Origin of the sequence: Chryseobacterium lathyri (assembly GCF_003290185.1) — a bacterium.
In the GTDB taxonomy this organism is placed as follows: domain Bacteria; phylum Bacteroidota; class Bacteroidia; order Flavobacteriales; family Weeksellaceae; genus Chryseobacterium; species Chryseobacterium lathyri.
In genome coordinates, this window is record NZ_QNFY01000004.1 from 173,015 (window position 1) to 353,167 (window position 180,153).

Below are 180,153 nucleotides of genomic sequence, written 5' to 3' on the forward strand. Positions count from 1 at the left end.
ACTCCGCCGTCTGCAGAATAGAAGATACTGGTAAGATTATAGTTGGATAATGTTACAATAATTTCGTTTTCATTGGCTCCAAATTCGATATCAGAAATCGTTCCTACCGCTGGTGTTGTTATTGCTGTTGTAACATATGAAGTTGTATTAGCATTTGTTATTTTAAAGATTCTTCCCAGGTTAGTCCCAACAAACAAGGTTGTAGAAGCAGTTGTGTAAGGAGAAACCTTCAGCCAGGAAATTTGCTCGTTTGTTTGTGCCGTTCCTACTGTAACAGTGTTATTGGTAAATGTTGTTGCTGTAGCAGATAATCCACTTGTTCTGAATAAAGTCAATCCTGAACGGTAAGAATAGAAAACATTATTTATCCTGTCTAAAGCAATCTCATTTACAAAGTGCCCGTAAGCATTTCTGTTAGCACTTGAGATAAGATAATAGGCATTGTTTGTCAATAAATAATGATTATTGTAAACATAACTTGCAATTTCATAATTATCCTGATCGTCATATTCTGTGTACATTCCGTCTCCGGAAGTTGCAAGCTGGCTCGTTAAGAAATTGTTCGCCTGCGGAACGCCATACAACCACCAAGAACCATTGTCCTGAGCACCAGCCAAAATTTCTTCATTAGAAGGAGTTTTAATAGGATTCAACGTTGCACTATAAAACTGTGTAACATTGTATCTTGTATTTCTAGCAGAAAAACCTCCTATTGTTCCAATCGTATTTTTATTACCAGCAAAATAAATTCCGCCGTCATTTCCAAACAACATCTGGTTGGTAGAATAGTTATTAAAAGGATTAAAAACTATTTCATGCTGGTCTGCATGTACCTGAGAAACCTGCAGGGCTGCCATATTGTTATTATTCGACCATTTTGAAATCTGTGTCCAGCTCACACCTCCGTTTGTAGATTTAAACAGATCAATTCCTCCGATATAAACGGTATTGTCATCTAAAGGATCAGCAGCAATCACAAGGTCATAGAACGACTGTCCTCTTGTAAAATCGTTTGCAGCAATACTTGTGTCCGCGGCTGTAGGAAGTGTAATAACCGGTGTTGCATCGTTAGTAGCCTGCCAAGTTGTACCACCATCCATAGATCTTGCAATACGAATTGGCTCCGAGGTATTGTTTACTCCCTGCATGAATGCATAAATCTTATTTGCATCGGTTCTGGAAAGTGTGAAATTTACTCTTGAACCCGTATTTCCTACATTATAAATTTCGCTAAAAGTATTTCCGTCTGTAGATTTGAAAATTCGCCCTCCTGAATCTATATTTGTGAATCGGGAAGATCTGGTAGAAATCCACACTGAATTATCCGCTCCTATTTCTATTTGCTGGATAGAGTATCCTGTTGTACTGGTTGTACCGGTAGTTGTATTAAGGGCAAGCAAGTTGCTGTTCTTGGTAAATGTTGTACCACCATCTGTAGACTTGTATAATCCGGCCTGGCTTAGTCCCTGCCATCCGTCATTAAAAGAAATCCCTACATAAGCACCACTTACTCCGGCATATACTTCCGAAACACCATTATTATTTCTTACTTTAATATCATTAATATAGAAATTACCATTTCTTACTCCTGAAGAGGAATAGGTAACCGGAATGGTGAAGATCTGCGTCCATGTCGTTCCTCCATTAGTCGATTTCCATATTCCCGAGCCTACCGCATCAGTAGTTGAAGATTCTCCAGTTCCAACATAGAAGGTTTGTGGATCATTTGGATCAGAAGCCATACAGGCAATGGAAGTATTTGCCCAAAATGTACTTAACGGCGTCCATTCATTGGTACTTACAGAAGGGTCCTGGTTTACCCAAAGACCACCTGAAACACCGCCTGCAAAGACCCTTTTACCTGTTGGATCATTGGGATCAAACAGTATAGTCCGGGTTCTCCCTCCTACACTGTAGGGTCCTCTTTCTACCCATGGTTCATTTACTATTTTTGCTGTAGAAGATCCGGATCCGTCTGTAGTGATAAAAGACAGCGGTTTTGTAGGAGCATATCTTCCTTGAGCAATCTCCTGATTCAGTTTGGCAAGCTTATAAAAATTAGTTCCTCCTGTAACCGGATCCATTGTTCTTTTATAATCTTCCTCATTATAAAGATCGGGAGGAATTCCTGCTGTTTTTGAATATTTATGCTGTTTTTTTACACTTTTATCATATTTAGAATATAATTCCTGAAGGTGTTTTTGATTAGCATGAAGTGTATTATCTTGCGCATAAAGACCTCCGGATATGCACAACATAACACCAAAAATAATATATCTTTTCATTTTTTATATATTTCCTACAAATATACTCAAATACAACAACGATTGTATTAATTTGTATAAAAAATTACAAATTACACAAAATAACAGCTTTTAAAGTATAAAAAATTCATTATTATATTAAATGAAGACATAAAAAAAATGCCTCAAATAAATTTGAGGCATTCTGATTTATTTTGAAAAAAAATCTTAAGCTTGTACGTTGTTACCTCCTAATACGAAAGGCTCAACTTCTTTGATTTCTCCAAATTGCTGCTCGTAGTTAGTGATGTTTTGTTGAAGAGCAGAAAGTACTCTTTTAGCGTGAAGCGGAGCAAGAATAATTCTTGATCTTACTTTAGCCTGTTGTACACCTGGCATTAATTGGATGAAATCTACAACGAATTCAGATGGAGAGTGGTTTACCAATGCTAAGTTAGCATATACTCCAGCAGCTACCATTTCGTTTAATTCGATGTTGATGTTTCCATCTTGAGGATTTTGATTGTTGTCCATTGTTATAAATTATGTTTTTTAAATTCGAAATTTGAGATTGTGAAAATATAAAAATAAATCCAAACCTCAAATTTCAAATCATTAATTTTAGTTAAGGTCTTCAAATTCTTTTTTAGAACCTACAATTACATTCTGGTATTCTTTAAGACCTGTACCTGCAGGGATTCTGTGTCCTACAATTACATTTTCTTTAAGACCACTTAAGAAGTCTACTTTACCAGCAACAGCTGCTTCGTTCAGAACTTTAGTGGTTTCCTGGAATGATGCTGCAGACATGAATGACTTAGTCTGAAGAGCTGCTCTTGTAATACCTTGCAATACAGGCGTTGCTGTAGCAGGAAGTGCTTCTCTAACTTCAACTAAAGCTTGATCTTCACGCTTCAACTTAGAGTTCTCATCTCTTAATTCTCTTGCAGTAATCATCTGACCTGGCTTGAATTCTTTAGAATCACCAGCTTCAACTACCACTTTAAGACCAAACACTCTGTTGTTTTCTTCCAAGAAATCAAATTTATGCTCTAATGCACCTTCAAGGAACTGAGTATCACCTCCGTCTACGATAGATACTTTCGTCATCATCTGTCTTACGATAATTTCGAAGTGCTTATCATCAATTTTTACCCCCTGAAGACGGTAAACTTCCTGAATTTCGTTTACTAAATATTCCTGAACTGCAGTTGGGCCTTTAATTCTTAAGATGTCATCCGGAGTAATTGAACCGTCAGAAAGCGGCGAACCAGCTCTTACGAAGTCATTCTCCTGAACAAGGATCTGGTTGGAAAGTTTTACAAGGTAAATCTTTCTTTCTCCAGTTTTAGCCTCAACAATAAGTTCACGGTTACCTCTCTTGATTTTTCCGTAAGAAACTACCCCATCGATTTCAGTAACAACCGCCGGGTTTGAAGGGTTTCTTGCTTCGAATAATTCGGTAACTCTCGGAAGACCTCCGGTGATATCCCCTGCTTTTGCAGATTTTCTTGGGATCTTGATCAAGACTTTACCAGCCTTAATTTTTTCACCATCGTTTACCATTAAGTGGGCTCCTACCGGTAAGTTGTAACCTTTTTGCTCAACTCCTTTAGAATCTACCACTTTCAGAGTAGGTACGGCTTTCTTATTTCTGGATTCAGAGATTACTTTCTCTTCGAATCCTGTCTGTTCGTCAATTTCAAGCTGGAATGAAATACCCTGGATGATATCCTCGTATTCTACTTTACCAGCAGTTTCAGCAATAATTACCGCATTATATGGATCCCATTTCGCAATAAGATCACCTTTCTTCACTTTATCACCAGATTTAACGACTAACTGAGAACCGTAAGGTACGTTAGTAATCATTAATGGTGTTCTCTGCTCATTATCGGTAACCAATCTGAATTCTGTTGTACGGGAAACTACTACTTCCGCAGTATTACCGTTTTCATCTTCAGAAGTAATTGTTCTTACTTCATCCAATTCTACGATACCGTCTCTTCTTGCAACAATAGATGGGTTTTCTGAAACGTTCGTGGATACACCCCCTTGGTGGAAGGTTCTCAACGTAAGCTGAGTACCTGGTTCCCCAATTGATTGAGCTGCAATTACACCTACCGCTTCACCCATGTGGATCATTTTACCTGTTGCTAAGTTTCTACCGTAACATTTCGCACAGATACCTTTCTTAGTTTCACAAGTAAGCGGAGAACGAACTTCAACAAATTCTAAACCTGCTGCTTCAATTCTCTTCGCTAATGCTTCATTAATTACCTGATCTGCTTCAGTGATTAACTCATCTGTTTCAGGATCATAGATGTTGTGAAGAGAAACTCTACCTAAGATTCTTTCGGAGATCTTTTCAACGATCTCATCATTTTTCTTAAGTGCAGTCACTTCAGTACCTCTTAAAGTACCACAGTCGTCTTCTGTAACGATAACGTCCTGAGCAACGTCTACCAATCTTCTTGTTAAGTAACCGGCATCGGCTGTCTTAAGAGCGGTATCCGCAAGACCTTTACGGGCTCCGTGAGTAGAGATAAAGTACTCAAGGATGGAAAGACCTTCTTTAAAGTTTGCCAAGATCGGGTTTTCAATAATTTCCGCACCGGTAGAACCAGCTTTTTGCGGTTTTGCCATCAAACCTCTCATTCCTGATAACTGACGGATCTGTTCTTTGGAACCCCTCGCCCCGGAATCAAGCATCATATATACAGAGTTGAATCCACCTTGATCGGTTTTCATTCTACCCATGATCATTTCAGTTAATCCGGCGTTGGTATTAGTCCAAACGTCGATTACCTGGTTATAACGTTCTGTATCTGTAATCAGACCCATGTTATAGTTGGCTCTAATTTCGTCTACTGCTTCAATGGACTGAGCAATCATTTTTTTCTTCTCAACAGGAACTACAATATCTCCAAGTGAGAAGGAAAGACCTCCTTTAAATGCATTTGAATATCCTAAATCTTTCATTGCATCCAGGAACTTCACCGTTGTAGGGAAGTCGGTATCAGCAAGGATCTTACCGATAACATTTCTTAATGATTTCTTAGTCAGAAGTTCATTGATATATCCTGATTGTTTAGGAACAATCTGGTTGAATAAGATTCTACCTACGGAAGTTTCGATCAACCTTGTTACTAATTCTCCGTTTTCTTTAACAGGCAGTCTACATCTTACTTTAGCATTTAATGATACTCTTCCTTCAGCATAAGCGATTTCCGCTTCTTCCGGAGAATAGAATGCAAGGCCTTCACCTTTTACTTTCATATCTTCTGTAGAGCTCAATTCTTTGGTCATGAAATAAAGACCAAGAACCATGTCCTGAGAAGGTACAGTAATAGGAGAACCGTTTGCAGGGTTCAAGATGTTCTGAGAACCTAGCATCAATAACTGAGCTTCAAGGATCGCTTCAGGACCTAACGGTAAGTGTACCGCCATCTGGTCACCATCGAAATCGGCGTTGAATGCTGTTGTTACCAACGGGTGAAGCTGAATTGCCTTACCTTCGATCATCTTAGGCTGGAATGCCTGGATACCCAGTCTGTGAAGAGTAGGTGCTCTGTTCAGTAGAACAGGGTGACCTTTCATCACGTTTTCAAGGATATCATATACTACAGGCTCTTTTCTGTCGATGATTCTCTTTGCAGATTTCACCGTTTTTACAATACCTCTCTCGATCAGTTTTCTGATGATGAACGGTTTGTAAAGTTCTGCTGCCATATCTTTAGGAATACCACATTCGTGAAGCTGTAAGTTTGGACCTACAACAATTACGGAACGCGCAGAGTAGTCTACCCTTTTTCCTAGTAAGTTCTGACGGAAACGACCTTGTTTACCTTTCAATGAATCAGAAAGTGATTTCAATGGTCTGTTTGATTCAGATTTTACGGCAGAAGATTTTCTTGTATTATCGAATAATGAATCTACTGATTCCTGAAGCATACGCTTCTCGTTTCTCAAGATTACTTCCGGAGCTTTGATCTCCAACAGTCTTTTCAGACGGTTGTTTCTGATAATAACTCTTCTGTAAAGGTCATTTAAGTCAGAAGTTGCGAAACGTCCTCCATCCAATGGAACCAATGGTCTTAGTTCTGGTGGTATTACTGGAAGCACACGCATAATCATCCACTCCGGTCTGTTGATCATTCTTGTATTGGCACCTCTTAATGCTTCTACAACGTTCAATCTTTTAAGAGCTTCAGTTCTTCTTTGCTTGGAACCTTCATTGTGAGCTTTGTGTCTTAAATCGAAAGACAATGCATCAAGATCGATTCTTTTTAACAGATCTTCAACAGCTTCAGCACCCATTCTGGCGATGAATTTGTTTGGATCGGAATCATCAAGATATTGGTTTTCCACAGGAAGAGTGTCCATGATATCAAGGTACTCTTCTTCTGTAAGGAACTCCATATTATCGAAGTCGGAACCGTCTAATTTTTTAGCAATACCCTGCTGAATCACTACATATCTTTCGTAGTAGATGATCATGTCTAATTTCTTAGAAGGAATTCCTAAAAGGTAACCGATTTTGTTCGGTAATGAACGGAAATACCAGATGTGCGCAATAGGCACTACAAGGTTGATGTGTCCGATTCTCTCTCTTCTTACTTTTTTCTCAGTAACTTCTACTCCACAACGGTCACAAACGATCCCTTTGTAACGAATTCTCTTGTATTTACCACAAGCACATTCGTAATCCTTTACCGGACCAAAGATTTTTTCACAGAACAAACCGTCTCTTTCAGGTTTATGTGTTCTGTAGTTAATAGTTTCCGGTTTTAAAACTTCCCCTCTTGATTCCTGAAGAATCGATTCCGGTGAAGCTAAACCGATGGTTATTTTATTAAATCTACTTGATTTATTTTTATTTGACATTTTTTAGATTTTAGATTTTGGATTATAAATTTTGGATTATAAATTCTGAATTGATTCAAAATTCAACACTCAAAATTTAAAATTATTCCTCAAGTCTTACATCAAGTCCAAGTCCTTGTAATTCGTGAAGTAATACATTGAATGATTCCGGAATACCTGGTTCAGGCATCGATTCACCTTTTGCAATTGCTTCATAAGTTTTTGCTCTACCAATCACGTCATCCGACTTCACAGTCAGAATCTCTCTCAGGATATTTGATGCTCCAAATGCTTCAAGAGCCCAAACCTCCATCTCTCCGAATCTCTGACCTCCGAATTGAGCTTTACCTCCTAACGGCTGCTGAGTAATCAATGAGTAAGGACCAATAGAACGTGCGTGCATCTTATCATCAACCATGTGTCCTAGTTTCAGCATATAAATAATACCTACTGTAGCCGGCTGAGTAAATCTTTCTCCTGTACCACCATCATAAAGGTGAGTGTTACCGAATTTCGGAAGACCAGCTTTTTCTGTATATTCAGTGATCTGATCAAGGCTTGCTCCATCGAAAATTGGTGTAGCGAACTTCAGACCCAGTTTCTGACCAGCCCATCCAAGAACTGTTTCATAAATCTGTCCGATGTTCATACGGGAAGGTACCCCAAGTGGATTCAATACGATATCTACCGGTGTTCCGTCTTCAAGGAATGGCATATCTTCTTCACGAACGATTCTTGAAACGATACCTTTGTTACCGTGACGTCCTGCCATTTTATCCCCTACATTCAACTTACGTTTTTTAGCGATATACACTTTTGCCAATTTCATGATTCCTGCAGGAAGCTCATCTCCGATAGAAATAGCGAACTTCTCACGGTTTTTAACTCCTTGGATATCATTGAACTTGATTTTATAGTTGTGAATTAACTGTTTTACCAATTCATTCTTATCGTTATCTACAGTCCAGTCTGCACCGCTTACGTTTACGTAATCTTCAACTGAAGTCAATAATTTATGAGTGAACTTCACACCTTTACCGATGATTTCTTCATCAAGGTCATTGGTAACTCCCTGAGAAGTTTTACCGCCTACCAGTGTGTTTAATTTTTCAATTAAAGTGTTTCTCAACTCATCAAACTTAGCCTTGTAAGTGTTTTCAATTTCTTCAAGCTTAAGTTTTTCTTCAGTTCTTTTCTTTTTATCTTTAATATTTCTGGAGAACAATTTTTTATTGATCACAACACCTCTTAATGAAGAATCTGCTTTCAATGAAGCATCTTTCACATCACCAGCTTTGTCACCAAAGATGGCTCTAAGAAGTTTCTCTTCCGGAGTTGGGTCAGATTCACCTTTTGGCGTAATCTTACCGATCATAATATCACCAGGCTTCACTTCAGCTCCGATTCTGATCATACCGTTCTCGTCAAGATCTTTAGTCGCTTCTTCAGAAACGTTAGGAATATCTGCTGTCAGTTCTTCCATACCTAATTTGGTATCACGAACTTCAAGTGAATACTCATCAACGTGGATTGAAGTAAACCAGTCTTCACGTACCACTTTTTCGTTGATTACGATGGCATCCTCAAAGTTATATCCTTTCCAAGGCATGAAGGCTACTACTAAGTTTCTACCAAGAGCTAATTCTCCGTTTTCAGTAGCATAACCGTCGCAAAGTACCTGTCCTTTATGCACTGTTTCACCTACTCTTACGTTTGGTCTCAGTGTAATTGTTGTACTCTGGTTGGTTTTTCTGAATTTAGTAAGGTGGTAAGTTTTAGTAGCAGATTCAAACTGTACTAAATCTTCGTCAGCGCTTCTTTCATATTTGATGGTGATCTTATCAGCATCTACATATTCTACAAGACCTGTACCTTCAGCATTGATCAAGATTCTAGAATCTTTGGCAACCTGCTGTTCCAGACCTGTACCCACGATTGGAGCTTGTGGCTTCAATAGAGGAACGGCCTGACGCATCATGTTGGATCCCATCAATGCACGGTTCGCATCATCATGCTCCAGGAACGGAATCAATGAAGCTGAAATACCAGAGATCTGGTTTGGAGCTACGTCGATAAGGTTAACCTGAGATGGCTCAACTACCGGGTAGTCACCATCTAGTCTTGCGATAATCCTGTCTGTTAAGAAATCACCGTTATCAGTCAATTCTACGTTCGCCTGAGCAATTACTTTATCTTCTTCGTCTTCTGCATTCAGATAAATAGGATCTGCAGTAAGGTCTACTTTACTATTCTCTACTTTTCTGTATGGAGTTTCGATGAAACCTAAGGTATTGATTTTAGCATAGATCCCTAGAGATGAAATCAAACCGATGTTTGGTCCTTCCGGAGTTTCAATCGGGCAAATTCTTCCGTAGTGGGTATGGTGAACGTCACGAACCTCGAAACCTGCTCTTTCTCTTGATAAACCACCAGGCCCTAGTGCAGAAAGTCTACGCTTGTGCGTGATCTCTGAAAGCGGGTTGGTCTGGTCCATGAACTGAGAAAGCTGGTTGGTACCAAAGAACGAGTTAATTACTGATGTTAATGTTTTTGCATTTACAAGATCAAGTGGAGTAAAGATTTCGTTATCTCTAACGTTCATTCTTTCTTTGATCGTTCTTGCAATTCTTGAAAGACCTACACCGAACTGTCCTGCCAATTGCTCACCAACAGTTTTAATTCTTCTGTTTGATAAGTGGTCAATATCATCAACCTCAGCTTTAGAGTTAACAAGCTCGATCAAGTGTCTTACAATAGCAATGATATCTTCTTTTGTAAGAACTTCAGTGGTAGTTGGAATATTAAGACCTAACTTTTTGTTTAGCCTGTAACGTCCAACTTCACCAAGAGAATATCTTTGCTCAGAGAAGAATAATTTTTCAATGATTCCTCTTGCTGTTTCCTCATCTGGCGGATCTGCATTTCTTAACTGACGATAGATGTACTCTACCGCTTCTTTTTCAGAGTTGGTAGGGTCTTTCTGTAATGTATTCTGGATGATAGAGAATTCATTGCTGTTTTCTTTGTGAATCAGGATAGATTTCACACCAGCATCGAGAATAAGATCTAAATGTTCTTTTTCAAGAATTGTTTCTCTGTCCAGGATGATTTCGTTTCTTTCGATAGAAACTACTTCACCTGTATCTTCGTCTACGAAATCCTCGAACCAAGTGTTCAATACTCTCGCAGCCAATGTTCTTCCTTCTACTTTCTTAAGGGCCGCTTTAGAAACTTTCACTTCTTCAGCAAGGTCGAAAATCTGAAGGATATCCTTATCAGATTCGTAACCGATCGCTCTTAACAGGGTAGTTAATGGTAACTTTTTCTTACGGTCGATATACGCGTACATAACGCTGTTGATATCGGTCGTAAATTCCATCCAAGATCCTTTGAAAGGGATAATTCTTGAATAGTACAGTTTAGTTCCGTTTGCGTGGTAAGTCTGTCCGAAGAATACACCAGGTGAACGGTGAAGCTGCGTAACAATAACTCTTTCAGCACCATTGATGATGAAAGATCCACTAGGCGTCATATAAGGAACCGGGCCTAAATACACATCCTGAACCACAGTCTGGAAATCCTCGTGCTCAGGGTCTGTACAATACAATTTAAGTCTTGCTTTAAGAGGAACTGAATACGTCAATCCTCTTTCCACACACTCGTTAATTGAATAACGTGGAGAATCTACCAGATAATCAAGGAATTCCAATACGAACTGATTTCTAGAATCGGTGATCGGGAAGTTTTCCTGGAAGGTTCTGTATAAACCTTCGTCTGTTCTGTCTTCTGGAAGGGTATCAAGCTGGAAAAAATCTCTGAAAGACTCTAACTGGATATCCAGGAAGTCAGGAGTGATAATTTTTCCTTTAGCTGATGAGAAGTTAATTCTCTGATTCCCCCTTGTAGTTGCTGTTGTTTTACTCATAAAACTTTTAAGAAAGGGTTAAAAAATATTTTGATTCATTAAAAAATATCAGGAAAGAAAAAGAAAAAGAAAAAGAAAAAGAGAGAAAAGATAAAAGACTTCATAATGTTTGGCGCTATTAGAAATCGTCTTTATTCTTTGTTCTTTATTCTTACAATCTAATCCTAACTGCAACGCTGGTATATCTTTTCACAGCGTAATGCAAAATATTTTTATTTACTTTTGAGGCAGAACTAGCCGCAGTATCTATATACGAGAAATCCCTTTCATTATTTTCCATGAAAGAGTTGATTTTCAATATTTTATAGATTTACAAACAATTATTCGCGCCAAAAGAGGGACAAAGGTACGAAATTACATTCATATAGACAAATAAAATCTCTTCATTTTGAGAGCATTAAAAGTTTTCAAATAAAAAAGGCCGTCCCGAAGGACAGCCTTTCATTTTATAAAATGTGAAAATTATTTTACAATGATCTTATAAGATTTCATTGTTGATTTAGTTTCTATTTTTACAATATAAACACCTGCCGGTAGTGAAGCTGTATTAATTTCAGCATTACCAGAGAATTTATCTGATTTGATTAATTGCCCTTGAGCAGAGAATAGTGTATAAGTTCCTGCTTCTCCAGATTTAACGTTTAAGTTTTCACCTGATTTAACCGGGTTAGGATACACACTAATATCACTTGCAGTTGAAGTAACATCTGAATCAGCTATTCCTTTACCTGACTTCGCCAAAGCACTCTTTAACTGAGCAGCGTAAGGAGATAATGGAGAATCAGGTGCTCCTCTCTTTACAAGATCTGTATCCACAACAGCCTGGATACCATCTTTATCTACATCATTGATTCTGGAAATAAATCCTGAACCAAGGTCATCCAGGTTACCTTTACCAATAGCATATAAATCGAAGCTTGCACCGTTTGAGGTAAGATCTACAAAATCAAGATCAGCATCTCCATCAGTATTTTTAGTAGCATATTTCAATACACCTGAATCCGGAGAAGTTTCCAAAATATCAGCAATACCATTAGCACCTACAGCCACACCTAAATCTATAACACCATTATGATCTGCATCAATCTGATCAATTACTGATGTTGGAACACCTGATTCAAATAAATCAAGAATACCATCATTATCAGAATCTAAATCCAAATAGTCAGCAATACCATCACCTAAAGTAGGAATAACAAAAAGATCTCCTTCTACGTCATCATTCTCAAATAAGCCATCATGATTCAAATCTTCAACAGCATCCAGAATTCCATCATTATCAGAATCAAGGTCACATGCATCCACAATTCCGTCACCATCTGTATCAATAGTAGGAGATTTGTCATTGACCGCTGTACATCCTTCTGCACAATCCGGAATACCGTTACCGTTATTATCAATACTGTCATTACCGTTAGGACACTGATCGAAGCAGTTTGGCACTCCATCATTATCATCGTCTCTGCTTGCAAATGCATTATAGATATAGTAGTTTTGAGGAATACGTACCCCCGTACCACTATAGAACGTCACTTTAATACGGTTGAAAGGTTTGGTCGCCTTACCTCCTACATAAAATTTATTGGAATCTGTAGTGAAGAAATTTCCACTAATTAGGCTTCCTGTACTTGTGAAAATGTCTGTCTGAGTATTATTATTGTAAAGGGTTACCGTAATATTTTCAAGAACACTCACCCCGATCAGATTCGCAGCTTTTTCCAATGTAAATCCAGCATACGTATTAGCGGGAAGTAAGCTATTGGTACTTACAGTTGCATATGCTGAGAAAATACTTAATAATGAAGCAGCAGGAATAGTTGCTGTAGCATAATTAGATGTATTGGTATCTACAATAGCCGCTGGGTTTACCATTTTCGCTAAAATAAGACCAAAAAGTCCAGGACCGGAAGTCCAGTTAGTTCCTGATACCAGGTTTCCCTGAATTGCAGAACCACTTGTCTGGATTTTATCATTACATTCACAAGATGCAGGCTCCTCAAATGCATAATATACTTTTAAAGATCCCAGATTAACACCTAAAGTCTGCGTAACTTTCAAACGCACTTCGTTAAAAGGCTTAGTTGTTGTCACCGAAACTTTTTGTTTTCCGGTACCAAAGCCCAGAACTTTAATGTTAATTAAACCGCCACCATCAGATAATGTCCTAGAGTCCTGCAGCTGGCCATATAAATAAGTTTCCACTGTAATATTCTTTAAGAACTCTGCACTTAAAAGTTTTCCTTCATCGTCAGGAGAGATCACAAAACCTGCTTTGTTTCCTGCCGGATAAACCTGATTTTTATCCAATACTCCTACTGAGTAAGATCCAAGAAGTCCAGCCGGCAATACAATTGATCCGTAAGAATTCTTATCTCCGTCCCCTATTCTTTCTCTGTTTTGAACAAAAGAAAGCGGAGCAATGAAGCTGCTGCTTCCTGATACGTTTCCATCTACACCGCTTCCCGCAATAATATCATCACAGATTCCATTGTTATCAACAGGAACTTTAGTAGGATCAAATGCAAAGGCATAATATACATTCAGTGCACTGAATATAGACAGTACATTGGTTTGGTATAGTCTTACTTCGTCAAATTCTCTTGTCGTTTTCATATGCAGGAAAATTCTGTTTTTGCTTCCTCCGAACGCAGGAACAGACAATAAGGTACTGCTTGTAGTAGATTCCTGAAGCACTCCATTTTTGTAGGTACTGATTCTTAATGAACTTAACAGGTCTACTGTGATAAAACTTGTCCCCAAATCCACATTAAAACCTGTAATGTATCCTGCAGGATAAGTAGTATTTGTGTTTTTCACAGATATACCGTTTCCACTTACTAAAGAAGCAAAGTTCCCCATACTTACACTATTATCCAGATTCGCATCTATTACCGGATTCATACTCCCGTTATAACACGCCAAACAAATACCTGAATTATTTACAGGTTTAGCTTCTACCCCCATCCCTCGGATAGGCTCATAGCCTTTTTGAGCAGATACTGCCGCTGACATCATAAATATCATCAGCATGACTGCAAATTTCTCGAATAATTTTTTTGCCATTTTTTTTTGTTTTTGTTTTTATTAAGTTTTGTGTTTATTTTAAATTAGAATGCCTTCCAAATTGTGCCATTGCAGCCCTCATGAGCATGTATAGTAATATTATATCGAATTGCTCCTTCTTCGGCTGAAGTACAAGATGTACCCGCAGCAGCAGCAATTCCTTTCATCTGAATAGCTGCTCCGGTTGAAGATGCCGCTGTAGGAGCCATATTTATTCCTACAACCGTGTTAGTAGCTGTCGATTGCCCGAAAAAAGCATGCTGAGTATTAGCATATATAGTCTGGTTAGCTGTTGTTGCCTGCGCTCCAATACCTATCGCCATAGCCGCACCTCCTGAAGCAGTCACTGTATTACTATTTCCAAAAGCGTAATTACTACTCGTTACATTATTTGATGACCCCAAAACAAAGCCCGCGAAAGTATTATTATTCCCCAAGGCAATACCAGAAGTACTACCCGCAACAGCCGCATTGAGATTACCCATTGCGAATTGATTGGATCCATTCAGATTATTATTATTACCAATTGCTTTTGCTCCGTTAGTAGTTGTATTACCCGAACCTATAGCAACACCTGGAAAATTTGGTCCCTGTGCAGAAACCGTATTATCTTTGCCCAGGACAACACTAGAAGATAATGTTGTATCTGATATTGTATTGTTTGATCCCCATACAAGAGAAGCATATGGACCGGCAGCTGTGGTATTTCCACCACGTAAAGTACCATCAGTATATAAAATTCCTTTTATTGCACCAGCCGTAGCAATTACCAAATTCTGAGAATCTTTTGTTCCTAAAAAATTTCCGGAAGAAATTGTACTTCCCACCACACCGGCGGCGGCGGTTGTCCCTGAGTTCCCAGTAGTATGCCAGTCTGAAGGCGTAGTAAATATCCATACTGTTCCATCAAAATAATAATATCCCGGAGTTGTTACATTAATCGTTGAACCAGCAGGAGTAGCGTTAATAGATGTAACATATACCAAAGCCCCCGTCTGAGCTGCAGCGTACGTTTTAGCAGCCAATTGGCTCAATGAAAGCCTTGGCGCAATAATTCCATCAGGCTTATTGATATTTGTTGGAAACCCGACTACATCCAATGTAGCCTGGGGAAGGCCAGTATTAATTCCAACTTGTGCGTTTATAAGATATCCTGTAAAGGATAAAACAGCAAGTGTTAATAATTTGTTTTTCATTAAATTGATATTTGTTGTTTTTTTATGTTTTATGTTTTTTTTATACTATTGAACTCAAATACTGTATAGCTTAACATGTATTAATTCCAACCTGTGCGTTTATGGGGTGACACTCATAAAGGATAAAGCTATTACTACTAATATTTGTTTTCGTTAAAGCAATTGGAAGATGTACGATTAAGATAATTTATCCGGAAACTTAATGACAAAGTCAAAACCTGCCTCAATTTTAGGATCTTCAACAGAATGTATAGTGCATTTATACTGTTGTACAATTCCTGCGTCTCTGCATATGAAGCTCAGATGCCTGATACCAGCATACCGCTTACTCATTTCTATAGAAGCCTTACTAAGAACGGGAATCTTATCTTTTTGTGAATATTTTGTAAACTCACCAGTTTTATAAAGAGAGCATGATACAGTAGAATTCTGTACTGCTAAAGATGTGGTGCTGAGATTTTCTATCTGCAATGCAAACAACATATTGATACAATATGCTATAGCACAGCTATAGAAGATAAAGTAATTTATTTTCAATGATGTATGTGTTTTTTTTCGGTACAAATATAGTAAATTTTCAATTAAAACAACTTTTTAATATTAAATTTTAACAAAAAACAAACATTTAAGTAAATAATAAACATTTAATTATGTTAATTTTTACGACATACACAACAATAATCAATTATCAAAACATACATATCAATAATACTTGATTATTTTAACAAAATACATTGATTTTTAGAATGTTATAAAAACAAAAAAAGCCCGGACATTGCTGTCCGGGCTTCTTATTTTATAGTAAATTGAATTATTTCAATTCTACTTCAGCACCAGCTTCTTCTAATTGCTTCTTAAGAGCTTCAGCTTCGTCTTTAGAGATTCCTTGCTTGATAGCAGCAGGAGCTCCGTCTACGATATCTTTAGCTTCTTTAAGACCAGCACCAGTTAAATCTTTTACCAATTTAACGATAGCCAATTTAGAAGCACCTGCAGACTTAAGAATTACATCGAATTCTGTTTTTTCTTCAGCAGCTTCACCTGCACCACCTGCAGCAACTACTACAGCAGCAGCAGCTGGCTCAATTCCGTACTCATCCTTAAGGATAGTAGCTAATTCGTTTACGTCTTTTACTGTTAGGTTTACTAGCGTTTCAGCTAAATTTTTTAAATCTGACATTGTTGTAATGTTTTTGTTGATTATTTATTTAATTTTTTGAGTGTAATTATTCAGCAGCTGGCGTTTCGTCAGTGCTTTCTGCAGCTGGAGCTTCCGGAGCCTCAGCAGCAGGAGTTTCTTCTACAGCAGGTGCAGCTTCTTCAGCGGCAGTTTCTACTGTTTCAGATTTGTTTTGAAGAGCAGAAACAACTCTTTGAATTGGAGACTGAAGCAATCCGATGATTTCACCGATCATTTCTTCTCTAGACTTAATGCTTACTAAGGCATCAAGATTGTTGTCACCAACATAGAAAGTTTCCTGTACAAAAGCAGACTTTAATGCCGGCTTCTCTTCTTTTTTTCTGAAGTCTTTAATTAATTTTGCTGGAGCGTTAGCTGTATCAGCAACCATTAATGCAGAGTTACCTTTGAATGTTTGGAACATTTCAGAGAAATCTACTCCGTCAATCTGCTCCATTGCTTTTTGTAAAAGTGTATTTTTTACTACTTTCACTTTAATATTCTGCTTGAAAGCCTGTCTTCTGAAATCAGAAGATTTAGCAGCGTTCAAACCGTCTAAATCTGCTACATAAACTACTTTCGCATCCTGAAGCAAATCTTTGATCTCTTGTATTGCTACAACTTTTTGGTCTTTTGTCATTGTCTTAAGGATTATTATTAGTTAACAGATTTACTATCAATTGCAATACCCGGGCTCATTGTAGAAGACAAATAAATGCTCTTCACATAAGTACCTTTAGCAGCAGTTGGTTTCATTTTGATCAATGTAGAAATTAATTCCTGAGCATTTTCTTTGATTTTAACAGCATCGAAAGATACTTTACCAATACCAGCATGGATGATACCATACTTGTCTACTTTGAAATCAATTTTACCTGCTTTTACTTCAGTTACTGCTTTACCAATTTCCATAGTTACAGTTCCTGATTTAGGGTTAGGCATAAGACCTCTTGGACCTAATACTCTACCTAATGGACCTAATTTACCCATAACAGCTGGCATAGTAACGATAACGTCAACATCTGTCCAACCTTCTTTTATTTTTTGTAAATATTCGTCAAGACCTACATAATCAGCTCCAGCTTCTTTTGCTTCAGCTTCTTTATCTGGTGTAACCAATGCCAAAACTTTAACATCTTTACCAGTACCGTGAGGAAGAGATACAACACCTCTTACCATTTGGTTTGCTTTTCTTGGATCTACACCCAATCTTACAGCGATATCTACAGAAGCATCAAACTTTGTAGTGTTCACTTCTTTTACAAGAGCAGAACCTTCTTCAAGGTTATAGATTCTTCCTTTTTCTACTTTGCTTAAAGCTTCCTTTTGCTTTTTAGTCAATTTTGCCATTTCTATTAGTTTTAAGCGTTAAAAGTTGGTTTAGTTCCTGTTACTCTTAATCCCATAGATCTAGCAGTACCTGCAACCATAGAAACTGCAGAATCCATTGTAAAGCAGTTAAGGTCAGTCATTTTATCCTCAGCGATTTTCTTTACCTGATCCCAAGATACAGAACCTACTTTGTTTCTGTTTGGTTCTCCGGAACCTCCTTTGATCTTAGCCGCATCCATTAACTGAATTGCTGCAGGTGGAGTTTTAATAACGAATTCAAAAGATTTGTCTTCGTATACTGTAATTACTACAGGTAAAACTTGCCCTGGCTTATCTTGGGTTCTCCCGTTAAATTGCTTACAAAACTCCATGATGTTCACACCTGCAGAACCCAATGCTGGACCTACTGGTGGAGAAGGGTTAGCCGCGCCACCTTTCACCTGAAGCTTTACCATTTTAAAGACTTTCTTAGCCATTTTTAATTTTTTTAGTTTGAATAATTAATGAGTTTGGAAGCATTTATTATTCAGCAGATTACCGACTCACATACAGTAAATCTACTTTTCGGACTGCAAAATTATGAAATATTTTTGAATTAGCAAATGGAAAGTGCTGATTTTTAGAAAAGAATATGAATATTTTTTTATTTACATTTATAAAAGACAAAGCTCCATGGGACTGAAATTTTTTAGTCTTGGGTATATTTTTAGTGTTTTATTGTCTTATTAAAATCTAAAACGAGTTTATTACAATATGGAAACCAAGCAATACGAACTTACTTCCAATATTAAGCATATCCAATCAAATTCTTTTAAAGCCCCTGTGTTTCACCAATCTTTTTCATAACTGCCCTTTTAACAAAAATAAAAGAACAAAAAAAACATAATCACAAAAAAAAGACTGCCGAACAGCAGTCTTTATATATTTTAAAAGTATGAATTATACCTTTTCTACTTGCATATAGCTAAGCTCCATTGGAGTTTTTCTACCGAAGATCAGTACAGAAACTTCAATTTTCTTCTTGTCTTCAAGAATTTTTTCAACAGTTCCGTTGAATCCATTGAAAGGTCCGTCAATTACTTTAACGTTTTCACCTACAATAAACGGAATCTCAACATCGGTTGCAAATTCTGAAAGCTCATCCATTCTTCCCAGCATTCTGTTGACCTCAGATTTTCTCATCGGAACAGGATCACCTCCTTTTGTTAAGCTTAAGAAAGATATTACTCCCGGAATGTTTTTAATTGCGTGAGGAATTTCTCCCATCAGATCAGCTTCGATCATTAAGTATCCAGGATAGTAAGGTTTCTCTTTAGGAACTTTTTTTCCGTTTCTGATCTGAATAACCTTTTCCATAGGAATAACCACTTGAGTAACGTACTGCTCAAACCCTAAACGTTTGATTTCTGTCTCAATATAGTTTTTCACTTTATTTTCCTGTCCGCTGATTGCTTTCAGCACATACCATTTCAATTCGCTCATTATGGGAAAATACTTTTTTAGTTGAACACGTTAATTAGCATTCCAATTATGTTGCTGATTGCTTTTGAAAACAATTCATCAACTCCAAAGGTAAACAATGCCAAAATCACTGTAGCAATAGTTACCACAATAGTAGAAGACTGAAGATCAGCCCACTTTGGCCATTCAACTTTATGTCTGAATTCGTTATAAGAACCTTTTAAAAAATCGACAAATGAACTCATAATTAATATTTGCACGGGCACAAGGATTCGAACCCTGATCAACGGTTTTGGAGACCGGTATCCTACCATTGGACGATGCCCGTAGATAAAAAGCTTCCGAGAGTTTCCTTCCGGAAGCTTTATTTATTTTAAGATGATTAGTCTAAGATTTCAGTCACCTGACCTGAACCAACTGTTCTACCTCCTTCTCTGATCGCAAATCTAAGACCTACGTTAAGAGCGATTGGCTGTAACAATTCTACAGTGATCTCTAAGTTATCACCAGGCATTACCATTTCTACACCTTCTGGTAAGAAGATCTCACCTGTAACGTCAGTAGTTCTTACGTAGAACTGAGGACGGTACTTGTTGTGGAATGGAGTGTGACGTCCACCTTCTTCTTTAGAAAGGATATAAACTGATGCTTTGAATTTTTTGTGTGGCTTAACAGAATCTTTCTTAGCGATTACCATACCTCTCTTGATGTCAGTTTTTTCAATACCTCTCAACAATAGACCTACGTTATCACCAGCTTCACCTCTGTCAAGGATTTTTCTGAACATCTCAACTCCTGTAATAGTAGAAGTTAATTTTTCTTCACCCATACCGATGATATCAACAGGATCACCTGTATTGATAATACCAGCTTCGATTCTACCAGTTGCAACAGTACCTCTACCTGTAATAGAGAATACGTCTTCGATTGGCATCAAGAATGGCTTATCAGTATCTCTTGGTGGCTGCTCGATCCAGTTATCAACAGCATCCATTAATTCTTCAACGCTCTTGAACCACTTGTCTTCAGTATCAGGAGTAGCTGCTGTAGCTGCTGTAAGAGCACCTAATGCAGAACCTTGAATTACTGGAGAGTTATCTCCGTCAAAATCGTAAGTAGATAATAAGTCTCTAAGCTCCATTTCAACAAGCTCTAACAACTCAGCATCATCCACCATGTCAACTTTGTTCATGAAAACAACAATTCTAGGTACATTTACCTGACGGCAAAGTAGGATATGTTCTCTAGTCTGAGGCATTGGACCGTCAGTTGCAGCACATACTACGATAGCTCCGTCCATTTGAGCAGCACCAGTTACCATGTTCTTTACGTAATCCGCGTGACCTGGACAGTCAACGTGAGCATAGTGTCTTTTTTCAGTTTCGTATTCGATGTGAGCAGTATTGATAGTAATACCTCTTTCTTTTTCTTCTGGAGCAGAGTCAATTGCAGAGAAGTCTTTTTTCTCAGCAAGACCTTTGCTAGCTAGTACAGCAGAAATTGCAGCTGTAAGAGTAGTTTTACCATGGTCAACGTGACCAATAGTACCAATGTTCAAGTGTGGTTTGTTACGATTAAACGTTTCCTTTGCCATGATTTAAAATTATTTATTTTATTATTTTTCAATTTTTCGGTGTGCAAATATAATGATTTTTTAAATACTAAAATCTTTTTTATTTAAAAAAGTTTCAATATTCAATCAAAGAAGCACAAACCTTATATTTCAATGTATTGAGACTGCAAATTTACACAAATTTCCGGATTGAAAAAAATCATTATAAACGTTTTTATTTGAAAGCATAAAGTATGTGACTAATTCTGAATAATATAGGAAGTGAAAAAATATTTGCAAATAAAATTACACTATAAAAACCACCATTAATATTTCCTCGTATATATAATAGAATAAAATAATATCATGAGCATCTTTATCTTTTTTCTAGATGTTAATTATTCTAATATTTTTCCGGGCTAACAATTTTTGAAGATAATATAATACCCGAAAATACGGCCCAGGAACTTTTAACAGGATTGTGGCTTAAGAAAACACATGATTATTTTGATGCAAGAAGCACGGAAAACATAGTTTTCCGCGCTTCACATAATATAGATAGAAGAAATATTAAATCTGTTGGGACTTTTTCGTCCTGTTGAAGATCCAGAAAATAATCGGGAAGATCAACAATGTTAATATAGTTGCTGTAATTAACCCTCCGATAATCACGATCGCTAAGGGTTTCTGAGATTCCGAACCGATACCTGTGGACAATGCGGCAGGCATCAATCCTATCGAAGCCATCAGAGCTGTCATGATAACAGGGCGGGTTCTGGATTTTACACCATTTAATATGGCATTGTCTAAGCTCAATCCGTTCTTGACATTCTGATGAAACTCAGTAATAAGGATAACTCCATTTTGGATACAGATACCGAGCAAAGCAATCATTCCCACTCCGGCTGAAATTCCGAAATTCATTCTGGTAAGATGCAGGGCAATAATCCCTCCGATCAGTGCAAAAGGTACGTTCGCCAATACCAGCAATGAGTCTTTCATATTTCCAAAAAGGATGAACAGTAAGAAGAAAATCCCCAGAATGCTGATCGGAACTACCTGTGCCAATCTGTGTGAAGCTCTCTGCTGGTTTTCAAACTGACCTGTCCAGCCAATGGAATAACCGTCCGGAAGATCAATATTGGCCACTCTTTTCTGTGCATCCGCAATGGTACTTCCTAAATCACGGTCACGAATCGAAAATTTCACCCCGATGTATCTTTTAATATCATCTCTGTAAATAAATGCAGCTCCGTTATCTTTTACAATGGTACTGATTTCCTTCAGCGGAATCTTTGCCCCATCCTGTGTAGGAACCATTAAGGAAGCAATATCATTTTCATCTTTTCTGTATTCCTGGGAATACCTGAGACGAATCGGAAATTTTCTTTCGCCATCAAACATTTCCGATGCCGTTTTTCCTCCAAAAGCCATTTCCAGTACAGACTGTGCGTCGTCGGGCATTACTCCGTAAGCCGCCATTTTATCCCGGTCCAGCACGACACTTACTTCCGGCTGACCGATATTTTTAATGATCCCGGGATCTTTTACTCCGTCTACGTCTTTGATCTGTTTTAAAACCTCATCCGCCAATTTATCCAGGGTTTCCAGATTATCACCATAAATTTTGATTCCGTTCTCCGCTTTGAAACCAGCTACGGCTTCTGCCACATTATCTGAGATGGGTTGGGAATAATTAAAGGTAATTCCCTGGTAGCTTCTGAGCTTTTTATCTATTTCCTCGATCAGTTCTTCGTAGCTGATCTTGCGTTTCCATTCATCTCTAGGCTGAAGATTGACGGCAAACTGCACAAATCCAAATCCGTTCGGGTCTGTTCCGTCATTACTCCGTCCGGTTTGAGCCAAGACATCGGTAACTTCAGGAAAGCTCATAATGTCTTTCTTTAAAAGGTCTGCGGTTTTCAGAGATTCTTTTAATGATGAACTCATCGGCATTTCTGCAGTAATCCAAAGTGAGCCCTCATTCAGTTGGGGCAGGAATTCTGTTCCTAAAAATTTTCCTGAGAATAACGTCACTACCATGAAAGATATGGCAACAATTAAACTCATTCTTTTATGTTGAAAAGTATAGTTGAATCCTTTGAGTACAATTCTATCCCAGAAATTAACAAACGGGTTATTTTTTTCTTTTACATTCTTATTTAATAAAATGTGGGAAAGAACGGGAACCAATGTCAGAGTGAATACCAATGCCCCTATCAAAGCAAATCCTAAGGTAAATGCTAATGGTGAAAACATCTTCCCTTCCACTTTCTGGAAAGAGAAAATAGGGATCAGTGATGTAATGATGATTAATTTTGAAAAGAAGATGGCTTTTCCTAAACCTGTTCCAGTCTGCTTGATCCAGCCTCCTTTTGACAATTTATTGAATTTTTCTGTTCCATATTTAAGCGCTTTATGATCGAGCATGACAAAAAGCCCTTCCACCATGACGACAGCTCCGTCAATAATAATCCCAAAATCTACCGCACCCAGCGAAAGCAGGTTGGCACTCATCCCGGCAAGCTTTAAGCATAAAAATGCGAACAACAGGGACAGTGGAATAATAATGGAAACAATGAGCGTGGTTCTCCAGTCTGCCATAAAGATCAGAACAATCACCGTAACAAGAATAATTCCCTCGATTAGGTTGTGCATCACGGTGTGTGTCGTGAAGTCCATCAGGTTGTCACGGTCGTAGAAGGTTACCATTTTGACATCTTTCGGAAGAACCTTTTCATTAAGCTCTTTGATTTTGGCTTTCACTCCAACCAGAACTTCCCTTGGGTTCTCCCCTTTTCTCATTACAACAATTCCTTCAACGGTGTCTTCATGATTATTCAATCCGGCTTGTCCGACTCTCGGCATTGAACTTTCGTGAACTTCGGCAACATTTTTGACCAAAACAGGATTTCCGTTGTCATTCTGAATAGTAATATTCCCTATATCATTAATGGATTTAACCAAACCGATTCCTCTTACTACATAAGCCTGACCATTTTTCTCAATAACATCACCTCCAACATTTAAATTGCTTTTGGTAACGGCATCATACACCTGAAGCGGCGTCAGATTGTATTTATCCAAAGCTCTCGGATCAATACTTAATTCAAAAACCTTGTCCTGGCCTCCGAAAACATTGATGTCTGCAACTCCCGGAACGCCTCTCAGTGCGCGGTCGACTACCCAGTTCTGTAAAGTCAGCAGTTCTCTGGAATCTTTCGTTTTACTTTCCAGGGTATATCTGAAAATTTCCCCGGTAGGCCCGTAGGGTGGCTGAACTTCCGGATCCACCTCATCAGGAAGGCTTACGGTTCTTAATTGGTTATTCACCTGATTTCTGGCGAAAGTATCATCCACCCCATCGTCGAAAAGAATTTTAACGATAGAGAGACCAAACATCGTGGTACTTCTCACACTCGTTTTCTTCTGCACCGGGCTCATGGCCAATTCAATGGGCGTAGTCACAAAACGTTCCACTTCTTCTGCGCTCCGCCCATTCCATTGGGTTATAATAACAATCTGGGTATTGGTAACATCCGGGAAAGCTTCAATGGGCATATTTTTGAAACTGATAAAACCCGCAATGGCCAAAATAGCAACCCAGATAAAGGTAAAGGCTTTATTTTTTAGCGAGAAAGCAATTATATTTTTAATGAATTTATTCATAGTAGAAATTAGATGTTAGACTTTAGATATTAGACTAATAACTAAATGTTTAATTGTTGAGACAATTTTAAAGATGTTAATTAAAAAAATTGAAGGCTTTTGAACCATTAAGTTTTTATTTTAGGATTTAAGATTATGAAGCAGTCGCAGCCGAATTTGGGTAAGAGGAATGCTTAAGAATATCTTCAGATGTTTTTCTTAATTCAGCTTAACTTCTTCCTTCAACATGATCAATAATTCTTAATGGTTCAAAATCAATTTTAATTATTCAGAGAGCGGTAAATTAAAAGTTGATTATTAGTGATTACTTCTTCTCCTTCAGACAAACCTTCGGAAACATAAGTGATATCTCCGGTCTGCTTTAAAATCTTTATTTCTTTAACCTTAACATCTGTTCTTGATTTAAAAATCACTACAAAACTTCTGTTATCATCAAAAATCACAGCTTTGGAAGGAACTGTAAGGGCCGTATTATTTTCTGAGCTTGTCACTTTTATGGTTGCCTTACTTTCAGGAATTAATAATCCGTTTGCATTGTCTAAAACAACTCTTGCCTGCATTGCATTGGTTTGCGGATCAATAATTTTAAATATTTTATCAATTTTTCCATCAAAAACTTTGTCCGGATAAGACAGTGTGGAAACCTGGGCTTTCATTCCGAGACTTATTTTTTCGATGTCTGATTCGTTAACATTCATGATCGCCCAAACATTGGTTGTATTCGCCACATCAAAAATATTATCACTTCTGTCACTTCTCAACTGCATATCTTTATTGATATTCTTCTGAACGATATAACCGCTGATCGGAGCCACAACACTGTAAATATTTCCTTTCTTTACATTATAAACCGTACTCACCGCACTTGCTCTCTGCATTTGGTCCTGAGCCTTCTGCAATTCGCTCTTGGCTTCCAGTACATCTCTTTCAGTATTCAGTTTTCCTTCGTACATTTCCTTGGCAACACGAAGATTGTTTTGAGCAACAACCAAATCCGTTTTTGCATCGCTTACATCTTTCTGAACTTCCGCCAACTCCGTACTTCTGATGGTCGCCAAAATCTGTCCTTTCGTCACATGATCTCCCAACTCTACATTTACACTTAAAACATTTCCTCCAACCAGCGGATAAACATCTATATAGCTGTTTTTATCTGCGGATATTTTCCCGTAAAAATTATAATCGTCTTCTATATTTTTTTTCTCAACTTTTGCTAAAGAAATCGACTTCAGCATTGTGTTGCTCAGTTCAAAGCCTTTTTTTGCCTGTGGTTTAGCTTCTTCCTCTTTTTTTGAGCAAGACAGGACTGACAAAACCACCATTGTTAGGGTTATATATTTTTTCATGTTTAATAGAAGATTTTCGTTTGTACTAGTTGATTAAGCTGTTCTGCCGATTGTATAATTTCATTCTTCATATCGAAGATCTGGAGAGCCGTCTCTCTGTAACTGTCCATGAAATCTGTAAATTCTATAAGGCTGATGTTTCCTTTTCTGAAGTTTTTCAGCATTCCATCGTACACAATCTCCATATTGCTAAGGTCTGTGGTTTTAATTTCTGCAAGCTGGTCGTACTGATTTTTCCATGTTTTGTAGGCAGCCTGAACTTTAGTTTCAAGGTTCAGTTTCTGATAATCTGCATTTTTCTGGTTCTGTTGAATGGCATAATTGGCTTTTTCCACATTTCCCTGATTGGATTTCCATAGTGGCAGTGGAATCCCGATCATAAGATTAACCTCATTTTTAAAAGTCCCTCCATTCTGGTCCCATCCTGCTCCTACATTAAGGTCCGGAACATTCAGAGATTTCTGCCACTGTGCATATAATTTGCTGTTGTCAATTAATTTCAGGAAATATTGATAATCAGAATTATGTTCCAGTGCTTTTCTCTTTAGCTCATCTTCGTCTCCGAAGGGCTGGGCTGCAAGAATTTCTTTTGCATCAGCGTCAGAAAGCTGCGGCTCTATTTCATCGGAAATTCCGGTCAGCACTTTTAAATTTTGTTCAAATTCAAGGATGTTTTTATTAATTCCCAGTTTATCATTATTAAGCTGGATCACGAGACTCTGCAGCCTTACTTCGTCTTTAAGGGAAACGTTACCTTTGGCAGACTGTAGGCGGTAAGCATTTAACAGGTCATTCATATACTCCAGCTGCTTATTGGTATTGCCAAGCTTCTGTTTCTCATAATATAAATTGAAATAAGCAGCACGAAGCTGAGCTCTCAGGTCCACTAAAAGCTGCGAAAACTGAAGCTGGGCAAGTTCTTTGTTCGATTTTGCAAAAGCAATTTCATTTTTCTTTTTTCCTCCCATATAGATCAGCTGGGTGATCTCCGCTCCTTTGGCATGGCCTATATCAAAAGCTTTTTTACCTTCAGGATTGTAGGCATTGATCTGACCGCTCAGCTGTGGCAGTTCCCAAATCTTAGCCTGCAGAATATCTGCATCGGCCATATTGATGTTATATTGTTCTGCAAGAAGCTGAAGATTATTTTTCTGAAAAGCCTCTTCACAGTCCAAAAGTGACATCTGCTGCTGTCCTGCCATGAATGAGGAGATGGCAATAAACAGCCCTGCAATTTTGTTCATTCTATCTTTATTTATGATACAAAATTGCCTTTACATGATTAAAAGGGCCTTAAAGAAGCCTTAAAAAAAAATTAAATTTGGTTTAGGAATACGAAATTTATTTAAAAACTTACCCTTTTAAACCATATTAAGGTCGGGAATAGGAATAAGAATAAGTATGTGTTTTTAAACTATAGATTATAAAAAGCGCAACTAAGGCTGTTTATTAAATATGATGCTAAATTTATTTGTACTTTCAGCCGGGGAAGAATATTTGATTCTTGCGTTGTGATACTCCAGGATTCGTTTAACAATTCGAAGTCCAAGACCCGAACCGGAAATATTTTGAGAATTATTACCTCTCATAAAAGCTTCAAACAGTTTTGCCTGCTCTTCTTCAGGTATGGTATCTCCATGAGAAATAACATCAACCGTAAGCTGATCATTGGTTTCTCTTATCAAAACATCCACTTCTGCATCATCAGAATATACGGCTGCGTTTTTAAAAAGATTGATAAAGACAATGACTAAAAGAGAATGGATGCCACTAATCGTAAGCAGTCCGTTTTCCGAAGTATCTTCAGAGATCAGAAAATCCAGCTTCAAAGTGGGATAACTTTTTTCTACTGCTTCGAAGGCTTCAAAAATAACTTCATCAATCCTTACTTCTTCATAAATGCTCTGAATATTCTCTTTGTCGAATTTTGTAAGCAATAAAAGGGAATTGGTAAGATCCGACAACTGATACACATCCCGTTGAATCTGTTTTAAAGAAGCAAGGGTTTCAGGAGAGTGCTTTTCAAATTTGATCAGGTTTTCCAGCTGAAATGCCATTCTTGTAATAGGAGTCCTGATTTCATGTGATGCACTTGCCGTAAAATCTTTCTGTGACTGAAAGACATCATCCAACCTTGCAATCATGGTATTAAAGGATTTGGCTAAAACATTAATCTCATCATCAGACTCCTGGACCGGGATCTGTGTGGTAAGTTTATGAGCAGTAACTTCGGAAATTTCGGTATTCAGATCTTCCAACGGACGCAGGAACTGCCCCATGAAATAATAACTGAAAAAACCGATGAGAAGGGTACTCATTACATAAGCTGTGATCAGAAGATATTTAAGGTATTCGAGTTTCGATTTCCCATTGGTATCAAAAGCACTGGTAAGAATGTAGTAATTCTCCCCATTGATGTTTCGAAGTGCTGCATAGATCTCCGGAACAGTTTTTTCACTGTATATGATCTTCTTTTCATCCAGCTCTTTGAGAAGCGCATTATCCCAGGTTACATTCCGGTCTTTGATTGTACTGTAGACCAGTTCTTTGTCTGCATTGAAAATTAAGATTGTTTCATTGAGAAGGATATTGTCTGAATTTTCGTTAAAAAAAATAGGTGCTTCTTCTTCGAAATTCCTGGACTTTGAAATGAAGTGTGAAGTAAATTCAAGGCGCTGTCTGAATCTTTCTTTGAACTCGTCTCTTCTAAAATCATTAAAAGATAGATAGATCACCGCCATCACCATTGCAAAAAGCAGGGAAAAAGCGATACTTAATGTTAATGCTATCTTTCTTTTTAAAGACATTTATAATGGGCTTAGGTAATATCCGAAACCAGAACGGGTGTGGATAAGTTTAAGTTTAAAATCCTTATCGATCTTTTTTCTCAAAAAATTGATGTAGACTTCTACCGTATTGGTATTCGTATTAAAATTATGTTCCCACACATGTTCCGTGATCTGCTGCTTGGAAACGGTTCTTCCCTGCGCCTCTGCAAGATAGACCAGAAGCTGAAATTCCTTAAGAGTAAGGGCTATTTCATTGCCTGCTCTATAGACTTTCTGTTCAGTTTTATTGATGATAAGGTCGTCTACCCTGATGATATCCTGGTCTGCAGCATCGGACGGGGACTTTCTCCTTAGCAGCGAATTGATTCTCAGCAGCAGCTCTTCAAACTGGAAAGGCTTCACCAGGTAATCATCTGCAAGTCTGGTAAACGCATCTTTTTTATCAGAAATGTCTCCGTAAGCCGAGATAATGATGATGGGAGTATTTTTATCGAAAGAACGGATGGTCTGGCAAACGTCAAGCCCATTTATCTTGGGAACATTGATGTCGAGCAGATACAGGTCATACGTATTGTTCTTGATTTGCCGGAGAAAGGTTTCACCATCATAGATCTTATCACAGGTGAAGCTGTTCGATTCTAAAAACCGGCAAAGCTCCGCCGAAAGAATGAGGTCGTCTTCCAATAAAAGAATATTCATCAAAATCTTATTTTATACGAATTTAACGAAATTTTTATGTTCCTGTATTATCCATTGAAGGCTGATGGACAGATTTAATTAAATTTTAAGGTAAATTTTTACAAAAAAAGGAGTAATTATTGTTTTTTTGTTGCTGAAGATTTCTGGGAGGCATACTATAAACCAGACTTAAAACTAGATTTTAGGGTAAAAAAAAATCCCGAAAAGATTCGGGAAATATAGAGAGCCAACTACGGGACTTGAACCCGTGACCTCTTCCTTACCAAGGAAGCACTCTACCGCTGAGCTAAGTCGGCATTGAAGCAAAAAAATCACACTAATTAGCGTGATTTTCTTTGAGCGGAAGACGGGGGTCGAACCCGCGACATTCAGCTTGGAAGGCTGACGCTCTACCAACTGAGCTACTTCCGCAATTTTGTTTCCAAAACTATTGGTAACGCTGTGCAAATCTAGGAAAATCCTTTTAAATCTACAAAACTTTTTTTATTAATATAAATGTGGGGAGAGCAGGATTCGAACCTACGAAGCCGAAGCAACTGAGTTACAGTCAGTCCCATTTAGCCACTCTGGAATCTCCCCTCATGTTATATTAAAATTGAGCCTCCAGAGGGATTCGAACCCACGACCCCGAGATTACAAATCACGTGCTCTGGCCAACTGAGCTATGGAGGCAATTTTAAAATGTAAACTGAAGGCTTTAGAGAGAATCTACTCTATGCTTTTCAGCAGTTAAAAAAAAATCACCCTCTAGCAGAGTGATCTATTTTGAGCGGAAGACGGGGGTCGAACCCGCGACATTCAGCTTGGAAGGCTGACGCTCTACCAACTGAGCTACTTCCGCAATTTTGTTTCCAAAACTATTGGTAATGCTGTGCAAACTTAGGAAAAATCCTTTAGATACACAAATTTCCATCTAATATAAAATGTGGGGAGAGCAGGATTCGAACCTACGAAGCCGAAGCAACTGAGTTACAGTCAGTCCCATTTAGCCACTCTGGAATCTCCCCTCATGTTTATATTAAAAAGAGCCTCCAGAGGGATTCGAACCCACGACCCCGAGATTACAAATCACGTGCTCTGGCCAACTGAGCTATGGAGGCATATAAAAAAGAATTCAAAAGATCGCTGTTCCCTTTTTGCGAGTGCAAATATAGAACGGATTTTTTGAATTCTCAAACTTTTCTATAACTTTTTTAAACTTTTTTTACTACGCCATTTCTTTTTTCTTGATTAATAGCTTTTTAGCAGTATCAACACATAGGTCTAAACTTTCTTCAAAAGTTTCAGACGTCTTTTTTACAACGATATCGTCGCCTGGGACGGCTAAAATAAGCTCGGCAGTTTTGTTGTTTCTATCAGAGTTATTTTCAACTTTTAAGAACACCTTACACTCATGAATTTTATCATAAAAGGTTTCCAATTTGCTTACTTTTTTGTCAATGTGTGATTCTAATGGTTCGTGTGGAGTTAAACCAATTGATTGAACTGTGATCTTCATAATTCTTCTTTTTTAGATGCTCGAGGATGAGCCTGATTAAACACTTTTTTCAATTGTTCAATATTAGCATTCGTATAGACTTGAGTACTTGCAAGACTGGAATGCCCTAATATTTTTTTTACTTTGGAGATCTCCGCCCCATTATCCAAAACGTGTGTAGCAAAGCTATGCCGAAGGATGTGAGGACTTCTTTTTTCTTTCGTTGTTACAAGACTAAGGTACTTATTAACTACCACATAAACAAATTTTTCATTGAGTTTTTTACCCTTTTTATTGATGAAAAAATAGGTTTTATATTCGGTATTAGGTTTCCTTATTTCCAGGTAACTTCTAAGCAGATTTGAGAGGTCTGCGGAAATGGGAATAAAACGTTCTTTATTTCCTTTTCCTATTACCTTGAGCTCATTTCCTTCTAGGTTAACGTGTTCAAACATCAGGCCACAAAGCTCAGCTTTACGCATTCCAGTCTGGTATAATACCTCTATAATACATTTTTCCAGAATATCGGGTTGATCTATCAGAACACCGTCACTGAGCGCCTGCATTTCTTCCTGTGAGATAGGAATCTGTTTTTCAGCGTAAAACTTAAGGGAAGATATACTTTCCGTGGGAGAGACTTTAATTTCACCGACCTTTAAAAGGAATAAATAAAAACTTCTGAGGGATGATAATTTTCTATTGATGCTTCTTTTTGAAATATTATTTTCGCTTAATTCGACGATAAAATTTCTGATTACTTTTTTATCAGCCTTGGAAATATCTTCAGAAGCTTCTGTTTTAAGGTAGAAATGGGAAAAGTCTTCAAGATCTTTTCGGTAACTTGTAATAGTGTGAGGCGAATACCTCTTTTCGAACTGTAAATATTCTAAATACTTATCTAACATTACATAAGGTATAAAAACAAAAATTCACCTCTCAAATATACGTATTTAAGAAGTGAATTTAGTATGTGGTTAAGAAAAATCTTAAGCCTGCTCTTCCTTGCTAAGTCCTCTTTGTTTGTAAGCGGCCTTTAGTCTAGCTTGTCTTAAAGTTACAGAAGGCTTAATAAACGCTTGTCTAGATCTCAATTGACGAACTGTACCCGTTTTATCAAATTTTCTTTTATATTTTTTTAAAGCTCTGTCGATGGATTCCCCATCTTTTACTGGAATTATTAACATATTTTACATCTCATTTTGGATTGCAAAACTAGACATTTTTTATTAAACTGCAAAATTTAGCTCCACTTTCTTTAAAAAACCCATTATAAGTTATCTACAATCAGATACAATAATGTGGACAAGTATGCTATTTTTAAAATTTTGAGTCCCCTCTATTATCCGTTATATTACTAATAACAGCAATATAAACATACTGGGGATTATCTGAAAAGTATGTCATATTATGAACTATATGTAAACAAAAATCCCTATCTTTGTAGCTACTTTATTCATGGGGTTGACTGGTTTCGACAGCAAGATCAATGGGTAAGTAAGCATGCAGAGAACCGTAGCGCGATCTCTTTAATCCCTTGCTACACAACTTTAACTGGCAACGAAGAGTTCGCTCTTGCAGCTTAATATCGAAGTATAGTAGATCAAGCGTTTTCCTGAAGATAGTAAGGAAGCAAGATATCTCACAAATGCTCTGTTCTGCGGCGTTTGATTCTGGGATATAGGAATGCAGGAATAAGGTTTCAGATGCTTTGGCTGAAACTCGAAAACTTCAGAAGATAAGCTGGAAGTTGGGTGTCTTCCCTCTGCCTCCAGTCGAAAACCAATGGTAGAATAAGCATGTAGAAATCTTATGTATTGCTTGTTTGGACGAGGGTTCGAATCCCTCCAACTCCACCAGGTGAGAAACCAAATTAATCTAAAAGCCTTTAAATCCTAGTATTTAAGGGCTTTTTTGTTTTTTTGAGTTATCAAAATATACCAAAGAAATACAAATCGAACGTGAGTCATTCGGTGAGTCTTCTTTAGGCAGCATTTTGACTCACCGAATTCTCATTAAACAGCTTATTCATCAGCCTGTTCATTGATTCAACATCTTGTAGGTTTAAAGGTTCAGCAATATTATTAACCTTTAAAATTAAAATATTATGCAAACCTACAGCTTACTGTTTTATGCCAAAAAGGCAAAGAACAACCCTGAATTATCTACAATTTACATGAGAATCACTGTTGCCGGAAGACGAACAGAGATTTCAACAGGACAAACGGTAAAAACCCCTCAATGGAGTATAAAATTAGGAAAAGTATCAGGCAATAGTCCCAATGGTAAACAATTAAACTCCTTATTGGAAAGTTTCAGAGCTAAATTATTTGAATGCTATAATTCCTTGTATAACGAAGGCAAAGAGATAACTTGTGAAAATCTCCGAAACAAATATTTAGAAATTGAGGAAAGAAAAATTACTCTTATTGAACATAACTCAAAGGTAAAGGGACTTATAGATAGAGAATTTTCTAAAGGAACGTGGAAACGGTATGAAACATCATTACGACATACTCAGGCATTTCTGAAATGGAAATTTAATATCAGTGACATTGATGTCCGTCATATTAATGCCGGATTCGTTGCAGATTATGAGTTTTATTTGAGAACTGTAAGAAACTGCTCAAATAATTCTGCTGTAAAGTATATTAGAAATTTTCAAAAAATAATTAATATTTGTCTCAACAATGAATGGATTTCATGAGCGATGCCTTGTTTGATGGGAAGAGATTTAGGCTTTTGACTTTAGTTGATAATTATAGTCGAAAATGCTTGGCCATTGAGGCGGAAATTTCAATCAAGGGAGAAAACGTCACGGAAATATTAAAAAACATTACCTTTGAAGAGAAGGTTTTTCCCGAGCGTATCAAAATAGATAATGGTCCTGAATTTATCAGCAAAGAATTGGATAGATGGGCTTATGAAAAGAACATAGAATTGGAATTCTCCAGACCTGGAAAACCTACTGACAATGAATCTATAGAGAGCTTTAACGGTTCATTGAGGGATGAATGCCTAAGCGTAAATTGGGTTTTGTCGCTTCATGATGCACAGAAAAAATTAAATGCATGGAAGTTGGATTATAATGATTACAGACCGCATAGCTCATTAGGAAATCTAACCCCAAATGAGTTCATCGAAATGCAATCAAAAAAGCAAATTTCTCTATTTTAGATTGGTACTATTGACGGGTAGAAGTTAGAGCTTACAAAATCTTGCATGGAGTTTGGAAAAAATTAAAGTTCTTTTACTATATTATTTCTTTTTTTATTATTTATGATTTAAACAGTCTCTTTTTTCTTTTTATTTGATAGCTTTGTATATATCCCTTGTTTGAAATCATCTTCAATTATATAATTAAAACTTTATTCCCTTAATAATCTATATGCTAATGTTTAATTAAAAAAAGCATGGAGAATATAAAAAACCACTTGTCAAATATCGTTGACATATCAGAGAATGATTGGGAAATTTTCTCTTCAAAGTTATCGAAGGTAAACTTTCCCAAAAAAGGAATTTTATTAGAAAAGGGTAAAATCGAAAAATATTTATCTTTTATAGAATCCGGAATATTGAGATTTAACATTCCAAAAATAGAATATGATTTTACTTTTGCTTTTGCATTTGAAAATAATTTTGTTAGTGGATACGATTCATTTATAAAACAAAAACCATCATTATATAATATAGAAACAATTACAGATTGTACTTTATGGAGGGTATCTTATGACGACTTACAGAATATTTATGCTACTACAACAATAGGAAATAGGGTTGGAAGAATGATAGCAGAAGAATTATATTTAAAAAAAATGAAAAGAGAATTGTGCCTTCTTGAAAATTCGGCTAAACAAAGATATTTAGATTTATTCGAGGAACAGCCTCAATTGGTACAAAACATCCCTTTAAAATATCTAGCATCTTATATTGGTATTCGTCCACAATCACTTAGCAGAATAAGAAAACAGATTTATTAACATTTGTTCATTGATTTGAAGACATAGTTAAAATAATTTTGTGAAATAATTTTAAACAACAACGTCATGAAAAAATTATTTCAATTACCAATTCTGGCTCTTTTATTTCCTCTTCCTCTTTTTTCTCCTAAAAAATTCACTCTTTCTTTAACTATAAATAATATACAAAGCAATGGTGATATTTTTATTGGTTTATATGATAGTTCCAAAAAGTTTGGACAAATTGGAAGTACTTTTAGAACAATAAAAAAAACGCCCGTCTCCTCTTTATTAAAAGTGTCGTGGGAAGATTTGCCTAAAAATAATTATGCTATCGCCCTTTTCCAAGATGTAAATAAAAATGGAAAATTAGATAAAAATATTTTAGGAAAACCTATAGAGCCTTATGCGTTTTCAAATAATGTGAAACCATTTTTATCTGCCCCTTCCTTTGATAAATGTAGTTTTGTTTTAAATGCAAATCAAGAAATCGAAATAACCTTAATCCAACCATAATATGTATTTATTTTTAAAATTATTACATATTTTATCTGTAATTATCGCAATAGGCAGTAATTTATCTTATTTTATTTGGCTACAGAGGAGTAAGCAACAACAATATCTTTTATTTTCATTAAAAGGAATAAAATTTTTAGATGAGAAAATTGCTAATCCTGCTTATTTTATTAGTCTCTTTACCGGATTATGTATGTGCTATATCAGAGGGATTAACCCACTAAACATAGATTGGCTATTTTTTTCCTTACTTCTTTTTAGTATGATGGGAATTGTTGGTCTTGGTTTATATTCTTCAGCTCTTTCTAATCAAATAAAAATGCTTGAAAGATATGATTTAGATCCCAAATCATATTATAAAGCCGAAAAAAAACAAACAATTGTTGGGATAATTTTGATTATCATAGCCCTAATAATTGTTACTCTTATGGTTTTCAAACCAAGTAATATAATCCTTTAAATAAACTAACTAGTAACAAATTCGTTATTGATCATCTAGAAAAAAATTAAAAAAATGAAACCATTATTTATATTACTGGGAGTTTTTTCCATTTCAATTATAATTATGAAACTCATTCATAAAAACTCTAACCATTTATTGGCAGGGAGGTTGGCTTTATCTTTAATGCTACTATTTACTGCATTGGGACATTTTTTGTATGCCAAAGGGATGTCATTAATGCTGCCAGACATAATTCCTTTTAGAGAAATAATAATCTATATAACAGGTTTTATTGAAATTGCAGCAGCAATAGGAATATTCATTCCAAATATTAGAATCATTACTGCCGTTTTATTGATATCCTTTTTTATTTTAATATTGCCTTCCAATATTTATTCCTCGATCAAACATTTAAATTATCAAACGGGCACTTTTGATGGAAATGGCATTTCATATTTATGGTTTAGGATTCCATTTCAACTGTTATTGATATTTTGGACTTATTATTTTGTTTACAAAAAATAAAATGCTACATTTTTTCATCAATTTACATCCACTTTTCATAAGAAATACAAAAAAATGATGACATTATATGCTAGTTTTTAAATTGATAGTTATTCTAATTCTGCTTCCCTAGATCCTATTTTATATAGCATTTAATTTAAAATTTTATATAAATATTTAAGGCTGATAAAATCCATTTTTCATAGCAAAAACAATAAGATCAAAAGTTCGATTGACCTTAAATTTTTTCATGATATTTTTATGATAGCTTTTTACAGTATGATAACTAAGGTGCATTTCATTAGCCACTTCTTTAATTGTTTTCCCAGAGCATATAAGCTTAAGCACATCCTTTTCTCTGGGTGAAAGGTGATAAATAATCTGCTCATCATTAAAGAAAGAATTTAAAATATTTCCTCTAAGGGTTTTCCCAATATACTTTTTCCCATCTAGACAATCACTAATAGCGTCAATAAGTTCTTCTATAGAAGATTCTTTACTCATATAAGCATTAGCTCCATACCTAATGGCCATTTTTACAGTCATTGGATCCGAGATAGAGGAAAGGACAATTAGCTTATAATCTGAATGTTTTTTTAATAAAAAATATTCCTGGTATGACTTTAACAACTCTACTCCGCTGAGTTCCGGCATTAAAAGGTCTGTAATTATTAGGTCTGGAAGTTTTGAATTATTTTTTTCATTAAAAAAACTTGTTGCCTTATTATAAATACGTATTTCTGACGCTATATTCTGTGAAAGGAGGCTGTTTCTTATAGCTTCAGCAATCATCTTATGGTCATCAATAATAACGGCAAACATAAATTAAAGAATAAATATAAACAAAGCTATAAAATATTTATTTTATTCACCTCACCTTAAAGATATTATTTTATTTAACTTAATTAGATTTGTAAAAAATTCATTATGAGTGATGTAAAAATAGACAGTATCGTTCCCTATATGGCTTTTGGCGCAATTACGATTGCCGTTGTTTTCTTCACTTTTTATTATTTGTATATAAAAGATGAAGCTTTAAAAAGATATAGAAATTTTTTATGGGTGACCCTGGGTTATATTTTTTTAAAAGAATTTATCCTTATCCCCAAATATACTCAAGACCCTTTATTTTTATATATTATAAGTGAAGTTTTTTATTGGAGTAGTCTTATTTTATATGTCCGTTTTATCTATATTACTATAGATTTTAAAGAAAAAGAAGGTCTTTTTAGACAGCTAGCAATTATTACTCAGGTATTACATGGGCTTGCATTTATTATTTATATGGGCTTTCAAATCGTACTCCCTGAGTATAAAATCTTTTTTGGGTACATTTTTGCACCTATTTCAATATTCTTATTTATTGTCGTTTGTTTATTTATACAAAATCTGTATAAAAACCGTGTTTTTATATATTATAGATTTTTGTATATAGGAAGTTTCTTGTTTTTGATTTTTAATACTCTCGGTCTTTTTTTTAACTCCCCTGATAAAAATTTTTATGGGCTCACCAATTTTTCAATTCTTTGTATAGGCTGGTTCTTAGAATTGATGATGTTTATGTTAGCTTTATGCATGAAAGCAAAAAACGACTGGGATGAGAAACTGAGTACTATTGAAAAAAACACCTCTATCGAAAAAAAACTTTTGCTACAAGAAATGGAAAGACAACAAGTAATCCATGAGAGTAAACAAACGGAGAGGTTAAAAATTTCAAATGATATTCATGATGGTATAAGCAATACAATTAGTGGTCTAAAATTTTATATTAATGATAAAAGACTACAGACACAAAATCTTAAAGAGAAAGAATTCCTTAAAGATCTGGAAAGTGAAATCAATAGCATCTATATTCAGGTAAGAGATTATATTCAAAAATTATATTCTGGAGACCATGAGGATAATTATGATATCCTCTATTTTTTAGACGCTTTACAACAACATTATAAAACGTCTTCCTTACAAATATTTATTAATATCGACAGAATACATATTAATAAATATCTTACAAAATACCAAGCGAAAGAATTTTATTTCATATTAAATGAAATTATAGGAAACTCCATCAAGCATTCCAAATGTGATGAGATTTCCATTCAAATAGGTTTTGATGAAACAGTCTGTAATTTTTCTATACAAGATAATGGGAAGGGGTTTGATTATGACATATCTAGAAATAAAGGATTGGGGTTATCAATCATTCAAAACAGAATTAACAAATTGCAAGGAGAGATAAAATACTCTATTTTAAATGGAACAAAAGTACGTGGATACTTTCCTTATTCCTACCCCCCAAAAGAGGGGGGCTAAATACCCCCCCTTTTACCGGTGTTCTCACACTTGTTTATATTATAACTTTGTAAACATAAATATGAATTTATAATGAAAACAAAATTATTATCAATTAGTTTAATTTCAATCTTCAATGTCGTATATTCTCAAGTAGGAATTAATACAAGCGCCCCCAAATCTACTTTAGATGTTGTAAAAAACACTTCATCATCAACTCCTCAAGGATTACTAATTCCTCGTTTAACGGGAGATGAAGTACAAGCGATGAATGTTACACCTGATCAAAATGGATTACTCGCTTTTGTTATTTCAAAACCGACAGCCCCTATTGATAGGACAAGTCTTATTTTAGATTCTGGAGTATATTATTACTTAGCATCCGTTGATAAATGGTACAATGTTAATCAATTTAATAACTCAATTAATTCTGCTTTATATTCTGCAAGTTATTCTTCCACTAATATGGGAATTGGGAATTTTACAGGTGGCTCCGAGACAGATTACAACAATCCAAACGTTCAATCAAATATATATTTTGTAAATGGGACAGAAAGTATATTTAATAGTTCTCCATATGTGACAACCAGACCTGGAGACCCCGCTTTAAACAGAGGTGCAAAATTCTTAAAATCAGGCGTTTACAATATTATTATTCAATTTAATTTTATTTATATGAGGGATGTTGCCGGGGATGGAGCTAATAACCCAAATCTTCCAGATAGACTTGGTAGCCAGGTTTCTTATAATATGGGACTTAATTTTATGAATAGCCCAGCAGGATCTTATTCTTCTAACGTTACACATAACACTGATGTTATAAATGCCAGATTAGGCACCGGGCAACAAAGAACGAGCGGAATTGCAGTGGGAAATATTATTGTAAAAGAAGATAATGTGGTGAATTTTGTTCCGTACGTAAGCACATCCGGCTACTATGTTAGTCCTGAAGAACTTACAAATACACTTGCAGGACCTTCCGCTGCTACCGGGACACTCAGTATCCATGTTATACGAGTTTCTGACTATAATAATTAAGTGAAAGTCTTAATATAAAAATTATAAACACAAATAATTATATAGAAATATGCTATTGTTGTGTTGAATGTTCACAACAATAGCATTATTTTAAAAGCTCAACATGGACTTTAAAAACATACATATTGGAAAATTAATTCATAAGAAATTTAAAGAAAAAGATTTTTCGATTGAAAGATCTTGTAATTTTTTGAAGTGTACTGAAAAAGAAATCACTAATATGTTTGAGCAGGAAGACTTGGAAACAAGTATCCTCTTGAAATGGAGTAAATTATTGAAGTATGATTTTTTCAGAATTTATTCTCATCATCTTATACTTTATGCTCCACCTCAAAAAATAGAATTTTCTTCTAAATACAACTCAAAATCTACATTACCTTCATTTAGAAAAAATCTATATACTAAAGAAATAATAGATTTTATAGTTGAACTTATTGATACCGAGCAAAAAACTAAATTGCAAATTATGAGCGAGTATAAAATACCTAAAACGACTTTGCATAAATGGATAGAAAAATACGGCAACAAAAAATAACTCTGCCAGACTACAAAAAAATTTATTCGGATTTAATAGAATTAAAACATCCTGAAAAAAAAGAATTGTGTCGAAGAATATTATCTAAGGACTTCCTGTCAAAATTTGATGTCATTAAAATAAATAATCTCATTTTAGGAAACAATAATAAAAATACCCGTTTGAATCAGAGATATCGTTCTTATGATAAGGAAACAATTATTGAAATTCTAAAATTTCAAAAGAAAAAGAATTTAAATAATACTCAGTTGGCCAACCACTATAAATTAAGTAGGAACACTATAACAAAGTGGAAAAGAATTTTATCGGACCTAGTTAATAAGTAGATACTTAATTTATAAAAGAATTTAAATAAACAGTATGCTACTACTAAGGTAACGGCAGGACTAATTTCAAAGAGATATTTAACAAGTCTCTTTGAGAAAATTCGGTAAACCTCGGATTAAAAAGAAGAATCGTTTTGCGATTTTCGATTTACTTTTTACGAGACTTAACGTATGAACGCCGGAAGCCATTTCTAATCTTCCATAAAACTTTGATGAGGCTGTCTCAAAAGGTAAACTAATACTCTGAGAATCTTCTAAATGACAAAAGTTGTCAGACAGGAGTCCGAGAGAGGGGGTACTTTTGAGACAGCCTCATATTAAAATACAAAATAAGTTATTATCTTTGATTTGTAAAATGAATTAAAAACCTACATTTTCAAAATGAGTAATTCGGTGAGTAGACTGAGCTCAACTTAAAAAAATGTTGATAAATAAAGAGGTTTAAAGAGACGGTTCGAATCCCTCCAACTCCACTTTTAATAAAAAAGGTCCTTTTCCAAGGTCCTTTTTTTATTTTGTTATACCATATAGATATTAAAACGAAATTTTCAAAATTTCATCATCCAGTTATTGAGGTCTTCATGCGAAGGAATATCCAGTTGTTTCCTTAATCTGTTTTTTTTGGTTTCAATTCCCCGAATAGTCAGGTGATTATAATGAGCAATTTCTTTAGTAGAAAAATTGAGACGGAGCAATGCACAAAATTTAAGCTGTCCTGAAGTGAGAAAAGGATACGTTTCTGATAGTTTTTTATAAAATTCCGGATAAATCTCTTTAAATCTTAAAAGAAAAGCAGGATCATCTGATTTTGCTAATTGAACTACTTCTTCAAAAGCATCATTCATTTTATCTTCCAAATCAGAAATCACCACTTCCTTTTGTTTCTTCTCCTTTCTTTCTTTTCGGTATCTTTTAAAATATCTTACTGCATAATAGACCATGATCAATAAGACACTTAAAATAAGCCCTAAAATAATATAAAATCTACCGGATTGCTGTTTACTTGTTTCGTTATCCCGTATTGATTCTTTATTTACAGCCATTTTTTCGACATTGCGCAAGCTGTCATCAAGTTTTTTATATTTATTTCTGTAAAACAAGGAATTTTTATAATCTTTTTGTTTTTCATAAACAAGAGCAAGATTATCATAAACATCCTTCAATTGATAAGGTCTTGCACTCAATTTTGTAATAGGTAAAGCTTTCTTTAAATAGAAAAGAGCACTATCCTGTTCATCACTCTTATAATAATAAGAACCCATATTACTAAAAATAAAACCCACATTTACCGTATCTTTTCTTGAAATGGAAAGCCTCAATGCTTTGCGGCTATAGTAACGTGCAGAATCAAGTTGATGAACTTCGGAAAAATACATCCCTATATTAGAATACATTGGAATTAAGGATATTTCTTTTTTATCTTTATCCTGCATTTATTATACCACTTCAAACTTTCTTTAAGATAAACTAATGTACTTTTATCATAAGATAATCTCATTTCACTTTTGAGGATAACCAGATCACTAAATAATGATCCTTTTCCCGCAAACATCTCATCTCCTTTTAGTTTTGAGGCTTTTTCAAGGGCTTGCTTCAACAAACTTTCCGATTTATTATAAACTCCCAACTTCATATAAGATATTGCCCTCATACGAATAGCCAGCATTTCAAAAAACGGATAACCAAGTTTATGAGCATAATCTTCCAGTCTTAGAGAATATTCTATTAGTTTTTCGTATTCTGCCATATCATAATAAACAGTTAAAGCACGATACATTGCATACATTTCTTCCTTCTCATACCCACTTTCACCAGCAATATCAACGTATTTAAAAAGCAGTTGTAAAGCTTCCTTTTTATTGGTCATACTAAAAGCTGCTATTTTACCAAGACTATCTATTTCTTTTGGGGTATATTTTTGTCCTAAAAGATGTACAGAAACAGAAATTGTGAAAAGCAGAAAAAGTATTTTTTTCAACATAGTATTAATGCATATTTATGATGTAAGTAAAGTTAAAAAAAAGACTTCACTTTAATTAAATAAAACCATATCATTTAATTTGCATTCTAAATAATGTATAGTAAATCATTATAATGAATCTTTCAGAGATTTATTGATTGTATGTAAATTACCCTCTGTCATATACTGTAATACAAAAATTTGGATTACCACTTTTTCGGCGGCTTTACTATTAATAAAAATCAAAAGTTTTTTTGTTGCAAAATCCACTTTGGCAGAATGAATTTCAGTTAAAGGGATTTCTACCTGCCTATAAAACATCAACAGGGATCCTATACGTATTGGATAAAATTCTTTTATACTGAATACTGCTTCAGAATTTTCTATTTCAATATATCTCAGATTAAGCAGCAGAAACAGAAAAAAAATGATTAATAAACAGATAACAATCTGAATACAATATAAGTATAAGAAACTTACACAAAGTAAATAGGACATTATCAATATAAAGAATTCTAATAAAATACTGAAAAAATAAAAATACATCCAGCGATCAACCTTTTTTTTATTATTTATTCTGATCATAGTTTTGTTTAGAATTTAAAATAGTGGCTGCTGTAGCAGCCACTATTCAAATACACATATGTAAAAAATGAAAAAAAAAATCTAGAATTAGTGTACCACTTTTAGAAAATCACCTGTTCTGTACAACGCCCCAATAGGTAACCCAGCTGCAATGGCTGCTGCGTTATCTGGAAGGTCACTACATCCCTCAATAATTGCAGGCGTAAGATCTGAAGCCTGCTTTACTACATGAAGTGGTGCAGCGGGAGCATTAACCCCGATACCTACTCTTCCTTCGAAATAGTTTTTGGTACTCACTCCTTTAGAATATAAGTTGTAACTAGTCGCAGCTGTTCCTCCGGAAAAAGTAAAGTCGTCAATATAAATACCATATGCATTAGCAGGAGTAGCATTCCTAGAAGCTCTATTGATGTGAAGCCCATAAAGATTGGTAAACTTATTATTGGCCGCAGTACCCGTCAAATTAATCTGGCTTCTCAATCCTGCTCCATAAGTAATATTTCTGACTCCTGCATCCTGAGTATACAAAGCTCCATCAAGACCAATAGCTTCAAAAGAGGTTATATTACCCGCTCCTGCAAGAGTTACGCGCAATTGTGCACCTTTTATATCTCCGCTTACAGTAAGTGATTTTCCAGCAGAAGCACTTGCAATTAAAATGGTATTATAAGATCTTAAATACGATGCTGTAACATCATTAGTGTTTGCAGTAATAGTTGGCCAAGTACTAAAAGCATACATTTGAGATATATTCCTATCACTAAGGTTAATCGAGTTATTCACACCATAATAAGAAGAAGACCCTGAAGATGCCGGTGATGCAGTAATAGAGTTATTCAATCCATAGGTTGAAAATGATCCGGATGTAGAGCTGTCATAGATTTGATTATTGAATCCAAACTTAAATCCTAACTTGTTACTAATTAATGTATTGTCAACACCTGTTGAATTTCCCGTATCTCCTGAGCTTGTAGTTTCCATAATCTGAAGATTAGCAGCCGGAGAAGTTCCGGGATTAACCCCAATTCCTACTTTGCCCATCTGATAAATGTCTTGGGTATTGGCAGAAGCCTGGGTATTGGTTCCAGAAATGTTCCAGGGCTCTTGACCTCCGCTTGTTAAGGCTTTCCATAAACTACCATCAAAATAATAATAACCAACAGCAGTCACATTGGCTGTTTTTGTTGTTGTATCAATAGGGAGTAATGCTTGGGTAACATAAATAATGGTTCCGGTTTGTGGAACATCATAATTGGCATCTTTTGCTTTCAGTTCAGTTCCTGTTAATCTTGGAGCAATAAAACCATCAGTTTTTGTAAGATCTGCAGGCGTGGATGTTACATCCAGCGTTGCTTTGGGAGTTGCGGTATTGATTCCGACCTGTCCATACGCAATAGAGGAGACAGCAATAGTTGCTGCTAATAATAATTTTTTCGTCATAGTGTTTGAAATTAAAAGTTATTAATTAAACTTTTTTGTTTGAATAATTTTTGGCAAAGTAAATTTCAAATCCGGACAACATGCAAAAAAAGCGCTACTTCAAATCTACGCCAGTTTTACAACTATCTGGAAATCAAAACAATTATTCACTAACACACAACATTGACCAACTCATTCAAAATGAGAAACTTTTCTTATTATTATTAAAATTGAACTTTAAAAATCTAGAATATAAGATTATTTCAGAAGCTTATATTTTCATTAAAAATGGATTTTTTAAATTAAAAAGCAGATTTACACTACTGCATAAGAAACAGAATAGTATCTTGAATAGTATATAAGTTTTATGGTAAAACAATGCAAGCTTTAGAATTACTGAATAATTTCAATTTAATAAGATGCTGATAAGTAAGGAAAATAGGAGCTTAAAAAATGAATGGAATTATTTTAATCAATGACTTTTCAATTTCGCATCAGCAGACACCCTAACATAACCATCTGAAAACTAAAAGACTAAAACCAAACAAACTAAAATGAAAGCTTCTAGTCCACAAAAAAGACTAAAAAAATGTTTTATCGTGAAGAATTTTATATATTTGCACCATCTAACAATTAAAAAAATAATTTACTATGTCAGACATTGCATCAAGAGTAAAAGCTATCATCGCTGATAAGCTTGACGTTGAAGAAACAGAAGTAACTCCTGAAGCTAGCTTCACTAACGATTTAGGAGCTGACTCATTGGATACAGTTGAGTTAATCATGGAATTTGAAAAAGAATTCAATATTCAAATCCCTGATGACCAGGCTGAAAAAATTACTACTGTAGGGCACGCTATCGCTTACATCGAAGAAGTAGTAAATAAATAATATTCTTCAACAAAAAAGAAAATTTTAAAAGTTTATGGAATTAAAAAGAGTAGTTGTAACCGGTTTTGGCGCAATAACACCGATTGGAAATAATGCAAAAGAATACTGGGAAAATCTTCTTAAAGGTGAGAGCGGTGCTGCTCCGATTACTCTTTTTGATGCCAAAAACTTTAAAACTAAATTCGCTTGCGAGGTGAAAGGCTTCGATCCATTACAGCATTTTGATAAGAAAGAAGCTAAAAAAATGGACCGGAATACCCAGCTTGGGCTGGTAGCTGCAAGAGAAGCGGTAGCACACTCCAGGATTATGGAAGACAATGTAGATAAAAACAGAGTCGGTGTAATCTGGGGGTCAGGAATCGGAGGTTTAGAAACTTTCGAAACTGAGGTTTTAGGATGGGCGAACACGGAAATTCCAAGATTCAACCCATTCTTTATTCCTAAGATGATCGCGGATATCACTCCTGGACATATTTCAATAGAGTATGGCTTTCACGGGCCGAATTATACTACGGTATCTGCCTGTGCATCTTCAGCCAACGCTTTAATTGATTCCAAGATGATTATCCAGCTTGGAAAAGCAGATGTTATTGTATGCGGAGGCTCTGAAGCAGCCGTAACAGCAAGTGGTGTCGGTGGATTTAATGCGATGATGGCACTTTCTACAAGAAATGACGATCCTAAAACAGCTTCAAGACCTTTTGACAAAGACAGAGATGGCTTTGTGTTGGGCGAAGGAGCAGGATGTATCATCCTTGAGGAATATGAGCACGCAGTAAAACGTGGTGCTACAATTTATGCAGAATTACAAGGTGGCGGGATGAGTGCAGATGCACATCACATGACTGCCCCGCATCCTGAAGGACTGGGAGCTTATCTGGTAATGAAAAACTGTTTGGAAGACGCAGGCTTAACTGCTGATGAAGTAGACCATATCAACATGCATGGTACCTCTACTCCATTAGGAGATATTGCAGAATCCAACGCAATTTCAAAATTACTGGGCGAGCACGCTTTTGATATTCAGATTAATTCTACAAAATCAATGACCGGACACCTTCTGGGAGCTGCCGGAGTAATTGAAGCTATCGCTGCATTAGGAACTATTATTCATGGTATTGTTCCGCCTACCATCAACCATTTTACTGATGATGAAAATATTGACAGCAGACTGAATTTCACATTCAACAACGCTGTTAAGAAAGATGTAAAAGTAGCCATGAGCAATACTTTTGGATTTGGCGGGCATAACGCTTGCGTTCTATTTAAGAAAATCTAAATTCAATGAATGGAGTTACAGAAATACTTTTCTAAATTCCTTCTCAAACAAAGAAAAAGAAAATTAACGGAGAGAGACTATTTCCTTAGTACCGAGCTGAAAAAAATGCTGGGTGCGGAGGTTCAGAATATTGCTCTTTACCGTGAAGCTTTTTCTTTAAAAAGTTCTTCTAAAAATCAAGACTGCAATTACGAGAGGCTTGAATTTTTGGGAGATTCTGTTTTGGGTACAATTATTTCCTGTCATCTGTTCCAGACCTATCCTCAGGCTAATGAAGGATATCTGACACAGATGAAATCTAAAATTGTTAATAGGAAGAATCTTAATAAATTAGGAGAAGACCTGAAGCTTATCGATCTTTTGCAGAAGCAGGGATCCGCAGCATTGGGAGAAAACATTTCCGGAAATTTATTTGAGGCACTTATTGGTGCTGTTTATCTGGACTTTCATTATGATGCCTGTAAGAGGATCATCTTGGAAAGATTATTGACTCCTAGTGAAATTAACAAGCTTGAGAATAAAATTGTAAGCTATAAAGGTCTTCTGCTTGAATGGAGCCAGAAGAAAAAAGTAAATATAAAATACGAGACCTGTGAAGAGGTCCAGGCCAATAAAGCGGTGGTATTCAGGTGCCACGTCTGGCTGGGAGAAGAAAAGATCGCCAATGCGACGGAAACTTCCAAAAAGAAAGCGGAAGAAAAGGCAGCACAAAGAGCATTTTATATTTTAAACAAAAAAGAAAACATACTTGGAAATTCAAAAACTTTATGATCTGGATGATATAGAATTTGAAGATATTGCCATAGGATTGGTAAGATTAGCAAAAGATATACCTGCTCATGAGTTTTTCTACAAAATAAATCAAATCAACGGCCTTACCTTTTCCAGAAAGAAAGATGTGATTATTCACGGGGCTTATTATGATTATTATTTCCCGAGATTTGAGGCTTATCATAAGTTTACAAAGACATGTTTTACATTTATTTCGAACCGATCCTCGGAAAGTACGCAAAAAAAACTGCAGACCGAGCTCTTTACAGGAGAAGAAAACATTAAATTTTTATTAAATAATCAGGTAGATGTAGAATATATTCTGCATACTTCGGAACAAATTCCTGATTTTTCCGTAATTTTGCTCCCGGAAAATCTTGTATTTCCGATACAAGACTATACACTAGGTTCTGAAGAAGAACTTTATCAAATTATCCAGTATTATGAATAAGTATTTAAAGAAGACAAAAATTATTGCAACACTAGGGCCTGCTTCATCGTCGAAGGAGGTAATGTTAGGACTCATGAAAGCAGGTGTTGATATTTTCAGAATAAATTTTTCACATGCAGATTACGAATTAGTTCGAAACAATATTGAAATTATCAGAGAGCTTAATCAGGAATACGGTTTTTCTGTGGGTATCCTTGGAGACCTTCAGGGCCCGAAACTGAGAGTAGGTGTCGTAAAAGAAGGTTCTTACCTGAACCCCGGCGATATTCTTACTTTTACGAATGAGAAAATAGAAGGTGATTCCACTAAGGTTTACATGACGTATCAGCAGTTTCCTCAGGATGTAAAAGTTGGGGAGAGAATCCTTATTGATGACGGAAAGCTGATGTTGGAGGTTATTGAAACCAACGAAATAGATACGGTAAAAGCAAAGACTATTCAAGGGGGACCTTTGAGCTCTAAAAAGGGAGTGAACCTGCCGAATACCAATGTATCTCTTCCTGCTCTTACGGAAAAAGACGTGCAGGATGCCAATTTCATGCTTGACATGGAGGTTGACTGGATTGCACTTTCTTTCGTACGACACGCACAGGACATTATCGACCTGAAAAAGCTGATCGACAGCCATCCAAACGGAAAATTCAAAACTCCGATTATTGCTAAGATCGAAAAGCCTGAAGGTGTTAAAAATATTGACGAAATCTTATTGGAATGTGACGGACTTATGGTTGCCCGTGGTGACCTTGGGGTGGAAGTTCCGATGGAAGAAGTTCCAGCTATCCAGAAAAACCTGGTAGAGAAAGCAAGATTTTACTCAAAACCGGTAATTATTGCTACACAGATGATGGAAACAATGATCAACAGCCTTACGCCGACAAGAGCAGAGGTAAATGATGTTGCCAACTCTGTATTGGACGGCGCGGACGCAGTAATGCTTTCCGGAGAAACTTCTGTAGGAAGATATCCGGTTCAGGTAGTTGAAAACATGTCAAAAATTGTACAGAACATTGAGAAGACGCATTTTTATCAGCATAAAAATGAACCTATCGAAAAAGACTATAACTGTATTGATGAGAGATTCATTACCAACAGGGTATGTCTTGCAGCAGTAAGAATTGCTAAAACTACCAATGTTTCTGCTATTGTTACCCTGACGCATTCAGGATATACAGCATTTCAGCTGGCAGCACACAGACCGAATTCCCATATCATTGTATACAGCGGAAACCGAAGAGTGATCACAATGCTAAACCTTCTTTGGGGAGTTCATGCCTTTTATTATGACATGAAAAAATCTACCGATGAAACAATTATCCAGGTAAATATGCTGACACACAACCATGGTTATATTGAAAGCGGAGATTTTGTAATCAACATCAATGCTACGCCATCTTATGAAGGTGGAAAAACGAATACATTGAGACTGACAACAGTTTAGACAATAAGCAATAAGCAATAAGCAATAAGCAATAAGCAAAATTACTTTAGCTACTATATAAAAAATCCCGGAAATAGATGTTTCCGGGATTTTATTTTTTATATTGTTAACGTAGGTTTACACAAATACATTATACATTATACTTTGTACATCATACAAATCAATTTCCTACAATTGTTCTTGCTGTTACAAACTCTTTTAAAGCCAATAATGATAACTCCGTTCCATATCCTGAAGCCTTGCTTCCACCGAATGGAAAACGCGGGTCAGAGCTTGTCATTCTGTTGATATTTACCGTTCCTGATTCCAGGTTTTCGATGAAAAACAGCTGACGTTCTTTATTTGCAGTCCAAACAGAGTTTGAAAGCCCAAAAGGAATATCATTGGCCATTTGTAAAGCCTCTTCATCACTTTTAGCGATCATGATCATCCCAAGAGGTCCGAAAAGTTCTTCTTTTAAAATAGGGTTTCCTTCCTGAACACGAATTAAACCGGGTTTAAATTCATTTTCAGAAATTCTTTCCAAAGGAATAATAATTTCAGCCCCATTTTCCAATGCTCTGTTGAATTGAGCTTCCAGCTCATCGGCCAGGTCCGGTCTTGCCATTCCCGCTAATTTAGTTTCCTTATTTAAAGGATCTCCAACTTCATAAGTTTTATATTCTTCAATGAACTTCGGCAAAAATTCATCTTCAATTTTTTCATCAATAATAAATCTTTTAGCGGCAGTACAGGTTTGTCCGCAATTTTGAAGTCTGGATTTTACTCCTGCTTTTGCCGCATCATCTAAATCTGCATCATCGAAAATAATGAAAGCATCACTTCCACCTAATTCCAATAAAGATTTTTTGATATTCAAACCAGCAATTGAAGCTACTTCTCCACCAGCTTTTCCACTTCCTGTAAGACTTACTCCTTTTACAGCATCATGCTCAAGAATTTCTTTTACGGCTTTATGTCCCACTTCCAGATTCTGAAATACACCTTCCGGAAAACCTGCCTCTAAAAGGACCTCTACAATTGCATTTCCACTTCCAAAACAAATTGAAGCGTGTTTCAGAACTACTGTATTTCCGGCTAAAATGGCTGGAACAGCAAACCTCAATACCTGCCAGAAGGGAAAATTCCAGGGCATTACTCCTAAAATTACCCCTTTCGGAACATAATGAACTTCAGAATAAGCAAATTCAGATTCAACTTTTTCAGGTTTTAAAATATTTTCAGCAACTGCATAGTAATTCATCATTAAAGCACACTTTTCAACCTCAGCAATCGACTCTGAAATCGGTTTATTCATTTCAGCAGTAATAATTCTTCCGAATTTTTCTGAATTGTTCTTTAAAATTCCTGCCGCTTTTGCGATCAGCTTCTGCTTTTCTTCAAACGGTACTTTTCTCCATTCTGAAAATGTCTTATCTGCTTGAATAAGCTTATTTTCAATTAACTGTTCCATAATATAATTTCTGTTTTAAATTCACAAAATGAATTTATTAATGCCTTTATTCTAAAAGCAGTGTGAAAGTAACAAATTCTATTCCTTAAGGCTAAATAAAGTAATGATTTTTCTCTATAGAAATAATATAATTTATTCTCAGACCATAAACCATTCATTCACAAGACATGCGGCCAGCCTGGCTGTTCTGTCCTGAATATCAAGGGAAGGATTGACTTCTGCAACATCAAGTGCTATCAGTTTTTTATTTTTTAAAATATGTCTGTAAAAATGCATAAAAGGGGTATCTGCAAAGATCCCATTATAGGCGGAAGCGGAAACTCCGGGAGCAATGGATGCATTGAAAACGTCCATGCAGATGGTAAGATAAGCAAAATCTACAGTCTCCATCAGCTCATCGATACGCTGGTAGATGGAAGGAAGATTTTCAAAAAAGAGTTCATCAGCAAGGATATATTTCATCCCGTACTGATGGGCTGTATCAAAAAGCTTCAGAGTATTTGAGTTTCTCTGGATTCCGATATGAAGTGAGTTGATCTGCCCTTCCTGTGCAATTTGCCAGAACCCTGTTCCGGAGCTTGCCCCTACTCCTTTTTCCGGCTGCCTGTTGTCAAAATGGGCGTCTATATTGATGATCCCAATTTTCTGTTCCGGAAAAGCCGTTTTCACGCCTAAATAATGCGCATAGGTTACTTCATGGCCTCCTCCTAAAACAAGTGACTTTCCTCCTTTCAGCAAAACTTTTGAAACATTTTTCGCAAGGCTGTTCTGGGCACCTTCAAGATCGCCGTCTTCACAGGTTATATTTCCAAAATCAAGAAGGGAGAAATCCGGACGGATCACAGGGAAATTAGACATATTTTTTCGGATTACATCAGGGGCATCTTTGGCACCCTGCCGTCCTTTATTTCTTCTGACTCCTTCATCTACGGCAAAGCCATGCAGAACAAAATCATCTGCTTTAATATTGTCGTAATTATGTTCTTCCTTAACTCTTTGAAATATTCTGTGGAAAAGAGGTTCTTCTCCGTCTAATCTGCCTTGCCAAGTGTCCTGAAACATAGATCTAAATTAAATTTTAATTACTGCGTTTTATCCAGTAAATCTAAATAATATTGTTTAGATATTAAAACGCTCCTGTGTTCAATTTCAAAAATGCTCCATGACTTCTGTCATTCCTGTAATATGCTGATCTTAAATTATTTTTTTTTCTGATTGGCGTTACTGCTTATGAACATTTCATTTCGCTCTTCTGAAACAATTTCTAGGAATCGTTCATAATGCTTGAGTACATCAGAAATCAGTTCATTCTTTGTAAAGTACTGCACATCATACCCTTCTCTTCCATCTCCGAAATAGGATCTCGGATAGTGGGTTTTATTGTCATCGAGATCGGGAAGATTCTCTTCAGTGATCATGTATTCTGAAACGGTTTTCACTCTATTTTCAATTCCATAAATAAAATTATTGACGATTCCCTGGTGAATCTCTATTTCTATTCTGGCAGGATTTTCATAATGATTTATTTTGGCTTCAATTCCGTTCGCTGCAAATTCCTGCCGCAGATCTGTAAAGGCTTCTTTTGTTTTGATCTGAATAAAATGATCTACCGAAGAGTTATCTTTAAAGGAAACAATATTTTTTAAACGCTCTTTCCAAAACTCGCCTGACCATGGAACGGTTGAAGCAGAAAAGTTAGTCTCATAATATTTCTGGTCAATGATCAGTCCCTTCATCAAACTTACTATAAATAAAAGTATGATGACTGAAAAGGGTAATGCCGTAATTAAAGTCATACTTTGAAGCGCTTTTAATCCCCCGGCGTTTAATAGCAAAAGGGAAAGCACAGCGAGTAAAATACCCCAGAATACAATCTGCCATTTGGGAGATTTTTTAGCATTTTTGGTAGCGATACTGTTCATCACAAATATTCCCGAATCAGCGGAGGTCACAAAGAAAATAATAATGATGGCAATAACGAAAAACCCGGTCAGTGTTGATAAGGGCATATATTCTAAAAACCGGAACATCAATGCATCAGGATCGGACGCCAGTTGACTCAATTTTCCATTTGCAATATTTAAATCAAACCAGATAGCACTGTTTCCAAACACGGACATCCAGATAAAATTGAATAACGTAGGAAGTACTAAAACTGCCAGAATAAATTCTCTGATGGTTCTTCCCTTGGAAATCCGGGCGATAAATAATCCTACATAAGGCGACCATGAAATCCACCACGCCCAATATAAAATAGTCCAGTCATAGAACCATGGCAATGCATTCTTTTCGTAGACATGGGTATTGAAAGTAAGATTGAAAAAATTATTGATATAGTTTCCCAATCCATCTGTAAAGCTTCCTATCAGATAGACCGTCGGGCCCAATATTAGTACAAAAAGTAAGAGTACAATGACGCTCATTACATTGATATTGCTTAAAATCTTTACCCCTTTATCCACTCCGCTAATCGCTGAAAATACAGAAAGAGTAATAAGACTGATCACAATAATCACCTGATTGGTAAAACTGTTTTCCGCGGTAATATGAAGTATATTTAATCCTGAACTGATCTGTACCACTCCAAATCCTAAAGTAGTAGTCAATCCGAAGAAAGTGCAACATAATGCAAATACATCAATTGCATTCCCCCATTTACCATTAATCTTATCTTTCAGCAATGGATAAAAACAGCTTCGTAATGAAAGCGGCAGCCTGTACCGGTAAGCAAAGTACGATAAAGAAAGTCCTACCACTCCGTAAATAGCCCAGGCATGAACTCCCCAGTGAAAAAAGGTATACAATTGTGCCTGCTTGGCTCTGCTAACGTAATGATTATCGGCAAAAACTTCGGAAGAATAATGCTGCATAGGTTCTGCCACACTAAAATAAATCAGCCCGATTCCCATTCCTGCTGCAAACAGCATTGAGATCCATGAGAAAAAGGAGTATTCAGGTTTGCTGTCGTTAGCTCCCAGCTTTATATTCGCATATTTACTGAACAGCAGGTAAACTAAAAAGATCACAAACAGAGTGACCGCCCATACATACACCCAGTTCAGATTAATAAATATAAATTGTTTAATCTCGTTTAAAATATTTTCCGTCGGCTTAGGATAAAGAGCCGAAAGAAAACATGTTCCGATAATAAAAATGAGACTTGGAATAGTAACACCTTTGTTGAAAGTAGACTTTAGATTTTCAAATTTCATCAAGTTTATTTTTTCGTATTAATATTGACAGACACCTGGCATAGCCCTGGCAGAAGTACTCAAAGAATAATATGACTGCGTTATTTTCCTTATCAAGGAGTGTACTTAAGAACTATAGAAAATTACTGTTTTATACAATGAATCAACAGTAATGGGGTGACAATATAAGAAAACTTAAATAAAAAATAAAAGTCTGAGGCTGTATTCCGCCTAATTTGCCTTGTAAAAAAAATGTATTTTCTTTAATTTACATTGTAGTGTTCAAAGCTCTGCCAGTACTTATCTTTATAAATTTCAAGTGAAATTTTATACTGAGGATTGTCTTTTATGATCCGATCAAAAACTTTAGAAGGCTGCCTGAAGTCCTTGCTTGCAAAGTAAATGCTTTTGGAATTGTCTGCGGTTTCCCTGCCGATATACAAATGACCATCTTTTTGGCCAAGAAGTTCTATTGCATAGTCTTCAATGACATTCATTGTATTGTAATCCGCTTCTTCCGGAAAACCATTATTGTTCTTTCCATCGTAAGAAATTTTCAGGGCAGAAATCCACGGATAAGAGGCTTTTGCATCATATTTTAACAGAGAAGCATTGACTGTGGCCATAAGCGGCATTCCGTTTTCCAGAGTGGCTTCAAGAAGAGAAAACTGATCTTCACTTTCCAAAACCTGCCGGTCTTTATACTTTTCTGTAAATTCTCTTTCTCTCCACAGAAGAAATTCTTTTAGTTTTTCTATGGGAATAAGTTCCTGCTCCGCTTCACTTTTACCTATAATGCTGAAAGTATCAATTTGGGTGGCAAAATTCAACTCGCCCAGGAAATTATCCAGAAAAATACAGATTCCCGTCGTGGCCGATTGTCTGTTTTCTTCGTTTAAGTTTTCATAAACAAACGCCAGATCAATCTCATCCGGATAACCTTGTATTTCATTGGAGTAAAAATAGATATTGTTTTTTGTAAATTCTAAGTCCCCCATTCTCAATCCAATATTTTCAATATTCGTTTCGGGTTTGAGGGCTGTAAATTTCCAATGATCAATCTTAGGAGCAGCAGCAATAAGTTCTTCTGCAAAAATTATTTTTTTTACATCACCTTCTACCGTAATGATAAGTTCGGCCGTATCTTCATCACACATTCCTGAGAGGAAATAGTAACCGTCATTTATCTTAGTAAGTTCAGGAGATATGATATCAAAAAACTGTTCTTCAATATGTTCTCTGCTTTTTACAACTTCAAAAAAAGTTTTCTCTTTTATTAAAAACCAGTCCCAAAAGTCCTTATAGGTTTTGGTTTCTTTCTCCGGCTGTTTTTTGCCTAAGATCTTATCAAAAATACCCATTTTCTATTGAATTTGAGTTCCGCTGATATACACATGTTCTGCATTCAGGCTTCCCTGATTGTAAAGAACGTTCTGAAAATTATCGGTTTCAAACGTTACAAAATCTGCTTTTTTACCCGTTTCCAGTTTTCCTATATCTTCAAGACCTAATGCATAAGCAGCACGGAATGTTATTCCCGCTAACACTTCAGCAGTTGTTAATTTTTCAAATGTAGCCAAAATAGAAGCTTGGGTAATTAAGTTTCCCATCGGTGCAGATCCCGGATTCCAGTCGCTGGCAATGGCTACAATAGCTCCGGCATCCAGTAATTTTCTGGCCGGAGTAAATTTTTCACCTAATCCTAAGCTTGCTCCCGGCAATGCAGTAGCAACAGTATGCGACTGTGCTAAAAACTCAATATCTTCGTCAATGGTGGCTTCCAGGTGATCTGCAGATTTTGCTCCTACTTCCACTGCGATCCTTGAACTTCCCGGTGTAAACTGGTCTGCATGAACTGTTATATCAAAACCTAAATTTTTAGTTTTAAGAAGGAAATCTTTACTTTCTTCAGGCTGAAATGCGGATTTTTCTATAAATATATCTACACGCTGTGCTAGTTCTTCTTCTTTTACTTTTGGCAAAATCTCTGTAAGAATATATTCTAAATATTCCTGATTGGTTCCGTCAAAATCTCTGGGTTTCAAATGAGCAGAAAGACATGTAGGAACCAGTCTGGCTTTTGTCTGTCCCTGTGCTTTTTTAATGATTCTGAGCATTTTCAGTTCATTTTCCACATCTAATCCATAGCCACTTTTTATTTCAATGGTCGTAATTCCTAATGAAACTAAAAAACTGATCCTTTCTACCAATGTTTTTAATAATTCTTCTTCTGAAGCATTTCTCGTGTGCTGTACGGAGCTCCAGATTCCTCCGCCGCTTTCTGCTATTTCAAGATAGGTTTTTCCTGCATTACGCATGGCAAAGTCATTGGCGCGGTTTCCACCGAAACAGATGTGGGTATGGGAATCTACAAATCCGGGAAGAGCAATCTGCTCTCCTTCAATAGATTCCGTTTCTGTATCCGGATTTTCAGTCTTTAGCATCTTAAAGTTCCCAACTTTCTTAATCAAGCCATTATCAACCAAAATTCCTCCGTCTGTAATAATATCAATTTGCTCATCAGATATTTTTCCTCTTAACGGAAGATCTGCCAACGTAATGATCTGCTTGAAAGGTCCTATTAATTTCATTTGTTTAAGATTAAAGCTACAGCTTGTTTGCAATTAAATTTTCTTCTCAAAAATACTTAAAATATCTCAATATACTAAATTCAAATTGGCTTCAACCTCAGCTATTGTAGTTATCTTTGCCTTTACCTCTGCCTTACAACTCTCCTTTTTGAATCCCTGAATTTTCTCAATCTAAACCTCAACCTTAGTCTAAATTTCCTATCTTTGAAGTAAATGAAATGAATTAATGCCAGACTTTTTACATCCAGATAAGGAAAACTACTCACATGAAGAACTTATGCAGGAGGAGCAGATCCGTCCGCAGAGTTTTAAGGATTTTGCCGGACAGAGAAAAACTTTGGAAAACCTGGAAGTTTTTGTCAGTGCTGCCAAAAGACGTGGTGGTGCTCTTGATCATGTTCTTCTGCATGGTCCGCCGGGTCTGGGTAAAACAACTTTAGCCAATATTATTGCCAATGAGCTTGGTGTTAACTGTAAGATTACTTCTGGTCCTGTGTTGGATAAGCCGGGAAGTTTAGCCGGCCTGCTGACGAATCTGGAAGAAAACGATGTTCTTTTTATTGATGAGATCCACCGGCTGTCGCCTGTTGTGGAAGAATATCTGTATTCTGCCATGGAGGATTATAAGATAGATATTATGCTGGAAAGCGGTCCTAATGCGAGAAGTGTCCAGATCAGTCTGAATCCTTTCACGCTGGTAGGAGCAACCACAAGAAGCGGAATGCTTACAAAGCCAATGCTGGCAAGGTTCGGGATTCAAAGCAGGCTTGAATATTATTCGGTTGAGCTTTTATCGATGATCATTCAGCGAAGCTCAAGGGTTTTGGGAAGTAAGATTTATGAAGATGCAGCGATAGAAATTGCCAGAAGAAGCCGCGGAACACCAAGGATTGCCAATGCTTTGCTAAGAAGAGTACGTGATTTTGCCGAGATCAAAGGAAACGGAGAAATTGAGATCAATATCACAAAGTATGCATTGAATTCTCTTAATGTTGATGAGTTTGGCCTGGATGAAATGGATAATAAGATCATGCGGGTCATGATTGAAAACTTCAAAGGAAAACCGGTAGGGATTTCCGCCCTTGCTACCTCAATTGCTGAAAACCCTGAGACCCTGGAAGAGGTGTATGAGCCTTTTCTGATTCAGGAAGGATTTATCATCAGAACACCAAGGGGAAGAGAAGTTACCGACAAAGCTTACCAGCATTTAAAAATATCCCGTCCAAAAAATCCGGGAGAATTATTTTAACAGTCTATGTTTATTCCAAAATTATACAGAAGTGAAGATCTTGATCTGATGAAAGAAATCATCAGAGACAATGCATTTGCCCTGCTTATTTCCTCCGTTGAAAAAATAAGAGCTACGCATTCCATGATGATGCTTAATGATAATGATCCTGAGAATGTCTATGTGGAAACTCATATTTCCAGAGCCAATCCTCAGGCAAAAACATTAAAGGACGGGGATGAAGTCCTTTGCGATTTTCTGGGAGCCCATACTTATATTTCGAGCAGCTGGTATGATCATCTCAATGTTTCGACCTGGAATTATGAAGCTGTTCAGGTGTATGGGAAAGTACAGCTTATGAATCATGACGAACTTTATCAGCATCTTGATAAATTAACTTCAAAATATGAAAGTTTCCAGAAGTGTCCTGTCATGGTAAAAGATATGGAAAGGGAATTTGTGGAAAAAGAAATGAAAGGTGCTTTCGGGCTGAAAATAATCCCAACAGAAATATTCATCAAGCAAAAGCTTTCTCAGAACAGAAAAGATCATGATTATCAGAACATTATCTCTGAGCTTGAAAATTCGGATGAGAATGGAAGAAAAATTGCTGAGAAAATGAAATTAATAAAGAAATAATAATCAAAATATATATGAAGCTATATCCGATACAATGTGGAAAATTTAAACTGGACGGCGGTGCCATGTTTGGAGTCGTCCCAAAGAGTCTGTGGGAAAAAACCAATCCTGCAGACGAAAGAAACCTGATTGAACTGGGAACGCGTTCCCTGCTTATAGAAGACGGCAAGAAACTGATTCTTATAGACTGCGGTCTTGGAAATAAACAAGATGATAAATTCTTCGGGCATTATTCGCTTTGGGGAGATGATAATCTTGATAAGAATTTAAAGAAATTCGGTTTTGTAAAAGAGGATATTACGGATGTATTCCTTACTCACCTTCACTTTGATCATTGCGGAGGTGCTATTGAATGGAATGATGACCGAACGGGATACAGACCGGCTTTTAAAAACGCTCAGTTCTGGACGAACGAAAACCACTGGCAATGGGCCACAGAACCTAATGCAAGAGAAAAAGCCAGCTTTCTGAAAGAGAATATCCTTCCAATGCAGGAAAGCGGACAGCTTAACTTTTTGCCTCTTCCTACTACGGGAAATTACGGTTTTGCTCCAGACTTAAAAATGGATGTGATATTTGTAGACGGACATACGGAAAAACAGATGCTTCCGGTGATTCAATATCAGGAAAAGACGATTGTTTTCGCTGCGGATCTTATTCCTACTGCAGGACATATTAACCAGGTTTATGTAATGGGATATGATACAAGACCTCTTCTGACATTGGAAGAGAAAGGAAAATTCCTGAAACAGTGTGTAGACAATGAATATCTTCTGTTCTTTGAACATGATGCCCACAATGAACTGGCAAGTCTTAAAATGACTGAAAAAGGGGTAAGATTAGACGAGATTCACAGTTTTAATGATGTTTTTGGATATTAATTTTTGATTATGGAAGATTTACATTCAGAAACACAGAAAGCAGAACCGGAACCGGCACCCAAGGTGATCGGACTTACCGGTGGTATAGGTTCAGGAAAGACTACTGTAGCTCATTTTATAGAAGACTTTGGATTTCCTGTTTATTATTCCGATGACAGGGCGAAAGCCATTGTGAATGAAAGTGAGGATTTAAAGGTAAAAATAATAGATTTACTAGGCAATGAAGCTTATGATGCGAACGGACTGTATGACAGAAAATTTGTTGCAGAAAAGGTTTTCAGCAATAAGGAACTGCTTCACGAGTTAAATGAGATTATTCATCCTGCGGTACGTATTGATTTTGAAGAATGGCTTAAAAAACAGACAAAGTATTTGGTCTTTAAAGAGACGGCCTTATTATTCGAATTAAAGCTGAACCGACAATGTTATAAATCTCTACTGGTTACTGCTGAAGATAATATCAGAGCCAAAAGAGTAATGGACAGGGATGGAAAAACCTACCGAGAAGTAGAATCTGTCATGGAAAAGCAAATGCCTGAAAAGGATAAGATAAAACTTGCAGACTGCATTATCTATAATAATACCAACCTAGAAGATCTTAAGGAACAGACCGAACAGATCATCTTTGCTATTGAATAAAAAAAACCTCGTTAGAAAAATTCTAACGAGGTTTTTCAATATAGATTTTCTAAACGAAAAACTTTCAACAATAAATAAGCCCTCATTTCTGAGGGCTTATTTATTGTTGAAATTTAAATATTATTCTTTAATAAATTTCTTTTGAACCGTTACGCCATTGTCATCGATATCTATTACATAAATACCATTGATCAATTTACCAACGTTGATCTGGTTGTTAAGCAGAATACCGTCAGCGATAACCTGTCCTGCAGAATTGTAGATCTTATATTTAGCTTTTTTGCTGATATTCTTCACATACAATACTGAGCTTACCGGGTTAGGGTAAATCATGATCTCGGTCTGGTTAAGAGAGTTTGGTACTCCCGGTTTAGAGATTCTTACTGAGTAATCCTCTACCTCACCATTTGCAAAATTAGTACAGTTCACAGGAATTCCGTCTCTCATCATTGCCACTCTCATTACTACATACTTATAATTCGTCATGCTTATATAAGCATCTACAGGTACGTTGAATGTTCCTGTAACAGGACTTGTAGTGTTCGGAGGTGATGTAAATACTCTCTCATCAAGATCAAAGTATCCGTTTCTGTTGAAATCTATCCATACTGCGATTCCTTCATCATGGTTTGTTCCGTTCCATTTTTTCTCAATCGTGATCTGATTTCCTGTAGATCCCTGAACCATTTCTATGAATGTATCAGGTACTCCTGTATAATTTGTATAGCTAGAAGGTCCTGAAGCATTTTCCATTTTAGGTCTTCCATTTGGAACTACCGTAACTTTGGAAATATGTTCATTAACAGCATTTTGAGAACTCATCTGGCAGTACGTCACTGTAGGTGTTGTGAAATAGTATGGAGGTGTGTATGTACCCGGCGTACCGCTACAAATGTTTACAACCTGCATTTCATATTTCGTTTCTTCCAGTAATCCTGTTATAGTATAAGTATTCGTTGTTAAAGGAACATTTGTCCAGCTCGGAATACCTACTTTTCTATATCTCAGAACATAAGTTGCCCCAGGGAAACCTTCCCATGTAACTTCAGCCGATGTAGGAGTAAGCTGAGTTATAGTTAATCCTGGAGGAGGAAGTTCACATGTTCTTTCCGTAGTAAATACTTTCGGATTTGAGTACGGGTTAAGAGTATTTTCTCCAACACATTTATTTGCAACTCTTACTTCATATTTTGTATACGGATCTAAACCTCCTAATAAATAAGTATTGGTAGGAGGAGCAATGTTAGGAACCTGATTCCAGGTAGGAGCTCCTACTTTTCTCCATTCCAGTGTATACGTAGAGCTCGCTGCAAGCGGTGCCCAAGTAATCAGTGCGGAGTTAGTTGTAATATTACTTACTGTAACATTCGGAGGCGTAGGATCACATCTTGTTACGAATGTTTTGATCGGTGTAAATGTACCTGCAACATCTCCACAAACAGCAGCTACCTGCACTTCATAGATTGTAGCCGGAGTTAAACCGTTCAATACAAGTGGAATATTATTTAGCAATGTTGAAGCATATACTTCTGTCCACGCTCCTGGAGGAGGTCCCTGAGTTCTATATCTTACAAGATAAGTAACGGTATTCGGTACTCCTGAGAAAGTAAGTGTAGCAGAATTATGAGTCGCTGTAATTCCAGGCTGGTTAGGTATACCATTACTACATGGTCTGATTCTTACCGCATAATCTTCAACCTCTCCATTGACTGCATTCTGACACAATACTGGAGCACTGGTACGTTTAAGCACGACTCTCATTGTGGTTGTAAGCGGACCTGTATAAGCTGCTCCCGGAACAGCAAAGGTTGCAGTAACAGGAGTTGCAGTATTCGCTGCTGTATTTAAGATCTGTTCTGAAGTTTCAAAAACTCCGTTTCTGTTGTAGTCTATCCAAACAGATACTGCATCATTACTCGTTGAACCTGTCCATCCCTTTGCTATAGAGATTTTATTATTTGCAGATCCTGCATCAAGAGTGATTAATGTTGCAGGTGTTGTATAGCTTGTATAGTTATTCTGTACAGTAGTATTGCTCATCACCGGAACTCCAGGGTTGGAAGATGTAACGGTTACATTTGAAATGTGGTCGTTAGTTCCTGTACCTGTCATTGGACAGTATGAAAGCGGCGGTGTTGTAAACTGTACTGTTGTAGAATATGGTCCTGTAGAACCTCCACATGTAGTAGAAACCTGTACATCGTATTTAGTCTGCTCAGCAAGCCCAGGAATAGTATAATTATTTACTCCCGGTGCCAAAGTCACAGGTGGGATTGTAAATGTTCCAGCAGTAGCTAACTTCCATCTAATGGTGTAAGTAGCATTCGCAGCACCCATCCAATAAACCGTAGCTGTAGAAGCTGTAAGGTTTGTAACGGTGATATTTGTAGGCGGCGCAGTAGTACAAGCAGGCTGATCAATCAGTTTCACTGCATAATCTTCTACTTCCCCCCAGGTGAAAGTTCCACAAGGAGCCGCTGTAGCGCTTTCTCTTAATGCTACACGCATACGTGTATTCAGATTTCCCGTATACACTCCCCCAGCAACGTTCGGTACGCTGAAAGTTGCAGTAACAGGAGTTGTAGTATTACTTGGTGAATTCAATACCTGTTCAAAAGTTTCAAAAACTCCGTTTCTGTTAAAGTCAATCCATACTCCTGTTCCGAATGACCATTGTGTTCCTGGCCAGGTTTTTTCAATAGTAACAGTATTAGCTCCTAAACCTCTTACTAAAGTAATAAGTCTTGCAGGATCTGTAGTATAATCTGTATAATTACTGAAATCTGAAGTACTGGTCATTGGTATTGCAGCATTCGGAGTTACAACAACTTTACTGATATAACCATCAATAGTGGTACTTGTAGAATTGGAACTACAATAAGAAATAGCAGGAGTCGTAAAGGTAGTGCTTGTAGAGAACGGTCCTTGTGTTCCGCCACAGATTGTAGCAATCTGAACTTCATACTGCGTTTGCTCCGTAAGGTTGTTTATTGTATAACTGCTCGCAAGAGGAGTGGTAATATTTACTGTATTCCACGTTGGTGCAGTTACAGCTTTATATCTCAGTACATAAGTAGCACCTATTGAAGGCATCCAGCTCACAAGAGCTGTAGTCGGTGTAATATTGGACACTGCAATATTACTTGGAGGCGAAGTAGTACATGGTTGTAAAGCGATAACATTTAATGTAAAGTCAACAAAATTACCCCATGCTGCAGGTCCACATGAAGTATTGGCTCCAATAAAGGATGTCGATGTTCTTACTCTGTAATTACCAGGTGCCTGTGTTCCAGGGATGACAATTGTTGCTGTTCCGTTTGTAACATAACCAGGAGTTGCCAAAATGGTTTCACCCGGATCATTAAAACTCATGTTATTATTCCAGTCAACCCAAACATAATAATTATAAGTGCTGGTTCCACTGTTCAAATTCATGGTTATCGTATTGGTTGGTAACCCTGAAAAAACTGTGGCTGAATTATTAACATATGCCGTATAGGAATTAGCTGAATAATTTAAATTGGTAATTCCTCCTGTTGTGGTTATCGTTTTCAGATAATACGAAGTTGAGCTGGAACCTCCCGTAGGTGTACAATATCCTGTAAACACATTCACAGGTCCTATCCATGTACTCTGATTCGTTCCACTGCATTTTGATCTTACCCAAACATAATAAGCAGTATTGGCCGTCAATGGAGAAAGTGTTACACTTGTTCCTGTAGTAACTGTCTGTGAAGGTACGGTTGCAGATGTTGGTGCTGTAGCAGATGTACTGTAATATACATCATAACCTCCTGCAGGCACAGATGAAGGAGCAGTCCAGCTGATTGCCGCACTCGTTGGTGTTACCGTTCCTAACGTTAATCCGGAAGGAGGCAAACACGAAGGAGCAGCTCCAAAAGTCAACTGAACATTGGGTCTGTTGGAGGTAATTGTTCCAGTAGCTGTTGCTGAAGCTGAATTATCTTCTTCGATATACATATGTCTCGATGCAGCATTAGAGTAAGTAAAAGCACTTCCACTTGTACTTCCCGTCCCGGTACCACCATAGCTTACCTCGACTAACACCACTAGATTTTCTGTCCCGTTATAATAAAAAGGGCTTTGCAGGGTGATTGTATTCCATCCTGTAGTTATATTATTGATCGTTCCGGTATACACTAAGCTGGCTCCGGCAGTTGCTGTAGGCCAGTCTTGTGATGTAAGAGTAGTTGTTGCAGCTGGAACAGATTTCAAATAAACCTTTACCGGAGTAGCTGCACTTGTAGCTGTTGTTGCATTCCATGCCACTGACAGTACACTTCCGCCGGCAGGCAGATTGATTTCTGCTGCAGTATAAAGTGATGCATCTCTTTGATATCCATAGTAAACTCCCAAAGGATATCTCTGAGTAGCTGTTCCTGCACCAATAGTAATTGTTTGTGCCTGTGAAAACAGTCCGAAGACCATACAAAGCAATGTTATGAGCACCCTAAAGGGCCTGCTCATTTTACAGAGTAAAAATCCACTCATATTTTTTAAATTTAGTTATAATAACAATAGTAATAAGTATAGTATTTCGTATTTGTTGGTGTTCAAATGGATTCTTGAACATCCATTCTACAGATAATCTGTATTGAAAAAAATAGTTTTTTAATTCATACGCTCATATTTTAATAATTACACAAATCTAATAATTTTTTCACTATTAATGTATTCATTCAAATATTTTTTTGTAAAAATTTCACAATAATAACACATTCTATACATTAAAACACAAAATCCTCAGGAGAGCCTGAGGATTTTATATTATTATTAATTACTGTTATTTCTTGATAAATTTGGATCTGAACTGATCTTTTCCTTTTTCATCAATCGTGATGACGTATCCGCCTTTCACAAGAGAGGAAACATTGATCTTTCCGTCATTAATATTTCCATTTCCTACCAGCTGACCGGCAGTATTGTAAATTTTATAAGCCGCTTTATCTGAAACTTTAGTTACATTCAGAATGTCGCTTGCAGGGTTAGGATATAATTGAATTCCGTCCTGAGGATTAGCGATATCTTTTGTTCCTAAAGCAGCTGTAACTACAACATTATAATCTTCAAACTCTCCATAGGTGCCATATGCGCCACAAGCATTTCCAATATATTGATTAGCAGTGGTGGTATACAACATTCCCACACGCATTCTAAGGCCTAAACCTGTAACTGCGGTTGCAGGCACCGTAAATGTAGCCGTAACAGGACTTGCAGTAGTGGTTGTAGAAGTCAGAATTCTTTCTGAATCTTCAAAATTTCCATTTCTGTTAAAGTCAATCCAGGCTGAAGTTGCCCCAGAATATGGTCCAGTTCCGCTTAACCATCCTTTTCCAACTGACAGAGTATATTGAGTACCTGCTACTAAGTTTACCTGTAATGCCGGATTGGTAGAATAATCCGTGTATAAACTAGCAGAAGAAGTATTATTTAAGTTTGCCAGGGTAACGTTTGCAATATGATCGTCAGTGTCATCATCAGAAGATACTGTACAATAAGTAAGCCCAGGTGTTGTAAAGTTTGAAGAAGCAGAATAAGCTCCAGGAGTTCCTGAACAAACAGCAGCTACCTGAACTTCATAAGCCGTACCATCAGTAAGATTCGGTAATGTGATATTGCTGCTTGGCGTAGTAATTTGTTGCCAAGTAGCTTCTGATACTTTTTTATAACGGACAATATAGGTTGCGCCAGTAATAGGAGCCCAGCTTACACTTGCACTACTTGTCGTCACATTACTAACAGCGACTCCAGTTGGAGCAGAGCCGTCACATGCAGCAAAAGTAGTAACCAAAACAGATTTAATGGCATAGAATACATTCCCGATAGAAGAGATTCTTAATTTAATTGTCTGTCCGTTCAATGAAGAAGGGAAAGTTATACTTTCAGAGCCATCATTAGCAGTAGTAGCCAATAATGTTGTCCACGTTGCACCATTAGGATCTGTAGTGTAATCAATTTTCACATTTGCTACACTGTATGGCGCAGCTGTAGTATTTGCTACATCCCATTCAACTGTAGTAGCTGCATTAGATGCGGCATATTGAGTATTGATTTTAAACGGTCCGTCATTACCTACAACAATAGTTTGTTCAGCAAACTGAGTTTGCTGTTGAGCCGGATCAGGATTATTATCTCTTACCGTTACAGCATATTTACTATTTCTAGGAACCATAGAAACCGACTCCCATCCATTATTTGAGTTATTTAAAACTCCTGCTAATACGGAAGATAATTTAGGGAAATATCTTGTTGGGTTTGTTGTTGGTGCTAAAGACCTGAATGAAGCCCCAGCAGTGGTAGTTCCCAAATTAGTTTTATTAATTGTAGTAGTTGCATTATCAACTTGCTCCCATGTATAAGTCATAGGATTGTTTTCCGCATCTGTAGCTGAAGCTGTTAATACGAATGCAGTTCCTTTAGGAATGTTGTATGTAGGTAAGGCAGCAATTACCGGTGCATTGTTTGCAATAGACGTTTCTATATCACAAGTTTTACTGATCAGATTTGCCTGAACCTGCTTGATACTTGCAATATGGAAATAGGCATCAGAGTGTAGCTGAACATCTGTATTTGCCCCTGTAATACCTGCATATCCCATAATGGTGGATCCTGACCCTGGCTCAACATTTACGCCAGACCCTTCAAGAGCATGAGAGAATGTATGGTTAGCTCCTAATTGATGACCCATCTCGTGAGCTACATAATCAATATCGAAATTATCACCTTGAGGAATACCATCTGCAGGTGACGTATATCCTGAACCTTTAGCTTTAGTAGTATTTGTTGCAGGGTTTACACAAACGCAACCAATACAACCTGCATTACCACCACCACCAGAAGCTCCGAATAAGTGTCCGATATCATAGGCAGCATTTCCTACGTTTGCTGTTAATGTTTGCTGTAATTCCAAATTCCAGGCCCCACCGGCTCCAGTTGATGCTGCCGAATAAGGGTCCGTAGCCGCATCAGTATAAATTACATTCGGAAATTCCTGTAAAATCAGATGTAGTGCAAAATCTTTTTCAAACACACCATTCACTCTCGTTAATGTTGCATTAATAGCTGTAAGTGCACCAGCAACAGTTCCTCCGTGAAAAGCAGTATACTCACCGGTCACTGACATTACCAGCCTCATAGTTCTGTACTTCTTATCAGACATTTTTGAGAAATCAGTTGGCTGATTGGTAAATGTTTTACCATTTTCATACATCTGGTTGATTTGATTTACAGCAGCTGGGCCCTCTTCAGTACTACAAACAAAGCTCTTTCCTGCTGTTGGTTTTGTCTTAGGATGAACCCCATATACAGTTTTATCTGCATTTTGCGGCTCTATAAACTCATAATTTCCGTCTTTTATAATCATCGACTGGAAGTCATTGTTTGATAAAGAGAATCTCAGGTATTTAGAAGGATCATTAATTCCAACTCCCACATAAGATCCCAGTTGATATTTATCAGCTAGTGATTGTACAACAACCGGGGAGCTGTATACTGCAAATTTTTCAATTTTGCCATTCAGTGTTGGTAAAGAAATTTCAACAGGTTTTGCGTTTGGACCTGTCTCCTGAGCGCTTTTAAGTTGTTCCTTAATCTTATTAAGATCTAACTTATAATAATTACGTACCAGAGAGAACTTTTCTTTTCCTCTCTCATAGCTAGTGGGCGTCCACTGTGCCAAAGCAGACCCTCCTATCAAGCTACAAAATAAAGCAGTAATGATTTTTTTCATAAAAAAGATTATTTTTTAAATTTCTCAAAAATAACCATACATTAACAAATAAACCAAAAAATAATTGATTTATTTTATTTTTTTAACAATCAGTTTAAAAATATGATCTGTAAAATATAAAAATGAACAAAAAAAATATTAGAGATATCTCTAATATTTTTTACAATTTCATAGGGATTACAGCCAATTCCCTGTATTTTTATGAGATTTAAAACCTTCTTAAAATCCCATTTGATCAGTTCTCTACAAGGTATTGATAAAGCTTCTTATATTTTAAAATTTATAGGCAATATTCCAGGCAAAGCCCATGTTGAACTTAGCTGAACTTTTACCAAATCCGGGAACAATCATCGGCGTAATATCATCCTGTTTGGAAGTATATACTAAATATCTTGGCTGAAGATTAACATCTATATAAAAATTGGATTCAAACAGCTGTACCCTTCCTCCTAAAGTTCCTTCTACCCAGGCAGAGGTTTGTGATGAAGACGGAAATGCCACAGACGAAGTGCTGCCTCCAAATCCGCGGACCGGAACAGCCATATACTCCTGATTATAGAATGCACCTCCTATTTTACCTCCTGCATAAAAACCATTGAATTCATTTTCAAGGTCTTTTGCCAGCATATAAAAAGCACCAAGCTTTACAAAGGGGCCGCTTGCCTTGGCATCGTAACCGTTTTTTTGATATACATTTTTCTCAAAACCGGCTTCTGCAATGGCATGAACATTTCCTTTCACTTTTGATGAAATAAAGCCCTGGTAAAGCATTCTATCCGAGAAAAAGGAAATACCTGTATTAAGAACATCAAAACCTACCATAAAATTAGGTTTGTATTTCTCCTGAACTTTTTTGGCTTCCTGGGTTTCTTTTTTTTCCTGGGCGAACCCGGTTATTCCTATTATGCTAAAAAAGAAGGAAAAGATTAGTCTTGTCTTCATTCTCAATTTGGTTTTGTCCTGCTTCGAGCTGTTGTACAGGATTTGATTGTATTAATTCTGAGCTTAAATTATCGTACGTTTTCTTAATCCCGCATCCTGGCGAAACGTATGTACTCTTCGTTGTATAATTAATGCGAACGTGAGATTCTGCTCCTTTATCTGCAAGTCTGAAATAAACATCTGTATAAGGTGAACCATCCACTCTTAAGGGGATAAGTCTTGAATCTATTTTCTCAGCTTTCCCCAGCTGTACTTTCCCAGCCCCGTAATCTACGGCTACATATAATGAATCCAAAGTAGTTGCTTTTCCGGATGCCAGAGATTTGAATGCTACTTTTATTCTGGGTGTCCCTTCGCCACTTTCGCAGATATCGTCATCTCCTCCACAGGAAAAAAGCATTCCAACGAAACAGATCATGACGAGAAATTTAAAATATTTCATCTGCATATTTTGATTTTTTATTTTGATCAGATGGAACTTACGTTTCATATTAAGATTTGAAATTCAAATTTAAATAAATTTATTTTTTAATCAGCAATGCTATATTTTCCACGTGGTGGGTTTGCGGGAACATATCTACCGGCAGAATTTTCACCAACGTATAATGTTCTTTCATCAGGGCAAGGTCTCTTGCCTGTGTTGCTGAATTACAGCTTACATAGACTACTTTTTCCGGAGCAAGCTTCAATATCTGTTCTACCACTTTCTGGTGCATTCCATCTCTTGGCGGATCGGTAATCAGTACATCTGCTTTCGGATGATTTTCTAAGAATTCATCGTTAAAGACATTTTTCATATCTCCACAATAGAATGTTGTGTTGGTAAGACCATTTAATTCAGCATGTTCAATAGCTGCATCAATGGCTTCCTGAACAGATTCTATGCCTATAACCTGTTTTGCATTTCTGGCAACATACTGGGCAATAGTTCCTGTTCCTGTATAAAGGTCATATACTACTTCATCACCTTTTAAATCAGCAAATTCCAATGTTTTTCTGTAAAGCTCCAAAGCCTGTTTGTAGTTGGTCTGAAAGAATGATTTTGGGCCAATTTTAAACTTCAGCCCATCCATTTCTTCCATCAGGAAGCCTTCTCCGAAATAAATATTGATATCCAGATCGTAAATAGAATCATTCTGCTTCGGATTGATAGCGTAAACCAATGTTTTGATCTGTGGGAATTTCTCTAGTAAGAACTGGAAAAGCTTTTCTCTGTTTTCTTTTTCTTCTCTGTAAAGCTGGAATAGTACCATCCATTCGCCTTTAGAGTTCTGTCTCATCATTAAAGTTCTCAAAAACCCTTCCTGATTTCTGACATCAAAGAAATCCAACCCATTGTCTACACCATAGTTTTTTACAGCTAAACGTATAGCATTGGAGGGATCTTCCTGCAGGAAACATTCTTTCAGGTCCAGGATCTTGCTCCACATTCCGGGAATATGGAAACCCAAGGCGTCTTTACTCCCAAAATTCTCTTCAGAGCTTATTTCGTATTGGGTAAGCCATCTCGCATTGGAAAAGGAAAACTCCATTTTATTTCTGTAGAAATACTGTTCTTCGGCGCCTAAGATCGGAACGGTTTCAAAATCATCAATCCCACCGATTCTTTTAATATTATTATAGACCTCTTCCTGTTTGAAATTGAGCTGTTTTTCGTAGCTCATGTTCTGCCATTTGCATCCACCACATGTTCCAAAATGAATACATTTGGGATCTACTCTGAATGGCGATTTTTCCACTATTTCTATGGTTTCTGCCTCATAGTATTTGGATTTGGATTTTTTTACTCTGGCATTAACCACATCTCCGGGAACTGCTCCGGAAATCAGTACGGTTTTTCCTTCTTCGGTTTTCCCTATGGCCACGCCTTTTGCACCTGCACCAAACAGTTTAATATTTTCAAGAATTATATCTTTCTTCTTTCTCATCCCTAAAACTCAATTTCTTTTATGGTCGGACGAACCCTCCGACTCATCCTAAATTCTATTTCTATTTTATAATACACCGAAAACAATCTTCCGGTTTGATTCCGCAAAAATACAATAAAAAAAACCTTATCCGAAGATAAGGTTTCCATCTATATAAAAGTTTATTATTTTGTTGGGGCAGGCTGAGGATTTACAGGCTGTGCTGAAGGATCCATCGCTCCCGGCTGCATCTGAATATTAGGCTGTACTTTAGGTGCAGAAAGACCTGTAAGTTTATCCAGGATTGTTACCACTTCCTGTTCACCAAGGTTCACAAAAGATCTGCTAGCAATTTTACCGTCTTTATCCACGATCACAAAGCAAGGCAGTTTGAATCCGTAAACGCCATATTTTTTAACAATATCTGATTCTAAACCTTTTTCTCCGTACACATTTGCTCCCGGAATTCCTTTTAACAATGAACTGCTGGTTTTTACAAACTGATCTTTGGTATCATCTACATTTACAAAAACAAAGTTCATTTTAGATTTATAGAAATTTACAACTTCTTTCAATACAGGAACTGTAGCTTCGCTGATGTAAGGATTCCAAGATGCATAGAAGAACAGCATGTATGGTTTTCCTTTATTTTCAGAAAGCTGGTAAGATTTTCCGTCTGCTTTTACCAGTGAGACTTCCGGAGCAGCCTCTCCTACTTTAAGTCCATTGATTGCCAACTGCATTTTAACTAAATCTGCCTTGATACCTGCGTCTGTAATATCTGTATCAATGATTTTTTTAACCTTTTCAGTATTTTTTGCAGGAGCACCCGGATGAATATCCTGAGCTACCACGAACGCCAATAGATAATCTTTAGCAGTTTGTGAAACTTCTTTTCTGTCTTTCAGGAACTGTGCAAATACTTCAGAAGTAATCATATCTGTTTTTCCTTTGGTTTTTGCTTCGGCATATTTCTGAAAGTCAGGGCTCATTTTTACAAGAAGATACTGTCTGTATAATGGAATAGTCTTAACCATTACATCTTTATTACCTTCCAGTTTTGTTTCGTAATCCTGGAATGCTTTTGATACTTTAAATGATGGATTTCCCGACATCTGGCGCTGTGACATTTCATAGTTGGCAAGAAGGTTAAGGATAGTTACTTTCACATCATTCTTTTTCCATTCCAAGATTCCTTTGCTTGGATTATTTTTCTGAGCAAGCTCTTCTACATTTTTATTGATGTCGGCTTCAATTTTCTGAGCTCCTTTTAAGAATGTTTTTTCGTCTCCAGACATTAACTGCTGGATATTGATTTTGCTTCCATACTCACCCAAGAACTTTTGGCTGGCCTGAAGGAAATCATTATTTTTCTTAGCATCTCCTGTAACGACGAACTCATTTGGAAAGGTCATTGCATTTCCGGAAATATTCAGGTTCTGTCCGCCCTCAAGATAGATCAGGTTTTGTCTTCCTGCATAGTTGATTACGTACATCCCATCTTTAGGAGCTTCGAAGCTTCCTGTAAAGTTTCCATTTTTATCTAAACCAATATTGACAAGTGGAAGTGTTGCCACACCAGAAGCTTCAACAAATTCAATTCTTTCGAGTGGTGAACTTCCGGTTATTTTTCCTTTAACTTCAACTTTTTTTGAACAAGACATCACAAAAGCTGTGATGATAAACAATAAAAGATATTTTTTCATTTCGATTTTAATATTACGCAAAAATACGTTTTTTACGGCTTGTTAATTAACACTATTTATTTTTTTTGAAAATTTTATGAGAACCTGTAAAATAGGGACTTTAAGGCCTATCCGTTCTATAAACTTCTTCACCAGAAAAGAGTCTCAAAAAATGCAATTCTTTTCTTACACATCCAAGTGCTCACCAAATATAGACTTATTAAATTAAAGAATATCTTATCTGATCAACACCTTAACAAATTTTAACAGCTAAATTACAGGTATAAAAAAATCGTCTCCATAATGAAGACGATTTTTTATGTATTTGAATAGGTTTATCCCTGATCTACCATAGCAGCCATATATTCTCTGTTCATTCTGGCGATGTTTTCAAGTGAAATTCCTTTCGGACATTCAACTTCGCAAGCTCCAGTATTCGAACAGTTTCCAAATCCTTCTTCATCCATAGCTTTCACCATGTTCAGAACTCTTCTTTTGGCTTCCACTCTACCTTGAGGAAGTAAAGCAAACTGAGAAACCTTAGCTCCAACGAATAGCATTGCAGATCCGTTTTTACAAGTAGCCACACACGCACCGCATCCGATACATGCTGCAGCATCCATTGCTTTGTCTGCATCTTCTTTAGGAACCGGAATAGCATTGGCATCTAATGTATTACCTGAAGTGTTCACAGAAATGAATCCTCCGGCAGCCATTACTCTGTCGAATGCGCTTCTGTCCACCATTAAATCTTTGATAACCGGGAAAGCTGCACTTCTCCAAGGCTCAATAACGATGGTTTCACCGTCTTTGAACATTCTCATGTGAAGCTGGCAAGTCGTGATCCCTGTATCCGGACCATGCGCTCTACCGTTGATATAAAGGGAACACATTCCGCAGATCCCTTCACGACAATCGTGATCGAAAGCAATTGGTTCTTTTCCTTCGTTAATAAGATTTTCGTTCAAAATGTCCAGCATTTCTAAGAATGAGGAATCTGTAGAAACATCTGATATCTTGTAGGTCTCAAACTGACCTTTAGTTTTGCTATTTTTTTGTCTCCAAATTTTTAGGGTAAGATGAAGGCCTTTTTTTGCACTCATAATTATGTATTTATAGGTTGGAGATTATTTGTAACTTCTTGCTTTAACTTCAATGTTTTCATAGATCAGATCTTCTTTATGCAGCACTTCCGTTGTGATATCATCTGTTTGATATTCCCAAGCTGCTACATATTTGAAGTTAACATCATCTCTTTCAGCTTCACCTTCAGGAGTAGCATGGTCTTCTCTGAAATGTCCTCCACAAGATTCGTTTCTGTGTAATGCATCGATGGCCATTAGTTGTCCTAATTCGATGAAATCTGCCACTCTGAAAGCTTTTTCAAGCTCAGTGTTCATTCCATCTGCATCACCAGGAACTTTCACATCGCTCCAGAATTCTTTTTTCACCTGAGCAATTTCAGCAATAGCTTCTCTCAAACCTTCAGGAGTTCTTCCCATTCCTACTTTATTCCACATGATGTGTCCTAATTTTTTGTGGAAATGATCTACTGAGTGAGTTCCTTTATTATTTAAGAAGAAATTTACTTTGTCTTTAATTTCTTTTTCAGCCTGATCGAATTCACCAGAAGTTGTAGGAATTGCTCCCGTTCTGATGTCCGCTGAAAGGTAATCTGCAATCGTGTAAGGAAGAACGAAATATCCGTCTGCCAACCCCTGCATCAAAGCAGAAGCTCCCAATCTGTTAGCTCCGTGATCTGAGAAATTGGCTTCACCGATTACGAAACACCCAGGAATGGTAGACTGCAGGTTGTAATCTACCCAAACACCACCCATTGTGTAGTGAACTGCAGGATAGATCTTCATTGGTGTTTTGTAAGGATCATCAGCCGTAATTTTTTCGTACATCACGAATAAGTTACCGTATTTTTCCTCAATCCAAGCTTTTCCTAAATCATAGATCTGCTGATCTGTTGGATTATGGATATGTTTTTCGATAGCGGCTTCTTTACCCTTTTTAATAATCTCTGTAGAGAAATCTAAGTAAACACCTTCTTTAGTATCATTATTTTCGATTCCGTAACCAGCATCACATCTTTCTTTACCAGCTCTCGACGCAACGTCTCTAGGCACTAAGTTTCCGAATGCAGGATATCTTCTTTCTAAATAATAATCTCTATCTTCTTCTTTAATATTTTCAGGTCTAAGCTTTCCTTCTCTGATCGCTACAGAATCTTCAATTTTCTTAGGAACCCAGATTCTTCCTGAGTTTCTTAATGATTCTGACATCAAAGTCAGTTTAGACTGCTGTGTTCCATGAACCGGAATACAAGTCGGGTGAATCTGTACATAACAAGGGTTTGCAAAGTACGCTCCTTTTTTATGGATTTTCCAAGCCGCAGAAACGTTCGATCCCATTGCATTTGTAGAAAGGAAATATACGTTTCCGTAACCTCCTGATGCAATAACAACCGCGTGAGCAGAATGTCTTTCGATTTCACCTGTTACCAGGTTTCTTGCGATGATTCCTCTTGCTTTTCCGTCTACAATTACCAATTCCATCATTTCATGACGGTTGTACATTTTAATTCTTCCTTTACCAATCTGACGGCTCATCGAAGAATAGGCACCTAATAATAACTGTTGACCAGTTTGTCCTTTTGCGTAGAAAGTTCTTTTTACCTGAACCCCACCAAATGAACGGTTATCTAACTGACCGCCGTAATCTCTACCAAAAGGAACACCCTGAGAGACACATTGGTCGATAATATTGGCAGAAACTTCAGCTAATCTGTAAACGTTGGCCTCTCTTGCTCTATAGTCACCACCTTTGATGGTATCATAGAATAATCTGTATGTAGAGTCACCATCACCCTGATAGTTTTTAGCAGCATTAATACCTCCTTGTGCAGCAATTGAGTGTGCTCTTCTTGGAGAATCCTGGTAGCAGAACGCTTTTACGTTATATCCCTGCTCTGCTAAAGTAGCAGCTGCAGAACCACCTGCCAAACCTGTTCCAACAACAATAATATCAATCTTATCTCTGTTGTTTGGTGCAACAAGGTTCATATGGTCTTTATGATTTTTCCATTTATCCTTTAAAGGACCTGCCGGAATTTTTGAATCTAATTTACTCATACTATTATACTGATATTATGATTGAGTTACAAAGTGAAAAATTGCGATAAAAATAAACCCTGCAGGAATAAGGATTGAATACCATTTTCCGAAAGCCTTGATTACCGGAGTATATTTTGGATGTCTCGCCCCAATTGACTGGAATGAAGACTGGAAACCGTGCGCAAGGTGTAATCCCAATAATACAAAAGCAATTACATACAAAGCTACTCTCCAGATATCCGCAAACTTCTCGTGAAGCTCCGGCCAGAAACGTTCTGCATCAGGAGCAATCCCTTCCACATACTTGTAATCGATCTCATGCCACCAAAAATCGTAAAAGTGAAGCGCTAAGAAAGCCAACACCACTGCTCCGGAAATAATCATATTTCTGGACATCCATGATGAGTTCACAGAAGGATTGTTTGCTGCGTACTTTACAGGACGCGCATTTCTATTCTTAATCTCCAGTACAAATCCCATAATGAAATGGAAAAAAACCGCAAAACCAAGAATAGGCTGCATTAAGAACTGCACAAAAGGATTATAGCCCATAAAATCAGATGCTGTATTGAACGCATCACGGTTCAGGACTGATAACAAATTGGTCGTCAAATGCAGTATAAGAAAGATCAGCAAAAATAGAGCTGATAATGCCATCGCATATTTTCTACCTATCGTAGAACTCGTTAAACCTGCCATATAAGTTTAAATTTGAATTTCCCACAAAATTAAGAAATGTTAACTATATCAAAAAGTGAGAAATCTCACAATTAGACAGTTTGTAATCTTTCTAAATAAGAATCTAGCACATTATTTAAAGGGAAAAATGAAAAGTACTGTTTATTTTTTCAAATCATAAATTTTGCCATTATAAACTACCTTTTCTGCTATTCCGGGAAAGGTTTTTATTTCCATAGTCTGAATACGTCTTGAAGAGCAGTAAGGGCCAGCTATAAATTTTAAAATTTTCTTTTTATCCGAATTTTTTGTCATCCAAAAGCAAGCCCTACTTCCTTTCTTCACTGATAATACTTTAGTTTTATTAAAATCATGAAGCAGTATTTCCTCTTTCTGATTATAAAAAACAGTAAACCCAGTTCTGATTATAAAAAAAGCTAAAATCATCCCTGCCACCCTGATTAAATTTTTAAGATTGATATTTAAAAATAATGGTCTCAACACATAAACGATCAAGGATAAGGATACTACTTCAGCAATATTCATCGCTATATTGGAATAAAATAGCATATCCCTTTCTGAAAACCAGTGGATAAGGTTCAATAAAAGCTGGATAGATCCATCATATACAAAATTGATCCAAGTAAAATCGATCTTTAATCCCACGAGAACCGTCATTAAAAAAGAAAATATGATCAATATTTCTGAAAACGGAACGATCACAATATTAGCAGGAACAGAAACCAACGAAAATTGGTGAAAGTAATAGAGAACCAGCGGAAGTGTCGCCAGTTGTGCGGAAAGAGAAATGGTAATGGTATTGTAGATTAATTTTTTAAAATAACCATTTTGCCGGGGAAAATATTTCAATAGTGGCTGGTTCAGCCAAAAAATCCCCAACACAGCCAGAAAGCTGAGCTGAAAACCTACGTCGAAAAGCTGCTGTGTATCAACAACTAAAATAATCATTGCTGATAAAGAAAGGGAGTGAAGCAGATCCGGTTTTCTCTGGAGAAGGACATAGACAAAATATACCGTCAGCATAATGCACGACCGTATTACAGAATTTCCGAAACCGATAAATGCAGCAAACAACCAAATAAAAAAGATACTGGAAATCACTGCATATTTTCTGAATCGTAAAGGACTGAACCGTGTCAATAAAAAATAGATCATCCCAAAAATAACGACAATATGTGTTCCTGAAATAGCCAATAAATGAACCATTCCGGACCTGTTGAAATCCTCTACTGTCCCGGAATCCATTTCTGTTCTGTCTGCAAGGATAATCCCTTTTAGAAATTCCCGGGTTCTGGAAGACATTTCAACGCTGTCGATCTTCTGGAGTATTTCTAATCTGCGCTGCTGAATTCGTTCATTTGGATTTAAATCTGATCTCTCTGCCGAAGAAATATTTTTGGAAATATAACACTGATACTCAATATTTTTCCTTTTTAAATACTTTGCATAATCAAACTGAAAATCATGCTTTGGCGGCTTTGGTTTCGATAGGTAAGCATCGGCCTTATAATAGTGCTCAAAATCAAGTTCTTTACTTATTTTCGGGATATAGACAACGGCATTAAAATTTTCTTTTCCAGCACGAATAACAGCTTCATATTTTTTATTTTTATCTGTAGAATTCAGTTTTTTGGAGATCTTAAAGGATACTGTTGTGTTTTGAGGAACAGAAAGATCATCGGACGAAAAGGTATTGAAAAAATGAAGAATTATTCCGGTTCCGAAAAATATCAATCCCAGCAGTATCGCTCTTGTTTTATGCAGAAAATAAGAATTCAAAAAACACAAAAGGAAAATTGATAAACAGCATGCTGAAACTATATAAATTATAGTTTTATCCAACAGTACTTTATCCTGAAAAAAAATTCCGAGGATAAAACAGATAGACAAAATGAGAAGTGGCTGCTTATTCAAACCGTGTATATTTACAATCAAAAAAGTAATTAATTTATTTGATTATTAAATAACACAGATTTTGCAGAACTGAATGATTACTTCCCATTAAATGAATAATATACGGCTTGATTATTTATTATAAAATCTGGTTTTAAATGAAAAAGTAAAAGCCATCTGTTAAAGATAGCTTTGTATTAAAAAACTGCATACTGTAGCAATTTATTAAAATTTTTAACGCAATATTTTCTTTGGTAAATAAAATAGTCTTATAAAAGGTTATTCACCGAATTATTTACCGCTTAAAAACCGGTCTGTCAAGCGTTTAGTTTCTTTTATATAGAACAAGGAATCTTTTCCATAATCTTCATATTTGAAATCTCCAGATTTTTTAGGAATTGCAGGTTCTATCTGTGTTCCTTCATGCCATTCGTTGAAAGAAGTGATCCCGATAAAGTCCGGATTTACTTTGGCAGCTGCATCAAACATCCTTTCATAATACTTTCCGCTTTCTCTGCTTTTGAAATTAGCTTCATTCCATGGTCTTATTCTGGTATCGGAATACCCCGGACCTACGCACGGAATAAAAATAAGATGGTGGTCTTTTGCAAATTGGGAAAGATAGCTCCAATTGGATGTTGTGCTTCCGAAAACAAAACCGTCGCTGGCAAAATAGGTATAAAAACCATCAAAACCGGATTCTTCAAAAAAATCTGAATGTTCTTTTTCAACCCATAACCCTATGTAAAGTCCATCCAATTCTGTTTTCCGAACTGTTTTACTTCCGTTTTCAGACAGGAGCTCGGACCATTCTGACGGTGAAATTTTATAGCTATCGTAAACATAGTACAATGGCTTTCCATCTTTTTTATAAAAGGCATGATGGTGGGAATAGGTCTCCACCAGATAAGAAAGCTGTTCTCTAAGTTCTGTTATATTTTTGTAAAACGGCTCTATGTGAAAAGCAACCTTTAAGTTAAATTGGTCTGCTATATCCAGATATTGGGTAATACTTTTATCAACAAATGAATCTTTCCCCAGCCAGCTTAAAACAACCATCCCAACTCCGGCTTCCCGGATCATTTTCATGTGCTTTTTAATGATTGCCGGATCATTGGAACTGTAATTACCCAGGGCAGGATAGAAATTAGCACCAATATCGTCTCCTCCTTTGTGATTTTCCAGGTTGTTCCATTTTGGATTGTTCCAGTGGGGCAAGATATCATGATTCCAATGAGAATACTTTCCATCCACTTCAGGATTTCCGTACCATCCATAATAGAAGATCTGGACCTTATCCCGGGATTTGCTGTTTTGAGCAAAACTTTTCAGTGAAATGCAAGTCAATAAAATGAATACCAGAAAGTTTTTAAAAAAATTCATTGATAAAAATTTAAATCTAAAAATTATTCAGCACAGATGATCTTAGAAGCCTTGATCATTCAGAAAGAGTAAATTAAATGCTTAAAATTACCTCAGCAGCTTTTTCACTGGCTCCTTTTCCGCCAAGTTTTTTTCTTAAAAGACTGTAATCTGCCAGAACCTGGTTTCTTTTTTCACCTTCTATCATTTTATTGAGCTCTTCCACAAGGTTTTTGGTATTCAGGTCGGTTTGGATCAGTTCTTTTACAACTTCTCTATCCATGATCAGATTGACCAGGGAAATATATTTAATGTTTTTAACGAGTCTTTTGGCAATGGCGTAAGAAATTTTACTTCCACGATAGCAGACCACCTCCGGAACATTAAGCAAAGCTGTTTCTAAAGTAGCCGTTCCCGAAGTTACCAAAGCAGCTTTCGAGCATCTCAGCAGATCATATGTCCTGTTGGAAACAAAATGAACATTATCATCCACATATTTTTGATAGAATTCTTTCGGAAGGCTTGGTGCACCGGCAATGACAAACTGGTAATTTTTGAAATACGGTCTCACGGAAAGCATAATTTCAAGCATTTTTTCCACTTCCTGTTTCCTGGAACCGGGAAGGAGTGCAATGATTTCTTTTTCGTTAAGCCCGTTTTCCTTTTTAAATTCTTCAACACTGATATCATTCAGGCCAGCTATTGCATCAAGGAGCGGATGTCCTACAAAGTGGGAATGAACACCATGCCCTTTATAAAAATCCTCTTCAAAAGGGAGAATGACCATCATTTCGTCTACATATTTTTTAATGATCTCTACCCTGCCTTCTTTCCAGGCCCAGAGTTGCGGAGAAATATAATAGACCACTTTTATCCCGAGCTCCTTTGCAAATTTTGCAATTCTTAAATTAAATCCCGGATAATCAACCAAAATAAGAATATCGGGTTTGTTTTTTCTGATATCTTCTTTACAGAATTTGATATTGTTGAGGATGGTTCTTAAATTCATCGCGACTTCCAGAAAACCCATAAATGCCAGATCACGGTAATGTTTTACCAATGTTCCTCCCTGAGCTTTCATAAGATTGCCACCCCAGAAACGTATTTCTGCCTGCGGATCTTTCTGTTTAAGGGCTTTCATTAAGTTGCTTCCATGCAGATCACCGGACGCTTCTCCTGCAATAATATAATACTTCATTTCTATAGTAAGGATAGAGAACAAATTAAGGTTTGCTTGATCTTAATTTGTAAATTTGTCCAAAGATAATGATAAAAAATGTCAGAAGAATTTGAAATCCGAAATAAAGTTGCTGAAAGCGGCCTTGTGAATTTCGACCTATCTACTCTGGTTCCTAAGGGAATAAGAAAGGGTATTGACCTTAAAGATTTCCTTTTCCAGGAACTGATTCTGAAGGAAAAAGATTTCAGGGAAAAGGTAGAGGCCATCAATACTGATGAGTATAAAGATGCTTATATATATATTTACAATTCTGTGGATACTATTGTTCCGCTGTGGGCTTATTTTGTATTAACCGCCAAGCTTACAGATGTTGCTAAAAAAATCGTCTTCGGAGACCGTGAAGATCTGGAAGTGATCCTGATGCACAATGCTATCCAGACTTATGATTTTGAAGATATGAGAGGTAAAAGAGTGCTTGTAAAAGGTTGCTCTGATAAAGAAATCCCTGAAAATGCATATATAGAGCTGGTTGAACAACTGAAACCAATGGTTAAATCCCTCATGTTCGGTGAAGCCTGTTCCAATGTTCCTATTGTAAAGAATTAACATGAGGAAATATTTATCCGCCTTATTTTTGTTCTTTATTTTTCTGGTAATTTATTATTCCGGGAGTTTTACAAAAATTCCTTTTGCAGACTGTGTTGGTTTTGTTCTGGATGCCGAAAAAGGTAAATTCATGACAACTGCTACGGCTACTACTCATTTTTTATATATTAATACGGTCATTTTAATTAAAAATATCACCGGTCTTAATGCAATCGAGGCAAGCCGTTTATTGGTAGTTTTTTCCGGAGCCGCAACCGTTTCCGTGATCTATCTTACTGTTAAAAGTATTACGAAAACAGAATGGGTTTCTCTCACAGCAGCTTTTGTTTTTGGTTTCAGCTTCTCATTCTGGCGAAATGCAGAGATTGTAGAAGTATATACGTACAACACCTTATGGATAAGTCTTTTTTTCTTCTCGATGATTAAGACTTTTATAGAAAACAAAAAACAATATATTGTATGGGCAGGTATATTTCTCGGCATCAGTCTTTGGGTACATATCCAGAATATTTTACTGATTCCTGCTTTTCTGCTTTTCCTTTTTTATTTTAAAGGTGAAAAAAAATACTTCTATTCTTCACTGCTGGCGTTTGTACTGCTGTTTGCTTCATTATTTATTCTGAATATGTCTCAAGGGCTTTCTTTCAAATCGCCATATAGTTCGGATCAGGGAAACTGGGTAGAAGAATCTTTCAGCAAAACCTCTTTGCAGTATGTTAAAGATTTTTTCCAGTCTTTCGCTTACCTCATCTACAATTTCAATCTATTCACTTTTTTCGGAGTAATGGGTGCTGTATTTCTATACAAATCTAACAGAAAAATGTTCTTTGTCTTTTTTGCAGGATCTGTATGTGTGTATGGCTTTTCTACTTTTTATGCAGTTTCGGATAATTATGTTTTCTTTCTTCCTTTCAATATTATTTTTGCCCTGTCTGTCGGATATGGACTGTCGCACCCGAAATATGCTGCTCTCAAAAAAGTATCATGGGTCTGCCTGCTTATTCCTATAGGATATCTGCTTACTTATAAAGCTGTTTTCCAGACAGAAAAAGGAAAGGCATTCCATAGCTTCAAAAAGTATAAAGGCGGCCTGGATTATTATATACTTCCCTGGATGAATGACAATGCCGGTATTCTGGAATTTACTATTGATAAAAAGACAGCTCCGGAACCTATTAATTGGATGACCCTGAGTGCTATGGAATATATAGAACTGCTAAAAAGTAAAGGATATACGGAAGAGGAGATCAAAAAACTTTAACAATAATTGTGAGGCAAAAAATTTCGTGAATCACATTTTTTGATATCTTTGATTTACTTAATATTTAAAATAAACACAAACATGAGTTTAATCGACCTACTTACAGGCAGCACCAGCAATCAGGTTGCTGAACAGGCAGAAAACAAATTCGGAATCAGCAAAAATCAGATTATTGCCCTATTGGCAGTAGCTGCACCTTTGGTTATTTCTTACCTTAGAAACAAATCGCAGGACGCTAACGAAGCAGAAGCTTTAAATAGTGCATTAGATAAAGACCACGACGGAAGTATTCTTGACGATGCTTCACAAGCAGAAGCCAGACAGGCTGAAGGAGGATCTATCCTTGATCATGTTTTTGGCGGACAAAAAAGCACTGTAGAAAACCAGCTTTCTCAGAATACAGGGATCTCAATTGATAAAATCGGACCTATCTTAGCGATGCTTGCTCCGGTAATTATGGGATATATCGGTAAAGAGAAACAGCAAAACAATGTAGGAGCCGGAGGTTTAGGAGACCTTTTAGGCGGAATTCTTGGGAATGCATCTAATCAGGCTCAGGCACAGCAATCCAGCCCTTTGAATGACATTTTGGGAAGTGTTTTAGGGGGTGGTCAGGCTCAGTCCGGGGGAAACCCGCTTAACGATATCTTAGGAAGCGTACTTGGCGGTGGCGGACAGCAACAGCAAGGAGGTGGATTAGGAAATATCCTTGGGAACCTTTTAGGAGGAAAATAATTTAATTTTGTATATTGAAAAAGGCTGAAGACTAAATCTTCAGCCTTTTTATTTTCAGCTCTTTGCTTTAGCTTCAGAAGAAGCAACTGGCTTGGAAGCCTTTCTGGGTCTTCTTTTGCCATAACTTCCTGCATTGATCTTTCCTCTTCTTGATTTTTTGTCTCCTTTTCCCATAGTGATAAATATTTATTGGTAAATACTAAATTAGAAAATATGGTATACATCAAAAAATTAAGGCTGTTAAAATTTTTATAAAATCGAGACAAAAGAAAGGAAGCCTGAGGCCAGAAACGGAAATTTAAAAAACAGTTTTATTAATTTTTGCACTTGGAAATCCTTGTCAAGGTTTGAAACCTTGACAAGGATAGCAGGACTTCCGCTAAATTCCACCCTCCCTCTTCCAGCTTCATTTTCAATCACACTTTCACCATCTTCCACTTTCCTTTTTTAAACAAAATGAAAGCAACAATAGTAATCAAAGTTTCTGCAACAGGAATAGAGATGAATACTCCTTTTGGTCCCATCCCGAAATGTTTGGAAAGAAAATAGGCCAGCGGGATCTGAAACAGCCAGAAACCGAAAAAATTTACCCAAGTGGGGGTCCAGGTATCTCCTGCTCCGTTAAAAGCGTTGATAAGCACCATCCCGATTCCATAGAAGATAAACCCAACACTCATAATGTGTAATGCGTTTTTGGCAAACTCTTTAATCTCTGTTTCCTGTGTAAAAAATCCTACAAGAAAATCTCCAAGCAGGAAAAATATGAGGCTTACAGCTAGCATAAAGATCACATTATATTTTACAGTTTTCATCACGGACTGTTCTGCTCTCAGCATTTCGTTAGCTCCCATATTCTGTCCAACCAGTGTAGAAGCTGCATTGCTCAGTCCCCAGGCAGGAAGCATAAAAAACATCATCAGCCTCAAAGCCGTCTGATAGCCTGCAGAAGCATTTTCTCCTCCCGTAGTGGCAACCAGTTGGGCAAGAAAGATCCAACTGCATGAGGCAATTACAAACTGAAAAATTCCCGGAGTTGCAATCTTCACAATAGATTTGATCTGCTTAAAATCAGGGCTGAAATAAGAAAGCGAAATACGGATCTGAGTATCAGCAACCAAAAGATGATACAGCTGGTAAATTACCCCGACACTTCTGCCTATCGTAGTCGCCAAAGCAGCTCCGGTAAGTCCCATCGCAGGAACAGGCCCAAAACCTCTAATAAGAACAGGACAGAGAATAATGTTCACAATATTGGCGATCCAAAGAGACTTCATGGCAATAGCTGCATTTCCTGCTCCCCTGAAGATCCCGTTGATCAAAAACAGAAGCATAATAATTACGCTGCTGCCCATCATTATTCTTGTGAAATCTTTTCCATAAGCCGCAGCTTCAGGCTTTGAACCCATCAGAATCAGAATTTCCTCAGCATAAATGACTCCGAATAAACTAAGAATGAAAGTGATAACAAATGAAACCAATAAAACCTGTGCCGCACTTCTGGAAGCCTGCTCCGGGTTCTTCTCCCCGATTCTCCTCGCTACCAAAGCAGTGGCAGCCATACTCATTCCTATGGCAATAGAATACATTACAGAAAGTACGGATTCCGTTAAACCAACACTCTGGATGGCATAACCGCTTTCTTTCAAATGTCCCACAAAGTACAGATCAACTAAGGCAAAAACCGATTCCATAGCCATTTCCAGCATCATAGGAACAGCCAGTAAAAGCACAGCACTTCTTATCGTTATTTTCGTATAATCTACTTCTTCTCCACTAAAGGCTCTTTTCAAAAAGTCTATATATTTTGTCATTTTCTAATCAATAATTATCTGATTTCCAAAAATACAAATTCAATTCTTATAAAAAATTAGTTACCCATATCAAAAAAATAATTTAGATTTGTATATTCTTAAAATGAATCTTATGAAAAAAATAATCTCTACTGCTTTTCTACTTGTAATTTCAGCGTCTGCCAATATGCTTTCTGCTCAGACACTCAGCAAAGCTCAGATGCAGTCTATTCAATCTGATAATGTTGCTTCATTTAAAAAGAATTTCACAAAAGCAGATTACAACAAATGCTTTCCACTTAAAGATGAGACTTTCAGCGCATTAGGCTTCAGCTCGCTTTACGGTAGAAATAATATTGTCAAATTCCTTTTGGACAATCAGGCAGATATTAATAAAGAATGTAACGGAAAAACGCCTCTTGCTTTAGCTAAATTAGGAAACAAAGAAGAAACTGTACAGCTATTGATACAAAAAGGTGCTGCTAATAATTAATTAAAAAGCCCTCAAATAATATACAAGACTTCCGAAAGGAAGTTTTTTTTGTTTATAGAACCTGCAAAAATCTTATCTTTGCATCCGAAAATTATGGTAGAAAACTTCATGATCTGAAAGCCAAACCATATGTCTTAAACATTGAACCTTAAACAAATAATTATGTTTCGATCACACACGAACGGAGAATTATCTCTGAAAAATCTTAATGAAGAAGTTACACTTTCCGGATGGGTACAGACTATCCGTGACAAAGGATTTATGATTTGGATAGATCTTCGAGATCGTTACGGAATTACTCAACTGGTTTTTGATCAGGACCGATCCACAGCGGAATTGATGGAAAATGCAAAAAAATTGGGACGTGAATTCGTGATTCAGGTTACAGGAAAAGTAATTGAAAGAGTAAGCAAAAACCCCAATATTCCAACAGGAGAGATTGAAATTTTAGTTGAAAAATTAGAAGTTCTTAATGAATCCCAGCTTCCACCTTTCACTATTGAAGATGAAACAGACGGAGGAGAAGAATTAAGAATGAAATACCGTTATCTGGATATCAGAAGAGCTCCGGTAAGAGATAAACTGATCTTCCGTCACAAAATGGCACAAAAGGTAAGAAATTATCTTTCAGACGAAGGATTTATTGAAGTGGAAACCCCGGTTTTAATCAAATCTACTCCGGAGGGGGCAAGAGACTTCGTGGTTCCAAGCAGAATGAACCCGGGTCAGTTTTATGCACTTCCACAATCGCCACAGACATTCAAGCAGCTTCTGATGGTAGGTGGAATGGATAAATATTTCCAGATTGTAAAATGTTTCCGTGATGAAGATTTAAGAGCGGACAGACAGCCGGAATTTACCCAAATCGACTGCGAAATGGCTTTTGTAGAACAGGAAGATATCATGAATGTCTTTGAAGGAATGACAAAAACGCTGATTAAAGACGTTACAGGACAGGAATTCGGAGATTTCCCGAGAATGACCTTCGCAGATGCGATGAGAAAATACGGAAACGATAAACCGGACATCCGTTTCGGAATGGAATTCGTGGAACTTAACGAGCTTGTAAAAGGAAAAGATTTTAAAATATTTGATGATGCTGAATTGGTTGTAGGAATTAATGTTGAAGGATGTGCTGACTATACAAGAAAACAGATTGATGAACTTGTTGATTGGGTAAAACGTCCACAGATCGGAGCATCCGGAATGGTTTGGACCAAATTCCAGAATGATGGTGTAAAAACATCTTCTGTCAATAAGTTTTATAATGAAGAAGATCTTTCCAAAATAATCGAAAAATTTGGAGCTAAAGAAGGTGACCTAATGCTGATCTTATCCGGAAACGAGAATAAGGTAAGAGCACAGCTTTCTGCTTTGAGAATGGAGCTTGGAAACCGTTTGGGATTAAGAAAAGGAAATGTATTTGCACCACTTTGGGTTGTTGATTTCCCATTGTTGGAATTTGACGAAGAAAGTGGACGTTATCATGCGATGCACCACCCCTTCACATCTCCTAAACCGGAAGATATCCATTTACTGGAAACAGATCCGGGCAAAGCGAGAGCGAATGCTTATGATATGGTTCTTAACGGAAACGAGATCGGAGGCGGTTCTATCAGAATTTTTGACAAAGATCTTCAGTCTAAAATGTTTGATCTTTTAGGTTTCTCAAAAGAAGAAGCAGAAGCTCAGTTCGGATTCCTGATGAATGCCTTCAAATACGGAGCTCCGCCTCACGGTGGTTTGGCTTTCGGATTTGACCGTTTGGTAGCTATTCTTGACGGAAACGAAGTCATCAGAGACTATATCGCTTTCCCTAAAAATAATTCAGGACGCGACGTGATGATTGATGCACCGGCTGCGATTGCTGATGAACAGCTCGATGAATTAGAATTACAATTGAATTTAAAAGCATAAATTTAGAGCGGAGATTTTTCTCCGCTTTTTTATTAATATACACTTATGATACCAAAAATTGCTATTCTGGGAGACTTCAACCCCAATTATTTTACACTTCATGCACTCAATGACAGTACAAGAAGTGTTCAAAAAAAACTAAATCATGAAATTCAGTTTGATTGGGTTCCTACTGATATTTTAGATGCTAAAACCGTTTTTGAAAAACATAAGTACTTAGGATTATGGATTGCTCCGGGAAGCCCATACCGGGATATGGAAAATGTACTGAATGCCATACAGTTTACCCGTGAGAATAATATTCCCACTTTTGGTAATTGTGGAGGATTTCAGCATATGATTATTGAATTTGCCAGAAACGTCTGCGATATTGAAAATGCAGATCATGAAGAAACAAATCCGGATGCAAAAGACTCATTGATTAAAAAACTTTCATGTTCGTTAAAAGGAGAACAGGAAAATCTTAAAATTATTGATAAAAACAGTTTTCTTTATCGAACAATTAATCAGGATACTATTATTGGTAAATATAATTGCAGTTACGGCATTAATGAAAAATATGTTAATATTTTAAAGGACAGAGGCTTGTCTTTAACTTCAATTTCTGAAGATGGGAATTACCGTTCATTTGAAATACAATCCCATCCTTTTTTTGTAGGAACATTATTTCAACCGGCACTTACTTCTACAGAAAATGAACCCAACCCCATGATTGTAGAGTTTGTGAAAAAATCTCTGTCTCGGATTTAAATGAGTAAATAACCACTTGTAATGAGAAAAAAATGAAAATCGCAGCAGCCCAAATTAATCCTGTAAAGGGAGATATTCCTAAAAATATTGAAAATCACAAAATATTAATCAAAGCCGCATCTGATCAGAATGTTAATCTGGTCATCTTCCCTGAACTTTCAGTTACCGGCTATGAACCTGAATTGGCGGAACAGCTCTCAATTCATTATGAAGATCCTGTTTTAGACGTTTTTCAGAAAATGGCAGATGAAAATAACATCACCATTACCGTCGGAATGCCTACGAAAGCAGATGGTAAATTATTTATCAGTTCTATCATATTCCAGCCGGGAAAAACAAGAGATATTTATTCAAAACGCAATCTTTTTTCAACGGAGACAGGTGTTTTTTCACGAAGTGAAAGTTTCTGTCAGCTAAATATATTGCAGAATAAGATCTCATTAGCCATATGTTATGACTTATCTGATCCAAAATATTCCCAGGAAGCTTATGAGGCCGGATCGAATGTATATACTGCCAGCGTTCTTAATTCTGTAAATGGCATCGACGACGATCTTGTTAAACTTTCCGATATTGCTAAAAAATATCACATGCATGTTTTGATGGCAAATTTTACCGGAGAATCGGGCGGCTATGAATGTGCCGGAAAATCTTCTGTATGGAATAATAACGGAAGTTTACTCGGACAGCTTAATCGTGAGAATGAAGGACTTCTGATTTTAAACACAGAAAATAATCAGATAGAGGAAATTTACATCAATTAATATTAACAATGTGAAGAATTCTCCACATTGTTAATTTCACAAACTCTAATTCTTTTACATTCATACCTGGTCCTTGTCCGGTAGAAAGATAGGTACAGGAACATTATTTTGGAGAAATATAAGGATACAGAAACGAGCCATACAACCCGCTGACATTTGGCAACAGAGCCTGTAAAATGTACCACATCATGGTTCCACGGCATGTTAATTGATTGATTTTTAAAAACGTAAGACAATGAAAGCAATTTGGAACGGCGCCATTGGATTCGGTTTAGTCAATATTCCTGTTAAAATCTACTCCGCCACAGAAACCAGCAAACTAGATTTGGATATGCTCGATAAATCTGATTTTTCGAATATCAAATTCAAAAGAGTCAATGAAAAAACAGGCAAAGAAGTCAAGTGGGAAAACATTGTAAAAGGTTATCTTCTGGATGATCAATACATTATTCTCGAAGATGAAGATTATGAAGCAGCAAGCCCCGAAAAAAGCAAAATACTTTCTATAGATCAATTCGTAAAAGAAGTTGAAGTTGACAGCGTTTATTTTGAAAATCCTTATTTTCTTGAACCTCAAAAAAATGGGGAAAATGCTTACAGGCTTCTATTAAAAGCTTTATCACAAACAAAAATGGTGGGTGTAGGAACTTTTGTTCTTCGTGAAAGCGAAGCCATCGGAATGATCCGGCCTTATAATGATGAGGTTTTGGTTCTAAACCGCTTACGGTTCGCTCAGGAAATCAGGGATTATAAAGATTTAAAAATCCCGGCCAAAAAAGCTCCGAAACCTGCCGAATTAAAAATGGCAGTAAGTCTTATCGAGCAGCTTTCACAAGAGTTTGATCCCGAAATGTACGAGGACACTTATTCTGAATCTTTGCTGAAAATCATTAAGCAGAAAGCTAAAGGTAAAGGAGTAAAAGCTAAAAAAGCAGAACCTGCAAAAGAAGGTAAGGTAATAGACCTTATGGCCCAACTGAAAGCCAGCTTGCAAAGTTCCAAATCTAAAAACGCATCATAATGGCTCTGAAAGATTACAACGAAAAACGAAGATTCGATGAAACAAGCGAACCTAAGGGAAAAACAAAAAAGAGTAAAGACAAGCTTATTTTTGTAGTTCAAAGGCACGCCGCATCCCGCCTGCATTATGATTTCCGGTTAGAAATGGAAGGCGTTCTGAAAAGTTGGGCAGTTCCAAAAGGCCCGTCACTGGATCCAAAAGACAAACGTCTGGCCATGGAAGTTGAAGATCATCCTTACGATTACAAAGATTTTGAAGGCAACATTCCCGAAGGAAATTATGGAGCCGGACAGGTGGAGGTCTGGGACAGCGGAACGTATGAGCCGTTAGACGATACGAGCAAACTTTCCGACGAAAAAGAATTGTTGAAAGAGCTAAAAGCCGGCTCAATAAAATTTATTTTGCACGGAAAAAAACTGAAAGGCGAATTTGCCTTAGTTAAAATGAAAAATGCCGAAAATAACGCATGGCTTTTAATTAAACATAAAGATGAATTTGCAGAAGAAAATTATGATGCAGAAGAAAATACATCTAAAAACTCTGCGGTAACAAAATTTTTAGAGGAAAAAAAAAGCCTAAAAAACAGCAAAAAGAAGTCATAACTTCTGAAAGCAAACCAAAATTTCAACGGTTTAATGCTTTGGTCGACGAAAAAAAGCTAGAGAACTTTATCAGACCTATGCTGGCTAAATCGTTTGAAAATGCTTTTGATAATGAAGATTGGGTTTTTGAAATAAAATGGGACGGATACAGAGCAATTGCTGATCTCAGTGATAAATCTCCTCTGTTTTATTCCCGGAACGGAATTTCTTTCTTATCAAAGTTTGAAAAAGTTACAAAAGATTTTGAGCACCAAAAGTATCAAATGATTCTCGACGGAGAAATTGTAGCCTATGATGAACATGGAAAACCCAGTTTCCAACTCTTACAGCAAATTGGTGACAATCCCAACCTTGCTTTAACCTACCAGGTATTTGATCTTCTGTGGTTGAATGGCCATTCTACAGAAGAACTTCCGCTTTTACAGAGGAAAGAGCTTTTAAAAGAAGCTTTAGTTGAAACTGATGTTATCAAATATTGCGATCATATTCCCGAAAAAGGCATTGCTTTTTTCAACCAAATGAAGAAAATGCAGTTAGAAGGAATGATTGCAAAAAAAGCCGCCAGTTTATATACCGAAAATCACAGAACGAATGACTGGCTTAAAATAAAATTCACCAATACAGAGGAAGCCATTATTTGTGGATTTACGGAGCCAAGAGGATCCAGAAAAAGTTTCGGAGCATTGATCCTTGGAAAATACATGGATGAAAAGCTGGTGTATTGCGGACATACGGGAACAGGTTTTAATAAAGAATCCTTAAGCCAGATGCATGAAAGGTTAAAAGAATTGACTGTAAAAACTTCCCCGTTTGAAAAAAAGCCTAAAACAAATATGCCCGTAACCTGGACAAAACCAGAATTGGTCTGTGAAATCAAATTCTCTGAAATTACCAAAGACGGCATTTACCGGCATCCTGTTTTTGTCGCCCTCCGTGAGGATAAAAATCCTGAAGAAATCAGTGATTCAATCAATAAAATAAGTCCAATTCATGAAAATCCTAAAAAAATGAAAGCTAAAGCTGCCCCTAAGAAAAGTACTAAACCTACTGAAAAAGAAAAGGAGATTACTTTAAACAGACATACAGTAAAACTGACTAATCAGGATAAAATTTATTTTCCGAAAGATGGCATTACAAAAGGTGATGTTATAGAATATTACCAATCGGTCGCGGAATATATTCTTCCTTATTTGAAAAACCGCCCATTATCTCTGAATCGTTTTCCCAACGGAATTGAAGAACAGGGCTTTTATCAGAAAGATGCAGGAGACAATATGCCAGACTGGATCAAAACCACGGAAGTCTATTCAGAATCCAATGATAAGTATATTGATTATGTATACTGTAATGATAAAGCTACGTTAGCTTACCTGAATAATTTAGGTTGTATCGATTTAAATCCCTGGAACAGTGCTCTCCCCGACCTTGAACATCCTGATTATCTGGTGCTGGATCTGGATCCGTCAAAGAAAAATACATTTGATGATGTCATTGAAACAGCTCTTCAGGTAAACGAGGTTTTAAATTCAATTAAAATCAAAGGATATTGCAAAACTTCGGGAAGCACAGGAATTCACGTTTATATTCCGATGGGCGGAAAATATGATTTTGACCAGGTGAAAGATTTTGCCCATATTTTGATGAAGCAGGTTCATACACAGCTTCCGGAAATTACCACATTAGAAAGGAGCTTACAGAAAAGGGATGACAATAAAATATATCTGGATTATCTGCAAAACAGGACGGGACAGACTTTAGCAAGTCCTTACAGTTTACGTCCCAAGGAAGGAGCTTCAGTTTCGATGCCTTTGGAATGGGATGAAGTGAAGCCCGGTATGAAACCGACAGATTTTACTATTCATAATGCTTTGGATAGAATTAAGGAAAAAGGCGATTTATTTAAACCTGTTTTGGGGAAAGGAATTGATATGATGAAGGCGTTGGAATTGTTGGAGGATGTTGAATAATTTTGAATACATTTGAATATAACTAAGACTAATGAAAATCTTAACTTTAATTTTCTTTTTAATATTTTTCACAAGCTGTTCTAACAAAGAAACAGCGAAAGAAACAAATCTACAGCAAGTAAAATATTCATTTGAAAACATATTAGATTATGGTAACAAAGATACCTTATTTATAAAATCTCAATTTGAAGATTGTGGTGAATGGGGTGGACATAATGAACTTATTAAAATTTATCGTTCAGAAAGAAAAATAAAATTAGCTTATATAAAGTACAAAGTTGATAATTGTGGAGAGAGAAATAATATGGGCTCAATTATTCAAAAAAAAGATATCACTGAAAATCTCATTTTATCGCATTCACAACAGCTTGGTTTAATGAATTATATCAATGCTTTAATGAAATCCAGATTTCTTGACAAAGAAATTTCAAATTCCGGAAACTCTTTTGCTTTAAGCAATGTTAAAGGAGATTTAAGATTCTCTTATTATGGAGATCATTCTCTGCCTTTGAATAACTATAACGATTTAATGGCCATATTGAAGTTTCCAAAAGTAGTTATTCAAAATAGATAGTTACGGCAGTTTCGCCACCAAACTTTCCGGCAAGATTTTCAAAATCATATAAATCATCTTCCATTTAAAATTCGGGACGATGGTAAAAGAATTCCCAGCATTGACAATATGTTTCGCCACATAATCCGGCTTCATAATCAGAGATTCATTGAGCTGAAGACCTTCATTGATCTTAGTTCTGATATAACCGATCACCAGGGCATTAACAATAACCTTTCTTGATGCTAATTCCTGTCGTAACCCTGCTAAATATTGGGTGAAAGCAGCTTTTGTACTTCCATACACGAAGTTGCTTTTTCGGCCTCTAACTCCGGAAAGTGAAGAAAGCCCAATGATCCTTTCCAAATTTTTATTGCTTTCATCCATAGAAATGATATTCAGAATAGAAACAGCACCTATATAATTCACTTGTATCATCTGTTGGGTACCTTTGAAGTCTCTCAAAGCTTTTTCATTGTCTACCAAAAAGCCCGCTGCATAAACTACAATATGAGGTTTTATCGGCAGGTCAACATAGAATTTTTGATGGGAAGCAAAATCTACAGCATCAAAATAAAGAATGGTAATCTTTGAAGGATGAATCTGATTATCTGTAACAAATCTTTCCAGTGAAGCTATATCCCGCGAAGCTGCGATCACAGAAAAACCTTTTCCAACATACTGCTTAATACATTGCTTAGCCACATCTGAATTGGCGCCTAAAATGAGAACGGTTTTGCCTGTATTTTGATTCATGGTGCAAAGATATTTATTTGATTTTATGATCATGAATTTTGAATAGAAATACTTTTAAGCAAATTTCACGAATGAGTTCATGGATAACACTTGAGTCGGTTTTCATGTAAAGCTATTCTTAACATGTATAGGATTAACAAATTGATCTGAACGTTAGGTGAAAATCTATACAATCTGTGGATCTGTAGGAGATTTTCAACGCAAAGTTTCAAGATGATGTGTAATAGTTTTGAGGGAAGCAAAGAATGTGGCTACGCCACTGAATAAGCGTATGTTTACTGTGTTGATTATATAAAAACTCGGCGCGGTGAACTTCGTTCACCGCGCCGAGCGATATTTTCAAACTAAAAAGTTATTTCTTTTCAGTATCGATTTCTTTTTTCTCCGCCGTCTTGTCTGCAGCAGCTTTCGCTTTATCTCCAAAACGTGCTTCAGTAAATTCTCTGGAAACAGCAGCTTTTTCAAATTTCAGTTTTCCGGATAAAGTTTCGATAACGAATCCATCATCCTGAACCTGAGCAATTCTTCCGTGAAGACCTGAAGTAAGGACCACTCTGGTTCCTACTTTTAAAGTTTCCTGAAAGCTTTTCTCCTGCTTCTGTTTTCTCATCTGTGGTCTTATCATTAAGAAATAAAACCCCACAAACATCACCCCCATCATGATCAGCATCATTGATGAAGATCCTTGTGGCTGTGCCTGTAAAAAGATTGTCAACATATTTTATAATTACGGTTGAATGTTCGCTGTGAACGTTAATTTGATAGGAGCCTTATCTACGTTGGCAAATACATCCGCATGCTTCTGAACGTTTCCGTCAAAGCTTGAAGAATCAAAATGCAAAGTGATTTTTCCTTTTTTACCAGGAAGAATAGGTTCTTTTGTGAAATCAGGAGCTGTACATCCGCATCCAGGTTTTACTTCAGAGATCACCAAAGGATTTTTTCCTGTATTGGTAATTTCGTAAACGTGCTCTACTTTATCTCCTTTTTTGATTTTCCCAAAATCGAAGTTGTTTTCAGATAGGGCAACTGATGTTAATGGCTGGTTAGAAACCGGAGCTGCTTCTGCTGTATTGGCTGCTGCAGGAGCTGTCGCTGAATTGGTAGGAGCTAAATTGGTTGCACCTGCTGTAGAATCTGTAATATTAGCAGCTTCTGCACCGGCTGCAGCTTGCTGGTTTTCTTTTTTACAAGAAACCAAACCAAGGCCTATAATAGACAAGGCGATAATTGATAACGTCTTTTTCATGTTAAATTCTATTTTGATCTTTACAATATTTATCCAAAATTCCGTTAATGAAGATATTGGAACGGTCTGTTGCAAATACCTTTGCAATCTCAATATATTCATTGATAATAACTCTTGAAGGTGTAAAAGGAAAATTATCCAGTTCTGAAATAGCCGTTGACAAAATTACTTTATCCATCAAAGAAACTCTTTCCAGATCCCAGTTTTCCAGTCTTTCGCTTAGTGTTTTCTCATTAGCTTCCCAGTTGTTCAGGGTATCTCTGAGAAGTTTTCCGGCGAAAACTTTATCCTCTTCATCTTTAATCATTTTAATTAAAGTTCTGCTTTCTTCATCTTCTTTCAGGAAACCGATCGTTTTCTGTACCATTGAATTGGCGATATGAATATCATCATACCATGAAAGTTCTTTATCACTAAGGTACTCCTGGAAGTCATCATTCTCAGCAATATATCTTAAAAACAGTTTCCCGATAAACTTCTGATCTTCTTCAAAAGAATATCCTTCTTCTTTCATGAAATCCTGATAACGCTTTCCTGCCGTAATTCTCTGAAAAGTTTTTACCAATATATCATCATGCATATCCCATTTCAACTGCTTGTGCTGACCTGTGAAAAATAATCTCTCAGGATTTTCTTCCAGCTTGATCAGGACCTGGTTATTGATAAATTTTTGGTTAGGGTTAATTTCAGCATCAGTTTTAAGATATTTGTTCTTCCCAATTTCGATCTGGGTTTCTGCCAATTCTTTCAGAGCCACCAAAAAATTAAGCTGATAGATATAGAGATTATAGATTTTCTCTATTCCAGAGAACATGTTTTTCTCTAAAACATCAAATTTTAAAGGATTCTGATAGTATGAATACACTGTTTGTACTACTTTTTCACGGATTTGTCGTCTTCCTAACATTCAAAGAGCTTTTTATGGGTGCAAAGATACAAAAATTAAAATTGATGAAATTCGTAGTGTGTCTACATTTTTGTAAATTTGTAAAACTTTATGAAAGCGCTAAAAACCTTAAACCCTTACTTTTGGAAGCACAAAATATTATTGTTTTGGGGGTTGTTATTTATCATTGCCAGTAATTTCTTCAATATCTATAAAGTCCAATTTGTAGGAAAATCTGTAGATGAGCTTACAAAAGGCGGAAATCTAGGCTTCAATAAGCAGGTTCTGGTGTATGTTGCCATTATTGTCGGCTGCTCTCTTTTGACTGGATTTTTCACCTTCATGATGCGCCAGACAATTATTGTCGCCTCAAGAAGAATTGAATATGAACTGAAAAATAAGATTTACAGACATTATCAGGATCTTTCTCTTACGGATTACAAACAGACTACCATCGGGGATCTTATGAACAGGTTAAGTGAAGACGTTGTTGCGGTAAGAATGTATCTTGGTCCGGGAGTAATGTATGTGGTGAATCTCGTGATTCTTCTTTTAATCACCAGCATTTATATGGTTAAAACGGATGCTTCCATGACCTTATGGACGTTATTGCCGCTTCCTATTTTATCCTATATTATATTTAAGGTAAGCTCGATTATCAATCAGAAGTCGAAGATTATGCAGAAAAGCCAGTCTGCGATTTCCACTTTCGTACAGGATAGCTTTTCAGGAATCCGCGTTGTAAAGTTTTTTGCTAAAGAAAACTACATTAAAAAGAACTACGGAATAAAAGTAACGGACTATCAGAATAAAGCACTCGACTTAGCAAAAACAGAAGCCTATTTCTTTACCATAATTTTATTTGTAATCGGACTGTTGAATGTTGCCGTTATTTTAATTGGTGGACAGAAATATATTGCAGGGCAGTTAAGTGTTGGTAAAATTGCTGATTTCTTTATGTACATCAATATCCTGATCTGGCCATTCTCAATGGTGGGTTGGGTTACTTCCGTCAACCAGAGAGCTGAAGCTTCGATGCAGAGAATTAATGAATTTCTGGATAAAAAATCTGAAGTCATCAATACCAACTTTGAGGACTATCCTATTAAAGGGGATATTGAATTCAGAAATGTTTCTTATGTGTATCCGAATACAGGAATTAAAGCATTAGATAACTTAAGCTTTAAGATTAAAGCCGGAGAATCTCTTGCTATTATGGGTAAAACAGGAAGCGGAAAATCTACCATCGCCCTTCTGCTTTGCCGACTTATTGATCCTACAGAAGGTGAAATCTTAATTGACGGTAAAAACCTGAAGGAGCATAATCTTACCAATTACAGAAACTTTATCGGATATATTCCCCAGGAAAGCTATTTATTCTCTGATTCAATCGAAAACAATATCGGTTTCGCCATTGACCATCCATCCCACGAAAAAGTGGTGGAATATGCTAAAATTGCAGACGTTGATAAAAATATTGTTGGATTTAAAGAACAGTATAAAACACTTGTAGGTGAACGGGGTGTGATGCTTTCGGGAGGACAGAAGCAAAGAATATGTATCGCCAGAGCCTTAATTAAGGACCCAAATATCATTATTTTTGATGATTCTCTGTCTGCTCTGGATACGGAAACCGAGCAGAATATCCTTGAAAATATTGATCAGAAAATCAGCAACGCTACATCCATAATTATCACACACAGAGAGTCTAGCGCTCAGAGAGCAGATAAAATCATCAACCTCACCGAAATTACCAATTCTGTAACTGCTTAGCGGTTTCGTTCTCAATTGTTAAATAAATCATAAAAAAAATTTTGTGATTAAAAGAATTCTTTTATATTTGTTCTTAACAAGATTAAAAAATATCTAACAATGAGTGAATACAAGGAACGCCATGAAAATGAAATTTTCACGAAGGTGTTAAAAGCAGGAAGAAGAACTTATTTCTTTGATGTGCGCGAGACGAAAGCAGGAGATTATTATCTTACGATTACCGAAAGTAAAAAGAATTTCGGAGAGAATGGTGAAGCTACATTCGAGAAACACAAAATTTATCTTTACAAAGAGGATTTTAAAAGTTTCCAGGAGATGTTTAATGAGTCCACAGATTTCATCATTAATGAAAAGGGTGAGGATGTAATATCAGAAAAGCATGACAAAGACTTCAAAAGCAAATCATTCACAATTGATTCTGACGACGAAGTTTAAAAAAAAGAATATTCTAAAAACACAAGCATCTGAAAAAGATGCTTTTTTTATGCTCTGAAACCATATTTGCATAAAAAACGGGCTAAAGCCCGTTCCTATTAAAGTATGATGAATATTTTACATTTTATTTCGTCATTAAGGATTTTCTTACTTTACCAATACTATTTCTTTCAATTCCTGCTTAATGAAAGACGGAGATTTCATTAAACTGAATAGTTCACTTGGGATGTCATTCTGGCAAGGATCTGCTATTTTACTTGGATTAAAATTAGAAGTACTATTAATAACTTTTGCTGCAGAAAACATTACAATCCCTCCATCTTTTCTAAGGGTAACCAGTTCTTCATTTTTTGAAGCAGGATCAAAATTTCCAAAACACATTATATTATCTTTGGTTTGTAATATAGGAAACCTTTCAACATCCACACTAGCCAGGGCATTTCCATTCAATTTATATAATACATACTCTCCATCATAATTTTTATGAACAAAAATCTCATCTACTCCGTTTGCATCGATATCCCCTACAGCCAGTCCTCTCCATTCTGAAGCCGAGCCCCACCCTGTAGATTGGGTTATTTTTGTCATTACACCATTATCATCTATATCATAAACATGTATTCCGTTATATGCTATGTTTGGAGAATTTACAAGTAATACGATCTCATCTTTATCATCATTATCCAGATTACCTGATGCTACTGCTGCAATTTTAGAATCCGCGGGTAGATTAAGAGCATTAGTATGAACTAGCTCAGGAGTGGTCCCATTAAATTTAAAAACAATTACTTCTTTATTTAAATTCTTGACAGCAATAAAATCATCCTTATCTCCGGTAATAAAGTTTCCAGCTGCGGCTCCTACCCAATCAGATTGTACATCCCATCCTATAGATTTTGTCTGTTCAACAATATTATTGTTTTCAATTTTTAAAATATAAGCTCCATTATTGCCGGGATCGGAATGATTACTTAAAGCTATTATCTCACTTTTGCTATCTCCAAAAAAATCTCCGGCTGCTATACCTCTCCAATTGTACTGTCCACTATAATATTTGTCATTTGTAACGGAATGAAATTTTTTACCACAAGGTTCCATAGTTCCTATCATCCCATCATAATTTCTGATGACAACAAATTCATTAGCACTATCTCTATCAAAATTACCGCTCGCAATTCCTCTCCAATCGGAACCAGATCCCCATCCATGTTCCGTATTGACAGGTACAATTAAGTTTTCATAATAAGCCAAATAAGCAACTACTAAAGGAAAATTTTCAGGTGTCAAAGGTGTATAATAATTTTCTGCCGTTTGCATTTCAGCAAGTAACTGATATATTTTTTCATCATATTCAGATAAGCTCGCCCATTGGAAACATGTATAGGTACTTACGTCTTCGCCAACAGGATGTGGATACTTAAGATCCCAGGGTGAATTAGGATAACTCACTCCATTATTTATATACAAAGGAGCCTTATAGATATCTTTCGTTAAGGTATTAGCATAGGCTTGTATATCGGAATCCGTATAAATAAGCGTTCCACCTCTGGAAATATTATATTTGCGGCATTCATGAGGAAAAGATATGGTTAAACCACCGTGAGAAATATCTTCCCGCAAAGTACTTGTTTTCCAATATGTCCAGCTATTGGACCCCAGATTTGTATTAAAAGAGGTATTTGCTTTTATAAAATTGGCTATCTGGTTAAGTTGTGTAAGATAATCCGGATTATCTGTTGCCAAATACATCTGTACCAATACTCTTCCCATTGCACTTTGCATATTAAACGGTAAAATTTCACCAGCGTTATTTATTGGCGGATTATCATTTCGCTCTTTATAATAACCTATACTATTATTTGTATTAGAATTTGGTTCAGTATACCATTGACCCCCATGATAATCAATAGTTTCTTTTACCTTTTGTTTAAGATCGTCAGAAATAGCTTTAAAACTCATATCATTATAACGCCCTCCCCCAATATATTTTAAATGATGAAGAGTAGAGTCATTCTTAACTATTGTGGCAAACTTAGCCATAGGATAAGTTATGTTAGCACTGTGTACCACATGAGCATAAGTTTTTCCATCATTTGGTATTGTGTTATACTCATCAGTTGACCATGCAGCACCAGAAATATGACGGTAATCATAAATTGTATCCAGACCAGGAACCTGATCTCTAAGATCATCTCTTCTGTCAATCACATTTCCGATAGTCCCTATTAAAACATTAGCATATTTCACGTCATGTGTTTTTTCATACATCATTACCAATGCTTCCATATGGGCAGATACTATCCACGAAAATTCTACTTGGTTTGAGCTGGTTGAATTAAGTGGTACTACAGCATATCCCTTACTATCAAACAGGTTTTTGTAATAGGATTGAGCATAAGACTTTATTACAAATAAGAAAGCAAGAACTGTGAAGAATTTTTTCATATTTTATTTTTGTGATTATTTCAAGTGTATTTTCGAACAACTTTAGTTATTAAAACAAGCCGGATCCAGGAAGCTAAACAATACTTCCGGCAGCTCATTCTTACATGGATCTGATTGTTTAATAGCATTATGAGGAGTTTTGACAACTTTTGCCGCAGAAAACATTACAATACCTCCATCTTTTCTAAGAGTAACCAGTTCATCATTTTGCGAGCTTGAATCAAAGTTTCCAAAGCACATTACATTATCTTTGCAATACAGGAAAACTTTCAATACCAATGTTATCTAAAAATTTAACGCCATTTGATTCCTTCAGTTTAAAAACTTTATAATCTCCATCAAAGTTTCTATGAGCGATAATTTCATCAGCTCCATCACCATCCAGATTTCCAACAGCCAATCCTTTCCAATCTGAAGCTGAACCAAAGCCTATAGACTTATCAATCAGTATCATTATCCCATTATCATCAATATCATAAGCATACACACCATTTTGCATATAATCTTCAGCATCAATCAACAATACAATTTCATCTTTTGGGGTCATCATCAAGATTACCAGCAGCAACCTCTTTAATAAATAGCGGGGTAAGGATTGTAAAGAACTTTTTCATGTTAATAGTTTTGATTTTAGATCATTTTAAGAGAATTAATTCTCATAATTTTGGCAAAACAAATATAAAAGTTTCAATCACCAAACCCTGAATTTATTTTCAAAAACTTAAATAGAACCATTTTTGTGTATTGACTTACAAATTATAAGCGCTGGATGAAAAAAACTTTTAGAAAGGATATGAAAAAAGAAGTATCTGTTATTATTGAAACAGACATAAAATAAAAAAGTACACTTGTAAAAAGTGTACTTTCTTTGGGTGAATGAGGGGTCTCGAACCCCCGACCTTCGGAACCACAATCCGACGCTCTAACCAACTGAGCTACAATCACCGTTTTGTGAGTGCAAATATAGGGAAGATTTTTTAACTACCAAACAATTCCATCAAAATTTTTCATCGCAATGAGCTTCTCAGACGTAAATCCCTCAGCATAAGCAACTCCCGATAAGCGTCCCAAATCCTGAGCACGGTAGGTCAGACTTTCAAAAAAATCTTTTGTTGCAATAGGGGTAACCGGTTCATTAGATGTTGGATCATAGAACTGGGTTTTGAAAGCCATACAGGCTTCAATTTTTTTATCCAAATGCTCTGATATGTCAATAACGAACTCCGGTTTAATGTCTTTCCACTGGATATAATGAAAAATATGTTTCGGTCTCCACACTTCCTGATTTTCTCCTTCTAAAACGGTTTCAATTTTTCTAAGTCCGGATAAAAAGCACGCATCTGACACTAATTTTGCTCCTTTTGCATGATCCGGATGTCTGTCATCAATGGCATTAGCCAAGACGATTTCAGGACGGTATTTGCGGATCATTTTTACGATCTCTATCTGATATTCTTCGGAATTCACTAAAAAGCCATCTTTCATCTTTAAATTTTCTCTGGCAGAAACACCAAGTATTCTGGCAGAATCTCCTGCTTCTACTTTTCGGGTTTCATCGGTTCCTCTGGTTCCGAGCTCGCCTCTTGTAAGATCTACAATAACGCATGTTTTACCTTCCGAAATCATTTTGGCAATAGTTCCGCCACATCCCAGCTCTACATCATCAGGATGTGCTCCAAAAGCAAGTATATCTGTTTTCATCTGTTCTTTTTATTTTTTAATTTGTCAGATGGAACGCCCAATAATTTCCCTCACATTTTCGAATTTTTAACCCCGGGCGTTTCATAGTTTCAAAGATAAGATTTAAAATAAAAACTTCCCAAACATTGAGAATGGGAAGTTTTAATATCTATAATTTAAATTTTAAATTACTTATTGATTTCTGCATTTAATTTTACAGCATCCTGGTAAGTAGGATCAAGCTGTAAAGATTTAGCTATATAATCTTTAGCTTTTGCAAGATCAGTATCTTTATTCATATAGGCTACTGCAAAGTAAGCATAGGCTAAAGTCTGCTTGTTGGCTTCCTGATCTGCAGGTTTTACTGTGCTGATGAATTTTTCATATGCAATTTTCGCAGCATCGTTATTTCCTGCCTGCTGATAGGAATACCCCTGGCTGTAATAAGCCGGAGCCCAATCAGGAAGAAGGGTACTCATTTTTTGCCATGTAAGGATTGCACCGTTCCAGTTTTTAGCATCCTGGTAAGCTGTTGCCAACTTAAACAGGGAATCTGAATCCTGTGGGTTAGCAGCCACTTTCTTTTTCAATGCTTCAATTTCCGGTGTAGATGGTCCTTTTTCTGCTTCAGCTTGAGAAGCTCCTCCTCCGGCAATGTTTGCAAGCTCCATATCCCACTTCATTGTTTCATCCTTAGCTGCTTTAGCAATAGCAATTTTTTGCTGTGCTTCTGTAGTTAAAGCTGATTTTTTAGCCGCATCTTTTTCAGTTTTTGCCAATCCAGCTGCGATAAGTCCCTGAAGACCCTGGTCAGCCGGCTGTATTCTTGTTTTTTCAGCCTGAGATACGAAAGTATCCATGTTCTGTTTTGCTTCGGCATAATTTCCGTCTGCATAAGACTGATAAGCTCTTAATTTAAATTTGATAGGATCATCAATTTTATCAAAGATTTTATCTAAAACAGTTTTAGAGTTTGCATAATCTTCGTTTGTGAAGTATAGTTTAGCAATTTCTAATTGGGTATATGGATCTTCATCAGCATATTTTGTATAGTTGATAAGGTCTTGTGTTGCTTTTGCATTTTCCTGGTATCTGATATCGTAAGAAGCTAAAGCTTTGTATGCCGGAGCATAAGTCGGATCTACACCGATCGCTTTATCAATGCTTTGCTTAGCTTGCTGCCATTGCTGTGCAGCCATCCATAACGTAGCCATTCTTGTATAAACAGAAGCTTTATTTTTAGCTAAAGGAAGTGCTTTGTCATAAGCCGACATAGCTTCTCCCGGAGCTCTTTTTATTCTGTAAGCATCTCCAAGGGTATAATAATAGTGAGCAGGAACTCCTTTTTTCTCAGCTTTTTCAATAGCCTTGGTCAGGAACTGAATAGCAGCATCAGGAGCGTTATTTTTCTCAAACAAAGTTAAAGCTTCTGCTGCTCTGAATAATACTTCAGCATCTTTCTCTCTGGAATCCGCTACAATTTTCTGAATTTCCGCAATTGCGCTTTTATCTCCTTTACCCAGCTTTACGGTAGCCAAACCGATTTTGTTAAGGTAGCTTTTGCTATCAGCAGCTAAACCTTTGTTAAAGCTTTCAATTGCTTTAGCATAATCAGGTTCTCCCTGTTTTAAGTAAGTATTTCCTAAATAGAAGTAATTTTCTGCTGTAGGTGCTTTGGCAACCATTTCTGTAAAATTGGTTTTAGCCTGCGCATATTTATCACTGTCTATACTGTTAATACCATCCTGCAATGTCTGTGCAGTGGCAAAACCGGAAAAAAATACTACGGCCGCTCCAAAAGCAATTTTCTTTACATTCATAATCATTATATCTTTCATTTTTATATTTTCTATATTTTGAGTTATATGCTCCACAATTTTCAGACCAAAATAATATTTTTACGGTGGGTATAATATTATTTAATATTATTTAACGCATCTGTACCTCTCTTTTGTATATATTATAGGGCTGCAGACCTTCTTTTTCTACAATCATCTGGCCAAGCTGTGTGCAAGAATATCTGATAAATCCGTTAGCTATATTAAAGTTACCTTCGTTTGTTAAAAAATAAAGAACACGTGTAAAAGGATATTTCATTTCACGAAGACCTGCGTTATCAGCAGTATACAGTTTTCCTTTATCCTCTATGGGAAGAATTTTCACCATATCTCTCAGCTTCTCAGAAGTCTTATCATAAGGACGACTGAAAGTGTTTAACCCAATAACTCCAATTTTATCCGGATATTTCCCTAATTCTTCTACAATATTCTGATTTCCCGGAATAATAGAAAATTTAAGGTCTTTTGGCTGTTTATTCAGTTTTTGGGCGACGAAGTTCAGGTTGCTTGAATTGGTTCCGTCAAAAATAAAATTTTTAGCATCAGATTCTAATCCACTCTTGATTTCATCCATTGAAATACTTTGTTTCGGCGAATCTTTAGGAACAATAAATACCACTGCATCTGCAGCGAATCTGGCGGGAAGAAACTTCAAATCAACCTGCTCTTCATAAGCTTTTTTCTCTTCGGGAGTCAGATCTCTTGACATGACAGTTATCCTTGCTTTATCTTTCAACAGATCAAGAAAAGCCAAATCTTCTTTTTGGGTTACTATTTTGATATGGGTTTCCGGATAATTGATCATATATCCGTCTGCCAACGCTTCAGTAACACTTTTAAAAGACTCATCCGTAAGTATGGTAAGATCTCCTTTATGATAAGAGGGGGATTTATCTTCTTTTTTGCAGCTTACTGCAATGATGCTCATTATAGAAAGCAACACAATTTTTAAACTATTCTTCATTTCCGGAATCTTTAATTCTTGTAACTGCTCTATAGATTCTAAATATTCCATAAAGAATAAGCACTGCACCCATCGCGTAGGCAATGGCAGGCTCCAAAATCGTGAAGAAAAACTTGTAGATAATAACTACAATTCCCAATACGATATAAAATAATCCTGTAACTAAGGATAACCAATTGAACATCATGTAACAAAAATACCAAAAAAAATAAAAAGAGAAGCATATGCTTCTCTTTTTATTTATAAGTTGAATAAATAAGTATTATTCAAAGTTCATAGTAAATGGTACGCTATAGTAAGATCTTACGCTCTCCCCGTTTCTTTTCGCAGGAGTCCATTTTTTAAGTTTCTTAACTACACGAATTGCTTCATTGTTGAAGTCGCTATTTGGAGATTTCTCTTCAATAGTAACTGCTGAAACTGTTCCGTCTTTTTCTACAACGAACTTAAGCTTAGCTTTAAGTGTACCTTCACCTCCTTCCATTAAAGAAGTATCAAAATTTTCCCCAAGGAATTTTCTCAATGCACCCATACCTCCAGGATATTCTGCAGACTGGTCTACATCTTTGTAGATCTCATTAGGATTATTTGTTTTTACTTCCGCTGTACTGGCTTTAGTACCAGTAGATGGCGGTGGTGGTGGTGGTGTATAAGCCGGAGCTTTTACCCCTTCCTGATTATTTAAACCTGTCGTCGTTTCTAACTGCTTAGAAATTGGTGGCGGTGGTGTTTCAATCTTAGGAGCTTTTACAGGCTCAGGAACCACGTTCTGGATCACTTCAATTTTCTCCTCTTCTTTTGGAGGTGGAGGTGGTGGAGGTGGTTCTTCTTCTTTTGGCTGGTCAATAATTTTATCTTCCTGAAGAATTTCTACCAAATCTGCCTTCACTTCTTGTTTAGGCGGAGCAGTAAGTCTCTTAATCGTAAGATAAATAAAAGGAGACAAAGCCGCAACCAGGAATAATGCCGTTCCGACAATAAAAGATTTTGTCAGAAGTCTTGGATACTGATGTCTAAGATCATAGGCACCATATTCCTTGTTTCTATTTTCAAATACAATCTCATCTAAAGTAAGATTCTGATTGTATACATTTTCATCTGCCATAGATATACAATTTTATGGTTAAATTACTTTGTAGCCGGTGCAGCCGGAGCTCCATTATTTCCAACTTTTCTATCATAAATAGCTTTCTCCCAAGGCTTCAAATCGGTTACCCCGTATTGCTCGCTTTTGGTTATCGCCATTTCGTCAAGAATATCTACAAAGTTTTTATATACAGCATCGTCAGTCGGTTTGATAATAACAGTAAACTTTGTTTTATCTGCCGCATTTGCTTTTGCCTGCTCAATTACTTTTCTGATCCCTTCTCTATCAAAAGTAGTCTCATTAAGATTCTGATCAGTTAAAGAAGTATTATCCTGCTGATGCCAAAAAATCTTATTGTTTTTACCCAATAATAAAGAAATTGAGTTAGAAAGTTTAATTTCTGTTGGAGGTGGTTTTTTATCTTTTTCTTTCGGTTTTGCCGGAAGCCCCAAATCCATTACATTCGGTTTACTGAATGTGGTTGTGAACATAAAGAAGGTAATCAATAGAAAACCCAAGTCCACCATCGGAGTCATATCTACTCTGGTATTCTGCTTCTTGGAACGTACCTTGCCGCCTTTGCCGCCTTTTTCCTGTACTTGTACTTCTGCCATTTCTAAATGATATTATTATGGTTTACCTTCTTGTGATGTAATCAACCAGAATTTAAGAAAATCAATATCTCTTAAACCTTCAAATAGGCTTTTAACTTTAGGATACTCAGTGGTAACGTCTCCTTTGATTGCTAATTTGTAATCAGGATTTACGCTCAAACTCTGTTGTACCCAGTCTACTAACTGCTTATTTGTACTATCCATAGGAATCCCGGTAGGACTCTTAAAGTTCTTTTGCTCCTCATCTGACAAATCGAGATAGCTTTTCAGTTGGCTCATTGGAACCCCAATTGCTTGTACTTTTTGAAATGCAGCTTTTTGTTTGTTGTCAAAAGTCATGTTATACTTTTGTCCCATTTTGTCTAAAAGCTGTAGTCTCTCTGATGCATTTTCTACTGGCTGGAAATAGAATTTCCCGTCCGGAGTCGCGTTGATGGTCATCAAACTTGCATCAGGAAGTAACTTCTCTGATATTGAAGATGGCGGTTTAATCTGCTCCACGTCAGGTTTTTTAAACTGAGTGGTCAATATAAAGAACGTAAGTAGTAGGAAGGCAACGTCACACATTGCCGTCATATCCGTCACTACTCCATGTCTTTTTGGTTTGACTCTCGCCATTGTTTTTGAATTATTTAAATTAAACTTCTTTTAATTGGAATACAAATTCCTTGCTACAAATTCAATTCTTAGTTGAATTCAGCGAAAGACTGCTGGATGCTCATAGCGATCTCGTCGATCTTATAAGTTAATCCGTCAATTTTAGATGTAAAGAAGTTATAAAGGATAATCGCGATAGCTGAAGTACCAATACCTAATGCCGTGTTGATCAAGGCTTCAGAGATACCTGTAGAAAGTGCAGCAGCATCTGGAGTACCACCACCTGAACCTAATGCGAAGAATGCTTTGATCATCCCGATTACAGTTCCTAAAAGTGCGATTAGCGTAGCTACAGTACCTAAAGTAGAAAGAATCATCATGTTCTTTTCAAGCATTGGCATTTCAAGAGTAGTAGCCTCTTCGATAGCTTTGTTAAGAGCTACCATTTTCTGCTCTTTATTTAAAGTAGTATCGTGAGAAAGTGCTTTGTAAGTAGTAAGACCTTCTTTCACTACGTTACCTACAGATCCTTGCTGTCTGTCACACTCTTCTAAAGCTTCATCAATTTTGTTTTGATTCAATAAGCTTCTTACTTGTACTACGAAGTTGTCTAAGTTTCCTTTTCCAGCAGCTTTACCTAGTACGAAATATCTTTCAAAAGAGAAAACGATTACTGTGATCATGAAAGTAATCAAGATTGGTACGATAACCCCTCCTTTGTAGATAATACCTAAAAACGATTCTGGGTGAATGTCTTTTCCTTCAACACTTGAGAAAGCTACAGATCCGCCACCTAGCTTTTCTGCGTCTTTAAAGTTTCCTGGGTTCCCAAGAACAAATAAATAAATACAAACTCCTATAACGAATAAAATAGGAATAATAACAGCCGGGTTTAAACCTCCTGCTTTTCTAGCAACTACTTGCTCATCATTTTTTGAAACATTCATTTCCATATTTAACTAAATTATATTGTTTTAAAATTTTACAGGGTGTAAATTAAAGGCAAAATTAATTAAAATGCAAGAGTCTTAAATAAACATTTTGCATTTTTCTGATAAAGAAAATTTAATACGATTTCGATATAATAATTATTTTAAATTATTTTATTTATTTTTCTCAATTTTAACATTTGAGTTAGAAATTTAAAAAAATAAGACCTTCATTTTTTTTAATTTGCCAATGTTAACTTTTTTTTAAATTACGATATTCACAATACGGTGATGCACGACGATGATTTTTTTAGGTGTTTTACCTTCTAAAAACGGTTGCATTCTTTCATCCGAAATCACCAAATCTTCCACTTCCTTGGCCGATAACTGAGCAGAAAGTGAAATTTTGAACTTCATTTTACCGTTTATACTTACCGGATATTCTATTTCGTCTTCAACCAGGTATTCCTCGTTCAATACAGGGAATTTCTCGAATTCCACGGATTCTTTATGTCCCAGCAGGCTCCAAAGCTCTTCACAGATGTGTGGCGCATATGGAGAGATGATAACGGCTAACGGTTCTAAAATATTGCGTTTGTTGCATTTTATTTTTTGCAGCTCGTTGACAGCAATCATAAATGAAGATACAGAGGTATTGAATGAGAAGTTCTCAATATCATATACCACCTTCTTTATTAAGGTATGTAAAACTTTGTATTCTGCTTTTGTAGGCTCTTCATCGGAAATTTCAAATGTATCACCGTTGAAATACAGGTTCCAGAATTTCTTAAGGAAACCATACACTCCGCTTAACCCTTGTGTATTCCATGGTTTAGATTGCTCCAAAGGACCTAAGAACATTTCGTACAGCCTTAATCCGTCTGCTCCGTATTCTTCACAGATATCATCAGGATTTACAACGTTGTATTTAGACTTGGACATTTTTTCCACTTCACGGTCAGTAATGTATTTTCCGTCTTCCAAAATAAATTCCGCATCCGTATAATCCGGTCTCCATGCTTTGAAAGCTTCGGTATCCAATTCATCAGAGGTTCCTTTTAATAAGGATACATCAACATGGATTTTTTGAGTCTGATAATTACCGGCCAGACTTTTTGAAACATATTGATTGGTTCCATCAATTCTGTATACAAATGCACTCATCCCCAAAATCATCCCTTGGTTGATCAATTTTTGGAAAGGTTCATCCTGATTAATATAGCCTCTGTCTTTTAGGAACATATTCCAGAATCGGGAATATAATAAGTGTCCGGTTGCGTGTTCGCTACCTCCGATGTATAAATCTACCTGTCCCCAATAATCCGCCAATTCTTTTTTAACAAAAACCTCCTGATCATTCGGATCCATATATCTAAGGAAATACCATGAGCTTCCCGCCCAACCCGGCATGGTAGACAATTCTAACGGAAATATGGTTTTATCATCAATAAGGTCTGTAGAAACCACTTTCTGATTGGCTTCATCCCAGGCAAATACTTTTGCATTTCCTAGTGGCGGATCTCCGTCTTCAGTCGGTAAATATTTTTCAACCTCCGGAAGTTCCAGCGGCAAAGCAGAAACCGGAAGTGTGTAAGGCATTCCTTCCTTATAATATATAGGAACCGGCTCGCCCCAGTAACGCTGTCTTGAGAAAATAGCATCACGCTGCCTGTAGTTCGTGGTTCCGTGACCAATTCCTTTGTTTTCTATTTCAGAAATTATTTTTGATTTGGCATCATTATAATTCAATCCGTTTAAGAAATCAGAATTCACACAGACCGAATCTTTAGCATCGAAAGATTTTTCCTGAACATCTTCATCGGTATCCACTACCTTTTTAATAGTAAGGTTAAATTTCTTCGCAAATCTGTGATCACGCTCATCATGTGCAGGAACGGCCATTACAGCTCCTGTTCCATAACCCATCAATACATAATCTGAAATATAGATTGGCATTTTTTCTCCACTGAAAGGATTGACAGCATAACTTCCCGTAAAAGCACCGCTCACGTTTTTCACGTCAGCCATTCTATCTCTTTCCGTTTTCTTGGAAGTTTCTTCAATATAAGAATCTACTTCTGCTTTTTGAGCTTCTGTAGTAATGGTATCCACTAAAGGGTTTTCAGGAGCCAGCACCATAAATGTTGTCCCGAAAATAGTGTCAGGTCTTGTTGTAAATACCTCAACGATCTCGTCATGACCTTCTATCTGAAACTTAACCTGTGCTCCCTGGGATTTCCCGATCCAGTATTCCTGGGCATCTTTAAGAGGTTGCGGCCAGTCTAATGTATTCAATCCCTGTAATAATCTTTCAGAGTAGGCAGAAATTCTCATGCTCCACTGCATCATTTTCTTTTGGAATACAGGAAATCCCCCTCTTTCAGATTTTCCGTCTTTTACCTCATCATTCGCTAATACAGTTCCCAAGGCTGGACACCAGTTTACGGTAGTTTCTGCCCTGTAAGCCAGACGATAGTTGAGTAAAATATCTTCTTTATCAAGGTCTGAGGAATCTTTCCATTCTTCTGCAGTGAAATTTAATTCATCATTTTGATTGGCATTTAATCCTTCAGTTCCTTTTTCTTCAAAATGCTGAATCAAAGTCTGGATAGGTTCTGCCTTATCAGTATTTTTATTATACCATGAATGATACAGCTCGATAAAGATCCACTGCGTCCATTTATAATAGGATGCATCTGAAGTTCTCACTTCTCTGCTCCAGTCAAATGAAAAACCGATCTTTTTCAGCTGCTCTTCATATCTGTTAATATTTTCCTCAGTTGTGATCGCAGGATGCTGCCCTGTCTGGATGGCATATTGCTCAGCAGGAAGACCGAAGCTGTCGTATCCTACCGGGTGAAGAACATTAAACCCCTGATGTCTTTTATATCTCGCATAAATATCTGATGCAATATACCCCAGCGGGTGCCCCACATGAAGTCCTGCTCCGGATGGATACGGAAACATATCGAGAACATAAAATTTAGGTTTGTCTGTGTTATTAGAGGTTTTGTAGGTCTGATTTTCCTCCCAGTACTTCTGCCACTTTTTTTCTATCTGCTGATGATCGTAAAACACTTTTTATAATAGATGTTAGATGTTAGACTTTAGATATTAGATTTAATTCTTATCATTAATTCTAAATCAAGATTCACAAAAATAATGATTTTAAAAGAAATGGAAATTTTAATTTTGATTAATTCACAAATGCCCTTCAACAAAAAATCTCATCCGGAGATGAGATCTGTATTTAGGTATAAAATGTATATTTTATTTATTGAGGAATTCTCTTCATTGTAAATGTTCTCGTTTTATATACAGTCGGATCTTGGGTCTCTTCTCTGAATGCTATATTTAAGGTAGCATCATTGAGCGTAATTATTTTACCATTGGACGGTTCTACGGTACCCTGATACTTAACTATTACCGTTTTTGCACTTTTATCATAGGTATAAGTAAAGTTTCTGTCTGACGTAATAGCACATTGTGGAGTTGTACCAATCTCTCCCCATTCAGTTCTTTTTCCCGATGCCTCAGTATTGAATCTCCATCTGCCCTCTTTCTGGCAGTCGGTATACGTAATAAGATCGGAAACAGGCTCCTCACCTACTTCTACGGTAGTAACCACTTCTTTAAGCGGCTGCCAGACACCTACAAGAGGATATTCCATCTCATTATCGCCATCATCATTACATCCTGTAGCTACAAATAATGATAAACCTGCAAATAGTAATGCTAATTTCTTCATATATAAAATTTTCAAGGGCTAAAATTATAATTTTTTTGATTTATAACCTCATTTTTTGTGAAAAATTATTTTGATAATCTATATTTCTGAAAATTTTAAAGTATTATCCTTTAAAACAGCCTTTATTTAACAAAATATTGAATCTCAGTTTTTCCCCTATCTATTAAAAAAACTATTTTTGCAGAAAGAAACAAAAATGCAGAGTATAACGAAAAATAATTTTGACTTCATCCGTGTTCTCCTTGCTTTCATTGTCTTTGTAGGACATTTGGGAGCTTTAAGTGACTCCAGCCAGCTTACTTTTTTAACACACAGTCCTGTAGAAGTTGCCGTTTTTTCGTTTTTCATTGTCAGTGGATTCCTTATTGCAAGGAGTTATGAGAGATCTTCCAGCCTGAAAAGCTACGTAAAGAAAAGAATCTCCAGAATTGTTCCCGCTTATCTCTTGGTTGTTTTACTCTGTACTGTCCTGCTGAGTCTGGTAAGTACGTTGCCTCTTTCCGATTATTTCGGAAACGTTCAGGTTTATAAATATTTCTTCTGGAATTCTATTTTCATGAATTTCATGGCTCCTTCTCTTCCCGGGGTCTTCGGGAATGAAGCAGTCAACGGTGCTCTATGGACGCTTAAGATTGAAATGTGCTTTTATTTTGTTGTTCCCTTAATCTTTTTATTATTCGGAAAAAATAATAAGTACAGGAATATCAGCCTGATCATTCTGTATTTTCTTTCTCTAGTTTTCCTTAATTATTTTGAAATGGCCGGAAAAATCTCCATATCCAAACAGTTGCCCGGCTCGCTATGTTATTTTATAGGCGGGATGCTGGGCTATTTTTATTTTGATCAGTTTATCAAATATAAAAACACGCTCTTCATCATTGCTATTATTACGGTTTGGATAGATCTGATCTTACATATCAAATTATTTTCACCTATCATGATAAGTATTATTGTTCTGTATATTGCCTATTCATTCAAATTTCTGAACAATTTTGGGAAATACGGAGATTTCACTTACGGTATTTATATCTTCCACTTTCCTATTATCAGGGTATTTGCTACGCTTGGACTGTTTGCCAACTACAATCCTTTTTTCATGAGCTTTTTGTGTATGCTGGTCGTTATCGGAGTAGGAATTGCATCTTGGCATCTTTATGAGAAAAAATTTTTATAATTTTACCCCAGTAAAAATGCAAATGAAAGACCTGGTCTCCATCATCACTCCCTGTTACAATTCTGCCGAATTCATCGAAGAAACGATACAATCTGTTCTAAACCAGACCTATGACAATTGGGAATGGCTGATCACCGATGACCTTTCCAAAGATAATACCGTAGAAATCATAAGAAAATACAATGATCCCAGGATAAAATTACAGGTCCTGGAGAAAAACGGCGGTGCCGGAAATGCCAGAAATAACAGCCTGGAAAGAGCCACTGGGCGATATATTGCTTTTCTGGATTCTGATGATTTCTGGTATCCTGAATATCTGGAAACGATGACAGATTATATGCAGGAAAATAATGCGGAACTGGTCTACTGCAATTATTCAAGATGTAATGAGCAGTTACAGCCTGTTTTAAAAGATTTCCTGGCAGATAAGATAGTAACCTTCTCCAATCTTCTGAAAACCTGCAGACTGGCTCCGGTTTCTACCATGTACGATACCAAAAGGGTGGGGAAATTCTTATTCCCTATAAAAAGCAAGCGTGAAGATCACGTGATGTGGCTAAACCTGTTAAAAGTAATTCCTGAAGGAATGCCCATCAATAAGACACTGGCAAAATACAGGATGCGTGAGAACAGTGTTTCCCGAAAGAAAAAAAATATCATTAAGGATCAGTATCTGGTCTACAAAGACTTTATGGGGTTTTCTACTGTAAAATCCTTTTATTATACGGCCAATTGGGCCATAAACGGATTTCTGAAATATTCTAAAATTTTCAATTAATGGAATATTCAAAAGAGTTTAAAGCTGCCTTAAGTGCTTTTTCCAGCATAGAAAAAGACCGGCTTATTTTCAGATTGCTGAAAAAAGATAAGCTTTTATCTAAAAAACTGTATTTTGAACTGATCGATCAGGAAACTACGGATGATAAGAGAAATGCTATGGAAGAGAATGTTGCAGAACAGGTTCTTCTGGCCTCAAAATATGTTGGAAACGCCAAATATTTTCTTACTATTATCCGAAAGCTGAGTGCAGAAATAACAGAGCACATCAAAATTACAACGGATAAATTCGGGGAAGTTTCTCTGAATCTTTTGCTGGTGAACAGAATTCTGGATTCCAACAGTGATTTCAGCAGACAGCGATTTGATAATGTGTACAAGCTCTACATTTATATCATTAATAAAGTGTTTAAGGCATTGGTATTAACAAAAAAGCTGGACGAAGATTACTGGATGGAAATTGATGAGCTCCTGAGAGAAACACGAAATAAAATCTCTGAAAATCATTATTTGCAGAAACTTTGCATCAATAATGGTCTGGATATTAACTGGCTTGAATCTGATAATATTCCGGAAAATATAGAGCAGATCATGAAAGACACCAAAAGTCAGGGATTTTTACGATAATATCTTCTGCAGGATAAGATTTGTGGCATCCGGCTTTTCTTTTATAAATTTTCTTGCATTTCCAGACATTTCCTGTAACTCTTCTTCATTATTAAGAAGAAACAATACAAAATCTGCTGCGGCATATTCTTCTGAAAAAGACTTTCCTCCGCCGGCTGCAATCAGATCGTCTGCCTCAGGATTTTTTTTATAATGATCCCCAAAAATCACAGGAGTCCCGAACGTAGCTGCTTCCAGAATATTATGCAGACCTGCATCATGAAAACCTCCGCCTACCACCGCCACATCTGCATAAGAATATAGTTTTGACAACAAACCAATGCTGTCGATGATTAAAATCTGATGTCTGGAAACGGAAAGCTCCGTATTTCGTATTTCGCTGTATAATAGGGCTTCGGGGAAAATATTCTTCAAATGCTCCACTCTTTTCAGATCATGGGGAGCAATAATCAGTTTCAAATCAGCATTCATTCTGAAAACTGTGGCAGCAATCTTTTCTTCAGCCTGCCACGAGCTTCCGAATACAACAGATTGATGCTCTCCTATAAAATCTGCAATAAATTCAACATGATTATCTCTTGCCCGGAGTTGTTTTACCCTGTCAAACCTTGTATCTCCTGCTACTGAAGAATTGACCAATCCAATACTCTTGGCTAATGCATAAGAAAAGGTGGTCTGATGAAAAAACCAGTCTACCTCTTTTTTGAGCTGCTTTACAAACCATTTTCCATAAGATGTGAAGAAAGCCTGGCTTTCATAAAACAAGGCAGAAATTACATAAATCTTAGCTCCATGCTCTTTAAGCTCTGCCAGAAGATGATACCAGTAGTCATATTTAACCGTAAAAAACAATTCTGTATCAAACCGGGAAATAAACTCTTTTACCTTACTTTTTTTATCGAAAGGCAAATAGCAGATCACATCTGCGATATGTTTCTTTTTTACAACATTTTCATAACCGGATGGAGAAAAGAAGGTGACAAGGATCTTGTGCTCCGGAAATTTTTCTTTCAACTTTTCCAAAACAGGAAGCCCCTGCTCATATTCGCCGAGACTGGCCGCATGCATCCAGATCACCTTGTCTGAGGGCGAAAATGCAGCTTTTACTTTGTGTAAAGACTGCTTTCTTCCTTCAACTCCTTTTTTAGTTTTATCATTAAACAAAGAGAAAACTTTCATTCCGAAAATGAGCAGGCTGACAAATATGTTGTATAAGAAAGACATTTAATTATTTTTCAATTTCAATTCGGTCGTTATGGGTAGATGGGCTGGAGATAACAAGAAACTCCACTTCATCCTGAGATTCGTTGGATATAAAATGTTCTGATTTAGGTTGAATGGAAATACTTTCTCCCGCCTTAACAGAAAACTTTTCATTATTGATATACAATATGGCTTCCCCTTTTAAAATATAAAAAACCTGTTCTGCCATTTCATGGAAATGCAGTTTTTCAGCAGTTCCGGCAGGCATTTTTTCCTGCTTTACGGAAAGATTGTGGGAATCATTCAGGATCCAGCTGTCACAGCCGTTTCCCCAGGTATAGTGTACTGAATTATCTTTAGAATATATCATTTGAATATCGCTACAAAAATAAAAACCACGATCAGGCTTCCTATTACCGATAAAATAGCTGTAGATAATGGAACTCTAGGCTTCACGTTTTCATCAAAGGAATAACGGAACATATAATCCTGACTATTCATAAAAATAAACATTATTAATACAAATAGCCATCTTATAAAAACTTCCATGATCAGGAATTGGGCATCCTTATTCTGGTCTGTGATTTCTACAGGAAAATTAGCGGTTTCCGGATGTCTTAAGGTATATACAAACATAAAATAGAAAGCCGTTCCCAGAATCGGTGTTAAAAAAGAAAAGGCTTTGTTTCCAAAATTATCAGCCTTTCCGTCAAAATCGAAATGTACCGGAATTCGTTTAGGAAGGGTTTTGTAATGTTTCAGGGTAAACCACCAGAAAAAAACCACCAATCCGAAATTAAAAATATCAAAAGCTGTGAAAATAATATTCTCCATTCAGACTGTATTTAAGATTAGAGTACGTTTTTGATCACTCTCAGCTTATGGGTATGCTTATTCATTTCTTTGTTAAAGATGCCGGTAGAATCCAGAATATCTATTCTCACTTTTCCCGAAGCATGAATAATCTTCTGATTCTCAAGCATAATCCCCACGTGAATAATTTTGCCTTCAGGGTTTTCAAAAAATGCTAAATCACCTGGCTGGCTTTCTTCAACGAAAGTTAAAGGGACACCTACTTCTGCCTGCTGATAAGTATCTCTAGGTAATTTAATATCATGGATCTTGTATACCAGCTGTGTAAAACCGGAACAGTCTACTGCAAAAAAACTCTTTCCGCCCCATAGGTAAGGAACGTTAAGAAATTCTCTGGCAGCTAAAGCTATACTCTCACGGAGATCGTGACTTCTTCTTGAAGCCACCGCAGGAAATTCTACTTCGGAACCCATTGACAGAAGGGTTTTTCCGTCATTCATTAACACTGAGGAAAAATCTTCAGTCACCACGGTAACCTTTCTTTTTGCCAGCTCTTCCTCTGTTACAGGTTTCAGCTGTTTGGTATCCATCCATCCTTCATAACCATCATAATGCATTTTTATTCTGGTCCAGTTTTTATTCACTTCCAGAATATCAGCGCTTTCTCCAAACAGTATTTCCGTAACAATTTCCGCTTTGTCAGAATTCTCTGCACGAACCGGTGCTACAGTAACATTACAAATTCCTTTATTCATTCATTCTAAATTAAAAGATTCAATGATTTAAAAATTAAAGAATTAGATTCCGTAAAATCTTTTATTTTTTTAATTTTTAAATCTTTTGCCTATTTTCTTCTCAGAAAATTCACTCCGTCACGCAAAGGTAAAATAAGATTTTCAAAATCATCGTCTTTTGCAATCAAATCATTGAGTTCCTTGATAACCTGCGTAGATCTCTGTTTCGGATTTTCCTCCAGCACTTTTCCGTACCATAAAACGTTATCAAACATCACTACCGAACCTGTTTTTGTTCTGGGCTTGATTAGTCTGAAGTATTCCGCATAATTTTCTTTATCAGCATCTATGAAAACAAGGTCAAAAAACTCATCAGTATCTCTTAAAAATTCTTTGGCATCCTGAAGCTTAAAATCGATCTGTCCGGCATATTCACTTTCTTCAAAATATTTTTTTGGAAGGTAAGCAAGATCTTCGTTCACATCCAGTGTGGTAATTTTCCCATCTTTGGCCAGTCCTGCTGTCAGGCATAGTGTGGCATATCCTGTAAAGGTTCCTATTTCCAGCACATTCTTAGGCTGTATCATTTGAGAAATAATAGTTAAAAGTCTTCCCTGCTGATATCCTGATATCATATGCGGCTGTGTAGTTTTCTGATAGGTCTCTCTTCTCAGTTTTTTCAGAATTTCAGGTTCCGAGGAAGCATGCGTTTCCAGATACCTGTCCATTTCAGGATTTTTTTCTTCAAAAAAGCTCATACTGCAATTCTTTTTTATGTTATTCAAAAGTACTTAAATATAAAGAAAAAATTATTATTGGTCGGCATTTTTCATCCGTTTCTCCGTAAAAAACCCATTGAAAATACCGTAAAAATACGGATATGTTTGCCTGAAAGATAGTAATACATTTGCACAGAACAAGGGGTAAAAACACTAAGACAAAACAATGAATGCAGGAGGAAAACTAATTAACACAGAGAATCAGAAGACCGCAAGGCCAAATGGCAGTGCGGATTCTTCGTCCAAAAAAACTAAGACAGAAATATCCAACTCATTTTTTCAACGAATTATTTCATTATTGAAAAAAGAAGAATTAATTTGATTAAAAAAAATCCCGAATGACTTCGGGATTTTTTTATGGGTATGTATGTTCAATTACTTCTTAGGAGCAATATCCATTAATTTCATGAATTCATCCAGCTTAGGCATAATGATGATTTCCGTTCTTCTGTTTTCCGCTCTTCCTGAAACACTCATATTGGTTGCTTTAGGATTGTATTCGGAACGTCCTCCCGCAGTAATTCTTGCTGGATCTACTCCGAACTGCGTCTGAAGAACCTTCGCAATTGCTGTACCTCTCAATACAGAAAGATCCCAGTTATCTCTTGGCAGATTAGGTGAGCTTAATGGTGCATTATCTGTATTACCTTCAATCAATACAGAATATTTATCATAATCATTAATTACCTTAGCTACTTTTCCTAATACTTCCTGAGCAGCAGGCAGTACGTTATAATCTCCTGTTTTGTATAGCATTTTATCAGAAAGCGAGATCATTACCACTCCTTTCAACACTTTCACCTGTACGTCATCATCCGCTACATTATCAAGAGATCTTTTAAGCTTGTTGGACAGTGCCATATTCAGACTGTCATTTTTAGCATTGTTTGAAATCAGCTGTTTGATATATGAATTGGAAGCATTGATCTCTCCAACCAGTTTATCAATATTAGCTGAACTTTTTCCTGTATTTGAAAGACATGCATCCAGAGATGATTTCAAAGCATCGTGCTGGCTTTTTAAAAGATTATTCTCACCTGACAATGCAGAATTCTGAGACTTTAAATCCTGGATCTCTCTTTGTCTTTCACCGATATTTTCAATACACTGCTTATAATTGGAGCTTAATGCATCATACTGTTTTTTACTGACACAAGAGGTCAATCCCAACGCCATTACAGTTACTCCTAAAATTTTAATAATCTTCATATGTAATCATTTTTAGACGAATCAAAGTTAGGAAAATTGAATTGAATTTTATGGATTATCTTTGCATAAAAGAAATCTTCAACATACCCTTTGGAAAAATTTAGTTTTAAAAATCAGCTTGAAAACCTTGTCAGAAATCCGGAAACTCACAGCTATCTTCTGGCTGTAAGCGGAGGTGCCGATTCTATGGTCCTGGCCTCTCTTTTTAAGGGTTTGGGGCTTAATTTCCAGATAGCTCATATCAACTATAAACTTCGGGGTGAAGATTCTGATCTGGATCAAAAAACGGTTCAGGATTTTTGTGAGAAAAATCATATTCGTTTTCACCTGTATGAAGTTTCGGAAAAAGATAATAAACCGGAAAATTCTATCCAGCTTTGGGCGAGAGAAATCCGTTATCGTTTTTTCAGGGAAATTCAGGAGCAGGAAAACCTTGAATTTCTTGTTACCGCTCATCATCTGAATGACCAGCTGGAAACTTTCATCATCAATCTTTCTAAAGCTTCTGGCATTAGTGGGCTGAGTGGTATTCCAGCAAATAAAAACAAAATAATCCGGCCTCTTCTTAACTTTTCAAAAAAAGAAATTTATGGGTACGCTGAGGAAAACAGAATTGACTTCCGGGAAGATCTCTCTAATAAAAAAAGTGATTATTTAAGAAACAAAATCAGAAATGAGATCGCTCCCAAGCTTTTGGAAATCAATGAGCACTTTCTGGAAAATTTCAGAAAAAGCTCTTCTTATCTGAATCAAACCAGAGATTTTGTAGAAAAACGGATCGAGGAAATCGAAAATAAACTTACGGTATTTAACTCTGAGCACAAAATCTTATCCAAAGAAAAGCTGGGTCAGGAAAGTGCTTTCGTACAGTTTGAGATTTTAAAGAAATACGGATTCGACAAGGAAGAAGAAATCTCCAAAATTTTTACAGCGGAAAACGGCAGTTCTTTTTTTTCAAAAGATTATCAGCTTATGATCAGCCGCGATGAATTAATTTTCATCAGTAAAAACCAAAGGCAAGAAACCAAAGATGAAATTATTTTGGTGGAAAATTTTGATTTTTCTGAAATCCAAATGGATATTAGTCTTGAAGATACAATTGAAAACATTGACGGAATCAATAACAGTTTTGAATGGGATTTTGATGCCGCAAAACTTCAGTTTCCATTACGTTTAAGAAAACAGCAGGATGGTGACGAGTTTTATCCGGCGGATTTTTCAGGCAAAAAGAAAGTTTCTAAGTTTTTTAGGGACGAAAAATTATCTATTTTAGCGAGGCCAAAAATTTGGATCCTGTGTGACAGTTACAATTCCGTACTTGGAATTATACCTCTCAGACAGGACAGACGATATGCAAGTGATGAGAAAACGCAAAGTATTCTCAAAATTTTTAATGAAAAGAAAAAATGAAATTTAGAAACTGGTTTTTAGCCGTACTACTGTTTTTAGCGGCAGGAATTAATGCACAGATCAAGAACCCTGTAAAGTTTAAGTTCACTGTCAACGATCTAGGGAACAACCAATATGAAGCAGTTTTAAATGCTACTATGGAAAACGGCTGGCATATCTATTCCAAAGATCTTCCTGAAGATACAGGAATTCCTACCGAGTATAAAGTTTCAGGGAAAAACATCGAACTGATCGGAAAGTTCACTGAAGTTGGTAAGAAACACGAAGAGTTTTCAGAAGCTTTTGGAGGGACGATTGTTTTTTATTCCAATTCTGCCGGTTTCAAGCAGAAATTTAAATTAAAAGACCCTACAAAACCAGCAGAGGTTATTTCTGAAATTACCTATCAGACTTGTGACGACAGAGTTTGTCTGGCTCCAAATACTTTAGAATTCAATCAAAAAGTAACTCCAAAAGGTGCTGTTGAGGAAACTGCAGAGGAAAAGACGGATGTTATAAAAGATTCTGCAAAAACTATAGAAACAGTTGCAGTAACGCCTGTAAAAGGAGAATTACCCGTTGCAGAAACATCAAAACTGGATCCAAAACAGCTAAAAATAGCAACCATTGATTTCCAGAAACCCTTGACCGATTGCGGAACAGCCGTGGAAGAAGTCGGAGAAAATTACTGGACTTATTTATTCTTAGGATTTGTAGGTGGTCTGATCGCTTTGCTGACACCTTGTGTTTTTCCTATGATCCCGCTGACGGTTTCTTTCTTTACAAAAGGGAATAAAAACAAAGCAAAGGGTAAAAGAGATGCACTGATCTATGGATTTTTCATCCTTATCATCTTTGTCCTTCTGAGCCTTCCTTTCCATCTGATCGATGGAATTGCCGGAAATATTTTCAATGAAATATCTACAAGTGTATGGCTGAATATTGCCTTCTTTATCATATTCATCTTCTTTGCAGGAAGCTTCTTCGGATACTATGATATCACGTTGCCAAGCTCCATTGCCAATAAGTCTTCGAAAGCAGAAGAAGCAGGAGGAATTATCGGTATTTTCTTCATGGCACTGACGCTGGTTATCGTTTCGTTCTCATGTACCGGACCTATTCTGGGAAGCTTACTGGGAAGCGCAGTGACAGGCTCTACCAATGTTCCTATGCTGCTGACATTCGCATTGGCAGGATTCGGACTGGCATGGGCCATCGTTTTTGGATTGCTGGCTTTATTCCCGCAGGCTTTACAGAGTCTTCCAAAATCCGGAGGATGGATGAATACCGTGAAAGTGGTTCTTGGTTTTGTAGAACTGGCTTTAGCTTTAAAATTCTTATCTAAGGCAGATTTAGTTTCTAAAACATTCTTATTAAAAAGAGAACTTTTCATTGCCATCTGGATCGTTATTGCTTTGGGACTGGCTCTTTATTTATTCGGAGTTATAAGATTTCCGCACGATGATAAAAAACCGAAGATTTCTATTACAAGAAAGATATTAGGCGCTTTGGGAATAGGTTTTGTGATCTATCTGATCCAGGGATTAATTCCGGCAGAACGTCCAAAACTACAGCTGTTAAGCGGAATTCTGCCTCCTTTGAATGTAAGTTATCTTCATGATGAAAAAGACGGAATTCTGGGAATGCATCCCGAGCATGATTTCTTTAAAGCTATTGAACTGGCTAAAAAGGAAAACAAACCAATTTTGATTGACTTCACAGGTTATGGCTGCGAAAACTGCCGAAAAATGGAGGAATTCGTATGGAGCGAGCCGGATATCCTTCCGATTTTACAGAACGATGTTGTATTGGCATCCTTATATGTAGATGATAAGGAAGAGCTTCCTGAAGATCAGAAAACAAAAATAGATCTTGGGGACGGACAGGTGAAAAAGGTAAAAACGATTGGTGACCGATGGAGCTTATTCCAGCAGGTGAATTTTAATAATAATTCCCAGCCTCACTACGTTTTGATAACACCGGACGGAAAAGTAATCAATACGCCTGTATCCGGATATATGCCGAAAGAAGATTTCAAAAAGTTCTTAGAATGCGGAGTTAATTACTATAAAACGACGAAGTAATTCTTAATTTAAACATATAAAAAGCCTTATCATTATTTTGATAGGGCTTTTTTGATATTTATAAAAATAATCATATTCTTAAAAAGTCACAAAAGCTTGCGAATATAAAATATTGTACAGTTATTTTATGTCAACCATTCTATAAATTTTAAATTTTATTGATATTTATCAATTTTAGGTACAAACTTTGTATAGATTCCATCAGATAAGTATCAATACTTTACTTTTTTAATCAAAACCGTTTAACATTTAAAAATATGAATTATGGCTGAAGTAATTGCACAAGAAAAACAGGGAGGAAGCAAACAAAGAAAAAAATTAATCCGGGTGGATATGACTCCAATGGTAGATTTAGGATTTCTATTGATCACCTTCTTTATGTTTACCACCAATTTTACAAAACCCAATGTAATGGATCTGGGACTTCCGGCAAAGGATCCTAATCCTCACCCTATTACCGATGTAATTATGGATCAGAACCAGGTTACCTTCATTCTCGGGAAAAACGACAGGGTATTTTACCACCAAAGCAATGAGAAGGATCTGAATACAGCAAATCTGAAAGAAACCGATTTCAGCGGGGTAAAAATTTCCAAGATCATTTCTGAAGCTTATAAAAACGCTCCGGTGCCTGAAAATTTCACCGTCATTGTAAAGCCCACCGATGATGCCATCTATAAAAACTTCGTAGACATCCTGGACAATATCGCGATCTCTAAAAAAGAAAGATATGGCATTACTGATATAAAACCATGGGAAAAGAAAATTTATACCGAATTAACCCAATAGAATCGAAGAGCATTTTTACAATGCTCTTTTTTATTTAAATTTGAAGAAACAACTAAGATTATGCTGAATTTTGAAAGAAAAGGAAACGGGAAAGAAACTTTGGTACTGCTTCACGGCTTTATGGAAAACATCTCCATCTGGAGTGATATGGAGCCACATCTTTCGCGAGATTTTTCACTGTTGAAAATAGATCTTCCGGGCCATGGACAATCTGATATTCTGGCCGAAGTTCACACCATGGAACTGATGGCTGATGAAGTGAAAAAAGTTTTAGATCATGAGAAGCTGGATAAAGTACATCTTTTGGGGCATTCCATGGGAGGGTACACCTCACTGGCTTTCGCAGAAAAATATCCTGAGACTCTCAAAAGCCTGACCTTATTCTTTTCCACCTATTTTCCTGACGATGAAGAAAAAAAACAGCAGCGGATTAAAAGCTATAGAATCATCAAGGATGCATTTCCCCATTATGTACGGGCTGGAATTCCGAATCTTTTCAATCCCAATGAAAGAGACATCCTGGAAGGCAAAATTGAAGCCGCGCTTGAAACTGCACTTTCCACCAACAATATGGGAGCTCTTGCCTGTGTAAAGGGTATGGTAGAAAGAACAGACAAAAAACATGTCATGGAAAGCCTGGAAGCGAAAATTTTAGTATTGGCAGGAAAGCATGACAACGCTGTAAAAACAGATATGATGATCAAACATCTTCCTGACAGAACGAATATAAAATCCTACATCCTGGACTGCGGGCATAACGGGCACTGGGAAAAGCCCGGCATCTGCGCAGAAATTATCAATACGGAACTTCTTCATAATCTTCCAAAAAAATTAGTCCTGTAATACCCGGCAATAGCTTTATTGCCCGGTCTATATCAAAATTTCTTGTATCTTAGTAAGGAATTATTACTTTCGATGGGTTTATTCTCTTTCAAAAAAAAGAAACCGCCGGTTATCGGCCTTACACTTTCCGGTGGAGGAATGCGTGGAATTGCCCATATCGCAGTACTGAAAGCACTGGAAGAATATAATCTGAGACCGCATATCATTTCAGGGACCAGCGCCGGCTCTATTGTGGGAGCATTTTATTCCTTCGGAAAATCACCGGATGAGATGATGGATATTGTAAAACAAACAACATTCTTTTCAAGATCTTATCTGAAACTTTCTAAAAACGGTATTTTCAGCTCAAATTTCATCCTGAAACTTTTTAATGATCATTTTCCTGAGAATGATTTTAAAATCTTAAAAATCCCTGTTTACGTTACTGCCACGGAAATGACCCACGGAATTGTGGATTTCTTTTCGGAAGGTGAGCTTTTCGGCCCGCTTCTGGCTTCGTCAAGCGTTCCGTTTATTTTACCTCCTGTGAGAATGGGTGAAAAAATATATGTTGATGGAGGTGTTTTAGACAATCTCCCTATAGAGCCGATCATCGACAAATGTGATTTTTTAATTGCTTCTCACGTCAATTCTATAAGTTATGATGAATTAAGGAAAATGAGCCTGATGAAGGAATTTGACCGTATTCTCCATTTAGCCATTGCAAAATCGGTTTACTCCAAAGCAAAGTCCTGTGACATTTTTTTAGACCCTCCTAAAATGACAAAATTCAGCTTATTCAGTAAGAAAAACCTTGATGTCATGTTTCAGGAAGTTTACGAGTATACCTGTGAAGAACTCGAAAGCAAGGGATATACTAAAAATTTGAGTACCGAAGTGTAAGTGTTTGAATGTATAAGCTTACTGTCTGAAAATAGTCATGTACTAATTCCTTTACAGCTCTTCCTGCTCCAGTCTTTTCTTGAATGTTTCGATGGTATCCGGAAGAGATTCATCAGATTTTCCACCCGCAGCATTGATGTGTCCGCCACCACTGAAATATTTTCTGGAAAACTGGTTCACATCCACATCATCCTTACTTCTGAAAGAGATCTTGATAAAATCATCGTACAGGTCTTCCATAAAGAAAGCTGCCATTTTTACTCCTGCAATGCTCAGTCCATAATTGACAAAACCTTCTGTATCTCCTTTCTGGAAACCAAATTCCTTCAGCTCGTTTCTTGTAAGTGACAGCACAGCTACTTTGCCATCATTCACGACTTCTATCCTTCCCAGCACGAGAGCAAGAAGGTGAAGACGGGAAACTGTGTTGGTATCCCATGTGTTCGAGGTTATAACGGAAGGATCAGCTCCTTTTTCTATCAGATTGGCAATAATCCTGTGAGTCGTTGCGCTTGTGGAACGAAAACGGAAACCGCCTGTATCCGTCATGATCCCAGTATAGAGGCATTCTGCAATATCCTGATTGACCAGCCTTTCATCTTCCATTGCTTCAATAAAATGATAAATCATCTGTGAGGTGGCTGGAATCACTGTGTCAGAATACACAAAGTCAAAATTTTCCGGTTGCTGGTGATGGTCGATAAGTATTTTTTTAGCTTTAGATTTAATCAGCCATTCTCCCAATAATCCTATTCTTGAAGGCGAGTTAAAATCAAGACAAAAAATAACATCTGCCCCACTGATCAGATCAGATGCATACTTTCTTTTATACTCCCCGATGACCACCTTTTTGGATTCCGGCATCCATTTCAGAAATTTCGGAAAATCATTGGGAACAATCACTTCTACCGGAATTCCCTTTGCCCCAAGATAATGCTTTAATCCCAGACTGGAGCCTATAGCATCGCCATCCGGATTATAATGGGTAAGGATAATTATTTTATTTTCAGGCGTAAGTAATGTGTTGATATCTAAAAGTTCTGCTGGTGTAAACATCGTGTGTTTATTTTTCTTTAAATTTGAGTTTTCAAAGATAGAGCTTTTAAATAAATCAGCTAAATATTATTTCTTTGCACAAAATTTCGTTTCTTAATGCAGTTTGTCAATATTGGTATAAAAAGCATTGTCAAATAATTTCTAAAAAAAGATAAGTAAAATTTGTAACTTTTAAAAATTTCTATATCTTTGCAACCTGAAAATTAATAGATTAATTACGATTTAAATATATAGTAATGAGTAAAAGAACATTCCAGCCATCAGAAAGAAAGAAAAGAAACAAACACGGTTTCAGAGAAAGAATGTCTACGCCAAATGGTAGAAGAGTTTTGGCAGCAAGAAGAGCTAAAGGCAGAAAGAGTTTAACTGTTAGTGCAGCCCGCGCTAAGAGATAATATCTCGAATTATCATATACAAATCATGCTTGAAAAGAAGTTTTTCAGGCATTTTTTGTTGTTAAAATTTCCTAAAGTTTAGGGTTTTTAAGCTTCTTTTCTCTATTTTTAAGATCTGAAAAAATATTTTAGAAATAGCACTATAAAATTGAATTATGCCGCATACACATATCTCCGGAGATAATATTATAAGCTTACAGCACGCAAAAATTGCGCAAAAAAACTTTACTGTTCTTTCTGACGTTAATCTTAACATCAAAAAGGGCAGATTCTGTTACCTTATCGGAAAAACAGGTTCCGGAAAAAGCTCGCTTCTGAAAACACTTTACGGACACATTCCTTTAGCATCAGGACATGGAGCTGTGGTAGGTTTTGAACTTGCCAAACTGAGACCATCTGATATTCCTAACCTGAGAAGGAAACTGGGGATTGTATTTCAGGATTTCCAGCTACTTTCTGACAGAACAGTTGAGAAAAATCTGAAATTCGTTCTTGAAGCAACAGGATGGAGTGATAAAATAAAAATGGAAGACCGCATCAATGAAGTTCTGGGAAGTGTAAACATGAAAAGCAAAAAGCACAAGATGCCGCATGAACTTTCAGGTGGGGAGCAGCAGCGTATCGCTATTGCAAGGGCTTTACTTAATCATCCGGATCTTATCCTTGCCGATGAGCCTACAGGAAACCTTGACCCGGAAACATCCAATGAAATCATGACGCTTCTGAAGCAGGTAGCCCTTGAAAACGGAGCCGCAGTAGTAATGGCGACACACGATTACCATATGATCCAGAACTTCCCTGGAGAAGCGATCAGGTGTGAAGACGGAAAAGTTTCCGTGTTGGATACTGCAGAATTATTTGAATAAGATATAAGATAAAGAATTGCAAATTGGAGGTACAGACTGAATATGACCATCTAACTTCTAACCTCTAGTTTCTAGCTTCTACTTTTAAAGACATGAAACTCCTTCGTGAGTTCAAGATATTGGTCCGAGTATTGTCTCGGACTTTTTTCTATGACAAAATCAGATTCTTCAATAGCTCTTTCTATGAACGAAAATTCCAGAACTAATCTTTTCGTTTTTGAATTCTCAATCCCTTTAATATTAACTTTTCGTTTTAAGAACAATCGGTTTTCTGATGCTATATCAATAAAAACACTGCCGGCCTCAACAGGAATAATAACCGACAAAACACCATGATCAGACAGAAGTTTTTCAGAAACAGAAATAAGCTGCTGGAAATTCAGTTCTACAGTCTGACGTGCTATTTTATCTTTATCAGATCCGGATTCTTCAAAATAAGGAGGATTTGAAACAATAAGATCAAATTTATTTTCTGTATGAAAAGTTTTAAGATCCTGATGGATATTTTTCAGCCTTGAATGAAAAGGAGATTGTTCAAAATTCTTTTTAGTCAGCAGAGCAGCGTCCGCATTGATATCAAGACCCAGAAAAGAAGCGTGATCATTTCTCTGAGCAAGCATTAACGAAATCAGGCCGGTTCCGGTTCCTATCTCCAAAACTTCCGAAGCATTCTTTACATCAGCCAGAATACCCAGCAAAACACCGTCTGTTCCTACACGAAAGACCTCTTTCGACTGTTGGATTTCAAAATATTTAAATTTAAAAGGCTTCACTATAGGTTCGTAGGTAGCGTAATAGTAAATGTAGACCCCTTCCCTACTTCTGATTTCACTGCAATCTCCCCTTTGTAGTCTTCGATCATTTTTCTTACCATAGAAAGTCCAAGTCCCATACCGCTGTTTTTAGAGGTGAAATTAGGCTCAAATATTCTTTCATACATATTTTCAGGAATCCCGATTCCGTTATCCTGTATGGAAATCATTACCCTTCTCTGATGCTGTTCCACATCTACGTTGATGATCAGCTTACGTTCATCGCTTTGGGCCTGTTTTGCATTGGTTACAAGATTAGTAATGATCCTGGAAAGGTAAATCCTGTCCATATTGATCATAATATTACCTTTATTGGAATGCATAAAAATGCTGTCATCATTGAAAACACGCAGAATATCTTCCACTTCAGTATTAAGATTGATGACTTCATTATTTTTTTCAGGAAGTTTTGCAAATTCTGAGAAAGCTGAGGCAACAGTCGCAATCAGGTCAATCTGATCTACCATCGTCTTGCTCATCTGTTTTACTCTTTCTCTGATATTCGGGTCTTCAGGATCAAATTTTCTTTCAAAATTCTGAATGGTAAGCTTCATTGGAGTAAGAGGGTTTTTAACCTCATGAGCTACCTGTTTTGCCATTTCTCTCCAGGCTTCTTCAGAGGCTTTAAACCGTAGCCTTTCTTTCTGATCCTGGATCTGCAGAATCATTCTGTTATAAGCCCTTGCCAGTGCATTAAGCTCATCATTTTTATAGTACCTGATAGGCCGCATTTCATTTTCAAACAATGTAATACGGGTGATCATATCAGAAAATTTAGTAATATTTTTCGCCAGACTGTTGGACGTTACCCAACTTATCCACACACTGAACAAAATAAGGAAAATATCTACCAGCAGAATATATTTTATATACTGATGAAGGACATCCAGATAGGCGGATTCATTATGATATAAAGGAATATATACAATTCCTATGGGTTCAAGCTCATTATTTTTTAAAAGGAGATACGATGAAGTACGTCCTGCGTCTTTGGTTTTGTCATACCCTTTAATATCAACTCTTGAATCGGTAGCCAGAATTTTATTGACAATATTGAGTGGGATGGTTTTCTGGTCAATAAGGCTTTCATCTTTATTGGAAAGAAGATAACTTCCTTTCAGATCATAAATCACAATATCATGCTGATTGATATCTGCTATTTCAAAAATCTTATTCCCCAAAACCTGTGGCAGATCCTTGGTCTCAACAAGGGTGCGGCTCACAGCATAATCCAGATATCTCATCACGGCATTGGTCTTCTCCTGCATGTCGATATTACTCTGCTGCAGGGAATTATTCCTTAAAACAAAATAGGGAACCAGCGAGGTAGCAACAACACTTAAAAAACATACGAGTAAGAACCCGAAAAACACCCGGTTCCTTAAACTGTATCCTTTATATTTACTTATTGGCATCCTACTTTTTAATTAATCTAGCAATATACTTACCAATGATGTCAAATTCTAAATTAACTTTATCTCCGATTTTAAGATGCTGCATATTCGTAAACTCCCACGTATATGGAATAATAGCTACAGAAAACTGTGTATCTTCACTTTTTGCTACCGTGAGGCTTATTCCGTTTACCGTAATGGACCCCTGCGGAACAGTTACAAAACTACCGTTGTCTTCATATTTAATGGTAATAAAATAGCTTCCGTCTTTATTTTCAATTCCTGCTACTTCACCGGTTTTGTCAACATGTCCCTGTACAATATGTCCGTCTAATCTTCCGTCCATCTTCATGCATCGCTCAAGATTTACCACAGTACCCACGTCCCATTTTCCAAGATTGGTCTTTTCCAGTGTCTCGTTGATTGCCGTTACTACATACTGATCCTCTTTAATCTCAACAACTGTAAGACAGCATCCGTTATGGGCAAGGCTTTGATCTATTTTTAGCTCGTTCGTAAAAGGGCATGTTAATGTAAAATCTATGTTGCTTCCTTTTTCTTCAATCTTTTCAATAATGCCAACTGCTTCAATAATTCCTGTGAACATATTATTTTTTGCTAAATTTGTAAATTATAATCTTCAAAGATAATCAAAATGAGCCCAAAAAACCATAAAGTACGAGTAGGAATTTCAATCGGTGATTTTAACGGCATCGGTCCGGAGATCATCATGAAATCCCTGAGTGACAAAACCATTACGGATTTTTTCACTCCGGTGATTTTTGGCTCGGGAAAGTTATTTACCTTTCAGAAAAATATTTTCAAACTGAATCTGAACTTCAACTACATTAATGAAGCATCGCAGGCTCAGGCAGGAAAACTGAATATGGTGAACCTCACCAAAGACAATGTGAATGTAGAACTAGGTGTTCCTACAGAAGAATCTACCAAAATGGCTATTGATTCCCTGGAACTGGCCACCGAAGCTTTAATGAAAGGAGAGATTGATGTGCTTGTTACAGCGCCTATCAATAAGGATGAAATGGTAAAAATGGGCTTTAAGCATGCAGGACACACAGGATATTTCGAGGAAAAATTCAGTAAAAAAGGACTGATGTTCCTGGTTACAGAAGATCTGAAAGTAGCTGTTTCTACCCATCACATCCCCATTGCCAGTGTTGCAGAAAATATTTCCAAAGAAAAAATAAAAAAACAGATCAGAGCCCTGAACCAAACATTAATAGAAGATTTCTGCATACAAAAACCAAAAATTGCAGTATTGGGGCTAAACCCTCACGCTGGAGACGGAGGTGTGATCGGAAAAGAAGAGATCGAGATTATAGAGCCAGCAATAAAAGAGCTTTCTGATAATGGAATACTAGCGTTTGGACCTTATCCTGCAGACAGTTTCTTCCAGCCTAATAAATACAAAAGCTTTGATGCTGTTTTAGCCATGTACCATGATCAGGGACTTGCCCCATTCAAAACATTAGCCTATGAAGAAGGCGTAAACTATACAGCAGGACTTCCGTTTATCAGGACGTCTCCGGACCACGGAGTGGCCTACGATATTGCAGGAAAAAACATTGCTGATGAGCAGAGTTTTACTGAAGCTATTTTCACTGCTATTAAGATTTTTAAGAACAGAAGCGAATATAATGACCTGATGAGCAATCGTATGCAGCCAAGAAAAATGGCTGTTGATAACGGAGTAGATGAAGATCTTCCTGATGAAAACGAAGGATAAATTGTTAAAACAAATTTTAAATTAATTTGTTATGTATTTTATTTGTTATTATAAAAAAATTGCATATTTTTGCACACTCATTTTATGGACAAGTTAAGAAACTATGACGTAAGCTTTTCCGGACTTAAAAACGGGAAGCACGTGTTCAAATTTGAGATAGATAAAACGTTCTTTCAATTATTTGACACTGAACAGGAATTTACAAATCCTAAAATAACAGCTGATGTTTTTCTTGAAAAGCATACTACATTTTTAGAATTTGAGATCAAAGTACATGGAACAGTAGAGCTTATTTGTGATATCACAAATGATGAATTCGACTACCCTATTGAAAACGAGATCGGAATTTTAGTGCATTTTGGCGAAGAATACGACGACAGCAATGAAGATGTCATTACCATCCCAGCCTCAGATCACGCATTCAATGTGGCACAGCTGATCTATGAAAATGTACAGCTTTCTATACCGATGAAGAAAATTTCACCGAATGTAAGCGATGAAGATCTGGAAATTCTGAACAGGTTCAGTCCAAAAGATATTGAGGAACCCGAAGAGGAAAATCATGAGAGCGATCCCAGATGGGACGCACTGAGAAAATTAAAAGACAATAATTAAATAAAATAATTTAAATATGATGAGATGATGAATCTCATCGCTCATCAATTAAAAAAGTTATTCAAAATGGCACATCCTAAGAGAAGACAGTCGTCCACAAGAAGAGATAAGAGAAGAACTCATTATAAAGCAGTAGTTCCTCAATTAGCGAAAGATGCAACAACTGGTGAACTTCACCTTTACCACAGAGCTCACTGGCATGAAGGGAAACTTTACTACAGAGGTAAAGTAGTATTGGAAAAAGAAGTAGCAACTACAGAAGAAAACTAAGAGTCGCTTTTCACTGAAAAAGCCTCATTTTAATACAAAAACCGCCCAATTTTGATAAAATTAGGCGGTTTTTTGTTGTTTTTTGTGTTTTTTTGGTATCTTTGGGACAAAATCAAATATCAAATTTATGGACATTAAAGACATACAAAATCTTATCAAGTTTGTATCTAAAGCTGAAGTTTCAGAAGTAAAATACAAAACTAAAGATTTCGAAATCACTATTAAAACTCCATTAGCCGGTAGCGATGCGGTTTATGCACAACCAGCAGTTTACCATACAGCTCCTCAGGCTGCAGCGGCTCCTGCTCCTGTAGCAGCTCAGGCAGCGGCTCCTGCTGAAAAAGCAGAAGCAGTATCTGATGACAGCAAATATGTGGCTATCAAATCTCCTATGATCGGTACTTTCTACAGAAAGCCTTCACCAGATAAAGATGTATTTGTAAATGTCGGTGACGAAGTTTCTGCAGGAAAAGTAGTTTGTGTAATCGAAGCAATGAAGTTATTCAACCAGATCGATTCTGAGATCAGCGGAAAAATCGTGAAGATCCTGGTAGACGATGCTACTCCGGTAGAATACGACCAGCCTTTATTCTTAGTAGATCCATCTTAATTTAGAAGTTAGATGTTAGACATTAGATGTTAGACTTAATTCTGCATTCAAAATAACATTACCTAATTTTCAAATTATCTAATTTTCAAATTGAAGAAGATGTTCAAAAAAATATTAATAGCCAATCGTGGCGAAATTGCAATGCGTATTTTACGTACATGCAAAGAAATGGGGATCAAAACCGTTGCAGTATATTCTACTGCCGACAAAGACAGTCTTCACGTAAGATTTGCTGATGAAGCGGTTTGTATAGGCCCTCCTATGAGTAAGGACTCTTACCTTAAAATCCCTAATATTATTGCTGCAGCAGAAATCACTAATGCTGACGCCATTCATCCAGGTTACGGATTCTTGTCTGAAAATGCTAATTTCTCAAGAATCTGCCAGAAAAATAACATCAAGTTTATTGGTGCTTCTCCTGAACAGATTGAAAAAATGGGCGATAAGGCAAACGCTAAAGCAACGATGAAAGCAGCAGGAGTACCATGTGTACCTGGTTCTGACGGATTAATTGAATCTTATGAGCATGCCGTAAAAGTGGCTGAAGAAACAGGATATCCTGTCATGATCAAAGCTACTGCAGGCGGTGGTGGAAAAGGGATGAGAGCTGTATGGAAAGCTGAAGACCTTAAAGATCACTGGGAATCTGCGATTCAGGAAGCTGTAGCGGCCTTCGGGAACGGAGGAATGTACATGGAGAAACTGATTGAAGAGCCAAGACATATCGAGATTCAGGTTGCAGGTGACCAATTTGGTAAAGCATGCCACCTTTCTGAAAGAGATTGTTCCGTACAGAGAAGAAACCAGAAGTTAACTGAAGAAACACCTTCTCCATTTATGACTGACGAACTTCGTGAGAAAATGGGTGAAGCTGCTGTAAAAGCTGCAGAATTTATTGGGTATGAAGGAGTGGGAACTATTGAATTCCTTGTAGACAAGCACAGAAATTTCTATTTCATGGAGATGAATACAAGAATCCAGGTAGAACATCCTATCACGGAGCAGGTAATTGATTACGACCTGATCAGAGAGCAGATTCTTCTTGCTGCAGGAACGCCTATCTCGGGAATCAACTACTACCCGAAATTACACTCAATTGAGTGCAGAATCAATGCTGAAGATCCATATGCAGACTTCAGACCTTCTCCGGGGAAAATCACAGGATTAAATATCCCTGGCGGACACGGAATCAGAGTAGATACTCACGTATATTCAGGATACACAATTCCTTCCAACTATGACTCAATGATCGCTAAGCTTATCACTACGGCTCAAACCCGTGAGGAAGCTATCGCTAAAATGAGACGTGCATTAGAAGAATTCTATATTGAAGGGGTAAAAACAACTATCCCGTTCCACAGACAGCTGATGGATAATGAAGATTATCTGGCCGGAAACTATACGACAAAATTCATGGAAGATTTTGTAATGGATAGAAAATATGATAATCACTAAAATTATTGATCTATAAATTTTAAACTGCCTCGTTTGAGGCAGTTTTTTTATACCCAATTTTGCAAACTTCATTTTTTGAGAAAAATATTGATCTGCATTTCAAAATCCTTCCATTCGTCCTGTCCATCGAAAGTAAACAAACCCTTAATGTAAAAAACCTATAAGCAGCTGATTACCAACAAACAAATCACCTAACAACTGTTAGTCGAAGAATTACGACACTTTTTAAAATTCTTTTAAAAAATTTTTCCTGATAATATAATTACTTCTAAATTTGGTGACATAAGATATCCAATCACACAATATTAACATTTAAAATTTACTAATCATGGCAGAAAGAAATTCAAGAGGAATTCTAAAATTCAATGGCGGTGAAGGACAGAAGTTATTAAAACTTAACTACAGTGTATCCCGTTCTACAGACGTATCAGGAAGAGTAGCATCAGATCCTTCCAATGCTCTCATCAAAATCACAGTTGAAGCTACAGAAAAATCAGATATTCTGGAAAGTCTTCTGAACGGAAAATACAAACCTACAACCGGAGAAGTAACGTTCAACAAATCTCACGAAGAAGGAACACTGACTACTCTGAAATGGGAAAACGGATATGTAATTCAGCACGAAGTAGATTTTGACGCGGTAGATGACAACAGTATGTACATCAGCTTCGTCGTGAGTGCCGAGCATATTGATCTGGGTAATTCTTCTTATAGAGCAGAATGGCCTACATCTTAAGAATATAATTTCTATATCAAAAAACAACAGACAGAATGGTAACCCGAAGTGAGGGATACTGTTCTGTCTTTTTTGTTGTATTGACGGTCACTATTTTAACCTAAAAAATATAACCAAAAAATGGTTAAGCTTATTTATAAAAACAAATAATGGTCGCTAATATTTCTTTTAAATGAGTTCCTGCAATATGATCCGAAAACTTCCCGTACTTTATTAATATGATAATAACAACATCCTAAAAATAATAGAACCCATTCCGGAAAGATATAAAACCTACACCCCTTGATCAGGAAAAGAAATATTTTCTAGAAGAGCATAACATAGCCTTAAAATACACTTTAAATCCCCAGTTGTACTGTATTACGTTTTTGTTCATGCATCTCATTAATAATGCTTAAATTTGTCAAAAACCGAAACATATGTCAACAGCAGCAACAGCAAAAAACTCACAGTATTTTATTGACCTTGAAGACAAACATGGAGCCCATAACTATCACCCTCTTCCAGTGGTTCTTGACCGCGGCGAAGGCGTTTTTGTATGGGACGTGGAAGGCAAAAAATATTATGATTTTCTTTCAGCATATTCTGCTGTGAACCAAGGACATTCCCACCCTAAAATTGTGGCAGCTTTGGTAGATCAGGCCCAGAAGCTGGCCCTGACATCAAGAGCATTTTACAATTCAAAATTAGGCGAGTATGAGCAAAAAATCACTTCCCTTTTTGGATTTGATAAGGTACTTCCTATGAATTCCGGAGCTGAAGCCGTAGAAACAGCCGTAAAATTAGCCAGAAAATGGAGTTACGAAGTAAAAGGAATTTCAGAAAATGCAGCCAAGATCATCGTATGCGAAAATAATTTCCACGGAAGAACAACTACCATTGTTTCTTTCTCCAATGATCCTGATGCCAACCAGAACTATGGACCTTTCACACCCGGATTCATAAAAATCCCTTACAATGATACTGCAGCATTAGAAGAAGTTCTGAACAGAGAAGCAGGAAATATCGCTGCATTTTTAGTGGAGCCTATCCAGGGTGAAGCCGGTGTTTACGTTCCGGATGAAGGTTTCCTGAAAAACGCTTCTGAATTATGTAAAAAACATAACGTACTGTTTATTGCAGATGAGGTGCAGACCGGTATCGCAAGAACAGGACAGCTTATTGCATGTCACCATGAAAATGTACAGCCTGATATTCTTATCTTAGGAAAGGCCCTTTCCGGAGGGATGTATCCTGTTTCTGCAGTATTGGCTAATGACAGCATTATGAATGTAATCAAGCCGGGACAGCACGGTTCTACCTTTGGAGGAAATCCTATTGCATGCGCCGTAGCCGTAGCAGCATTGGATGTGGTTGCCGATGAGAAACTGTCCGAAAGAGCCGAACAGCTGGGACAACTTTTCAGAGCCGAAATCGAAAAAATTATCGAAAAAAACAGTCTTATTACCAAAGTAAGGGGAAAAGGCCTTTTGAATGCTATTTTAATTAATGATACTCCGGACAGCTCTACAGCATGGAACCTTTGCCTACAGTTAAAAGAAAATGGACTTTTGGCCAAACCTACCCACGGAAATATCATCAGACTGGCACCACCTTTGGTTATTACAGAAGAGCAGCTTTTAGACTGTGTCAGAATCATTGAAAAAACTATTACAGAATTTCGTTAATGAAGTTATCAGTCTGTTATATTGTTTTAAATGGAGAAAGAGTCATTGAAAAAAGCATCAGCAGCGTCTACGAGATTGCTGATGAGATAATAGTCGTTGATTCTTTTTCCACAGACAAAACTGAGGAAATCTGTATGGGATTTCCGAAGGTAAAATTTATCAGAAAAAAATTTCACGGCTTCGGCTGTCAGAAAAACTATACCCTGTCTGAAGCTTCCGGAGAGTGGATCCTGTTTTTGGATTCCGATGAAGTTCCGGATAAAATGGCTGTTGATGCTATCAAAGAAATTTTAACCAGTTCCAATCCTTCCTATAACGTCTATGAGATCCATTTCAACAATATTCTGCTGAAGAAAACCATACAATATGGCGGCTGGGGTAATGTGTGGAGAGAAAGATTCTTCAGAAAAGGGCATGGAAAATATTCTGACGATTTGGTGCATGAATGCTTTATTACACAGGATAAAAAAGGAAGGCTTCCCGGAAATATTGATCACTACACCTATAAAAGCATAGCCCATCATATTGAAAAGATCAATAATTATACACAGCTGATGGCAGAAAAAAAGGTTTTGAATGGGAAATCAGTGTCTCTTTTTAAAATTATATTTTCTCCTTTTTATGACTTCATGAAAACCTATTTTTTTAAACTGGGCTTTCTGGATGGCGTCGCCGGATTTTATATCTCAATCACCGGAGCATTTTACACCTTTCTGAAGTATATAAAAATTAACGAGATCCATAAATTCAAATAATTTCTTCGGATTAAAACTAAACAGCCGGCTCAATTCTATTGCAGCCGGCTGTTCTGTTATATAATGCCATAGATTTAATCATCTAATGCAGATTGTTATAAATAGCCGGATGACCTCTATTTATCGCTTTACTGTCCTTACTTAATACTTCTTACTTAACTTTGTGATCAAGTTGTTTGTTAGCTTAAATCTTATTTTAAGCTATTTTTAAGTTAATGCGTTCAATATTTAATTAATTTTGAATCTTGTAACAGATGTCTTTTTTTGTAGACTCATACATTATTCAATCAGTTAGTCAGTAATAAACAATAGAATTATATAAACCGTAAATAATTTTATAGACAGCATTATATAAAACACGGTTTATACATTCATATAGCCATGCTCAGATTTATTAAAAGAACATTCGGATTCTCAGGAACAGAAAGTGTCCGCATTCTCATGTATCATAAAGTTTTGCCGGAGAAAAAAATTTCCGGCAAAGATTTGCTGACCGTTTCGGCAGAAGATCTGGAACAGCAGTTTAAGTACATTAAAAATAATTATAACACCTTATTTTTTAATGAACTGAAAACCAACAGCCAATTGAAAAACAAACTCATTCTCACTTTTGATGATGGCTACCTCAACAATCTTCAATACTTAGTTCCTTTGCTGGAAAAATACTGTTTGAAAGCCACTATCTTCATTCCAACCGAACTTATCCAGAAAAGCGAAGCGGATGAAAACCGCCAGCTCATGACATTTGACGAGATCAGATCGCTAAATCCTGAAATCGTTGAAATTGCGCTTCATAGCCACTCTCATAAGAACTTTTCTCAGATCTCACTTCAGGAAGCAGCAGATGATATTCATAAAAACATCCGTACCCTGGAGGAAAAAGCAATACCTTTCACCAAGGTACTCGCCTACCCTTATGGCAAATTCCCTAAGAAAGGGGAACAAAAAAAAGAATTTTTCTCCCTACTCGAAAAAGCAGGAATTATTTCTGCAGTACGCATCGGTAACAATATTGCCTATTATCCCTGGAAAAATAAATTTGAGATTAAAAGAATTGATATCAGGGGAGGTGACAGTTTCGATGTATTTAAGTGGAAATTAAGGCTCGGAAAGATTAAACTTTAATTCAGTAGTTCATGGTAAAGCTTTTCATAAGCTCCTGCCATTTCCAGGTATCCGAATTTTAGGGCTCTCTGCTTTAACTGCACAGCGTATTCATCCGTTCCGGAGCCGTAAGCCTGCATTCCGGATGCATAAACCTGCTGCATATGTTCCGCTGAAAAGTCATCAAAATAAAAAGCCAAATCTCCCCCTATCTCAGGAAGGCTTGTTAATGTGCTTAAAAAAACAGGCTTTCCAAAATACATGGCTTCCACGGGAGGAATTCCAAAACCTTCTGCCAATGAAGGATGGCAATATGATTCGCAATGCTGAAGAAGAAAATATTTTTCGTTATTATCTATATTTTCCAGGATGTGCACTTTATCTTCCAGTCCCAGAGTTTTTATTTTCTCCAAAAATTTCTCTTTATAGGCAGATTTTGCAGATGAAGTTACCAATACCAGGTCTCTGTCATTTTTTGAAATAAGATCCAGAAGCACATCCTGATTTTTTTTGGGAAAAAGCACTCCGATATTTAAAATATATTTCTTCCCGATGAAACTGTACCTGTTCTTAGAAGTGAACTCCGTGGTTTCGGGAAAAATGAGTCCGTTATAGACTACTGTTACTTTAACGTCATTTTTTAAAGTAAAAAGCTTCCTGTTCTTAAGAAAATCTTCTTTTACAAATTCTGAGATACAAACGATGGCATCTGCATTACCTATATTTTTCTGAACGAGTTTTGTGTCTTTTTTCACTTTTTGTTCCAGGCTTCCATCGTGAAGAAAATTAAGATCATGAAGCGTTACTACCTTTTTTTGCCCTTTTTTTACGGTATGAAAATATTTTGAAAGCTGATGAGCGGTATGGATCAGGGAAAAAGGCTGAGTATTTATAGAAAATTTCTTCTGCCAGAACTTCCAGTCGATAATATTAAATTTTTTTTTCGTCTCTGGAATATTTTTTTTAGGCCCGTAAAAAGTATACTCAAAATCAGAGGTTTTCTCGTCCAGACCCTTTATTAATGAAACACATACGTTGGCAATCCCCGACTTCGGGTACTTTAATCTTTCGACATCAATAAGAATTTTCTTTTGCATTCCGGTCAGGCTTTTCATCAAAAATATAAATTTAAATATGAAATTTTTATTTTTGCAGTATGAAAATTTGTTTAATCAGCTTCGATTTCTGGAATTATGATGAACACATAGTGGAAAAACTGAGTGATAAAGGCATTGAAGCATGCCACATCAACATCGGAGCCTTTACCCACAAAAATACCGGAGAGCGTATAAAAAACACGTTCAGCAAGATTTTTCTGGGCAAAAATCCAAAATATCACAAAAGACAAAGTTTCATACTGGAGTCTCTGGAAAAAATAGGACGACAGGATCAAATCCTGGTCATCAATCCTGAGGCTATTGACGAAAGCATCCATCAAAAGATCAGGGAATATACGGACCGGAACATTGCCTATCTGTATGACAGCATGGCGCGGAACCCGGCTACCCATCTTCTACATTATTTTGATACGATATTTTCTTTTGATGATGAAGATGTAAAGAATTTCGGATTCGAAAAGATTACCAATTATAATTACCTGGACCATATTCCGGCATCCAAGCAGCGTCCGAAGCTGGATCTGTTTTACATCACATCGTATGATCAAAAAAGGCTTTCTGCCCTAAATATGTTGATCAACCGTATACATCCAATGAAAATAAAATTCGAGGTCTATATGGTTGGTAAAAAGGGCTGGAAAAATAAACTGAACCAGATCATTGATAAAAAGAATATTGATATTTTAAAGTTCGGAAGAAAAAAGATACCTCATCACGTACTTCCCGCCTATTATAAGAATACTAAAGTTATCCTTGACCTGATGCGGGCCGACCAGACCGGACTCAGCTTCAGAATATTTGAAGCCATGGCTCTGGAAAAGAAAATTATTACTGATAACCCCACCATCAAAACATATGATTTTTATAATCCCAATAACATTTTGGTGTTGGATAAGAATTTCCGCAATCTGAAAAAAGATTTTTTCACTACACCATACGAAAAACTGTCTGAAGAAGTTTATTATAAGTATACTCTCGACCATTGGGTGAACACTGTATTTAAACTGAATTCATGAAAGAAATAAAAAATGTACTTATTGTAACCCGGGAATACAAATCTTCCCGAACTCCTAAAGTAGGCGGAACAGGCGTTTTTTATAAAAATTTATGCGCAGAACTTGTAAAGAGAGGGATCTCAGTACATGTTTTCCTGATTTCAAAATATGTATTTGATATAGAGGAAAACGGTGTAAAGATCCATTCAATCAAAGATATTTTCAAAGCCAATCCTCTTCTTGAACTGCTAAGGTCTTTTACCGGAAAACTGAAAATTCTTGAGCAGATTCATTTTAAAACCTATTTATACGAGAAAAAAAGCATCTCTAATCAGATCAATTCCTGGATCAGTAAGAATAATCTTCATTTTGACATTGCAGAAACCCATGACTTTGACGGTCTGGCACTTTCCATCCCTAAAGAAATTCCTTATGTGATCAGATGCCATGGCTCATGGTCTGTTCTGGAAAAATATTTTGGCTACAAAAAAGTGCATAAGGGAAGAATCTTCTGTGAAAAAGCTGCTTTTAAAAGTTCCGAAAATATTATCACGATATCCCGGTATAATGAGAAGATCAATAAGAACCTGTTCGGTATCAAAGATCCGAAACTCATTTACAACGGCATTGATGAACAGTTCTACAAACCTGTAGAAAATGTAGAAATCATTCCCAAATCTGTATTTTTTCTGGGAAATGTTTCTTTTGAAAAAGGGGCAGAAACTCTGATCAGTGCTTTTATTAAGCTCAAAAAAAAATATCCTGAAACATCGCTTCATTTCATAGGAAAGCCCAATCATTATCCGGCCTATATCACTGAAAACATCCCTGATATGGAGACCCGGAATTCAATTCATTTCTATGGCAATAAACCGGGAGAGGAAATTGTACAGCTCATCGGCAAAGCAGAGGTGGTGTGTTTCCCCTCTAAAGGTGAAAATTTTAGCTTATCTTTGCTCGAGGTAATGGCCATGCAGAAACCTATTGTATGTTCTGCGATAGATTCCTTTAAAGAAATTATAGAGGAACCTGCGAATGGGCTGATTGCCGGGGAAGGAAACTTCCACGAAAAGATAAGTCTTATTTTTGAAGACGATGAGCTGAGAAACAGGATATCAGTCAATGCACGAAAATTAATAGAATCTAAATTCGGCATTGATATGATGGTGGATGAAACCATAAGTTATTATACAGAAATTATAGAAAAATACAAACTGTAATATTTCCGGAAATAACGAACGAGCTTCTTAGTTCATCCTAAGTTTTAGAATATGAATGCGAAGGAACAAATTGAAAATTTAGAAAAGCAGCTTAAAGCACTTAGAAAAAAATATTATATCAAGTCTTTTTTCAGGAAAGCCAAAAGACTCGTAACCGATTTTTTACCGCTGGATTCCATCCCTTCTGAATACTGTACGGAAAGAATTACAATCAGTGACAAAGAAGAGTCAGAATTGTTTCTGCCTAAAACGTTTGATACTACGACTCAAGCTTCTATAAAAACACCTAAAAATGCCATAGAGATTTTTGCCCTTCAGAATGTTTTCTGTATTCCCAATTCCACTTATTTTTTGGATCTGAAAAAAGAGAAGATCTACTATGAAAAATGGCATGACGACGACAGAATCACGTATGTCTACAATACCAACAATCTTTTGCAGCATTCAATGACTCTTGCCAAGGTAAAGAACTATAAAGAGGTCTATTATGACGAGGAAGCTATTTTCATGGGTGGAACGTTTACTTTCAATTATTATCATTTCCTGGTAGATATCCTGTCCAAAGTTGAGTATTTCAAACATATTCCTGATGCAAAAAATAAGCTGATCATCATAGATGAAGATGTACAGAAGGTCGAAAATCTGAAGGACCTGCTTATGTTCTTTTTGAAGGATTATAAAATTATGTTCCTCAGCCACGAAAAAAATTATTACCGCTTTAAAAAGCTGTGGCATATCACCAGCAACAATTATGCAGTCCCGAATATTATGCCGGGTATGACCTATGAGGCCGGGTTTACAAAACTATCAAAATCGTCGCTTCAATATCTCCGAAAAACAGCCTTTGACAATCTGGATCTCGCCAAAGTCCGCATTCAGCCAGTTAAAAGAATATTTATCTCCAGAAGATCTCAGTATAGAAAATATAATGAAGAAGAAATCCTGGCTTTGGTACAAAAGCATGGGTTTGAAGAAGTCTTTTTTGAAGATCTGAACATTCATGAACAAATCTACCTGGTCAACAATGCCGAATACATTATTGGCCCCAGTGGTGCAGCCTGGACGAATGTATTATTTGCCAACCAAGGTGCTAAAGGCCTGAGCTGGTTCAGTTCCGTATGGGGAGATTTTGCAATTTTTTCTACCTTAGCTAAGCAAGTAGGCTTTGATCTTTATTTTTATATTTACCCGCAGGATTATGAAGGTTTCCATGAAGATTACAGACTGGATCCTGAGGTTTTTAGTCAGTACTTGGATAAGCTAATCAATATGCAAGAAGTCACGGATTAAACAGATCACGATTACAAAATATGAATTTAGTACCCAATTATAATAAAAATCAGATTTTCTCCTACGGAATACTATTTTTATCAGGTTTATATTTTGCGTTTATAAGTGTTTATTCTATTAATCAGGTTGACTTAGGGTTTCAGCTGTCTGCAGTAGAAAGGTTAAAAGCCGGGCAGATTATTTACAAGGATTTCGATTTTATCCGTCCTTTTTTCGGAGTCATTTTTTGGGATTACCTGCTCAAGTTTATTCCGCTGCAGTTTGATTATTTAATTCTAATTTCCCGGTTTTTTGTTATTATAGAAAGCTTTGTCATTTGTTATACCATACAGAAGCTTATTTTTGAGAGGAAGGATCTACAGACTACCGTATTTCTGGTATTATGTTTTCTTCATACCTTCCCCATTATGCCCTGGCATACTATAGACGGAATTTTCTTTGCCGTCCTTGCGTTGCTGTTTTATAAAGAAAAATGGTATCTGAGTTCACTCCTTTTTATTGTATTCGCTTCTCTTACCAAGCAATCGTTTATGATTTTCGGACTGGGAGCATCAGTAATTATCCTTTTTGATCTGTTTAAAAAATTGGTGATTACAAAAAAAGACCTGTACCTCTTTATTCCTTCTTTTTTATTTTTAATTGCAGTATTGTTTCAGTATCGGATTATTGAAAATTTCAGCTTATTTATAGATCAGGTTTTACAGTCTGCATCGCCATCTTATCTTTACGAAGGTTGTATAGCTCCTTATTTTTCTTTTGAAAAAAACTTTCACACCATACTCTATATTCTTTCATTGGCCTTGATCTATTTTATAAATATTAATAGAAAAGTATTTGAAATAGCATTAATGGCTGTATTGCCGGTCTTTATCATATATCCTTTTTTTAATGACGGACAATTCAGGGGAGCTTATGTTTTGTATGTTCTCTTATTCATCTTATTTCTAAAGTATGAACGGCAAAATAAATTTATATTTTTATTGCTGTTTCTCGGATGGTGCTCTTCTATATCGTGGGGATATAATACACCTGCTTTTTTTATTTTGATTCTTCTTTATAGGTTTATAGAAAAGCAGAACAAATTTTTTATACTTTTATGGGGAGTTATATTAACCGTCTTTTCAATATATAGAAGCAAATATCCTTATGCTTCCGAAAGTCTTGCCTCTAAACATGTCTTTATTAAAAACATCCCGGCAGTTTCAGGTCTATTGGTCTCGGAAAAAGAATATTCTTATATCCTGGAAGCACAAAGGATACATAAAGTGCATAAAAATATTATATTCTTACCCGCTTCACCTCTTTTGGATATTATTAACACCAGTTTTTTGAACCGTGCGTCATGGGAAATGGACATTGAATACCCAAGCTGGAAATCTGAGCTTCAAAAATTAAAAACAAACCCAATAGCAGTAGATAACAATCTCTTTCATTACTATAAAAAAGGCTTCTTTGTCAGTTCAATAACCCTTGAACTTATGAAACAAAAAAAGGCGATCAGGAAGACAAAATATTTTACCATTTATAGCAATTAAACTCATCCTATCTAAAATCAGTATCTTTAAACAATGAACAACCCGCCGCTTGTAAGCCTCATCATCATCACCATGAACCATGAAAAGTTCATTGAACAGGCATGCTTGTCCGCTATTTCGCAGTCCTATACCAATTATGAAATCATTCTTTTGGATAACGCTTCCAAAGACAAGACATTTGAAAATGCGGAAAAAGCTCTTTCGAAATTTGACCGGCATTACAAGATGATCCGGAATACTGAAAGTTTTGGCGTAGCAAAAAACATTAATATTGCAGTTTCTCATGCATCGGGAGAATATATCTCCCTGCTTTCGGGAGACGACTGGTATACAGAAGACCATCTTTCAGAAAAAGTATCATACATTGAGAAGAATCCTGTAGACTTTATTCTTTCGGACGGTTATAAATATTATCAGTCGGAAGAGAAAATGACAGATGCCTATACTCCGAAAGAGAAAAAACAGATCATGGACACGCTTAATAATTTTTTCCATGAAAATGTTTCGGAAAACAAAACGGCCAATGTAGGAACATTTGTAAAAAGAGAACTTCTTGTAAAATACCCATTTGATGAAAACATCAATACCGAAGACTGGGATATGAATCTGAGACTGACTTCCAAAGGCTATAAAATTGGATTCATTGATAAGAAACTATTCTATTACAGAATCCTGTCCACCAGCCTTTCCAGAAACTGGAAGCTGATGAAAGATTCTTATGAAAAAGTGACTCATAAATACATTGATTACATAAAAGCCGATCAGGAACTTTATAAAAAATACAGGCTTAAGCTCATTCATTTTAAATACGAAATCCTATTATCAGAAACAGATTCTGAATCTGAAAAAGAAAGGCTGCAAACAGAGTGGAAAAAAGAAAAATACAGAATTAAGTATAAAAATCCTGTCTTATTCTTCAAACTGCTGATGCTTAAATAAGATAGGAAGTTTGAAGACGGAAGAAAGAAGTTATATCAACCCCAACAGGAACTTCCAGCCTCCCTCTTCAAGCTTCCGGCCCTTTAATCTTAATTTTCTTCACCTGAACTCGGGTAATTTTAAGTAAATTTGCACAAAATTTTTATTGAAATGGGGAAAGTAAGAGTTCGTTTTGCTCCAAGTCCTACCGGACCTTTGCATTTGGGAGGCGTAAGAACCGCATTATATGATTATCTTTTTGCCAAAAACCAGGGTGGTGAATTTGTACTTCGAATCGAAGATACAGATACGGCTAGATATGTAGAAGGAGCTGAAGACTATATCGAAGAAGCTTTAGAATGGTGCGGAATCGTTCCTGATGAAAGTCCTAAGAAAGGAGGGAAGTTTGCCCCTTACAGACAGTCTGAAAGAAGAGACATCTACGACAGATACACAGCGCAGATCCTGAAAACAGATTATGCCTATATTGCTTTTGATACTCCTGAAGAACTGGATGCCATCCGTGCTGAATTTGAAGCCAACGGTGAGGTTTTCTCTTATGATAATAAAACCAGAAACCGTCTCAGAAACAGTGTCGCACTTTCCGAAGAGGAAGTTCAGAAATTACTGGATGAAAAAACACCTTATGTGGTAAGATTTAAAATGCCGGTTGACAGAACATTAAACCTTCAGGATATCATCCGAGGAAATTCTTCTGTGAACACCAATACACTGGATGATAAAGTCCTTGTAAAGAACGATGGAATGCCTACTTATCATTTTGCCAACATCATTGATGACCACGAAATGGAAATTTCCCACGTGATCCGTGGTGAAGAATGGCTGCCATCTTTAGGACTTCACACTTTATTATACGAAGCAATGGGATGGGAAGCACCTCAGTTTGCCCACCTTTCTTTAATCCTGAAGCCTGATGTATCAACTTTAATTAATAAAGATAATATTGACAGCATCACAAAATCTTTTGCAGAAGAATTCGTTTTGAAAAACAGCCAGTTTTCTTTTGATGAATCAGCAGAGCTTATTAAATCTTTCTTTGCAGAAGTAAAAAGCCCGAGATTTAAATCAATGCTGGGCGAAAATGATAAAGATAACCCGTTAACCGCTTCTGTAAAACAGTTTTTAAAGAAAGGACTTTCCGGGAAATTAAGCAAAAGAGATGGTGATAAGTTTGGATTCCCTGTATTTCCGCTGGACTTCAAAGATCCTGCAACGGGAGCTGTTTCTAAAGGATACAGAGAAAACGGATACCTTCCTGATGCATTTATCAATATGGTCGCTTTGTTAGGCTGGACTCCTTCAGATGATAAAGAAATCTTATCACTGGAAGAAATGGGTAAAGAATTTGATCTTCATAAAGTACATAAAGCAGGTGCCAGATTCAGCAAGGAGAAATCCGAATGGTTCAACCATCAGTATATCCAGATGAAATCGGACGACGAGCTTCTGCAGCTGTTAAAAAATACAGACATTGACCTTTCCGGTGTTTCTGATGAAAAGTTAGTAAAGATCATCGGTTTGATGAAAGAAAGAGCTACCTTTCCTAAAGATATTTATGAAAACGGAAAATTTTTCTTTAAAGCTCCGATTTCTTACGATGAAAAAGCATCAAAAAAAGCATGGAACGAGGAAACTTCAGCTGTTTTAGGGGAATTATCCGAAAATCTTACTGCCACTGAATTTAGCTCAGAAATCCTGAAGCAGGCAGTTCACGATTTCGCGGAAAACAAAGGCCTGGGGATGGGAAAAGTAATGATGCCGCTGCGTTTGGCTCTGGTAGGAGAACTGAAAGGCCCGGATGTTCCGGATATCATGGAACTGATTGGAAAAGAGGAAACTACCTCCCGAATAAACAATGCTATCAATAATTTTAAATAGTTTTTCATAATTTTTCATAAATTTGAAAGATTTAATTTACTTCAAGAAATGGAATATTTAAGTTTCGAACTTCCTATAAAAGATCTGATGGATCAACTTCAGACTTGTTCTTTAGTAGGAGAAGAAAGTGGTGTTGATGTAAAATTAGCATGCAGCCAGATTGAGGACAAGATTTTGGAAAAGAAAAAAGAAATCTACGAAAATCTTACCCCTTGGCAAAGAGTACAACTATCCCGCCATCCTGATCGTCCTTATACAATTGACTATATCAACGGAATGGTAGATAAAGGAAGTTTTCTGGAGCTTCACGGTGACAGAAATTTCGCAGATGACCCTGCAATGATCGGCGGTTTAGCAACATTGGATGGCCAGAAAATAATGATCATAGGAACCCAGAAAGGGAGAACCACTAAAGAAAGACAGTACAGAAGATTCGGAATGCCAAATCCTGAAGGATACAGAAAAGCTTTACGACTAATGAAGCTTGCTGAAAAATTCAAAATCCCTGTAGTGACTTTAGTAGATACACCGGGAGCTTATCCTGGATTAGAAGCTGAAGAAAGAGGACAGGGAGAAGCGATTGCCAGAAATATTTTTGAAATGGTTCAGCTTAAAACTCCTATTTTCACTTATATTATCGGTGAAGGAGCAAGTGGCGGAGCTTTGGGAATAGGAGTCGGAAATAAAGTATACATGCTTGAAAATACATGGTACACTGTAATCGCACCGGAAAGCTGCTCTTCTATTTTATGGAGAAACTGGGATCATAAGGAAGATGCAGCCAATGCATTAAACCTTACCCCGAAAGATGCTTTAAGAGAAAAATTCATCGACGGTATTATTGAAGAACCCCTTGGAGGTGCTCAATATGATCCTGAAGTAGCTTATCTGAACCTTAAGCATTCTATTTTACAGAATATTAAAGCTTTTTCAAAGTTCTCAGGACAGGAACTTGAAACCCAAAGGCAGGAGAAATTCATTGCAATGGGACAGTTTAAAGGATAAAATAAAAAACGGTTAAGAAAATTTCTTAACCGTTTTTACTTATAGTTTAGTTTTAATTAATCTTAATCAGCTACGTTGAGTGCAATTTCAATATCCTGAGTAACTTTCTTGATCGAAGAATATTTTGCATCACACACCATTGTAGTCAGTACATACTCCCCTTTATCTATCAGAATAAAATTCTGTCCCTTGGCGGGAACCGTTAGATTATAATATTTTTTTCCACTTATTTTTACGATCAGATTACAGCTTGATCTGTTCTTGATATTGACATAAGCCTCATTCTTATTCATATCATTATTAAAAATGTGGGTAAGCATTGCTGCCGTTTTTTTATGGGCTTCACTAGCTTCTGATTTGGCAACCCCGGCAGTTTTGGCGGAACTTGCGGAACCAACACTTGCCAGTCTCTCTTCTTTCAAAGCATTTATAGCATCATTTATCTTATCCGTGTTCTTATTTTCAACAGATGTTTTATTATTGGCCGCTATCACTTTACCGCTGTTAAGCTCATTATTCTGAACAATTTTTTCTATTTTCTCTTTACTGATCGGCTTAATCGTAGGTTTGGCTTCAGGAGAATTATCGGCCATAATCATTTCAATCAATTTTCTTTTAAAATAATCAGTTTTGGCATGTCCGGGGTTTTGTTTCAGAAAACCGGCGATCACTCTGGCCTCTTTAGAAGCTTCGGCATCCTGCTCTGTATAGATGATTACCGTTTCTTTTTCTACAACAGCCTTAGATTTCGATTTTTTCTTTTTTTGGGAGAAACCTAAGGTAAAAATGCATAGAAATATAAGTAGAAAGATTTTTTTCATTAATCAGGTCTTTAAAATAGTATTAAATATATCAATAACGTGAAAAGTCATTTTTTAGTTTATCATTAAAATCATTATCTTTGCACTGCTTTAAAATTAAGCTAAAAATTAATACTAATCTTAAATAAAAAAATAATACATATTATGTCTTATACACCAGCTGCTGCAGACGTAGCAAAATTAAGAAACCAAACAGGTGCAGGTATGATGGACTGCAAGAAAGCTTTAGTTGAAGCAGAAGGAGACTTCGAAAAAGCAGTAGATATCCTTAGAAAAAAAGGACAGAAAGTTGCTGCAAACAGAGCTGACAGAGAATCTTCTGAAGGTGCAGTAATCGCCAGAGTAAACGAGGATAACACTTTAGGAGTGATCATCTCTCTAAACTGCGAAACTGACTTCGTTGCTAAAAACGAAGCTTTCATCGAGCTTGCTTACGAATTAGCTGAAATGGCTATTTTCGCAGCTACTAAAGAAGAACTTTTAGCTACAGACTTCCACGGACTTACTGTTGCTGATAAATTAATTGAGCAGACAGGAGTTATCGGTGAGAAAATCGAGATCGGAGCATTCGAAAGAATTGAAGGACCTTACCTGGGAGCTTACATCCACGCTGGAAACAAAATCGCTGCTATCACTGCCCTTTCTGCTAAGGTAGACGGAGCTGACGAAGTGGCTAAAGCTGTTTCTATGCAGGCTGCTGCAATGAACCCAATCGCTCTTGACGAAACCAGAGTTTCTCAGGAAACTATCGACAAAGAATTGGAAATCGAAAGACATAAACTTACTGAAGAAGGTAAGCCTGCAAACATTATCGACAATATACTGAAAGGTAAAATGCAGAGATTCTACAAAGACAACACTTTGGTACACCAGGATTTCATCAAAGACAGCTCTATTTCTGTAGCTGACTATGTAAAATCTGTAAATGCAGACCTTAAAGTAACAGGTTTTGTAAGAGTAAGCTTAGCTTAATCATCTTTCAAAGAATAATACAGATCCCGGTGAAATTCACCGGGATTTTTTATGTGTTATGCCAGTCAAAACAATAGAGGAAAAAGTAAACGGAAGAAATCTTCCGCTGATATTTACCGGGATGTGATCATCTGTACAGAGGCTGATACGAAATTAGCAGTTTTATATTACGGATGGCTTTTAATTAAAAATCATGATTAATTTTTAACTTTTGTTATATTTATTTAACACTATTTCAAATATTATTTTAAATTTGTATAAATCCTAATTCCAGACACATGAAAAGATTTCTACTCAGCTTAGTATTAGTTCTTTTATCAATTAACACGCTCTTTGCACAAAGAGATACAGAGCACTGGTTTGCGCCTATGGCAGCAAAACCCTCCGCTTTGCTCAGTCCTAAACAGGCTTTATATTTTTCTACAGACTCAGTAACGCCTTTCCCTGTAGAAATTTACAGCAATGGTGCACTGCTTGGAACAGTAACCATTATGAAAGGTGATCCTAAAGTGTATGAGCTTACAACGGATAAAATGATCACTTCTGCTCCGTCTGAAATGTTCACCCCCATTGGTAAAGGAATTTACACTAAAGGGACAAAACCATATTATGTAAATTTCAGATTTAGTGTTACCAGCCATGGAGAAATATTAACCTCTAAGGGGAAAGCAGGAATCGGGAAGAAATTCTATGCTGCTTCTACTCCAATGACCGGACAGTCTATTACTTATGTAAATTTCACTGCAGGGGTTCTAGCTACTGAGGACAATACTCACGTTACAGTTTCAGGCTATAATGCAGGCCTTCAGTTTACCAACGGTACTACAGGAACCACAAATCCAACAATGACATTTACCCTTAATAAAGGGCAGGCATATATTATCGAAGGCCGGGACAATACGGGTGCTAATGCCACTGGCTTTATCGGTGCCAAAATAGAATCCGACAAACCTATATCACTTACAAACGGAAATTTTAATGGTCAGTTTGCCCTGCCTCCAAGCGCAGGATCCGGAGGTTCTGATATTATTATGGACCAATCCGTTCCTGTAGATAGGCTAGGAAATGAATTCGTTCTTGTAAAAGGAAACGGAGACAACAATGACGGGGATGAAGACGCAATGATTATCGCAACTGAAAATGATACTCAGGTTTTTCTTAACGGATCTACCACTCCTATCCAAACCCTGAATGAAGGAGAATGGGTAAGAGTAGGCCAGGGACCAAACAATACCTATGTATTCCCATACATTGATCAGGGAAGTTCCCACTTCAATATGCACATCAAAACCTCTAAAAATGCATATGTTTATCAGCTTTTGGCTGGTCTTCCAAACAGTACGGCAACAGAAGGATTCAATTACATCCCGCCTTTGAACTGTTTCCTTCCAAAAAAAATCGATGAGATAGGATTGATCAATGAACTCCCTGAAACTTTTTCCAGTGGTACAAAAAACGTGAAACTAAACATACTTACTGAGACAGGAGCAACTGTAACCGTAAATGGAGTTATCCCTCCAACTACACAGGGTCCTTTCTCTGCAACAGGAACTACAGCATGGGTATCTTATTCTATTCCTAATATTACAGGGAACGTTACTGTTATTTCAACAAAAGCAGTTACCGCAGGTATTTCTGCAGGAAGTGGTGCTGTAGGATATGGTGGATATTTTGCGGGATTCTCTTCAATTCCGGTAATTACCAAGCGTTCCGGAGAATGTGCTCCCGGTATTGTACTTGAAGTGGATGATACTTATGAAGGGTACCAGTGGTTCCTGAACGGAACAGCTATCGCGGGGGCAACGACCAATACATTTTCCCCTACAACTTCTGGAAACTATACGGTAAAAGTAACAATGGGTACATGTCCCCCTGTTACTACCCCAATCTATAAGGTATTTACCTGTTTAAAACTTACGACACAAACACTGAATGCATGTTCTACGAAGGTTATTACACCGGCATTCACATCTTCAACACAGACTCCTGTACCAGGTACACTGGTGATTATTACTCCGCCAGCACATGGTACAGCTGTAATAAATTCAAACGGAACGATTACCTACACTCCTACGGCCAACTATTATGGTGCAGATCAGATCGTTTATAAATTCTGTGGTAATGCTACTGAATTTATAGATTGTGAGCAGGTTACTTTAAATCTTACCGTAGTCCCTTTCGTAGTGAGAGATGCAATACTCAAGGCATGTCAATATGATGTAGACCCATATGCTTATTTTGATCTTACTAAAGCCAGCGTTACTGACTATAATGCAGTAGTTAAAAAATACTATCCTACATTGGCCGATCTTACTGCAGGAACTAACGAGATCACAGTCCCTCAGAACTATCCGTCTGCTGGAGGATTTGTGTATGTAAAAGTTACCACTAACGAAGGGTGTACAGCGAATGCAAAAATTCAGCTGATTGCTCTTCCTATAAAAAAATCGCCAATTCTTGTTGACCAGTATATCTGTGCGGACGGAACAACAAATCTGGATGCAGGTCCTGGATATGACTCTTATCTATGGAGTACCGGAGCAACAACGCCTTCCATTCAAAATGTAGGTATTGGAGAATATACTGTAGTTCTGGGCAAAAACGGATGCCTGCTGCCACAGATTGTAAGAGTAAAAAAAGCTGAAGATCCGGTAATTACCAAGATCGAAATTTCTAACACTACAGCAACAGTAGTTATAAACGGAGGAAAAGCCCCATATAAATTTGCGGTAGATTCGCCATCCAACTGGCAGGATTCTAATGTATTCACAGGACTAACAAGAGGCCAACATACTTTCTATGTGAAGGACGCTTACAATTGCGATCCTACATCAGTAGAAGTAACGGTTCCTAATTTATTAAACGCCATTACTCCTAATGGTGATAATAAAAATGACTTTATTGACTATAGTGATTTAGCTTATAAGGAAAACCTTTCTTTTGTAATTTATGACAGATACGGAAATATGGTATTTACCGGAAACAAATTCAATAATTACAAGTGGGATGGAAAACATTATGACAAAAAGCTGGTAACAGGAACCTATTGGTATCATATCAACTGGAATGAAACCAACAAAGAAAAAACTCCTATTCACTATACAGGATGGATTTTAGTAAAAAACATTGAATAAACCATTTTAAACAATAAATAATTAACCGCGATTTGAAATCGCGGTTTTTTTTGATCAAAAATCAATATTTTATATATATTTTATAATTCCAAATGAAATATTCTCCTATTTTTGCGACAATCCTAATTCCCATATAAATGAAAATATTTTTACTAACTTTTCTATTGCTGTTTATAACAGCTAATCCACTTTTTGCACAAAGAGATACGGAGCATTGGTTTGCTCCGATGGCGGCACGGAGCACCAATGTTGTCAATCCACAGCAGGCTTTATATTTCTCCACGGATTCTACCACTCCATTTCCTGTGGAAATTTACAGTAATAACGTCCTGCTGGGAACAGTAACGGTTTCCAAAGGGGCCCCTCAGACATTTATCATTCCTTTAGGGAGCATTATTACCAGCAATACTTCTGAACTTTTCGTTCCGGTAAGCAAAGGGATATATACAAAAGGTACAAAACCTTATTTCGCCACCTTAAGGTTTTCCGTAAGCAGTCATGGAGAAATTCTGACATCTAAAGGAAAAGCAGGGATCGGCAAGAAGTTTTATGCGGTAGTTTCGCCCATAGAAAATCCTATCGTTGCACTGAATTTTACTACCGGTGTGATGGCTACAGAGGATAATACTATCGTTACTGTTTCAGATTACTCTCCCGACGTTATATTTACCAACGGATGGACGGGTGTAAGCAATCCAACTCTGACTTTTACCCTCAATAAAGGCCAGTCTTATATCATTGAAGGGATTGGCGATAGAGCCGGAAATAAAGAAGGTTTTATCGGTGCCAAAATAGAGGCTGATAAACCGATTTCTGTAACTAACGGAAATTTTAATGGCCAATTCGCTATTATTCCGCCGGGTGGCTTTTTTGATGGAGCAGATATTGTCATGGATCAATCTGTTCCTACAGACAGACTGGGAAATGAATTCGTTCTTGTAAAAGGAAACGGAGATATCAGTGAAAGAATGGAGGATGCGTTAATTGTTGCTACAGAAGGCGGTACCCAGGTATTCATTAACAATGGTGCAACTCCGGTAATCACATTGAATGAAGGAGAAAGCTACAGAGTGAATAAGTTATCCAATACCAATTACATCAATCAGGGTAATAACCACTACAATATGTACATTAAAACAACAAAAAATGTTTACGTGTACCAGCTATTAGCAGGTGTTGCAACAAGTAACGCAACAATTGGATTCAATTATATCCCACCTTTGAACTGCTATCTTCCAAGAAGAATTGATGAAATAGGAAATATTAACATCCTTCCCCCTACAACCAACAATGTTAAATTAAATATCCTGACAGAAACAGGAGCCGCAGTTACTGTTAACGGTGCTACCCCTCCTGCTGCTCAGGGACCCTATCCTGTCTCAGGAACTTCATCATGGGTATCCTATTCTGTACCGAATGTTACAGGAAACGTAACAATAACCTCTTCAAAAGCTGTAACAGCAGGAATCTCCGGAGGAAGTGGCGTGGTAGGATATGGTGGATATTTCGCAGGATTTTCCTCCATTCCGGTTATTGCCAAACAGACCGGCGACTGTATTCCTGGAATTGTTCTGGAAGTGGATGACAGCTTTGATTCTTACCAGTGGTACAGAGATAGCACTCCCATTACCGGAGCTGTAGCCAACTCTTATATTCCGACACAATCGGGTAACTATACTGTAAAGATCACGGTAGGCTCATGTCCGCCAATAACTACTCCCGTGTATAAAGTATTTACTTGCCTTACGGAAACTACATTGAATGAAACGGTTTGCGACGGCGTTAAGCTGATTGTTCCAACATTTACAAATTCAACACAATCTGTGGTACCAGGCAGTGTAATCATCGTTACACCTCCTGTTAATGGTAATGCTGTAGTTGACCCCGTGACAGGGGTGATAAGCTATGCCCCTGCCTATACTTATGTAGGACCAGACTCATTTGTTTATAAGTTTTGTGGAAATAATCCTGACTTTACAGATTGTGAGGAGGTAACATTAAATTTAACAGTTTCTGAGAGTCCGATTGTTAATAATGCTTCTTTAAGAACCTGTTATCTGGAAGCGAATCCAGCGACAGGATTATTTAACCTTACTAACGCTTCAGTAACTGTACAGCCGGGAGTAACCAAGAAATATTATCCTTCTCCTACAGATGCGGACAACAGTACGAATGAAATCTTAAATCCAGCAACTTATATTGCCCCTACCGGAGTTGCGTATGTAAAAGTAATCAATGCAAACGGCTGCTACAGAATTGCAGAGGTTTCACTTACCGTTCTTCCCCCTGTAAAGTCTACTGTTCTTGTTGATAAGATTATTTGTATAGAAGACAAAACAACATTGGATGCCGGACCTGGTTTCAATGGCTACGAATGGAGCACAGGTGCTACAACACAGTCCATCCAGAATGTTGGTGTAGGAACTTATTGGGTAAAATTGAAAACGGGCGATTGTGTAACGCTTCAGACTGTGAAGGTATATGCTTCCGAACAGCCGGTTGTTTCCAATATTGATATTTCAAATACCACTGTTACCGTTTATGCAATAGGCGGAACTCCTCCATACCAGTACTCACTGGACAATATCCAATGGCAGGATACCAACATATTCACAGATGTGGCAAGAGGGACACCTGCAGTATATGTGAAAGACAGTTATAACTGCGATCCAATAAAAGTAGAAATTACCATTCCTAATCTGATCAATGCTATTACCCCTAATGAAGACGGGGTCAATGATGTCCTCGATTATTCATTATTATCAGGCAAAAAGAATTTGGAATTCACCATTTTTGACCGATATGGAAGCAAAATATTCCAGGGAGATAAATCAAATGGCTATAAATGGAACGGAACTTTAGGCGGAAGCAAAAGAGTTTCTACCGGAAATTACTGGTTTGAGATCCATTGGAATGAACCTGCTGGCAAACAGACTGCTGTAAAATATACAGGTTGGATTCTTGTCAAAAGCAGAGAGTAAACGCTGAAAAATACAACTTCCCAAACCGCGGTTTTATCATCGCGGTTTTTTTATTACTTTTTCGACGTATAAATCCATTTTATTATTAAATTTGTGTTAAACTCCCTCTGCTGAATGAAAAAAAATTTATCTTTTTTGTTTATATTTTGTTTTTTCGCCTTTGCCTTCGCACAGTTGGACAGGGAACATTGGTTTGCACCCATGATGGATAGAAGCATCAGTCCTAATCCATATCAGAAATTATACTTATCGACAAACAGAACAACTCCTTTCCCGGTAAATATTTATAATAACAATGTACTTATCGGTACGGTAACCATCAGTAAAAATAATCCCCAGAAATTTGATGTATTAAGGAAATATATTATCACTACCCTTCAGGCAGATTTGTTTACTCCTACAACGAAAGGACTATATCTAAAAGCAGAATTTCCTTTTTATGCCAATCTCAGGTTTTCTGTGTTCAACCACGCTGAAATTATTACTTCTAAAGGAATACCTTCTACAGGAAAAAACTTTTATGTTGCCAATGCTCCCATTACGGTCAGTAATCCTATCTTAAACTTTATGGCCAGCGTTCTTGCAACAGAGGACAATACAACAGTTACAGTAAGTGGATATAAGCCAACCGTACAGTTCTCGAACGGTACTACCGGAACCACAAACCCTACAATGACTTTTACTCTTAATAAAGGACAGTCATACATTATAGACGGGGTGGGTACAATAAACACTGATGGTTTCATTGGAGCTAAGATCACTGCCAATAAACCAGTCAATATTACCAACGGAAATTTCAACGGTCAATATGCAGGAAACTACCCTTCAAGCTCTGATATTTTAATGGATCAGGCTGTTCCTGTCGAAAGGCTTGGAACTGAGTTTGCTTTGGTAAAGGGAAACGGCAGAATTGGATCCAATATGGAAGGAGCTATTGTTATTGCTACTGAGAATAATACGCAGATCTTTGTCAATGATGAAATTCCTCCCCTTACTACTATAAATGCAGGACAATATTTTATTATTCCTGATTCAAAGTTTAAACTACAGGCAGGCGTCCATTATAACCTTTACCTTAAAACATCCAAAAATGCTTATGTCTATCAGATTCTTGCCGGAGATTCCGTTTCAGGAAGTGAAGTAGCAACCGGCGGATTCAATTTTATTCCGGCACTGAACTGCTATCTTCCCAAACAGATTAATGAATTAGGTTTTATTGATGAGAATTTTGTTCATTCAACCGCCAACCCTTCAGGAATCCTTAATATTCCAACAAAGCTGAATCTTATTACAGAAAAAGGAGCCAATGTCACGGTAAACGGCGCTGTTCCACCGGCAACAACAGGTCCATTTAATATGACAGGCACCGCCAACTGGGTTACATACGGTATTCCTAATGTTACCGGCACAATCACTATAGTTTCTGACAAAGCAATCACCGCTGGAATTAATGCAGGGAGTAATGCTGTAGGATATGGAGGTTTTTTTGCAGGCTTTCCTACACAGCCCGTTATTTTAAGCTCAGGAGGAGGCTGTGCTCCCGGCATTGTACTTACAGTAGATCCTGTTATTTACGATACTTATCAGTGGTATGTAAACGGAACTCTTATTCCCGGAGCCACAGGATCATCCATTAGCCCCACACAGTCCGGATATTACACCTGTTCCGTGACGATGGGGAAATGTGCACCTTTGGTGACAGAACAGTTCAAAGTACTTAATTGCACCAAACTGACCGCCACCACCTATAATGTCTGCAGCACAAAAACGATAACCCCTACATTCAGCAGCTCTGCACAAACTCCCGTCCCTTCTACGGTAGCCATTGTGAATGCTCCTACACTGGGAACAGCTGTAATCGATCCTGTAACCGGAATCATTACTTATACTGTTAATACTCCAGGAAGTACGGGGACAGATACTTTTACCTATACTTTCTGCGGTGATGATCCTGTTTTTACGGACTGTGAAACAGTAACCGTCACCGTTAATGTTCTGGCTCTTATCGTAACAAATGCTACATTACATGCCTGTAATATTAATGGCCAGGGAACTTTTAACCTTACTTCCGCCAATGTAACCAATAACTCACCGGTAACTATTACCTATTACCCTACCTTAGCTGATGCGCAGACAGAAAACCCGGGAGCCCTTATCACCTCGACGAATGCCTATACCGCACCAGACGGCACTATTGTATATGCTGTCGTAAAAAATAATCTGGGCTGTAAAAGTATTGCCCAAATTACCCTTTCTTTATATAACGTAGCTATTGTACCGAACAATTATAACGGTATTTTCTGTGATGACAATATGGATGGAACCGTCACCGTTACTTTATCCAGTATAACAGGCATTGTACTGAATAATCCCGGTTACTTTACCAACGTAAGATATTACGCATCTCTTGCTGATGCTAATGCAGGAAACAACAATACCCTTCCTAATAACTGGAGCTATACAGCCACAACAACCATTTACATCAGGGTTGAATCTCCTGATGGCTGTGCTGTTGTTGTGAAACCTTTACAGTTCAGCATAGGAGCCCGTATTCCTTTATTAACACATACAGCCGTAACAAGCATTTGTGATGATGATCTTGACGGAATAAAGGCGATTGATCTTGCACAGTTTATTCCACAGTTTACAGCAGATCCAAATGTAACTTATACTTTCCATGGAAGTTTAGCTGATGCCCAGAATGACACTAATCCTATATCAGCAACCGTTAATAGTACAGGTACCCAGACCTTTTATATCAGATTTGAAAAAAATGGGGTCTGTCCTGAGGTTGGTTCTATTAAAATCACCGTTAAAGCCCCTAAGAAATCTGATATTTTAAAAGACAAGATCATTTGTCTAAAAGCTACCACTACATTAGATGCAGGTCCCGGGTTTGAAAAATACCTATGGAGTACGGGAGCCACTTCTCCTTCTATTTCCAATGTTCCTGTGGGGAGCTACTGGGTGGAGCTTACATTCAATGGTTGTGTTTACAAGCAATATGTTAATGTTATAGAATCACCTCTCCCGGTTATTACCTCTCTTGAAATCAACGGATCTACAGTAACGGTGGGTGTAAGCGGCGGTGTACCTCCATATGAATATTCTCTGGACGGAGTAAGCTGGCAGAGCTCAAATGTGTTCAACAATGTGCCAAGAGGAGCTCACAAGGTCTTTGTAAGAGACTCTAAGCTGTGTGGTGAAGTAGAAAAAGCATTTGCCATCATCAATCTCATCAATACCATTACTCCTAACAGTGACGGACACAATGATGTGATAGACTATTCCGCTTTAATGAGTAATACGAACCTGGAATTCAGAATATTTGACCGCTATGGGGCAGAAATCTTCAGAGGAAGCCCAAGCAACCGGTATACCTGGGACGGAACCATGGGCGGAAGGCCTGTACCAACCGCTACCTACTGGTATTTCATATCCTGGACAGAATTTGGCACCTCTATTCCTATAAAATATACAAGCTGGCTACTGGTAAAACGTAAGTAACGAAATGATTTTAGTTCAAATTTCATGATATCGTTTTTATTTATGATTATTTATAACATTCATTAACAGTTAAGTATTAAAGTTTAATATAACTTTAACCTGTAATCACTATCTTAATAGGTATAAATTGCCGTATTTCTACGTAATTTTGCCCTAATTATATGAAGAAGCTAATTACCCTATTGATGCTGGTTTTTCTGGCAAAAATCAATGCACAGACATATTCCGGAGAGGTATTTTTAAGAGACAACTCGATCTTGTATCTTAACCAGGTTTACGTAACCAATCTGAATACCCAAAAAACGGTACTTACTGATTATAACGGTACTTATAATATACCTGCCGTTCCCGGAGATGTGATCCGTTTTACGTCTATCGTCACAGAACGAAAAGATGTAAAGCTTACTCCCCAGATGATGCAGCAGAAAAATTTAATTGAATTGAAAATTGCTTATTACGAGATACAGGAAATTGTATTGAGCAGGTTCAAGCCTACGGGAAATCTTAGGTATGACGTAAATTCTATAAGAAAAGAAGATAAAGGACTGGCTATCAAAAAAGTGATTGGACTGCCTGAGCCTAAGGGTGACGGAACCTCTCCTGAACTTCCGGTTGCGGGATTAAGAGACGGCGGACTTACTTTCAGCCTGGAAAGCATCTATGATATCCTTTCGGGAGACAGAAAGAAAAAACAACGTTATATGGCCTATGAAAGAATGAATAATTCTGTGGCCCAAATTAAGAATTATCTCGGTAAAGATTATTTTGCCAAGTTCAAAATCCCTGACAACCTTATTGATAATTTCCTTCAGTTTGTTTATACTTCAGAAAATATTGAAGCGTATGTCCTGTCCGGTAATTTTGAGGCGATAAAAATTCCTATCGAAAAGTACCTCCCGATCTATCAGAAAAGGCTTAAGACTTCAAATCTTCAGGAAGTCATTAAATAAACTTTTATATTTTAGGAAATGTATACTATTTAATAATTTATAGTATACATTTCTTTTTTTATTTAAAAATATGTTTAATTTTATCTCACAATGACGTATCTAAAATAAAAACAATTGTATTTCGTTATTGTAATAAACTAATGACCCAAAAACACAAATTAAGAAAGAACATCAGCTTTTAACTTAATATTTGTTAATGAAAAAATTACTTTTACTATTTGTTTCTGTTCTGTTTTTTAACTTATCTGCCCAAAAAAGAGGGAAAGACTACACGAATATTTTAAAAAGTAAAAACATCTATGAGATCAATGCTTTTCTCAGAGATGCCCACCCCGATGATCCCCGCCGGTCTGTATTGAAACCCAGAGTGATGGAAATGATGACGCAATACATTAAAGATGCTCATCCTGCAGACCAAAAAGTAAAAGACATGCAGGAAATGCTTGCTTTGCTGAAAAGAAGACCGTCTACAAAGATCAGTTTTGATGAAATGAACGCCATTATCAAACAGAAACAGATCGCCAAATATAAAGCAGAACTTGCTGCCAAACAATCTACGGTGGTGTATACGCCAAGTACCACTCAAAATGCTTTTGTCGTTAATACATCCGCCAATGTCGCTGTTCCGAATGCCGAAGCTGAGGAGTTTAATCTACTGATGGCTGTAAATCCGGTGGAGCACAAAAATAAAACGGTCAAAATATTAAATTCCCTGTTCGACAACGATCCAAACAGCAAAACAAGTATAGTTCTGATCAAAAACAATTCTGACTGTAATATCATTGTGAGAATGGAAGGTGTTGGAACTACCAAATACAGGCTTGCCGTTCCTGCCCATGATGACAGTACGATTGTTATAGATAAGGGCCAGTATCTTTTCACAAGTCTCGTTTGTGGCGCTCAGTATGCTTCTCAAAAAACAATCGAAAAAGCTATAATGGTTACATTGGGAAGTTCTCCAACTCAGTAAGCATTCCTAAAATCTGTCGAGACCTGCCTTTTATGTCTAAAAGGCAAGGTAATCTATGTAAAAATTGCTATTTTTGCAGGATTTTATAAATGACTCGATGGGCAAAAATAAATTAGCAAGATTCGCTGAAAACAAGATTTTACCAAATGTTATCCAACCTACGAGAGAGGATGCACTCAATGGTTTTCCGCTTAAAGGCAACTGGAGAAAGGATTTCTTTAAGAACGAAAATCCAATCGTACTTGAGTTGGGTTGCGGAAAAGGAGAATATTCTGTAGGGCTTGCTAAAACATTCCCTGAAAAAAACTTCATCGGAATAGATATTAAAGGAGCCAGATTCTGGTTCGGAGCCAAGGAAGCTGTGGATAGCGGAATGAATAATGTAGCATTTCTCAGAACACAAATTGAGCTTGTAGATCATTTTTTTGCAGAAAATGAGGTTGACGAGATATGGATCACGTTCCCTGATCCTCAGATCAAATACAAACGTACAAAGCACAGGCTTACTCATCCTGACTTTTTAGAACGATACAAAAAATTCCTGAAGCCAGGTGGAATCATCCATCTGAAAACGGATTCAGAATTTCTGCATGGCTATACATTAGGCTATTTGCAGGGTGCCGGTTATGAAATCATTACAGCCCACCACGACATTTATGGCGCTCCTGAGTACGATCCGAATACGGAACATCTCAGAGATATAAAAACCTACTATGAAGAGCTTTTCTCTGCTAAAGGAAAAACAATAACTTATATAAAATTCCGGATAAGCTAATGGAATAACACAACAAATTGATGAAAAAAATTTTAACGACCCTCCTCTTCTTTTTCCTGGTTTCGGGTTCCGCTTCGGCGCAGAAAAAACACAAGGATATCCTAAAAAGCACAAATACAAAGGAAATTGAAGACTACCTTAAGAATGCACACCCTGATGACCCTAAAAGATATGTGCTAAAACCTAAACTTATTGCCTTAAAGAATTCCAACTGGACAAAAGGGGCTAAAACCGCAAAACCAATGGAAGCCAGGCCGGTAATGACTGATATTCCGAACAGATTTTTGAGAAACTCCAACTCTAATGATGCGGAAGAGTTTAAAAGACTCATCGCCGAAACTTCTGATCAGCATAAAGATAAAACGGTAAAACTTCTGAATGCTATGTTTGATGAAGATATTACCAGTAAAGAGGCTGTGCTTCTATTTAGAAATAATTCGGACTGCAATATCATCCTGAGAATTGAAGGAAAAAATTTCTACAACCTGGCAGTTCCTGCACATGGTGAAAATTTTATCATTCTCAATAAAGGTTCTTATACCCTGAACAGTAATGTCTGTGATGTAAAATACTCCTCTCAGAAAGACATAAAAAAAAGTATATTTGTAGTGATTGAAAATCCCGGTACACCCAGGCCTGATGCCAATAAAGATGCAGCAAAAGATCAAAAGGAAACTGTACCTGTGAAACCTTCAAAAAAGAAAAGATCAAAAAAATAAACTGAATGAAAAAGCTAGCCACTTTCTCCGGAATTTCACTTATCCTTATAAGCTGCAGTGCCAGCTACAGCAGTTATCCCAGCTATCCTATAAGAACTCCTTCAAGTCCGGGAAGTACTGTGATGAGTACGGAAAGAGAATACGCAGAGCTTATTAAGACCTATAAACCTGAAACAGCAGATGTTTTAACAGACCTTCTTAATGAGGATTCTCCGAGCAATCCCAGAACTTCTATTTCGGTGGAAAATAAATCTCCCTGCAATATGGTCCTTACTGTGAGCAGCACCGGCTTCCTTAAAAAGATCCCGATAGGCTCTGGTAAAGTGGGTTATACAATGGTGCCTAAAAACCGGAACTACAGACTCTCCGGAATGCTCTGTAACTCCTCTTATGATTCTACAAAGTATATTACCACATCTTATGCTATAAAGATCAGCAATTAAAATAAACCCCTCTCAAGTTGAGAGGGGTTCTCTTATATATCAGAATATGAAAACACAAAAAACGCTGGATAGAAATCCAGCGTTTTTCATATATTAAAGAAAATCTTTAATTATTCAGCATCGAAATCAGTATCTGTTTCAGCAGATACTTTTTCTCCTTCTTCTTTAGATTTTTCTTTATCAGCTTTTCTTTGAGACTGTCCTTCTTTGATAGAATCAGAAACAATGTTCAGGATCATATCGATAGATTTAGAAGCATCATCGTTTCCTGGGATAACGAAGTCTACTTTTCTAGGATCAGAGTTTGTATCAACAATACCGAAAACTGGAATACCTAATTTCTTAGCTTCAGTTACAGCGATGTGTTCTCTCATGATATCTACAACGAAGATTGCAGAAGGAAGACGAACCATGTCAGAGATAGAACCTAAGTTTTTCTCTAGGTTAGCTCTTTGTCTGTCAACCTGTAATCTTTCTTTTTTAGATAAAGTTTCGAACGTACCGTCTTTTTTCATTTTGTCGATATGGTTCATCTTCTTTACAGCCTTTCTGATTGTAACGAAGTTCGTTAGCATACCTCCAGGCCATCTTTCTGTAATATAAGGCATATTAAGTTCAGAAGCGTGTTTTGCAACCACTTCTTTCGCTTGCTTCTTAGTAGCTACGAAAAGAACTTTTTTACCTGCAGAAGTTAATTTTTCTAAAGCACTACAAGCTTCATCTAATTTAACTGCTGTTTTATGTAAGTCTACAATGTGAATACCGTTTTTCTCCATAAAAATGTATGGAGCCATATTTGGATTCCACTTTCTGGTCATGTGACCGAAGTGTACGCCAGCCTCTAAAAGGTCTTTTACATTTGCTTTTGCCATGTTTTCTGTTTTTGTTAGTTTACTTTCCGTCTTTTAAACAATCAACAACTTCTTTAGATGGGAGAAGTGTTTGGATGCTAAACGTAACGGGCAATTTTTTTGTTTTGATAAATAGATATTAGATACAAGACCACAAACCGAATATATTCTGAAATTTGAAATCTTGAATCTGAAGTCTGAAAATTAACGTTTTGAGAATTGGAATCTCTTTCTTGCTTTTTTCTGACCTGGCTTCTTTCTTTCCACCATTCTTGCGTCTCTTGTAAGTAAACCAGCTGGCTTCAAAGCTAATCTGAATTCAGCATTGATTTCACATAAAGCTCTTGAAATACCTAATCTGATAGCTTCTGCCTGACCTGTATTACCACCACCGAAAACATTTACGGTAACGTCATACTGACCAACAGTTTCAGAAAGGATAAACGGTTGGTTCAACTTGTAAACCATCACGTCTGTAGAGAAATAAGTTGCAGCATCTTTACCGTTTACTGTAATAACACCAGAACCTGGTCTTACATAAACTCTTGCTACAGAAGTTTTTCTTCTTCCGATTTTGTGAACTATAGACATAATTAATTATTTAAATTCGTTAACATTAATTGTTTTAGGCTGTTGAGCTTCATGTTTGTGCTCAGTTCCTTCATATAGATAAAGGTTCTTCAATAAAGCAGATCCTAATCTGTTCTTTGGCAACATACCTTTTACAGACTTCTCCAATACTTTTAAAGAATCTTTCTTCTGAAGTTCAGCCGCAGTCATAGACTTCTGTCCACCAGGGTAACCTGTATGCCAGATGTAAGTCTTATCAGCCCACTTATTTCCGGAAAGCGTAATTTTCCCAGCATTCAAAACGATTACGTTATCACCACAATCTACGTGAGGTGTAAAGTTCGTTTTGTGCTTACCTCTCAAAATCTTTGCAACCGTAGAAGCTAGTCTTCCTAACGGCTGTCCTTCAGCGTCTACCACAACCCATTCTTTATTAGCAGTAGCTTTGTTCGCTGAAACAGTTTTGTAACTTAATGTATTCACACGTTTTAGTTAAAGATTAAACATAATTTTCCCCTAAAAGGGTGTGCAAAGGTACAAATTATTTTCGTAACCCAAAAACATATTTTATTTAATCTGTACTATCTCTGGATTTCAATTCCTTTTAATTGATTATCAACCATTGACTTGATATATGACTTATAAAATGATGACTAATTAAAAACATTTCAAAATTCTAAAAACACACATAAAAACACAAAGAGTTTGAATATTAAACTCGGACTTTATTAACTTTACTTTAAAGATTTCCTTTAAAGCTTATTAATGTGATTATTTTATGTGGCGAAATATTTATATTTGTGTCCAAATCATAGTCCCAAACTATCCATGAGCCACGGAAAAATAAGAGAAGATAAAACCTGCCTGAACTGCGGGCACCAGGTTGAAGAAAGATTCTGCCCGCACTGCGGACAGCAAAATATAGAAAGCCGCCATCCTTTTTACTATCTGTTCACTCACTTTTTTGAAGACTTCACACATTATGACGGCCAGTTTTGGGGAACTATGAAAAATCTGCTTTTTAAGCCTGGAAGACTTACAAAGGTGTATCTCGAAGGAAAAAGACAGCAGTTTGTCCCGCCGGTGAAGCTTTACATCTTTATCAGTTTTATAACATTTCTCTTTATTTCATTTCAGATAACAGATTTAAATTTCGGAAAGGAAAATTCCCGTCAGGCAAAAGAAATCAATAAAGAGATTCAAAAAGAAGCCGCTAAAAATAAAGCTGTAAATGAGGCTTTACAGTCTCCGGAAGCACTAAAGGCGGATTCCCTTACCGGCGGAATGCTGACTCGTGCATTAGATTCCAGCCAAGTTAAAAATACAGCTCAAGATGATGTAGATGTTGAAAATATATTTAAAGAGAATAAGAGCATTACAAAATCTTTAGGACTGCAGTCTATGAAGGATTTTGATAAGAAAGATCAAAAGAACGGACACAAATATCAGACTTTTCGCCCTTTCGTAGCTAAAATCTTTGAATTGGAAGAAAAAGGCCATTCTCCTAGTGAGATTATCAATCTTTTTATTAAGAGTTCGGTTCACAATTTACCAAAAGCTCTTTTCATATACCTTCCTCTGTTTGCTTTTCTGCTATGGATATTTCACAGTAAAAAAAAGTGGTGGTATTTTGACCATGGTGTTTTTACTCTCCATTATTTTTCCTTTTTATTATTGCTGACCCTTCTTCTTTTTGTACTGAATAAGGTGTTTAGCTATTTTGATGAAACAAGCAGCTTTGCCATTATTATGAAATGGTTGCTGACTACAGGAGCTACTGTTTATGCAGGATGTTATTTTTTTGTAGCTCATTATAAGACCTACCGCACGCACCCTGCCCTGACTATTTTAGTAGGTGCTATTCTATTCTTTATCAACACCGTTTTATTTACATTCTTATTAATGGGCTTGGGAATCGTTAGCTTTTTATTAATGCATTAACTACGCAGGGACTTGTTTGCCCTAAAACTAGCAATAAGATAATAGGCTACAAAAACCGTGGAAAACTTCAGGATAGACGGAATGGCAAGCTCCAGGTTGAATATGAATGTTCCAATGAGCACCAAAATACCCATTGCGACAAAGGAAATACCTAATTTTTGCGGCAATGTAAAATTGGGCGTATCCAGATAATAAGCAATTCCCCATGCTATCCCAAAAGACAGGGCATAATATATATCAAGACCTACATTATCAGAACTGTAAAAAAAATAATTGATCAGGAAACTAAGAACAGTTCCTAAAGCAAAGTACATCAAAGCCTTTTTCATACTCTATATATTAATGGTGCAAAAATAAAGAATTTACTTGTCATTATTAAACGAATGATTGTTAAGTTGGGAAAATAACAACCCGCCACCTGCAATCAACTATCTTAAAATCAAACCATTAAACAAAACCAAAAGGTTCTTATTTTATTATTATATTTGAAAATTCAGAAATTTTCTAGATTTTTTTATGGAAACCCAAAAATATACTCCAACCAACAAAGTGAGAATCGTAACAGCGGCGTCATTATTTGACGGACACGATGCTGCGATTAATATCATGCGCCGCGTGATCCAGGGAACAGGATGTGAAGTGATCCACCTGGGACACGACAAATCAGCTGAGGAAGTTGTTAACACAGCGATCCAGGAAGATGCCAATGCTATTGCATTAACCTCATACCAAGGCGGCCACAATGAATATTTCAAATATATCTACGACCTTTTAAGAGAAAAAAACTCCCCGCAGATCAAAATTTTTGGCGGTGGCGGCGGTGTAATTCTGCCGGAAGAAATTGAGGATATCATGTCTTACGGAATCGACAGGATTTATTCTCCGGATGACGGCCGTGAACTTGGCCTGCAGGGCATGATCGATGATTTGGTTAAAAGATCGGATTTCGCGACAGGAAAAGATATAACCGCTGGTGATCTGGATTCAATCAGTTTTGAAAATTCCACAAGCATCGCTAAAGTTATTTCCGCCGTCGAAAACTTCTCAGAAGAAAAACCTGAACTGGTAAAAGCAATTGACGAAAAATCAAAAGATCTAAATATTCCTATCATTGGTATCACAGGTACTGGTGGAGCGGGAAAATCTTCATTAACAGATGAACTGGTAAGACGTTTTATCCGTTCAAATCCTGATAAAAAAATCGCCATCATTTCCATTGACCCCTCTAAAAAGAAAACAGGAGGTGCTCTTTTGGGAGACAGAATCCGTATGAATGCGATCAATGATCCTAGAGTTTATATGCGTTCGATGGCCACAAGAGAAAACAATGTTTCCGTTTCTCCGTTTATTCATTCTGCACTGAATGTTTTGAAACTGGCTCATCCTGATGTTATCATTCTGGAAACTTCGGGTATCGGACAGTCCGGTTCTGAAGTGTCTGATTTTGCGGATGTTTCAATGTACGTCATGACTCCTGAATACGGAGCTTCTACGCAGTTGGAGAAGATTGACATGCTAGATTATGCTGATTTAGTGGCATTAAATAAATCTGATAAACGTGGGGCTCTTGATGCCCTTCAAGCCGTTAGAAAACAGTTTCAGAGAAACCATCTGTTATGGGAACAGCAGTTGGATGACATGCCTGTTTATGCAACAAAAGCATCTCAGTTCAATGATCACGGAACAACTGAATTATACAATAGATTAGTTGCAAAAGTAAATGATAAATTCTCCGGTTTAAACTTACAAGGTTTTGTTGAACAGGAAATTACAGACGAAGTAACCATCATTCCTCCAAAAAGAGTTCGTTATTTATCTGAAATCGTTGAAAACAACAGACAATATGACGCCAACGTTGAAAAGCAGGCTGAATTAGCCAGAAAAATGTATCATATTGAAGGGGTAAAAAGCTTCCTTTCGAATGAGACCCTGGACGCTGAATATCAAAAAGCAGAAAAAGATCTTCAGCAGGAAAATATCGACTTCTTAAAAACCTGGGATGATACGAAAAAAGCTTTTCACGAAGAGTTTTATTCTTATTTTGTAAGAGGAAAGGAAATTAAAGTGGAAACTTCAACGGAATCTTTATCCCACTTAAGAATTCCAAAGATTGCTTTACCAAAATACACAGACTGGGGTGATCTGATCAAATGGAAGGGTCAGGAAAATCTTCCCGGAGGATTCCCGTACACTGCAGGAATTTATCCTTTCAAAAGAACAGGAGAAGATCCGACAAGAATGTTTGCAGGAGAAGGAGGTCCTGAAAGAACCAACAGAAGATTCCATTATGTTTCTGCGGAAATGGATGCAAAACGTCTATCTACAGCGTTTGACTCTGTAACTTTATACGGACAAGATCCAGCTTTACCACCAGATATTTATGGTAAAATCGGAAATGCGGGAGTTTCTATCGCAACATTAGATGATGCAAAAAAATTGTATTCCGGATTTGATCTGGTAAATGCGATGACTTCGGTTTCTATGACCATCAACGGTCCTGCTCCAATGCTGCTGGCTTTCTTTATGAATGCAGCCATCGATCAGAATGTTGAAAAATATATTGCCGAACATAATCTTGAGGCGAATGTTGAAAAAGCTCTAAAAGCAAAATTTGATGATAGAGGCTTAGAAAGACCAAAATACAACGGTGAACTTCCTCCTTCCAACAATGGTTTAGGATTAAAATTATTAGGAATTACAGGAGATGAAGTGATTCCTGCTGAAGCTTATGCCGAAATTAAGGCTAAAACCATTGCGACAGTTCGTGGAACGGTTCAGGCTGATATTTTAAAAGAAGACCAGGCTCAGAATACCTGTATTTTCTCTACTGAATTTGCCCTTCGTTTGATGGGTGACGTTCAGGAATATTTTATCACGGAAAAAGTTAGGAACTTCTACTCCGTTTCTATTTCAGGATATCACATTGCAGAAGCGGGCGCGAACCCGGTTTCTCAGCTGGCATTTACTTTGGCAAATGGTTTCACGTACGTGGAATATTATTTGTCAAGAGGAATGGATATCAATGATTTTGCCCCGAATTTGTCATTCTTTTTCTCTAACGGTATCGACCCTGAATATTCAGTGATCGGCCGTGTAGCAAGAAGAATATGGGCAAAAGCTATGAAGCTGAAATACGGAGCAGACGAAAGAAGCCAGATGCTGAAATACCACATCCAGACTTCAGGACGTTCGCTGCATGCGCAGGAAATTGATTTCAATGATATCAGAACGACGCTGCAGGCACTTTACGCAATCTATGATAACTGTAATTCTCTTCACACCAATGCTTACGACGAGGCTATTACAACGCCGACTGAGCAGTCTGTAAGAAGAGCGATGGCGATCCAGTTAATTATTAATAAAGAATTAGGGTTAGCTAAGAATGAAAACCCTCTTCAAGGATCATTTATTATTGAAGAGCTTACGGATCTTGTGGAAGAAGCAGTTTACGCAGAATTCGACAGAATTACGGAAAGAGGCGGTGTGCTTGGCGCCATGGAAACCATGTACCAGCGTTCAAAAATTCAGGAAGAATCGATGCATTATGAATGGTTGAAACACACAGGAGAATATCCGATTATCGGAGTGAATACGTTCCTTGGAAAAGACGGCTCACCAACAGTACGTCCGGGGGAAGTTATCCGTTCTACTGAGGAAGAAAAGCAGGTTCAGATCGAAACTTTACATAATTTCCAAAAATCTAATGAAGACAGATCTGCAGAAGCTTTAAAACAATTGCAATATGCAGCCATCAACCAGCAAAACTTATTTGCCGTGATGATGGATGCTGTTAAATACTGTTCTCTTGGACAGATTACCAATGCTTTATTTGAAGTGGGTGGTAAATACAGAAGAAATATGTAAACCCAGACAATTTTAAACATTGTTGAGCAATATTCAACTTATAAATTAAACCTCAAGGAGATTTCTTTGAGGTTTTTTGTATTTTTACACAACAGCAACATTTTAACTAATGAAATATATTTTATTCCTGATTGGAATTATTTCCTCCGGACTCTTCAATGCTCAAGAAGCTGATAACAACCTCCAGGGTTATTTTATGACCAATTCTAAAGAAACGTTATACCCATATTTTGCTTTTGATGGTAACGGAAAGGTCGATATTGCAGGATATGGAAAAGGAGATTATTTTGTGAAAAATGATTCTGTGGTTGTTTTTCCGGATAAGGATATTTTTATTTTTAAAATGTCTAAAAACCGTTTGACCGGTAATTCAACCTGGGTTAAGGACACCAAGTGGGACCTAAAGAAAGACAGCCTTGCCGAAAACAACAGAAAAGATGATGCCCTGGCTAAGAAAAACGCACAGCTTCTTTATGAATATTACCGTAAAACAAGAGCCAAATCCAATGATCTTGACAAATTATTTGATGAAAACGCAATGACAAATTATACAAAAACCATTGACGATTTATGTACCAGAGGTCTTGCAAAGGCATGCATGGAGAAATTTGGATTGATGATCATGAACGATGTCGGCGGAATGGAAGCCGTTTTAAAAAACAAACTGAAAAAGCCTAAACAGAATCCTGAAATCATCAGGTTAGGACAAAAAATAATCAGCATGGGCGAGGTTGAAGGCCATACGGTTTTAGGAAGCTATTATTATAGTCTGGGTGACAAAACCAAAGCAAAAAAAGAATGGCAAACAGCAACTGATAAAGGAAGCACAAAAGCCGGATTAGCACAATTTGAAGCAGAAATGAATGATGCAGCAAAATAAAACGCAGAATGAATTAATGAAACCAAAAGCCGTATTCAACTGGAGTAGTGGAAAAGATTCTGCCCTTGCATTTTATAAAATCCAACAGGAAAATCAGACTGAAGTTACAACTCTGCTTACCAGTATCAATAAAGAGTTTCAGAGGATTTCCATGCATGGTGTTCATGTCTCACTTTTAGAAAAGCAAGCCGAAAATATAGGATTGCCTTTGATTAAAATGGAACTCCCCAAGGAACCCTCCATGGAAGAATACCGTGAGATTATGGGTAAAACGATGTCAGACATTCAAGCTATGGGCATTACGCAGTCTGTTTTTGGGGATATTTTCCTGGAAGACCTCCGGAAATACCGTGAAGACCAGCTGAATTCCATAGGAATGGAAGCTATATTTCCACTTTGGAAGCAGGATACAACCGACCTCATCCACGAATTTCTTAATCTTGGCTTCAAAACGATTGTGACCTGTGTGAATGAAACTTATCTGGACAAAAGTTTTGCAGGAAGAATCATTGACCAGGATTTCATCAATGATCTTCCTGAAAATGTTGATCCATGTGGAGAAAACGGGGAATTCCACACATTTACTTTTGATGGGCCTATCTTTAAACATCCTGTTCAGTTTGAAATAGGAGAAACAGTAAAGAAAACCTACCCTAAACCTCAAGTAAATCCTGAAGATGAAGACGGTGAGTATGTTTTCTGGTTCTGCGATCTTATTTTGAAATAAGATTCTATTAGTTACTAGGATTTTTAATTTAATCTGAATTCGAGATTAAAAATTAACGCAATGATAAACAAGTTTTATAAGAAAATAATTGATTTTTAAAATTTACAAAGCCGTTTCACGTATTAATACGCAGGGAAGTATTACTTTACTGAATAAACAGACTACTCTAGCGTTGCTATTATGTTTTTCATCACATTAAATATCAGCTCGACATCCTTTTCGGTGGTTTGCCAGTTAACAAAAGCAGCTCTGATTCCTTTATGCTTATTATAAAAAGTAGGAGTCATGAAGACTTTTCCGGTGTCATTCAGTGCTTCCAGAAATCTGTTGACCTGATCCTGTTTTGCTTCCTCTTTTAAAGTAAAACATACTGTATTTAGCCTTACGGGAGCCAATAATTTGAAATCCTTACTGTCTTCAATCAGTTGGGCAAGTTGTTTAGACAGCGTTATATTGCTTTCTACAATATCCTGATATCCTTCTCTGCCATATGCCATGATAGAAAACCATGCAGGAAGCGCCTTTAATCTTCTTGAATTCTCAGGAAGAAAATTCAAATAATTAAAATTCTCCAACGGGTCTCCCAGATAAGGAGCATTGGAATTCTGAAAGGTTTCCATCTGTAAAATTTTGTATTGTTCTTTTACAAAAAATACCGCACTTTCATAGGGAACGTTTAACCATTTATGACAATCTACTGTAATACTGTCTGCGTATTCCCAGCCGTCAACAAGATGTTTATAAGTATCTGAACAGGCTGCAAAACCTCCGAATGCTGCATCTATATGCCACCAAAATTTATATTTTCCTTTCAGCTTTCTGATCTCTGTAAAATTATCAAAATCAACCGTATTCACGGTTCCTCCACTGGAAATTAAGATGAACGGTTCTCCATTAAGCTGTATGATATGATCTTCAAGATCCTGTATGTTAATCGCTTCGCGATCTTCTGCAGCAGTTTTTATCTTTATAATATTATTGCTTCCTATCCCTAAAAGTGACAGCGATTTTATGGATGATGAATGGGGTGTAGCTGTCAGTATTTTAACAGTTCCTGACATTCCTTCTTTAGCAATATCCCTTCCCTGCTCTTTTCCCAGCCATTGCCTTGCGACCGCCAGACATGTAAAATTAGACATTGTGGCTCCGGTTACAAAACCTCCCAGAAAACTTTGCGGCAGGCTAAGTAGATCCAGCAGCATCTTTATGGTTTCCATTTCTACATTGCCCGAGATATCTCCCTGGCCTGTTGTAGTTTGAGTATTCTGATCGTAGACTGTTGCCAGCCAATCTCCCGCAATGGAAGCTGGAGTAGTGCCTCCGGTTACAAACCCAAGGTACCGCGGCCCTGATGATCCTACTATGATGGGTTCAAATCTTTCATTGAATATTTTTAAAGTCTCTTCAGTTCCAAAACCGGACTCCGGCAAGCTTATGTTTTCAGGTGCCCGATTATTATTTACAGAGGTGGGCCTTTCTGCCAGGGTATTCAAGTATTGAGTTCCTTGCTGCTTTATGATTTCAAGTATATGATCTATTTGCACTGAATCGCTTTTCAAATATTCTTTCATTATGATATATTGTAAAATAATTTATTCAAAAATATTAAATACTTGTAAGATTCTACCCTGGCTTAGCACAAATTTTGCTTCTCTTTGAGACTTCAAAGGATTTTCTTACATTTAAATATGTATCAATCCTAAAGTCAGTAACTTTTAATATAAAACACCTGTGATAAAAAACGTTTCCTTTCTTCTGCTTTTCTGCTTTTTGTTTTCATGTAAAACTGAAACTCTCCAAAAACCGGTTGACAAAAATGTAATTATTGATTCCACAATTACAGCTTTTCAAAAAACACTTTTGGAACAGCAGATTGATTCTGTATTTAAAAAATATAATTTTAATGGAAGTATTGCCATATTTAAAGATTCTCTGCAACTGTACAGGAAAGAAAACGGCTATTCCGATTTCAAGAATAAGGTAAAAATCGACAGCAATACGGTTTTTGCTATTGGGTCTGTAAGCAAACAGTTTACTGCTACTCTTATTCTTCTTCAGATGGAACAGGGAAAACTGAACGTTAGTGACAAAGCATCCAAATACCTGAAATCATTTCAAATCAAAGAGTATGAAAATATTACTATTCACCAGCTTTTAAATCACACTTCGGGATTAAATACTTTCGGAGGAAAGCTGATGTTCAAAAGCGGTTCGGATTTTTTCTATTCTAATGACGGCTTTAATGCTCTGGGCCAAATTATAGAAGTTGTTTCAGGAAAATCATACGATGAAAATGTCATGGAGCTGTTCAAAAAAGCAGGAATGAAAAATTCTTCCACGGGAAATATCTTTGAGGGTAAGAATTTTGCAGGTGCTTATTTGGGAAATGCTACAAAATTTACAGCCGTTCCGAATATGCCAAAAAGATTGGGAGGAAAGGATATAGGAACTCCGGCGGGTGGCATTCTTTCAACCATAGAAGATCTCCACATCTGGAATAATGCGATCTATAGCGGAAAAATCCTCAAAGCTGAAACTTTAAAGCAGTTTGTTTCTAAAAGCTCGGAAAGACATCATGCCATTTTAGGGAAAATGGGCTATGGCTACGGCATCATGATCAATATCGGAAGCCCTGAAAGTTATTTTCACAGCGGCTATGTAAAGGGCTCCCCTTCGCTGAATATTTATTATCCACAAACCAAAACCTCTGTTATTATTTTATCTAATATTGCGGATGAAGAAAAGGGAAAAAGTTCAACTTTCAGGCCTCATGTGGAAGTTAAAAAGATTACGGACCATCTTGAGAACACTTTGCTACAGCTCAAAGCAAAACACTAATTTATTTAACCTGAATTCAGATAAGAAAATTAAGCCTAATGTACTGTAAGCTACTATTGGACTTATAGCTATTGCCTAATATCAATTGCCCGCAGGCTGAAGAAAATCCTGCATTCTTTTTAGGGTCTTTTTATGTTCAAAAAAATTGAACAGGGTGAAAATTACAAAGGTCTGCATAACAAAGGGAACAAGTAATGTAATAAGTGTCCCGGCTATTTCAGATGTATTTTGCATTCTGAAAAACTGGTAAGCATAATGCCCGGTTTTTCCAACAATCTGCAACATGGAAATCGTACATATTACCATCAAACCCGTATTCTGCTGGTATGAGGTGTAAAAACACTTTCCTTTGTATTTAAAATCTGTTCTCATATATTTCCAGATTTTAATATTTAATAACCATACTGTCCCCATTATCAGTAAAAACAGTCCATTCAGTAGTCTGAAAAATATTGTGTATTCTTCCTGATTTTTTGAAAAATAAATCAGCAGCAGGTTAATTCCAAAGAAAGCAAGACCTATTATAAGAGACTTTTTCAGGAGTATATTAAATTTTTCTTTAATGATCTTTTTTACAATTAATGGAATCTCTACAGGAGAAAATAAAAAGTAACTTACCATTTTAAATTCTCCGTCCCATGATTTTTTTACGTTCAGAAACGCGTCTTCAAAATTCAGATTTTTGCGAAGCTGAACATCTGCAATCTGGGAGATCATATGGTCCTTTATTTCCACTAAAATATCAAGAGGAAGTTCCTGAAAAATAAGATAATCTGTAACCTGTTTTTCCTGTGCTTTGGTCATCATATGTTAAAAATAGTATTGAGGTTTAACAAATAACTTTTCATTTCGTTTTCTTGAACAGCCTGGTGTTTCTTTCCCTTTTCTGTCAGGAGGTAATATTTACGGTCCCTACCGTTGATCTTTTGGATCTCTGAGGTGATCATCCCGTCATTCTCCAATTTATGCAGCAGCGGATACAGCGCACCTTCCGTCATCTCAAGCTCCCCTTCCGTAAGTTCTTTGGCACGCTGGGTAATCTGATAGCCATACATTTTCACTTCTTTAGAAAGCAGTTTTAGAATAATGTTCTGGAGTGTTCCTTTGTAAAGACTGTTCTTTTTCAAAAACCTTGTTTTTATACCTTGTAAATCTATGCATAATTTTCTTATGCATTAAGTTTTTTCTGAAAAATATCTATTTTGCGGTATGAAAAAAATGTATTTCATCGCTATTTATCCTCCACAGAGCATCATTGATGAAGTAAAGGTGTTCAAACAAGATCTTGCTGCGAATTATGATAATTCAAAAGCATTAACCAATGATGCACATATTACTTTATTATCACCTTTTGAAAGAGAACTTGAACTGGAAAGTGATATTCATACTGCTTTCCAGAAGATAGATACGGATATTCCTCCCTTTGAAATACTACTGAATGGTTTCGGAAGTTTTCCCAATCCAAAAAATGCGGTCATTTTTGTACAGCCTGAAGCCAACGAAAATTTAAATTTACTTCATCAAAGGGTAACACAGCACTTCAGTTTTGGCAAGAAATCTTTTACGCCTCACATGACTGTTGGCTACAGAAATCTTAGTTTTGATAATTATCTGAAAGCATGGGAAGTTTATAAGACCAAAGTATACAAAACTAAATTTTTAGTCGACAAAATTCTACTTCTCCGTCATGACGGAAGATGGATTCCCATTGCTGAAAAACATTTAAAATAAGGCTCAATCAAACTTTATTACAATTCACCAAAAAAGATTTATAAACCCTATCTTTGAAGCATGATTTCAGAGAAGATAATTTTAGGGATTGATCCCGGAACAGCGATTATGGGTTTCGGCATTATTTCCGTGACCAAAAGTAAAATGGAAATGATTTCCATCCACGAGCTGATCCTGAAAAAATATCCGAACCACGAAACAAAACTGAAATATATCTTTGATAAGACATTAGCTCTGATCGATGAATATCATCCTGATGAAGTCGCTCTGGAAGCTCCATTTTATGGGAAAAACGTGCAGAGTATGCTTAAACTCGGCCGCGCACAAGGCGTTGCAATGGCCGCAAGCCTGTATAGAAATATTCCCATCACGGAATACTCTCCTAAAAAGATCAAAATGGCCATCACTGGAAACGGAAATGCCAGCAAGGAACAGGTAGCCGGAATGCTCCAGAACCTTTTAAAACTGAAAGAATTTCCTACCAAATATTTAGATGCTTCAGATGGCTTGGCTGTTGCAGTCTGCCATCATTTTAATTCCGGGACTATTGCAGATACAAAATCCTACAGCGGATGGGATAGTTTTTTGAAACAGAATCCGGGGAGGGTGAAGTAAAGTATGAGTTACCTTATAAAATATGAACTTTTTTATAAGTATAAGATGTTATTCTAGGTTCCAAGAGTTTTTTTCCGTTCTTTTCTATTAATTATTCCTGCATTTGTTTGGGTTGAATTTCTGTTATAATGGTTACACTCACAAGACTTGTTAATTAGAAGTTATAGCCTTTAATTTTAAACATCTCAGAAGTATATATGATGAAGGAGACGTTTCTACAACTAAAATACATTCTTCCTCTGCAAGTCTCTTTGCATTACTTTGATAATCTATACTGTTCGTAAAATGAAAAAATAATGTTACCAACGAGATTTCTATAGAAAATACCGCAGTTCTGGAACAGCTAAAGCTTATCAACTAACTCGACAACGAAGAAAAAAATATTCTTCTAAAGCTCATTGAAACTCTCGTTTCCAAAAAAATGTTTTAAAGACTATTTACAGAAAAACATTGCTGCACTATAGTTTGTTTCATATTTGGAAACAGAGCAACATAAAATACAAAAACCACCGCAATTGCGATGGGTTCTTTTTTATCTGCCACACGATACAATCGTGTGGGAGCGATGGAAGTAGAGATCGCATTTCTAATAAATTTTAAAATAAAACCACTGTTTTTCACAGTGGTTATTTTTTTGAGACGTAAAGACACCCGCGCCAGATTGGGAATATCCCTGTCAATTAGGAAAATTTTAATCGTATAGATTTATAGAAGAATACCCATAATAAAACTACACTTATTATAATATTATAAATCCCCAGAGTTTTATCCGAAGGAGAATACAAATATGTATAAGTAAAGTATTCCATTGTAAAAAATAATATTACAGAAAGTAAAAAATATATTCCTTTATTTATTTTAAAAATAAAATATAGAGGTAAAATTAAAACCAATATTAAAGGGATTGTATATATTGAAACAAATAAAATATAATTTAAAGTAAGTTTAGATACTTCAGATGATGTTCCAGCATTATCTAAAACAATATTTTTAAATCGATCTCCAATAAAAGCAAGTAGAAAAAAGAAAAAAATGTACTTAATTATTAAATACAAAAAGGTACTGATTAAATTAGTTTTAAGCATATTAATTTCTTTTATAAAATTTTGATGGATAATATGAAAAATCTCTTTTAGGGGCTGTTGTTCCTCTTGGAGTTACAGTAATTCCTGATGCATTGGGTGCGGTATGGGTCCCCGGAAAAGATGGTTGATTATATTGCATTAAAAGATAATGATTCTGATAAGGATCACCATTACCTAAAACTGTTAGATCTGCCGAAGGAAATACATTCGTGGAAGCTTCTATTGAAAGATTGCCATTACTATTAGTAAAGTTAATATTAAGTTTTTGAGCAACATCTACAATCTTAAATCCTGCCGCATTTAATCCTAATTCTTCAATTGGAGATACACTTGCGTGCTGTTCAAAATTTACATTAATTCCTGTGGAAGTAGTACTCATTCCAAATACGTTATTACTCCCCCCTTCTCCTGGATAAAAATCTCTTGGTGTACCAATAGGGGTAATTCCTGGTGCTGAAGAAAATTCTCCAACCATACTTGTTAATTCTCCTTGTTCATTCTCTCTGCCTGTTAATTTCAATGTACTTGTTAATTTGTTTCCCGCAGGATCTATAAAAGGAGGTGTTGGACCATCCCAAAGTTTCCCATCAATGTAGCTTCTAAAATTAAAAGTAAGTTCCTTCCCAAGATAGTATTCCCCATTTTTAGTTGTAGCTTGAGAATTGGCATTTTTATCCCAATAAATACTTCCATCTTGTCTTTGGACAAAATCATTTATTCCTCTTCCATCAGGATCAATAAAACGTATAGGATTGTTCACAGCGTAATTATAAGTTGAATGCCTTCTGTATTGTTCACTCAAAGGATCTACAACACCCCACCTCCCAATATCCGGCATATAAAATCTAGCTCCATAATCATACATCCCACTTTCCTGAAGCTCCTTGCCATTGTACTTATACTGATAACTATAATTCCCAGGTAAACTGTTATAGCTGCCATGTTTTAATCCAAATGGGTAGTAATTGTTCTCTTCAACCACTTCAAGCATTGCTCCATTATTAAAATAACTCAATCTTACATTTCCTAAATGATCAATGTAATTATAAATATACTTATTTTTTTCAAAATCAAAATAACCCTCTGGTGTCGGTGCAAACTTTAATGTTGGAACCGTAGGAACCGTTGAACCAAATGTTTCCAGATTGTTATATTGAAATCCATCTAAGTAATCTGTATTCTGTTCAGCACCCG

Annotated in this window: 156 protein-coding genes, 9 tRNA genes and 1 other RNA gene (1 of these 166 running past the window's edge); 74 read left to right on the top strand and 92 right to left on the bottom strand. The window is 36.7% G+C overall.

Features of this window, described 5'->3' with window-relative positions:
• The 30 genes from DRF61_RS06770 to rpsU all read right to left on the bottom strand — a co-directional run.
• A protein-coding gene (locus DRF61_RS06770; protein WP_174772320.1) for a T9SS type A sorting domain-containing protein crosses the window boundary here: on the bottom strand, positions 1–2,285 show its 5' portion. Its footprint begins 568 nt before the window's first position; only the first 2,285 of its 2,853 coding nucleotides appear in the window; the start codon lies at positions 2,283–2,285; its stop codon lies beyond the left edge, outside the window.
• A 186-nt stretch (positions 2,286–2,471) separates the two neighbouring features.
• Positions 2,472–2,777 (bottom strand): DUF3467 domain-containing protein, encoded by a 306-nt coding sequence (locus DRF61_RS06775; protein WP_034702050.1) that lies wholly within the window; start codon positions 2,775–2,777, stop codon positions 2,472–2,474.
• Positions 2,778–2,864: 87 nt separating this feature from the next.
• Positions 2,865–7,130, bottom strand: a complete 4,266-nt coding sequence (gene rpoC / locus DRF61_RS06780) for a DNA-directed RNA polymerase subunit beta' (RefSeq protein ID WP_111955359.1) — start codon at positions 7,128–7,130, stop codon at positions 2,865–2,867.
• An 82-nt stretch (positions 7,131–7,212) separates the two neighbouring features.
• The gene (rpoB, locus tag DRF61_RS06785; RefSeq protein ID WP_111955361.1) at positions 7,213–11,034 is read right to left on the bottom strand and encodes a DNA-directed RNA polymerase subunit beta; all 3,822 of its coding nucleotides are present in this window, start codon (positions 11,032–11,034) and stop codon (positions 7,213–7,215) included.
• 462 nt (positions 11,035–11,496) lie between these two features.
• Positions 11,497–14,097 (bottom strand): T9SS type A sorting domain-containing protein, encoded by a 2,601-nt coding sequence (locus DRF61_RS06790; RefSeq protein ID WP_146897138.1) that lies wholly within the window; start codon positions 14,095–14,097, stop codon positions 11,497–11,499.
• Positions 14,098–14,141: 44 nt separating this feature from the next.
• The gene (locus tag DRF61_RS06795; RefSeq protein ID WP_111955365.1) at positions 14,142–15,293 is read right to left on the bottom strand and encodes a hypothetical protein; all 1,152 of its coding nucleotides are present in this window, start codon (positions 15,291–15,293) and stop codon (positions 14,142–14,144) included.
• A gap of 177 nt (positions 15,294–15,470) precedes the next feature.
• Positions 15,471–15,776 (bottom strand): hypothetical protein, encoded by a 306-nt coding sequence (locus tag DRF61_RS06800; protein WP_111955367.1) that lies wholly within the window; start codon positions 15,774–15,776, stop codon positions 15,471–15,473.
• A 328-nt stretch (positions 15,777–16,104) separates the two neighbouring features.
• Complete coding sequence (gene rplL / locus DRF61_RS06805; protein WP_034723387.1) at positions 16,105–16,473, bottom strand: 50S ribosomal protein L7/L12; 369 nt, start codon at positions 16,471–16,473, stop codon at positions 16,105–16,107.
• 46 nt (positions 16,474–16,519) lie between these two features.
• Positions 16,520–17,113, bottom strand: coding sequence for a 50S ribosomal protein L10 (gene rplJ, locus DRF61_RS06810; RefSeq protein ID WP_111955368.1), 594 nt, complete (start codon positions 17,111–17,113; stop codon positions 16,520–16,522).
• A gap of 17 nt (positions 17,114–17,130) precedes the next feature.
• Positions 17,131–17,823, bottom strand: coding sequence for a 50S ribosomal protein L1 (gene rplA / locus DRF61_RS06815; protein ID WP_111955369.1), 693 nt, complete (start codon positions 17,821–17,823; stop codon positions 17,131–17,133).
• Positions 17,824–17,834: 11 nt separating this feature from the next.
• Positions 17,835–18,281: a 50S ribosomal protein L11 gene (rplK, locus tag DRF61_RS06820; protein WP_034702033.1), complete on the bottom strand. Its 447-nt coding sequence runs from the start codon at positions 18,279–18,281 to the stop codon at positions 17,835–17,837.
• A gap of 463 nt (positions 18,282–18,744) precedes the next feature.
• On the bottom strand, positions 18,745–19,287 hold the full coding sequence (gene nusG / locus DRF61_RS06825) for a transcription termination/antitermination protein NusG (RefSeq protein WP_111955370.1): 543 nt from the start codon (positions 19,285–19,287) through the stop codon (positions 18,745–18,747).
• 17 nt (positions 19,288–19,304) lie between these two features.
• Complete coding sequence (secE, locus tag DRF61_RS06830) at positions 19,305–19,511, bottom strand: preprotein translocase subunit SecE (RefSeq protein WP_034702507.1); 207 nt, start codon at positions 19,509–19,511, stop codon at positions 19,305–19,307.
• Positions 19,512–19,523: 12 nt separating this feature from the next.
• Positions 19,524–19,594 (bottom strand) — tRNA-Trp (locus DRF61_RS06835).
• 54 nt (positions 19,595–19,648) lie between these two features.
• Positions 19,649–20,860 (bottom strand): elongation factor Tu, encoded by a 1,212-nt coding sequence (gene tuf, locus DRF61_RS06840; protein WP_034749673.1) that lies wholly within the window; start codon positions 20,858–20,860, stop codon positions 19,649–19,651.
• A gap of 528 nt (positions 20,861–21,388) precedes the next feature.
• On the bottom strand, positions 21,389–24,487 hold the full coding sequence (locus DRF61_RS06845; protein WP_111955371.1) for an efflux RND transporter permease subunit: 3,099 nt from the start codon (positions 24,485–24,487) through the stop codon (positions 21,389–21,391).
• Between the two features lie 260 nt (positions 24,488–24,747).
• Positions 24,748–25,833 carry an efflux RND transporter periplasmic adaptor subunit gene (locus DRF61_RS06850; protein WP_111955372.1) on the bottom strand — a complete coding sequence of 362 codons (1,086 nt, stop codon included), beginning with the start codon at positions 25,831–25,833 and terminating at the stop codon, positions 24,748–24,750.
• A 2-nt stretch (positions 25,834–25,835) separates the two neighbouring features.
• Positions 25,836–27,077, bottom strand: coding sequence for a TolC family protein (locus DRF61_RS06855; RefSeq protein ID WP_111955373.1), 1,242 nt, complete (start codon positions 27,075–27,077; stop codon positions 25,836–25,838).
• 192 nt (positions 27,078–27,269) lie between these two features.
• Entirely contained in the window at positions 27,270–28,640 is a 1,371-nt protein-coding gene (locus DRF61_RS06860) for an ATP-binding protein (protein WP_111955374.1), read from the bottom strand.
• Positions 28,641–29,321 (bottom strand): response regulator transcription factor, encoded by a 681-nt coding sequence (locus DRF61_RS06865; protein ID WP_111955376.1) that lies wholly within the window; start codon positions 29,319–29,321, stop codon positions 28,641–28,643.
• A 224-nt stretch (positions 29,322–29,545) separates the two neighbouring features.
• Positions 29,546–29,617: transfer RNA gene (locus tag DRF61_RS06870), tRNA-Thr, on the bottom strand.
• A 42-nt stretch (positions 29,618–29,659) separates the two neighbouring features.
• A tRNA-Gly gene (locus DRF61_RS06875) sits at positions 29,660–29,732 on the bottom strand.
• 87 nt (positions 29,733–29,819) lie between these two features.
• A tRNA-Tyr gene (locus DRF61_RS06880) sits at positions 29,820–29,900 on the bottom strand.
• 19 nt (positions 29,901–29,919) lie between these two features.
• A tRNA-Thr gene (locus DRF61_RS06885) sits at positions 29,920–29,993 on the bottom strand.
• 96 nt (positions 29,994–30,089) lie between these two features.
• Positions 30,090–30,162, bottom strand: a tRNA-Gly gene (locus DRF61_RS06890).
• Positions 30,163–30,247: 85 nt separating this feature from the next.
• A tRNA-Tyr gene (locus DRF61_RS06895) sits at positions 30,248–30,328 on the bottom strand.
• 19 nt (positions 30,329–30,347) lie between these two features.
• Positions 30,348–30,421, bottom strand: a tRNA-Thr gene (locus DRF61_RS06900).
• A gap of 107 nt (positions 30,422–30,528) precedes the next feature.
• Entirely contained in the window at positions 30,529–30,819 is a 291-nt protein-coding gene (locus tag DRF61_RS06905) for an HPF/RaiA family ribosome-associated protein (RefSeq protein WP_111955378.1), read from the bottom strand.
• Positions 30,816–31,703 (bottom strand): tyrosine-type recombinase/integrase, encoded by an 888-nt coding sequence (locus tag DRF61_RS06910; RefSeq protein ID WP_111955380.1) that lies wholly within the window; start codon positions 31,701–31,703, stop codon positions 30,816–30,818. The genes DRF61_RS06905 and DRF61_RS06910 overlap by 4 nt, the downstream gene beginning before the upstream one ends.
• Positions 31,704–31,784: 81 nt before the next feature.
• Positions 31,785–31,982, bottom strand: coding sequence for a 30S ribosomal protein S21 (rpsU, locus tag DRF61_RS06915; RefSeq protein WP_034702010.1), 198 nt, complete (start codon positions 31,980–31,982; stop codon positions 31,785–31,787).
• A 273-nt stretch (positions 31,983–32,255) separates the two neighbouring features.
• Between rpsU and ssrA the strand changes: the two genes are divergently transcribed.
• The 7 genes from ssrA (at position 32,256) to DRF61_RS06950 (ending at position 36,237) form a co-directional block, all read left to right on the top strand.
• Positions 32,256–32,654: a transfer-messenger RNA gene (ssrA, locus tag DRF61_RS06920) on the top strand.
• 248 nt (positions 32,655–32,902) lie between these two features.
• Complete coding sequence (locus DRF61_RS06925; RefSeq protein WP_111955382.1) at positions 32,903–33,502, top strand: phage integrase SAM-like domain and Arm DNA-binding domain-containing protein; 600 nt, start codon at positions 32,903–32,905, stop codon at positions 33,500–33,502.
• A complete protein-coding gene (locus DRF61_RS06930; RefSeq protein WP_157963369.1) occupies positions 33,499–33,972 on the top strand; it encodes an integrase core domain-containing protein in 474 nt (157 codons plus the stop codon). Before DRF61_RS06925 ends, DRF61_RS06930 begins: the two co-directional genes overlap by 4 nt.
• 236 nt (positions 33,973–34,208) lie before the next feature.
• Positions 34,209–34,775 (top strand): Crp/Fnr family transcriptional regulator, encoded by a 567-nt coding sequence (locus DRF61_RS06935; protein ID WP_111955386.1) that lies wholly within the window; start codon positions 34,209–34,211, stop codon positions 34,773–34,775.
• 66 nt (positions 34,776–34,841) lie between these two features.
• Positions 34,842–35,270, top strand: coding sequence for a DUF2141 domain-containing protein (locus DRF61_RS06940; protein WP_111955388.1), 429 nt, complete (start codon positions 34,842–34,844; stop codon positions 35,268–35,270).
• A gap of 1 nt (position 35,271) precedes the next feature.
• On the top strand, positions 35,272–35,730 hold the full coding sequence (locus DRF61_RS06945) for a DUF2269 family protein (protein WP_111955390.1): 459 nt from the start codon (positions 35,272–35,274) through the stop codon (positions 35,728–35,730).
• A 54-nt stretch (positions 35,731–35,784) separates the two neighbouring features.
• Positions 35,785–36,237 carry a DoxX family protein gene (locus DRF61_RS06950; protein WP_111955392.1) on the top strand — a complete coding sequence of 151 codons (453 nt, stop codon included), beginning with the start codon at positions 35,785–35,787 and terminating at the stop codon, positions 36,235–36,237.
• Positions 36,238–36,393: 156 nt separating this feature from the next.
• Here DRF61_RS06950 and DRF61_RS06955 read toward each other — a convergent pair whose 3' ends face one another.
• A complete protein-coding gene (locus tag DRF61_RS06955; protein ID WP_111955394.1) occupies positions 36,394–37,038 on the bottom strand; it encodes a LuxR C-terminal-related transcriptional regulator in 645 nt (214 codons plus the stop codon).
• Positions 37,039–37,143: 105 nt separating this feature from the next.
• On the opposite strand from DRF61_RS06955, the gene DRF61_RS06960 reads away from it, so the two are divergent.
• The 3 genes from DRF61_RS06960 (at position 37,144) to DRF61_RS06970 (ending at position 40,078) form a co-directional block, all read left to right on the top strand.
• The gene (locus tag DRF61_RS06960; RefSeq protein WP_111955396.1) at positions 37,144–38,526 is read left to right on the top strand and encodes a sensor histidine kinase; all 1,383 of its coding nucleotides are present in this window, start codon (positions 37,144–37,146) and stop codon (positions 38,524–38,526) included.
• Positions 38,527–38,598: 72 nt separating this feature from the next.
• Positions 38,599–39,543, top strand: a complete 945-nt coding sequence (locus tag DRF61_RS06965; RefSeq protein WP_111955398.1) for a hypothetical protein — start codon at positions 38,599–38,601, stop codon at positions 39,541–39,543.
• Positions 39,544–39,646: 103 nt separating this feature from the next.
• Positions 39,647–40,078: a transposase gene (locus tag DRF61_RS06970; RefSeq protein WP_111955400.1), complete on the top strand. Its 432-nt coding sequence runs from the start codon at positions 39,647–39,649 to the stop codon at positions 40,076–40,078.
• A gap of 874 nt (positions 40,079–40,952) precedes the next feature.
• Here DRF61_RS06970 and DRF61_RS06980 read toward each other — a convergent pair.
• The 3 genes from DRF61_RS06980 to DRF61_RS06995 form a co-directional block, all read right to left on the bottom strand.
• Positions 40,953–41,837, bottom strand: coding sequence for a tetratricopeptide repeat protein (locus DRF61_RS06980; RefSeq protein WP_111955404.1), 885 nt, complete (start codon positions 41,835–41,837; stop codon positions 40,953–40,955).
• Positions 41,804–42,385: a hypothetical protein gene (locus DRF61_RS06985; RefSeq protein WP_111955406.1), complete on the bottom strand. Its 582-nt coding sequence runs from the start codon at positions 42,383–42,385 to the stop codon at positions 41,804–41,806. Before DRF61_RS06985 ends, DRF61_RS06980 begins: the two co-directional genes overlap by 34 nt.
• Before the next feature lie 651 nt (positions 42,386–43,036).
• On the bottom strand, positions 43,037–44,389 hold the full coding sequence (locus DRF61_RS06995; RefSeq protein ID WP_111955410.1) for a hypothetical protein: 1,353 nt from the start codon (positions 44,387–44,389) through the stop codon (positions 43,037–43,039).
• A 630-nt stretch (positions 44,390–45,019) separates the two neighbouring features.
• On the opposite strand from DRF61_RS06995, the gene DRF61_RS07005 reads away from it, so the two are divergent.
• Genes DRF61_RS07005 through pyk form a run of 5 tightly spaced genes read left to right on the top strand, consistent with a single transcriptional unit; the run spans position 45,020 to position 49,198 of the window.
• A complete protein-coding gene (locus DRF61_RS07005; RefSeq protein ID WP_002976354.1) occupies positions 45,020–45,259 on the top strand; it encodes an acyl carrier protein in 240 nt (79 codons plus the stop codon).
• Between the two features lie 34 nt (positions 45,260–45,293).
• Positions 45,294–46,538 (top strand): beta-ketoacyl-ACP synthase II, encoded by a 1,245-nt coding sequence (fabF, locus tag DRF61_RS07010; RefSeq protein ID WP_111955414.1) that lies wholly within the window; start codon positions 45,294–45,296, stop codon positions 46,536–46,538.
• Between the two features lie 9 nt (positions 46,539–46,547).
• Positions 46,548–47,309 (top strand): ribonuclease III, encoded by a 762-nt coding sequence (gene rnc / locus DRF61_RS07015; RefSeq protein ID WP_111955416.1) that lies wholly within the window; start codon positions 46,548–46,550, stop codon positions 47,307–47,309.
• A complete protein-coding gene (locus tag DRF61_RS07020; protein ID WP_111955418.1) occupies positions 47,287–47,760 on the top strand; it encodes an IPExxxVDY family protein in 474 nt (157 codons plus the stop codon). The genes rnc and DRF61_RS07020 overlap by 23 nt, the downstream gene beginning before the upstream one ends.
• Positions 47,753–49,198: a pyruvate kinase gene (gene pyk, locus DRF61_RS07025; RefSeq protein ID WP_111955420.1), complete on the top strand. Its 1,446-nt coding sequence runs from the start codon at positions 47,753–47,755 to the stop codon at positions 49,196–49,198. Before DRF61_RS07020 ends, pyk begins: the two co-directional genes overlap by 8 nt.
• A gap of 160 nt (positions 49,199–49,358) precedes the next feature.
• On the opposite strand, the gene DRF61_RS07030 is transcribed toward pyk, so the two are convergent.
• The 5 genes from DRF61_RS07030 to hutI all read right to left on the bottom strand — a co-directional run bounded on the left by DRF61_RS07030 (position 49,359) and on the right by hutI (position 56,433).
• The gene (locus DRF61_RS07030) at positions 49,359–50,651 is read right to left on the bottom strand and encodes an aldehyde dehydrogenase family protein (RefSeq protein WP_111955422.1); all 1,293 of its coding nucleotides are present in this window, start codon (positions 50,649–50,651) and stop codon (positions 49,359–49,361) included.
• 138 nt (positions 50,652–50,789) lie between these two features.
• The gene (gene hutG / locus DRF61_RS07035) at positions 50,790–51,713 is read right to left on the bottom strand and encodes a formimidoylglutamase (protein WP_111955424.1); all 924 of its coding nucleotides are present in this window, start codon (positions 51,711–51,713) and stop codon (positions 50,790–50,792) included.
• Between the two features lie 137 nt (positions 51,714–51,850).
• Positions 51,851–53,863 carry a BCCT family transporter gene (locus DRF61_RS07040; protein WP_167409408.1) on the bottom strand — a complete coding sequence of 671 codons (2,013 nt, stop codon included), beginning with the start codon at positions 53,861–53,863 and terminating at the stop codon, positions 51,851–51,853.
• 242 nt (positions 53,864–54,105) lie between these two features.
• Positions 54,106–55,203 (bottom strand): DUF695 domain-containing protein, encoded by a 1,098-nt coding sequence (locus DRF61_RS07045; RefSeq protein WP_111955428.1) that lies wholly within the window; start codon positions 55,201–55,203, stop codon positions 54,106–54,108.
• Between the two features lie 3 nt (positions 55,204–55,206).
• Positions 55,207–56,433 carry an imidazolonepropionase gene (hutI, locus tag DRF61_RS07050; protein WP_111955430.1) on the bottom strand — a complete coding sequence of 409 codons (1,227 nt, stop codon included), beginning with the start codon at positions 56,431–56,433 and terminating at the stop codon, positions 55,207–55,209.
• A gap of 226 nt (positions 56,434–56,659) precedes the next feature.
• Between hutI and ruvB the strand changes: the two genes are divergently transcribed.
• The 4 genes from ruvB to coaE are packed head-to-tail and all read left to right on the top strand — an operon-like array spanning position 56,660 to position 59,820.
• Positions 56,660–57,682 carry a Holliday junction branch migration DNA helicase RuvB gene (gene ruvB / locus DRF61_RS07055; RefSeq protein ID WP_111955432.1) on the top strand — a complete coding sequence of 341 codons (1,023 nt, stop codon included), beginning with the start codon at positions 56,660–56,662 and terminating at the stop codon, positions 57,680–57,682.
• Between the two features lie 6 nt (positions 57,683–57,688).
• The gene (locus DRF61_RS07060) at positions 57,689–58,300 is read left to right on the top strand and encodes an FMN-binding negative transcriptional regulator (RefSeq protein WP_111955434.1); all 612 of its coding nucleotides are present in this window, start codon (positions 57,689–57,691) and stop codon (positions 58,298–58,300) included.
• A gap of 14 nt (positions 58,301–58,314) precedes the next feature.
• Positions 58,315–59,181: an MBL fold metallo-hydrolase gene (locus DRF61_RS07065; RefSeq protein ID WP_111955436.1), complete on the top strand. Its 867-nt coding sequence runs from the start codon at positions 58,315–58,317 to the stop codon at positions 59,179–59,181.
• A 9-nt stretch (positions 59,182–59,190) separates the two neighbouring features.
• Positions 59,191–59,820: a dephospho-CoA kinase gene (gene coaE / locus DRF61_RS07070; protein WP_111955438.1), complete on the top strand. Its 630-nt coding sequence runs from the start codon at positions 59,191–59,193 to the stop codon at positions 59,818–59,820.
• Positions 59,821–59,940: 120 nt separating this feature from the next.
• On the opposite strand, the gene DRF61_RS07075 is transcribed toward coaE, so the two are convergent.
• The 12 genes from DRF61_RS07075 to lpxB all read right to left on the bottom strand — a co-directional run bounded on the left by DRF61_RS07075 (position 59,941) and on the right by lpxB (position 80,378).
• Positions 59,941–64,269, bottom strand: coding sequence for a GEVED domain-containing protein (locus DRF61_RS07075; RefSeq protein ID WP_167409409.1), 4,329 nt, complete (start codon positions 64,267–64,269; stop codon positions 59,941–59,943).
• Positions 64,270–64,624: 355 nt separating this feature from the next.
• Entirely contained in the window at positions 64,625–67,570 is a 2,946-nt protein-coding gene (locus DRF61_RS07080; RefSeq protein ID WP_111955442.1) for a reprolysin-like metallopeptidase, read from the bottom strand.
• A 273-nt stretch (positions 67,571–67,843) separates the two neighbouring features.
• Positions 67,844–68,512: a DUF6048 family protein gene (locus tag DRF61_RS07085; RefSeq protein WP_111955444.1), complete on the bottom strand. Its 669-nt coding sequence runs from the start codon at positions 68,510–68,512 to the stop codon at positions 67,844–67,846.
• The gene (locus tag DRF61_RS07090) at positions 68,478–68,954 is read right to left on the bottom strand and encodes a DUF6452 family protein (RefSeq protein ID WP_111955648.1); all 477 of its coding nucleotides are present in this window, start codon (positions 68,952–68,954) and stop codon (positions 68,478–68,480) included. The genes DRF61_RS07085 and DRF61_RS07090 overlap by 35 nt, the downstream gene beginning before the upstream one ends.
• A 79-nt stretch (positions 68,955–69,033) precedes the next feature.
• Positions 69,034–70,440: a 23S rRNA (uracil(1939)-C(5))-methyltransferase RlmD gene (gene rlmD / locus DRF61_RS07095; RefSeq protein ID WP_111955446.1), complete on the bottom strand. Its 1,407-nt coding sequence runs from the start codon at positions 70,438–70,440 to the stop codon at positions 69,034–69,036.
• A gap of 164 nt (positions 70,441–70,604) precedes the next feature.
• Entirely contained in the window at positions 70,605–72,125 is a 1,521-nt protein-coding gene (locus DRF61_RS07100; RefSeq protein WP_111955448.1) for a TlpA family protein disulfide reductase, read from the bottom strand.
• A 314-nt stretch (positions 72,126–72,439) separates the two neighbouring features.
• Entirely contained in the window at positions 72,440–73,207 is a 768-nt protein-coding gene (locus DRF61_RS07105; protein WP_040997496.1) for a succinate dehydrogenase/fumarate reductase iron-sulfur subunit, read from the bottom strand.
• A gap of 24 nt (positions 73,208–73,231) precedes the next feature.
• Entirely contained in the window at positions 73,232–75,244 is a 2,013-nt protein-coding gene (locus tag DRF61_RS07110; protein WP_111955450.1) for a fumarate reductase/succinate dehydrogenase flavoprotein subunit, read from the bottom strand.
• 15 nt (positions 75,245–75,259) lie between these two features.
• On the bottom strand, positions 75,260–75,925 hold the full coding sequence (locus DRF61_RS07115; RefSeq protein WP_111955452.1) for a succinate dehydrogenase cytochrome b subunit: 666 nt from the start codon (positions 75,923–75,925) through the stop codon (positions 75,260–75,262).
• A gap of 141 nt (positions 75,926–76,066) precedes the next feature.
• Entirely contained in the window at positions 76,067–77,860 is a 1,794-nt protein-coding gene (locus tag DRF61_RS07120; RefSeq protein WP_307724888.1) for a ComEC/Rec2 family competence protein, read from the bottom strand.
• A gap of 249 nt (positions 77,861–78,109) precedes the next feature.
• Entirely contained in the window at positions 78,110–79,201 is a 1,092-nt protein-coding gene (locus tag DRF61_RS07125) for a glycoside hydrolase family 99 protein (protein WP_111955456.1), read from the bottom strand.
• Between the two features lie 73 nt (positions 79,202–79,274).
• Complete coding sequence (gene lpxB / locus DRF61_RS07130; protein ID WP_111955458.1) at positions 79,275–80,378, bottom strand: lipid-A-disaccharide synthase; 1,104 nt, start codon at positions 80,376–80,378, stop codon at positions 79,275–79,277.
• 78 nt (positions 80,379–80,456) lie between these two features.
• Here lpxB and DRF61_RS07135 point away from each other — a divergent pair, with 78 nt between their 5' ends.
• From DRF61_RS07135 to DRF61_RS07145, 3 genes are all read left to right on the top strand, one after another.
• Entirely contained in the window at positions 80,457–80,966 is a 510-nt protein-coding gene (locus DRF61_RS07135) for a DUF2480 family protein (protein ID WP_111955460.1), read from the top strand.
• A 1-nt stretch (position 80,967) separates the two neighbouring features.
• Positions 80,968–82,227 carry a protein O-mannosyl-transferase family gene (locus tag DRF61_RS07140; RefSeq protein ID WP_111955462.1) on the top strand — a complete coding sequence of 420 codons (1,260 nt, stop codon included), beginning with the start codon at positions 80,968–80,970 and terminating at the stop codon, positions 82,225–82,227.
• 81 nt (positions 82,228–82,308) lie between these two features.
• Positions 82,309–82,962 (top strand): DUF937 domain-containing protein, encoded by a 654-nt coding sequence (locus tag DRF61_RS07145; protein ID WP_111955464.1) that lies wholly within the window; start codon positions 82,309–82,311, stop codon positions 82,960–82,962.
• A gap of 54 nt (positions 82,963–83,016) precedes the next feature.
• Here the strand turns inward: DRF61_RS07145 and DRF61_RS07150 are convergent, their stop codons facing one another.
• The 3 genes from DRF61_RS07150 to DRF61_RS07160 form a co-directional block, all read right to left on the bottom strand.
• Positions 83,017–83,136: a 30S ribosomal protein THX gene (locus DRF61_RS07150; protein ID WP_111955466.1), complete on the bottom strand. Its 120-nt coding sequence runs from the start codon at positions 83,134–83,136 to the stop codon at positions 83,017–83,019.
• 75 nt (positions 83,137–83,211) lie between these two features.
• Positions 83,212–83,400, bottom strand: a complete 189-nt coding sequence (locus tag DRF61_RS07155) for a hypothetical protein (protein WP_111955468.1) — start codon at positions 83,398–83,400, stop codon at positions 83,212–83,214.
• The gene (locus tag DRF61_RS07160) at positions 83,379–84,773 is read right to left on the bottom strand and encodes an MATE family efflux transporter (RefSeq protein ID WP_111955470.1); all 1,395 of its coding nucleotides are present in this window, start codon (positions 84,771–84,773) and stop codon (positions 83,379–83,381) included. The genes DRF61_RS07155 and DRF61_RS07160 overlap by 22 nt, the downstream gene beginning before the upstream one ends.
• Before the next feature lie 112 nt (positions 84,774–84,885).
• Here DRF61_RS07160 and DRF61_RS07165 point away from each other — a divergent pair, with 112 nt between their 5' ends.
• From DRF61_RS07165 to DRF61_RS07200, 8 genes are all read left to right on the top strand, one after another.
• On the top strand, positions 84,886–85,245 hold the full coding sequence (locus DRF61_RS07165; RefSeq protein ID WP_157963370.1) for an ankyrin repeat domain-containing protein: 360 nt from the start codon (positions 84,886–84,888) through the stop codon (positions 85,243–85,245).
• 162 nt (positions 85,246–85,407) lie between these two features.
• Positions 85,408–87,162, top strand: coding sequence for an aspartate--tRNA ligase (gene aspS / locus DRF61_RS07170; RefSeq protein WP_111955474.1), 1,755 nt, complete (start codon positions 85,408–85,410; stop codon positions 87,160–87,162).
• A 45-nt stretch (positions 87,163–87,207) separates the two neighbouring features.
• Positions 87,208–87,912 (top strand): glutamine amidotransferase-related protein, encoded by a 705-nt coding sequence (locus DRF61_RS07175; protein ID WP_111955476.1) that lies wholly within the window; start codon positions 87,208–87,210, stop codon positions 87,910–87,912.
• Between the two features lie 32 nt (positions 87,913–87,944).
• A complete protein-coding gene (locus DRF61_RS07180; RefSeq protein WP_111955478.1) occupies positions 87,945–88,676 on the top strand; it encodes a carbon-nitrogen hydrolase family protein in 732 nt (243 codons plus the stop codon).
• A 235-nt stretch (positions 88,677–88,911) separates the two neighbouring features.
• Positions 88,912–89,697, top strand: a complete 786-nt coding sequence (ku, locus tag DRF61_RS07185; RefSeq protein WP_111955480.1) for a non-homologous end joining protein Ku — start codon at positions 88,912–88,914, stop codon at positions 89,695–89,697.
• Positions 89,697–90,299 (top strand): DNA polymerase ligase N-terminal domain-containing protein, encoded by a 603-nt coding sequence (locus DRF61_RS07190; protein ID WP_111955482.1) that lies wholly within the window; start codon positions 89,697–89,699, stop codon positions 90,297–90,299. The genes ku and DRF61_RS07190 overlap by 1 nt, the downstream gene beginning before the upstream one ends.
• 77 nt (positions 90,300–90,376) lie before the next feature.
• Positions 90,377–92,266, top strand: a complete 1,890-nt coding sequence (ligD, locus tag DRF61_RS07195; RefSeq protein WP_111955484.1) for a DNA ligase D — start codon at positions 90,377–90,379, stop codon at positions 92,264–92,266.
• A 31-nt stretch (positions 92,267–92,297) separates the two neighbouring features.
• A complete protein-coding gene (locus DRF61_RS07200) occupies positions 92,298–92,840 on the top strand; it encodes a hypothetical protein (RefSeq protein WP_111955486.1) in 543 nt (180 codons plus the stop codon).
• On the opposite strand, the gene DRF61_RS07205 is transcribed toward DRF61_RS07200, so the two are convergent.
• The 4 genes from DRF61_RS07205 to DRF61_RS07220 all read right to left on the bottom strand — a co-directional run bounded on the left by DRF61_RS07205 (position 92,841) and on the right by DRF61_RS07220 (position 95,731).
• Positions 92,841–93,575, bottom strand: a complete 735-nt coding sequence (locus DRF61_RS07205; RefSeq protein ID WP_111955488.1) for an SDR family NAD(P)-dependent oxidoreductase — start codon at positions 93,573–93,575, stop codon at positions 92,841–92,843.
• A 352-nt stretch (positions 93,576–93,927) separates the two neighbouring features.
• Complete coding sequence (gene yajC / locus DRF61_RS07210) at positions 93,928–94,293, bottom strand: preprotein translocase subunit YajC (protein ID WP_111955490.1); 366 nt, start codon at positions 94,291–94,293, stop codon at positions 93,928–93,930.
• Positions 94,294–94,302: 9 nt separating this feature from the next.
• Entirely contained in the window at positions 94,303–94,824 is a 522-nt protein-coding gene (locus DRF61_RS07215; RefSeq protein WP_174772330.1) for a DUF1573 domain-containing protein, read from the bottom strand.
• Position 94,825: 1 nt separating this feature from the next.
• Positions 94,826–95,731, bottom strand: coding sequence for a transcription antitermination protein NusB (locus DRF61_RS07220; RefSeq protein ID WP_111955492.1), 906 nt, complete (start codon positions 95,729–95,731; stop codon positions 94,826–94,828).
• Positions 95,732–95,821: 90 nt separating this feature from the next.
• Here DRF61_RS07220 and DRF61_RS07225 point away from each other — a divergent pair, with 90 nt between their 5' ends.
• Complete coding sequence (locus DRF61_RS07225) at positions 95,822–97,483, top strand: ABC transporter ATP-binding protein (RefSeq protein ID WP_111955494.1); 1,662 nt, start codon at positions 95,822–95,824, stop codon at positions 97,481–97,483.
• Positions 97,484–97,582: 99 nt separating this feature from the next.
• Positions 97,583–97,918 carry a DUF3276 family protein gene (locus tag DRF61_RS07230; protein ID WP_034701927.1) on the top strand — a complete coding sequence of 112 codons (336 nt, stop codon included), beginning with the start codon at positions 97,583–97,585 and terminating at the stop codon, positions 97,916–97,918.
• Between the two features lie 147 nt (positions 97,919–98,065).
• Here the strand turns inward: DRF61_RS07230 and DRF61_RS07235 are convergent, their stop codons facing one another.
• The 14 genes from DRF61_RS07235 to DRF61_RS07300 all read right to left on the bottom strand — a co-directional run bounded on the left by DRF61_RS07235 (position 98,066) and on the right by DRF61_RS07300 (position 111,820).
• Positions 98,066–100,363, bottom strand: coding sequence for a VCBS repeat-containing protein (locus DRF61_RS07235; protein WP_111955496.1), 2,298 nt, complete (start codon positions 100,361–100,363; stop codon positions 98,066–98,068).
• 42 nt (positions 100,364–100,405) lie between these two features.
• Positions 100,406–100,603 (bottom strand): hypothetical protein, encoded by a 198-nt coding sequence (locus DRF61_RS07240; protein ID WP_111955498.1) that lies wholly within the window; start codon positions 100,601–100,603, stop codon positions 100,406–100,408.
• Positions 100,604–100,607: 4 nt separating this feature from the next.
• Entirely contained in the window at positions 100,608–100,913 is a 306-nt protein-coding gene (locus DRF61_RS07245; protein WP_146897166.1) for a hypothetical protein, read from the bottom strand.
• A 320-nt stretch (positions 100,914–101,233) separates the two neighbouring features.
• A tRNA-His gene (locus tag DRF61_RS07250) sits at positions 101,234–101,309 on the bottom strand.
• A gap of 35 nt (positions 101,310–101,344) precedes the next feature.
• Positions 101,345–102,064 (bottom strand): bacillithiol biosynthesis deacetylase BshB1, encoded by a 720-nt coding sequence (gene bshB1, locus DRF61_RS07255; protein ID WP_111955502.1) that lies wholly within the window; start codon positions 102,062–102,064, stop codon positions 101,345–101,347.
• A 167-nt stretch (positions 102,065–102,231) separates the two neighbouring features.
• Positions 102,232–103,881: a tetratricopeptide repeat protein gene (locus DRF61_RS07260; RefSeq protein WP_111955504.1), complete on the bottom strand. Its 1,650-nt coding sequence runs from the start codon at positions 103,879–103,881 to the stop codon at positions 102,232–102,234.
• A gap of 91 nt (positions 103,882–103,972) precedes the next feature.
• The gene (locus tag DRF61_RS07265) at positions 103,973–104,845 is read right to left on the bottom strand and encodes a PstS family phosphate ABC transporter substrate-binding protein (RefSeq protein ID WP_111955506.1); all 873 of its coding nucleotides are present in this window, start codon (positions 104,843–104,845) and stop codon (positions 103,973–103,975) included.
• Entirely contained in the window at positions 104,835–105,032 is a 198-nt protein-coding gene (locus tag DRF61_RS07270) for a DUF308 domain-containing protein (protein ID WP_111955508.1), read from the bottom strand. Before DRF61_RS07270 ends, DRF61_RS07265 begins: the two co-directional genes overlap by 11 nt.
• 75 nt (positions 105,033–105,107) lie before the next feature.
• Positions 105,108–105,950 (bottom strand): energy transducer TonB, encoded by an 843-nt coding sequence (locus DRF61_RS07275; protein ID WP_111955510.1) that lies wholly within the window; start codon positions 105,948–105,950, stop codon positions 105,108–105,110.
• Between the two features lie 23 nt (positions 105,951–105,973).
• Positions 105,974–106,546, bottom strand: coding sequence for an ExbD/TolR family protein (locus tag DRF61_RS07280; RefSeq protein ID WP_111955512.1), 573 nt, complete (start codon positions 106,544–106,546; stop codon positions 105,974–105,976).
• A gap of 15 nt (positions 106,547–106,561) precedes the next feature.
• On the bottom strand, positions 106,562–107,164 hold the full coding sequence (locus DRF61_RS07285) for an ExbD/TolR family protein (protein WP_111955514.1): 603 nt from the start codon (positions 107,162–107,164) through the stop codon (positions 106,562–106,564).
• A 68-nt stretch (positions 107,165–107,232) separates the two neighbouring features.
• A complete protein-coding gene (locus DRF61_RS07290; RefSeq protein WP_034723277.1) occupies positions 107,233–108,096 on the bottom strand; it encodes a MotA/TolQ/ExbB proton channel family protein in 864 nt (287 codons plus the stop codon).
• 240 nt (positions 108,097–108,336) lie between these two features.
• Positions 108,337–111,150: a leucine--tRNA ligase gene (gene leuS, locus DRF61_RS07295; protein WP_111955516.1), complete on the bottom strand. Its 2,814-nt coding sequence runs from the start codon at positions 111,148–111,150 to the stop codon at positions 108,337–108,339.
• Positions 111,151–111,346: 196 nt separating this feature from the next.
• On the bottom strand, positions 111,347–111,820 hold the full coding sequence (locus tag DRF61_RS07300) for a lipocalin-like domain-containing protein (protein WP_111955518.1): 474 nt from the start codon (positions 111,818–111,820) through the stop codon (positions 111,347–111,349).
• 178 nt (positions 111,821–111,998) lie between these two features.
• Between DRF61_RS07300 and DRF61_RS07305 the strand changes: the two genes are divergently transcribed.
• The 3 genes from DRF61_RS07305 to DRF61_RS07315 are packed head-to-tail and all read left to right on the top strand — an operon-like array spanning position 111,999 to position 114,398.
• Positions 111,999–112,994, top strand: a complete 996-nt coding sequence (locus DRF61_RS07305; protein ID WP_146897169.1) for an acyltransferase family protein — start codon at positions 111,999–112,001, stop codon at positions 112,992–112,994.
• A gap of 22 nt (positions 112,995–113,016) precedes the next feature.
• Positions 113,017–113,772: a glycosyltransferase family 2 protein gene (locus DRF61_RS07310; protein WP_111955652.1), complete on the top strand. Its 756-nt coding sequence runs from the start codon at positions 113,017–113,019 to the stop codon at positions 113,770–113,772.
• Complete coding sequence (locus DRF61_RS07315) at positions 113,772–114,398, top strand: deoxyuridine 5'-triphosphate nucleotidohydrolase (RefSeq protein ID WP_111955522.1); 627 nt, start codon at positions 113,772–113,774, stop codon at positions 114,396–114,398. The genes DRF61_RS07310 and DRF61_RS07315 overlap by 1 nt, the downstream gene beginning before the upstream one ends.
• On the opposite strand, the gene DRF61_RS07320 is transcribed toward DRF61_RS07315, so the two are convergent.
• The 6 genes from DRF61_RS07320 to DRF61_RS07345 all read right to left on the bottom strand — a co-directional run bounded on the left by DRF61_RS07320 (position 114,390) and on the right by DRF61_RS07345 (position 119,136).
• Entirely contained in the window at positions 114,390–115,622 is a 1,233-nt protein-coding gene (locus DRF61_RS07320; RefSeq protein ID WP_111955524.1) for a 3-deoxy-D-manno-octulosonic acid transferase, read from the bottom strand. The two genes, DRF61_RS07315 and DRF61_RS07320, sit on opposite strands and share 9 nt — an antisense overlap.
• 4 nt (positions 115,623–115,626) lie before the next feature.
• Positions 115,627–115,971, bottom strand: a complete 345-nt coding sequence (locus DRF61_RS07325) for a cupin domain-containing protein (protein ID WP_111955526.1) — start codon at positions 115,969–115,971, stop codon at positions 115,627–115,629.
• The gene (locus DRF61_RS07330) at positions 115,968–116,435 is read right to left on the bottom strand and encodes a DUF1648 domain-containing protein (RefSeq protein ID WP_111955528.1); all 468 of its coding nucleotides are present in this window, start codon (positions 116,433–116,435) and stop codon (positions 115,968–115,970) included. The genes DRF61_RS07325 and DRF61_RS07330 overlap by 4 nt, the downstream gene beginning before the upstream one ends.
• Positions 116,436–116,452: 17 nt before the next feature.
• The gene (locus DRF61_RS07335) at positions 116,453–117,169 is read right to left on the bottom strand and encodes a C40 family peptidase (protein WP_111955530.1); all 717 of its coding nucleotides are present in this window, start codon (positions 117,167–117,169) and stop codon (positions 116,453–116,455) included.
• 89 nt (positions 117,170–117,258) lie between these two features.
• The gene (locus DRF61_RS07340) at positions 117,259–117,906 is read right to left on the bottom strand and encodes an O-methyltransferase (RefSeq protein ID WP_111955532.1); all 648 of its coding nucleotides are present in this window, start codon (positions 117,904–117,906) and stop codon (positions 117,259–117,261) included.
• A gap of 396 nt (positions 117,907–118,302) precedes the next feature.
• Positions 118,303–119,136 carry an OmpA family protein gene (locus tag DRF61_RS07345; RefSeq protein ID WP_111955534.1) on the bottom strand — a complete coding sequence of 278 codons (834 nt, stop codon included), beginning with the start codon at positions 119,134–119,136 and terminating at the stop codon, positions 118,303–118,305.
• A gap of 90 nt (positions 119,137–119,226) precedes the next feature.
• On the opposite strand from DRF61_RS07345, the gene tilS reads away from it, so the two are divergent.
• The 5 genes from tilS to DRF61_RS07370 all read left to right on the top strand — a co-directional run bounded on the left by tilS (position 119,227) and on the right by DRF61_RS07370 (position 125,123).
• Entirely contained in the window at positions 119,227–120,546 is a 1,320-nt protein-coding gene (gene tilS, locus DRF61_RS07350) for a tRNA lysidine(34) synthetase TilS (protein ID WP_111955536.1), read from the top strand.
• The gene (locus DRF61_RS07355; protein WP_111955538.1) at positions 120,543–122,609 is read left to right on the top strand and encodes a protein-disulfide reductase DsbD family protein; all 2,067 of its coding nucleotides are present in this window, start codon (positions 120,543–120,545) and stop codon (positions 122,607–122,609) included. The genes tilS and DRF61_RS07355 overlap by 4 nt, the downstream gene beginning before the upstream one ends.
• Positions 122,610–122,873: 264 nt before the next feature.
• Positions 122,874–123,398: a biopolymer transporter ExbD gene (locus tag DRF61_RS07360; protein WP_111955540.1), complete on the top strand. Its 525-nt coding sequence runs from the start codon at positions 122,874–122,876 to the stop codon at positions 123,396–123,398.
• 60 nt (positions 123,399–123,458) lie between these two features.
• Entirely contained in the window at positions 123,459–124,241 is a 783-nt protein-coding gene (locus DRF61_RS07365; protein WP_111955542.1) for an alpha/beta fold hydrolase, read from the top strand.
• Positions 124,242–124,283: 42 nt separating this feature from the next.
• A complete protein-coding gene (locus DRF61_RS07370) occupies positions 124,284–125,123 on the top strand; it encodes a patatin-like phospholipase family protein (protein ID WP_228452689.1) in 840 nt (279 codons plus the stop codon).
• A 51-nt stretch (positions 125,124–125,174) separates the two neighbouring features.
• On the opposite strand, the gene DRF61_RS07375 is transcribed toward DRF61_RS07370, so the two are convergent.
• Positions 125,175–126,179, bottom strand: coding sequence for a DHH family phosphoesterase (locus tag DRF61_RS07375; RefSeq protein ID WP_111955546.1), 1,005 nt, complete (start codon positions 126,177–126,179; stop codon positions 125,175–125,177).
• A gap of 236 nt (positions 126,180–126,415) precedes the next feature.
• Here DRF61_RS07375 and rpmH point away from each other — a divergent pair, with 236 nt between their 5' ends.
• On the top strand, positions 126,416–126,574 hold the full coding sequence (rpmH, locus tag DRF61_RS07380; RefSeq protein WP_034701860.1) for a 50S ribosomal protein L34: 159 nt from the start codon (positions 126,416–126,418) through the stop codon (positions 126,572–126,574).
• 155 nt (positions 126,575–126,729) lie between these two features.
• Entirely contained in the window at positions 126,730–127,440 is a 711-nt protein-coding gene (locus DRF61_RS07385; protein ID WP_111955548.1) for a cell division ATP-binding protein FtsE, read from the top strand.
• A gap of 71 nt (positions 127,441–127,511) precedes the next feature.
• On the opposite strand, the gene DRF61_RS07390 is transcribed toward DRF61_RS07385, so the two are convergent.
• Genes DRF61_RS07390 through DRF61_RS07400 form a run of 3 tightly spaced genes read right to left on the bottom strand, consistent with a single transcriptional unit; the run spans position 127,512 to position 130,253 of the window.
• A complete protein-coding gene (locus DRF61_RS07390; protein ID WP_111955550.1) occupies positions 127,512–128,213 on the bottom strand; it encodes a tRNA1(Val) (adenine(37)-N6)-methyltransferase in 702 nt (233 codons plus the stop codon).
• Entirely contained in the window at positions 128,213–129,667 is a 1,455-nt protein-coding gene (locus DRF61_RS07395) for a sensor histidine kinase (RefSeq protein WP_111955552.1), read from the bottom strand. Before DRF61_RS07395 ends, DRF61_RS07390 begins: the two co-directional genes overlap by 1 nt.
• 1 nt (position 129,668) lies before the next feature.
• Positions 129,669–130,253, bottom strand: a complete 585-nt coding sequence (locus DRF61_RS07400; protein WP_111955554.1) for a riboflavin synthase — start codon at positions 130,251–130,253, stop codon at positions 129,669–129,671.
• 48 nt (positions 130,254–130,301) lie between these two features.
• On the opposite strand from DRF61_RS07400, the gene pdxA reads away from it, so the two are divergent.
• From pdxA to DRF61_RS07445, 9 genes are all read left to right on the top strand, one after another.
• Positions 130,302–131,393, top strand: a complete 1,092-nt coding sequence (gene pdxA / locus DRF61_RS07405) for a 4-hydroxythreonine-4-phosphate dehydrogenase PdxA (RefSeq protein ID WP_111955556.1) — start codon at positions 130,302–130,304, stop codon at positions 131,391–131,393.
• A gap of 84 nt (positions 131,394–131,477) precedes the next feature.
• Entirely contained in the window at positions 131,478–132,008 is a 531-nt protein-coding gene (locus DRF61_RS07410) for a YceD family protein (RefSeq protein WP_111955558.1), read from the top strand.
• Between the two features lie 66 nt (positions 132,009–132,074).
• Positions 132,075–132,278: a 50S ribosomal protein L32 gene (gene rpmF, locus DRF61_RS07415; protein WP_007843326.1), complete on the top strand. Its 204-nt coding sequence runs from the start codon at positions 132,075–132,077 to the stop codon at positions 132,276–132,278.
• A gap of 127 nt (positions 132,279–132,405) precedes the next feature.
• The gene (gene accB, locus DRF61_RS07420) at positions 132,406–132,888 is read left to right on the top strand and encodes an acetyl-CoA carboxylase biotin carboxyl carrier protein (RefSeq protein WP_111955560.1); all 483 of its coding nucleotides are present in this window, start codon (positions 132,406–132,408) and stop codon (positions 132,886–132,888) included.
• A 99-nt stretch (positions 132,889–132,987) separates the two neighbouring features.
• Positions 132,988–134,343, top strand: a complete 1,356-nt coding sequence (gene accC / locus DRF61_RS07425) for an acetyl-CoA carboxylase biotin carboxylase subunit (protein WP_111955562.1) — start codon at positions 132,988–132,990, stop codon at positions 134,341–134,343.
• A 328-nt stretch (positions 134,344–134,671) separates the two neighbouring features.
• Positions 134,672–135,079 (top strand): type VI secretion system tube protein TssD, encoded by a 408-nt coding sequence (tssD, locus tag DRF61_RS07430; protein ID WP_111955564.1) that lies wholly within the window; start codon positions 134,672–134,674, stop codon positions 135,077–135,079.
• 419 nt (positions 135,080–135,498) lie between these two features.
• Positions 135,499–136,746, top strand: coding sequence for an ornithine--oxo-acid transaminase (gene rocD, locus DRF61_RS07435; protein WP_111955566.1), 1,248 nt, complete (start codon positions 135,499–135,501; stop codon positions 136,744–136,746).
• Positions 136,746–137,501: a glycosyltransferase family 2 protein gene (locus DRF61_RS07440; protein ID WP_111955568.1), complete on the top strand. Its 756-nt coding sequence runs from the start codon at positions 136,746–136,748 to the stop codon at positions 137,499–137,501. The genes rocD and DRF61_RS07440 overlap by 1 nt, the downstream gene beginning before the upstream one ends.
• 381 nt (positions 137,502–137,882) lie before the next feature.
• Complete coding sequence (locus DRF61_RS07445; RefSeq protein ID WP_111955570.1) at positions 137,883–138,626, top strand: polysaccharide deacetylase family protein; 744 nt, start codon at positions 137,883–137,885, stop codon at positions 138,624–138,626.
• Here the strand turns inward: DRF61_RS07445 and DRF61_RS07450 are convergent.
• Entirely contained in the window at positions 138,623–139,720 is a 1,098-nt protein-coding gene (locus DRF61_RS07450) for a glycosyltransferase family 4 protein (RefSeq protein WP_228452691.1), read from the bottom strand. The two genes, DRF61_RS07445 and DRF61_RS07450, sit on opposite strands and share 4 nt — an antisense overlap.
• Positions 139,721–139,761: 41 nt before the next feature.
• On the opposite strand from DRF61_RS07450, the gene DRF61_RS07455 reads away from it, so the two are divergent.
• The 7 genes from DRF61_RS07455 (at position 139,762) to DRF61_RS07485 (ending at position 148,585) form a co-directional block, all read left to right on the top strand.
• Positions 139,762–140,739: a WaaS/CpsH family glycosyltransferase gene (locus DRF61_RS07455; protein ID WP_111955572.1), complete on the top strand. Its 978-nt coding sequence runs from the start codon at positions 139,762–139,764 to the stop codon at positions 140,737–140,739.
• Positions 140,736–141,938 carry a glycosyltransferase family 4 protein gene (locus DRF61_RS07460; protein WP_111955574.1) on the top strand — a complete coding sequence of 401 codons (1,203 nt, stop codon included), beginning with the start codon at positions 140,736–140,738 and terminating at the stop codon, positions 141,936–141,938. The genes DRF61_RS07455 and DRF61_RS07460 overlap by 4 nt, the downstream gene beginning before the upstream one ends.
• A gap of 51 nt (positions 141,939–141,989) precedes the next feature.
• Entirely contained in the window at positions 141,990–143,228 is a 1,239-nt protein-coding gene (locus DRF61_RS07465) for a glycosyltransferase family 61 protein (protein ID WP_111955576.1), read from the top strand.
• Positions 143,229–143,248: 20 nt separating this feature from the next.
• A complete protein-coding gene (locus DRF61_RS07470) occupies positions 143,249–144,763 on the top strand; it encodes a hypothetical protein (protein WP_111955578.1) in 1,515 nt (504 codons plus the stop codon).
• 33 nt (positions 144,764–144,796) lie between these two features.
• Positions 144,797–145,702, top strand: a complete 906-nt coding sequence (locus DRF61_RS07475; protein ID WP_111955580.1) for a glycosyltransferase family 2 protein — start codon at positions 144,797–144,799, stop codon at positions 145,700–145,702.
• A 150-nt stretch (positions 145,703–145,852) separates the two neighbouring features.
• Positions 145,853–147,580, top strand: coding sequence for a glutamate--tRNA ligase (gltX, locus tag DRF61_RS07480; RefSeq protein WP_111955582.1), 1,728 nt, complete (start codon positions 145,853–145,855; stop codon positions 147,578–147,580).
• A 48-nt stretch (positions 147,581–147,628) separates the two neighbouring features.
• The gene (locus tag DRF61_RS07485; protein ID WP_111955584.1) at positions 147,629–148,585 is read left to right on the top strand and encodes an acetyl-CoA carboxylase carboxyltransferase subunit alpha; all 957 of its coding nucleotides are present in this window, start codon (positions 147,629–147,631) and stop codon (positions 148,583–148,585) included.
• Positions 148,586–148,647: 62 nt separating this feature from the next.
• On the opposite strand, the gene DRF61_RS07490 is transcribed toward DRF61_RS07485, so the two are convergent.
• On the bottom strand, positions 148,648–149,406 hold the full coding sequence (locus DRF61_RS07490) for a DUF6759 domain-containing protein (RefSeq protein WP_111955586.1): 759 nt from the start codon (positions 149,404–149,406) through the stop codon (positions 148,648–148,650).
• 144 nt (positions 149,407–149,550) lie between these two features.
• Between DRF61_RS07490 and tsf the strand changes: the two genes are divergently transcribed.
• From tsf to DRF61_RS07535, 9 genes are all read left to right on the top strand, one after another.
• Positions 149,551–150,378, top strand: a complete 828-nt coding sequence (gene tsf / locus DRF61_RS07495) for a translation elongation factor Ts (RefSeq protein ID WP_111955588.1) — start codon at positions 149,551–149,553, stop codon at positions 150,376–150,378.
• Between the two features lie 278 nt (positions 150,379–150,656).
• Positions 150,657–153,512, top strand: coding sequence for a T9SS type B sorting domain-containing protein (locus DRF61_RS07500; protein ID WP_111955590.1), 2,856 nt, complete (start codon positions 150,657–150,659; stop codon positions 153,510–153,512).
• Positions 153,513–153,649: 137 nt separating this feature from the next.
• Complete coding sequence (locus DRF61_RS07505; RefSeq protein WP_111955592.1) at positions 153,650–156,493, top strand: T9SS type B sorting domain-containing protein; 2,844 nt, start codon at positions 153,650–153,652, stop codon at positions 156,491–156,493.
• Positions 156,494–156,607: 114 nt separating this feature from the next.
• Positions 156,608–160,000: a T9SS type B sorting domain-containing protein gene (locus tag DRF61_RS07510; RefSeq protein WP_167409410.1), complete on the top strand. Its 3,393-nt coding sequence runs from the start codon at positions 156,608–156,610 to the stop codon at positions 159,998–160,000.
• Between the two features lie 161 nt (positions 160,001–160,161).
• Complete coding sequence (locus DRF61_RS07515) at positions 160,162–160,950, top strand: hypothetical protein (protein ID WP_111955596.1); 789 nt, start codon at positions 160,162–160,164, stop codon at positions 160,948–160,950.
• 196 nt (positions 160,951–161,146) lie between these two features.
• Entirely contained in the window at positions 161,147–161,920 is a 774-nt protein-coding gene (locus tag DRF61_RS07520; protein ID WP_111955598.1) for a DUF6759 domain-containing protein, read from the top strand.
• A 97-nt stretch (positions 161,921–162,017) separates the two neighbouring features.
• A complete protein-coding gene (trmB, locus tag DRF61_RS07525; protein ID WP_111955600.1) occupies positions 162,018–162,695 on the top strand; it encodes a tRNA (guanosine(46)-N7)-methyltransferase TrmB in 678 nt (225 codons plus the stop codon).
• A 20-nt stretch (positions 162,696–162,715) separates the two neighbouring features.
• Complete coding sequence (locus DRF61_RS07530) at positions 162,716–163,414, top strand: DUF6759 domain-containing protein (protein ID WP_223560391.1); 699 nt, start codon at positions 162,716–162,718, stop codon at positions 163,412–163,414.
• A gap of 5 nt (positions 163,415–163,419) precedes the next feature.
• Positions 163,420–163,857, top strand: a complete 438-nt coding sequence (locus tag DRF61_RS07535; RefSeq protein ID WP_111955602.1) for a DUF6759 domain-containing protein — start codon at positions 163,420–163,422, stop codon at positions 163,855–163,857.
• Positions 163,858–163,967: 110 nt separating this feature from the next.
• On the opposite strand, the gene rpsB is transcribed toward DRF61_RS07535, so the two are convergent.
• The 3 genes from rpsB to rplM form a co-directional block, all read right to left on the bottom strand.
• Positions 163,968–164,729, bottom strand: a complete 762-nt coding sequence (rpsB, locus tag DRF61_RS07540; RefSeq protein WP_111955604.1) for a 30S ribosomal protein S2 — start codon at positions 164,727–164,729, stop codon at positions 163,968–163,970.
• 183 nt (positions 164,730–164,912) lie between these two features.
• Complete coding sequence (gene rpsI, locus DRF61_RS07545) at positions 164,913–165,299, bottom strand: 30S ribosomal protein S9 (RefSeq protein ID WP_045501218.1); 387 nt, start codon at positions 165,297–165,299, stop codon at positions 164,913–164,915.
• 6 nt (positions 165,300–165,305) lie between these two features.
• Positions 165,306–165,761 (bottom strand): 50S ribosomal protein L13, encoded by a 456-nt coding sequence (gene rplM, locus DRF61_RS07550; RefSeq protein WP_034706094.1) that lies wholly within the window; start codon positions 165,759–165,761, stop codon positions 165,306–165,308.
• A 345-nt stretch (positions 165,762–166,106) separates the two neighbouring features.
• Between rplM and DRF61_RS07555 the strand changes: the two genes are divergently transcribed.
• Positions 166,107–167,219 (top strand): DUF3667 domain-containing protein, encoded by a 1,113-nt coding sequence (locus DRF61_RS07555; protein ID WP_111955606.1) that lies wholly within the window; start codon positions 166,107–166,109, stop codon positions 167,217–167,219.
• Here the strand turns inward: DRF61_RS07555 and DRF61_RS07560 are convergent.
• Positions 167,216–167,548 carry a hypothetical protein gene (locus DRF61_RS07560; RefSeq protein ID WP_111955608.1) on the bottom strand — a complete coding sequence of 111 codons (333 nt, stop codon included), beginning with the start codon at positions 167,546–167,548 and terminating at the stop codon, positions 167,216–167,218. The two genes, DRF61_RS07555 and DRF61_RS07560, sit on opposite strands and share 4 nt — an antisense overlap.
• Before the next feature lie 187 nt (positions 167,549–167,735).
• Between DRF61_RS07560 and DRF61_RS07565 the strand changes: the two genes are divergently transcribed.
• From DRF61_RS07565 to DRF61_RS07575, 3 genes are all read left to right on the top strand, one after another.
• Complete coding sequence (locus tag DRF61_RS07565) at positions 167,736–171,083, top strand: methylmalonyl-CoA mutase family protein (protein ID WP_111955610.1); 3,348 nt, start codon at positions 167,736–167,738, stop codon at positions 171,081–171,083.
• A gap of 109 nt (positions 171,084–171,192) precedes the next feature.
• The gene (locus DRF61_RS07570; RefSeq protein WP_111955612.1) at positions 171,193–171,963 is read left to right on the top strand and encodes a hypothetical protein; all 771 of its coding nucleotides are present in this window, start codon (positions 171,193–171,195) and stop codon (positions 171,961–171,963) included.
• A gap of 16 nt (positions 171,964–171,979) precedes the next feature.
• Positions 171,980–172,690 (top strand): Dph6-related ATP pyrophosphatase, encoded by a 711-nt coding sequence (locus tag DRF61_RS07575; protein WP_111955656.1) that lies wholly within the window; start codon positions 171,980–171,982, stop codon positions 172,688–172,690.
• 161 nt (positions 172,691–172,851) lie between these two features.
• On the opposite strand, the gene DRF61_RS07580 is transcribed toward DRF61_RS07575, so the two are convergent.
• Positions 172,852–174,261 carry a pyridoxal phosphate-dependent decarboxylase family protein gene (locus DRF61_RS07580; protein ID WP_111955614.1) on the bottom strand — a complete coding sequence of 470 codons (1,410 nt, stop codon included), beginning with the start codon at positions 174,259–174,261 and terminating at the stop codon, positions 172,852–172,854.
• Between the two features lie 289 nt (positions 174,262–174,550).
• On the opposite strand from DRF61_RS07580, the gene DRF61_RS07585 reads away from it, so the two are divergent.
• A complete protein-coding gene (locus tag DRF61_RS07585) occupies positions 174,551–175,528 on the top strand; it encodes a serine hydrolase domain-containing protein (protein ID WP_228452693.1) in 978 nt (325 codons plus the stop codon).
• An 81-nt stretch (positions 175,529–175,609) separates the two neighbouring features.
• Here DRF61_RS07585 and DRF61_RS07590 read toward each other — a convergent pair whose 3' ends face one another.
• Entirely contained in the window at positions 175,610–176,335 is a 726-nt protein-coding gene (locus DRF61_RS07590; RefSeq protein ID WP_146897172.1) for a hypothetical protein, read from the bottom strand.
• Positions 176,332–176,655 carry a PadR family transcriptional regulator gene (locus DRF61_RS07595; protein WP_034746505.1) on the bottom strand — a complete coding sequence of 108 codons (324 nt, stop codon included), beginning with the start codon at positions 176,653–176,655 and terminating at the stop codon, positions 176,332–176,334. The genes DRF61_RS07590 and DRF61_RS07595 overlap by 4 nt, the downstream gene beginning before the upstream one ends.
• Positions 176,656–176,737: 82 nt before the next feature.
• Between DRF61_RS07595 and DRF61_RS07600 the strand changes: the two genes are divergently transcribed.
• Together DRF61_RS07600 and ruvC are read left to right on the top strand one after the other, a co-directional pair.
• The gene (locus DRF61_RS07600) at positions 176,738–177,259 is read left to right on the top strand and encodes a 2'-5' RNA ligase family protein (RefSeq protein ID WP_111955620.1); all 522 of its coding nucleotides are present in this window, start codon (positions 176,738–176,740) and stop codon (positions 177,257–177,259) included.
• A 60-nt stretch (positions 177,260–177,319) separates the two neighbouring features.
• Complete coding sequence (ruvC, locus tag DRF61_RS07605; protein ID WP_040997663.1) at positions 177,320–177,874, top strand: crossover junction endodeoxyribonuclease RuvC; 555 nt, start codon at positions 177,320–177,322, stop codon at positions 177,872–177,874.
• Positions 177,875–178,960: 1,086 nt separating this feature from the next.
• Here the strand turns inward: ruvC and DRF61_RS07615 are convergent.
• Positions 178,961–180,153 (bottom strand): RHS repeat-associated core domain-containing protein (locus DRF61_RS07615; RefSeq protein ID WP_167409411.1); only part of this gene is annotated, 1,193 nt, incomplete at its 5' end.

Excerpts from the sequence above, each read along its gene's own strand:
- DRF61_RS06775 (WP_034702050.1), bottom strand. The coding sequence starts at position 2,777 with ATGGACAACAATCAAAATCCTCAAGATGGAAACATCAACATCGAATTA.
- rpoC (WP_111955359.1), bottom strand. The coding sequence starts at position 7,130 with ATGTCAAATAAAAATAAATCAAGTAGATTTAATAAAATAACCATCGGT.
- rpoB (WP_111955361.1), bottom strand. The coding sequence starts at position 11,034 with ATGAGTAAAACAACAGCAACTACAAGGGGGAATCAGAGAATTAACTTC.
- DRF61_RS06790 (WP_146897138.1), bottom strand. The coding sequence starts at position 14,097 with ATGGCAAAAAAATTATTCGAGAAATTTGCAGTCATGCTGATGATATTT.
- DRF61_RS06795 (WP_111955365.1), bottom strand. The coding sequence starts at position 15,293 with ATGAAAAACAAATTATTAACACTTGCTGTTTTATCCTTTACAGGATAT.
- DRF61_RS06800 (WP_111955367.1), bottom strand. The coding sequence starts at position 15,776 with ATGTTGTTTGCATTGCAGATAGAAAATCTCAGCACCACATCTTTAGCA.
- rplL (WP_034723387.1), bottom strand. The coding sequence starts at position 16,473 with ATGTCAGATTTAAAAAATTTAGCTGAAACGCTAGTAAACCTAACAGTA.
- rplJ (WP_111955368.1), bottom strand. The coding sequence starts at position 17,113 with ATGACAAAAGACCAAAAAGTTGTAGCAATACAAGAGATCAAAGATTTG.
- rplA (WP_111955369.1), bottom strand. The coding sequence starts at position 17,823 with ATGGCAAAATTGACTAAAAAGCAAAAGGAAGCTTTAAGCAAAGTAGAA.
- rplK (WP_034702033.1), bottom strand. The coding sequence starts at position 18,281 with ATGGCTAAGAAAGTCTTTAAAATGGTAAAGCTTCAGGTGAAAGGTGGC.
- nusG (WP_111955370.1), bottom strand. The coding sequence starts at position 19,287 with ATGAGCGAATTGAAATGGTATGTGCTGAAAGCAATCAGCGGACAGGAA.
- secE (WP_034702507.1), bottom strand. The coding sequence starts at position 19,511 with ATGAGTTCATTTGTCGATTTTTTAAAAGGTTCTTATAACGAATTCAGA.
- tuf (WP_034749673.1), bottom strand. The coding sequence starts at position 20,860 with ATGGCAAAGGAAACGTTTAATCGTAACAAACCACACTTGAACATTGGT.
- DRF61_RS06845 (WP_111955371.1), bottom strand. The coding sequence starts at position 24,487 with ATGAATAAATTCATTAAAAATATAATTGCTTTCTCGCTAAAAAATAAA.
- DRF61_RS06850 (WP_111955372.1), bottom strand. The coding sequence starts at position 25,833 with ATGAAAAAATATATAACCCTAACAATGGTGGTTTTGTCAGTCCTGTCT.
- DRF61_RS06855 (WP_111955373.1), bottom strand. The coding sequence starts at position 27,077 with ATGAACAAAATTGCAGGGCTGTTTATTGCCATCTCCTCATTCATGGCA.
- DRF61_RS06860 (WP_111955374.1), bottom strand. The coding sequence starts at position 28,640 with ATGTCTTTAAAAAGAAAGATAGCATTAACATTAAGTATCGCTTTTTCC.
- DRF61_RS06865 (WP_111955376.1), bottom strand. The coding sequence starts at position 29,321 with ATGAATATTCTTTTATTGGAAGACGACCTCATTCTTTCGGCGGAGCTT.
- DRF61_RS06905 (WP_111955378.1), bottom strand. The coding sequence starts at position 30,819 with ATGAAGATCACAGTTCAATCAATTGGTTTAACTCCACACGAACCATTA.
- DRF61_RS06910 (WP_111955380.1), bottom strand. The coding sequence starts at position 31,703 with ATGTTAGATAAGTATTTAGAATATTTACAGTTCGAAAAGAGGTATTCG.
- rpsU (WP_034702010.1), bottom strand. The coding sequence starts at position 31,982 with ATGTTAATAATTCCAGTAAAAGATGGGGAATCCATCGACAGAGCTTTA.
- DRF61_RS06925 (WP_111955382.1), top strand. The coding sequence starts at position 32,903 with ATGCAAACCTACAGCTTACTGTTTTATGCCAAAAAGGCAAAGAACAAC.
- DRF61_RS06930 (WP_157963369.1), top strand. The coding sequence starts at position 33,499 with ATGAGCGATGCCTTGTTTGATGGGAAGAGATTTAGGCTTTTGACTTTA.
- DRF61_RS06935 (WP_111955386.1), top strand. The coding sequence starts at position 34,209 with ATGGAGAATATAAAAAACCACTTGTCAAATATCGTTGACATATCAGAG.
- DRF61_RS06940 (WP_111955388.1), top strand. The coding sequence starts at position 34,842 with ATGAAAAAATTATTTCAATTACCAATTCTGGCTCTTTTATTTCCTCTT.
- DRF61_RS06945 (WP_111955390.1), top strand. The coding sequence starts at position 35,272 with ATGTATTTATTTTTAAAATTATTACATATTTTATCTGTAATTATCGCA.
- DRF61_RS06950 (WP_111955392.1), top strand. The coding sequence starts at position 35,785 with ATGAAACCATTATTTATATTACTGGGAGTTTTTTCCATTTCAATTATA.
- DRF61_RS06955 (WP_111955394.1), bottom strand. The coding sequence starts at position 37,038 with ATGTTTGCCGTTATTATTGATGACCATAAGATGATTGCTGAAGCTATA.
- DRF61_RS06960 (WP_111955396.1), top strand. The coding sequence starts at position 37,144 with ATGAGTGATGTAAAAATAGACAGTATCGTTCCCTATATGGCTTTTGGC.
- DRF61_RS06965 (WP_111955398.1), top strand. The coding sequence starts at position 38,599 with ATGAAAACAAAATTATTATCAATTAGTTTAATTTCAATCTTCAATGTC.
- DRF61_RS06970 (WP_111955400.1), top strand. The coding sequence starts at position 39,647 with ATGGACTTTAAAAACATACATATTGGAAAATTAATTCATAAGAAATTT.
- DRF61_RS06980 (WP_111955404.1), bottom strand. The coding sequence starts at position 41,837 with ATGCAGGATAAAGATAAAAAAGAAATATCCTTAATTCCAATGTATTCT.
- DRF61_RS06985 (WP_111955406.1), bottom strand. The coding sequence starts at position 42,385 with ATGTTGAAAAAAATACTTTTTCTGCTTTTCACAATTTCTGTTTCTGTA.
- DRF61_RS06995 (WP_111955410.1), bottom strand. The coding sequence starts at position 44,389 with ATGACGAAAAAATTATTATTAGCAGCAACTATTGCTGTCTCCTCTATT.
- DRF61_RS07005 (WP_002976354.1), top strand. The coding sequence starts at position 45,020 with ATGTCAGACATTGCATCAAGAGTAAAAGCTATCATCGCTGATAAGCTT.
- fabF (WP_111955414.1), top strand. The coding sequence starts at position 45,294 with ATGGAATTAAAAAGAGTAGTTGTAACCGGTTTTGGCGCAATAACACCG.
- rnc (WP_111955416.1), top strand. The coding sequence starts at position 46,548 with ATGGAGTTACAGAAATACTTTTCTAAATTCCTTCTCAAACAAAGAAAA.
- pyk (WP_111955420.1), top strand. The coding sequence starts at position 47,753 with ATGAATAAGTATTTAAAGAAGACAAAAATTATTGCAACACTAGGGCCT.
- DRF61_RS07030 (WP_111955422.1), bottom strand. The coding sequence starts at position 50,651 with ATGGAACAGTTAATTGAAAATAAGCTTATTCAAGCAGATAAGACATTT.
- hutG (WP_111955424.1), bottom strand. The coding sequence starts at position 51,713 with ATGTTTCAGGACACTTGGCAAGGCAGATTAGACGGAGAAGAACCTCTT.
- DRF61_RS07040 (WP_167409408.1), bottom strand. The coding sequence starts at position 53,863 with ATGAAATTTGAAAATCTAAAGTCTACTTTCAACAAAGGTGTTACTATT.
- DRF61_RS07045 (WP_111955428.1), bottom strand. The coding sequence starts at position 55,203 with ATGGGTATTTTTGATAAGATCTTAGGCAAAAAACAGCCGGAGAAAGAA.
- hutI (WP_111955430.1), bottom strand. The coding sequence starts at position 56,433 with ATGAAATTAATAGGACCTTTCAAGCAGATCATTACGTTGGCAGATCTT.
- ruvB (WP_111955432.1), top strand. The coding sequence starts at position 56,660 with ATGCCAGACTTTTTACATCCAGATAAGGAAAACTACTCACATGAAGAA.
- DRF61_RS07060 (WP_111955434.1), top strand. The coding sequence starts at position 57,689 with ATGTTTATTCCAAAATTATACAGAAGTGAAGATCTTGATCTGATGAAA.
- DRF61_RS07065 (WP_111955436.1), top strand. The coding sequence starts at position 58,315 with ATGAAGCTATATCCGATACAATGTGGAAAATTTAAACTGGACGGCGGT.
- coaE (WP_111955438.1), top strand. The coding sequence starts at position 59,191 with ATGGAAGATTTACATTCAGAAACACAGAAAGCAGAACCGGAACCGGCA.
- DRF61_RS07075 (WP_167409409.1), bottom strand. The coding sequence starts at position 64,269 with ATGGTCTTCGGACTGTTTTCACAGGCACAAACAATTACTATTGGTGCA.
- DRF61_RS07080 (WP_111955442.1), bottom strand. The coding sequence starts at position 67,570 with ATGAAAAAAATCATTACTGCTTTATTTTGTAGCTTGATAGGAGGGTCT.
- DRF61_RS07085 (WP_111955444.1), bottom strand. The coding sequence starts at position 68,512 with ATGAAGACAAGACTAATCTTTTCCTTCTTTTTTAGCATAATAGGAATA.
- DRF61_RS07090 (WP_111955648.1), bottom strand. The coding sequence starts at position 68,954 with ATGAAATATTTTAAATTTCTCGTCATGATCTGTTTCGTTGGAATGCTT.
- rlmD (WP_111955446.1), bottom strand. The coding sequence starts at position 70,440 with ATGAGAAAGAAGAAAGATATAATTCTTGAAAATATTAAACTGTTTGGT.
- DRF61_RS07100 (WP_111955448.1), bottom strand. The coding sequence starts at position 72,125 with ATGAAAAAATATCTTTTATTGTTTATCATCACAGCTTTTGTGATGTCT.
- DRF61_RS07105 (WP_040997496.1), bottom strand. The coding sequence starts at position 73,207 with ATGAGTGCAAAAAAAGGCCTTCATCTTACCCTAAAAATTTGGAGACAA.
- DRF61_RS07110 (WP_111955450.1), bottom strand. The coding sequence starts at position 75,244 with ATGAGTAAATTAGATTCAAAAATTCCGGCAGGTCCTTTAAAGGATAAA.
- DRF61_RS07115 (WP_111955452.1), bottom strand. The coding sequence starts at position 75,925 with ATGGCAGGTTTAACGAGTTCTACGATAGGTAGAAAATATGCGATGGCA.
- DRF61_RS07125 (WP_111955456.1), bottom strand. The coding sequence starts at position 79,201 with ATGAATTTTTTTAAAAACTTTCTGGTATTCATTTTATTGACTTGCATT.
- lpxB (WP_111955458.1), bottom strand. The coding sequence starts at position 80,378 with ATGAAGTATTATATTATTGCAGGAGAAGCGTCCGGTGATCTGCATGGA.
- DRF61_RS07135 (WP_111955460.1), top strand. The coding sequence starts at position 80,457 with ATGTCAGAAGAATTTGAAATCCGAAATAAAGTTGCTGAAAGCGGCCTT.
- DRF61_RS07140 (WP_111955462.1), top strand. The coding sequence starts at position 80,968 with ATGAGGAAATATTTATCCGCCTTATTTTTGTTCTTTATTTTTCTGGTA.
- DRF61_RS07145 (WP_111955464.1), top strand. The coding sequence starts at position 82,309 with ATGAGTTTAATCGACCTACTTACAGGCAGCACCAGCAATCAGGTTGCT.
- DRF61_RS07150 (WP_111955466.1), bottom strand. The coding sequence starts at position 83,136 with ATGGGAAAAGGAGACAAAAAATCAAGAAGAGGAAAGATCAATGCAGGA.
- DRF61_RS07160 (WP_111955470.1), bottom strand. The coding sequence starts at position 84,773 with ATGACAAAATATATAGACTTTTTGAAAAGAGCCTTTAGTGGAGAAGAA.
- DRF61_RS07165 (WP_157963370.1), top strand. The coding sequence starts at position 84,886 with ATGAAAAAAATAATCTCTACTGCTTTTCTACTTGTAATTTCAGCGTCT.
- aspS (WP_111955474.1), top strand. The coding sequence starts at position 85,408 with ATGTTTCGATCACACACGAACGGAGAATTATCTCTGAAAAATCTTAAT.
- DRF61_RS07175 (WP_111955476.1), top strand. The coding sequence starts at position 87,208 with ATGATACCAAAAATTGCTATTCTGGGAGACTTCAACCCCAATTATTTT.
- DRF61_RS07180 (WP_111955478.1), top strand. The coding sequence starts at position 87,945 with ATGAAAATCGCAGCAGCCCAAATTAATCCTGTAAAGGGAGATATTCCT.
- ku (WP_111955480.1), top strand. The coding sequence starts at position 88,912 with ATGAAAGCAATTTGGAACGGCGCCATTGGATTCGGTTTAGTCAATATT.
- DRF61_RS07190 (WP_111955482.1), top strand. The coding sequence starts at position 89,697 with ATGGCTCTGAAAGATTACAACGAAAAACGAAGATTCGATGAAACAAGC.
- ligD (WP_111955484.1), top strand. The coding sequence starts at position 90,377 with ATGCTGGCTAAATCGTTTGAAAATGCTTTTGATAATGAAGATTGGGTT.
- DRF61_RS07200 (WP_111955486.1), top strand. The coding sequence starts at position 92,298 with ATGAAAATCTTAACTTTAATTTTCTTTTTAATATTTTTCACAAGCTGT.
- DRF61_RS07205 (WP_111955488.1), bottom strand. The coding sequence starts at position 93,575 with ATGAATCAAAATACAGGCAAAACCGTTCTCATTTTAGGCGCCAATTCA.
- yajC (WP_111955490.1), bottom strand. The coding sequence starts at position 94,293 with ATGTTGACAATCTTTTTACAGGCACAGCCACAAGGATCTTCATCAATG.
- DRF61_RS07215 (WP_174772330.1), bottom strand. The coding sequence starts at position 94,824 with ATGAAAAAGACGTTATCAATTATCGCCTTGTCTATTATAGGCCTTGGT.
- DRF61_RS07220 (WP_111955492.1), bottom strand. The coding sequence starts at position 95,731 with ATGTTAGGAAGACGACAAATCCGTGAAAAAGTAGTACAAACAGTGTAT.
- DRF61_RS07225 (WP_111955494.1), top strand. The coding sequence starts at position 95,822 with ATGAAAGCGCTAAAAACCTTAAACCCTTACTTTTGGAAGCACAAAATA.
- DRF61_RS07230 (WP_034701927.1), top strand. The coding sequence starts at position 97,583 with ATGAGTGAATACAAGGAACGCCATGAAAATGAAATTTTCACGAAGGTG.
- DRF61_RS07235 (WP_111955496.1), bottom strand. The coding sequence starts at position 100,363 with ATGAAAAAATTCTTCACAGTTCTTGCTTTCTTATTTGTAATAAAGTCT.
- DRF61_RS07240 (WP_111955498.1), bottom strand. The coding sequence starts at position 100,603 with ATGTGCTTTGGAAACTTTGATTCAAGCTCGCAAAATGATGAACTGGTT.
- DRF61_RS07245 (WP_146897166.1), bottom strand. The coding sequence starts at position 100,913 with ATGATGACCCCAAAAGATGAAATTGTATTGTTGATTGATGCTGAAGAT.
- bshB1 (WP_111955502.1), bottom strand. The coding sequence starts at position 102,064 with ATGAAAACAGATATACTTGCTTTTGGAGCACATCCTGATGATGTAGAG.
- DRF61_RS07260 (WP_111955504.1), bottom strand. The coding sequence starts at position 103,881 with ATGAAAGATATAATGATTATGAATGTAAAGAAAATTGCTTTTGGAGCG.
- DRF61_RS07265 (WP_111955506.1), bottom strand. The coding sequence starts at position 104,845 with ATGAAGAATAGTTTAAAAATTGTGTTGCTTTCTATAATGAGCATCATT.
- DRF61_RS07270 (WP_111955508.1), bottom strand. The coding sequence starts at position 105,032 with ATGATGTTCAATTGGTTATCCTTAGTTACAGGATTATTTTATATCGTA.
- DRF61_RS07275 (WP_111955510.1), bottom strand. The coding sequence starts at position 105,950 with ATGGCAGATGAAAATGTATACAATCAGAATCTTACTTTAGATGAGATT.
- DRF61_RS07280 (WP_111955512.1), bottom strand. The coding sequence starts at position 106,546 with ATGGCAGAAGTACAAGTACAGGAAAAAGGCGGCAAAGGCGGCAAGGTA.
- DRF61_RS07285 (WP_111955514.1), bottom strand. The coding sequence starts at position 107,164 with ATGGCGAGAGTCAAACCAAAAAGACATGGAGTAGTGACGGATATGACG.
- DRF61_RS07290 (WP_034723277.1), bottom strand. The coding sequence starts at position 108,096 with ATGGAAATGAATGTTTCAAAAAATGATGAGCAAGTAGTTGCTAGAAAA.
- DRF61_RS07300 (WP_111955518.1), bottom strand. The coding sequence starts at position 111,820 with ATGAAGAAATTAGCATTACTATTTGCAGGTTTATCATTATTTGTAGCT.
- DRF61_RS07310 (WP_111955652.1), top strand. The coding sequence starts at position 113,017 with ATGAAAGACCTGGTCTCCATCATCACTCCCTGTTACAATTCTGCCGAA.
- DRF61_RS07315 (WP_111955522.1), top strand. The coding sequence starts at position 113,772 with ATGGAATATTCAAAAGAGTTTAAAGCTGCCTTAAGTGCTTTTTCCAGC.
- DRF61_RS07320 (WP_111955524.1), bottom strand. The coding sequence starts at position 115,622 with ATGTCTTTCTTATACAACATATTTGTCAGCCTGCTCATTTTCGGAATG.
- DRF61_RS07325 (WP_111955526.1), bottom strand. The coding sequence starts at position 115,971 with ATGATATATTCTAAAGATAATTCAGTACACTATACCTGGGGAAACGGC.
- DRF61_RS07330 (WP_111955528.1), bottom strand. The coding sequence starts at position 116,435 with ATGGAGAATATTATTTTCACAGCTTTTGATATTTTTAATTTCGGATTG.
- DRF61_RS07335 (WP_111955530.1), bottom strand. The coding sequence starts at position 117,169 with ATGAATAAAGGAATTTGTAATGTTACTGTAGCACCGGTTCGTGCAGAG.
- DRF61_RS07340 (WP_111955532.1), bottom strand. The coding sequence starts at position 117,906 with ATGAGCTTTTTTGAAGAAAAAAATCCTGAAATGGACAGGTATCTGGAA.
- DRF61_RS07345 (WP_111955534.1), bottom strand. The coding sequence starts at position 119,136 with ATGAAGATTATTAAAATTTTAGGAGTAACTGTAATGGCGTTGGGATTG.
- DRF61_RS07355 (WP_111955538.1), top strand. The coding sequence starts at position 120,543 with ATGAAATTTAGAAACTGGTTTTTAGCCGTACTACTGTTTTTAGCGGCA.
- DRF61_RS07360 (WP_111955540.1), top strand. The coding sequence starts at position 122,874 with ATGGCTGAAGTAATTGCACAAGAAAAACAGGGAGGAAGCAAACAAAGA.
- DRF61_RS07365 (WP_111955542.1), top strand. The coding sequence starts at position 123,459 with ATGCTGAATTTTGAAAGAAAAGGAAACGGGAAAGAAACTTTGGTACTG.
- DRF61_RS07375 (WP_111955546.1), bottom strand. The coding sequence starts at position 126,179 with ATGTTTACACCAGCAGAACTTTTAGATATCAACACATTACTTACGCCT.
- rpmH (WP_034701860.1), top strand. The coding sequence starts at position 126,416 with ATGAGTAAAAGAACATTCCAGCCATCAGAAAGAAAGAAAAGAAACAAA.
- DRF61_RS07385 (WP_111955548.1), top strand. The coding sequence starts at position 126,730 with ATGCCGCATACACATATCTCCGGAGATAATATTATAAGCTTACAGCAC.
- DRF61_RS07395 (WP_111955552.1), bottom strand. The coding sequence starts at position 129,667 with ATGCCAATAAGTAAATATAAAGGATACAGTTTAAGGAACCGGGTGTTT.
- DRF61_RS07400 (WP_111955554.1), bottom strand. The coding sequence starts at position 130,253 with ATGTTCACAGGAATTATTGAAGCAGTTGGCATTATTGAAAAGATTGAA.
- pdxA (WP_111955556.1), top strand. The coding sequence starts at position 130,302 with ATGAGCCCAAAAAACCATAAAGTACGAGTAGGAATTTCAATCGGTGAT.
- DRF61_RS07410 (WP_111955558.1), top strand. The coding sequence starts at position 131,478 with ATGGACAAGTTAAGAAACTATGACGTAAGCTTTTCCGGACTTAAAAAC.
- rpmF (WP_007843326.1), top strand. The coding sequence starts at position 132,075 with ATGGCACATCCTAAGAGAAGACAGTCGTCCACAAGAAGAGATAAGAGA.
- accB (WP_111955560.1), top strand. The coding sequence starts at position 132,406 with ATGGACATTAAAGACATACAAAATCTTATCAAGTTTGTATCTAAAGCT.
- accC (WP_111955562.1), top strand. The coding sequence starts at position 132,988 with ATGTTCAAAAAAATATTAATAGCCAATCGTGGCGAAATTGCAATGCGT.
- tssD (WP_111955564.1), top strand. The coding sequence starts at position 134,672 with ATGGCAGAAAGAAATTCAAGAGGAATTCTAAAATTCAATGGCGGTGAA.
- rocD (WP_111955566.1), top strand. The coding sequence starts at position 135,499 with ATGTCAACAGCAGCAACAGCAAAAAACTCACAGTATTTTATTGACCTT.
- DRF61_RS07440 (WP_111955568.1), top strand. The coding sequence starts at position 136,746 with ATGAAGTTATCAGTCTGTTATATTGTTTTAAATGGAGAAAGAGTCATT.
- DRF61_RS07445 (WP_111955570.1), top strand. The coding sequence starts at position 137,883 with ATGCTCAGATTTATTAAAAGAACATTCGGATTCTCAGGAACAGAAAGT.
- DRF61_RS07450 (WP_228452691.1), bottom strand. The coding sequence starts at position 139,720 with ATGAAAAGCCTGACCGGAATGCAAAAGAAAATTCTTATTGATGTCGAA.
- DRF61_RS07455 (WP_111955572.1), top strand. The coding sequence starts at position 139,762 with ATGAAAATTTGTTTAATCAGCTTCGATTTCTGGAATTATGATGAACAC.
- DRF61_RS07460 (WP_111955574.1), top strand. The coding sequence starts at position 140,736 with ATGAAAGAAATAAAAAATGTACTTATTGTAACCCGGGAATACAAATCT.
- DRF61_RS07465 (WP_111955576.1), top strand. The coding sequence starts at position 141,990 with ATGAATGCGAAGGAACAAATTGAAAATTTAGAAAAGCAGCTTAAAGCA.
- DRF61_RS07470 (WP_111955578.1), top strand. The coding sequence starts at position 143,249 with ATGAATTTAGTACCCAATTATAATAAAAATCAGATTTTCTCCTACGGA.
- DRF61_RS07475 (WP_111955580.1), top strand. The coding sequence starts at position 144,797 with ATGAACAACCCGCCGCTTGTAAGCCTCATCATCATCACCATGAACCAT.
- gltX (WP_111955582.1), top strand. The coding sequence starts at position 145,853 with ATGGGGAAAGTAAGAGTTCGTTTTGCTCCAAGTCCTACCGGACCTTTG.
- DRF61_RS07485 (WP_111955584.1), top strand. The coding sequence starts at position 147,629 with ATGGAATATTTAAGTTTCGAACTTCCTATAAAAGATCTGATGGATCAA.
- DRF61_RS07490 (WP_111955586.1), bottom strand. The coding sequence starts at position 149,406 with ATGAAAAAAATCTTTCTACTTATATTTCTATGCATTTTTACCTTAGGT.
- tsf (WP_111955588.1), top strand. The coding sequence starts at position 149,551 with ATGTCTTATACACCAGCTGCTGCAGACGTAGCAAAATTAAGAAACCAA.
- DRF61_RS07500 (WP_111955590.1), top strand. The coding sequence starts at position 150,657 with ATGAAAAGATTTCTACTCAGCTTAGTATTAGTTCTTTTATCAATTAAC.
- DRF61_RS07505 (WP_111955592.1), top strand. The coding sequence starts at position 153,650 with ATGAAAATATTTTTACTAACTTTTCTATTGCTGTTTATAACAGCTAAT.
- DRF61_RS07510 (WP_167409410.1), top strand. The coding sequence starts at position 156,608 with ATGAAAAAAAATTTATCTTTTTTGTTTATATTTTGTTTTTTCGCCTTT.
- DRF61_RS07515 (WP_111955596.1), top strand. The coding sequence starts at position 160,162 with ATGAAGAAGCTAATTACCCTATTGATGCTGGTTTTTCTGGCAAAAATC.
- DRF61_RS07520 (WP_111955598.1), top strand. The coding sequence starts at position 161,147 with ATGAAAAAATTACTTTTACTATTTGTTTCTGTTCTGTTTTTTAACTTA.
- trmB (WP_111955600.1), top strand. The coding sequence starts at position 162,018 with ATGGGCAAAAATAAATTAGCAAGATTCGCTGAAAACAAGATTTTACCA.
- DRF61_RS07530 (WP_223560391.1), top strand. The coding sequence starts at position 162,716 with ATGAAAAAAATTTTAACGACCCTCCTCTTCTTTTTCCTGGTTTCGGGT.
- DRF61_RS07535 (WP_111955602.1), top strand. The coding sequence starts at position 163,420 with ATGAAAAAGCTAGCCACTTTCTCCGGAATTTCACTTATCCTTATAAGC.
- rpsB (WP_111955604.1), bottom strand. The coding sequence starts at position 164,729 with ATGGCAAAAGCAAATGTAAAAGACCTTTTAGAGGCTGGCGTACACTTC.
- rpsI (WP_045501218.1), bottom strand. The coding sequence starts at position 165,299 with ATGTCTATAGTTCACAAAATCGGAAGAAGAAAAACTTCTGTAGCAAGA.
- DRF61_RS07555 (WP_111955606.1), top strand. The coding sequence starts at position 166,107 with ATGAGCCACGGAAAAATAAGAGAAGATAAAACCTGCCTGAACTGCGGG.
- DRF61_RS07560 (WP_111955608.1), bottom strand. The coding sequence starts at position 167,548 with ATGAAAAAGGCTTTGATGTACTTTGCTTTAGGAACTGTTCTTAGTTTC.
- DRF61_RS07565 (WP_111955610.1), top strand. The coding sequence starts at position 167,736 with ATGGAAACCCAAAAATATACTCCAACCAACAAAGTGAGAATCGTAACA.
- DRF61_RS07570 (WP_111955612.1), top strand. The coding sequence starts at position 171,193 with ATGAAATATATTTTATTCCTGATTGGAATTATTTCCTCCGGACTCTTC.
- DRF61_RS07575 (WP_111955656.1), top strand. The coding sequence starts at position 171,980 with ATGAAACCAAAAGCCGTATTCAACTGGAGTAGTGGAAAAGATTCTGCC.
- DRF61_RS07580 (WP_111955614.1), bottom strand. The coding sequence starts at position 174,261 with ATGAAAGAATATTTGAAAAGCGATTCAGTGCAAATAGATCATATACTT.
- DRF61_RS07590 (WP_146897172.1), bottom strand. The coding sequence starts at position 176,335 with ATGATGACCAAAGCACAGGAAAAACAGGTTACAGATTATCTTATTTTT.
- DRF61_RS07600 (WP_111955620.1), top strand. The coding sequence starts at position 176,738 with ATGAAAAAAATGTATTTCATCGCTATTTATCCTCCACAGAGCATCATT.
- ruvC (WP_040997663.1), top strand. The coding sequence starts at position 177,320 with ATGATTTCAGAGAAGATAATTTTAGGGATTGATCCCGGAACAGCGATT.